The sequence below is a fragment of the Methylobacterium sp. 142-1Y genome, assembly GCF_057747795.1.
In genome coordinates, this window is the sequence record NZ_CM173224.1 from 2,252,387 (window position 1) to 2,477,742 (window position 225,356).

Here is a 225,356-nt window from a genome sequence, read left to right on the forward strand (position 1 = left end):
AGGAAGGCGCCCTGTAGGCGGACGCCGGAGCCGCAGGCGTGGGCAGCGCACCGTTGACGTCCGCCAAGGGCGAGAGGAGCGCGACCTGCTCGACGATGATCGCGCCGCTGGCATCCGGCACGTAGGACGCGCCATAGAGCATCTGGAGCAGCTGCGCGGCGCCGGGCCGACGCTGGCGCTTGGCCTGCGCGGCGAGCCGCGCCTCGGCCGCTGCCTGGACGACGCTGCGATCGGCGCCGCCACCGACGGTGAGCACCGCCTCGATCCGATAGGGCACAATCTCGGCCGCCGAGACGGTCAGGAAATCGGCGATCGGCCGCCGCGTCCCCGCGCCAAGCTCCGCCTGCACCGCCGCGACCAGGTCGGGCGAGGCCGTGCCATCGCCGGCGTCGGCGACGATCGGCACCCGCACGTGGCCGAGGGGCGTGAACGGCGCCGTGTAGGTCCCACCGAACGACATCGGGCCGTAGCAGGCCGCCGCCCGCACGCCAGGCACGCCGAGGGCGAAGCTGAGATAAGCGCCTTCGGGGCCACAGGTGGAGAGCGACTCCGGGGCGAGCTGGATCCGGGCGCGGAAGTCCGGATCCGGCTCCCAATCGGACGCCGCATCGGTGCCGAACACGTAAGGGCGAGGGGTCGCGACGAGGGGCAACCGCTTGACCGGCGGCAGTTGCGTCGCCCCGAGGTGGTCGAGGTAGTGGCCCCACGACGTCGCGAGCAGCACGGCGCGGGTCGCGTCATCCTGCGCGGCATAGACCAGTACCTCGCGGTAGGCCCCCGCCCTCTGGATGATGGCGACCGTGTCGGTCTTGAGGTTCGTGACATCGTAGGGGATGCCGGCGGCGTTGAGCCGCGCAGCGACGTCCGCCATGCGGGCGGCGTAGACCGGATCGAAGCCAAGCGGAGCCGGAAGGTCCGGCAGGCGCGACAGGTCGATGTCGGCGAAGCGGCGGGACACGGCCACGGGCGGGTTCCTGGAGATTTACGAGGCGACGGAGACGGTCAGCCGGCCGTCACCGCCGGCGACCAGGAGGCGCCGCTCGCCGCCCTCGATCGTCAGGTCGCCGAGGTGCCCGCGGGGCCGGTAGTAGGCGAGGACGACGAACCGGAGCTGGCCGAGGGTCAGGGCGTCGACCGTGTTGCCGCCGGGCTCGTTCGGGCCCGGCAGGTAGACCCGCGCCACCTTGAGACGCGGCTCCCACAGCGTGATCGCGAGGGCGAGCAGCATGCGGTAGAGGCCGACCAGGCGCGGCGTGATGCGGCGCCCGAACAGCTCGGCGAGGCCGCCGCCGAAGTGGCGCAGCATGATCGTGCTGCCGAGGCGGGTCGCATAAATCATCTCGACGCACTGTGCGACGTGGGCGAGATCGAAGAGCGGCTGCCCGGTCTCGCGGTCGAGGCCGCAGGACGCCATTGCGTCAGGCTTCGGGCGGGGGCTCGAGGCCGGCTTCGGTCAGCTCGCCGGTGAAGCCGCCCTCGCCGTCCGGCTCCATCGGAACCGCAACCATCACCACATCGCTGCCGGCGCTCTCGCGGGGCCCGGCGAGGCCGGTCGCGTACTCGGCCTGACCGTCGCCGAGCGGCTCCAGGCGAGGCAGGGTGGCACGCCCCGCCTCGCTGAGGCCGGCGAGCGGTCGCGCCTCGGCCTCGATCGTGGTCGGCTCGAGGTATCCGAGGTCGACCTCGTAGCGCACCGCCGCGGGATCGGCGTGCACCAGCTCGTCGGTCGCGAGCCGCAGGCCGTGCACATGCGCGGGCGCCGCACCCGTGACGCGGTAGAGAGATTTCGTCATGTTATTCAGATCCCAGCTTGTACGACTTCGTCACGCCCTTGGTGAGAGCAACCTGGCCGTCGAGCATGTCGCCCAGGCCGCCCATCGTCCGCACGACATCGCCGAGCGCGCCGGTGATCTGCGCGCGCAGATCACCGAGCGCACCGGCCGCCGGCGTGCCGGCCAGCAACCCTTCCAATTGGCCGAGCCGGCTCTCGATCTCGGCCGTGACGCCGCCCGTCGCCTGAGCCGCGAGCCCCTGCAGCTCGCCGACGACGGAAGAGGCGACCGCCTGCGTCGCGGCGTCGAGGTCTCCGGTCTCGACCAGGTTCGCGACCTGGCCGATCAGCCCGCCGATCTGGCCGTTCATCGCGCCCATGATGATGCCCGTCAGGCCGTCGAGAAACGAGGTCTGGAGCTTCGCCACGGCCATCTGCACGGCCGACCCGAGATAGCTCTGTAACTTGCCCGTCACGCCTTTCACGGCCGCCTCGAGGCTGGAGGCGTCGCCGTTGAGGAGTGGGATCAGAGCCATCACCTCGGGGTTGCGGAATTGCAGCACCTGGCGGAGCTTCGAGGTCGCGTCGTGCAGGCCCGCGATGGTGTGCGCGTTCTGGGTCACAGCCGCGCGCAGGCCGGCGAGCTGCTTGTTGAGCATGTGCTCGAGGTTGCCCTCGCCCGGGTCGTCGCCGACGAAACGCCGGTGCGACTTGTCGGCCTGATCCGTCACCTTGCCTTGCTTGACGCGGTGGTTCTGGCCGTCACGATTGAAATGCACCGTCGTGTCGCCGTCGGGCGCCGGGTTCTTCTTCGCGTCGGAATGGGTCAGCGCGACATAGATGCCCTGTTGTTGATCGCCGTTCGAGGCGATCAACAGGCCCTGCTCGCCCTTGCCAGGAAGGTAGCTCGTGACCCCTGAGGCGTCGGATGGCTTGATCCAGTCCGACAGGTTCGGCTTCCCGTCCGCACCGCCGCCGAGGTCGATCCGCACCCCCTTTTCGTGGTCGCGCTCGACCACCGGACCGGGGCGGATCATGTTGGTGACGCGGGTTTCGAGCGCGCCGATGCGCCGTTCGATTCGGAGCACGGCGTCAAGGAGGTCGGCGAGGTCGCTCATGGGCTTTGCTCCCGATAGACGACGAGGTCGCCTCGCGCCGTCTGCACGGTGATCCGCGCGATCCGTGGCTCGGCCTCGCCCCCGGGGAGCGCGCCAAGGCCCACCGCGTCCAGTGCGGCCCGGGTCTGGCCGAGACGGCGCTGCATCGCCTGCCAGGGTGGCAGGGTGTCGCCGGTCAGGAGCGCGGCAAGGAGGTCGCCGTAGAGCGTCAGTTCCGGATCGCCCCGCATCCGCGACACCAGTGCATCCCACGGCGCAGGGATCGCGTCCCGGCCCCGCTCCGGCTCCTGGAGCGGGTCGACCGTGACGATGATCTGGCGGGCGGCGAACCGCACGCCCTTGTCGGTCGACGCGCCGCGGCGCGTCGTGATCATCTTCACCTCGCCCCGGAAAGCCCGGTAGAGCTCGGACCACGGCGAGGTCGGGTCCCTCAATGCCGCCCGGACCTGCCAAGCCATGATGTCGAGGGTCGCCTCCATGCCGGCATCGGTGTGCGGCACGGTGACGGTGGCCGTCCCCTCCTCGATCACGACGGAGCCGGCGAGCACCATCTCAATCACGAGGTCGACCTGTCGCGTGCGGATGCGCGGCGTCCTGGGATCCGGCTGGCGCACGTCGTCGTCGACGTAGACGACAAGGAGCGGCAGCGCCCCGTCGCTCGCGAGTTGGTCGAGCGGCGTCACGTTCGAATCGTAGACCCGGTCATCAGCCAGCGTCGCCCCGAGGAGCGCCCGCTTGAGGCAGGTGCGGATCGCGAGGCCCGTGAGGCTCATGGATTGGTGCTCAGAACTTGATGGTGACGAGCGGGAACTTGCCCTCGGCGAGGTCGGTGGGCTCGGCCCGCACAATCTCGTAGGACGGGGTGCCGGGCTGGTCGGTGAGCGTGATCCGGTCGCCGACCCTGACCGCGTAGGGAATTGAGGCCAGCACCGCCGGCTCAATCCAGAGCTCTGCCACCCCGACACTCGTCCGGGTCATCCCGTTGAGCTCGGTGCCACGGCGCACGCCCTGCAGCGTGTCGGCGGCGGGGTGGAGCGTGAACACGCCCCGGACCTCGCGCGGCGGGCGAGACGGGTCGGCGCCTGGCGGGGTCATCTCGCCCCGACCGGGACCGGGCTTGATCCAGGGCGAGAGGAGCACGGCCTCGCCGAAGTAGCCGGTGATGACGGCGTCAGCCGCCGCCATAGCAGCCTCAAACGGCGAGGCCATCGGCTCAGTTCACCTTGGCGCAGAAGCTCGCGTTGACGCGGCTCGGCACCACGAGCGGGGCCGATTCCGAGTAGGCGTTGCGCCGGCTCGGGTTCTCGGTGTCGTAGACCTTGCGGAAGATCTCCATCGGGACGAGCGCGGTGACGTCCTGGATCGCCCCAAAGGCGCGCACACCCTCGATCGCGGGCGAGCCCATGATGACGTTGTAATCGTCGATGAAGCGGGCCGAGGTGCCGTCGGCGTTCTCGAAGCTCTGCTGATAGACCCAGAACTCGAAGTCGCCGACCGACCCCACGTAGCGGGCACGGGAGACGTCGTCGGGACGGATCGGCCCGAGCTCGACATTGCCCGAGGCCTGGCGCCGGATGTCGAGCACCTTGCGGAAGTCGTCGTCGGCCCGCGCCAGCTTCCAGGCGCCGCCGCCGAGCGTGACCTGTACCGGAGCGACGCCGCACTTGTCCTGAACCGACTGCGCCCAAGTCTCGACGCTGTCGAGCACCTTCACGCCGGTCTGCCCCCAGCGCTGCCCGCCGGTCAAGTTCACCGTAAGCGAGGGGTCGCGCTCGTAGTCGACGACCTGGGTCGGATAGTCCTCGCCCTGGACCGTCACCTTGCCGAAACGCAGCGCCTGCGCGGCCATCCACTCGAGCCGGAACAGGAAGGCGCGCTCCTGGGCGGCGAGCACGTCGACCATCACGGCGTCCATGCGCTCGACCGGGCTCATCTCGCCCGAGTAGCGCTCGCCGGCCATGCGCTTCATCGCGCGACCCGGCTTCACCACCTCGAGGAGCTTCACGTTCGCCGGCTTGAACGACTTCGTGATGTAGCCGCCGGAGGTCGAGGGCTTGGCCGACGCGTCCGGGTGCACGAACGGGGCGAGCTTGCGGCCGGTCTTGATCAGGTCGAAATCGATCGACTCGGTGTCGAAGTTCTGCGCCTGCGGGAAGAACTGGTCGAGGAGGAAGGTCGAGGGGGTGTCGACGCGCTCGTCCATGACGCGGGCGAGCGTGTGGGTGTCATAGACCAGGGTCATGACGACGGACTCCGATGGGAAAGGCAGGATGCGGGGGGTCAAGCCCGTCGGGCGGGCGGCGGGCGGGGGTCAATCCCGCGAAGCGGTCAGTAGGTCGGCAGCACGAGCGGGCTGCGCAGGGACAGCGGCGAGCCCCCGAAGGCGATCCGCACGTCCTCGGCCGAGAAGCTCGGGTCGATCACGAGCATGGCGGGGTCGAACACGCCCGCCTTGTAGGTGGGACCGACGGTGTCCGTGGCACTCGCGTCGACCGCCTGGACGGCGATCCCGACCGGCTTCTGCGAGCCGTCGGTGGCGGTCTTGACCGCAAGCTTGAGCTTGCCGGTCGCGGTGATCCGCCCGACCACCGACAGGGCGGCGACCAGCGCCCCGGAGGCGTAGGTCTCCGGCTCGGAATAAACCGGCATCGTGCCGGTGATGAGGTGCTCGGGAACGTAGGCGTTGGTCTCGTTCAGGGCCATGGCGGCGCCTCGTCTGTCACGAAGGGGGTGCGGCGCCGCGGGGCGCCGGGGAGAGGCGGAGGATCAGCCCTCGGGCCGAGCGTCGCCGCGGGTGCGCCCGCCGGCCTTGCGGTAGGAGGCGAGGATCCCGGCCGCCTTGTCGTCCTTGGCCGGCGAACCTCCGCCGACGTGACCGGCATTCGGAGCCGGCAGGTTCGGGGACTGGCCGGACGCCATGGCGTCGATCAGCGCGTCCTTGGCGCCATCGAGCGAGGTCGCCTTGGCGACGATGCCGTTGAGCACCGCGAGGCCGAGGCCGGACTTCTCGGCCGCTGCGAAGAACTGGTGCGCCCAGGCCTTCGGCGCGGCGGGCGGGGCCTCGGGTTCGGGCGCCGGCGCAGCCTTGGCGGCGACCGCTGCGACGAGGCCGGACTGCGCGGCCTCTGCCGTCTCGGCGCTCGCTACGATCGCGAGAAGCGAGGAGAGCGGCAGGCCGGCGCTCTCGGCACCGGCGTAGAAGTCGGCGGCCCAGGCCTTCGCCGCCTGGGCGGCGGCGGTCGGGGGAGCAGGGGCCGTCTGGGTCTTGTCGGTCACGGGCGGATCTCCGGCCGGGCTACGGGAAGCCGCGTGGGCGGCCTGGGGGCGGGACCGGGTCGGAAGCCCGCTCGGGGCATGCGCGTAGACCCAGTAGTCGAAAGCGGCGGTGGGGGCGGGCGCGTCGGTGAGCGTCCCGGTGCACAAGCCCCGGGTCACGGCCTCGGAGGCCGTGAACCAGGTTTCGGTTCTCATCAGGTCACGGGCGGCCTGACGCTCCATCCCGGCCCGCGCGGCGTAAATGCCGGCGTACTGGTCGGAGAGCTTGTCGAGGACGAGCGCGCTGTGCTGGTGGTCGGCGGTGGTGCCCCAGGTGACGCTCGCCGCGTCGTGGATCATCACCATGGCGCCGTCGCGGATCTGCCGCGCAGCACCGGCCATCAGGATCAGCGAGGCGGCCGAGGCCGCGATGCCGTCGACGATTACCGTGACCGCGGCCGGATGGGCGAGGAGGAGCGAGTAGATCGCCACCCCGTCGAAGGCGATGCCGCCGCCGGAATTGAGCCGCACGGTGAGGGGCTCCGGCCCATGCTCGGCAAGCGCCGCGGCGACGTCCGAGACCGTGAAGCCGTCGCCCCACCCCCAGGGATCACCCACGTCGCCGTAGAGCAGGAGCTCGTTGTTAACGAGGAGGCTGGCGCGTTCCATCGGGGCTATCCTCGGGGGCGGCCGGTGCGGCCTCGGATGTCGGGACGGCCTTGGCCGCGTTCATCGGGAAGCGGCCGTCCGAATCGAGCTTCAAGCCCTCGGCGTCGGCCCGATCGTTGTCGGCGCGGATCTCCGCGTCGAGCACCTCCGGATCGAAGCCGAGCTTCCTCTGCTCCTCCGAGCGCGACGACAGGCCGGACCGGATCGCGTCGCGCGCGGCAGCGATCTCCTCGGACGGCTTGATCATCTCGCGCCGCGGGGGCGTCCATTCGAGGTGCGCTCGCACCGGACCGTTGAGCGGGATGCTGGCGGCCTCCAGGAACCACCGCCCGATCCCGACGCAGGCGTGCGGAATCAGCATGTGCCAGCGCCAGACATCGATGCTGCGCTGGAACTCCAGCCAGCCGCGGCGCCCGCCCGAGAAGTTCTCTTGGCTGAGGTCACCCGAGATCAGGTCATAGGGTACCCCGTAGCCGACTGCGATCCGGCGCACGGCCGAGCGGGTGAAGTCAGGATAGCCGGCGTTCTGCGGCGGCTGCGCGAACTTCACGTCCGTCCCGCCGGTCAGCCGCTGGATCATGCCCGGCTCGAGCATGTCGACCGGGCTGCCCGCCGGGCTGCGCAGGCCGCTGTCCTGCCCCTGCCCGCCCGCATCCTCCGGGTCGATCCAGAAGACGGCGAAGCACGAGGCGATCTTCTCGCGCAGGAGCGCCGCGTCCTCGTACTCGCCGAGATCCCACAGGGTCATGACGACCGGGGCCGCCCACGGAATACCGCGGGCCTGGTCGGGCCGGTCGACCCTATAGACGTGGATCACGTCGTCGGCCGGCACGCGGGCCGAAGTCACGCCGCGGCGGTAGCTCGTGCCGTAGGGGTGCTCGGGATAGAGCCAGTAGGCGACGCGCCGACCGGCCTTATCGAACTCAATCCCCTGAAAGCAGACGTTTCCGTTGGCGAGCGGTCCATGCCGGTTCGGATCGAGATAATCGGGCTCGAGCACCCGAACCTGGAGCGGCACGGCCAGACGCAGGCTGGCCGGCGGCCGGTAGCGCACGATCAGCGCCTCGCCGCTCTCGACCACGGTGCGCATGACCAGGAGCTGCAACCCGTAGAGGGTGTGGCGGCCGGCGAGATCGATCGCGGTGGTGTCGAGGTGGTCCTTGATCAGCGCCTGCAGCGCCTTCTTGGTCCGGGACTTGGTGTTCGCGACCGAGGGGATGATGCCGGAGCCGACGACGTTCGAGGGAATGCCGGCGACCGCGCGGGCCGCATAGGGGTTGTTGCGACCGAAGTCCCGGCTGACGTCGCGCAGGCGACCAAGCGCATAGAGGATCTCGGCGTTGGCGTCCGAGGTCGAGATCCGCCGCCCGGCAGTGCGGTGGGTGCGCGCCGCCCCGTCGTAGAGGGCGGTGGCGCGGGTCAGCCCGTCCATGCGGGCGCGGGCCGCGAGCCGCGCCGCGCCGGTCCGTGGCGCGACGTAGGCGATGGCCCTGTCGAGCAGGGTGGGCGTCGTCATGCGGCTATGCGAGGTTCGAGCGCACGCCCGCGGCGTAGCGGGTCGGCCGCGCTGTCGCGCCGGGCTGGGCTGCCTGGATCAGGCCCTCGATCCGCTTCATCTCGTCGAGGGAGCGGAACTTGGTCAGGCGCCCGTCGGCGAAACGCACCTCGGTCGCCCCCGTGGCGATCGCCCGGCGGATCGTCGCCAGGTCGCCGGGCGAATAGGCGGGCACGTCGGCCATGGGAGCAGTCCTCAGCGCCTGAGCCAGCGTCCGGTGCGCGGGCCGAGAAAGCCCGACCGCCCGCCGGAGACGAGGTGGTCGGGTGGTGGATCGGTGTCGCCGGAGGGCGCCGGAGGGCGCCGGGACAACGGGAAGAGTTTCGGCGTTGCTCGCGGCGTGACCGCGGCCGGCGCCTCTGGTTCGGGCTGCGAAGGGGCGGCCGGGCCATCACCGCTGAACAGGTCCGGCACGCTCGGGCGGATCGCCCGCTCGCGCCACAGCTCGGCCCAGCGCTGGGGGCTGTAGCCGTCGACGCCGAGGCCGAAAGCGAGCGCACGGGCGCCGACCGCGATGTCGAGCGCCTCGTTCGCCTGACCGGCCTTCTTCATCCACACACGCTGGTCGCCCGAGCGCTGGTGGAGGGAGCGGCGCGACTTGCCCTTCGCCTCCTCGCGCGGGTCCACCAGGATCTCGGCGGTGAGCTGTCGGCAGTACGCCTCGTCGACGAGGTCGACCGGCAGGTGCAGCGTCTCGGGCTTGAACCGTCCCGAGGCGTCGCGGCCCGCGACCAGGTTCGCGAGGCCTTGGTAGATCCGGCCCTTCAGACCGAAATTGCCGATGTGGTGAAGTTCGACCGCGCCGCGCTCGCGCCCGGTCTTGTCGCGGATCTTCACGACCGCGGCGGTGAGCGGGATCGCGTCGGGCTTGTTCGCGCCCTTGCAGGCCTTGAGCCGCAGGGAGCGTCCGCGGATGCGCAGGTAGAGGTCCGGTGCGGAAAAGCCCGTGTCCATGCCGACGATGTCGATCGGCAACTCACCACCGCCCTGGGTCGGATAGGTCCGCGCCAGAAGCGCGTCGACCGCGTCCCAGGCCTCGTCGGTCTCGGCCGGGAACGGGATCACGCCCCGATCAATCAGCCAGCCCTCGAGCCGCGGCCCCCAGGCCCATACGCCCCATTCAAGGCGGTTGCCCTGCACGTCGATGAAGCCGGTGAGCACGGCGGCCGGGTACGGCACGATCCTCGGCGGGAACGGTTCGCGCGCCGCGTGCAGCTTCTCCCAGGCCGGCGCATCGGACTTCGCCTCATAGGCCTCCCCCAGGTCCTGCTGGACGTGGGCCTTCATCAGGATCGGCGCGGCCTTGGCGTCCTCGCCCCGCTTCCAGATGTCGGTCCACGACTCGAGCGGCGAGTAGGCCGCCCAGACCGCGTAGCTCGGCTGCCGGCCGGCGACGCGCCCCGTGCAGGGGTCGCAGACCCAGACCTCGATCTCGGCCGCCGGAATGACCTCCGGCACCGGCGCTGTCCCCTCGGGAACCCAGGTCGGGATCCAGCGTCCGGCCGCGAGCATCGCCGGCCGGTCGACCTGATCGATGAGCGAGCCGCAGGCCTGGCACGAGAAGGTCGCGCGACCCTGCGTGGCGGCACTCGGCGCCTGCAGGTTCGCCGGGGTCAACACCTGGTAGGTCGCGCAATGGGGGCAAGGGACGTAGCGCCGGCGCCGGTCGCCCTCGTCGTGCAGGACCGTGATCCGGCACAGGCCTGCGAACCCCGGCGTCGAGCAGTTGAGCTCCTTTGCCAACCCGAGACCCGAATACGCCTTGAGGCGCGCCTTCGACTGACCGACGGGGTCACCGCGGCCGTCGGTGTCGAACGGGTACTCCGAGATCTCGTCACGCGCCATGTAGCGGATCGAGACCATCTGCAGCCCCTTCGACGAGGAGGCCGTGACGATCTGGTTGAACCCACCCGAAAAGCGCTTGAACGAGGTGGTCGAGGCTGCCTCGTCCCGCGAGTTCTCCGGCCGCACGCGGTGGCGGATCAGTGGGCTCGCGTCGATCGTCGGCTGCAGCTTGACGCGGTTAAACTTGATTGCCTCATCCAGCGAGGGCAGCATCGTCATCATAGGTCCGGGCGCCCGGTCGACGATGAACCCGAACCAGTTCACGATGAGCTCGCTCTTGCCGATCTGCGCCGAGCATTTGAGCGTGACGCTCGCCGCCGGATGATCCGGGTGCAGGCAGTCCATCGGCTCGCGCAGATGCGGCATCCGGTCGGTCGACCAGAGGCCCGGGAACGGCGAGCCCGATTCCGCCGAGACGTGCCGGAAGCGGTCGGCCCATTGCGAGACCGTCAGCTCCTCGACCGGCTCGCAGGCCGCGACGAGGGCAGAGAACAGCACGGCGCGGCCGGTCGCGAGGGGATTCGCCAGCGCCGAACCTGCCGTCATGGGATCACGCGTCAGGCGCGGACGGCGCCCCCTCTGTGGCCTGGAGCGCCTTGGTCAGGGCGGCGCGAAAGGCCTCGAGGCCCGCCTCCTTGAGCTTGCGCAGGTGGGGGCGGATCGTCCGGGCGTCGTGCCCGGTCGCCGCGGCGAGGCGCTCGGCCGTGTCGGCGAGCGCGAGGTCGAAGGCTTGGCCCAACGCGCTCACCGCCTCCCGGGCGGCCTCGACTACCTCGGCGGTCGGGGTGAGCTGGCCGCGGGCCTTGGCGAGCTCCAGCTCGCGTAGACCGGCATCGGCCTCCTCCTTGCGGGCCTTGGCCGCCCCGTTGCGGCGAGGCTCAGCGTAGGAGGGGCGTCCGGCCGGCGGGGCGGCGGTGACGAGATTGATGTTCTCGGCCCGGTGGCGGACCACCGCGGCATAGGACACCAGCGTGTCGCGCCCCTGCGCGACCGGGTTCAGCGCGTCGGCGTAGCGGGTGATGTAGCGCGACAGTGTCGAGCGGTTGATCGCGACCCCGTCCGCCGTCAGGCGTCTGTGCAACTCGGAGATCGAGACCAGATCTGTGCAATCTGTGCTCATGCCTGTGCAGACCTGTGCATCGGTTTTCGGATCGAGCAACTAGAAAAATCTCGGGTGCTTTCCGCCCGCGGGCCTCTCCCCCCTAGGGAGGACCCGCGGGGGGGTGGGCAGGCAGGGCCGCAGCAGGCCCGGGTGGGCACTGCGGCCCTGCCGGTCAGCCGCCCGCACCTCCGCTTGTGGCGTGGGAAGGGGGCGCGGCCGAACCGAATGGGGTGAGGTGTCAGGGCAGCAGACGGGCGAGCCGCTTCATCACGGCCGCCTCAACCGCGGCCGGGGCAGCCGCCTCGAAATGGTCCGCCGTCCGACCCGTCACGATCTCCTTCGGGATCGCCGGACCGAACAGAGCGCGGATCGGGAAGCGGCCCGGCCCGAGGCGGGCGCGGAGCAAACCTTGGTCTCTCGTCTTGAAGGAACGGGCAAACGTATGGGCGACGCCCCAGGGCATCGCCGTCACCGGGCGCCGTGCGCCGGCACTCACCGGAAATTCCTTGATCGGCATGCCCTTGCCGGTGCCCTGGATCTCGTAGACCAGATTCCCGAGATGGGCGCGCTTGGTGGCGGTGCGCTTGGTGACCGAGCCGTAGGCCTTGACGCCCGTCTGGTCTTTCAGGTCGCGCCGGACCGGGGTGCGGCTCTTGTCGCCGCCCTCGTTCAGGCCCTCGACCAGGGCCCGCTGGGCTTTGGCCGGGAAGGTGGCGATGGCGCGGGTGTACTGGCCCAGGCCGCCCCCGACCGTGACGGTGAGGCCCATGGGGGTGCATCTCCACGCCGCCGCCAACGAAAAACCCCGGCGGGATGCGCCGGGGTTTCTCTAAGTGTCTGTCCGGGATCATGCTGATTGTTGGCAGAGTTTTCTGAGCATGATGCGGATGGAAGCAAGGCGCAGGAAAGCCAGCGCCTTGCGGGTGCGGCACTCCCAATCCTTCGCCAGCCGCCGGCAGCGATTGAGCCAACCAATCGTCCGCTCCACGATCCAGCGCTTGGGCAGGACCTCGAACCCGACCGCCTGATCCGACCGCTTGACGATTTCCACCGTCACAGACCGGCAGACCCGTTCCAACGCCTCCCGGAACACCGGCCCCTGGTAGCCGCCATCTGCATACAGCTTCAGCAGGAACGGGTAGAGACTAAACAGCGTCGCCATGACCCATACGCCGCCATCACGATCCTGCACGTCGGCCGGATGCACCAGAGCATGCATCAGCAGACCTTGCGTATCGACGAGGAGATGGCGCTTCTTGCCTTTGATCTTCTTGCCCGCATCATAGCCGGACGGGTCGATCGTGCGCCCCCTTTTTCCGCGCTCTTGACGCTCTGGCTGTCAATGATCGCTGCCGTTGGGCTGGCCTCACGTCCTGCCTGTTCGCGGCAGAGAACGTAGAGGGTGTGATGGATGCGCAGGAGAGTTCCGTCGTAATCCCATAAATCGAAGTAGCCATGCACCGTCGAGCGAGGCGGTAGATCTTTTGGGATAGCGCGCCATTGGCACCCCGTTCCAAGGACATACATCAAGCCGTTGACCACCTCGCGCAGATCAACCGTTCGTTTGTTTCCCCCGCGTCGAGCCGGTGGGAGAAGGGGAGCAACAAGCGCCCATTCCTCATCCGTCAAATCAGTGGGATAGCGAAGCTTGCTGCGGTCGTACCGCTGGCGGTTCTCAGGCGTCCACATCGCTCAAGCATACGCCTGTCAGCGCGAACCGCAACGCGCTCCGAAAAAACAAATTCTTCCCGGACAGACTCTAAGCCCTTTCCGGGCATCCGAACGTTCACCAAACCCCTACGCAGCTGTCAAGCGGCCCCCTGCAGCGGCTGGCGCACAGGGGAGACGGCGCGAGGGGGCCGTTTCAGAGGGCGAACGGGCGCTTTGTCGAGGAGAGGCGACACGCGCAGAAGGCTGTGGACAACCCGACGCTTGGGCCGATCGCCCGTCTCCCAGGGACGAACGGGCCGGTCGCTCGGTTCGACCGCATAAGCGCCGAGGCGTCGGGCGATTGCCCCATGCACGACGTCGAGGGCCGAGCGCCACAGCTCGTACTCCCCGCGGCTCACGACCGTGTCGACCGGGGACGGGTCGAGGTAGGGCCGCTGGTAGGCGTCCGGATAGGGATGACCGTGCTTGTCGGTCCCCTTGACCTCGATCTCGAATGGGCCGTCGGCGCCCTGGCAGACCGTGCGGCGGAACCAGGCCGGCCGGCCGTTGGCCTGGAGCGTCAGGCGCTCCTCCGGCACGTCACCCTCCCACACCGGGCAGCCGCCGAGCACCGCATAGCGGCGGATCAGATGGGCCGGGGTGTGGAGCGGACGCAGCGCCGGCAGGCCGGCCGGGTCACGGTGAGTGAGGGCTGCGATCCCCTCCCCCACCGCCGCCTCCCGCAACGGGCAGCGCGGGCCGAGATCGGCGATTGGATACCAGCCCTCCGGCAGGTCGAACGCCGCTGCGGAGAGCCGCCCCACGGCCTCGGCGGCCAGCACGGCATCAGGATGGGGCTCGGCCCGGGCGTAGAGGTCCGGGATGACCCCGTAGCGGTTCTCACGGTCGATCACCGTGCCGAGTTCGCCGCAGCGCTCCACCCCACCCCAGGCGCCACCGTACTCGGCCGGCCCGACCGGCCCGCCATCGGCCTGCGCCTTCGGAAGCTCGTCCCGGTAGGCCCAGCGCAGGAAGTCCTCGATTCCGATCCGCTTACGCATCACCCACACCGACCTTCAAGAGACGGATTATGATGCACTATCAGAGGTTTACATCGGATTTCGGGGCATCGGCCATCGCCGGCGGCCTCCAACACTGCCCCACCTGCCCCACCTTGAAGAAGAAAGAAAAGAAGGTGGGTCAGGGCAAGCCATTGCATTCGCTGGCTTTTCCCACCTGCCCCACCTGTCCCACCTTTTTCCTCACGTGAATCGATTCTCCGCCGCCGGATCGGCTGCCGGGAGAGACCGGGAAGGAAGGGGAGGATCGCTCGCCCGCGCGCGCGGACCCGAAAAAAGGTGGGACAGGTGGGGCAGGTGGGACAACCCAATGAAATCAGAGACTTACCGCGACCCACCTCCGAGGGGTGCCCCACCTCGACGTGGGGCAGCAGGGCTTTCCACCCCTTAGCGCCCGGTCTCTCCCGGGCTGCCCTCGTCGTCCCAGGCCACGGCCTGGTTGACCTCGCGTTCGAAGAAGTCGCGGCACACCGCGAGCGGCGGCAGTTGGTAATGCCAGAGCCGTTTGGTCTCCATGTGCCCCAAATGGGCCGTCAGCTTCTCGCGCTTGAGTTCCGGAACGATCTTCTTCATCTTGATGCCGAATGAGGTCATCTCGGATTTGCGCTTGATACCGATCTTGTCGGCAGAGGTCAGGTAGTCGTCGAACATGTCTTCGATCACGACGTCGGTACGCCAGTAGTCGAGCTTCGAGGTTGGGGTGCCGGCGCACAGGCGCTCGAACCACCAGCTCTCGACCGATTCGAGGCCGCGCAGCTTCTGCTCGAGGAGCGCGCCGGTGCGCGGGATCTGGCGCACGTTGACGGTTGAGAGGTCGAACGCGAGCAGGTCATACAGCAGGGCCTCCCGGCCGCCCTCATCCATCTCGCGGGATAGCTCGGCGAAGTACTCCGTGTTCTGTGCGCAGCCGTCGCCGACGTCGATGACGCAGAACCGGCGCTCGTCCTTTCCGGCCGGCACCACCCAATCCTCGTTCGAGGTCATCAGGAGCCGGACGTAGTTCTTGAGCCGGATCGGATCGACGCCCTTCGATTCGATCATCTGCGTCTTCGAGGTCACGAGGCTCTTGAGCCGCCCCGCGGCGTTCTTGTCGCCCGCCCAGACCGCCTCCTCGGCCTGCAGCAGCAGGCACGAGGCCATGTGTGCGTTGAAGTTGCCGGTGAGATAGCGGGCGTCGTCGACGAGGAAGAAGTGGCTCTCGAACAGCGAGCCGACAATCTCGCCGAGGATCGACTTGCCGGTGCCCATCTTGCCGCGCAGGACGATCGAGGTCCCGACCCGCTCGCGCGGGCGCTGCACGATGTGGGCGAACCAGGCAAAGACCCAGTTGAACAGCGTGCGCGAGCCGCCGCAGACGTTGGTCAGAAGATGGTCGCGGAACACGCCGTAGCCGTTCGGCTTCGCCCGCGGCGTGACGGTGAAACCCTGCCACAGGTTGAAGTAGCCCGGCGTGTTCGCGGCGTTGTTGGGGTCTGGGTAGAACTCAATGCCGCGGTACTGGCGCCGGTCGCGGCTCACCAGCCAGCGCGCGGCATAAGTCGTGCGCTTGATCTTGCCGTCCTTGTCGAGGATTTCGGTCGGCGCGTTCATGAACCAGGCGCGGAACGCGTCGAGGGTGAGCAGCTTGACCCGGTCCTCGATCGGCCCGCCGTCCTGCTGCTGCATGATGACGGCCTTCGAGCCCATCAGGACGAGGGCATATTCCCGGTTCATGGCGGCGAGGTCGAAGCCCAGGTCGCGCGGCTTGGCCGGCTCCCCGCCCTCGGCCGCGAGCGGCACGTCGCTGTCACCGTCGGCGCCGTCGTCGAACGCATCCTGCAGGCTGTCAGCCGCGTCGGGATCGGGCGTGTCGGCCTCGAGGGCGGCGGCAGTGAAGGCCCCCGCGATGCGGTCTTTGGGATCGGTGGACACGTCTCAACTCGCGCAGGGCAGGAATAGCGATGGGCGGAGGGTGACAGGACGGACGCGACAGGAGGCGTTTCCCCCCTTCGAACCCGGTCTCTCCCCCGGCGTAGATGCGAAGGCGGAGGCACTCGCCTGGTGGGATTGGGGGAGAGGTGAGCAGCTCACGGCCCCTCCCCTGCCAGTACCCCGGCCAGCGCTGCTTCCCGCCCGATGCACAGTGTCAGAACCGCGCACAGGGCCTCGGCCTCCGCCAGCTTGACCCGGGCGGTGGCGACGAACTCGGCGAAGCACGGGGGCGTCGCCGCGAAGGCATCCGGGTCGCGGCGCAGCTCCCGCGGCTCGTGGCGCCCCGAGGCCAGATCCTCGGCGTGCTCCAGGGTGATCCGGGCGCGGCGCAGCCCGTCGAGGGCATGAGTGTAGAGCTGCGCGAAGGAGAAGCCCGCGAGGGCGTCGGCGAGGTCACGTACGGGGAGCGAAGGGCCCGGTGGCGAGACGGTCGGGGGCTCCGTGTAGGCGGCCGGCGCCGCCGTGGCCCGGGCGCGCCGGATCTCGGCGATCGCCTGGCGAGCAATCGGCCCGAAACTGGTGGTCAGGCCGGAGAAGCTGGGGGCCGGGCCGGGCGCCCGCACACCCTCCGGCTCGAGCGGGCCGCGGCGCAGCCGCGGGGTGAGCCGCCGGACCGCGCTGGTACGGTCGAGCACGAGCGGCAGCTCCGTCTGCGGGGGATGGGCGACCATCACGCGGCACTCCTCAAGACGTCGTTGAAATCCTGACCGGCCGGCGCCCAGGCCACGCCGATCGCGAGGCCGGGGCGGGCGTAGCGGGCGGTGGCGCGCCGCATGGCGAGATCGGTGGCAAAGGGGTCCGAATCGCCGTCGCCGCACAGCCACAGCTCGCGCACGCTCGGCGGGATCGGGATGCCCGGGCCGGCCTCGGCGTGCGGCACGCCGCTCGGCACCATCAGGCGCCGTGTCCGGCCGGCCCTGTCGAGATACGTCTCGGTTGGGTGCGGGACGGTCCGGTCGGCCCGCCCGGCGATGTTGCCGAGGGACACGCCGGCCCAGAACGCGCACCCCTCCACGAAGTCCGGGCGGCGCAGGCGCAGGGCCTCCCAGGCCGAGAGCACGGTCTCGTTGCCCTCCCCCAGCACCAGGCGCACCGGGTCGCGCACCCGCACCAGTTCGATCCGGCCGCGATCGACCGTGCCCCGCGCCTTGCGCGCCGGCAGCAGCTCTCCGGTCTTCTGGTCCGCAAGCCGCAGCTTGCCATCCCGTGCCGCGAGGTCGATCCAGGTGGCGTGAAGCCCGCGGAAGTGATCGTCCGGGCCGAGGATCGTCGCGAGTAGCGCCGGCCCCCGGTGCAGGATCTCGGCGTTGCGCTTGCCCGAGGCATAGAACGGATGGGCGGGCGCGCAGCGCAGATGGGCGCCGGGCGGGCAGGTCAGGCCGCGCCGGGCGAGATAGGCCTCGGCGGGGGAGCCAGCGACCGGAGCGGCCGCAAGCCAGAACGCCCACAGCCGCTCCCGCTCCTCCTCCCGGTAGCGCTCGCTTGCCGCCGCGTCCCGCTCGGCCTGCGCCGCGGTGGCCTGCGCCCGGGCCGCCACGCGTGCTTCCCGGGCGGCGCGCTCCTCCGGGGTCTCCGGCCTGCGGCCCGGGGCCGGCCGGCTAGTGAGGAGTTCGCAGGCCTCCAGGAACCCGCAATCCTCGACGTGGCGCACCAGCGCGATGATGTCGCCGCCGATCGGCGCGCCGCCGCCCTGGCGGCAGGTCCAGACCCGCTTGCGGATCGAGATCCCGAACCGGTCGCGCCCGCCGCAACCGGGGCATGGCCCGATCCACTCGGAGGTGGACTTGACGAGCTTCGGCGAGCGGGCGCGCGCGTAGGCCACGAGGTCGACCGCGCGGGCTTCGTCGATCCAGGCATCGTGTGCAGCCGAGCCCATCGCTTCACCCCTCGACGCAGGGGAGCGCATCATCAGCGACCCGAGTGACGGGAAGCCGGTGGGAGCCGGGGTAAGCGAGCTGCGGATCCCCTACGATTCGGGCGACCGGGTCTACCTCGTCCAGCGCGGCGCCGTGCTGGTCATCCTCCTGTGCCGCGGCGACAAGAAATCCCAGCCGCGGGACGGCGCCGCCGAGCGGCTCGCCGAAGGACTGTGACCCATGACCTCCGACACCAACCCCGACCTGCCCCTCGACGCTCCGGCCTCCGCGACCACGCCCCCGGCGAAGACCGAGACGGCGCCCTTCGATCCCGCCGCGCACCTGAAGACGCCCAAGGAGATCGCCGACTTCCTCGAATCCGCTTTCGAGGATGGTGACGCGGCGACGGTCCGCCACGCGATCGGCGTTGCGGCCCGCGCCCATGGCATGGCGCAGATCGCCCGGGAGGCCGGGCTCGGCCGCGAGAGCCTCTACAAGGCGCTCTCGGAGACCGGGAATCCGAGCCTCGAGACGATCCGCGCCGTCCTCAAGGCGCTCGGCCTCGCGCTCACCGTCAAGCCGGCGGAGACCGACGCAGCCTGAGGCGCACGGAATCGGCGACGCGGCCAGGGCCGCGCGCGGAGGCAAACTCGGGTGTTGCATGATCGTGGCCCCTGAGGCCGCCCCGCCAGGTTGGGCGGGTGGCGCTGGCCGGTGGCCGGTGATGTCCGGCTCGGGCGGCCCTATGGTCGGGTGGGTGGTGCCCCTGGGGGCGGCGCGGGGAGAGGGTCCGGCTCCGGCAGACCGGCCCCGGACGGTGGATAGAGCCGATCGGCCCGGGCCTCGTGCCGATCGGCGAGGATCAGGGCGCGATCACCCAGCCGCTTGTGCCGGCGCGCCCGGTCGTAGTGTCCGGCCGCCACGCCACGCAGGTCGAACGCCCGCAGGCGGTGCCACAGATACGCAACAAGTCTCACGCACCGATCTCCCGCAATTCCGCATCGAGTTCGGCCTGCTGACGGCGCAACGCCTCGCGACGCTCGTCCTGCACCGCGCGGGTCAGCCAGCCCGGCGGCTCCGACAGCGCGGCGCACAGGAACTCCGGCCCCCAGGCCGTCATGATCGCCGGCAGCATGTCGAGGGAGGGACGGCTCTCGCCCGAGAACCACTTCTCGACCGTCCGCGGCGGCGCCCCGAGCGCGTCGGCAACGCACAGCACCGGCTTGTGCGGGTACATCCGGCGCCACTCGGACACCCAACGTTGGGTATCAAACCCCCAACCCTGGGTAAGATTTCCCCCAGACTTTCGCAAAGTTTTCTCCGATGCTGTCTGCATCGGAGCTGCGGGACGGGAAGCGCTGAGGGCGCGGGAGAAAGGAGGAGCCGGGACCGCGGAGGAGGCGCTCATGTCAGGCGACCTCAGGCATGATGAAGGTGCGCGACCGGTCTTGGCGGGCATGGGTCGCGCAGCGAAGGAAGAGACCCCGAAAAAGGCCGGAGCCCCGAAGGCTCCGGCCAGTCAGGGAGGAAACGCCCATGAGGGCGGCGTCCCTGCCGGGGAGGCTCGACCCGGCAGGAACCACGGGACGGCGGATGACCGCCGAAAGGGAAGAGCGAGGACGGGCGACCGGGTCCTTGCGGAACCCGATCGCCCTCGCGACCATCGGAGATGCGACCCAACCGATGGAGCGATTCGTGTCCGACACCGAACAGCACAGCCTGGAGGCGCGTGTCGATGCGATGGAGGCGGTGATGAAAATTGTCTTGGAGCGGCTGTTCCAGGCCGACGCCCTCGACAGGGGCGTCTTCCTCAACAGGGTGCAGGATCTGGTGGAGGGCTGGGACGGCGAGGATGCGCGTGCCGCCGAGGTGTCCGCACTCCTCAGCCTGACCGCGAAGCTGTAGCGGCCGCGTCGCGCTCCGCCCGCCACTTGCGATCGTTGCGGAGGAATTCGTCCGTGAAACCTCTTTCGACGATGCGTAGCAGGCCCCGCTCCTTCGGGTTCCGCCGCGCCGGCCGCTTCGGCAGGCACACGCCCTTGCGGGCCTTCGGCTTCGAGGGCGCGGCCAGACGGCCGCGCCACGGATTCTGGTATTTCACGGGGCTTGCTCCTGGTTGCGCCCGGATGCGGGCGGGGGCCGACAGTCGCGCTCACGGCCGCGCCTCCGCCTCGACGCCGAGGCTGCCACGGAGAGCGGGATGCGCGGGCAGGCTCATCGGGCCGGCAAAGAGCATCGCGAGCCCGAGCAGGATCATGAGCATCGCCACGGCCTCGGGGCCGCAGCGACGCCAGAGGGTGCCGGCCGGGCGCGTCACCGACCCGGCCGGCACATCGACCGTCGTCCCGGCTGGGGGCGAGTGGGCGGCGGCGGTCGAAGGTGATGGGAGCTTCGCCATCAAGCGGCTCCTGTTGTGGCAGGGATGGATGAGGACCGAGAGCGGCGGGCGCGTAGGCGATCAGCGCCCTGCCCTGCCAGGATGCACAGCGGGAGGACGACCACCGTGATCGATTGGCTGTGGGACAACGCCCAACGGCTTGCCGCCTTCGCGGGCTTCGGCCTGGGGCTGCTGAACCTGTGGCTGGCCGTCACGGCGCGATTGGACCAGCGCCGGGAGAAGGCGCGGGAGAAGGCCAAGAAGACGCCCTGGGCTGAGGTGAAGATCGGCAGCACCGCGGCGTCCGGGATGCCCGGGTGGCGTTCCGCTGCGGTGCGCTTCCACAACCCGAGCGGGACCGCGTCCGTGATCGAGAGGATCGCGATCGAGGGGAAGGAGGAGGTGAGCATGGCGGGCTACGGCTCCTCCGAAATGACGCTGACGCCCGAGCCTGCGGACGGGACGCGAACGCTTACGGTGAGGGTCGTCGTGCCGGCCGGAGACGCCGCGGTGCCCGGAGAAGCAGACTTCTCCTTCCTCGTACGGACCACGACCTCCGCCATCTCGGCCAGCCAGCCGACCGAGTTCCGGATCAGATCAATCGGCGCGTACAGGCGCGCGAGCCGGGAGGTAATGGACCTCGTGGCGAGCGCGACGATCACGGCATGAGCGAGGATCGCAGTGGCGAGGAGGATTGCGTCTGGGGAGACGGGCAAATGCAGGGGCTCGGCCATCAGGCGGCTCCTGCTTGGGCGGCGGTTGAGGTTGGAGCCTTCGGGAAGAGCGTGAGGCGTGCCGCCATGACGGCAAACAGTGCATCCCGCTCGCACTCGGGTGTGATGCGAAAGACGAAAAGCAGGGCGTCAAGACGAGCGCCCGGACTGTGGTAAGACAGGGCTTCGGCGACATGGGCCTCGGCCCTTTCCATGTCGGAGCGCACGGAGGCGAGATCATTGGGCATCGTGAGACACCTGTGTCCGCATTGTGGCATCGCAGAGATGGCCCTCACCGTCGTTCAAACGGCGCTTGTTGGACCGAGGGAACATGGCAAGCGTCAGCTTAGTACCCTGCTCCGCTGTGGAAATTGCGCGGGTCCTATTGCAGCAATACTTGGACCTTCCATTAACCAACTTTATAATCCTGACGTTTTCGATGCGAACGCAATGCGTTTGGGTCAGGAGAGTCGAGAAGCGGCCACGCTCGGGCTGCGAGTTGATGTGATGTGGCCCGAGCCTCCCAAGCCGCGGGTCCCCGACCACCTCGACCCAAAGGTCGTGACACAGTTGCTCCAGGCCGAGCGCGCCTTCCATCGCGGCGACGCTGACGCTGCCGTCATCATGTACGGACGCACAATGGAGTTGGCCCTCAAGCTTGCTTTCCCAATCGAGGGGAAGTCCGACAAGAAGATTACAATCAATCAGAGGATCAAAGCCCTCGTCGAAAACCACACCCTGCCCACTGCCATCGGCGCTTGGGCAACCGAGGTACGATTGATCCGAAATGACGCGGCGCATGACGACGAACCGATGGAGCACGAAGACATGATCGCGATCCGCAACTTCACGGACGCATTTCTGCGCTACGCGATCACGCTGCCGAAGGAGGTCGAGTTGAGACGGGCCGAGACAGCGCCGAAGGGCGACGCTCCTCCGCCCCAGCTTCCGCCTCCAGCTGCATGACGGCAGGGGGTTCGGCGGTGATGCCGTGCTGATGTTGGGAGCGCGCATCAGGCGGCTCCTGCTTGGGCGGGGGTGGGGGTGGGACGCTGAACGCCGTCAGGCCAGGACGCACCTTCCGGCCAGTGGTCAGAGAGCCACTGCATGATCCGGTCATACGTCCGGATCGTGAAGCCCGCGCCGCCGATGACGCGGTCGAGATAGCGACTGTCCTGCACGGCGCGTCGGCTGACTACGGTCAGCTCTATGCCCGTGTGAGCCTCAAAGGCGTTCGCGCAGATCGCGAGGTGCTGGCGCAGCGTCTCTTCCATGAGCCGCATCATGAGGAAATTTCCACCCGTCGCAAGTGGAAACTTACACGTCGCAATCCCCACGCACACCGTGGAATATTCCACGCATGGAAGCCCATCAGGTGGAACAGCTACGGTCAGCCTTGAAGAACCTTCTCGCCACCAGCGATAGGTTTGATGCGACCTCGCTTGCCCGAAAAATCGGTAGAGGTCCTGGCTACCTCCGCGATTTTCTAAATGGCCGCAAAGATAGCCTCGGTGCAGTCGAGATGAGGAAAATTGAGGACTTGTATAATCTTCCTGCTGGGAGTCTTGTGTCCGCAGATAACTTAAGCAAAGATCCAGGCAAGAAGCCGCGGGGACCTATCATAAAAGGCTTCGACCCAGACGAAGAAGATAAGGATCTGGACGAACCCAGAATGCTAGAGGGTGCCTTTGGGCGAGATGTAGGAAATGTGCCAAGCGAGGCCATTCTTCAAATCGATACAAGCCTCGGTATGGGTGGTGGCGGACTAACACATATCACGGAACTCATAGCTGAGGATGGTAATACTTACGGCGCCGAGGGTATAGCGGGATGGTGGTTACTTCCTCCAGACTTCGTGCGCAGCAGTTTTCACGTACCGCCCCAGCGAGTTCGGTGTTTTCGCACCCACGGCGATTCGATGGAGCCAACGATCAAGCGTGGGGATGTCGTCTTCATCGATATTGGGCATCGTATACCTACCCCCCCGGGAATATACGTTCTATCCGACCCATACGGGGGCCTAGTGCTCAAGAGATTGGAGATCGTATCGCCGCCTGGAATAGAGCCAATATGCATCGTTGAAATGTCAGATAATCCTCGACATCCACGGCATGAGAGAACTGTCGATGAGATACATATAGCAGGCCGTTATCTCGGACGCCTGACCACAGACTGATCGGCACAGGATATAGGATTTTCTCGCACGATCTGCAGCAGAATTCTTCCCTAGCGAACAGCCCCCATGAAGCTGATGGCTGTCTTCATTAACCTAAGCAGAATAGACGACTTATGCCTTGTTGCCCTTGGTCGGAATGATTGGTCCGCTGTCCGTTTTAGATCGCTCCCCGACAGCCAGGGCCGAAATAGCCATGGGCTACTCGGGCAGATCGGGAACTGGTCGAACGAGGGGATGGCGCTCAGCAGTTCGTGCGACTCGGGAGGTGCGAGGGGAAAGTCGGCGCGACGGCCCTCGCCTATCAGCGCCTACACATGCCTTGGTGTCTAAGCCACCAAAGAAGCGACTGAGAATTTGGCTAAAACGGAACGGCGCAGATTCTAAGGGAGGGAGGAGCGTCTCGCCATTTGGCAGACAGACTCCGATCTGCGCTCACAAAGTGGCACAATACGCGTACGTCAGGATCGCATCTTGACGATCAAACCCGAGGAGACGCCCACGGACGCGATGAGTTTAGGCATCACGGCCTCAGTTCTTTCGAGCCGTGATGCCCTTGGCTTCATTGCTGGGCAGTATGTGACTTCGTTGGCGGGCCAGATTGATGCTTATCGATAATTTCTTTAACCCGCGGTGTCACTGAGCGGACTGCCTCTGTTACTATTGCATTGAGCCGCTGATCTAACTCAGCCTCCTGAGTGCCAACCAGACGCCGCTGTCTCATCCTATCGTTCAGACCTGCCCGAACCCTCGCCATACACACCTCCCATGGGAGTTTTTCCATATCTACGCCAGAAGTAGCGCGGATTCAAGGCAGGGTCGAAGTGCTGCTTTCGTTTTATCCAGACAAAACCCTCGTGCTTGGTTATCAAGGCCACATCGATTGGCCCTCCGACCGTGCCAAGATCAGCAGAAGCTTTTCTTTCAACCGCAGTGATATTCACCAGTGCTTCTGCTAGATTTATTAGTTCCTGCTTGGGCATTAGGGCGATCATTTCATCAAATGCAGCGGTAAATTGATCTGTAAGTTTTTTAGCTGTTTCATATAGGAATTTTTGCTGATAAGCCTCACCGATCTCTTCGATCATCCTCAGACGCGCCTCCATTTCCGTCTTTCTGGGTTTCTTCGTTCGCAATGCAGACTCGAGTGCTGTGCCCGCTTCTATGATCGCCTCCTTGATGAATGAGGCTGACTTATCAACAAAATTAGGGTCTGCACCACCAAGGAGCCGATCAATCACGTCAGTTTGCGCATATGAAACAACATGACCAGCACTATCTTCATTTTCGATTGCATAGCTATTGATGGTAGAATATTTAAGTATGCCGAGTACAGTCCCCTCTACTTCAACTGAATGAATTGCCGGAAAGATGCTATCTAACCCATAGCCAGCAATCACTATGCCAGTCGTATAATCAGTTTGTTCCGACGTAAGGAGCATGGTTGCAGCACAAATTTTGAATGATAGAATTTCCTCGTGTGAAATTGCGTGTGGGAAAAATAATTTAACGATAGACTCGTCATCAAGAAATTCGTATTTGGCGCACAATTCCGACACGTCGATTGAGGCAAGGCTCTCAGCTCTGCCCTGATTTTCATGATATAGCTGAAATTCTCCTATCAAATTCATGAAATATTTTTGGACAGCGGCGCGGAGATCGTCTCGTGTTTTGACATCAGGTCGCCTGCCGTTTTGCGCTCCGGACAGCAGTTTCTCGTATATGTCATATTTTATCTCGGCGCTTAGCTGAAGAACCTTGTTTTTTGCGATTGATGTCGAGCTTTTGTCGCTCAAAGCCGAATATGAAGAGACATAACTCAAAAAATCTTCCATCCATTTTTCGATTGATTCACGAGGCTTTCCACCTTCAGACTCTCGGAAATCTTTGATAATAATCTCCCATGGAACACCTAGACAATCCATGTTTCCATTGATCATAGCCGCAACGGGATGTACAGGGCTTAATTCGAAAAGTTTATCAGCAGAATCAAAGACTTTATCATTCTTGCCTCCACCTATCGTCACTGCGCTGTCAGTTGCTAATGCAATACCCAACTTATTTATAACCGCTATCTCAGTTGTCATCTTTGCATCACCCCTTATCGCCGAATTCGCAGGTCAGAAATGTCCTCGGTTAGGCTGAAGATGCGCCTACTCAGCCCAATCCTGTCCAACCAAGCCGCCACCTCCTCACAAAACGATCTTCGATCAGGCTGAGGCATCGCAACGAGATTGTCGAGTGGATTATCATTCCTCTCCTGTGGCGAAATGCACTTATTGTGGTCCAATCAGCTAGGTGGCCCCAAACGGTAGTTCGTTGATTTTACGGGGCGATCGAGGTCACTCTGACTAGGGATGATTTTGATCGAATGCTCAACTGGATCTTTGATGTGACGAGCCGCAATTTTAGAAGCGGAGGGCGATCGTCTCGTACTCCGGCGAGCGGGTGTTTTGCCTAGTTCCTAGCTGTGGGGGTCGAATGGCGCGATCTGACGCATGCTCTGCCTTGTTAGAACTCATGAGGAGGAGGAGCGTCACCACTCGGTCCTGCGAGTGTAAATTTCCACTTTTAAGTTGACGTGTGGAATTATCCACGCGATAGGTATCCCCATCGCCCGCCAGCGATGGAGCCCGCCTGTGCCCTGCCCCCCCGGTCAGTCCCCGACCGTCACCGACCTCGTCCGGTCCTTCCTCGCCACCTGCCTTGAGCCCCGCCCGGATCACACCGTGGAGGCTGCGGCCCTGTGCGAAGCCTACCGGCAGTGGTCGCGCTGGCAGGGCTGCGACACGCTTTCGGACGCCAACCTGCTGCGGGTCACGGGCGCGGTGCTCGGCCAGGCCGGGCTGGACGGCCCGATCGAGACCGTCACCGGCTACGCCCTGCGGGACGATCCGATCCTGCGCTTCCTCCTGGAGCGCACGCGGCTGCAGGCTGACGCACGCATCTCGGTCAACGCCCTCTACGTCGCCTACCTGTGCTGGCTCGACGACGCGCCTCGTCAGGGGCGCCAAGGCTCCTTCCACGATCAGGTGAGCGCGCTGATCGGCCCGAGCGAGACCGGGCCGGCCCGCCATGCGCCCGGCCCGGTGCGGCTGTGGCTCGGCCTCACCCTCGACGACGGATTGCCCGATGACGCGATCGCGCCGGGCGATCTCACCGACGCGGCCGAGTTGCGCGCGCGGCCGCTCAACCGGCGCGAGGTGGCGTGATGCGCACCGTCCACCGCTCCCCGCTCACCGCCCGCCAGAAGACCGACCTCCTGCTCGCCCAGGGGCGGATCTGCCCGCTCTGCGACAAGGAGATCCGCCCCGGCGACCGGCCCCGCGACGAGCACCTGCAGGCGCTGGGCCTCGGCGGCACGAACGACCTCGGCAACCGCGCCATGGTCCACGGCGCCTGTGCCGACGCCAAGACCGCGGGGCCGGAGGGCGACCTCGCCCGGATCGCCGAGACCAAGCGCCAGTGCGCGGCCGTCTACGGCTTCAAGGAGAGCCGCCGCCCCCTCCCCGGTGGCCGGCACGACCGCCTCAAGCGCCGCATCGGCGGCGGCGTGGTCGAGCGCGCCACCGGCCTGCCGGCCTGATTCTCCCCTTCCCTCCCGGTCTCTCCCCGCCCGCCTCACGCCCGGAGCCTGTGCCCAATGTCGTCGTCCGACGCCGCCACCCTCGACACGCCCGCCCCCAAGTCGTCGTTCGCCTCGCCACGTCCCGCGGCAACCGTCCGAGGCGGCTTCATCATCCTGCGCCGCGCACGCAACGGGCGCCTGCGGGCCGGCTACGCCCCGTTCGAGCACGGTTCGCTCCGCGACGCCGAGACCGAGGCCGCGCGCCTCGCTGCGCAACACCGGTGCGAGTTCGCGATCTTCCAGGAGGTGGGGAGCGCCTTTCCGCCGGTGAGCCCGTGCCCCGCTGCGACGGCGCCGGCGGCGGCCCTCACCGCGCTGGCCGAGGAGGCCGCGTGATGCTGGCCGCCACCCTCCTCCAGGCCGAGGCGGCGGAGCGCGAGGCGCTGCTCGCGGCCATTGCCGGCCAACTCGCCGGGTTCCGGGTGCCGGGCGGCGACGTGCGCGTGTGGCTCGCCGAGGTGACGACGATGACCCTGCGCGACCTCGTCACCCCGAGCGCCCCGGCCACGGCCGAGCGGCTGCTGCGCTTCACCGGCTTCTTGCGGCGGGCGCAGGACCGCAGCTTCGATGTCGACGCCCACTACGACGCCGTGGGCCTGGTCTGTACGGCACAGGCCCTGGCGGTATTCGACGCCTGGGACCGGGCTTTGGCGACCCGCCGGCTGTTCGCGCAGGGCGCCTACGCCGACGCGTTCAAGGCCTACCAGACCCTCTGTACCGGCCTCTCTACGGCGCCGGCCGCCGTCGCCACTCACATGGGCCCGACCCGCGAGACGCTGTGGCAGGCCTTCGCTGGCCTGGGCACCGGCGGGAGCGAGGCGGCGTGATGAGCTCGACCTATCGCTCATTCCTCGTCTGGTTCGAGGCCCTGCGCGGTGCGCAGGACGCGGCTCACCTGCCGGCCCGCCTCGGCCAAGATGTCGCCCCGTGCGTCAGCCGGCCGGTCGGCGGCGAACCGCTGGAGCGTGGCGACGGCGTCGCGCTGCAGGTCGTGCAGGAGGGCGTGCCCGGCCTCGTTGTCCTTGAGCCGGTAGGCATTGGCCAACCGGATGAAGGCGTCACCGAGCAGCGCGAACGCGATTCCCGCCGCCTGTGCCTCGAAGAGTTCGTCGCGTTCCTGCATCGGCAACCTGATTCGTTCATGTCCCGGATGGACCTCAACGCAGCACGCAGCCTCGTCCAACTGCCTCCCCTGACGCAAGGGGATGAGCGATGAGCGGGCAGCCCTGGATCCACACCGTCAGCGGTCTGCCCGTCGACCTCGTCGCCCCGTGCGCGAGCCAAGTCGACTTCGAGGAGATCGCCCACGCCCTCTCCCGCATCAACCGCCACATCGGCCATGCCCGGGACGCGGTCTCGGTCGGCCTGCACACCCTGATCGGCCTCGACCTCTGCGACCGGGCCGGTCGGCCCGACCTGCGCCCGCACTGGCTCCTCCACGACGCCCACGAGGCGCGGCTCGGCGATTGGGCAACCCCGGTGGTGAAGGCTCTCGCGGCCGTTGCAGCTGAGCTGTTCGACGGCACCTTCGCCGAGCAGATGACCCGTGTGCATCAGGTCCTGGCTGACCGCCATGACGCGGTGATCCACCGCGCCGCCGGCCTCGCCCTGCCGAACCCGGCCGACCGCGAGGTTCTGCGCACGATCGACCTCACGGCGCTCGCCACTGAGCGGCGCGATTTCCTCGCCACCATGCCGCGTGCGGTGCGCCGCCCCTGGGTGATCGACACGCTCGGCATCGAACCCGGGCCGAAGGTCTGGCGCGTCCTGCCGGCCGCCGATGTCGGCATCAGCCTGCTTGCCGCCTTCCGCACCCACCTGCCGGCCCTGCGGACCGGCCGCGCCGCCTGACCTCCCCCGGAGCCGCCCCCCGTGTCCACCAAGCCGATCCGCTCCTTCGCCGACCTCGTCGCCGTGCTCAACCGGGGGCGCTTCTCGGAGAAGCTCGACGAGCACCTGACCCGCTCGGTCGAGCACCTCGAGGCCATGCCCGACCAGCAGGGCAAGGCGACGATCACCGTCACCCTCACGGTCGCCTACCAGGAAGGGCGCATCGAGGTGACGCCCTCGGTCAAGTCGAAGCTGCCCGAAGAGAAGGGGTTCACCGGCACCCCGTTCTGGGCCGTCGAGGGCGGCTTCTCCGTCCAGCACCCGAGCCAGTCCGACATGTTCGCCGGCCCGCGCAGCGTGCGCGAGCGAGACCGCGACTTCGGCTGATCCCCCCGTTTCCCGCCGCCACAGACCAGGAGACACCATCGTGGCATCGTCCCAGGGGTACATCCCCACTCACACCGGCGAGGCCGAGGCGATCCAGAAGATCGCCGACCTCGCCACCGCCGGGCAGAAGCCGGACGTCGATTGGATCAAGCTCGGCGGCGATCTTGGTCCGGGCCTGCCCGACGCCATCCCGATCGTGGCGCAGGCAGGGCGTGACGGAGGACGGGTCTCGGACCTCCGCACCCTCATCGAGGCCTACCGCACCGGCCCGGCGCGGCGCACAGGCACCGCCCGCGTCACCACGCTCGATGCCTTCATCGCCCTCGTGACCCGGCACAAGGATCCCGGCTCGGCCATCTTCGCCAAGACCGACTGGCCGAATCCGGCGCTTACCGCGGTCATCGACTATCACTCGGAGACCAATGCCCCGCGCCATGGCGAGCATCGCATCGCCTACGCGTTCCCGGTCACGCCGGAATTCCAGGCCTGGATCGCGGCCAACGGCACCAAGATGGGCCAGGGCGAGTTCGCCCAGTTCCTCGAGGAGCACGCGGCCGAGCTCGCAGCGCCCTACGACGCCGAGGTCGTGACCTACGAGCGGCTGTTCAAGGCGAAGTTCGCGACGCCCAACGAGCTGATCGACCTCGCCCGCAGCCTCGAGATCCACGTCAACGCCCAGGTCAAGAACGCCGTCCGGCTCCAGAGCGGCGAGGGCGAGGTCGTGTTTCGCGAGGAGCACGTCAACGGCGCTGGCGAGAAGGTCACGGTGCCGGGCGTGTTCATGATCAGCCTGCGCAGTTTCGTCGACGGCGAGGCCGTGCGGATCCCGGCGCGGCTGCGCTACCGCGTGAGCGGGGGCGCGATCACCTGGACCTACGTCCTCTACCGCTGGGAGGACGAGCTGCGCTCGCGCGTCCAGCACGACCTGATGCGGGCGGCCGAGGAGACGGGGCTGCCGTCCTTCGAGGGCGCTCCCGAGGGCCGCTGACCCGTCGCGGGCGGCCGAGCGCCGCCCGCCTTCTCCCCCTTCCGTCCCGGTCTCTCCGCCATGCCCCGCTGCCCTGCCGAGGAGCGCGAACTCCTCGCCGCCCTCGCCAAGACCCTGCGCGATTTCCCCGACGCGATGATGGTGGCGGGTGCGATCGACCTTGGCCCTGCAAGCGAGGGCTACACGCTCGCGGTCGGGTTCGTGGATGCCGATCCGGTCGGCCTCGTCGCGCTCGCCGATTCCAGCTTGGCGCTAGCGGCCCGGAAGATGATCGAGGGCGGCCACCACACCCGGTTCCCGGACCTGTGGCGTCAGATCGAACAGGCCCGTCACGCCCTGCAGTTCGGCGAGGCGGAGACCGCCTCGTGACCGGTCCGGCCCATACGCGCGACGGCCATCGCCTTCCCTGCTCCCCGCAGCACCCCGGAGATCTCCCGACATGAGCGGTTCGCTCAACCGCGTCCAGTTGATCGGCCATCTCGGCGCCGATCCCGACGTGCGCGCCACCCGCAGCGGCGCCAAGGTGGTGTCCCTGCGTCTCGCCACGTCGGAATCCTGGAAGGACAAGGCGACGGGCGACCGGCGCGAGCAGACCGAGTGGCACACGGTCGTGGTCTTCAACGAGGGCCTCGCCGGCGTGATCGAGCGCTACGCCAAGAAGGGTTCGAAGATCTGGATCGAGGGCCAGCTGCGCACCCGCAAGTGGCAGCACCAGGACGGCTCGGACCGATACTCGACCGAGATCGTGCTCGGCCAGTACGGCGGCAGCCTGATCCTCCTCGACCGGGCCGAGCGCGCCGCGCCGGACCCCGAGGCCTACGGCAGCAGCCGCACCCGCGAGGCCTCCTACGCCGAGGCCCGGGGCGGCACGAGCCGTCCGGCCCTGGCCCGCGACCTCGCGGCCGACCTCAACGACGACATCCCCTTCTAAGCCCGGAGCCGCATCGCCCCATGGCCGCCCCGTCCCAGATCCGCGCCGCCCACGACGCCCCCGACAAGCTCGCCCGCATCGCCCGCATGGCGCAGGTGATGCGCGAGCGGGAATCGGCCGACGGCGCCTGCACCTACGCCCACCTCGCCGCGGCCGGCTTCACCGAGGCCGAAATCGAGGCCTACCGCGACGCCGCCCGCGCGCTCCTCTCCGAGCGGTCCCCCGCGATCACGCTGCCGGCCGGCCGCGTCGAGGGCCTGGCCCTGGTGCGCCAGGCGCGCGCGCTGCGCGCCCGCCAGGAGGCCGCCTCCGCCGGCTCCGCCTGATCCCCCCTTCACCCCCAGCGCCCCAGGAGGCCTCCATGTCGACCCCCGATTCCGTCTTCGACACGATCCCCGACGCCGTCGTCCGCACCGCGGAGATCGTCGCGGCTTACGTCGCCAACAACGCCCTGCCGGCCGCCGAGCTGCCGCGCCTGATCGCGACCGTGCATGCCGGCCTCGTCGCCCTCGACGCCCCGCCCGAGCCGAAGGCCCCGGCCCTCGTCCCGCCGGTTCCGATCCGCAAGACGGTGAGCGAGGACCACATCATCAGCCTCGAGGACGGCAAGTCCTACAGGACACTCAAGCGCCACCTGGCCGGCCGCGGCCTTACCCCGGAAGCCTACCGCCAGAAGTGGGGCCTGCCGCACGACTACCCGATGGTCGCCCCGGCCTACGCCGCGCAGCGCTCTGACCTCGCCAAGGCCAACGGCCTCGGCCGCCGCCCGCAGGACGCCTGACCGTGAGCGCCGCCCCGCTCTCCGACCGCCGGCGCATCGAGTTCGTGCTGCCGCCCCTCGTGATGGAGGCCCTGATCGCGGGCATGGGCGCGCGGTTCGTGCGCGCCGCAGCAGAGGGCAGGGACCCGGCCGAGACTGAAACCGAGGCCGAACGCGACGAATCGGCCGCACTCCTCTCGCTCTTCGCCGCCGCGGTCGACCAGGCGCTCGCCGATCTGCTGCCGCGCAAGCGTGCCGCCCTCATCCGCCGCGCCAAGCGCGAGGCGATCGCCGTCTGCGCCGAGCTCGACCACCAGTCGGCCGTCAAGATCGCGATGGTGGTCTACTACCTCCTCTGCGACCTCGGCCCGCTCGGCTACGCGATCCTTGAGGGCTCGCCGCTGCACCAGGCAATAGAGCGCCTAGTGCCGCTGATCGGGCACGGTTTCGCGGAGGCGCGCCGCGACGCCTCGGCCCAGAAGCAGGCCGATCGGCTGCTGCGTCGGCTGCAGGGGCGGGGCTGGTACCGGCCGGCCGGGGCGCCGCTGATCGCGATCGATGAGGCAGCCATCGTACCGATGGGAGCGTGGCGCTGATGGCCGATCGTCCCATCATCTTCAGCGCACCGATGATCTGCGGCCTCCTCACGGGCACCAAGACGCAGACACGGCGCGTAATCAAGCCGGTTCACCCGATCGAGAACCTCTCGTCCGAGCGGCTCGAAGACTTCGAGCTGCGGGGCTTCGCAGCGGTCGAACTGCCGGACGGACGGCACCTCGTCTATCGACCGCAATGGGAGGTCGGCGATCGTCTGTGGGTCCGGGAGGCCGTGCGGGCCGACGCACATAACGAGGGCAACGATGGCGTCCGCTACCTTGCCTACCTCGCCGATGCCGCGTGTCTGCCCATCGCAGACAGTGCCGAGATGGTCGAGCGCTGGGTCAAGCTGCTCCACTACGGTTCCACCGCGAGAAAGCAGCGCGTCGGCCAGACGGTTCCCCCGATCCACATGCCGCGCTGGGTCTCGCGCCTGACCCTGACGGTGACCGATGTCCGCGTCGAGCGGCTGAACGACATCAGCGAGGCGGATGCGCAGGCCGAGGGTGTCGCGTTCGAGACCGCGGATCCGTCCTTCTACTACGTCCCCGGCTTCCGCCCGCACAGCCTGACGGCGGTCGGTGTCGAGGAGCACCATCCCCGGCCAGCAGCGCACTGCTTCTCGAAGCTATGGAATCACATCCACGGCTGCGGATTCTGGCAGGCCAACCCCTGGGTCCTCGCCACCTCGTTCAGCGCGGTCTGCGGCAACATCGACGCCCCCGCGGCCGGGAGGGCGGCGTGACCCCGCTACCCACACCACACCTCCTTCGGGCACTGATCGAGCGCATGCGCCAGGCGTCCGCGATGGACGAAGTCACCTGCGCCCACCTGACCGCGACGCTCATCGCGCCGCCCGGCAGCTTCGTCACCTTCGCCCCGATTTCCGGCAAGATGCGCGTGTGCGTCGGTCGGAAGCCCGTCACCAACCATGATGACGTGTGGTCGGACTGGCCCGCGTGGCAGGAGCATTGGACCATCGGGCCGCTCGACGCAGCTTTCCGCCTGATCGAACACAGGCTGCCAGGCGTGAATTTCCTGTACGGCCGCGGGCGCTTGCGGGCGGATGAACCGGCCTATGCCTGCCAGATCCTGTTCGGGACAGATGAAGTCCTCGGGGAGGCCGAACACGAAGACGGCCCGTCAGCCGTCGTGCTCGCCCTTCTTACCGCGCTGCTGGGGTGCGTTAGCCCCAATATCCGGCTGGAGCGGGCGGTGGGAGGGCAGGCTTGATCGCCCGCGAACTCATCATCGACAGCTTCGCGGGCGGCGGCGGCGCCTCCGAGGGCATCCGGGCGGCGATCGGTCGCGATCCGGACATCGCGATCAATCACGATCGCTTCGCGCTGGCCATGCACCGGATCAATCATCCGGAGACACGTCACCTCGAGCAGGACGTGGCGACCGTCGATGCCGTGAGCATGTGCGGCGGCCGGCCGATCGGCCTGCTCTGGATGAGCCCCGACTGCACCGATCACAGCAAGGCGAAAGGGGCGGCGCCCCGCCGGGAGGACGGTCGCACGACGCGCGGCATCGGCTGGGCGATCGTCGGTTGGGTCAAGAGGCTGCCGCCCTGGCAACGCCCGCGGGTGATCTGCCTGGAGAACGTCGAAGAGTACCTCGATTGGGGGCCTCTTCTCGAAACTGGCAAGCGCTGCCCGGCCCGAAAGGGAGAGACCTTCAAGGCTTTCGTGGCGGCGTGGCGCGCGCTCGGTTATGGCAACATCGAATGGCGGCTGCGTCGCGCCTGGTGGTCTGGCGCAGGCACGATCCGGCGCCGGCTCTACATGGTCATGCGCCGCGACGGCCATCCGATCCGCTGGCCCGAGCCCACCTTCGGCAATCCGAACGATCCGATCGATGCGGCGCGCATCGCGGCCGGCGAGCTGCGGCCGTGGGTGACGGCCGCCGACAACATCGACTTCACGCTACCGATTCCGTCGATCTTCGACAGCAGCGAGACCATCAAGCGGCGCTTCGGCTTCCGCGCCAAGCGCCCGCTCGTGCGCAACACCCAAGCCCGGCTGGCGAGGGGCGTGAAGCGCTACGTCCTCGACACCGCGAAGCCCTTCCTCATCAAGGTCAATCACACGGCCCGCGGTGAGCAGAGGGACCGCCATCTCGAGAAGCCGCTGACGACCATGTCGGGGAAGCGGGATGACGCCCTGGTGGTCCCGTATCTGGTGCCTCGCTACGGCGAGCGCCCCGGGCAGGACCCGCGAACGATCCGCATCGACGCGCCGATGCCGACCATGGTGCCGACCGGGAACGAAGGCGGTCTCGCCGTTGCGCACGTTGCGCCGTTCGTTTCTTACGCCCAGCAGGGCGGCGCGAACCGGGACGTCGCCAACCCGCTGCACACGATCACGGCCAGCCCGAAGGACCACAACACCGTCGTCGCCGCGTTCCTCGCGCAGCACACGGCCGGCTCGCATCCTGGCGCACCTGCCCATTCCGCGCTCCGGCCGCTCTCCACCATCACGGTGAAGGGGTCGCAGCAATCGCTCGTGGCGGCCCACATGCTGACCCTGCGCGGCAGCGATCGGCGCGACGCGCCGGCCGACGAGCCGGCGCGCACCGTGTCGGCCGGCGGCAACCACGCGGCCGTCGTCTCGCTTCCGCTGATGAGCGTCTACTACGGCGCAGACGAAACTGGCGCGCCCGTCGATGCGCCGTGCCGGACCGAGACGGCCAAACCGCGCTTCGGTCTCGCGCAAGCCGATGCGGCAGTCCCGCCGCTGACGGAGGCGCAAGCGACGCGGGCTCGGGAAGTCGCGGCGTTCCTTCGCGCCCACGGATGCTGGGATGGCGGTGAGATAGTGACCGTCGATATCGACGGCGTCACCTACGTTTTGATCGACATATGCATGCGGATGCTGACAGCACGTGAGCGCTATAACGCGAACGGCTTCCGCCGTGACTACATCATCGATCGCGGCATCGACCACGACGGGTCCGAGATCCGCTTCACCTTGGAGCAACAAGGTTTCATGTGCGGCAACGCCGTGTGCCCGACTGAAGCCGAGGCCCTCGTTGCTGCGAATTACCGCGAGGCCACACCACGGTCGCGCCGCCGGCCCGCTGCCGACCTCCCCCTGTTTGCCGCCGAGTGAGTACCATGGCCGACAACAGCGCGATCGAATGGACCGATGCGACCTGGAATCCGGTGCGCGGCTGCACGCGCGTGTCGCCCGGGTGCGGCGGCCCGGGTCCGCATGGCGGCTGCTATGCCGAGGTCGTCGCCGCCCGCTTCAGCCAGCCCGCCAAAGGCGACAGGCCGGCCCAGCCCTATCACGGCTTGGCCGAGATGCGAGGCGGCAAGCCCCGGTGGACCGGCCGGATCGTGTTCGTGGAAGAGGCCCTGGCCCTGCCGATGCGCTGGCGAGCGCCGCGCCGGATCTTCGTGAACTCGATGTCCGATCTCTTTCACGAGGGTGTGACGGACGGGCAGATCATGCGCGTCCTGTGGGTCATGGCGCAGACCCGCCAGCACACCTTCCAGATTTTGACCAAGCGCCCGGCGCGGATGCACGCCTTCTTCAACAAGTGGGCCGAGGTGAACCCGGACGAGGACTGGAACTTCAAGGGCGCGCACGGACCGGAGGAAGTGCGCAAGGCGCACAAGTCCGGGCGCGGACAGCTCTTCGCCGACATGCTCGACGCGATGGGGCCGCCTCCGGCCGGGGCCGCCTACCCGCTCTTCGATTGGACAGGCGGCATGGCCTGCTGGCCCGATGTGCTGCCGAACGTCTTGCTTGGCACCTCCGTCGAGGATCAGGACCGGGCCGACGAGCGCCGGCATCCTATGGCGATGCTGGCAGACGCCGGCTGGCGCACGTTCGTCTCCTACGAGCCAGCCCTCGCGCTTGTCGACTGGACCGGATGGGAGTTCCTGGCCTGGTTGATCTCCGGTGGCGAGAGCGGGCCGCGTGCCCGGCCGAGCCATCCCTCCTGTCACCGGGATGCCCGCGACTTCTGCGCGACGAACGGCATCCCGTACTTTTTCAAGCAGTGGGGCGAGTGGGCGCCCCGTGGCCCGGAGAGCCTGGGCTATCCGGCCGTCGACGGCGTGCCGCTGCGCAAGGTCACGTCGACCGGTGGGGATGGATCGCAGCTCGAATCGGGGGGTGATGCCCCCGTATGGATGCAACGGCTCGGCAAGAAGGCGACCGGCCGCCACCTCGACGGCGTCGAGCACGGCGCGATGCCGGGGGCACGCCATGCGTGACGCCCTCGCCGCCCGGCAGATCCGGCTTCCCCTGGCCTTGAGCGAAGAATCGGACGAACTCGGGGTCGTGCGCGACGCCGACGGCATGGCGGTCTTCACGGTCGACACCGAGGGCACCTGGCCCGATCAGCGGGTACTCAGCGTCGCCGCGATGCTGATCACCGCCCTGAATGCGACCGCGCCGCGCTCACCCGCCGCCGCGACCGAGGTTGCGCGGTCAGCCCTCGAGGCGATCGCCGCGATCCTCGCTCCGATCGCCGAGACCTCGGACGCGGCGATGGCCGCCTTCCAGGTCGCCGAGGACGCCTGCACCGAACTCGCCCACGCGGAGCCCTCAGCGGATGCCTGACGCCTGCCGTTTAAACGCCACCCCTCAGGCGGGCCAGGGCGGCCAGAACGGCCCCGTCCGCCCCCTGCGCACCTGCCTGGAATGCGGCAAGCCCTACGAGGCCTCCGAACGGGCATCGCAGTTCTGCGCCACGGCCTGCCGGCAGGCCTGGAACAACCGGCGGCTCAAGCGGGGCGCCGAGCTCTACGACCTGTTCATGCCGCACCGGTTCGAGCGTCCGCTCGCCAAGGGGCTCAAGCTCATCAGCCTGCTCAACCGGCTCGCTGCGATCTTCCGGGCCGAGGACCTGGCGGAGCGCGCCGGCCGGGCGTCGTGGCGCCCGCCCGAGGTGGTGCTCTCCGAGCGGCCCTACCTGCGGGCGGAGTGGCTGGCACGAGGCCGGAGGCGGCGCGATGCCTAGAAGCCAGCCCCGGGCGCCAGCGATCCGATTCCGGGTCGATCCGGCCTACGCGCCGGCCGACAAGATCGCGCGCCGTCTCTGCCTCACTCTGCCGCAGTTCGAGGCCTGCCGGCCGAAGCTCCTCGCCCGAGGCTTCCCGGCTCCGGACGAGACCACCGGCATGTACGACCTCGAAGCGGTCGACCGCTGGCGCATGCGCCAGCGCCCCGACCTCTTCCCCGAGTTGGCGCCTGCGCCCACCCCGCCCGAGGCGCCGCCTCGCAAGAGCATGGGAGACCGGTTTGTCGAGGCCCAGGAGCGCCGGCGGCATGGTTGAGCTGCCGCGCTACGTCAGGGCGCGCACCAAGCCCAACGGGCGCGTCTTCTACTATTACGAGCGCTACCGCAGCACGCCGCGGGAATGGCCCCGCCTGGCGCTGCCCTTCGGGCCGCAGGCGCCGGAGTTCTGGGCGCGCTGCCAGCAATGCGCCGGGCTGGACGCCGTCCGCACCGGGGACGGCTGGACCTGGGCCTGGATCGCCGCGAGCGGACGCCGCTATCCCCTGCCCGACCCGCACGGCAGTGATGGCATCAACGGGTTCTGGACCGCGCTCGACGCCGCCGAGGCGCGCGAGCGCCTCGGCGATGCAGCCGAGCGCAAGACCTTCCGGGCGCTGGTCGGGGTCTACCGCGAGCATGCCGCGTACACGAGGCTCTCGGCGCTCACCCGCCGCGATTACGAGCGCCATCTGCGCTTGATCGCCGAATTCTGGGGCGACGATCCCGTGGCCGACCTCACCACGGTGGACGCGCAGAAGGCGATCGACAGCTTCCAATCGACGCCGGCCGTCGCCCGCTACTTCCGCGCGGTGCTCTCCCGGCTGATCGCCTTCGGCATCCCGCGCGGCTTCTCGACCACCAACGTCGTCGAGGCGACCGAGAAGGTGGTGCATACGGTCGACCCGCACGAGCCGTGGCCGGATTGGGCTTTCGAGCTGTTCTTCGAGCACGCGCGAATCGGCCTGCAGCTACCCGTCTACTCCGCCCTCTACACCGGCCAGCGCTCGGTCGACGTGATCCCGATGGTCAGGCCGGCGAAGGGCGCCGACGCCGTCGAGCTGATCGCCCGCAAGACAGGCGCGCAGGTCTACGTCCCGATCCATTCCGAGTACCGCCAGATCCTGGAGCGCACCCACGTCGATCATGCCGCCCTCCACCTGCGCGAGGACGGCGCACCCTGGACGCTGGCCGCCTACCGCACGGCATGGCAGCGCGACCTCACCAGCGTGAACGCGAAGGGCCAGCCGACCTCAGCCCCGCCGGCAAAGAAGGCAGCGATGGCGCGCCTGCGCGAGGCGGGCTTCGTGTTCCACGGCCTGCGCAAGAACGCCGTCAACATGCTGCTGGAGACCGGCTGCACTGAGGCTGAGGTGTCGGCGATCGTCGAGATGTCCGAGCAGATGGTGCGCCACTACAGCCGCGACGTGAACAAGCGTCGGCTCGCTGTGAACGCCATGCGGAAGCTTGAGGAGGGGTGGGCGGAGACCCGGAAGAACCTCTTCGGACCCGGCGCATCGGCGCGGAACCCGGAGTGAGTTTGGCAACCACTCGACCGGAATTGGCAACTGAAGTGCCACTGGCAACAAGAGGAGAAAGATTTTATAGAGGCTGCAAAAGGAATTATTGGTGAGCGCGCTGGGACTCGAACCCAGGACCTACAGATTAAAAGTCCGTTGCTCTACCAGCTGAGCTACGCGCCCGCGTCCCGGACGATGGCGCGGCGCTGGTGGGCCGGCCCGATCCTGCTTGGGACAAGGGCGGACATAGGGGGTTGACGCGGCCGGGTCAACCGGGAGACCAGGGCCGCCCACATCAACCGGCGTCCCGATGCTGCCAGATACCGCAACGCCCGCCGCTCCCGCCCCCTGGCGGCGTTTCGCCGGCCTCCTCCTCGGCGCGGCCGGAGCCCTGGGGCTGGGCGTGCTCGCCTTCGTGACGATCCTCGACCCCTACGGCCTGCGCGCCGCCCCGGGGCGGGCACCGGGACCGATCCTGGATCTCAACCAGCGCTTCATGTACCCGCAGGTGGTGCGGAGCGGCGCCTATGACGCGGCGGTGTTCGGGACCTCGACCGCTCGCCTCCTCGACCCGCAGGCCCTCGACCGGGCCTTCGGCGGCCGCTTCGCCAACCTCGCCATGAACGCGGCGACGCCCTGGGAACAGACGCAGCTCGCGCGGCTCTTCCTCGCGCGGGCGCCCGCGAAAGCGGTGGTGTTCGGCCTCGACGCACCGTGGTGCGAGGCGGATGCCGACATGAAGCGCCTGACCTTCCGGGCCTTCCCGCCCTGGCTGTACCGGGAGCCGCTCGGTTGGGATGCACCGTTCCGTCAGTGGAACCAGCAGAGTGCCGAGATCGCCGGCCGGGTGCTGCTCCACGCCCTCGGACGGATGCCGGCGCGCATCCGCGGCGACGGCTACGAGGTCTTCACGCCGCCGGAATCCCGCTACGACGCCGCGCGGGCCGCCGCCCACATCCATGGCGACGGTTCCCCCCCCGAGACGACGGGCGATGCGAATGCCCCCGGGCAGGCCGTTTCCTTGCCGGCCCTGCCCTGGCTCGACGCACTCCTCGGCCTCGTCCCGGCGGACGGGCTCAAGCTCGTCGCCTTCATGCCGGTCAACGTGGCGGCGCAGCCAGAGCCCGGCAGCGCCGCCGCGGCGCGCGAGGCGACGTGCAAGGCGCAGGTCACCGCGATCGCCCGGCGGCACGGCGCGACCGTGGTCGATTTCCGCATCCCGTCGGCGGTGACGCGGGACGACACGAATTACTGGGACGCCCTGCATTACCGCCTGCCGGTCGCCGCCCGCATCGTCGCGGACTTGAAGCGGGCGGTGGCGGAGCCCCGCGACGATCCGGACGGCGTCTACCGCGTGCTCGCGGCGCCGCCCGGCGCGACGAAGTAGGAGACCCGTCCGGGCGACGGGCGCGTCACGGGCGGACCGGAGGCCTCGCCGGCCCGCGCCGGCTGCCGCGCCCGGTCTACCGGGCCCGCGCGATGCAGAAATCCACCGCCTCGATCAGCGCCTGCTTGATCGGCGAGGGCGGGAACAGCGCCAGCGCGTCCTTGGCCCGGTCGCCGTACTGACGCGCGCGCGCGATCGTGTCCTCGAGGGCGTGGTGGCGGCGCATGATCGCGATCGCAGTCTCGAGGTCGGCGGGCTCCGCGATCTCCTGGCGCTCCAGGGTGCGGCGCCAGAAGTCCTGCTCCTCGTCGCTGCCGCGGCGGAACGACAGCACCACCGGCAGGGTGATCTTGCCCTCGCGAAAGTCGTCGCCGACATTCTTGCCGAGATCGGCGCTGGTGCCGCCGTAATCGAGGGCGTCGTCGACGAGCTGGAAGGCGATGCCGAGATTCATGCCGTAGCTGCGGCAGGCGGCGATCTCAGGCATCGGGCGCGCGGCGATGACCGGGCCGACCTCGCAGGCGGCGGCGAACAATTCGGCGGTCTTCGCGCGGATCACCGCCAGGTACTCGTCCTCGGTGGTCTCGGTCGAGCGGGCGGCGGTGAGCTGCATCACCTCGCCCTCGGCGATCACCGAGGCGGCCGACGAGAGAATGTCGAGGGCGCGCAGCGAGCCGACCTCGACCATCATCTTGAAGGCCTGACCGAGCAGAAAATCGCCGACGAGGACGCTGGCCTCGTTGCCCCACTTGATCCGAGCCGCGACCTTGCCGCGGCGCATGTCGCTCTCGTCGACGACATCGTCGTGCAAGAGCGTCGCCGTGTGCATGAACTCGACGCTGGCGGCGAGCTTGACGTCGCCGTCGCTCGCCGGGTCGTAGCCCGACAGCGAGGCCGTGGCGAGGGTCAGGATCGGGCGCAGGCGCTTGCCGCCCGAGGAGATCAGGTGGTTGGCGACCTCCGGGATCATCGTCACGTCGGAGCCGGTGCGCGACAGGATCATCGCGTTGACGCGCTCCATCCCGCCGGCCACGAGCCCCACCAGGGCATCGAGGCTGGCCTCCGGATCGGAGGGTCTGTCCTGAAGGGGAAGTACGACGCCCACGCCCGCGCGATCTCCTCAGCGCCGCCCCGAACCCCGGGGCGCCTCGGTCTACTCCCGCCCCCTTTGGCACGCGAGCGCCCCCGGCGGCAACACGCAAGCTGCCGCAAGGCCCTGAAGCGGGTGCCGCGGCCTGGGGATGCGCAGCAACCGGCGCGACACTGTGGTATGGCCGCCGCGATCCGAGCAGGAACCCGCGCAAACCCCATGATCGAGCTGATCCGCACCAACGATCTCGTCCTGATCGGCTTCGCGGAATCCCTTCTCACCGGCGCCGAGATCCCGGTTCTGGTGGCCGACAACCACATCAGCGTGATGGAGGGCATGATCGGCGCCTTCCCGCGCCGGCTGCTGGTACCGGAGGACCATGCCCGCCAGGCCCGGCGCATCCTCACCGATGCGGGCCTCGCGCACGAGCTGCGGCACCCGTGAGCGAGGCCCCTCCCCCCGCTGAATCCTGGCTCGGCGGACGGCTCACCTTGCGCCAGCCGCCGCGGGGCGCCCACCGGGCCGGGACCGACGCGGTGCTGCTCGCCGCGAGCGCCGGTGCCCGACCCGGCGAGACGGTGTGCGACCTCGGGGCCGGCACCGGCGCGGTCGGGCTCGCGGTCGCGCTGGCCTGCCCGGCGGCGCAGGTGATGCTGATCGAGCGCGACCCGGAGGCTGCGAATCTCGCGCGCGTCAACGTGCAGGAAAACGGGCTCGCCTCCCGCGTCCGGGTGATCGAGGCCGACGTGACCGCGCCGGGCCGCGAGCGCCGCGCCGCCGGTCTCCTGCCCGATTCGGTCGACCTGCTTCTCACCAACCCACCCTTCTTCGAGGCCGGGCGGCACCGCGCCTCGCCGGTCGCAGTCCGGGCCGCGGCGCACGGCTTCACGGAACCCGGCGGCCTGGAGGCGTGGCTTCGCACCTGCGCCGACCTGCTGCGCCCCGGCGGCCGGCTGGTGCTGATCCACCGGGCCGATGCCCTGCCGGCCTGCCTCGACGCCATGGCGGGCCGGTTCGGCTCGATCGAGGTCACGCCGATTCAGCCGCGGGCGGAGTCTCCGGCGATCCGCGTGCTCGTGGCGGGGGTGCGCGGCAGCCGGGCGCCCTTCGCCTTGGCGCCGGCCCTGGTGCTGCATGGGCCGGACGGACGATTTACGGAGCCGGTCGAGGCGATGCACCGGGGCGAGAGAATGTCATAGAGTTTCCGCGAAACCAGGAAGTCGCGGGATCCCGTCTCCCGCACGGGAGAGGGGAAGCGCGCTCTTCTGGAGCGCCGATGCAAATCATACGCTTTCCGATTGATCGCTTCGCGATGCGGAAAGCGGCTTCGCTCAGGCGCCGCGCGGGCTGATGATACGAAATCCGGAAGTGATCTTCCGGATTTCGTATCACAGCGCGATTTCGCGCGCGCCTCTCATCGCAGCGACACCGCCCCACCCGGATGCCGCCAGATCTTCCCGTCGAGTTCCAGTTCCATCAACAAACCCTGGACCACCCGGGCCGACAGCCCGGCCTGCCGCGCCAGGGCATCGACCGGCACCGGCGACGGGCCGAGGAGTTCGAGGAGGATCGTCCGCTCGTCCTGGCGCAGCGAAACCGGCGGGGTCTCGTCGAGGAGGCGTTGCGCCGGCTCGGCCGCCATGGCGGTGACCGGCTCGGCGGAGAAATCGATCTCGTCCCAGTAGAGCGCCGGCTCCGGCCGGTCCGCCGCCTCCTCTGCTCCCGTGTCCGGCGCCGGCCCGCCGATCAGGGGGCCGAGCACCGCCATGACGTGCTCGGGGGCGGCGCAGAGGGTGGCGCCGTCGCGGATCAGGTCGTTGGTGCCCTCCGCCCGGGGATCGAGGGGCGAGCCCGGCACGGCGAAGACCTCGCGGCCCTGCTCCAGGGCGAAGCGGGCGGTGATGAGCGAGCCGGAGCGCCGCGCCGCCTCGACCACGATCGTGCCGAGGGACAGCCCCGAGATGATGCGGTTGCGGCGCGGGAAGTCGCGGCCGCGGGGCTCCCAGCCCATCGGCATCTCGGCGACGATCGCACCACCATTGTCGAGGATGCGCGCGACCAGCTCCTCGTGCTCGGAGGGATAGATCCGGTCGTGCCCGCCGGCCAGAACCGCGACGGTGCCGCTCTGGAGCGCCGCCTTGTGGGCGCGGGCATCGACGCCGCGGGCCAATCCTGAGACGATCACCAGCCCTTCGCCGCCGAGCGCGTGCGACAGGCGCTCGGTGAAGGTGAGACCGGCCGCGGACGCATTGCGCGAGCCGACGATGGCGACGGAGGGCCGCTTCAGGCAGGCGGAATCGCCGCGCAAGGAGACCAGAGGCGGCGCATCGGCGGTGGCCTGGAGCGGCAGGGGATAATCGGGCTCGCCCATCGCCACGAAGCGGGCGCCGATCCGGGCCGCCGCCGCGATCTCGCGCTCGGCTTCCGCCTTGGTGGTGATCCGGATCGGCTTGCCGCGGGCCTTGGCGAGGCCCGGCAGGGCTTTGAGCGCCGGCCCGGCCCCGCCGAACTTGTTCACAAGCCCCCGGAAGGTGCGCGGCCCGACGCCCTCGGAGCGGATCAGCCGGAGCCAGTCGAGGCGCTGTGCGTCGCTTAACTGCAAGACCCTCTCCCCTCGGCGATCCGCCGAACCTTGGGTGAGGGTCGTTGTCAGACCTTCAGCCCTTCTGCCCGATGCGCCCCTCCGTCCCCGCCACGAGGCGGCGGATATTGGGGGTGTGCTTCCACCATAGCAGCAGGGCCAGCACGCAGAACAGCACCGCGAGGCGCCCCTGACCGAGGGCCCACAGGGCGACGGGGGTGGCGGCCGATGCGGCGAGCGCGGAAGCCGAGGAGTAGCGCAGCAGGAATGCGAGGCCGATCCAGATCACGGCGAAGACCAGCACGCCGAGGGGAAACAGGCCGAGCAGCACGCCGATGAAGGTGGCGACGCCCTTGCCGCCCTTGAAGCCGAGCCAGACCGGGAAGAGGTGGCCGAGGAAGGAGCCGAGTCCCGCCGCCATGGCCGCTTCCTGCCCGCCGAGGCGGGATGCGAGCACCACCGCGGCGGTGCCCTTCAGCGCGTCGCCCAGCAGCGTCGCGGCGGCGAGCCCTTTGCGGCCGGTGCGCAGCACGTTGGTGGCGCCGATATTGCCCGAGCCGATCGCCCGTACGTCGCCGAGGCCGGCAAAGCGCGTGAGGATGAGGCCGAAGGGAATCGCACCGAAGAGGTAGCCGACGGCGAGCCAGAGGGCGATGAGCGTCCAGTCCGGCGCCATCAGCGCGTCTCCTCGCTGCGGTGGACGATGCGGCCGGCGACCATGGTCAGCGAGGCCAGCCCCTGCAGCCGCGCCTCGTCGAAGGGCGAGTTCTTCGAGCGCGACTTCAGCTGGCGCTTGTCGAGGACGTAAGGAGCATCCGGGTCGATCAGCACGAGGTCGGCCGGAGCGCCGGGGCTAAGGCGTCCGGTCTCGCGGCCGAGCACCCGCGACGGGGCGGCGGAGAGGGCGGCGAGCAGCCGCGGCAGCGAGACGTCGCCGGCATGCACGAGGCGCAAGGCGGCGGCGAGCAGCGTCTCGATCCCGAGCGCCCCGTCGGCGGCCTCGGCGAAGGGCAGGCGCTTGGTCTCGACGTCCTGCGGGTTGTGATCGGAGACGATCACGTCGATCACGCCCTCGTTGAGCGCCGCGACCACCGCCTGCCGGTCGGCCTCGGTGCGGAGCGGCGGCGAGAGCTTGCAGAAGGTGCGGTAGTGGCCGATGTCGTTCTCGTTCAGCACCAGGTTGTTGACCGAGACGCCGCAGGTGACGGGAAGCCCGGCTTCCTTGGCGCGGCGCACGATCTCGACCGAGTCGGCGCACGAGATCATCGCCGCGTGGTAGCGCCCGCCGGTCAGGCGCACGAGGCGGATGTCGCGCTCGAGAAGGATCGTCTCGGCCTCCCGCGGGATGCCGTGGAGCCCCAGCCGCGAGGCCATCTCGCCCTCGTTCATCACCCCGTCGCCGACGAGCGTCGGCTCCTCGACGTGCTGCATCAGCAGGACGCCGAAATCGCGGGCATAGGTCAGGGCGCGGCGCATCACCTGGGCGTTGGTGACGGCCTTGAGCCCATCGGTGAAGGCGACGGCGCCGGCCTCGGTGAGCAGGCCGAACTCGGTCATCACCTGGCCGGCGAGGCCCTTGGTGATCGCGGCGGCGGGCAAGACGTGGGTGCTGGCGGTGTCGCGGGCGCGCCGCAGCACGAAATCGACGATGGCCGGCTCGTCGATCGGCGGGTTGGTCTCGGGCATGCACACGAGCGTGGTCACGCCGCCGGCCGCGGCCGCCGCGCTGGCGCTCGCCAGGGTCTCGCGGTGCTCGGCGCCCGGCTCGCCCACGAAGGCGCGCAGGTCGACGAGACCGGCGGTGAGCACCTGCCCGCCGCACTCGATCACCTCGGCGCCCTCGGGCAGGGCGGCGGGTGTGCCCCAATGGACCTCGGCGATCGATTGATCGCGGACGAGCACCGCGCCCGGGCCTTCGCGGCCGGTGGCGGGGTCGATCAGGTGGGCGTTGGTGAGGAGAAGGCAGGAGGGTGACATCGGCCTACGAAGCGGGAAGTAAGGAAGGAGAGACGCGGGCGGGATCAGCCGGCGATCTCGTCGAGCACCAGCGCCCGCACGAGGCCGCTGCGCGTCAGGCCCCGCCGCTCGGCGGCCCGATCGACAGCGTGGAGCTGCGCGTCGTCGAGGCCGAGATCGTCGGCCGGCGGCCTGACGGCGACCGCGACGTGGCCCGCGGCGAGAGCACCGGCGACGTCCGGATCCAACCGCAGGACCTCGATGGAACGGGGCGCCGGCAGGAGGGCGCCGTCCTCCCGCGCCAGGGCCGACCATTGCGCCAGTGCCTCGGCTCCTTGCGCCAGGGTCTCGTCGGCCGAATCACCGGCGGCGATGCAGCCCGGCAGGTCGGGGAACCAGAGGCCCCACAGGGTGCCGGGCTCCTTCTCCAGTATGCCGATATACGCGGTCACGGCTCCTCGCTCCCGTCCAGCCACCCGGCGTGCCGCGCGATCGACCGGGCGGTCCCGGACGGCAGGCTGCCGCGGCCCCGGGGCACCGCGACGTGCGGGCGTCCCGGCATGGTGTAGATGTCGTGCGGGCCCTTCGAGGGCCGGATCCGCCAGCCCTCCCGCTCGAGGCGCCGCCGGATCGCCTGGATGTCAAGGTCGAAGGCCCGCGGCGGCATGTCAAGCGGCGGTCACGCGTTCGGCAGGTGGGTCGCCAGCGCCTCCAGCACGGCCATCCGCACCGCGACCCCCATCTCGACCTGCTCCCGGATCAGCGACTGCGCGCCATCCGCGACCTCGGACGAGATCTCGACGCCGCGGTTCATCGGGCCAGGATGCATCACCAGCGCGTCGGGCTTGGCGTGGCGCAGCTTGTCGCCATCGAGGCCGAAATAGCGAAAATACTCCTTCACCGAGGGCACGAAGGAGCCGTTCATCCGCTCGCGCTGGAGGCGCAGCATCATCACGATGTCGACGCCCTCGAGGCCCTTGCGCATGTCGGTGAACACCTCGACGCCGAAGCGGGCGAGGCCCGGCGGCAGCAGGGTCGAGGGGCCGATCACCCGCACCCGGGCGCCGAGCGCCATGAGCAGGATGATGTTCGAGCGCGCCACCCGCGAATGCAGGACGTCGCCGCAGATCGCCACCGTCAGCCCCTCGACCCGGCCCTTGTTGCGGCGGATGGTCAGCGCGTCGAGGAGCGCCTGGGTCGGGTGCTCGTGGGCGCCGTCGCCGGCATTGACCACGGAGCAATCGACCTTGCGGGCGAGCAGATGCACCGCGCCGGCCTGGTGGTGGCGCACCACGATGATGTCGGGGCGCATCGCGTTCAGGGTCGCGGCGGTGTCGATCAGGGTCTCGCCCTTTTTCACCGACGAGGAGGCGACCGACATGTTCATCACGTCGGCGCCGAGGCGCTTGCCGGCCAGCTCGAACGAGGATTGGGTCCGCGTCGAAGGCTCGAAGAACAGGTTGATCTGGGTGCGTCCGCGCAACGTCGTGCGCTTCTTCTCGACCTGGCGGCTGATCTCGACGGCCTCGTCGGCACGGTCGAGGAGCGCCACGATGTCGAGGGGCGACAGACCCTCGATGCCGAGGAGGTGGCGGTGCGGGAAGCCGGGGGGTGCCTGGGTGCTCATCCTGAGACCAGGGCTATAGGAGGGCTCGGCGTCACCCGCAAGGACGGGCTTGCGGGAACGCTTCGGACCATCGGCGGTATTTGACAAGCGCCGCGTCATCACCCACTTGTCCGCTTCGCCGCGCGAAAATCCGCGCCAGCCGCCCCGCACAAGTTGAAGCCCGATCTGCCGCGGTGTGCTCTTCGAAGAGGCAACCCGTCCATGAAAGTCGTCGTCGTCGAGTCGCCCGCGAAAGCCAAGACAATCAATAAATACCTCGGCAGCGACTACGAGGTGCTGGCCTCGTTCGGGCATATCCGGGATCTTCCGGCGAAAGACGGCTCGGTCGATCCCGAGCAGGACTTCCATATGCTGTGGGAGCTGGAGGATCGCGGGGCCAAGCGCGTCGCCGAGATCGCGAAAGCCGTGAAGGGCGCCGACAAGCTGATCCTGGCGACCGACCCGGACCGCGAGGGCGAGGCGATCTCCTGGCACGTCCTGGAGGCGCTCCAGGCCAAGAAGGTGCTCAAGGACGTGCCCGTCGAGCGCGTCACCTTCAACGCCATCACCAAGGACGCGGTCGCGACCGCGATGGCCCAGCCGCGGGCGATCGACCAGGCGCTCGTCGATGCCTACCTGGCGCGCCGGGCGCTGGATTACCTCGTCGGCTTCAACCTCTCGCCGGTCCTGTGGCGCAAGCTCCCGGGCGCCCGCTCGGCGGGGCGCGTGCAGTCGGTGGCGCTCCGCCTCGTCTGCGACCGCGAGCGCGAGATCGAGACCTTCAAGCCGCGGGAATACTGGTCGATCGTCGCGACGCTCAAGACCGAGAGCGGCGCGGTGTTCGAGGCGCGGCTGGTGGGCGCCGACGGCAAGCGCATCCAGCGCCTCGACGTCGGCACGGCAGACGAGGCCGAGGCCTTCCGGCGCGACCTGGAGCTTGCCACCTTCACGGTCGCGTCGGTCGAGGCCAAGCCCGCCAAGCGCCATCCTCAGCCGCCCTTCACCACCTCGACCTTGCAGCAGGAGGCCTCGCGCAAGCTCGGCCTCGCGCCGGCCCAGACCATGCGGGTGGCGCAGCGCCTCTACGAGGGCACAGAGATCGGCGGCGAGACCGTCGGCCTCATCACCTACATGCGGACCGACGGCGTCGACATGGCGCCGGAGGCGGTGGCCCAGGCGCGCCAGGTGATCGGCGCGGAGTATGGCGACGCCTACGTGCCGGGGGCGCCCCGCAAGTACAGCGTCAAGGCCAAGAACGCTCAGGAAGCCCACGAGGCGGTGCGCCCGACCGATCTCGCCCGGCTGCCGAAGGACGTCGCCCGCTTCCTCGAGCCGGAACAGGCCAAGCTCTACGAGCTGATCTGGATCCGCACCGTGGCGAGCCAGATGGAATCGGCGGAGCTGGAGCGCACCACGGTCGAGATCGCCGCGAATGTCGGTCCGCGCCGCATCGAGCTGCGCGCCACCGGCCAGGTGGTGAAGTTCGACGGCTTCCTCACCCTCTACCAGGAGGGCAAGGACGACGAGGAGGACGAGGAATCGCGCCGCCTGCCGCCGATGAAGGCCGGCGACGGGCTTACCCGCGAGCGCATCGCCGCGACCCAGCACTTCACCGAGCCGCCGCCGCGCTATTCCGAGGCGAGCCTGGTCAAGCGGATGGAGGAGCTCGGCATCGGCCGGCCCTCGACCTACGCCGCTGTGCTCCAGGTCCTGCGCGACCGCGAATACGTCAAGATCGACAAGAAGCGCCTGGTGCCCGAGGACAAGGGCCGGATCGTCACCGGCTTCCTCGAGAGCTTCTTCCGCCGCTACGTCGAGTACGACTTCACCGCCGACCTGGAGAGCCAGCTCGACCGGGTCTCGAACGCCGAGATCGATTGGCGTGCGGTGCTGCGCGACTTCTGGCGCGACTTCTCCGCGGCGATCGCCGGCACCAAGGAACTGCGCACCACCGAGGTGCTGGAGGCGCTGAACGGGCTTCTGGCCGAGCACATCTTCCCGGCCAAGGCCGACGGCTCGAACCCGCGCGCCTGCCCGACCTGCGGCAGCGGCCAGCTCTCGCTCAAGCTCGGCAAGTTCGGCGCCTTCGTCGGCTGCTCGAACTATCCCGAGTGCAAGTACACCCGCCAGCTCAACGCCACCGGCCTCGACGGCGACGGCGAGGGGTCCGGCGAGGGCGGCCAGCCCGGCGTGCGGGTGCTCGGCGACGATCCCGAGACCGGCCTGCCGGTGACGCTGCGCGACGGCCGCTTCGGCCCGTTCCTGCAGCTCGGCGAGGCTTCCGCCGAGAAGGGGGCGGAGAAGCCGAAGCGCTCCTCCCTGCCCAAGGGTCTGTCGCCGTCGGCGGTCGACCTGGAAAAGGCGCTCAAGCTCCTGTCGCTGCCGCGCGAGGTGGCGCGTCACCCGGAGACCGGCGAGCCGATCCTGGCCAATATCGGCCGCTACGGTCCTTACGTGCAGCACGGCAAGACCTACGCCAATCTCGGCAAGGACGACGACGTGCTGGAGGTCGGCGCCAACCGCGCCATCGACCTGATCGTCCAGAAGGAGCAGGGCGGCGGGCGGCGCCCGGCACAGGATCCCGGCCGCGTGATCGGCACCGCGCCGGGCAGCGACACCCCGATCACCGTGAAGGCCGGCCGCTACGGCGCCTACGTCACCGACGGCGAGATCAACGCCACCCTGCCGAAAGGGGCGGACGCCGAGGCCGTGACCCTCGACGAGGCGTTGCGCCTGATCGCGGCGCGGCGCGAGGCCGGCGGCGGGACGAAGAAGAAGGCGGGCGCGCGCAAGGCGCCTGCCAAGGCGGCGACCAAGACCGCGAAGGCCAAGACCGCGAAGGCGGAGGCGGCCGACGGGACCGAGGGCGAGGCGGCGACGCCCAAGCCGGTGGCCCGGAAGGCGGCGGCCAAGGCACCCGCGACGAAGAGCACGACCGCCAAGAAGGCTCCGGCGAAGAAGTCGGCGGCGAAGAGCGCGGCCGGCGAGTAGAACGCGACGCGCGAACCCTCCCCCCTCTGCGGGGGAGGGTGGACCCTGCGTCAGCAGGGGCCGGGAGAGGGGCAGCGCGACGGTGATCCAGAGGGCGCCCGTCATCACGGTCGCGACCTCTCCGGAAGCGTCATCTCCTCTCCCGCCCCGCTCCGTGGGGCACCCTCCCCCCGCAGAGGGGGGAGGGTTGAAGTGGTGCGCCCTACTCCAGAAAATCCTCCTCCCCATCCTCGCGCAGCCCGTCGAGCACATCCAGGCAGCCCTGCAGGATGTAGGCCGCCGCGAGCTTGTCGACGAGTTCGCCGCGCCGGGCCCGGGACGCGTCGGCCTCCAGCAGGGTGCGGGTGACGGCGGCCGTGGACAGGCGCTCGTCCCAGAACAGCACCGGCAGGGGCAGGATCGGTTTCAGGTTGCGCACGAAGGCGCGGGTCGATTGCACCCGCGGGCCCTCGCTGCCGTCCATGTTGAGGGGCAGCCCGACCACCAGCCCGCCGACCGCGTGCTTCGTCGCGATCGCCGCCAAGGCCGCGGCATCGGGCGTGAACTTGACCCGCCGGATCGTCTCCAGCGGCGAGGCGATCCGGCGCTGCACGTCCGAGAGGGCGAGCCCGATGGTCTTGGTGCCGAGGTCGAGCCCGAGCAGGCGGGCGCCGCCGCGCGACCCGGCGGCAAAAGCCGCGATGGTCTCCCGGTTCACGGCCGGCCTCCGCGCGTTAGGTAGGCTGTGCCGGCCCCGCCCCGCCGCAGCGTCCGGGCGGTCGGCCGCCGATTCCGAAAAATCCTTCGCCCGGAGATCATCCGATGCGCATCACCTGGTTCGGCCATTCCACCTTCCGCCTCGATTTCGGGTCCGCTCACGTGTTGATCGATCCGTTCTTCAGCGGCAACCCGGCCTTCGAGGGCGACCGCCAGGCGGCGACCGCGGGCGCGACCCATATCCTCATCACCCACGGCCACGGCGACCATGTCGGCGACACGGTCGAGATCGCCGCCGAGACCGGCGCCAAGGTCGTCACCAACTACGACCTGTGCATGTGGCTGTCCTCGAAGGGCGTGACGAAAATAGAGCCGATGAATACCGGCGGCACGGTCGATGTCGGGGGGTTCCGGGTCAGCCTGGTGCGGGCCGACCACTCGGCCGGCATGAGCGAGGCCGGGGTGACGGTGCCGCTGGGACTGCCGAACGGCGTGATCGTGCGCGCCGAGGGCGAGCCGACGGTCTACCATATGGGCGACACCGACATCTTCGGCGACATGGCGCTGATCCAGGAGATCTACCGGCCCGACGTGCTGATGGTGCCGATCGGCGACCGCTTCACCATGGGAGCCGAGACCGCGGCGCTTGCGGTGAAGCGCTTCTTCAAGCCGAAGGCGGTGATTCCCTGCCATTACGGTTCGTTCCCGATCGTCGACCAGAGCGCCGAGCGCTTCGTGTCCGCGCTCGACGGCAGCGGCGTGCAGGTGATCGTGCCGCACAAGGGCACCGCCGTCACGGTGTAGGACGAGGCGCGGCCGCCCTCCCCCGGGGGCGGCCGGCGCGGTCGAACGGCCGGCACCGTTAAGGTTAACGAAAGGTTGACGTGGCGGGGTGGCTCTGGCGGGATTAACGAAACGTTAACCTGTCGTGTCCCCGCATCGAGGTCGCCGTGGCTGCCGTCATCCTTCCCTTCTCGTCCGGCGCCGGCCGGCAGGATCGCTCCCCCGCGACGGAGCTTGCCCCGCCGATGCAGGGCCGGATGACCCTCGACCTCGACGGGGGTTTGAGCCCGCTGCGGGGCAAGCTGCCCGCCGCCGGCGGGAGCTTCGCCCCGGCCGTCTCCCGCCGGGTGCCGGCCGACGCGATCCTGGCCATCGGCCGCCGGATCTGCCGGGCCGCTTCGCTCCCCGCCGAGCCGGCGCCGCAGGACGGCGCCCCCCGGCGGATGCCGCGCAAGCACAAGCTGATGCTGCTGACCGCGGCGGCCGTGCTCTATACGGGCGGCATGGAGGCGCGCCGGAACTTCAAGCCGCGCGCGGTGATGATCGAGGCGCCGGCGAGCCGGGCCCACGCCATCGCGGCGCTCCCGCTCCAGCGGCCGGCGGCCTGACCCACCCCGCCCGTTGCGGCAGCGCGAAAGCCGGTGTTATAGCGCCTCGCGGCCGTGAACCGGCCGCCGGGCTCGTCGAGCCTGGTTCCTCGCTTGTCCGAACGGAGTGCCCATGTCGGTCGACGCCAAGACGGTCCGGCGCATCGCGCATCTGGCGCGGATCGCGGTCACCGACGACGAGGTGGCGCCGCTCCAGGACGAACTCAACGCCATCCTGTCCTTCGTCGAGCAGCTCGACGCGGTCGACGTGTCGGGTGTCGAGCCGATGACCTCGGTGACCCCGATGGCGATGAAGAGCCGCGAGGACGTGATCACCGATGGCGGCCACGCCCGCGAGATCGTGTTCAACGCGCCGCTGACCGAGGACAACTACTTCGTGGTGCCGAAGGTCGTCGAGTAATCTCGTTCGAGACCGCCGAGACCGCCGACAGCGCACCCAAGACGGCCAATGGCCGCGACAGGACGAGACGATCGTGAGCACCAAGCCGGCAGAGCTGACCGACCTCACCCTGGCGCAGGCCCGCGACGGGCTGCGGGCCAAGGATTTCTCCGCCCGGGAGCTGACGCAGGCCCATCTCTCGGCGATCGAGAAGGCGCGCGTGCTGAACGCCTACCTGCTCGAGACGCCCGACCGGGCGCTCGCCATGGCCGAGGTCGCCGACCAGAAGCTCGCCGCCGGCGAGGCCCGGCCGCTCGAGGGCCTGCCGCTCGGCATCAAGGACCTGTTCTGCACCCACGGGGTCACCACCACGGCGGGCTCGAAGATCCTCGAGGGCTTCCAGCCGCATTACGAATCCACCGTCACCCACAATCTGTGGCGTGACGGCGCGGTGATGCTCGGCAAGCTCAACCTCGACGAGTTCGCCATGGGCTCGTCGAACGAGACCAGCGCCTACGGCCCGGTGATCTCGCCCTGGCGCAGGCCCGGCGACGAGACCAGGCTGGTGCCCGGCGGCTCGTCGGGCGGCTCGGCCGCCGCGGTCGCGGCCCGCCTGTGCCTCGGCGCCACCGCCACCGATACCGGCGGCTCGATCCGCCAGCCGGCGGCCTTCACCGGCACGGTCGGGATCAAGCCCACTTACGGCCGCTGCTCGCGCTGGGGCACGGTCGCCTTCGCGTCGTCCCTCGACCAGGCCGGGCCGATCGCCCGCACGGTGCGCGACACCGCGATCCTGCTGACCTCGATGTCCGGCCACGACGACAAGGACACCACGTCCGTCAACCTGCCGGTGCCGGACTTCGAGGCGGCGGTGAACCGCGGCGTCAAGGGCCTGACCATCGGCATCCCGAAGGAGTACCGGGTCGACGGCATGCCGGCCGAGATCGAGCGGCTGTGGCAGCAGGGCGCCGACTGGCTGCGCGAGGCCGGCGCCAAGGTGGTCGAGGTCTCGCTGCCGCACACGAAGTACGCGCTGCCGGCCTACTACATCGTGGCGCCGGCCGAGGCGTCCTCGAACCTCGCCCGCTACGACGGCGTCCGCTACGGCCTGCGCGTTCCGGCGCGCGACATCGTCGGGATGTACGAGGGCACCCGCGCCGCCGGCTTCGGCCGCGAGGTCAAGCGCCGGATCATGATCGGCACCTACGTGCTCTCGGCCGGCTATTACGACGCCTATTACGTCCGGGCGCAGCAGATCCGCACGCTGATCAAGCGCGACTTCGAGCAGGTCTACGCCTCGGGCGTCGACGCGATCCTCACCCCCACCACCCCGTCGGCCGCCTTCGGCTTCGGCGAGAAGGCCAAGGCCGACCCGGTCGAGATGTACCTCCTCGACGTGTTCACCGTGACGGTGAACATGGCCGGTCTCCCGGGTCTCGCGGTGCCGGCGGGCCTCGACGCGCAGGGGCTGCCGCTCGGCCTCCAGCTGATCGGCCGGCCCTTCGACGAGGAGACGCTGTTTGCCGCCGGCCAGGTGATCGAGGAGGCGGCGGGCCGCATCGCCCTGCCGCAGGCGTGGTGGGCGTGAACCACCCCACCGTCCCGTATTACCCGCCCGAAGTCTGGATCATGGCGGCGTTCGATCCCGTCCTGATCGGGCTCGCGCTGTTTCTCGGCTGGAAGGCGGACCAGTTCGGCAAGGTGGTGCTCGTCGCCATCATGGCGCTCGTCGCCTCTGTGCTGGTGTCGTGGGTCCTGACCGGGATCGGCGTGCCGTGGCCGGCGCCGATCGGGCGGGAATTGCCCACCTTCTTTCCGGTGCGGACGGGTGCGGCGCTGATCTACGCGATCGTCGGCTACTCCGCCCGCCGGGTGATCGCGCCGCGCGCTTGACGGCTTCGCGCCGCCCTTCCTACTAGGCGCAATCGCTCCCCTCGCCCCACGGGAGAGGGGGGAAATCGCTTGAGAGACCTGACCCTCATGAACGCTCCCGTGAACCCCAAGAAGCTGATCAAGGGCGCGCTGGGCGACTGGGAGGTGGTGATCGGCATGGAGATCCATGCCCAGGTCACCAGCCGCTCGAAGCTGTTTTCCGGCGCGCCGACCGCCTTCGGGGCCGAGCCGAACGACAACGTCTCGCTGGTCGACGCCGCGATGCCCGGCATGCTGCCGGTGATCAACCGCGAATGCGTCGCGCAGGCCGTGCGCACCGGCCTCGGCCTCAAGGCGCAGATCAACCATCGCTCGGTGTTCGACCGGAAGAACTACTTCTACCCGGACCTGCCCCAGGGCTACCAGATCAGCCAGTACAAGAGCCCGATCGTCGGCGAGGGCGAGGTGCTGGTCGATCTCCCCGACGGCGAGAGCATCACGGTCGGGATCGAGCGCCTGCACCTCGAGCAGGATGCCGGCAAGTCGCTGCACGACCAGTCCCCGACGATGAGCTTCGTCGACCTCAACCGGTCGGGCGTGGCGCTGATGGAGATCGTCTCGAAGCCGGACCTGCGCTCCTCGGAGGAGGCCAAGGCCTACGTGACGAAGCTGCGCACCATCCTGCGCTACCTCGGCACCTGCGACGGCGACATGGAGAAGGGCTCCTTACGCGCCGACGTGAACGTGTCGGTGCGCAAGGTCGGCGACCCCTTCGGCACCCGCTGCGAGATCAAGAACGTCAACTCGATCCGCTTCATCGGCCAGGCGATCGAGGTCGAGGCGCGGCGCCAGATCGCCATCATCGAGGATGGCGGCACGATCGATCAGGAGACCCGCCTGTTCGACCCGACCAAGGGCGAGACACGCTCGATGCGCTCGAAGGAAGAGGCGCACGATTACCGCTACTTCCCCGATCCGGACCTGCTGCCGCTCGAATTCGACCAGGCCTTCGTCGATCGCCTGGCCGCCGGCCTGCCGGAACTGCCCGACGCCAAGAAGGCCCGCTTCATCGAGGCTTACGGCCTGTCGCCCTATGACGCGACGGTGCTGGTGGCCGAGCGCGCCTCCGCCGACTATTTCGAGGCGGTGGCCAAGGGCCGCGACGGCAAGATCGCGGCGAACTGGGTCATCAACGAGCTGTTCGGCCGCCTGAACAAGGAGGGCAAGAGCATCGAGGACAGCCCGGTCTCGGCGGCTCAGCTCGGCGCGATCGTCGATCTGATCGGCGACAACACCATCTCGGGCAAGATCGCCAAGGACGTGTTCGAGATCGTCTGGAGCGAAGGCGGCGAGCCGCGCCAGATCGTCGAGAGCCGGGGCTTGCGCCAGGTCACCGATACCGGGGCGATCGAGGCGGCGATCGACCAGATCATCGCGGCCAACCCCGACAAGGTCGAGCAGGCCAAGGCCAAGCCCACCCTGCTCGGCTGGTTCGTCGGCCAGACCATGAAGGCGACCGGCGGCAAGGCCAACCCGGCGGCGGTGAACGCGCTGCTCAAGGCGAAGCTCGGCATCGAGTAGCCAAACCTCGACGGCGCCGCCGCTGAACCCTCCCCCCTCTGCGGGCGAGGGTGGCGAACGAAGTGAGCCGGGAGAGGGGACGCCGCTTCCGGAGAGGTCGCGCCCGTGATGACGGACGACCCACCCGGTAACGTCGCGCCTCATTCGGCGGCGACGGCCGCGCGACAAACTGGCATGGGCGCTCTCGCGCCCTTGCCGGCTCATGCCGCGGCTCCCTACCCTCGCGGGTGGCCTCCCGGCGGGGCGGCCCGCCCCCGCGAGGCCGCATGCCTGACCTGTTCAGCCCCTTCACCCTGAAGGACGTCACGCTCCGCAACCGGATCGCGATGTCGCCGATGACCATGCATCGCTCGGTCGACGGGGCGATGGGCGACTACCACGTGATGCTCTACGGCTCGCGGGCGGCGGGCGGGTTCGGGCTCGTCTTCCCAGAACAGATCGCCATCACCCCGGAGGGGCGCACCACCAGCGCCTGCGCGGGCATCTGGGACGACCGTCACGTCGAGGGGCTCGCTCGGGTCACCCGCATCATCCGGGAGATGGGCGGGGTGCCGGCGATCCAGCTCGGCCATACCGGGCGCAAGGGCAGCGAGCAGAAACCCTGGGAGGGCAAGCTCCAGCTCCCGCCGGACCATCCCGACGGCTGGCAGCTCAAGGCCCCCTCCCCGATCTCCTATGGCGGCCGCTACACCTACCCGGTCGAGGAACTGACGGTCGAGGAGATCGCCGGCATCCACCGAGCCTACGCGGACGCGGCGCGCCGGGCGCTCGACGCCGGGTTCGAGTGGCTGGAGATGCATTTCGCCCACGGCTATCTCGGCGCCAGCTTCTTCTCTCCGCTCGCCAACCAGCGCACCGACCGCTACGGCGGGAGCCTCGACAACCGCTTGCGGTTCCACCTCGAAGCCCTCGACGCCGTGCGGGCGGTATGGCCCGAGCGCCTGCCCCTGACCATGCGGCTCGGCTCCGACGACCTCCACCCCGACGGCGTACAGTTCGACGAGGCTGTGGTGGCGGTCGCCAAGATGAAGGAGCACGGCCTCGACCTCGCCGACCTGTCGATCGGCTTCAATACCGACGCGATGACCGATCCGCCCTTCGCCCGGATGTCGTTCATGGTCGAGCGCGGCACGCGGGTGCGGCGCGAGGTCGGGATCCCGGTGGGCGTCAGCTGGAATCTCGGCCTGCCGGCTTTGGCCGACCGGGTGATCCGCGACGAGTTGATCGACCTCGTCTTCCTCGGCCGGCCCGCCCTGTCGAACCCGCACTGGCCGGTCTGGGCGGCGCGGGAACTCGCGCATCCCGACCCGTTCTCCCTGGTGCCGGAGGATTGGGGCTGGTGGCTGCGCAACTTCCGCGCCCATGAAGCCTGCATCGGCTGGCCTGCATCGGCTGGCCCGGCCCCGGGAGAGCGCCCCGACGCCGCCTGACGGGTTTCGGACCGGAACGCGCAGCGGCGGATCAGGGTCGCGCCCACCCCCGGGCGAGGTTTGGATTCGTGAGCCTCGGCAGCGCCTTGACGTCTCGATTTACGGTGATGACAGGTGGTTTTTCGAGAGCTTTTTCAATCGTTCCGGCGATTTCCATAAATATTTTCGCGGTCGCCTTGCGCTCTGGCAAATTCTCGTTTAGAGATGATAAATCGATTGTTGGCCTGATTACCGAGCCTCTCCGCCGCGTTTCCGCTGGCGCACGCTCTGCCACTCGCTCCAAATCCGTCGATTGATTCGAGCCTTGGCGCCGCTGACAGCGTGCCGAGCTCCATCCTACGCTTGCAGATCATGGATACGACAATGACTATCGGCACCGTGAAGTGGTTCAACGTCCAGAAGGGTTTCGGCTTCATCCAACCGGATGACGGCGGCAAGGACGTGTTCGTGCACATCTCCGCCGTCGAGCGGTCGGGCATGCAGACCCTCAACGAGGGCCAGAAGATCTCCTACGAGATGGAGACCGACCGGCGCAGCGGCAAGCAATCCGCCGGCAACCTGCGCGCCGCGTAACGGCTCGACGATCCGGGATGCGGAGGATTTCGTCCGCATCCCTCGCCCTGCGCCGCGGCGCGGGCCCGACCTCCAACGGATACTCTTGAGTGAATTTTACCTTCAGTTCGCAGTCCACGTCCCCGACCCCGGCGATCGAGCCCCCCACTTTCCAGGTGCGGCAGATCTGGCAGCAGGTCGATCATGAGAGCCGCGAGGTCAGCCACCTGATCGACCGCACCTACCGGTATCACTCGGTCCGGGAGCTGCATTGGCACCTCGCCGACCGGTTCTCCCGCCCGATCCACTCCCTCGCCCTGCACAGGGTTTGAGCGATGGGCAAGTTCAAGGAAGCGCCGCTCGGCGACCGGCTGGGTTCGGCCGATGCCGCCCGCCGGGCCACGCTCGCCCGGTTCCAGGCGCGGGCCACCGACACCGACCCGACCCTCGCGGCACGCCGCGCCGCACGGCAGGCGATCACCGCAGCGCGGACCATCCGTCTCGCCGAGCGCGAGACCGAACGGGCTGCGCAGGAGGCCGGGCGGCTCGCGCGGGAAGCCGAGGCGGAGGCTGAAGCCGCCCGTCTGCGTGAGATCGCCGCCGCCGAGGAGACGGAGCGCGCCGCCGAGGCAGAGCGGAATGCCGAGACGCTGCAAGCCGAGCAGAAAGCCGCGCGCGACGCCCGCTACGCCGCCCGCAAGGCACGCAAGCGGGGCTGAACGCCCCGCCGACACTGATTGTCGAAAGGATCTGCGCGATGACCTACAAGTTCAAGCTGAACCAGCGCGTGCGGATGGTGCGGTCCGGATCGTCCGACGCCCAGGCCAGCGACATGGATTCCTTCGAGGTCGTCCGCCTGATGCCGGAGGATCGCAGCGGCGAAGCCGCCTATCGCATCCGGTCGCGGATGGGCGAACGCGCGGTCCGGGAGAGCGAGATCGTCGCCCTCCCGTAATGCCCGGATGTTCGACCACGATGCCGGGCGCCCGGTCGCGATGGATCACTGTGGTCTCCTCGGCCATCGCCGAGGCCGAGAAGCCGGCCAGGATGATCGCAGTCGCGCTGGCAGTAAAGACTGTCTGCATTGATGTTATTCTCAGTTCATCTGGGGATAACAACGTCGGTGCGGAAGATGAGTTTCAGCTTTTCTGACTAGTCTGGCCCATCGGATAGCCTGATAGGATTATCATCTTCGCCGGGCAGCGCGGCGGGTATCGATGCGTCCATGCATGGCGTGGAGATAGATTGCGGGCGCCGCGGAAGACCGCCTCGTCGCTCTGCAGATCGCCTGCAACGATCTGGAAATAGTGCCAGCTCATCCGGAACAATGCGCCGTGACCCGAGGCCGGCTCCCCGAACCGGACCAGCGCCACGCCGGCCGCCTGGGCGGCGGTGGATCACATCATTTGCGTGAACCTGTCCGCAGGCCGGTGATCAGGAGAGTAACGCGTCCCAGTCGAGCCCGAGCGCCGAGGCCACCTCGGTCAGGGCCCGGTGCTCGGAGGGGCTGATGCCCTCGAAATCCGCGACGTCGGCGGCGATCAGGAAGACGCTCTGGCGCTGCTCCGCCGGGCGCTCGGCCAGGGCTTCGATGAAGTGCATGTTCTGCATCCGCCCGGCGCGGGTACGGGCGCGGCCGATCGCGTCGTAGAGCTCTTCCTCCAGCATCAGGCTGTCATAGCCCTTCTCGAGGATCGGATCGGCGAGCATGCCCTTCAGCGCCGCCTCGAACTCCGCTCCGGCGACCTCGCCATCGGCCACGATCACGTTGGCACAGGCCGACACCGCGGCCTTCATCAGCGGAGCGTCACCCGCATAGGCGGTCACCGTCTGCTTGAACCGGCCGAAGGCCGCCTGGACGAGGCTCATGGGACTCCCTTACGCGCATGCACGATGCCCTCCTTAGCAAGCGCGGCGGTAAGAGAAAATCGGCAGGCTGCCGCAGCGCAGCATGTCGGCGTCGTCAGGGTTCCGGCCGCAGTTCCTAGCGGATTTGGGCATGCGCCGGGCGCGCGAACAGCCCGGCACCTCCGGTCACGTTGCCAACCGGTTGCAGGCCGCCGCGCGCCGATGCTAACCCGTCGTTCAAGAACAGGACGGGGGAGGCAAGCGTGGATGCAGACGAGCGCCACACGGGGCGAGCCCTCGCCCCACGGCCCTCCTCCGCCCTGGCGAAGCCGCCGGCCCCGGCGATCCCCGCCGCCCCGACCCGCCTGACCGCCCGGCTGCAGCGCGCTTACACGATCGCCGACCTGCGCGCCCAGGCGGCCCGGCGGCTGCCGAAGGCGGTGTTCGACTTCATCGACGGCGGCGCCGAGGACGAGCGCACCTTGCGCGACAACGTCGAGGCCTTCGACGGCTGGATGCTGATGCCGCGGGTCGGCGTCGATGTCGGCACCCGCGACCTGTCCCGGTCGATCCTCGGATATCGCGCGTCCCTGCCGATCATGATGGCGCCGACCGGGCTCGCCGGTTTCTTCTGGCCCGACGGCGAGGTGGCGGGCGCGCGGGCGGCGGCGCGCGCCGGCATCCCCTACTGCCTGTCGACCAATTCCGTCGCCTCGATCGAGCAGGTGGCGGAGGGCGCGCCCGAGGGCGAGCGCTGGTTCCAGCTCTACTTCCTGCGCGACCGGGACTGGATGCAGGCGCTCCTGCGCCGCGCCGCCGCGTCGCGCTACCGGGTGCTCTGCCTCACCGTCGACCTCGCGGTGCAGGGCCGGCGCGAGCGCGACCTGCGCAACGCCTTCACCATGCCGCTCAAGCCCCGCCTCTCCACCGCCCTCGACCTCGCCCGACGGCCGGCCTGGCTCGCCGGTGCCGCCCGGTCGCGGCTCGGCTTCGGCAACTTCCAGATGGTAGGGACCGGCTTCACCAGCGTGGCGCAGCACGTCGCCTCGCTGTTCGACCCCTCGGCCAGTTGGGACGACATCGCGCGCATCCGCGACCTTTGGCGCGGCCCGATGGCGCTGAAGGGCCTGCTGCATCCGGGCGACGCCGAGACGGCGGTGGCGCTCGGCATCGAGGCGGTGATCGTCTCCAACCATGGCGGCCGCCAGCTCGACGACGTGCCGGCGGCGATCACCGCCCTGCCGGACGTGGCCGAGGCGGTGGCGGGCCGAGCCGAGATCATCCTCGACGGCGGCGTGCGCCGCGGCACCGACGTGATCAAGGCACTGGCGCTCGGCGCCACCGCCTGCAGCCTGGGGCGACCGTTCCTGTGGGGCCTCTCGGCCGGCGGGACCGCGGGCGTCTCCCGGGCGATCGAGATTTTCGGGAGTGAACTCGACAACGCGATGACGTTGCTGGGAACCCCGACGCTCGACGCCATCACACGGGACCATGTGCGGATGCGGCGGGGCGGGTGGTGAGGGCCAGCCCCGATCAACGGCCGGCCGTTCCGACATCGTCCGCCGGGCCGCGGCTCACCCCACCGCCTCCCCGTCCCGCAAGGCCCGCCGCAGCACCTTGCCGACATTAGTCTTCGGCAGGCTGTCGCGGAAGACGATGCGGCGCGGCACCTTGTAGGCCGTGAGGCCTTCCCGGGCATAGGCGCGCAGGGCGTCCGCCGTCAGGTCGGGGTCGCGCCGGACCACGTGGGCGACGACGCTCTCGCCGGTCTCCGCCGCGGGCTCGCCCACCACCGCCACTTCGAGCACGCCCGGATGGGCGGCGAGCACGTCCTCGACCTCGTTCGGATAGACGTTGAAGCCGGAGACCAGGATCATGTCCTTCATCCGGTCGACGATGCGGACCTGGCCGTCGGGCTCGATCACCGCGATGTCGCCGGTGCGGAAGAAGCCGTCCGGGGTCATCGCCCGGGCGGTCTCGTCGGGCCGGCCCCAGTAGCCGGCCATCACCTGCGGGCCGCGGACGCAGAGCTCGCCGGGCTGGCCCATCGGCAGGGTCGTGCCGGCGTCGTTGCGGATGCAGACCTCGGTCGAGGAGACCGGGTAGCCGATGGTGCCCGACCAGTCGTGCAGGTCCGGCGGGTTGATCGAGACCACCGGCGAGGTCTCCGACAGGCCGTAGCCCTCGATCACCGTCTTGCCGGTCGCCGCCTTCCAGCGCTTTGCGACGGGTCCCTGCATCGCCATCCCGCCGGCGATGGAATATTCGAGCCGCGACCAGTCGACCTTGGCAAGATCGGGATGGTTGAGGAGCGCGTTGAACAGGGTGTTGACGCCCGACAGGTTGGTGAACCGGCTCTTGCGCAGCAACGTCACGAAGCCGCCGATGTCGCGCGGGTTCGGCACCAGCAGGCAGCAGGCCCCGAGCCGCATCATGAAGAAGAAGCAGCAGGTCAGCGCGAAGATGTGGTAGAGCGGCAGGGCCGTGACCATCACCCGGCCCGGCCCCTCGTCGTCGCGCATGCGGAACCACACCCGGCTCTGCTCGACATTGGCGGCGACGTTGCGATGGGTCAGCATCGCCCCCTTCGACACGCCGGTGGTGCCACCGGTATATTGCAGGAAGGCGAGGTCGTCGGGACCGACCGCGACCGGCCGGAACGTCGCCTTGCGCCCCGCGGCGAGGGCCGCCTTGAAGTGCGTGCGGCGTGCGGCCGGCAGGCTGAAGGCCGGCACCGCCTTCTTCAGGTGGCGCGCCGCGAGCGTGATCAGCGAGCCCTTGAGCCCGAGCCCGTCGCCGGCGCCGGCCACCACCACCCGTTCGAGACCGGGCAGGTCGGGCAGCGCCTCGGCGACGGTGTGGCAAAAGTTCTCCAGCACGAAGAGCGCCCGGGCGCCGGCATCGCGCAGCTGGTGGGTGAGTTCGCGGGGGGTGTAGAGCGGGTTGACGTTGACCACCGTGGCGCCGGCGAGCAGCACCCCGACGAGCGCGATGGGAAAGGCCGGCACGTTCGGCATCATGATGGCGACCCGGTCGCCCTTGCCGATGCCGTGCGCCTGGAGCCAGGCCGCCACCGCCCCGCCCTCGCGCCGCAGGGCCGCATAGGTCAGCGAGGCCCCGAAACAGGTGATCGCCGGCCGGTCGGCGAAGCGTTGCGCACACGATTCGATCAGCTCGACCAGCGTGCCGAGGCCGTTCACGTCGATCTCCGCCGGGACGCCGGCCGGGTAGGCGGCGAGCCAGGGCCGCGGCGGGGTTTTCGGTTCCATCGCGCTCGACCCCTTGCCCATGAACTCCTGCCCTCCCGGTGCCGGATGCCTCCTTGGATGCCACGCGGGGCTCCGGCTTACCTCCGGGTTAGCGCCTAGCCGAGGCCGTTTCAACCGACCCGCGAGGACCGGCGAGGCCGAGGATCGCATGGGGCAGGAACGCCGCGAGCACGATTCCCAGGGACACCATCGCTTGCGTACCGGCGAGCGGACGGCGTGGAAAACCCGAGAGGCCGAGATCCCGTGCCGCCGCCAGGAGGCCGAGGGCCCAGGCGAGCGCGACGAAGCGCAGAAGCCCCCGGACGAGGGCCCGGCGCCAGGTGCCGCGACGCGGCAGGCCGCGGGCGATCAGGGCGGCAAAGCCCAAGGCTCCGCCGAACACGGACGCCGCCACAACCGCGCCGAGCCCCTGCGCCAGGGCCATCGGCTGGCCGGACAGGAAGGCGACGCCTCCGACCGAGAAGCCGGCCCGCAGCACCAGCCCACCATAGGTCGGGTGCAGCGACAGGGCGACGACGAGGGCGAATCCGAAAACCGCCCCGAGCCAGCCCCGCCAGCCCGGCGCGGAGAGCGGCAGCAGGGCCGCCCGCACGACGCCGTACACGATGGCCGCGAAGAACAGCGGGTAGCGGTCGGCGAAGAAGCCGTAGACCCACGCGTCGAGGCCGGCCGAAGCCAGGCTGCCCTGCGTCGCGCCGGTCGCGGCGGCGAGCGCCACCGCGGCGAGGGCCGCCCCGAGCGGGATCAGGGCGGCGAGGTGCCCCGTCCGGGAGGATGTCCGGGCCCCCGGACGGTCTCCGGCCGCGGCGCTCACGCCTCGTAGTGGTCGCGCACGAGTCGGTCGAGGAGGCGCACGCCCCAGCCCGAGCCCCAGGAGCGGTTGGTCTCGGTGGCCGGCGAGCCCATCCCGACGCCGGCGATGTCGAGGTGGATCCACGGCACGTCGTTGACGTAGCGCTTGAGGAACTGGGCCGCCGTGGCCGAGCCGCCGTGCCGGCCGCCGGTGTTCTTCATGTCGGCGAATTTCGACTCGATCAGCTTGTCGAAGCCCGGCGCCAGCGGCATCCGCCAGACCTTCTCGCCGGTGGCCTCGCCCGCCGCCGAGAGGCGCTGCGCCAGTTCGTCGTTGTTCGAGAACATGCCGGCGAATTCCTGGCCGAGCGCCACCAGGATCGCGCCCGTCAGGGTCGCGAGATCGATCATGAACCGGGGCTTGTAGGTCTGCTGGACGTGCCAGAGCACGTCGGCGAGCACCAGGCGGCCTTCCGCGTCGGTGTTGATGATCTCGATCGTCTGGCCCGACATCGAGGTGACGATGTCGCCGGGGCGCTGGGCCTTGCCGTCGGGCATGTTCTCGACGAGACCGATGGCGCCGAGCGCGTTGACCTTGGCCTTGCGGCTGGCGAGCGCGTGCATCAGGCCGACGACGCAAGCCGCGCCCGCCATGTCGCCCTTCATGTCCTCCATGCCGCCGCTCCCCTTGATGGAGACGCCGCCGGAATCGAAGGTCACGCCCTTGCCGATGAAGGCCACCGGCGCCTCGGAGGCGTCCTCGCCGCCGTTCCAGCGCATGATGACGACCCGGGCCTCCTTGGCCGAGCCCTGCGCGACGGCGAGGAGAGCCCGCATGCCGAGCTTCTTCATGTCCTTCTCGTCGAGGATCTCGATCTCGACGCCGAGCTTCTCCAGGGCGGAGGCCCGCCGGGCGAACTCCTCCGGGTCGAGGACGTTCGGCGGCTCGTTGACGAGTTCGCGGGCGAGGATCACGCCCTCGGCCAGCCCCTCGGCGCCGCGCATGGCCTTCTTCAGCCCGGCATTCTCCGGCACCAGCAGGGTCAGGCGACCGTTGCCGCCCGTCTCCTCGCCGTCGGGCGACTTCTTGCTCTTGTAGCGGTCGAACTTGTAGGCGCGTAGCCGCGCCCCCGTCGAGAAGGCCGCGACCTCGTCGGTGCCGGGCGCGGTGCCGGGCCATTCGAGCACCAGGGTGGCCGAGCGGCTGCCGAGCTTGCCGGCGGTGTAGCCGCCCAGGCTCGCCCAGTCGCGCGCGGCCGCCTCGTCGGAGCCGGTGCCGATCACCACCAGCCGCTCGACCGACAGGCCGGCCGGGGCGGTAAGCACCATCGCGCTCGACGCCTTGCCCTTGAACCGCTCGACGCCGGCCGCCCGTGCCACCAGCTCGGCCGCGCCGGGCCCGGCGATCTCGGCCGCCCGCGGCGACAGCGCGAGGTCCTCGCCCACGAACAGCACGAGGTCGCCGCCGGGCTTGAGCGGCGCCCCGGACGCGGCGAGGGATTCGATCTCGATGCTGATGCCGTCCGCCATGGCGCTGCTTTCGTCCCGTTCTTTTCGGTTTCGCGCGCGTCCCTTACGGCGCCGCGTCGGACCTGTGTAGCGGCCGGACGCCCGCGAGCGCAACGCGGCCGGGTGTGGCGAGAGGGGCGCGCCCGCCCGCAAAAGGCCGCACTTGCCGTGCTTCTTGCCGCGCTTGAGGGCACCCGGTGCTTGTGCGGCCGGCGGGGGGCGCCTAACCATCATCCACGCGGAAGGGGGCCCGACCGCAGCCGGCCGATGAAGCAGATCGAGCGATACATCTTCCGCATCGCCCTCGGGGCCTTCCTGTCGTGCCTGATCGGCCTCACCGGCGTGATCTGGGTGACGCAGGCCCTGCGCGAGCTGGACCTCATCACGGCCAAGGGCCAGACCCTGCTGATCTTCTTCCTGATCACCGGGCTGTCGCTGCCGACCCTGATCACCGTGATCGCGCCGGTCGCGCTGTTCATCGCGGTGGTCTACGCGCTGAACAAGCTCAACGGCGATTCCGAGCTGATCGTGATGAGCGCGGCCGGCATGTCGCCGCGCCACCTGATGCGGCCGTTCCTGACGCTGGCGCTGATCGTCAGCGCGGCGATCGGCTTCCTCACCATCCAGGTGATGCCGTCGAGCTTCCAGGAACTGCGCGACGTGCTGACCCGGGTGCGGGGCGACTTCATCGCCAACGTGGTCAAGGAAGGACAGTTCACCAGCCTCGACAGCGGCATCACCTTCCATTTCCGCGAGCGGGCGCCGAACGGGGCCTTGCTCGGCATCTTCATGCAGGATCGGCGCGAAGCCGGGAAGACCGTGGTCTACCTCGCCGAGCGCGGCCAGGCGGTCGATCTCGACGGCCAGACCTACCTGGTGCTCGAGAAGGGCAGCATCCACCGCCAGCAGCCGGGCAGCCGCGATTCCTCGATCATCACCTTCCAGCGCTACGCCGTCGATCTGGCGGCGTTCACGCCGCCCGATGCCGACACGATCTACAAGCCGCGCGAGCGCTCGACCGTGCAGCTGATGTTCCCGGACTCGAACGAGACCTACTACAAGCTGACCAAGGGCCGGTTCCGGGCCGAACTGCACGACCGGCTCTCGTCCTGGCTCTATCCCCTGGCGCTCGGGCTGATCGCCTTCGCGGCGCTCGGCGATCCCCGCACCACCCGCCAGGGCCGCGGGCTCGCCGTGGCGGGCGCCATCGCCGCCGTGGTGGGGTTGCGGATCGCGGGCTTTGCCGCCTCGAGCGCGGCGGTGCGCAGTCAAGGAGCGGTGATCGCGGTCTATGCCGTGCCGCTCGTCGCGATCGCCCTGTCCCTCCTCGTCGCCACTCAGGGCAACCGGGTGCGGGCCTTCAATGCCGGGATCGCCGCGCGACTGCGCCGGCTCTCGGGGGCGGTCCCGGTCCTGCGGACCCGGACGAGCTGAACCGCGATGCTGATCGGCTTCACCCTCGGCCGCTATCTGGCGGCCCGCTTCCTGCGCATGATCCTGGGGGTCTTCCTCACGGTCTTCGCCCTCGTCTACACCCTCGACTTCGTCGAGCTGATGCGCCGGGCCGGCGACGCCGAGGGGGCGTCCGCCACCGTGATGGCGCGGCTGGCTTTGTTTCGCACGCCCGCCGTAGCCGAGCAGGTGCTGCCCTTCGCGATCCTGTTCGGCGCCATGGCGGCTCTGCTCCAGCTCAGCCGCAAGCTCGAGCTGGTGGTGGCCCGCGCCGCCGGCATCTCGGCCTGGCAATTCCTCCAGCCCGGCGTTCTGGTGGCGCTCGGCATCGGCGCCTTCACGGTCGGGGTCTACAACCCGGTCTCGGCGGAGCTGAAGCAGCGCTCGACCGAGATCGAGGCCAAGATCTTCGCCAAATCCTCGAAGGCCGGCTCCGGCAAGGACCTGTGGATCCGCCAGCGCAGCCTCGACGGCCAGGCGATCATCCGGGCCGAGACCGCGATCGAGGGCACCACGACGCTCGCCGGCGTCGCGGTCTTCACCTTCGACGATGCGGGCGCCTTCACCCAGCAGATGCAGGCGGCCCGCGCCACCCTGCATGACGGCTACTGGGAATTGCAGGACGTGCGCGTGCAAGGCCTCGACCAGGAGCCGCAGAGCTACGACACCTATCTGATCGCCTCGACGCTCGACCCCTCGCAGGTGCGCCAGCGCTTCACCCCACCCGAATCCGTGCCTTTCTGGCAACTGCGCCAGACGATCGCCCGGACCGAGCGGGCGGGACTCGACGCCACGCGTTACCGTCTCCAGTACGACGTTCTGATGGCCCGGCCGGTGCTGTTCCTGGCGATGGTGCTGGTGGCGGCGTCGGTTTCGTTAAGGTTCTTCCGCTTTGGTGGCATCGGCAAGATGGTTCTCGGCGGCGTCGCGGCGGGCTTCGTGCTCTACGTGGCACGCCAGGTGATGGAGGGCCTCGGCGCCTCTGGATTGGTCGCGGCACCGGTGGCGGCGTGGTTCCCGGCCGTGGTAGGGAGTCTTCTCGGAACGCTCGCGCTTCTGCACCTGGAGGACGGCTGATGCCTGACCTCCGGAGGATGGGCGCGGGGCTAGCGGGTGCAGGGATGGGTCGAGTCGTGCGTAAGGCCGCGGGTGCCGCGGTCACGGGATCCCTGACGGTCATGCTGGCCGCTGCCGTGACGGCAGGCGTGGGCGGCCTTGCGTATGCGCAAGGCACGCTCAACGACCGCCTGGCGGCCGGATCGGCCAAGAACGCGGCCAAGGGCAACAACGAGCGGCTCCTCGTCGAGGCGAAGGAACTCGTCTACGACAACGACCGCAACACGGTCTCGGCGGTCGGCAACGCCGAGCTGCATTACGGCCCGCGCACCCTCCTGGCCGACCGCGTCCGCTACGACCGCAACACCGGCCGGGTCTTCGCCGAGGGCAATGTCCGCCTCACCGACGAGACCGGCGCGGTCGTGACCGGCGACCGGATGGAGCTGACCGACGACTTCAAGTCCGGCTTCATCGATTCGCTGCGCATCCAGCAGACGATCGAGCAGCGCGGCCGCCCGGCTCGGGTGCGCTTCTCCGCCCCGCGGGCGGAGCGCGTCGAGGGCCAGACCACGACCTTCGAATACGGCACCTACACGGCCTGCGAGCCGTGCAAGGACCATCCCGAGCGGCCGCCCCTGTGGCAGGTCAAGGCGGCGCGGATCATCCACAACAACGAGGAACGCCGGATCTACTACGAGGATTCCTACCTCGAAGTGGCCGGCATCCCGGTCGCTTACCTGCCCTATTTCTACTCGCCCGACCCGACGGTGCGGCGCGATACCGGCTTCCTGGCGCCGCACTTCGTGTCCTCGAACGTGCTCGGCTACGGCATCGGCACGCCGTTCTTCTGGAACATCGCGCCCGATTACGACCTCACCGTCGAGCCGACCTTCCTGTCGAAGCAGGGCGTGCTCGGCCAGGCCGAGTGGCGCCAGCGGCTGGCCAACGGCTTCTACAACCTTCGCGTCAGCGGCATCTTCCAGTCGACGCCGAGCGCCTTCCTGCCCGGCCCCCTCGGCTCGGGCGACCGCGACTTCCGCGGCTCGATCGAATCGGCCGGCCAGTTCTACCTGGCCCCGAACTGGCGCGCCGGCTGGGACGTCGTCGGCGTCACCGACAAGTGGTTCCTCGACAATTACCGCATCCGCAACCAGACGATCAGCACGGATTACTTCCGCGAGGCGGTCTCCACCGCCTACCTGATCGGCCAGGGCGACCGCTCGTGGTTCGAGGCGCGGGGCTACTACTTCAAGGGCCTGTCGACCTTCGACTGGCAGAAGCAGCAGCCGGTCGTCGCCCCGGTGATCGACTACGACAAGCGCCGCGACGGGCCCGACCCGATCGGCGGCGAGGTGCGGTTCCAGGCGAACTTCACCCACCTGACCCGGGACGCGACCCAGTACACCCAGATCCCGCGCACCGGCACCTACCTGCTCAGCCCGAGCGTCAACGGCATCACCTTCCCGCTCTACAGCACCTGCTCGGTGTTCGAGCGCGGGCAGTGCCTGGTGAGCGGGCTGGCCGGCGACACCACCCGGGCCACCGCCCAGGTGTCGTGGCGGCGCACCTTCACGGACGAGTTCGGCCAGCGCTGGCAGCCCTTCGCCTATCTGCGCGGCGACGCGTTCTTCGTGAACCCGAACACGACCGGCTACCAGAACAACGAAGTCACCAACCTGTTCTCGCCGGAATCCAACTTTTCCGGCCGGGTGATGCCGGCGGTCGGCCTCGAATACCGCTATCCCTTCGTCGCCGACTTAGGCCCGCTCGGCGTCCACACCGTGTCGCCGGTCGCCCAGGTGATCGCGCGGCCGAGCGAGACCAAGATCGGCCGGCTGCCGAACGAGGACGCGCAGAGCCTCGTCTTCGACGACACCTCTCTGTTCGCCTGGGACAAGTTCTCCGGCTACGACCGGGTCGAGGGCGGCGTGCGCGCCAATCTCGGCGCCGAGTACTCGATCACCGGCCGCAACGGCTTCTACATGAACGCGATGTTCGGCGAGTCGATCGCGCTCGCCGGCGTCAACTCGTTCCGCCGCGGCGACATCGACAATGTCGGCCGCGATTCGGGCCTCGAGACCACGCGTTCGGACTTCGTCTCGCGCTTCCAGGTCTCGCCGAACCAGAACATCAGCTTCATCACCCGGGCCCGGTTCGACAACGCCACCTTCGCGCTCAAGCGCTTCGAGAGCGGCATCACGGCGAAGTTCGCGCCGTTCCTGCCGCTCGAGACCTCGCTCATCTACGCCCGCTACGAAGCGCAGCCCGAGCTCGGTTACGACCGCCGCCGCGAGGGCCTGCAGGCCTCGGCCCTCTACAACATCACGCCGAACTGGTTCGTCACCGGCTCGGTGCTGTTCGACCTCTCGCACTACCTCCAGGTACGCGAGTTCTACGCCTCGGCGGCGCAGGCCTATTTCCTCAACCCGGTCGGCACCGCACCGGTCTACGAGCGGGCCGACAAGTTCTACGTCTCGTCGTCGGGCTTCGGCTTCGGCTATCGCGACGAGTGCACGACGATCTCGCTCAACTACCTGTCCTCTCCGATCGAGACCGCCTCGGGCCTGCGGGAGCGCAACCGCACCTTCCTGCTGCGGATCGAGCTACGCACCCTCGGCGAGGCGAATTTCCGCCAGAACCTCAGCACCACCACGACGGCGGACGGCATCGCCACCGCCCGGTGACGGGCCGGTCGGGCCCTTCCCGCCGCCGGGGTTCTTGCCCACCGGAAGCCGGGATGCCATGGCGCGGGGACGCGCCACGACGGACGGGGATCCCCGCAATGACCACAGCCCTCGCGCTGACACAGGGCGATCCGGCGGGGATCGGCCCGGAGATCACCCTGCGGGCCTGGCTCGCCCGGGAGGAGCACGGGCTCGCCCCGTTCTTCGTCATCGGCGACCCGGATTTCTTGAGCAAAATCGCGGCCCGGCTCGGCCTCGCGGTGCCCTTGTGCGAGGTCACGCCCGAGAGTGCGGCGCAGGCCTTTGCCCGGGCCTTGCCGGTGGTGCGGCTGCCCGGCGGCCTCACCGTCGCGGCGGAGCCCGGCGCCCCCGATCCGGCGAGCGCCGCCGGCACGCTCGCCTCGATCGACGAGGCGGTGCGGCTGGTGCAGGCGGGTCGCGCGCCGGCCCTCGTCACCAATCCGATCGCCAAGCACGTGCTCTACGAGGCGGGCTTCCGCCATCCCGGCCATACCGAGTATCTGGCGGCCCTCGCGGCCGAGCCCGGCGCGACCCCGCCGATGCCCGTGATGCTGCTGTGGTCCGAGGACCTGGCGGTGGTGCCGGTGACGATCCACGTGGCGTTGCGCCGGGTGCCGGAGCTCTTGACCGTAGACCTCGTGGTCGAGACCGCCCGCATCGTCGACCGCGACATGCGGGCCCGCTTCGGCCTGTCCGCCCCGCGCCTCGTGCTCGCCGGGCTCAACCCGCATGCGGGCGAGGCCGGCACGATGGGCCTGGAGGATCGCGACGTGCTGGCGCCCGCGATCGAGGCCTTGCGGGCGGAGGGCATCCGGATCACCGGCCCGCACCCGGCCGACACGCTGTTCCACGCCCGCGCCCGGGCCACCTACGACGTGGCGCTCGCCCCGACCCACGACCAGGCCCTGATCCCGATCAAGACACTCGCCTTCGACGAGGGCGTGAACGTGACCCTCGGGCTGCCGTTCCTGCGCACCTCGCCCGACCACGGCACCGCCTTCGATATCGCCGGCAAGGGCTTGGCCAAGCCCGACAGCCTGATCGCGGCCCTCAAGCTCGCCGGGCGGCTGACCCGGACGGGAGTGTCGGCATGAGCGCGCCGGACGGTCTGCCGCCGCTGCGGGAGGTGGTGCAGGCGCACGACCTGATGCCCCGCCGCTCGCTCGGCCAGAATTTCCTGTTCGACCTGAACCTCACCGGCCGGATCGCCCGCTCCTCGGGACCGCTCGACGGGGTGACGGTGGTCGAGGTCGGCCCAGGACCAGGCGGCCTGACCCGGGCGCTGCTGATGCACGGCGCGGCGCGTGTGATCGCGGTCGAGCGCGATCCCCGTGCCCTGCCGGCGCTCGCCGAAATCGCCGCCCATTATCCCGGCCGCCTGGAGGTGGTGGAGGCCGACGCGCTCGAATTCGACCCGCGGCCGATGATCGGCGATGGCCCGGCCCGGATCGTCGCCAACCTCCCCTACAATGTCGGCACGCAGCTCCTCACCGGCTGGCTCACGGCGGAGGCCTGGCCGCCCTGGTGGGAGTCGCTGACCCTGATGTTCCAGCGCGAGGTGGCCGAGCGCATCGTCGCCGACGAGGGCGACCGGGCGAATTACGGCCGGCTCGGCGTGCTCTGCGGCTGGCGCACCAAGGCCCAGATCCTGTTCGACGTGCCGCCCGCGGCCTTCGTGCCGCCGCCCAAGGTGACGTCGAGCGTGGTGCGGCTGGTGCCGCGGCCCGAGCCCCTGCCGTGCCGGGTCCGGGCGCTCGAAACCGTGACCGGCGCCGCCTTCGGCCAGCGCCGCAAGATGCTGCGCCAGAGCCTCAAAGCCGCGACCCCCGACCCCGCCCGCCTGCTCGCCGCCGCCGGCATCCCCGAGACGGCAAGGGCCGAGGAGGTGCCGGTGGCAGGCTTCGTTGCGATGGCGCAGGTGCTCTGAGCCGAATTACGGACACGGGACACGACAGACCGATTTGGCCGCCTCGCCGGCCTCTCCCACCCGCGACCTCATCCTGAGGTGCCGCGTAGCGGCCTCGAAGGAGGGCTCCAAAGATCGCAGAGATTTCTGGAGCCCTCCTTCGAGGTCAGTCGATCTTTGGTCGACTAACACCTCAGGATGAGGTGGCAGGTGGGATGTTCGAATCTGCGGATGAACAGCACTGTCGTGGGCCGGGCATGCAGATTTGCTGAGATCTTCAGCCGTTCTGCATGGACGGGACGCCCCTCGGTCGCTTCGGTCGCAGGCGTATCGCCGCGTTATAAAAACGGTCGTTGAAAACGACCTTTGGTTCCGTTCTCGAATCTTCGCCAAGCCTCTGGCTTGGCGTCGAAAATTCGAGATGGGTCGACGGCCCCGTCGACCTCGGGCTCGGCCGGCGGCTTCACCTGGCCGCTCGCGGCCTGGGACGGGTCGCGCATCGCCTTGAGCACGTCGGCGATGGTCTCCTGCTCGGCGACCTCGAAGCGCGCGAACTGCTTCACGTCGTCGTCGGAGGCCTTCCGCAGCGCGACGCGGCTCGCCGCCAGGGAGGCGGAGCCGGCCGCCAGGGTGTCGGCGGCGTGCTCGGCCTCGGCCTCGCCCATCCGGGCGCCGGTCTTGCCCGTCGCCGCCGCGTTCGGGCCGCCCTGCGGCTGCGCGATGACCACCGTGACGAGGGAAGGTGTCGCCACGGCCGAGGCGATGGCGGTCGGTGCGAGACGACGATGCATGGGACACCTTGCTCTTCGCGGTGAGACGCTCCCGCAGGATCCCGGGCGCGGGACTCCGAACCGGGCCCCCTGAGAGCAAGCGCTAACGAAACGACGAAAGAGGGGATTTCAGCCTCGTCTTTCGGAAATCGCTCCAGCGCCCGCGAAGGGTGCGGTCCCGCTCCGTTCGCGCCCTTGGGCTACGCCCATCGGTGAGGTTACGCCGCCCGTCGCGAACGTGTCGTCTCGTGAGGACAAGACCCGGGATCGATAAACCCCACGACCGGCGGGACGATCGCGGGATACGGAGGCTGAGGGTGACCACGATCTTCTTCGGACCGCCCGTCGCGGCGCAGGAGGCCCAGCAGGAAACCGCCAGGCAAGGGGGTGCCAGGCCGGTCGCGCCCATCTGCTGCTCGGCGATCGTCGTCTGCCACCTCGTCGACCGGCGCCGGGTGACGAAACCGTAATCTCCCGGCGAGGTCCGGGCCATAAGGCCACGCTTACTCTTTCTCCTCGGCGGCCCGACGGGCGGCCGCGCGAGGATCCGTGTCATGCGACGCACTCTCACTACCGGGGTTTTCGCCACCGTGACCCTGGCCGGGATCTTGAGCGCCGGGCTGCTCGGCACCGCCCTGGCGCAGGCGCCGCGGCCGGTGCAGGTCGCGCATGCGGGCGACCATGCGGCCGATGGGGCGGGCCGGCACCGCCTCAGCGCCGAGGACGTCCAGGCCTTCACCGATGCGCGGGTCGCCGCCCTGCATGCCGGCCTGAAGCTCACGCCCGACCAGGAGAAGCTGTGGCCGCCGGTCGAGGACGCGATGCGCAACCTCGCCAAGGTCCGGCGCGACCAGCGCGAGGCCCGGCGCGGCGAGGATCACGATCCCGTGGCGGAGACGGCGCCGGACGCGATCCGGGCCCGGGCCGATGCCCTCGCGGCGCGCTCAGACGCCCTGCGCAAGCTCGCCGACGCCTCGCAGCCGCTCTACGCCACCCTCGACCAGGCGCAGAAGCAGCGCGCCGCGATGCTGGGCCGGCCGATGGGGCGGCATCACCACCCGGGTATGCACCGGCACCACCGCGACGACTGACCGCGTCCATCGACCGCCCGGACATCAAGGCCTCTCTCCTCGCCGCTCCGGCTCGTGCCGCGGGCGGCGCTGCCGCATGGCGCGCCCGCATGATGGAGCGCGCGCAACAATCCGCGCAATCCGCACGCAATCCGGCCATGCGATACCGGACGGCGCGGCGAAGCTCGGCAGAACCGAAACATCGGCCGGGACACCGCGAGGAAACGCGCCATGGCGGGCCATCGCGGCCGGTCGGACCCTCACGGGCCCGGACGGCACGATCGACCCAACCGACGAGCAGCCATGACAAACTGAGCGGCAACCAGCGGGAGAGGCAGATGGACAACGTCATCCGTCCGGATTTCCAGCGCGCAGCCAAGGCACGGGCCGACGAAAACACGACACCCCGTGCCGGCGGTCCCGTGCAATACGTCAAGACCTACGGCGAGGTCGGGCCGCACGCCGTGTCGCTGGTGCGCGCCCGTTCGGGCCTGAAAGGCGACGTCTACCACGTCGTGATCGACACGCCCCGGGGCCAGGTCGGCCCGGTCGGCGTCGAGCCGGCGACCGAGGACGGCAAGTTCGATGCCGACCGCGTCGGCATGGCGGTGATGCGCACCCTCGAGTTGCTGGCCGGACGCCCGGGCGATTTCGACGTCGCCTGAGGCCAGGACCCGCCTCCCTCGCAACCCTCTCCCCCGTCCGCCGAAGGCCGCCCCGCGTGGACAGCCGGGGTGAGGCCGCGCCATCATGCGGGGCAGACGAGCGGGAGCGGGCGATGGCCGCGACAGAAGACACCTGGACCTATTTCGAGGGCGCCTGGCACCCGGGCAACGTGCGGATGATGGGGCCGCGTACCCATGCCGCCTGGCTCGCCTCGACGGTGTTCGACGGCGCCAGGGCCTTCGAGGGCGTGACCCCGGACCTCGACCTGCATCTCTCCCGGATCAACCGCTCGGCCGCCAATTTCGGCCTCGAACCGGTTGTCGCGGAGGGCACCTGGGCCGAATTGGTGCGGGACGGTCTGACGCGGTTCGCGCCCGACGCCGCGCTCTACATCCGGCCGATGTACTGGGCGGAAGGGGGGCTGGGCGGTGCGGTGCGGCTCGACCCCGCCTCGACCAATTGGTGCCTGTGCCTCTACGAGGCGCCGATGCCGCCGCCGACCGGGTTCACCGCCACCCTGTCGCCGTTCCGGCGCCCGACGCCGGACATGGCCCCCCTCGACGCCAAGGCCGGCTGCCTCTACCCGAACAGCTCGCGGGCGATCGCCGAGGCCGCCTCGCGCGGCTTCGGCAACGCCCTGATGCGCGATGCGCTGGGCAACGTCGCGGAATTCGCCACCGCCAACGTGCTGATGGCCCGTGACGGCGTGGTCTACACCCCGGTGCCGAACGGCACGTTCCTCGCCGGCATCACCCGGGGCCGGGTGATCGCGCTCCTGCGCGAGGCCGGGGTCACGGTGGTGGAGAAGACCCTCACCGTCGACGACCTGATGGCGGCCGACGAGGTGTTCTCGGTCGGCAACTACGCCAAGGTCGTGCCGGTGACCGCCCTCGACGAGCGGACCTTCGCGCCCGGCCCGCTGTTCGACAAGGCCCGCGAGCTGTACTGGACCTTCGCCCACCGGGGCTGATTCGCCTTTACGCCCCCGCTTCCTTCGCTACGGTTGCGGCAACGCAAGCGAAGGGAGTCGCGTGGGACAGATGATGGTCGTGCGGTTGGCGGTGGCGTGGGCGACGGTGGCGGCCTTCGCGGTGTTCGGCGGGGGCTGGCTCGGGGGGTTGGAGGCGCCGCTGGTGGCGGCGGGTCTGTTCGCCTGGCTGTTCGCCGTCATCCTGTGGTCGGCCTTCGGGGTGGTGCACGAGGCCGAGGAACTGGCCGACCGCCTCGGCGAGCCCTACGGCACCCTGATCCTGACCTTGTCGATCGTCATCATCGAGGTGGCGCTGGTCGCCGCCGTGATGCTCGGGGCCAAGGCCGCCCCGACGCTCGGGCGCGACACGATGTTCGCCGTCATCATGATCGTGATGAACGGTCTCGTCGGGCTCGGGCTGATCCTCGGCGGCCTGCGCCACCACCGCCAGAACTACAACCTCGACGGGGCCGGCGCCTATCTGGCGGCGATCATCCCGCTCACCACCATCGCGCTCATCATCCCGAACTTCACCACCTCGACCCCGGACGGCTCGCTGACGGCGTTCCAGGCGGTGGCGTTCTCGGTGCTGACGGTGGTGCTCTACGGCATCTTCCTCCTGCTCCAGACCGGCCGGCACAGCGACTTCTTCACCGATTTCGTCCAGCCGGGCACGGTCGTGGAGAAGAAGGCGCCCCACCCCGATGCCGGCCGCGGGGCGATCCTGCGCCATGCCGGGCTGCTCCTCGTCAGCCTTTTGCCGATCGTGCTCCTGTCGAAGAGCCTCGCGGCGATCCTCGACCACGGCATCAAGGCGCTCGGCGCGCCCTCGGCGCTCGGCGGCGTCATCATCGCGGCCATCGTGTTCACTCCGGAGGGGATCAGCGCCGTCAAGGCGATCCGGCGCGACCAGCTCCAGCGGGCGATCAACCTCTGCCTCGGCGCCGTGACCTCGACGGTCGGCCTCACCGTGCCGGCGGTGCTGGTGATCGGCCTCGTCTCGGGCCAGCGGGTGGTGCTCGGCCTGGCGCCGGCCGAGATGGCGGTGCTCGCCATGACGTTGCTGCTCAGCGTCATCACCTTCTCGCGCCAGGGCACGACGGTGCTGGAGGGCGCCGTCCACCTGGTGGTCTTCCTCACCTACCTGACGCTGATCTTCAGCCCGTGACGCGTGGGTGCCGGGGGCATGCCCCCGGCATTGTCAGACGTCGTAATCGCCCGGGGCGATGTCGGCGCTGCGCAGGAAGATCTGGAGGGCCGGCTGCATCGAGCGGTGCAGCCGGGCCGGATCCTCCACCGGGGCGCCGCCGAGCGCCCGGGCCATCGCTTCCTCCAGGGAGCCCGGCCCGTAGGGCGCCGGCAACGCCACTGCCGGGACGCCCCTGGCCTCGTCCCAGCCCATGGCGAGGCGGCGGATCAGGGCGATATGCTCCGGTCCCACCTCGAACACGATCTGCTCGGGCGAGGTGCCGGCCGCCTCGTCGCGAAACACGTCGGAGACGTGGGACAGGTCGAGCTTGGTCAGCGGGTTGTGGTAGCTGTAGCGGCCGGGCTTGAGGTCGGCGTGGTGCAGGAAGGCGACCAGCGCCTCGCCCACCGCCCGGTGCTCCTCCGCCGCGCCCTCGTCGTCGCCGGTGACGTTGGCGATGTCGCCGTCGCGGTCGAGGCTGCCATAGGGCGCGTCCGGATGGATCACCGGAGCGCCCTGCCCCGCCGGGTCCCAGGCCACGACCAGCCGCCGGATCAGGGCGATGCGCTCAAGCGTGATCTCGGTGGTGCGGCTGGTCATCGATGGGTCTCCGTGCGGAGCCCTCTGTAGAGCATCGGGGGGATGGGCGGGAGTCTCCGGCGTCCGACATCCTTCTCGTCTCCCTGCCTGAGCAGGACTGTTCGGGGAAAGAAGAGGCGCGGGTTTCCCCTCTCCCCGCGGGCGGGGAGAGGACTTCATCGACCTTGTCGTCGATGAAGTGAGCGGAGGCGGAAGCCGAAGTGAGGGTGAGGGGGTCTCGACGCGTGAGGCTCCTCTGGAAACACCCCCTCACCCTCGCCCTACGGGCTTCCTGAGCCCCTTCGGAGCTCAGGCCTCTCCCCGCCCGCGGGGAGAGGGGATTTCTCCGCGCCTCTTCCTTTAAGCAACAATTGATGAAGCGGCCTCGACTGTCCGGGCTCACCCGCCTTCGGTAACTTCGATCAAATCCCCAGATACACCCGCCTCACCTCCGGATCGTCCCGCAACGTCGCCGCCGGGCCCGAGAGCATCAGCCGCCCAGTCTGGAGCACGTAGGCCCGGTCGGCGATACTCAGCGATTCGGCCAGGCGCTGCTCGACCAGGAGGATCGTGGTGCCCGAGGCGCGGATCGCCTCGACGGCGGAAAAGATCTCGTCGACGAGCTTGGGCATGATGCCCTGCGAGGGCTCGTCGAGCATCAGCAGGCGCGGCCGGGTCATCAGGGCGCGGCCGATGGCGAGCATCTGCTGCTCGCCGCCCGAGAGAGTGCCGGCCCGCTGCGGCAGGCGCTCCTTCAGGCGCGGGAAGAGGGAGAAGACGCGCTCCAGCGGCGCCTCGCGGTCGGCTTCCTTGCGGTGGAGGTAGCTGCCGAGCCGCAGGTTGTCGGCGACGGAGAGGCGCGGAAACAGCCGCTTGTTCTCCGGCACGTAGGCGATGCCCTTCGCCGTGATGGCGTGGCCCGGCAACCCGTCGATCCGGGCGCCGTCGAACACCACCTCGCCGGATTTCGGCCGCTCCATCCCGGCGATGGATTTGAGCAAGGTCGACTTGCCGGCGCCGTTGGCGCCCGCCACGACGACGATCTCGCCGGTCTCGACCTCGATCGAGACGCCCTGGATGGCCAGGAGGCCCTGGTAGGCGGTGGAGAGCCCGCGGACCTCAAGCAGCACGGTGACGCTCCCCCAGATAGGCGGTGATGACGCCCTCATCGCGCACCACCTCGGTCGGGTGGCCTTCCGCCAGCACGCGGCCGAGATGCAGCACGACCGCGCGGTCGACCAGCGGCATCACCACCTCCATCACGTGCTCGACCATGATGACGGTGACGCCGCGGGCGGCGACCTTGCGGATCAGCTCGACCCCGGCCTTGGCCTCGCTCGGGGTGAGCCCCGTCAGCACCTCGTCGAGGAGAAGGAGCTTCGGCTCGGTGGCGAGCGCCCGGGCGACTTCGAGGCGCCGCTTCTCCGGCGGGGTCAGCTCCCCCGCCACCGCCTCGGCCCGATGGCTGAGGCCGGCGAAATCCAGGGTTTCCAGCGCCACGCGGCGGGCCGCGGCGGCGTTGGCGTGGCGGGAAAAGCCCCCGACGACGACGTTCTCGAGCACGTTCATCGAATCGAACGAGCGCGGCACCTGGAAGGTGCGGGCGATGCCGCGGCGGCAGCGCTCGGGGGCGGAGAGATCGGTGATGTCCTCGCCCCGGAAGACGATTCGTCCCTCGCTCGGCCGGTAGGTGCCGGAGATCAGGTTGAACAGGGTCGACTTGCCGGCGCCGTTCGGCCCGAGCAGCCCGAGGATCTGGCCCTCCGGCACGTCGAGACTGACATCCGCATTGGCGACGAGGCCGCCGAAGCGCAACGTGACGTGGTCGATGTGCAGCAAAGGTTCGCTCACGGCGTGGCCTCCTCGTTGCGGGCCTTGCGGGTGCGGCGAAACAGGCTGAGCACGCCTTCGGGCCGGGCGAGCGCCACCACCATCACCAGCACGCCGTAGAGCATCAGGTCGAGGCCGTTGCCGCTGCCGCCGAGATAGGAGCGGCTGATCTCGGTGAGCGGGATCAGGATCGCCGCCCCCACCAGCGGCCCCCACAGGGTGCCGATGCCGCCGAGCACCGCCGGGAGCGCGAAGAGCAGCGAGAAGCGGAAGCTCATCACGCTCTCGGGATCGATGTAGGAGACGTAAGCGGCATAGAAGCCGCCGCCGATCGCGGTGAAGAAGGCGGAGACCGCGGCCGCCGCCATCTTGGACCGGAAGACCTCGACGCCGAGGCTCTCGGCGGCCTGGGCGTCGTCCTTGACCGCGCGCCACCAATAGCCCCAGCGCGAGCCCTCGATCAGCCAGGTCACGAGCCACACCAGAGCCAGCATGCCGACGGCGAAGTGGACGTAGGGGATCTTGTCGCGGGCGAATTGCAGCGTCCACCAGGAATCCGGGTTGAACGGCCACTGGATGCCCATCGCGCCGCCGACGAAGTCCCAGTTGTGGACGAGCAGCAGGCCGATCTCCGCGATCACGATGGTGGCGATCGAGAAGTAGTGGCCGGCAAGCCGAAAGCACGGATAGCCGAGGATCAGCGCCACCGCCGCCGAGAGCAGGCCGCCCGCCAGCATGCCGAACCACGGCAGCACGCCGTAATTGACGAACAGCACCGATGTCGCGTAGGCGCCGAAGCCGAAATACAACGCATGGCCGAGCGAGACCTGGCCGCAATAGCCCCCTAGGATGTTCCAGCTCTGCGAGAGCGCGGCATACATCAGGGTCAGGATCAGGACATTCTGAAGGTAGACGTCGGTGATGCCGTATGGAAGCGCTGCGAGCGCGGCGAAGACCAGGGCGGCGACGACCAGCTTGCGCCGGCGCTTGGCCGCATAGCTCGCCTCGGCGCGGACGAGGCTCGATCCCGGCGCGAGGACGGTGGTCAGCGTGGTCATCAGAGCCTCCCGAACAGGCCTTGCGGCCGCACGAACACCACCGCGAGGTAGAGGGCGTAGACGCCGATGGATTTCAGGGCCGGCGGCAGGATCACCGCCGTGACCGCCTCGACGAGGCCGACGATGATCCCGGCGACGAGCGCGCCGGCCACGCTGCCGAAGCCGCCGAGCGCCACCGTGACGTAGGCGATGAGGGCAAAGCTCGCCCCGACCTGGGGGTGGATGTAGTAGAAGATCGCCAGCACGGCGCCGGCCAAGCCGACCAGCGCCGCGCCCAGGCCCCAGCCGAGGGCGAAGACCCGGTTGCGGTCGATGCCGACCAGCGCCACCGCGCCCTGGTCCTCGCGCGTCGCCTCCAGCGCCCGGCCGAAATCGGTCCGGCTCATCAGGAGGTGCAGCCCCCCGAAGGCGGCGAGCGAGACGATGGCGCCGAAGATCTGCGGCCAGGGCAGGAAGATGCCGCCGAGATCGAGGGTGCGCCCGCCGAGCCAGGTGTTCTGGACGTTGCGGTAATCGGGCGTGAACAGGTACTGCGCGGCGCCCTGGAGCAGGATCGCGAGCCCGAAGGTCGCGAAGATCTGCACCATGCCCTGGTTGGCCTTGGCCCGCATGGCGAAGCGCACCACGCCGAGATAGGCGGCGGCCCCGAGCACGAAGAGGAGGGCGGCGACCAGCGGCATCAGCACAACCGGATCGAGCCGGGTGACCAGCACCAGCCCGAAGGTCGCGTACATGGCCAGCATCAGGAACTCGCCATGGGCGAAGTTCACCACGTCCATCAGGCCGAAGATCAGCGAGAGGCCGACCGCGATCAGGGCATAGATCAAGCCCATCAGGAGGCCGCTCGCCAGCACCTGCACCAGGGCTTGCGTCGTCATGGGGGTGGGGGCTCCGGTGAGGTCGCGAAATGTTGGATCGACGGGCGCCAGGAATGGCGCAGGTTCCTCCTCTCCCCGCGGGCGGGGAGAGGGCTGCGTCTCCGTTCAGGAGATGCAGCGAGCCCGCAGGGCGAGGGTGAGGGGGTGTCTCCGGATGCGGCTCCTCCGGCACCACCCCCTCACCCTCGCTCCGGCTTCGCCTCCGCTTGCTGCTGCCCCGACAAGGGGCCAGCAGCCCTCTCCCCGCCCGCGGGGAGAGGGGAAACCTGCGCCATTTTCTCCCCCGGAAGGCCCTGCCGCCCGCGGGGAGAGAGGAAAGCGCGTCACCTCACACGTTCATCGGCCACTTGGCCGGCGCCACCGCGGCGGATTCCGGGAACACGGTGACGAACTTGTCGCCGATCCATTGCAGCAGCACCGGGTCGGCATGGGTGTTCTGGCCGTCGGGCCCGAAGGCGACCTTGGTCCAGGGCATCACCGTGCGGGTGCCCGGGATGTCGGTGGCGGCGAGCGCGGCGCGGATCTTCTGGCCATCGGTCGAGCCGGCGCGGTCGAGGGCGTCGGCGAGCACGATCATCGCCATGAACTGGCGCGAGGAATTGTCGTTGAAGTCGCGGCCGGCCCGGGCCTTGTACATGTTGTTCACGGTCGCGACCATCGGACGCTTGGCGGCCAGATCGAGGGAGAAGCTGCCCCGCGAGATCACGCCCTGGAGCTTGTCGCCGACGGCGTCGTAGGTGACCTTCTCGGAGAAGCCGGCCGCTTGCGCGATGATGCTCTTCGGCTTGTAGCCGAGTTCGGCCATGGTCTTCGTCAGCAGGATCGCGTCGGTGGTGTAGCTCGTCGGCAGCAGCACGTCGGCATTGGCGGTCTTGAGCTGCTGCACCTCGGCGGTGAGCGAGGGTGAGTTGCTCTTGTACTTCACGTCGGCGACGAGCTTGTAGCCGCGCTCGGCGGCGAGCTTGCGTTGCACGGTCGAGGAATCGACGCCGTAGATCGTATCCTCGAAGAACAGGGCGACCGAATCGACCTTCTGGCCCCGCTTGCGCTGGAAATCGAGGAAGTCGAACATCGCCGTCGAGAACATCTCGTCGTGGGCGGCCGGGCGGAAGAAGTACTTCAGGCCCTTGCGGTGCAGGCTCGGCGACGAGGAATCGGCACAGACGAAGGGCACGCCGTAGCGCTCGGCGGTGGCGCTCACGGTCGCCGAGACCGCCGACTGGTAGCAGCCGACGAGGGCCGCGACCTTGTCCTGGGTGATCAGGCGCTCGGCCTCGGCGCGCCCTTTCTGAGGGTCGGCCTGGTGGTCGGCGAAGACGAGGCGGATCTTGGCGCCGCCCATGCCGGCGAGGCCCGCGCCCTTGGCGCCCGGCAGGTCGAGGTCGTGGTCGTTGTTGATGAGGTCGAGCGCCGTCTCGATGGCGTGGCGGGCATCCACCCCGACCTGCGCGCTCGGGCCCGACATGGCGTAGAGCACGCCGACCACCACCTCGGGTGCCGCCGCCCGGGCCGGGGCGCCGCGCAGGCCCGCGAGCGACAGGGCGCCTGCCCCCACCAAGAGTTCTCGACGACGGATCATGCGCTGGCCTCCAGGAGGTGGGGACGTCATCCAAGCCTCATTCCGCCGGCTTTGAAAAGCCCGTGTCGAGGCTGTCACCAGCCCGACGACGGAAACGATGCGCGAACAAGAGATGAAGACGAAAGAACCGGGGACATCTGTCAGAGCACCGCGAATTCGCTGTTGCGCCGGTCGGTGATCAGCATGCAGCCCGGGGCGTGGGTGATGGCGAAGGCCGGCCGCACGGCGGCGATCACCGATTGCGGAGTGACGCCGCAGGCCCAGAAGACCGGGATCTCGTCGTCGCCGATGTCGACCGGGTCGCCGTAATCGGGCGCGGCGATGTCGCGGATTCCGATCAGGTCCGGCCGGCCGAGATGGACCGGCGCACCGTGGACGGCGGGAAAGCGCGAGGTGATCTGCACCGCCCGGATGGCTTGCGCGGGCGTGAGCGGGCGCATCGACACCACCATCGGCCCGGAGAAGCGGCCGGCCGGGGCGGTCGCGATGCTGGTGCGGTACATCGGCACCCGCACCCCCATCTCGACGTGGCGCAAGGGGAGCCCGTCCTCGGCCAGGGCCGCCTCGAACGAGTAGGAGCAGCCGATCACGAAGGCCACGAGGTCGTCGCGCCAGAACTCCGCGACGGAGTTGCACTCCGCCACCACCTCGCCGTCGCGCCAGACCCGGTAGCCGGGAATGTCGGTGGCGATGTCGAGGTCGAGGCCGAGCTCCGGGATCGAGCGCTCGCCCTTGGCCGAGACGCCGATGATCGGGCACGATTTCGGGTTGCGCTGGGCAAACAGCAGGAACTCGTCGGCGAGGTCGGCCGGCAGCACCGCGAGGTTGCCCTGGACGTAGCCGTCGGCGATGCCGGCGGTGCAGCCGGTGATGGCGCCGCTGCGGCAGGCCAGCCGCGCCGCCTCGCCGCTCATCCGCGCCCGATCGAAGGGTAGGGTCATCGCCGCTCCTTGTCCCGGATGTATCCGTGCCCAGCAATGCGCCATGATCACCGCTTAAGCAGGTAAGGGCCAATCGTCTTTTCGCATCGGTTTCGATAAGGCACGCTTATCACCGCCAATCCGGCGAGGCCGCGACCTCGCAGGCCAGCCGCGCCGCCGTGGCGGCCAGCCCGCAATCGGGCGCGGCGGCATAGGTGGCGGTGAAGCCGATATCGGGCAGGGACGGCGCCGGGGCGATGATCCGCAGCGCGCCCTCGTCGAGGTCGCGCCGCACCACCTCGGGCGGGATCACCCCGATGCCGATCCCCTCCCGTGCCATCCGGACGATGGTGGAGAGCGAGGCGTTGCTGTGCAGGCGCGGCGGCGGCAGGTTCGACTGCGCCAGCATCTCGCGCAACTGCACGTAGGGGTTGGTGTTCTTCGGGTAGGTGATGAGGGGGTGGCGCAGGAGGCTCGCCAGGCTCACCTCGCCGGGGCCGAGATCGAGCGACGGCGCGGCGATCCAAGCCAGCGACACGCTGCAGAGCGGCAGGTTGACCAGGCTCGGCATGGTGATCGGCCCGACCAGGAAGGCGAGGTCGAGGTCCCGGTTCAGCAGCGCGTCGCGCATGGTCGGCGAGATGTCGACCGCGATGTCGACGGTGACGCCCGGATAGGCCTCGTTCATCCGGGCGATGAAGCGCATCAGCCAGGTATGGACGATGGTCTCGGAGACGCCGAGGCGCAGCACGCCGCGCAGCGAGCCGGGTCCGGCCACCGCCTGCATCATCTCGGTGCGCAGGCGCAGGAAGCGCTCGGCGTAAGGCAGAAGGTCGCGCCCCTTGGCCGTCAGCACCACCGAGCGGGCGCGCCGTTCGAACAGCCGCACCCCGAACTCGTCCTCGAGCGCCGCGATGCGCTGCGACACCGCCGGCTGCGAGGTGTTCATCCGCTCCGCCGCCTTGCGGAAGCTGCACAGCGAGGCGGTCCAGTAAAAGATTTCCAGGCTTCTCAGGTCCGCCATGCTCCGTCCCGGTTCGCGCCGGAACAGTGTGGAGCAAGGTTCGGACCATGCCAAATTCCGGCGGCGGCCCGGTCCTCAAGCCGGAAGCACCACCACCTTCGTCTTCACCGGCGTCTGCGCGTAGAGGTGGATCATGTCCTGGCTCAGCAGGCCGACGCAGCCGCTGGTGATCCCTGAGCCGATCGATTCCGGGTCGCTGCTGGCGTAGATCGTGTAGAGCGTGTAGGCGCCGTTCTGGTAGAGGTGCAGGGTCCGGGCGCCGAGCGGGTTGTCGAGACCGCCCGGCATACCGCGAGCCCATTTGGCGGCTTCCGGCTGGCGCTTGATCATCTCGCGGGGCGGGGTCCAGGTCGCCCATTCGCTCTTGCGCCCGACATAGGCGTCGCCGCTCCAGCGGAACCCGTCGCGGCCGACATTGGCGCCGTAGCGGGTGGCGGTCCCGCCTTCCTCGATTCGGTAGACGTAGTAATTGGCCGGATCGACGATGATCGTCCCGGGCGCTTCCTTCGAGGCGTATTGTACCGTGCGGCGATAGTATTTCGGATTGACCTTGCTGACGTCGACCGCGGGAATCGGGAATTTTTCGGTCGGCACCGGCCCGTAGAGCGCCGAGGCCTCGGCGAGGCTCATCCCGTCGGTGGTCGCGCAGCCGGCGAGCCCGAGCCCGCCGAGGCTCGCCGCGCCGAGCAGGAAGGACCGGCGGTGAAGCAGGCTCCTCTGGCCGGCGCCGTCGGTCCCGGCATGTCCGCTCTCGACAATCATGGTTCGAAGTCCCGTGCCGTATCGTCCGACGAGAGATGTCTCGGGCATCCACCCGCGGAGCGCCTATATCGGGCGGAACCTGCCGTCTTACGGCCCAGCTGGCAAGCCTCGACCGTCCGGCGCACGGACGCGAGGTTTGCACCATCCCCTGCGCCCGCCCACACTCGTCCCATGCTGCCGACCTTGCCGCCCCGCTCGCTCCGCGCCCACCTCCTCGCCCTCTGGGTCCTGATCCTCGCCTCGGCGGCGGCCACCGCCTACCTGCTCTACGAGTTCTATACCCAGTCGGCCGCCGTGCAGGTCGCCCAGTCCGAGCTTCAGGTCGCCCGCGCCTGCCGCGAGATCGGCGACCGGTTCGCCTTCTTCGGCACCGGCTGGAGCGGCGGCGTCGCCGATCCCGACGAGACCCTGAAGCACCAGCTCACCGACGTGGTGGTGACGGCGCTCGCCAGCCATCCGGGGGTGGAGGGCGGGATCTGGACCGCCGCCGGCGGGTCGGCGGCCTATGCCTTCCCGACCTACGAGGGCACCGGGCCGAAGACCGACCTGCCCTCGGCCGAGATCGAGACGATCCGGCGCATCAACGCCGAGGCCCTGAGCGCCGAGCGGCCGGTGGCAGCGCGGCGGGCCTCCCGCACCCAGACCCTGGTGGTGCAGGGCTGCCCGTTGCGCGGTCCGATCCAGGGGGCGACGGCCTGGACCATGGCGCGGGTCCATACCGACGAGGGCCGAGCCTACGGCCAGCTGCTGGCCGGGTTCGGCTTCCTGGCCGCCACCGTGCTCGGCTCGGCCCTGCTCCTCGGGCGGCTGCTCCTGGTGCTCGGCCGGCGCATCGCCCGGCTCGAAGGACAACTCGGGCGCGAAGCGGACGAAGGCGAGCTGCCCCGCCTGGAATCGACGGGCCTGCGCGAGCTCGACCGGCTGGTGGAAGCACTGAACGCCGCCGGCACCCGCCTCGCCGCCGCCCGCCACCGTGCCGCGGAGGCCGAGCGGCTCGCCGCCGTCGGGCAGCTCGCGGCCGGCATCGCCCACGAGATCCGCAATCCCCTGGCGGCGATCCGGCTCAAGGCCGAGAACGCGCTCGCGAGCGCCGATCCGGCGCGGGCCCGGGCCGCCCTCGACCTCGTGCTCGATCAGGTCGCCCGCCTGGACCGCCTGTTGCGCGACCTCCTGAGCCTGACCCAGCCGCGCCGGCCGGCCACAGGCCCCACCGATCTCGGCCTCGTGCTGCGCGACTGCATCCAACTCCATGACGATCTCGCCCGGGCGCACGACGTGCGGATTACGGTGGAGGCGGCGCCCCCTGAGCCCGTGCCCCTCGACGAGGGGCAAATCCGCCGCGCCCTCGACAACCTCGTGCTCAACGCGATCCAGCACAGCCCGGCCGGCGGCACGGTGCGGCTCTCCGGGACGCGGGAGGGCGAGAGGCTGCGGATCCGGGTGACGGACGAGGGTCCGGGCGTGCCGGAGGCTTTGCGGGGCCGGCTGTTCGAGCCCTTCGTCACCGGCCGCCCGGACGGGACCGGGCTCGGGCTGGCGATCGTGCGCGAGATCGCCCGCGCCCATGGTGGACAGGCGCGGCTCGCCGCCCCACCTCCCGATGGTCCGGGTCCCGGCGCGACCTTCGAGCTCGATCTGCCATGGCCCGCCCCTCCCCCGGCACCGTACCCGCCCGCATCCTGATCGTCGACGACGAGCCGGCCCTGCGCGAGGGCCTGGCCGAGACGGTGAGCGATCTCGGCCACCATCCCGTCCTCGCCGCCTCCGGCGCGGAGGCGCTGGCGCGGGTCGCGGCCGATCCGGCGATCGCCGCGGTGCTGCTCGATCTGCGCATGCCGGGCGGGCTCGACGGGATGGCGGTGCTCCAGCGCCTGCGGGCCGGGCCCCGGCCGCCGCCGGTGGCGGTGCTGACCGCCTATGCCAGCGCCGAGAACACCATCGAGGCGATGCGGCTCGGCGCCTACGACCACCTGACGAAGCCGGTCGGCCGGGCGGACCTCGCCGGGCTCCTCGGCGGCATGCTGGCCCTGTCGGCCTGCACGGCGTCGCAAGGCCCCGCTCCGGCACCCGCCTCCGCATTGATCGGCTCCAGCGAGGCGATGCGGCGGGTGCAGAAGACTGTCGGCCTCGCCGCCGACAGCGACGCGACGGTCTTGCTCCAGGGCGAGACCGGCACCGGCAAGGAAGTGGCGGCCCGCGCCCTCCACGCCTTCGGCCGCCGGCAGGGCGGGCCCTTCGTGCCGGTGAATTGCGCGGCGATTCCCGCCGACCTCCTCGAGAGCGAGCTGTTCGGGCACCTGCGCGGCGCCTTCACGGGGGCGACGGGCGACCGGCCCGGGGCCTTCCGGGAGGCGGAGGGCGGCACGCTCTTCCTCGACGAGATCGGCGACATGCCGCCCGCGATGCAGGCCAAGATCCTGCGGGTGCTCCAGGAGCGGGTGGTGACGCCGGTCGGCGGCCGGCCCGTCCCGGTCACCGTCCGGGTGGTGGCCGCCACGCACCGCGACCTGCCGCGCCTCGTGGCGGAGGGCGGCTTCCGCCAGGACCTGTTCTACCGCCTCAACGTGGTGCCGATCACCCTGCCGCCCCTGCGCGAGCGCCTGGCCGACATCCTGCCGCTGGCCGAGCATTTCCTGAGCCTCTGTGATGCGGGGCAGAAACGCCTCGGGCCAGAGGCCGCAGCCGCGCTGATGCGCCATCCCTGGCCCGGCAACGTGCGCGAGTTGCGCAACGTGATCGAGCGGGCGGCGGTGCTGGCCCGCGGCGCGGTGATCGGCGCGGACGACCTCGGTCTCGCGGAGACCGGCCCTCCGGGCGAAGCGCCGGACGTCCTGCCGGCCTGGCTCGACGGCGACTTGCCGGGGGCGGTGGCGCGGCTCGAGGAGGCGATGATCCGCCGGGCCCTGCGCGCGAGCGGCGGCAACCGCGCCCGGGCGGCAAAGCACCTCGGCATCCAGCGCCAGCTCCTCTACGCCAAGATCGAGCGCTACGGCTTGCGCGATCCCGAGATGTCGGGAAACCCGACGGAGGATGTCGCGAATCCCGACGCCTGACCCCGCACCCGCACAGCATTTCCGAGTTTCTTCAATTGCTTAGCATCTGGCACGGGAGTTGACAGGGGCTGTCCGAGCCGGCCGCCCGCCGGTGCAGACGAGCGACACCCATGACGACAGGCAATCCCCGCCTCCGGGCGGCGGGCCTCGCGGCCATGCTGCTGGCGGCCGGCCCGGCCGCGGCGCAGGACAATTCGGTCTGGGATCCCGGCACCCTGCCGGAGACCAAGGGAACGGTGAAGCAGTACACGCTCACCCCCCGCGGCGACGTCGACGGCCTGATCCTCACCGACGGCACCGAGGTGAAGCTGCCGCCGCGGCTCTCCGGCGCCGTGGTGTTCACGGTGAAGCCGGGCGACGCGGTCTCGGTGCGCGGCATGCGCGCCCGGGCCCTGCCCCTCGTCGACGGGGCCTCGATCCGCAACGAGGCGACCGGCGCCACCCTCACCACCCTCGGGCCGCCGGAGCCCGCCGCCGACGAGACGGTGCTGAGCGGGCGCATCGCCGCCCTGCTGCACGGCCGCCGGGGCGAGGTGAACGGAGCCCTCCTCGACGACGGCACCACCCTGCGGCTGCCCCCGCACGAGGCCGCGCGCCTGAGCGCGACCCTGCGGGCCGGCCAGAGCGTCAGCCTCCGCGGCAGCGTGGCGAAGAGCCCGCTCGGCACGGTGGTGGAGGTGCGGGCGCTCGGGACCGGCCCGGACACCCTGGTCGAGGTCGGCGGGCCGCCGCCCCGTCCGCGTGGTCCGCGGGCCGAGGCCGGTCCTCCGGGCGGCCCCGACGCACCTCCGCCGCCGCCGCCCGGCCCCGGTGCGGCTCCCCCGCCGCCCCCACCCGGCGCGGCCCCGCCGCCGCCGCCCCGTCGGTTCTAAGCCGCGATCGACCAAGATGGCCTGCGCGGCGGGAACGCGCCGCGCAGGTGATTAATCCCGATGGCATCGCAACTTTTCGCGATCCCGCCGGTTCTCGGCTCCGGATCGGTCGGTCCTTCCTCAAGGAGACATCACGGTGAGCACGGCAACCTCCGTTCCTGCCTCTGCGTCCACGTCATCCGACCGACAGCCGTCGACCCGCGCCCTCCGCGGGCTCGACGCGCTCAACTTCACCCTGGCGGACGTGCGCGACGGCCTCGGACCCTATCTGGCGATCTACCTCATCGCCGTGCGCGGGCCGGACCAGGGCTGGAACGAGGCGACCACCGGCATGGTGATGACCATCGCCGGCATCGCCGGACTGATCGCCCAGACGCCGGCCGGCGCCCTCATCGATCGCTCGCGCCACAAGCGCATGATCGTGATCGCCGCGGCGCTCGCCGTGACCCTGAGCTGCCTGGCCCTGCCCTTCATCTCGAACTTCTACGCGGTCGCCGCCACCCAGTCGCTCGCCGGCATCGCCGGGGCGATCTTCCCGCCGGCGCTCGCCGCCATCACCCTCGGGGTGGTGGGCCCGAAGCTGTTTTCCAAGCGCATCGGCCGCAACGAGGGCTTCAACCATGCCGGCAACGCCGTCTCGGCGGCGCTGGCGGGGGGCTTGGCCTACCTGTTCGGGCCGATCGTGGTGTTCTGGCTGATGGGCGTGCTCGCCGCGCTCTCGATCGGCGCGATGCTGATGGTGCCCGATGACGCCATCGACAACGACCTCGCCCGCGGCCTCGACTGCGCCGAGGACAAGGCGTGCGAGGAGCAGCCCTCCGGCCTCACCGTGCTGCTCCAGAACAAGTACCTGATGCTGTTCGCGCTGCTCGCCGCGATCTTCCACCTGTCCAACGCCGCGATGCTGACCTCGGTCGGCCAGCTCCTCACCCACCTGTCGGGCAAGGACAACGCCACCTCGCTCATCGCGATCTGCATCGTGGCGGCGCAGTGCGTGATGGTGCCGGTGGCGATGTTCGTCGGCCACAAGGCCGATGCGATCGGCCGCAAGCCCATCTTCCTCGCCGCCTTCGGCGTGCTGGCCCTGCGCGGCGTGCTCTACACCTTCTCGAACAACCCGTTCTACCTCGTGGCGGTGCAGCTCCTCGACGGCATCGGCGCCGGCGTCTACGGCGCGCTGTTCCCGATCGTGGTGGCGGATCTCACCCGCGGCACCGGCCGGTTCAACGTCAGCCAGGGCGCGGTCGCGACGGCGCAGGGGCTCGGCGCCTCGCTGAGCGCAACCCTCGCCGGCCTCATCATCGTCTCGGCCGGCTACTCGGCGGCCTTCCTGACGCTGGCCGGCATCGCCGGCCTGGGTTTCGCCCTCTACCTGATGGTGATGCCCGAGACCCGCGGCTTCGAGCCGGCGCAGGCCGACACGCCCTCCGACCCGTCCGGTCGGCCCGTCCTCGCGGGAGTTTGAGGCCAGCCGTGACCCTTCCCCTCGCCTTCGCGCATATCGGCGACCTGCACCTGACCATTGGTGAGGCCGACAACGCCCGCGACTTCGCGGCGATCGTCGCCCAGTTGAACGAGACCGACGGGCTCGACTTCGTCTTCGTGCCCGGGGACAACGCCGATAACGGCACCCCAGAGCAATACGCCCTGGTGCGGGCCGGCCTGGATCGTCTCCGCCTGCCGGTCCACGTCATCACCGGCGACCACGACATGGAGGGCGGCAGCCTCGACGCCTTCTATGCCGGATTGAACGCGCGGCGCCTGCCCCACGCCGTCGATGTCCGGGGCGTGCGCTGCCTGTTCCTCGACATGTGCGGGCCGGGCTCGGGCGGGCCGGATTTCCGCCTCGGGCCCGATCAGGTCGACTGGCTGGCGGCGGAACTCGAGGCCGCGAGAGGACGGGACTGCGCCCTGTTCATGCACAGCTACCCCGCCGACCTGAAGGGCGAGGGCGAGGCCGCCCGCGTCGCCGACCTCGTCCATCGCGGACCGGTGCGCCTCGTCGAGATGGGCCACACCCACTACAACGAACTCGCCAATGACGGCCGCACGGTCTACGCGGCGACCCGCTCCACCGGCCAGATCGAGGAGGGCCCAGTCGGCTACGCGGTCGCGGCCATCGACGGCGGGGTGGTGAGCTGGCGCTTCAAGGAACTGGCCCGGCCCTGGCCCTTCGTGCTGATCACCGCGCCGGCGGACCGGCGCCTCACCCATGATGCCGGCCAGGCGATCGACGGAAGATTCACCTTGCGCGCCCTGGTGCTCGGGCCGGCGGAGCGGGTCGAGTTCCGCATCGATGACGGGTCCTGGCAGGCGATGGCGCGGGAGGACGGCGCGCGCTGCCACGCGGCGGAAGTGGCTTGGCCGGCGGGGGCGAAGGCGATCGCCGTGCGGGCGACGGGCGCCGGGGCCGAGGATACCGACGCGATCGAGCCGGCGACGGATCCCGACGGGCTGCCGACCTCCCGCGGCATCGGCAGCGACGCCGATGCGCTCGGGGCCTGGGAGGCGCGGGGGTTGCTGGGGACGCAGCTCGGCCCGAACAGGAACGGGCGGCAATGGTGAAAGAAGGCCTCACCGGACCGGCCGATCTCAGACCGAACTCTCATCCTCCGCGTCATTCCGGGGCCGCACAGCGGAGCCCGGAATCCAGAACCGCAGATGTAAAAGAATAAGTCGGCACGCGATCCGCTCTGTTCTCGACCCTCCGCGGTTCTGGATTCCGGGCTCCGCTGTCGCGGCCCCGGAATGACGCGGAGGGTTAAAAGCCCACCGACTTGATCGACCAGCTTTGCAATACCTCCATCCCGACCGTGACGACAGGACTTCTCTCCCCATGGCCGCGCTGACGCTCAGCCCCAACCTCGCGACCTGGGCGATCGCCGCCCTCGCCACCCTCGGCGTGATCGTGCGCCCGTTCTCCTGGCCGGAGGCGATCTGGGCGGTGACCGGCGCCCTCGCCCTGGTGCTGCTCGGCCTGCTCCCGGCCGGGACCGCCTGGGAGGGCGTGCTCAAGGGCACCGACGTCTACCTGTTCCTCGTCGGCATGATGCTGATGTCGGAAGTGGCCCGGAAGGAGGGCCTGTTCGACTGGCTCGCCGGCATCGCCGTGCGCACCGCCAAGGGCTCGGCGACGCGGCTCTTCACCCTGGTCTACCTCGTCGGCACGGTGGTCACGGTCTTCCTGTCGAACGATGCCTGCGCGGTGGTGCTGACGCCCGCGGTCTACGCCGCGACCCGCGCGGCGAAGGTCGAGAACCCCCTGCCGTACCTGTTCATCTGCGCCTTCATCGCCAACGCCGCCTCGTTCGTGCTGCCGATCTCGAACCCGGCGAACCTCGTGGTGTTCGCGGAAGCCATGCCGCCGCTGACCCGCTGGCTCGCCCTGTTCGGCCTGCCCTCGCTCCTGGCGATCGGGACGACCTACCTCGTCCTGCGGCTGACCCAGAACGGGACCCTCAAGCAGCAATCGGTCGCCACCGACGTCGAGGCGAAGGCGCTGTCCCGCACGGGCATCGTCGCGGGGCTGGGCATCGTGGCGACGGGCGCGGTGCTGATCGGCGCCTCGGCGCTCGGGCGCGACCTCGGCCTGCCGACCTTCGTCGCGGGGCTCGCCACCACCCTCATCGTGCTGGCGCTCCGCAAGGGGAGCGGCGCGGTCGAGGTCGTCAAGGACGTGTCCTGGAGCGTGCTGCCGCTGGTCGCCGGCCTGTTCGTGCTGGTCGAGGCGCTGGAGAAGACCGGCGTTCTGGCGATGATCGCCGACGCCCTGAAGCGGGCCGCCACCGCCGCGCCGGGCGAGACCGCCTGGGGCGCCGGCGCGCTGATCGCCGTCGCCTGCAACCTCGTCAACAACCTGCCGGCCGGCCTGATCGCGGGCGCCGCGGTGCAGACCGCCCATGTCCCCGAGAAGGTCGCGGGCGCGGTGCTGATCGGCGTCGATCTCGGGCCGAACCTGTCGGTCACCGGCTCGCTCGCCACCATCCTGTGGCTCACCGCCATCCGCCGCGAGGGCCAGGACGTGAGCTTCTGGAGCTTCCTCAAGCTCGGCGCCCTGGTGATGCCGCCGGCCCTCGGGCTGGCGCTGGCCGGCCTCCTCCTCGTCTGACCCCGTCTCGTCCGACCTCTCGGCCCCGCACAGGAAGGCTCTCCCCTTGTCGATCGCCGCGCTCCTCTATCCCTTCATCCTGGTGGCCGGCGCGTTGCAGGCGCTCGGCAACGCGATGAACGCGCAGCTGCGCGGGCACATGGTCAATCCGTGGCTCGCCGCCACGGTGTCGTTCCTCCCGATCGTGTTCGTCTTCACCACCCTGTTCCTGGTGATGCCGACGCCGCTGCCGAGCCTCGAGACCCTGGAGAAGATGCCCTGGTACGCCCCCCTCGGGGGGCTGGCCGGCGCGGTGGCGGTGTTCGGCGGCCTCGCCTTCATCGACAAGGTCGGGGCCGGGCCGTTCAACGGCCTGACCTTGACCGCCAACATCATCACCTCGCTCGCCCTCGATGCCTTCGGGCTGTTCGGGCTCCAGGCCGCCGGCTTCAAGCCGCTGCCCTGGCTCGGCGGCCTCATGATGGCGGCCGGCGTGGTGTTCATCGCCAAGACCGCGGGCAAGAAGGACGAGGGCGAGAGCCACGGCATGAGCGGCAAGCTGCTCTACCCGTTCATCCTGGTGGCCGGCGCCCTGATGGCGATCGGCGTGGTCTGGAACTCGCAGCTGCGCGGGGCGCTGGTGAACCCGTGGCTCGCCGCCACGGTGTCGTTCGTGCCGGTGGTCTTCGCCTTCGCGCTGATGTTCCTGCTGAGACCCACGCCTCTGCCGACCCGCAAGGATCTGGCGGGCGTGCGCTGGTGGATGCCGCTCGCCGGCATCACCGGGGCGGTCGCGGTGTTCGCCGGTCTCCTCTTCGTCGACAAGGTCGGGGCCGGGGCGCTGAACGGGCTCCTCATCACCGCCAACCTCCTGACCTCGGTGGCGCTCGACCATTTCGGCTGGCTCGGCATGCGCCAGGTCAAGGCCGGGCCGCCGCGGCTTCTCGGCGCCGCCCTGATGGTCGGCGGGATCGTGCTGATCTCGGTGTTCTGACCGGAACCGCGCCGATGCCCACCCTCCCGGACTGGGTCCTGCGGCGCGAGACCGTCGCGGCCCTGATCGTGGCGGCGCTCGCCGCGGGCATCGGGGTCGCGCTCTACCTCAGCCAGGCGACCACGCTCACCATCGCGGTCGCCCCGCGGGACGGGACCGAGCCGGCCCTGATCAAGGCCTATGCCGACGCTCTCGCTGCGGACCGTGCCAATATCCGGCTCAAGGTCCTGTCCTTCGACGACGTCCGCGAGAGCGCGGCGGCGCTTCAGGACGGCCGGGCCGACCTCGCGGTGGTGCGGCCCGACGTGCTCCTGCCGAAGAACGGCCTGACGCTCGCCATCCTGCGCGACCAGGCGATGCTGATCGTCTCGCCGGATGCCTCCGGCATCACGGGCTTCCCGAAGCTCGCGGGGAAACGCCTCGGCATCGCGGCCCACAAGAGCGCCGATTTCTGGCTGCTCAAGAACATCCTCGCCTATTACAACCTGCTGCTCGAGACCGAGACCGTCCCGGCGACCGTGCCTGTCCCGGGGAACGCGGTCCGCCTCGTCGCCATCGACGGGACGGAGGCGGCGGCGGCGATCCGCGACAAGCGCATCGATGCCTATGTCAGCATCATCGCGGCCTCCGCCCCGAAGGCGCGGGCGATGATCGAGGCGGTGCGGGGCATAAGCCGCAACGGCAAGCTCGACTTCGTCGACGTGCCGGACAGCGACGCGGTGATCGAGCGCTTTCCCCGCCTCCAGGCGGTCACCGTGCCGGCCGGCCTGTTCGGCGGCCGGCCCAAGCTGCCGGAGGAAGACGTGAAGACCGTCGGCGCCTCCTACCGGCTGATGGCCCGCGCCTCGATGAGCCGCGCCGTCGCGGCGGACGTGACCCAGCACCTGTTCGAGAGGCGCACCGCCGCCGCCGAGGAGACCGACGCGGCGGAATACGTCCAGGCGCCGTCCTACGAGACCACGGTGGCGGCGACGAGCGCCCGCATCCCGATCCATCCCGGCGCGATCGACTATTTCGAGCGCGAGCAGCACGGCTTCGTCGAGCGCTACGGCGACACGCTCTACCTGCTCGCGGCTTTGGGCGGCGGCCTCGCCTCGGCGGTCGCCTGGCTGCGCCAGCGCCTCGCGAGCCTGCGGCGCGAGCGGATCGACGAGGTGACCGACCGGCTCCTCGACATCACCGACCAAGCCCGCTCCCTGCGCGACCCGGACGCGATCGCCCGCCTCGCGGTCGAGATCGACAAGCTCGCCATCGAGGTCGTTCGCGACATCCGCCGGCGGGATCTGGATGCCCGGACGCTCGCCGCGGTGTCGATCGCCATCGAGACGGCGCGGGCGACAGTGGCGGATTGCCGGGGCGTGGCGGAGGAGAAGGAGGATGCGACGCCGTCAGCATCCTGAGTGCGGATGACCGCCGCAGGGCTGTTTGCGTCAGCGTTCGGCAAGATGATGAGGCGCGGGCCTCCCCTCTCCCCGCTCGCGGGGAGGCCCGCGCCTCATCCTGTTTCGGACAGTCCCCGTCGCCCTACTCCGCCGCCGCCAAGGCCGGCCGCTTGTCCGCCAGCCCGTCGAGTGCCGCCGGGCGCGGTCCCCCCGTCGCCCAGTCGAGGAGTTCGACCGTGTGGACGATCGGAATCTCCGTGCCTTTCCCGATCTGGGTGGCGCAGCCGATATTGCCGGTGGCGATCACGTCGGGCCGGACCCGCTCGATATTGGCGACCTTGCGGGTGCGCAGGTGCGCGGCCAGCTCCGGTTGCAGGATGTTGTAGGTGCCGGCCGAGCCGCAGCAGATATGGCCCTCCGGCACGTCCTTCACGGTGAAGCCGGCCCGCGCCAGCAGCGCCTTCGGCTCGGTGCGCAATCCTTGCCCGTGCTGCATCGAGCAGGCGGAATGGTAGGCGACGACGAGGTCGGTCTCGACCACCGGCTCCGACAGGCCGAGGCTCGTCACGTATTCGGTGACGTCGCGGGCGATCCCCGCCACCCGGGCGGCCTTCGCCGCATAGGCCGGGTCGTCGCGGAACATGAAGCCGTAATCCTTGATCGTGGTCCCGCAGCCCGAGGCCGTGACCACGATGGCATCCAGCCCCTCGCCGTCCATCTCGGCGATCCAGGCGTCGATCGTGCGCTTGGCGAGCGCGTGCGACGAGTCCTCGTGGCCCATATGGTGGGTGAGCGCGCCGCAGCAGCCCTCTCCCTTCGCCTGCACCACCTCCACGCCGTGGCGGTTCAGGAGCCGGATCGCCGCCTCGTTAAAATCCGGGCGCAGCACGCTCTGGGCGCAGCCGCGCAGGAGCGCCACCCGGCCCCGGCGCGGGCCGGCGGCCGGGAAGCGGCCGGGCCTGTCGTGGGCCGAGCGGGTCGGCAGCGCATCGGGGGCGAGGTCGAGCATCGCGGCGAGCCGGTTGCCGACCTTCGGCACCTTCGCGGCGATTCCCCGGAACGGCCGGCCGAGCGTGGCGCCGAGCAGAGCCAGGCGGAAACGGTTCGGGTAGGGCAGCACCCGGGCCAGTACCGCCCGGAGGAACCGGTCCTCCGCCGGGCGGGAATAGGTTCTTTCGATATGCGCGCGGGCATGGTCGACGAGGTGCATGTAATGCACGCCCGACGGGCAGGTGGTCATGCAGGACAGGCAGGACAGGCAGCGATCGACGTGCTTGACCACCTCGGGGCTCGCCGGTTTGCCCCCTTCCAGCATGTCCTTGATCAGGTAGATGCGCCCGCGCGGCGAATCGAGCTCGTCGCCGAGCAGCAGGTAGGTCGGGCAGGTGGCGGTGCAGAAGCCGCAATGCACGCAGGTGCGCAGGATCTTCTCCGAGGCCGCCATGGCCGGGTCGGCGAGCTGCGCGGGGGTGAAGCTGGTCTGCACGGCGGTTCCTCGGGACGATTTTTTGGAGGGCGTTTCTGCGGTGCCTCCGCATCCCGTTTCTAGACCATTTTCAAGGTGGCGGGAGCGGCTTTCGGGGCCGCCCCCCGCGCACGGTGCCGCACGAGGACCCGTCAGGCGCTCCCGATCGCGACGCCGGCGAGCAGCACCAGCACGCCGCCGAGCACCACCTGGAGGGCGGCGCGCCAGAACGGCGTCTCCATGTAGCGGGTGCGGATGGCCGAGATGGCGCAGAGTTCCACGATCACCACCAGGGCCGCCAGCACCGTCGCGATGGCAAACGCATTCGCCCAGGAATCCGGTACCAGGTAGGGCAGCGTATGGCCCAGGCCCCCCACCGTCGTCATCACCCCGCAGACGAGGCCGCGCAGCCAGGGCGAGCCGCGCCCGGTGATGCTGCCGTCATCCGACAGGGCCTCGGTGAAGCCCATGCTGATCCCGGCGCCGATCGAGGCGGCGAGGCCGACCAGAAAGGTCTGCCAGTTGTTGTGGGTGGCGAAGGCGGCGGCAAAGAGCGGCGCGAGCGTCGAGACCGAGCCGTCGATCAACCCGGCGAGGCCCGGCTGCACGTAGCGCAGCACGAACAGACGGTGGGCGGCCCGGGCCTCCTCGGCGGCGGCGTCGCCGCTCTCCTGCTCGGCCGACAGCGCCTCGGCCCGGCGGCCGTGGCCGCGCTCGATCTCGGCGAGCCGAACGAAGAGCTGGCGTACCCCGAGGTCGCGGGTGAGCGTGGCCGCCTGCTCGTAGAAGCCGGCGGCCTGCGCCTCCATCGCCTCCGCCTCCCGGCGCATCCGCCCGGCATCGAGACCCTGCCACCAGAAGGCGCGGCGGCGGGGAAAGCCGTGCACGTCCTCCCGCCGCAGCGGCGGCAGGTGCTCGCCGAAGCGCTGGCGATAGGCCGCATAGAGGTCGTCGCGATGGCCCCTCTCCTCGTCGGCCATCGCCTCGAACAGGCCGGCGGAACCCGGCAGGTCGGCCCGCAGGCTCTCGGCGAAGCTGCGGTAGATGCGCGAATCCTCCTCCTCGCTGGCGATGGCCAGCGCCAGCACCTCGCGCTCGGTGAGATCGGTCAGGGCCTTCATGCGTACGCTCCTGTTTGGAATGGCTCCAATCTATAGATTGGAGCCATTCCAAACAAGTCGGTTTGCAACCAGGATGAGGCGCCCGCCACATCGCGCGGGAGGCGGTCGGCAACCCTTGACCATCGCCCCAGCCGTCTGCACCTTGCGGAGGTGACCGCGGGTAGCCCCAAGCCCGGATCGAGGGACATTCCCGATGGCCGACGCCTCTCTCGACATTGCCGAGCAGGTCGCACGGGTCATCCGCTCGAACGAAGAAACGCAGAAGTTCATTGCCGAGCAGCGCAAGCTGATGGCCGAGGCGGCGAAGCTGGAACGTGACCGGGTGCTTGCTCCCTGGCAGATCGTTGCCGCTACCGCCGCGGCAACAGCAGCGCTCATCGGCGGTACCGTTGCGGTGGCTAAGCTCTTCCTTCCTTGAGATGCACCGAATTCGGGAGAACATCGCCCGCTCCACTGGCGTCGACATGGAAAGACACGACCCTGTACCGTACCGTCGGCGGTCGGTTCGTGATCCATGTGCATCGCGGCTCCCTCGCCTGAATGGCGATCGACTCGGCACATAGCGATCGGATTGAAGGCGACGCCACCCCACCATGCTGGGATCAACGCCCAACCCGTCGCAGGTGCGGTGCCGCACCCAACGTCAGGCCCCGCCCTGCGGCCGCCGGTTGCCTCGCCGCCCCGAACGGAGCATGACGGCGCCCGGATTCGCGCGCGGGCCCGGCCCGCGCCCGAGTCGCCGCGTCCTCCCGAAGCGTCCCCCTTCAGAAGTGCCCGCATGAGCGTCGTCACCCGCATCGCCCGCAGCCGGGCGGCCCAGGAGAGCCTCGGCTTCCTCGGCGCGAGCTACCTGAAGCTGGTGCGGCGCACGAACCGCTTCAGCCTCGATCCGCCCGACGCCTACGAGTGGCTGACGCCGCTGCGGCCCTTCATCGCCGCCATGTGGCACGGCCAGCACCTCATGGTGCCGTTCGTCCGCCGGCCGCAAGACCGGGTCGCCACCATGGTGTCGCGCTCCGTCGATGGCGGTGTGAACACCGCGGTGCTCGAGCGCTTCGGGGTCAGGGTCATGCGCGGCTCGGGCGCGCGACGCGCCAGCGACGTTTGGGCGAAGGGCGGGGTCCAGGCCCTGCGCGGCTGCCTCAAGGCGCTGGAAGACGGTGAATCGGTCGCCTTCAGCGCCGACGTGCCGAAGGTGTCGCGGCGCTGCGGCGAGGGCATCGTGATGCTGGCGCGGCTCTCCGGCCGCCCCGTCGTGCCGACCGCCGTGGTGACGAGCCGCTACCTGCAGTTCGACAGTTGGGACCGGGCGAGCCTCGGCCTGCCCTTCGGCCGCGGCGTGATGGCCTTCGGCGAGCCGATCGCGATCGCCCGCGACCTCGACGCGGACGGCGTCGAGGCGGCGCGCCTGCGCATCGAGACCGACCTCAACGCCGTCCATGCCCGCGCCTTCGCGCAGGTCGGCCGGGTCGACCCGGTGCATACCCGAAAAGGGGCGCCGGCCCGATGAGGCGCGAGGACGTGCCGGCGCTGCTGCGCGCCTACCATTACGGGTTGATCGCCGGGGAGCCGGCGCTCGCGGGCCTGCTCGCCTGGCGCCGCCGGCGCGGCAAGGAGGACCCGGTGCGCCTGCCCGAGCGCACCGGGCGGCCCGGCAAGCCGCGGCCCGCCGGCCCGCTGGTCTGGGCCCACGGCGCCAGCATCGGCGAGGCGTTGTCGCTCATCGGCCTCGTCGAGCGCCTGACCCGGCGCGGCTTCACGGTGCTGGTCACCTCCGGCACCCGGACTTCGGCGGCCCTGCTGGCGCGGCGGCTGCCCCGCGGCGCCCTCCACCAGTTCGCCCCCCTCGACGCGCCGCGCTACCTCGCCCGCTTCCTCGACCATTGGCGGCCGGACCTGGCGCTCGTCGCCGAATCTGAACTCTGGCCCAACACCATCCTGGCCCTGCACGAGCGCGAGGTGCCGCTGATCCTGGTCAACGGGCGGATGTCCGAGCGCTCGGCCCGCGGGTGGTCGCGCACCCCGGGCATCGCCCGGGCGCTCCTGTCGCGCATCGCGCTCTGCCTCGCGCAGACGCAAGACGAAGCCGAGCGCTTCGCGCGGCTCGGCGCCCCCCGGGTCGAGCTCGGCGGCAACCTGAAATTCGATGCCGCCGCGCCGCCCGCCGATCCCGAACTGCTGCGCCAGCTCGCCGGGGTGATGGCCGGGCGGCCGGTCTGGCTTGCCGCCTCGACCCATCCGGGCGAGGAGGCCGCCGCCACCGCGGCCCACCGGGCGCTCAAGCGCCGCTATCCCGACCTCCTCACCATCGTGGTGCCGCGCCATCCCGAGCGCGGCCCGGCCATCGCCGCCGACGCGGTGGCGGCGGGCCTCAAGGTCGGGCGCCGCGCGACCGGCGGGCAGCCGCACGACAAGGTCGATCTCTACGTCGCCGACACGGTGGGCGAGCTCGGCCTGTTCTATCGGCTCTGCCCGCTGGTCTTCGTCGGCGGATCCCTCGCCCGCCACGGCGGCCAGAACCCGATCGAGCCGGCCCGGCTCGGCGCCGCGGTCCTGTATGGGCCGCATGTGCGCAACTTCGCCCAGGTCTACGGCGCGCTCGACCGGGCCGGCGGCGCCCGGATCGTGCGCGACGGGCAGGAGCTGACGGCGGCCATCGGCCAGCTCCTCGCCGACGCGAACGCCCGCCGGGCCATGGCCCGGGCGGGGGCTGCCGCGATCGAGGCGGCCGGGGGCGCCACCGACCGGGCGATGGCGGCGATCGAGCCCTTCATCTGCCAGTTGAAGATCGCCGGCCGGTTCGCCTCGTGATCCGGGCGCCGGGCTTCTGGTGGCGGGAGGAGCCGGCGCCGGCGGCCCGGCTGCTCGCGCCGGTCGGCGCCGTCTACGGCGCGCTCGCCGCCCGCCGGATGGCGCGGGTGGGTGAGGCGGCGCCCTGCCCGGTGGTCTGCATCGGCAACTTCACCCTCGGCGGCGCCGGCAAGACGCCGACGGCGCTCGCGGTGGCGGCCTGCTTACGCGATCTCGGCCGGCATCCGGTCTTCCTGAGCCGGGGCTATGGCGGGCGCCTGCCAGGCCCGGTGCGGGTCGATCCCGCACGGCACGAAGCGGCCGAGATCGGCGACGAACCGTTGCTGCTCGCCCGCGCCGCCCCGGCGATCGTCGCCCGCGACCGGGTCGCGGGGGCGCGGGCCTGTGCGGCGGCCGGCGCCGACACGATCGTGATGGATGACGGGTTGCAGAACCCGAGCCTCGCCAAGGACCTGGCGATCGCGGTGTTCGACGGCGCCGTCGGCCTCGGTAACGGGCGGGTGTTTCCGGCGGGCCCGCTGCGGGCGCCGGCCGCGATGCAGTGGGGCCACGTCCACGCCGCCCTGGTGATCGGCGAGGGCGAACCCGGCGCGCGGGTGCGGGCCGCGGCGCGGGAGCGCGGCCTGCCGGCCCTGCGCGGCCGGCTCGTCGCGGACCCCGCCGCGGCCGAGGCTCTGCGCGGGCGCCGGGTCCTGGCCTTCGCGGGCATCGGCCGGCCCGAAAAGTTCTTCGCGACCCTGCGGGAGATCGGGGCCGACCTGCGCGAGACCCGCGCCTTCCCGGACCACCACGCCTTCACCGCAGCGGAGGCCGAGGCCCTGGCGGCGGAGGCCGCGGCGAAGAACCTCCTGCTGGTCACCACCGAGAAGGACCGGATGCGCTGGCCGGCCGCGCGGCCGGTGACGACGCTGCCGGTGGTCCTGGCCTTGGACGAACCCGAGGCCTTCCGCGACCTGCTACGCGGTCTTTGAGGTCTGGCGCAGGCGCACCATCACGGCGTCGGGATCGGCATAGGCCTCCTGGCGCTCGACGCTCCAGTAGCGCAGGGCATCGAGGGGGATCTCGACCCCGGTCACCGCGCAGCGCACGAACCGGCCGGGCTTCACCACCCGCAGGTTGCTGTCGCCATACTCCACGACGGCCTCGCCGGACCCGCCGCGCTCGAACCGTCCGAGCATCGAAACTTCCTTTCCGCGTCAGAGAATGCGGGTGTAGGGCGCGCCGTGCGGCTTGTCGACGGGCTCGACGGAGGGCGCTCGGGCAGCCATGATCCGGCCCCGACGTCATGCGGCCACCGGGACGAGGATGGAACCGACCGACACCCTTTTCTCCGCAGCCCGCGCGGCCCAGGCCCGCGCCCACGCGCCCTATTCGCGCTTCCGCGTCGGTGCGGCGATCCGCGACGAGGCCGGCGCGGTCCATGCCGGCTGCAACGTCGAGAACGCCGCCTATCCGGTCGGCACCTGCGCCGAGGCCGGCGCCATCGCGGCGATGATCGCGGGCGGCGGCCGGCGCATCGCGGCGATCCTGGTGCTGGGCGACGGCGAGGCGCTGGTCACCCCCTGCGGCGCCTGCCGCCAGCGCATCCGCGAATTCGCCGCCCCCGACACGCCGGTCCACGTCGCCGGGCCGCAAGGCGTGAGGCGAACCTTCACCCTCGACGAGTTGCTGCCCGCCTCGTTCGGGCCGGACAACCTCGCGTGAGCGCCCCGCCCGACGATCCCCGGGTCACTGACGCCGCCGCCTTCCTGCGGGCGCGCGGGTTCGACGGTCCCTTCGCGCTCGCCCTCGTCACCGGCACCGGGCTCGGGCCCCTGGCGGACAGGGTCGAGGACCCGGTCGCGATTCCCTACGGCGAGATCCCGCATTTCCCGGCCTCCGGCGTCTCGGGCCATGCCGGGCGGCTGGTGGCGGGGTGCCTCGGCGGGCGGCGCGTGCTGCTGTTCCAGGGCCGTGCCCACCCCTACGAGCACGGCGATGCCGCGGTCATGCGGGTGCCGGTCGGCCTGGTGGCGGCGCTCGGTGCCCCGCCGCTCCTCCTCACCAACGCCGCCGGCTCGCTCCTTGCGCAAGCCGGTCCCGGCCGCCTCGCGCTGATCACCGACCATATCAACCTGTCGGGCATGAACCCGCTCACCGGCGAGCCCTCCGACGCGCGCTTCGTGCCGATGGTCGACGCCTACGATCTCGCGCTTCGGGCGGCGCTGACGAAAGCGGCGGCGGCGAGCGGGATGCCCCTGCACCAGGGGGTCTACGCCTGGTTCTCGGGTCCCAGCTTCGAGACTCCGGCGGAAATACGCATGGCCAAAACCCTCGGCGCCGACCTCGTCGGCATGTCGACGGTGCCGGAGGTGATCCTCGCTCGGTTCTACGGCCTGCGGGTCGCGGCACTCTCGCTCGTCACGAACTACGCCGCGGGTTTCGAAGCCGGCGCCCCGCATCACGCCGAGACCAAGCGGGTGGCGGCGCAAGCCGCGGAGGATGTCGGGCGGCTGGTGACGGCGCTGCTCTCCGGCGACTTCCAGATGTCGGCCTGACGTCGATGAGAAATCCCTTCCCGCCCACGACCTCATCCTGAGGTGTCAGTCCATCGGAGATGGACTGACCTCGAAGGAGGGCTCCAGGAACCGCCGAGACTTCTGGAGCCCTCCTTCGAGGCTCCCTTACGGTCGCACCTCAGGATGAGGTGAGAGGGTGGGACAGAAAGATGCCCACACCACTGTCTCCGCCGACCGGACACGCTCTGCTCTCTCTCCCCGGGACCGCCTCATGACGCTGCTGCCGCAGGAACTGATCCGCCTCAAGCGCGACGGCCACGCACTGCCGCCGGACGCCATCGAGGCCTTCATCGCCGGCCTGACCGCGAATCGCGTCACCGAGGGGCAGGCGGCGGCCTTCGCCATGGCGGTGTTCTTCCGCGGCCTGTCGCTGCCGGAGCGGGTGGCGCTGACCCGGGCGATGATGCGCTCGGGCACGGTGCTGACCTGGGACCTGCCCGGTCCGGTGGTCGACAAGCATTCGACCGGCGGCGTCGGCGACACGGTGAGCCTCCCCCTCGCCCCGATGGTGGCTTCCTGCGGCGGCTTCGTGCCGATGATCGCGGGCCGCGGCCTCGGCCATACCGGCGGCACCCTCGACAAGCTCGACAGCATCCCGGGCTACGTCTCGCAGCCGGAGGTGGACCTGTTCCGGCGCGTCACCCGCGAGGTCGGCTGCGCGGTGATCGGCCAGACCCCGGACCTCGCCCCCGCCGACCGGCGGCTATACGCCATCCGCGACGTCACCGGCACGGTCGAATCCCTCGACCTGATCACCGCCTCGATCCTGGCCAAGAAGCTCGCCGCCGGTCTCCAGGGACTCGTGATGGACGTCAAGGCGGGGTCCGGCGCATTCATGGCGAGCACCGAGGCGGCGCGGGAGCTCGCCGAGAGCCTGGTCACGGTGGCGAACGGCGCCGGCCTGCCGACCCGCGCCCTCCTCACCGACATGGACCAGCCGCTCGCCTCCGTCGCCGGCAATGCCGCCGAGGTGGCTTATGCCATCGACTATCTGACGGGCCGCCGGCGCGAGCCGCGCTTCCACGCCGTGACCCTGGCGCTCGGCGCCGAGATGCTGGTCCTCGGGGGCCTGAGCCCCGACACGGCCGAGGCGACGGCGCGCCTGGAGGAGGCCCTGGCGTCGGGCCGCGCCGCCGAGACCTTTTCGCGGATGGTGGCGGCGCTCGGCGGCCCTGCCGACCTCGTGGCGCACCCGGAGCGCCACCTGCCGGCCGCCCCCGTGATCCGCCCGGTCGTGCCGCCCCAGGGAGGCCGGGTCGCCGCCATCGCCACCCGGGCGATCGGCGTCGCGGTGATCGGGCTGGGCGGCGGCCGCACCCGCCCGGAGGACCGGATCGACCACGCGGTGGGCGTCACCGATCTCGCCCCGGTCGGTGCCGAGGTCGGGCCGGACCGGCCGCTGGCGATGGTGCAGGCCCGCAGCGAGGCGGAGGCCGAGCGGGCCGCGGCCGACATCGTGGCGGCGTACCGGATCGGCCCGGAGGCGGTGGCGGAGCGAGATGTCGTCTTGGAGCGGATCGGGTGATGGGGCACTCAGGCGCACGAGTCGTGGGGCGGTGCGGGCAAAGGAGGAGCGCGGGAATTTCTCCTCTCCCCGCGGGCGGGGAGAGGGCCGTGTTCCTGTCCAGGGAACACGGCAAGCGAAGGCGCAGCCGAAGCGGGGGTGAGGGGGTGGTTCCGGAGGAGTCTCATCCGGAACCACCCCCTCACCCCCGCCCTTCGGGCTCGCTGCATCCCCTGAACGGGGACGCAGCCCTCTCCCCGCCCGCGGGGAGAGGAGGACGCCCGCGCGTCTCGGTTTCCCCGGCCAGCCCTGAACACATCGGGTGAGCGACGCCCGCCCCCCTGCCCCGCCGGCCAAGGCCTCCGGCCTGCGCCGCCACCGCGCCCTGATGGCGCGCCTCGCCGCCGGTCCGGCGCCGGAGGCGGTGATCCTCGGCGACTCGCTCGCCGCCGGCTGGCCCGGGCGGGAGCTCGATTGGGCCACCGGCCACCCCACGCTCAATCTCGGCCTGCCCGGCGACCGGGTGCAGACGACACGCTGGCGCCTCGCCGCCATGGCCGCCTTCGCCATCCGGCCCCGCCGCGCGATCGTGATGGTGGGCACCAACAGCTTCGCGGAGGGCGACCCGCCCGCAACCATCGTCGCCGGACTCGACTCCCTGGTGGCGCTGCTGCGCGCCGCGTGGGCACCGCCGGTGATCGTGCTCGCCACCGTCCCGTGGCGCGAAACCCCGCCCGGGCGGAGCGAGGCCGGCCGGCGCGCCCTCAACGCCGCCATCGGCGACTGGGCCCGAATCGCTCCCCTGCCCCTCCTCGCCTGCGACGCGGCGCTTGGTCCCGATCCGGCCACTAGCCTGGAGGCCGACCGGCTCCATCTCAATCCCCGCGGATACGCCGCGCTCGGCGCCGCCCTCGCGTCCCTTGTGCGTCCTTGCCTGCCGCGTCCCGGCTAATTCGGTCGCCGGCCCCGCGACTGTCATCGGAACGTCACGAGCGCGGCCGACACGCACGCCATTCCCAAAGGACAGGACCAAGCCCGATGGATTTCCACCGCCGCTTCACCGTGCTGATGTGCACGCCGGCCTTCGATCCGGACGACCTGGAGGGCGTGCGCGTCAACCAGATCGTGGCGGCGGTCGAGCATCGCGGCTTCGAGGTGGTGCGGGCCCGGCGCGTCGAGGATGCGGCGATCGCGGTGCAGACCGATGCGGCGGTCGGCTGCCTGGTGGTGGATTGGGGCAAGCGCGGCCTCGACGGCAAGGCGGCGGCGCTCATCGACATGATGCGCAAGCGCGGCCTCGAGATGCCGATCGTCATCATGGTCCGGCGCAAGCGCCTGGAGGACATCCCCGTCGAGCTGCTCGACTTCATCGACGGCTACATCTTCCTCGCCGAGGAAACCCCCGAATTCATCGCCCGCGGCCTCGTCAGCCGGGTGACGCAATATGCCGAGACCCTGAAGACCCCGTTCTTCGGGGCGCTGGTCGATTACGCCGAGAAGGGCAACCAGCTCTGGACCTGCCCCGGCCACAACGGCGGCATCTTCTACAACCGCTCGCCGATCGGCCGCATCTTCGTCGAGCATCTGGGCGAGGCGATCTTTCGCGACGACCTCGACAACTCGGTCCTCGATCTCGGCGACCTCCTGACCCACGAGGGCCCGGCGCTCAAGGCGCAGAAGGAGGCGGCCCAGATCTTCGGGGCCGAAAAGACCTACTTCGTGCTCAACGGCACCTCGGCCTCGAACAAGATCGTGCTGTCCTCGCTGGTGGCCGAGGACGATCTGGTTCTGTTCGACCGCAACAACCACAAGGCGGCGCATCACGGCGCGCTGTTCCTCGGCGGCGGCATCCCGATCTTCCTGGAGACCGACCGCAACGCCTACGGGCTGATCGGCCCGATCTTCCACGAGGCGCTGGACGAGGACAAGATCCGCCGGAAGATCCGCGACAACCCGCTGGTCAAGGACAAGGAGGCCTGGCGGCGCGAGCGGCCGTTCCGCGTCGCGGTCATCGAGCAATGCACCTATGACGGCACGATCTACGACGCCCGCGAGATCGTCGCCAGGATCGGGCACCTCTGCGACTACATCCTGTTCGACGAGGCCTGGGCCGGCTTCATGAAGTTCCATCCGCTGTTCCAGGGCCGCTACGCCATGGGGCTGACGGGGCTGGACGAGACCTCGCCCGGCATCATCGCCACGCAATCGACCCACAAGCAGCTCGCGAGCTTCTCCCAGGCCTCGCAGATCCACACCAAGGACGGCCACATCCGCGGCCAGACGAGGCGGGTGGAGCATCGGCGGCTGAACGAAAGCTTCCTCGTCCACGCCTCGACCTCGCCGTTCTACCCCCTCTTCGCCTCCCTCGACGTCGGCGCCCAGATGATGAAGGGGCGATCCGGCATGATCCTGTGGGACGATACGATCCGGCTGGGCATCGAGTGGCGCAAGAAGGTGCGGGCGATCCGCAAGGAATTCGAGGAGAACGAGCGCGACCCCAAGCGCCGCTGGTTCTTCGATCCCTTCGTGCCCGACCTGGCGACGGGCGCGGGCGGCGCCGAGGTGCCGTGGGAGAGCCTGCCGACCGACGAGCTCGCCTCCGACGCGCGCCACTGGGAGCTGAAGCCCGGGGCCGGCTGGCACGGCTTCACCCATGTCGCGCCGGGCTATGCCATCACCGATCCGAACAAGCTGACGGTGCTGACCCCCGGCTTCGACCGTCGGACGGGTGAATATACCGAGCACGGCGTGCCGGCCCCGATCGTCGCCCAGTACCTGCGCGAGAACCGCATCGTCCCGGAGAAGAACGACCTCAACTCGCTGCTCTTCCTGCTGACACCGGGCGTCGAATCGTCGAAGGCCGGCACGCTGATCTCGGGGCTGGTGGCGTTCAAGCGCCTGCACGACGATAACGTGCTGCTCGAAGAGGCGATGCCGGAATTCGTCCGGCGCCGGCCGCAACGCTATGGCGGCGTGCGCCTGCGCGACCTCTGCGCCGATTACCACGCCTTCCATCGCCAGGCCGGCACCTCGGGGCTCCAGCGCAAGCAGTTCATGCCCGAGCACCTGCCCGAGATGGTGATGCCGCCGAAATCCGCGGCGCAGATGCTGACCCGCAACAACGTCGACTTCGTACCGATCGCCGAGGCCGAAGGACGTGTCGCCACCACCCTGATGCTGGTCTACCCGCCGGGCATCGGCACGGTGCTGCCGGGCGAGCGGCTGGACGAGCGGGCGAAACCCATGCTCGACTACTTCAAGATGTTCGAGGCCGCCGCCAACCTGTTCCCGGGCTTCGAGGCCGAGATCCAGGGCGTCTACCGCCAGGTCGAGCCGGATGGGCGCATCCGCTTCTATACCTACGTGCTGCGCGAGGGCCGCTGATGGACTCGGTGCCTTCGCAGCCCGGGATCGTGATCCGCCCGTCGACCGATGCCGACGTCGCGGCGATGATCGAGATCTACGAGCACCACATCCGCCATGGCGTCGGCGATACCGGCGACTTCGAGGAAGACCGGCTCCGGCCGGACGACCTCAAGCGCCGGCGCAAGAACATGCGGTCGAAGCGCCTGCCCCACCTCGTGGCCGAGCGCCACGGGATGGTGGCGGGCTACGCCTACGCGGTGCCGTTCCGCAAGCGGCCGGCCTACCGCTACACCCTCAAGCACTCGATCTACGTCCATGCCGGCCATCTCCATGCCGGCATCGGCCGGCGCCTGCTGCCGGCCCTGATCGAGGCCTGCGCGGCGGGCGGCTACCGCCAGATGATCGGCTACATCGACGCCGAGAACGAAGCGTCCTTGCGCCTGCACGAGGCTTGCGGCTTCACGCGTGTCGGTCATCTGCCGGCCGTGGCCTACCGCCACGGCCGCTGGGCGGACAGCGTGATGGTGCAATGCCCGCTCGGCACGGGGGCCGAGGACCAGCCTTCGACCTGGCGGCAGGAGGCGGTGGCGGAGAGTGCGCGGACCCCGCTGCCGGAGGCGTGAAAGCGAGGCGCAGGGCCGAGCCCTGCGCCTCCCGCGCTTCCGCTTCCCGCCCCGAGCGTCGTAAGCTCCTCCCCACGTGCAGGCCGAACGGCCGCCGCCAGGGAGGAACCGACGTGAGCACCCAGAGCCGGAGCGTTGCCCGATGATGACCCCGATGTCGCGCCGGGTGATGAATCTCGCCCATTCCCTCACCCAGGCCGCCGCGCGCCACGCGGATCGGCCGGCCATCATCTGGGGCGGGCGGAGCTGGAGCTGGGCTGAGTTCGACGCCCGGGTGTCGGCGCTGGCCGCTTCACTCAGGCAGCGCGGGATCGCCAAGGGCGACCGCCTGTTGGTCCATGCCCGCAACGGCAACGCCATTCTCGAAACGATGTATGCCGCGTTCCGGCTCGGCGCGGTGTTCGTGCCGACGAATTTCCGGTTGATGCCGAGCGATGTCGCCTACATGGCGCAGCAATCGGGCGCGGCCGCCTTCCTGTGCCACGCCGATTACCCCGACCACGTCGCCGCCGTGCGGGAGGCCCGACCGGACCTGGCCCGCATCGTCGTGATCAGCGAGGGCCCGGCCGAGGGCGAGGCCTACGAGACCCTGCTGGACGAGGGCGCGGGCCAGACGGTGGCCAATGTCGCGGTCGAGCACGACGACCCGTGCTGGTTCTTCTACACGTCCGGCACCACCGGCAAGCCGAAGGCCGCGGTGCTGACCCACGGCCAGATGGCCTTCGTGATCACCAACCACCTCTGCGACCTGATGCCGGGCACGAGCGCGGAGACGGATGCCTCCCTGGTGGTGGCGCCGCTCTCGCACGGGGCCGGGGTGCATGCGGTGACGCAGATCGCCCGCGCGGTGACCTCGGTGCTGCCGGGCTCCGACCGCTTCGACGCCGCGGAGGTCTGGGGCCTGGTGGCGCGCCACCGGGTCACCAACATGTTCACCGTGCCGACGATCCTGAAGATGATGGTCGAGCACCCGGCGGTCGAGTCCAACGACCATTCCTCGCTGCGATACATCATCTATGCCGGCGCGCCGATGTACCGCGAGGACCAGAAGCGGGCGTTGCGCACGCTCGGCAAGGTCATCGTGCAGTATTTCGGCCTCGGCGAGGTCACCGGCAACATCACGGTGCTGCCGCCGGCCCTGCACGAGGCCGAGGACGGCCCAGGCGTGAAGATCGGCACCTGCGGCTTCGAGCGCACCGGCATGCAGGTGCAGATCCAGGACCCGGAAGGACGCGAGGTCGCGCCGGGCGAGACCGGCGAGATCTGCGTCTGCGGCCCGGCGGTCTTCGCCGGCTACTGGGAGAATCCCAAGGCCAATGCCGAGGCGTTTCGCGACGGCTGGTTCCGCACCGGCGATCTCGGCACCCTCGACGCGGATCGCTTCCTCTACATCACGGGTCGCGCCTCCGACATGTACATCTCGGGCGGCTCGAACATCTATCCCCGCGAGATCGAGGAGAAGATCCTGGCCCATCCGGCGGTGGCCGAGACGGCGGTGCTCGGCGTGCCGGACCCGACCTGGGGCGAGATCGGCATCGCGGTCTGCGTGCCGCGGGAGGGCATGGCGCTCTCCGAGGACGACGTGATGGCGTTCCTGTTCGACAAGGTCGCGCGCTACAAGCTGCCCCGGCGGGTCATCCTGCGCGAGTCGCTGCCGAAATCCGGCTACGGCAAGATCACCAAGAAGATGGTGCGGGAAGAGCTGGAGGCGGCGGGCCTCATCGGCGAGAGGGCTTGAAGGGTGAGCGCGACGCCGGCCTTCACCACCCTCGTCCAGCCCGGACCGGAGCGACCGGAGCGCTGGCTTGCCGCCACGGGTCCCCTCCTCCACCGGGCCTTCGATCTCACGCCGGGACGCACGCTGCTCGACGCCGTCGCCGGGCCGCTCGCCGGCATGCGGGGCGGCGTGGTGCATCTCACGGGCGGGAGCTTCTCGCCCTTCGCCTACGTGATGCCGGCCCTCTCCGCCGATCCGCGTTTCGCCGCCTATTACAGCGAGACCTACCGGCCGGCGGGCGAGACGCGGCTGGAGCGGGCGAGCGCCACCTTCGGCGAGCGCGACGGTGCGCCCTTCCTGCACGTCCACGGCACCTGGATCGAGCCCGACGGACGCCGCCGGGCCGGCCACCTGCTGCCGGCGGAGGTGGTGGTGGCGCGACCCGTCCGGGCCGAGGCCTGGGGTACGGCGGGCGCAGCCTGGCGGGTCGAGCCGGATGCCGAGACCAACTTCTCGCTGTTCACCCCGGCGCCCCTGGCTTCCGGCGGGACGGGCTGCCTGCTGCTCAAGATCCAGCCGAACGAGGAGATTCACGCGGCGATCGAGGCGGCGGCCCGGGCGCATCGCCTGACGGCGGCACGGGTCCGCGGCATCGGCAGCATCGTGCGGCCGGCCTTCGCCGACGGGCGGGTGATCCCGACGATCGCCAGCGAGGTGCTGATCCGCGACGGCGCCGTGCGGCCGGGGCCGGAGGGCGGCCTGGTCGCGCATCTCGACATCGCGGTGGTGGATGTGGCGGGTGACATCCACGAGGGTGTCTTGAAGCGAGGCACCAACCCCGCCTGCATCACCGTCGAGCTCACCCTCACGCCGGAGTGAGGCTCTCACGCTCGACGCCGTAGACGTGCACGAGTTCGTCGCGGCCCCGCGCCGGGGCGTGGATCACCTCCTCGCGCCGGAAGACCAGGCCGCAGGCCCGCATCACCGCGAACGAACCCGCATTCTCCGGCTGGGCACTGGCCTCGATCCGGTCGACGTCGAGCCACGCGGCGGCGACCGGGAGCAGGGCCGTCGCCGCCTCGCGCAGGTAGCCCCGGCGCTGATGCGCCTCGCCGAGCCAGTACCCGAAGGTGGCGGTTTTCGGATCCTCGCGGGTCCGGTGCAGCATGATCCAGCCGAGGAATTCGCCGGTGTCGCGGGCGGTCACCGCGAGGGAGAGCCCCTGTCCCGCCTCGGCCAGGGAGCGCGCCAGGGCGATCCGCTCCCGCGCCATCGCGACGGTGAAGGGGAGCGGCCAGAAGGCGAGCCACCGGCTCACCGCCGGGGTCATCAGGGCGCTGGTCGCCTCCGCGTCCTCGGGGGCGACGAGGCGCAGATGGAGGCGGGGGGTGTCGAGGGTGGGAGGAGCGCCGGTCATCGCGGCAGCGTAGCAGGGATTTCCCTTGGGGAAATGGGTGGCGCTGCACTGCGTGGCGGATGAGCGGCCCGGCGGCAGGAAGGGGGCGGGAACCCTCCTCTCCCCGCGGGCGGAGAGAGGGGAAACCCACGCCCCGTCCGCGACGGTCTCGCCGCTCAGAACAAGCTGTACTGCCCACCCTTCTGCAGCGGCCCCCTGAACAGATCCGTCCGCAACCGCACCCGCTCCGCCGGATACCCGAGCCGGGTCATCGCCACCCGCATGCGCTGGTCGAGCAGGTCCGCGTAAGGTCCGGTCCCGGTAAACCGCCGGCCATACGTCGCATCGTAGACCTTGCCGCCGCGGCTCTGCGCGAGGAGCGAGAAGGTCCGCCCGGCCCGATCGGGAAAATGCTCGGCAAACCAGTCGCGCATCAGGTCGGCGAGTTCGTGCGGCAGGCGGAGCAGCACGCCGCCGGCCTCAGCGGCCCCCGCCTCGCGGGCCCGGGTCAGAACGGCCTCGATCTCGTGGTCGTTGAGGCCGGGGATCAGCGGCGCCACCAGCACCATCACGGGCACGCCTGCCGCGGCGAGCGCCCGGATCGCCGCCAGGCGCTTCTCGGGTCGCGGGGCACGCGGCTCCATCCGGCGGGCGAGGTCGGGATCGAGGGTCGTGACCGAGAGGGCCACCTTCACCAGCCCTTGCGCCGCCATCGGCGCCAGGATGTCGAGGTCGCGCAGCACGAGGTCGGACTTGGTGACGAGGCCGACCGGATGGCGGAAGCGGGCCAGCACCTCGAGCACGCCGCGGGTCAGGCGGTAGCGCCGCTCGATCGGCTGGTAGGGATCGGTGGCGGTGCCGAGCGCGATGGTGCGGGGCGCGTAGCCCCGGGCCGAGAGTTCCCGTTCGAGCAGGGCCGCCGCGTCGGGCTTGGCGAACAGCTTGGTCTCGAAGTCGAGCCCCGGCGAGAGCCCTGCATAGGCGTGGTTCGGCCGGGCGAAGCAGTAGAAGCAGCCATGCTCGCAGCCGCGATACGGATTGATCGAGCGGTCGAAGCCGATATCGGGCGACGTGTTGCGGGTGATGATGCTGCGTGCCCGTTCCAGCGTCACCTCGGTGCGCAGAGGCGGCAGCTCGTCCTCGATCTCCCAGCCGTCGGCGAAGGCCTCGCGGGCGGCGGGCTCGAACCGGCCGGTCGGGTTGGCGGTGGCGCCGCGCCCGCGGCGGCTCTCCGCCGCCGGGGTCGACCCGGCGAGGCGGCGCGCCGCCCGCCCGCATCCCGATTCCATTCCGACCTCCCGCACACGCACGGCCGTGGTTAGAACAAAACAGGAACGATCACAAGGGAGAATAAATTGCCAACGATCGAGGCAGGACGCGCCGCCTCCTATCCGCTATGGCGCCATCATGTTCACGGCTGCCATCCATCTCCCCGGCGCGATCGATCCGGAGCGCATCGACGCCCTCGCCGACACCCTGGCGGCCCTCGTGGCCGGCGTCGCGGCGGGCGTGGTGGGCGATGCGGTGATCGCAGCCGAGCATCCGGACGATCCGGAGGTCGCCACCATGGCCGAGAGCACCGGCGCGGCCCTGGTGGCGCGGGGGCCGAGCCCCTGGGTGGCGGCGGCCGGATTGGCGCGCCGTCCCTGGATGCTGTGCCTGGAGGCCGGCGACGTGCCGGCGGAGGGCTGGATTCGGGTGCTCGACCGGTTCGGCGCCACGGTGCAAGCGGAGGCGGTCGGCCGCCTGCGCCGCCCGCACGCCGCCCTGTTCGAGCGGATCGCCGGACGGCGCGAGTCGCTGACGGGCACCCGGCAGGTGCGGGCCGGCGACCTCGTGCGGGTGCAGGCCCTGCGGGCGGGTCTGCCGCTCAAGGTCCGCCTGCCGGTCAGGCCCCTGCGGGGGTCGCTGCTGCGGAGCTAGAGTATCGCCCGATCGCGTTGCGATCGGACGCTACTCTAGATCTTTGATTGTGACGCATTGTCTAAGACGAACCGGTACCCACTTCGTCGGAAAATGCTTTCGCAGCGCCCCGCTTCAGGTGCTCGTCGAGGCGCGGCATGATCTCGACGAAGTTGCACGGCCGGTGCCGGTAATCGAGCTGGGCCGCCAGGATGCCGTCCCAGGCGTCCTTGCAAGCGCCGGGCGAGCCCGGCAGCACGAACACGTAGGTGGCGTTCACGACTCCGGCCGTGGCCCGCGACTGCAGCGTCGAGGTGCCGATCTTGTCGTAGGAGATGCGGTGGAAGACGGCGGAGAACCCGTCCATCCGCTTCTCGAACAGGGGCTCCAGCGCCTCCGGCGTCACGTCGCGGCCGGTGAAGCCGGTGCCGCCGGTGGTGATGACCACGTCCACGCCCGGATCGGCGGCCCAGGCCTTCACCTGGGTGCGGATCGCTTCGACCTCGTCCGGCACGATCGCCCGGGCGGCGAGGCGGTGCCCCGCCGCCGTCATGCGCTCGGCAAGCGTGTCGCCCGAGCGGTCGTCGGCCGGCGTGCGGGTATCCGAGACGGTGAGCACCGCGATCGACAACGGCACGAAGTCCCGGGCTTGGTCGAGGCGGCCTTGGTCAAGATCTGGCATCAGAGTTGCGAGGCCCGGAAGGTGTCGCAGGACTGGGTCTGGCCGCTGCGGTAGCCGGTCTGGAACCAGCGCATGCGCTGGGCCGAGGAGCCGTGGGTGAAGGAATCCGGCACCACGTAGCCCTGGCTCTGCTTCTGGAGCTTGTCGTCGCCGATGGCGCTCGCCGCCTGCATCGCCTCCTCGATGTCGCCGGGCTCGAGCGAGTTGAAGCGGTCGTTCGAGTTCTTGGCCCAGACGCCGGCGAGGCAATCGGCCATCAGCTCGACGCGGACCGAGAGGGCGTTCGACTCGCGCTCGCCGACCTGCTGCTGCTTCTGCTGCACCTTGGGCAGGATGCCGAGCACGTCCTGGACGTGGTGGCCGACCTCGTGGGCGATCACATAGGCATAGGCGAAATCGCCCTTCACGTGGAACTTCTGCTCCATCTCCTTGAAGAAGGTGGTGTCGAGATAGACCTTCTTGTCGAGCGGGCAGTAGAACGGGCCCATGGCCGCCCGGGCCTGGCCGCAGCCGCTGCGGGTGCCGCCGGTATAGAGCACCATCGTGGTCGGGGTGTATTGGCGCCCGGTCTGGTTCGGCAGAACCGTCTTCCACACGTCCTCGGTGTTGCCGAGGATCGCGGCGGCGAACTTGCCGGACTGGTCGGTGGGGGCGCCGGTGCGCCGGTCGGGCTGCTGGCCCTGCTGCTGACCTTGTTCCTGGGGCGCGCGTGGGCGCGTCATCTGCTCGGCGCCGCCGATCAGGATCGCCGGGTTGATGCCGGTGACCCAGCCGATGATGCACAGGATGACGATGGTGCCGATGCCGAGCCCCCCGGCGCCGCCGCCCGGGAAACCGAATCCGCCGCCACCGCCGCCCTCGCCGCGGCGGTCTTCGACGTTGTCGGAGGAGCGAAAATCTTCCCAGCGCATGGTCTGCTACCCGTCGGCCCGTGAACCTTGGCCGCGACGGCTACGCGGCGCAGGCGAAAGGCTCAAGAGTAATCGACGGGAGCCGGCACGGTTCCGCTTCGCCGCACATGGCGGCGATCACGGCGCGCCCTCGTCGAGGGCCGCCCGCAGAGCCCGGAAGTCGCGCCAGGCAAGACGCTTCTGCAGCGGCTGGCGCAGCAGGTAGGCCGGGTGCAGGGTGGCGAGCAGCCGGATCTCGCGCTTGTCGGTCCGGTAGGGGAACCACCGCCCTCGCGACTTCAGGATGCCGTCCTTGGTCCCGGCGAGCGCCTGGGTGGCGACGCCGCCGAGGCAGACCAGGATGTCGGGATCGGCCAGCGCGATCTGCCGCTCGATGAACGGCTTGCAGGTCGCGAGTTCCTGCGGGGTCGGGTTGCGGTTGCCCGGCGGGCGCCAGGGCACGACGTTGCCGACATAGGCGTTGGTCCGGTCGAGCCCGATCGCCGCCATCATCCGGTCGAGGAGCTGGCCCGAGCGACCCATGAACGGCTTGCCGATCCGGTCCTCGTCCGCCCCCGGCGCCTCGCCGACGAACATCACCCGCGCCTGCGGGTTGCCGTCGGCGAAGACGAGGTTCTTGGCGGTGAAGCGGAGCGCGCAGCTCTCGAACCGGCCAAGCAGGCCTTCCAGCTCTTCCAGGCTCGCGGCGGTGGCGGCGAGTTCGCGGGCGTCGCCCGCCGCCTCGCCGGGAGCGGCGGCGGCGGAACGGCCGTAGGTGCTGGCGGCCTCCGCCCGCGGCGCCTCGCGCACCGCCTCCCTGCGGGGAAGCTCCCGGCGAGGAACCTCTTGTCCGGGAGCTTCTTGCCTATCAGGCGCCGCCCGGCTGAGCTCGTCATTCGCGGACGGAAGCGGCCGAGACGGCGCCTCGGACGCTGTAGCCTCCGCCCGGACGGCGCGACGCGGCGCTTCCGGCTCGGCGAAGCGGTCGTGCGGCGTCTCGTCCAGCGCGGCATCGACGCCCGCCGCGACGTGGAAGTCGAGGAAGGAGAGCAGGTCGCGGCTGTCGGGAGCGTCGGGCGTCATCAGTGTGATGTGGCGTGCTGCACGGCTGTGGACAACAGGTGCGACAGGGCGCGCACAGGCATTCTCGCGGGCGCGGCCCAGGCGCGGGCGCTTGCACCCAGGGACACGCCGTCGCACGGTCCGGCCATTGGGACCGCTTGAGGCGGCCCGAGATCGTTTATATGTGAACTATCCAGAGACCAGGGGAGGATCAGGATGGAGCTGCCGGAACGCGAGGCGATGGACTTCGACGTGGTGATCGTCGGAGCGGGCCCGGCCGGGCTGGCTGCCGCCATCCAGCTGAAGCAACTCGCCAGTGAGGCCGGCACCGAGGTGTCGGTGGTGGTGGTCGAGAAGGGCAGCGAGGTCGGCGCCCATATCCTGTCCGGTGCGGTCATCGACCCGAGCGGGCTCGACTCCCTGGTCCCCGGCTGGCGCGAGGACCCGGACCGCCCCCTCAAGACCGAGGTGGTGAAGGACGAGTTCATGTTCCTCGGGCCGGCGGGCGGCGTCTCGCTGCCGAACATCGCCTTCCCGAAGCTGATGAGCAACCACGGCAACTTCGTCGGCTCGCTCTCGAACGTGACCAAGTATCTCGGCCGCAAGGCGGAGGAACTCGGTGTCGAGATCTATCCGGGCTTCCCGGCCGCCGAGATCCTGTACGACGACGCGGGAGCCGTCGTCGGCATCGCCACCGGCGACCTCGGCATCGCCCGCTCGGGCGAGGCGCGGGACGACTTCACCCGCGGCATGGAGCTGCGCGCCAAGTACACGGTGTTCGGCGAGGGCGCCCGCGGCTCGCTGACCAAGAAGCTGATCGACCGCTATCGCCTCAACCAGCATTCCGACCACCAGAAATATGGTCTCGGCGTCAAGGAACTGTGGCAGGTCAAGCCGGAGAAGTTCCGGCCCGGGCTGGTGCAGCACTCGATGGGCTGGCCGCTGCCGAACAAGGCCGGCGGCGGCTCCTGGCTCTACCATTTCGACGACCACCTGGTGTCGGTCGGATTCGTCACGCACCTGAACTACGAGAACCCGACCCTGTCGCCGTTCGAGGAGTTCCAGCGCTTCAAGACCCACCCGATGATCCGGGACGTGTTCGAGGGCGCCAAGCGCATCGGCTACGGCGCGCGCGCGATCATGGAGGGCGGCTGGCAATCGGTGCCGAAGCTCGTCTTCCCGGGCGGCTGCCTCGTCGGCGACTCGGCCGGCTTCGTCAACGTGCCGCGCATCAAGGGCTCGCACAACGCGGTGCTGTCGGGCATGCAGGCCGCGGGCGCGATCCACGAGGCGCTCGCCGCCGGCCGGGCCCAGGACGAGCTGACCTCCTACGAGGAGGGCTGGCGGTCGAGCCCGATCGGCCACGACCTGAAGCGGGTGCGCAACGTCAAGCCGCTGTGGTCGAAGTACGGCACGGTCGTGGGCGTGGGACTGGGGGGCCTCGACATGTGGCTCAACGAGCTCGCCGGCCTGTCGCTGTTCGGTACGCTCAGCCACGGCAAGCCGGATTACGCCTGCACCAAGCCGCTCAAGGACGTGAAGCCGATCAAGTACCCGAGGCCGGACGGGGTTCTGACCTTCGACCGTCTCTCGTCGGTCTACCTGTCGAACACCAACCACGAGGAGGACCAGCCGGTCCACCTCCAGGTCAAGGACATGGGCCTGCAGAAATCCTCCGAGCACGACGTGTTCGGTGGGCCGTCGGGCCGCTACTGCCCGGCCGGCGTCTACGAGTGGGTCGAGGAGGGCGGAGCGCCGCGCTACCAGATCAACGCGCAGAACTGCGTCCACTGCAAGACCTGCGACATCAAGGACCCGAACCAGAACATCAACTGGGTGACCCCGGAAGGTCCGGGCGGTCCGAACTACGTGAATATGTGAGAAAAAGGGTGGGTTATCTTCGCGAGCCCACCCCGTTTTTACCTCACAGGGTCATTCCGGGGCCGCGCAGCGGAGCCCGGAATCCAGAACCGCGGATGGCTCAGAATGAAGCGGCGATCGGCCCGCCGTTTTCGGAAAGACCTGCGGTTCTGGAGCCCGGGCTCCGCTTTCGCGGCCCCGGGATGACGCGGAGGGTGTGACAAACCGGGTCGCGAACGACGTCCGCGACCCTTCCTCACGCCGCCCGGACCGTCGCGAGGAACCGCCCCACCTCCCCGCGCAGGTGCTCGGACTGGCGCGACAATTCACTCGCCGCCGACAGGACCTGGCTCGCCGCGGCGCCCGTCTCGTCGGCCGCCCCTGCGACCTGGGCGACGCTGCCCGTGACTTCGCCGGTGCCCTTGGCGGCCTCCGAGACGTTGCGGACGATCTCCTGGGTCGCCGCACCCTGTTCCTCCACCGCCGCCGCGATGGCAGTGCTGGCTGAGCTGATGTCACCGATCTGCCCGGCGATGCCGCCGATCGCCGCGACCGCCTGCTCGGTCGAGCCCTGGATACGGGCGATCTGGTCGGCGATCTCCGCGGTCGCGCGGGCGGTCTGGCCGGCGAGTTCCTTGACCTCCGCCGCCACCACCGCGAAGCCCCGTCCCGCCGCGCCGGCCCGCGCCGCCTCGATCGTGGCGTTGAGCGCCAGCAGGTTGGTCTGATCGGCGATGGTCGAGATCAGCCCGAGCACGTCGCCGATCCGCGCCGCGCCCTGGCGCAGCTCGTGGACGAGGTCGGCGGTCGCAGCCGCCGCCGCCGCGGCGCTCCGGGCCATCTCGGCCGAGGCGCCGATCCGGCAGCCGATCTCGTTCACCGATGTGCCGAGCTGCCCGGCCGCCGCCGCGACCGTCGCGACGTTCGAGGAGGCCTCCTCGGCAGCGGCGGCGACCTGGGTGCTCTGGTCGGCCGTGCGCCCGGCGATCTCGCTCATGCCGCGGGCGGTGGCCTCCATCTCGGCGGCCGCGGCGGTCACCGCCGAGAGGACGCCGCCGACCGAGCCCTCGAACCGGTCGGCGAGGTCGCGCAGGGCCGCGCGGCGCTGTGCCTCGGCACCGAGGCGGGCGATTGCCGCCTCCTCTTCCACGGCGGCGGCGCGGGCGAGGCCGTCGCGCAGGCGCACCATCGCGGTTGCCATCGCGCCGATCTCGCTGCGGGGCGAGGCTGCCGGCACCGTGACCGCGAGGTCGCCGGCGGTGAGGCGGCGCATGGCTTCGATCATCCGGGCGAGCGGCCCGGTCACGCCGCGCACCAGCAGGAGCGCACCGCCGCCGACCGCCGCGCAGGCCCCGGCGAGGATCGCGAGCGACGCCAGCAACCAGGTCTCGCTCGACCGGCTCTCCGCCGCCACGATCGCGCCGAGCGAGGCGGTGGCCGCTTCCCGCGCCTGGGCGATGCCGGCGACGACGTCGCTGGCTCGGGCGAACCACTCCTCGGCCGTCATCGGATAGGGCTCGCGCGCGGCGCCGGCCCGCAGCACCGCCGCCCGGGTCGCCTCGAACGCCTCGACCCGGCGGGAGGCCGCCGCCAGCGCGTCCCGGAACTCCGGCGAGAGGGCGGGCGCGGAGGCGCGGGCCTGGGCCAGCGCCGCGTCGACGCGCCCGGCCAGGGCCGCCAGGGCACGGACCTGGTCCACCGCCAGCACCTGGCGCCCGGCGATCGCCGCGTTGAGCCGCCCGCGCTCGCGCCCGGCGAACTCGCTCGCATCCCACAGCGCTCGCTTGATGTCGAGGCCGTGATGCAACGTGCCCGGCAGCGAGCCGGCGATGCCGGCCCGCACCGCGTCGAACAGGGCCTGCTCGCGGGCGATCACGCCGGTCGCGGCCGGGAACCAGGACGCCGCGAGGTCGGAATCGGGCGAGCCGGCCAGCACGCGGTCGACCCGCCGGCGCAGGGAGGCGAGGTCGCGGCGCGCCTCGTCGAGGGCGGCCACGGCCTTCGACACCGCATCGTCCTGGCGGAGATCATGCAGGGCGGCCGAGAGCCTGCGGTCCCCCTCCTCGCGCAAGCTTGATAGCGCCGGACGTTCCGCCTCCGCCGGCGGCTTGGCGAGCCAGCCGTTGGTCAGCCCGCGCTCGGCCGCCAGCGAAGCCGAGGCGGCGGCGAGCCCGTCAGTCACCCGGTTGGCCTCCGCCGCACGTCGCATGATGTCGGCCCGGTTCCACGCCTCGATCACCTGCAAGGCAGTCAGCCCAAGAAAGAGGCAGCCGATCAGGCCCAGGATGAGGAAAATTTGTCTACGCAGCGACATATCCGGAAACTCGGCCGAATGACTTGACCCATCCCCTCTTCCTATCGCGATGATTGCTTAACATTGGTCTTACAACCGGCGCTCCGAACGGCATTACGGGCAGTTGCAGCCATCCCGCCGCCGCCGCGCGCGCCGGCCCCCGACACATCGCCGCCGCCGTTTGGTCTTGCCGCTGCCCCGCGCAGGGTCCAATGTCGCGCCGATTTCGCGTGCCGGCTCCGCGGCCGGCGCGATCACGGAGCCACGAGTTTGGTGCTCAAGACCCGAATCCCTGCCCCCCGCCGCGGATCGGCGCGCGCCGCGCTGGCCCTGTTCCTCGCCGCCTCGACGGCGCCGGCCCTCGCGGCGCGGCTGCCGGCGCGGGAGATCGCTGCCCCGCAGGCCTACGAGCCGGCGGATTCGCTGGAAGGCAACTTCCTCGCCGCCTACATCGCCGGCGCCTCCCGCGACACGGCCGCCGCCGCCACCTATTACCGCGAGGCGGTGAAGGGCGACCCCCGCAACGCCGAACTCCTCGAACGCTCCTTCGTGGCCCTGCTCGCCGACGGTTCCCTGCCGGAGGCGTTCCGCGCCGCCGAGCGGCTGACGGCGCGGGACGGGGCCAACGGCCTCGCCCAGCTCGCGCTCGGCGTGCAGAAGATCAAGGCCAAGCAATTCGCCGCGGCGCGCCAGAACCTCCAGCGCGGCGGCAAGGGCGCCGCCGCCGACCTGACCTCGACGCTTCTGACCGCATGGTCCTATGCCGGGGCCGGCGAAGGCAAGAAGGCGCAGGAGACCATCAACAAGCTCAAGGGCGAGCGCTACTACAACGTCTTTCGCGACTACCACGCGGGCCTGATCGCCGCGCTCGTCGGCGACAAGGTCGAGGCGGAGCGCCGCCTGAAATCGGCCTACGACGCCGACCGCAACACGCTTCGCATCGTCGACGCCTATGGCCGCTTCGAGGCGGATTCCGGCCGGCCCGACCTCGCGGTGGCGGCCTACCAGGAATTCGACAACGTCCTGCCGCGCCACCCGATCGTGCGCGACGCCCTCGACAAGCTGAAGGCCGGCAAGCCGCTCACCCCGCTCATCACCTCGGCCCAGGAAGGCGCCGCGGAGGTGCTCTACGGCCTCGGCTCGGCCGGGACCTCGCAGGGCGACGAGTTGCCGGCGGTGGTGTACCTGCGCCTCGCGCTCTACCTCGCCCCCGAGCATTCGCTCGCGCTGCTGACGCTGGCCGACACGCTGGAGCGGATGAAGGCGCCCGACCGGGCGAACGAGGTCTTCGCCCGCATGCCGGCGAGTTCGCCGCTCAAGCTCAACGCCGACATCCAGATCGGCCTCAACCTCGAGCAGATGGGCAAGGGAGAGGAAGCCCTCACCCATCTCGACCAGGTCGCCAAGACCTATCCCAACGACATCGACGTGATCTCGGCGCTCGGCAACGTCCAGCGCTCGCGCAAGAAATACGCCGAGTCGGCCCAGACCTACACCAAGGCGATCGACCTGATCGGCGACCAGCCGGCGCGCAACTACTGGACCCTGTACTACTTCCGCGGCACGTCCTACGAGCGCGCCAAGGAATGGCCGAAGGCCGAGGCCGACCTGAAGAAGGCGCTGGAGCTGGTGCCGGCGACGCAGCCCAACGGCCGCGCCCAGGTGCTGAACTACCTGGCCTATTCCTGGGTCGACCAGAACATGAACATCGACGAGGCCTTCCGCATGCTGAAGCAGGCGGTCGACCTCCAGCCGCGCGACGGCATGATCATCGACAGCCTCGGCTGGGCCTATTACCGCCTCGGCCGCTGGGACGATGCGGTGCGCGAGCTGGAGAAGGCGATCGAGCTGAAGCCCGGCGACCCGACCATCAACGACCACCTCGGCGACGCCTATTGGCGCTCCGGCCGGCGGCTCGAGGGCAAGTTCCAGTGGCAGCACGCCAAGGACCTGAACCCCGAGCCTGAGGACCTGGCGAAGATCGAGGCCAAGCTGAAGGACGGGCTGCCGGAGCTGGAAAAGCCCGCCGCCACCGCCGAGACCCAGCCCGCCCCGGCGCCGCAGCCCGAGATGCCGAAGGGCGCTCCGGCCCCGACCGAGCCGCCGGCGATGGGCACGGAGACGAAGAGCGGGGGCTGACGCTCCCTCCCCTTCGACCATCGAGATGAGAGTGTGGGCGCGGTGCCGAAGGGCGCCGCGCCCTCTGCCCGTTCAGAGAGACGTCCCCGTGCCTTCCCTCGCCACCCGCGCGCCCGCCAAGATCAACCTGACCCTACACGTGCTCGGCCGGCGCCCCGGCGACGGCTACCATGCCCTGGAGAGCCTGGTGGTCTTCGCCGGCTCGTCCGCGAGCGACCTCCTCACCCTGGAGCCGGGACCGGCGCTCGATCTCACTGTCACCGGCCCGACCGCCGGTCCCGCCGGCCCGACCGACGACAACCTGGTGATGCGGGCGGCCCGCCACCTCGCCGCCGGGATCCCGGACTTGAAGGTCGGACGGTTTCACCTGCTGAAGCGCCTGCCGGTGGCGGCGGGGATCGGCGGCGGCTCGTCGGATGCAGCCGCCGCCCTGCGCCTCCTCGGGCGCCTCAACGGCTTGGGGCCCGATCACCCGGCCCTGATGGCTGCGGCGCGGCGCACCGGTGCCGACGTACCGGTCTGCCTCGATCCGCGGGCCCGGATGATGCGCGGTGCCGGCGAGGCGGTCGGCCCGGCGCTGGCCCTGGCGGCCCTGCCGGCAGTGCTGATCAATCCCGGCGTGCCGGTCGAGACGGCGCCGGTCTTCCGCGCGCTCGGGCTCAAGGTCGGCGAGGCGCATCCGCTCGCCGGGGAGCCCCATCCGGCGATCGACGGTGCGCACGGTCTCGACGCGCTGATCGCCCGCATCCTGCCGGCCCGCAACGACCTGGAGGCTCCCGCCCTCACGGTCGCGCCGGTGATCGGCGACACGCTCGCGGCCCTGCGCGACCAGCCGGGTTGCCGGCTCGCCCGGATGTCGGGCTCCGGCGCCACGGTGTTCGGGCTGTTCGGCCACCGCTCGGCGGCGATGGCGGCCGCTCGGGCGATCGCGGCGGCGCAACCGAGCTGGTGGGTGCGGGCGACGCTGCTGCGCTAGAGCCGCGCCGCCCTCCCCATCTCGGGTTCGACCGGCCCGGGCGCTCACCCCGCCCGGTCGCGCTCCGCCTTCTGCCAGCCCTCGCGGGTCTCGCCGATGAAGTCCTGGAGCCGCCCCTCGGCGATGGCCCGGCGCAGGCCCGCCATCAGATCCTGGTAGTAGGACAGGTTGTTCCAGGTCAGCAGCATCATGCCCAGGATCTCGCCGGCACGGACGAGGTGGTGCAGGTAGGCCTTGCTGTACTGGTTCGCCGCCGGGCAGGTCGATTCCGGGTCGAGGGGGGAATTGTCCTCGGCGAATCGCGCGTTGCGCAGGTTGAGGCGGCCGTGGCGGGTATAGACCATGCCGTGGCGGCCGGCCCGGGTCGGCATCACGCAATCGAACATGTCGATGCCGCGGCTCACCGCCTGGACGATGTCGTCCGGCGTGCCGACGCCCATCAGGTAGCGGGGCTTATGGATCGGCAGGTGCGGCTCGACGGTCTCGATCATGGCGAGCATCGTCGCCTGCGGCTCGCCGACCGCCAGCCCGCCGACGGCATAGCCCTTGAGGTCGAGATCGACCAGGGCCTTGGCGCTCTCGATGCGCAGGGCGGGGATGTCGCCGCCCTGGACGATGCCGAACATCGCCTTGCCGGGCTGGTCGCCGAAGGCGATGCGGCAGCGCTCGGCCCAGCGCAGGGACAGGCGCATCGCGCTCTCGATCGCCGATTCCGGCGCCGGCAGGCGCACGCATTCGTCGAGCTGCATCTGGATGTCGGAGCCGAGCAGGCCCTGGATCTCGATCGAGCGCTCGGGGCTGAGCAGGTGCGTCGAGCCGTCGAGATGCGACTGGAACCGCACCCCGGTCTCGTCGAGCTTGCGCAGGCCCGCCAGCGACATGACCTGGAAGCCGCCGGAATCGGTCAGGATCGGGTAGGGCCACTGCATCATGGCGTGCAGGCCGCCCAACCGCGCCACCCGCTCCGCGCCGGGGCGCAGCATCAGATGGTAGGTGTTGCCCAGCACCACGTCGGCGCCGAGCGCCTTCACCTGCTCGGGATACATCGCCTTGACGGTGCCGGCGGTGCCGACCGGCATGAAGGCCGGGGTGCGGATGACGCCCCGCGGCATCCGGATCTCGCCGGTGCGGGCCGGCCCGTCGGTCGCGGCGACGGTGAAGGTGAACTGGTCGGTCATCGCGTCTCCGCCCGGAAGAGCAGGCTGCTATCGCCGTAGGAATAGAACCGGTAGCCGCGTTCGATCGCGGCGGCGTAGGCCGCCCGCATCGGTTCGAGCCCGGCAAAGGCCGAGACCAGCATGAACAGCGTCGAGCGCGGCAGGTGGAAGTTGGTCATCAGGACGTCCGCCGCGCGGAAGCGGTAGCCGGGCGTAATGAAGATGTCGGTGGCGCCGGTCCAGGGCCGGATCGTCCCGTCCGGCTCGGCGGCGCTCTCCAGGAGCCGCAACGCCGTGGTGCCCACCGCCACGATGCGCCCGCCGGTTGCCCGCGCCCGGTTCAGGGCCTCGGCGGCGTCTGGCGTGATCTCGCCGATCTCGGCATGCATCCGGTGCGCGTCGGTGTCGTCGGCCTTGACCGGCAGGAAGGTGCCGGCGCCGACATGCAGCGTCACCCGCACCTGCGCGAGGCCGGCCGCATTGCAGGCCGCCAGCAGGTCGGGGGTGAAGTGCAGGCCGGCGGTCGGCGCGGCCACCGCCCCGGGTTCGCGGGCGTAGACGGTCTGGTAATCGGCGGCGTCCTGCGCGTCGGTCGGGCGCTTGGCGGCGATGTAGGGGGGCAGCGGCAACTCGCCGAGCGCGGCCACCGCCTCGTCGAGGGCGGGTCCCGCGAGGTCGAAGGCGAAGGTGGTCTCGCCCCCCTCCCCGCGCTCGACGATGGTGGCGTCGAGGCGGGTCAGGGCGCAAGGGCCGCCCTCCCCGGCCCCGCCGAAGCTGACCCGGTCGCCGACCTTCAGGCGCTTGGCCGGCCGCGCGAAGGCGCGCCAGCGATCCGGCGCCTCCCGCAGGTGGAGCATCGCCTCGAGGCGCACCGTGGTGCCGTCCCGGTGGCGCAGGCCGCGCAGGCGCGCCGGGATCACCCTGGTGTCGTTGAACACCAGCACGTCGCCGGGCCGCAGCAGGCCGGGGAGATCGCGCACGATGCGGTCCTCCGGCCTTGAGCCGGGATGGAGCAGCATCAGCCGGGCACCGTCCCGCGGCACTGCGGGCCGGAGGGCGATGCACTCCTCCGGCAGGTCGAAATCGAACAGGTCCACGCGCATCCGGCCCTTCAGCCAGGATTCCGCCGCCGGATCAATGGGGCAGACGCACATCCCGCCGGAGGGCATGGCGCACCGGCCCCCGGCGCCCCATCTGGAACGGCGTCGTCGTCAGGAGTTCCCGTCATGGCCAGCCATCCGACCCTCGATGCCGAGCTCGTCGTCTGGTGGGACGCCGAGGCGGCGCGGCTGGACAGCCTCGCGGCCTCCGCACGCTTCGGCTTCATGCGCCAGCACTATGCACGCAAGGCGGCGACGGCACGGGCGCGGGCCCAGGTGAGCCGCCTGCGCGAGCAGGCCCGGTCCGCAGGAGACCGGCCGGCCACGGCCTGACCGCACATCCCTGACCGGGCGTCATAGCCCGAGCTATGACCTGTGCCGTGGCCTTCCCGGGGGGCGCCGCCTTAAGGGAGCGGCGCCGCGCCGCAGCGGGCGCCATTCCTCTGCGGCACCGACCAAGCTTCTCGGAACATCGTCATGGAACGTGCGCAAGCCGCCGCCCTCGCCAGCGCCGGGGTCGGGCTCCTGGTGCTCGCCCTCAAGTTCTTCGCCTGGTGGATCACCGGGAGCCTCGCGCTCTATTCGGACGCGCTCGAGAGCATCATCAACGTCGTGGCGGCGATGACCGCCTTCGTGGCGTTGCGCGTCGCCGCCCAGCCCGCCGACCAGAACCATCCCTACGGCCACCACAAGGCCGAGTATTTCTCGGCGGTGATCGAGGGCGCGCTCATCATCGTCGCCGCGGTGGTGATCCTGCGCGACGCCTACGACGCGATCCTGGCACCTAAGACCCTCGACGCGCCGCTGATCGGCGTCGCGGTGAACGGTCTGGCCACGGTGATCAACCTGGTCTGGGGCATGATGCTGGTCCGGCGCGGGCGCGACTGGCGCTCGCCCGCCCTGGTGGCCGACGGCAAGCACGTGCTGGCCGACGTCTTCACCTCCGGCGGTGTGCTGATCGGGCTCGGGCTCGCCACCGCGACCGGCTGGGCGATCCTCGATCCGGTCATCGCCGCAGTGGTGGCCGTCAACATCCTGTGGTCGGGTGGCGCGATGGTGCGCGACTCCGTCAACGGCCTGATGGACGAGGCGGCGCCGCCCGAGATGGTGGGGCAGATCCGCCGGCTGATCTCCGAGCACGGCGAGGGGGCGCTGGAAGCCCACGACGTGCGCACCCGCCACGCCGGTCAGGTCACCTTCATCGACTTCCACCTCGTGGTGCCGGGCGAGATGACGGTGGCGGAATCGCACACGATCTGCGACCGGCTGGAAGCCGCGATCGAGGGCGCGGTGGAGGGCGCCGTGGTGACGATCCACGTCGAGCCGGCGGAAGAGGCCAAGCAGCGCGGGCTACCGGTTATCTGAGGCGCGCGCCCTTGCGGCGGACCGCTCCGCCCGGCGACAAGGCCGATGCAACGGAGGACGGACGAGCGTGACGGGTGCCGACGACGATTACGTGTACGACGAGGCGACGGGCGAGTGGCGCCCAGGCAGCGAGATGAAAGCCGCCGCGACCCGCGAGGTGCGCGACGCTTCCGGCACCATGCTGGCCGACGGCGATTCCGTCACCCTGATCAAGGACCTGAAGGTCAAGGGCGCGAACCAGACCCTCAAGCAGGGCACGGTGATCCGCTCGATCCGGCTCACCGACAACGACGACGAGATCGATTGCCGGCACGAGACCATCAAGGGTCTGGTGCTGCGCACGGAGTTCGTGCGCAAGCGGTGAGTTTTCTTAACGTCGATTGCTCACGGGGATCATGACACCCTCCGCGTCATCCCGGGGCCACGCAGTGGAGCCCGGGATCCAGACACACGGGTGTGGAAGAATATAGCGGAACGCTATCCGCCTTTTCCTGAACGATCTGCGGTTATGGATTCCGGGCTCCGCTTTCGCGGCCCCGGAATGACCCTGAGGGTATCATGATCGTCGGTCGACCCGGACGGGCTCTCACCGCTCGCCCAGCACCGGCACCATCCGGCGCATCGCCTCGGTGAGGTCGGCGGCGGAGCGGGCGAAGCACAGTCGCAAGAAGCCCTCCCCGCCGGGCCCGAAGGCCGAGCCCGGCGCAAGCCCGACATTCGCCCGATCGACGATGCGCTTGGCGAGGCGGACGTCGTCCGGCTCGGACGGCACCCGCGGGAAGGCGTAGAAGGCGCCGGGGGGCGAGGGCAGTTCGACGCCCGGCAATGCGCTCAAGGCGTCGCAGACGATGGCCCGCCCGGCCCGTGCCTGCGCGATCTGCTCGGCGACGAGCGATTCACCCTCCCGGATCGCCGTAATCGCGGCGTGCTGGAGGAAGGTGGCGACGCCCGACGTGCCGTAGAGGACGAGCCCGTCGACGATCCGGCCGATCGAGGCCGGGCCCTCCAGCCAGCCGACCCGCCAGCCGGTCATCGCCCAGTTCTTCGAGAAGGTCTGGACGAACAGCACCCGGTCGCGATCCTCCTTCTGCCAGACGTCGCGGATCGAGGGCGCCCGGCCCGACGCTTCGTGAGCGGGATCGAAGCAGAACCGGCCGTAGATCTCGTCGGCGACGATCCACAGGTCGTGGCGGCGGGCGATGTCCAGGACTGCCGCGAGGTCGGCCTTCGTCGCGACCCACCCGGTCGGGTTCGCCGGGGTGTTGAGGACGATGGCCCGGGTGCGCGGGGTGATCGCGGCGGCGATCCGGGCGATGTCGAGGCTCCAGCCGTTGCGGGCATCGAACTGCATCGGCACCGCGACGGGCCTAGCTCCCTGCATGGCGACCGCGCCGAAGAAGTTCGACCAGGTCGGGGTCGGCAGCACCACCTCGTCGCCGGGCTCGGCCGCGATGCGGATCGCGGTGTGGAAGGCATGCATGCCGCCCACCGTCACGAAGAATCGTTCCGGCCCGACGGGATCGCCGTAGAGTCCCGAAACGTACTCGGCCAGGGCTTCGCGCAGCGGCGCGATGCCGAGCATCCGGGTGTAGAAGGTGGCGCCGTCGCGCAGGGCCCGCTGCGCCGCCTCGGCGATGAAGGCCGGCGTCGGCCGGTCGCCCTCCCCGACCCAGAGCGGGATCAGGCCGGGCCGCTCGACGCCGTAGGCCACGAGCTCGCCGATGCCGCTCGGCCACACCCCAGCCGCCTCGCGGCTCACCGGCGGCATCGTGTCGGGCAGGGGCGTGACGGTCATGCTGGAACTCACCGATGGAACGGGAGACCCAGGGATCGCAAGCGGCACGCTCCGGCGCAAGCCGGAGCGTGTGGGAGTCAGATCCGCGTGGCGATGAAGAACCAGCGCGTCCCTTCGAGGGAGCCGGTCTCGCTCAAGGGAACGAACGGCCCCTCGTCCGAGCGGCAGAAATGGCGCTTGAACCGGTCGGCGGGAAAGTAGCCGAGCAGCCTGTCGACCGACCCGCCGAACTTTTCGAGGCCCGCCCCGCCATGGACCTCGATGAACCAGTTCGGGATCCGGTCGCGCGACGCGCCGGCCCCGTCCAGCACCGCGCATTCGAAACCCTCGACATCGACATAGACGATGTCCGGCGTGCCGAATTCCTGCACCAGGCTGTCGATCGAGCGGCTCTTGACCTGAACCTTGCCGTGGGTGCCGGCACCGCCGTCTACCTGGCCGTTCAGGCTCTCGTTGAATTCCAGCACCCCGTCCTCGCTCGCCGCGGCGGCGTGCAGGATCGTCAGGTTGCGGACGCCGTTGAGGGCGACGTTCTCGTTGGCGACGCGGGCATTATGCGGGTTGGCCTCGAGCGCCACGACCCGGCCGGTGGGGCCGACATGGCTGGCGAGCTGCAACGCCACCACGGCCTGGTGCGCGCCGAGGTCGAACACCACCGCACCGTCCTTGAGTGCCCCGCTCTCCTTGAAGAACGCGATCTCGGCGAGCATTCCCGAATCGTGGTCGTACCATTCGGCCCCGACCGGATCGCACAGGCTGACCTTCAGATCGATCCCGCCGAAGCGATGCGACACGACTCGCTGCTCGAAGGACTTGAGCGAGCGCTCCAACTTGGCTCGCCGGGCCATGGATTGCATCCATGGCGGCATCAACTGCTTGGACAACGCCGTCAACATGGGATGACTGACCCTCTCACCGATCGCCGGAAGTTCATAGCAGATTGGGGGCGGGGGGCCGAAGCGGGTTCGGGTTTCTCGGTTAAGCAGTTCTGGCACGGGAGAGTGAAGGTCGTACGTCTATCGTCAAGATTTCGGTGAGAGACGTGTTACCCCATGCTAATACATCAATTGATAAACTAGGAAAGCGCGGGTTTCCCCTCTCCCCGCGGGCGGGGAGAGGCCTGAGCTCCGAAGGGGCTCAGGGAGCGGCGAACCGTAGGTTCGCCGCGAGGGTGAGGGGGTGTTTCCGGAGGAGCCGCAGCCGCCACCACCCCCTCACCCTCGCTCCGGCTACGCCTCCGCTTGCCGAGCCCCCTGAACGGAGGCTCGGCCCTCTCCCCGCCCGCGGGGAGAGGGGAAACCTGTGCCTCTTCTTGTGACCGTCGTCTATGTCCTCAGCCCTGCCGCACCAGGATCAACGTCGCCAGCGGCGGCAGCGACAGGGTCAGCGAGTGATCCTGCCCATGCGATGGCTCCGCCGCCGCATCGACCCCGCCGTAATTGCCGACATTGCTGCCGCCATACCCTTCGGCATCCGAGTTGAACGCCTCACGGTAATGACCGGCCATCGGCACGCCGATGCGGTAGCCGTGGCGCACGACCGGGGTGAAGTTCGAGACCACGACCGCGATCTCTCCCGGCGCGCGGCCCTTGCGGGCCCAGGCGATGACGTTGTTCTCGGCATCGTCCGAGACCAGCCACTGGAAGCCGGCAGCCTCGGTGTCGCGCTCATGCAGCGCCGGGGTCGCGATGTAGAGGTGGTTGAGGTCGCGGACCAGGGCCTTGAGGCCGGCGTGGAACGGATCGTCCAGCAGATGCCAGTCGAGGCTCTGGTTGTGGTTCCACTCCTTCTCCTGGCCGAACTCGCCGCCCATGAACAGGAGCTTCTTGCCGGGATGGCCCCACATGAAGCCGAAATAGGCGCGCAGGTTCGCGAATTTCTGCCAGCGGTCGCCCGGCATCTTGCCGAGCAGCGAGCCTTTCCCATGCACCACCTCGTCGTGGGAGAGCGGGAGAATGAAGTTCTCCGAGAAGGCGTAGAGCAGGCCGAAGGTCAGGTCGTGGTGGTGGTAGCGGCGATGCACCGTCTCCTTCGAGATGAAGCGCAGGGTGTCGTGCATCCACCCCATGTTCCACTTGAAGCCGAAGCCGAGGCCGCCGGTATAGGTCGGGTGCGAGACGCCGGGCCAGGAGGTCGATTCCTCCGCCACCGTCATCGTGCCGGGGGCGTGGCTGTAGGTCGCCTCGTTGGTCTTGCGCAGGAAGTCGATGGCTTCGAGGTTCTCGTTGCCGCCATACTGGTTCGGGATCCACTCGCCCGCCCGGCGCGAATAGTCGAGGTACAGCATCGACGCCACCGCATCGACCCGCAACCCGTCGAGGTGGTAGTGTTCGAGCCAGAACCGGGCGTTCGAGGCGAGGAAGGCCGAGACCTCCGTGCGCCCGAAATTGTAGATGTAGGTGCCCCAATCCTGGTGGAAGCCCTGGCGCGGGTCGGCATGCTCGTAGAGATGCGTGCCGTCGAACTGGCCGAGGCCGTGGGCGTCGAGGGGGAAGTGGCCCGGCACCCAATCGAGCAGGATGCCGATGCCGGCCTCGTGCGCCGCGTTGACGAACTCGGAGAAATCCTCCGGCGAGCCGAAGCGGCTGGTCGGCGCGTAGAGCGAGACCGGCTGGTAGCCCCAGGACCCGTCGAACGGATGCTCGGTGATCGGCAAGAGCTCGATATGGGTGAAGCCCATTTCCTTGGCATAAGGAATCAGGCGGTCGGCCAGTTCGCGATAGGTGAGGTAGCGGTTGCCCTCGCCGGGCACCCGCGCCCAGGAGCCGAGATGGACCTCGTAGATCGAGATCGGGCCGTGGCGATGGTCGAGCGCGTTGCGGCTCTGCATCCAGGCCTGGTCGCGCCAGACCGGTGACGGCAGGCCTTCGAGTCGCGAGGCGGTCTCGGGTGGCTGCTGGGCCGCGAAGGCGACCGGGTCGGCCTTGAGCGGCAGCAGCGCGCCGTCGGGCCCGCGGATCTCGAACTTGTAGTGGCCGCCCTTCTTCAGTTCGGGGATGAACAACTCCCAGACGCCGCCATCCGGCCACAGCCGCATCGGGTGGCGCCGTCCGTCCCAGTCGTTGAAGTCGCCGACCACCGAGACGCGGCGGGCATTCGGCGCCCAGACCGCGAAGCGGAAGCCCGGCGTGCCGCCGATCTCGACCGCCTGCGCTCCGAGCACCCGGTGCACGGCGTCGTTGCCGACATCGCGCAGGAGGCCGATCTCCTGCTGGTTCAGGGTCGCGCCGTACTCGTAGGGGTCGCGCCGGGTGCGCTCGGTATTGTCCCAGCCCTCGACGGCGAGGCGGTAATCCGGCCGCTGCGGATGGGAAAAGCTCGCGACGAAGAAGCCGGCCGGGTGGCGTCGCTCCATCGGAACGCGGGTGTCGCCGATCACCACGGTGGCGGCACGGGCCTCCGGCAGCACCGCGCGGACCTCCCACTGCCCCTCCCCGACCTCGTGCGGCCCCAGCACCGCGAAGGGGTCGCCGTGCTCGGCCCGCATCATCGCCTCGACGGCGTCGGGATGGACCGCGTAGGCGCGGCCCGGCACCGGCGGCCGGGCGGGACGGCTCGGGGCCGGCCCGGACACCTTCGGCGAGGCCGCCGCCTGCATGGCGGCGACGCGCAGGGAGACGTGCTTCTTCGGCTTGGACGACACGGGTCCCTTGCCCTTCTTGCCCGACTTCTCGTCCATGCCCTTGGCACCGGCCGTGACCGGCGTGACCAGCACGGCCGCGACCTTGGACTTGTCCGCCTTCGCTGGCTTGCCGGTCTTCTTGCCGGTATCTCTGGAACTGTCGGTCACGGGCATCCCAAGGTTGCGGTCGGTCTGGTGCCGGCGAGCGGCCGGCTTCCGGGCGCGGGTCTCGTCGTCCATGGGTTACGCACCTTTCTGGTCGGCCAGGATGGCCAGCACGCCGCGGGCCGGAATCTCGATCCAGTCCGGACGATTGTTGGCCTCGTAATCGATCTCGTAGAGCGCCTTCTGCAACAGGCAGAGGCGCAGCAGGCGCTCCCGCGTCGCCTCGTCGGTGACGGCGGCGCGGCTGCCGTCGACGGTGGCGGCATAGGCCTCCAGGAAGGCCCCGCTCACCATCCCGCGCCAGGCCGCGACGGCGGACTTCGCCCGCTCGCTCGCATCGGCGAAGCGCGAGGCGACCTCCCGGGTCACGGTCTCGCCGCCATAGGCGAAGGAGCGCAGGATGCCGGCGACGTCGCGCAACGGCGTCGACTTCGCCCGGCGCTCGTCCACCGGCCGCGACGGCTCGCCCTCGAAATCGACGATGATGAGGTCGTCCTGCGAGGCGAGCACCTGGCCGAGATGATAGTCGCCGTGGATCCGGGTGCGGTGGGCCCCCTGCGGCGCCTCGCGGCTGAGCGACGCGACCAAAGCCTCGATCTCCGCCTTGGCGGCTAGGATCGCGCCGGCGGCCTCGCGGGCTCCCTCCGACGCCGCGGCGCCGAGCGCCCCGCAGGCCCGCAGGGCCTTCTCGGCCTGGCGCCGCGTATCGGCGGCGAGCGCCGCCAGATCCTCGGCCGTGAACGGCTCGGCGGCGAAGGCCGGGTCGGCGGTCTCGCTGGCGAGCGCCCGGTGCATCTCGGCGGTGCGCTGGCCCAGCAGCCCGGCCCAGCGCAGATGGGTGGCGAAGGTCTCCTCCGGGGAATGCGCCTCGCTCTCGGGCACCAGCACGATCGCGTCGAGGTCGCGGCGCAGGTATTCGAGCATCAGGGTCCAGGCATCGCCCTGGTTGCGCACGAAGGCCTGGAGCAGGCCGAGCGCCGTGGCCGTGCCGTCGGGCCCGACATGCTCGATCACGCCGAGCAGGGCCGGGGTGTTCTTGAAACCGGCCTCCTCGGTGAGGAAGCGGCCGACCTCGACCTCCGGATGCGAGCCGGGCTGGAGGCGGCGCAGGAGCTTCAGCATCGCCCGCGAGCCGAAGGCGATCGAGGTGTTGCTCTGCTCCGCCGACAGGCGGCGGATATCGGCCGGATCGAGTTCGAGCTCGGGGTCGAAGGCCGAGGTCGCGGTGAAGCGGATGCTGCCCTTCTCGGACGCGATCTCGCGGTTGTGGCGGATCGCGTCGACCATCGCGAGGGCGAAGTCGGGCGAGGAGGCCGCGCCGTAGAGGAGACCCATCCGCGGGCCGCGGCGCACCCGGGCGACCGCGTGGTCCATCAGCGATTCGTCCTCGCGGCCCTCGTCGACGGCGAGCGGCACGAAGTATTCCTGCGTCTCGCCATTGGCGAGCGAGACGGCGATGCGCGGCAGGAGGAAGCCGTTCGAGCCTTCGAGCCGCGGCAGGATCGCGCTGTCGACCACCTCGACCCCGCGGATGCGCGAGCCCTTGGCGCCGAACCAGCGCCGCGAGCCGATGAAGCGCGGCGCCACGGTGCGCTCGAAGGCCTGGCGCTCGCGGCCCTTCATCAGGGTCTCGACGCCGCCGGTGAGCACCAGGGTGAACAGCTCCGGCGCCTCGGGGCTCGGGCCCATCGTGCCGGCATTCGCCGTCGAGAGAGAGAACCAGTAGAAGCCGTAGGCCGGCATGGTCAGCAGGTAGGGCAGGTCGCCGATCGGCGGGAACGAGGTGCCGCCGGTCAGTTCCACCGGCACCGCGGTGCGGAGATCCGAGAGGTCGAGCTGCACCGCCTGCGGCGCCCGCGACAGGTTGGCGACGCAGAGCACGCGCTCGTTGTCGTGCTCGCGGATCCAGGCCAGCACCTTGCGGTTATCGGGATACAGGAAGCGCAGGGCGCCGCGCCCGAGCGAGACGTGGTTGTTGCGGATCGCGATCATCCGCCGGGTCCAGTTGAGCAGGCTGGTCTGGGCGCGGGTCTGGGCCTCGACGTTGACCGCGTCGAACCCGTAGATCGGGTCTTGGATCGTCGGCAGGAACAGGCGGGCCGGGTCGGAGCGGGAGAAGCCGCCGTTGCGATCCGGCGACCATTGCATCGGCGTGCGCACGCCGTCGCGGTCGCCGAGATAGATGTTGTCGCCCATGCCGATCTCGTCGCCATAGTACAGCACCGGGGTGCCGGGCATCGAGAGGACCAGGAACTTCATCAGCTCGATCTTGCGCCGGTCGTTCTCGAGCAGGGGCGCGAGGCGGCGGCGGATGCCGAGATTGATGCGGGCGCGCCGGTCGGCGGCGTAGAAGCTCCAGAGGTAGTCGCGCTCCTTGTCGGTCACCATCTCGAGCGTCAGCTCGTCATGGTTGCGCAGGAAGATCGCCCATTGGCAGCCGTCGGGGATCTCCGGCGTCTGCCGCATGATGTCGGTGATCGGGTGCCGGTCCTCCTGCGCGATCGCCATGTACATCCGCGGCATCAGCGGGAAGTGGAACGCCATGTGGCATTCGTCGCCCTCGCCGAAATACTGCGCGGTCTCCTCCGGCCACTGGTTGGCTTCCGCCAGCAGCATCCGGTCGGGGTAGGACTCGTCGAGGGCGGCGCGGATCTTCTTGATGACCGTGTGGGTCTCGGGCAGGTTCTCGCAATTGGTGCCGTCGCGCTCGATCAGGTAGGGGATCGCGTCGAGGCGCAACCCATCCACACCCATGTCGAGCCAGTAGCGCATCACCTCGATGACCGCGTCCAGAACCTTCGGGTTGTCGAAGTTCAGGTCGGGCTGGTGGGAGTAGAAGCGGTGCCAGTAATACGCCTTGGCGACCGGGTCCCAGGTCCAGTTCGAGGCCTCGGTGTCGAGGAAGATGATGCGGGTGTCGGTGTACTTCTCGTCGGTGTCCGACCAGACGTAGAAGTCGCGCCACTCCGAACCCTTCGGGGCGTTGCGGGCCTGCTGGAACCACGGATGCTGGTCCGAGGTGTGGTTGATCACGAGCTCGGTGATGACCCGGAGATTCCGGGCATGGGCCTCGTCCACGAAGGTCCGGAACTGGTCCATCGTCCCGTAGGACTGGTTGATGTCGCGGTAATCCGCGATGTCGTAGCCGTCGTCGCGCAGGGGCGACGGATAGAACGGCATCACCCAGATCGCCGTGACGCCGAGGTCGCGGATGTAGTCCAGCTTCGCGGTCAGGCCGTCGAAATCGCCGATGCCGTCGTTGTTCGCGTCGAAGAAGGACTTGACGTGCACCTGGTAGATGATGGCGTCACGGTACCATTGCGGATCGGTACGATCGATCATCGCGTCAGAGCCTCATTCGATCGGGTCGTGGCGCCGGGCTGATGGCTGTCGTGGCATTCGCCATGCTTCAAGCTCAACGCGGGGCGCCGGGGAGAGTTCGGGCTGCCTGCCGGCACGGACGGTCACCCGTCCGCGCCGATACGCACTCGGCTAGGCAGAGCCGTGCTGCCACGCGCCGCCGGGCGCCGCAAGCCGGTCGGGGCGGCGAAGGCGCCAGATCACCACCGAACGCTCGGCCGGATCGAGGGCGATGCGGTGGGTCTTGCCGCGCAATTCGAACTTGTAGCCCTGGAGCAGGTCCTCGACCTCGACCGCGCCGTCATCGGGCAGGCCGAGCTGCCAAAGCGGCACCTCGTAGGTGCATTCCTGGCGGTTCCGCGGGTCGAGGTTGACCATGCAGAACACCGCGTTGTCGCCGGACGGCGTCATCCGCAGGTAGGCCAGGATCTGCTCGTTCCAGGCCGGGGTGAAGACGACATTGCGAAAATCCCAGAGCGCCGGGTTCTCGCGCCGGATGCGGTTCAACGCGATGATGTGGTCGCGGATGTTGCCGGGGCGGTAATAATCCCAGGCCTTCAGCTCATATTTTTCCGAGTCCAGATACTCTTCCTTGCCGGGCACCGGCGCGGCGTCGCACAGTTCGAAGCCGTTATAGATGCCGTAGACGCTCGACAATGTCGCGGCCAGCGTTCCCCGGATGATAAACCCCGGCCGTCCGCTGGTCTGGAGGAAGACCGGGTTGATGTCCGGCGTGTTGGCGAAGAAGTTCGGTCGGTAATACTCGCCCATCTCGCCGGCGAGTTCGGTCGCGTAGGCCGCCAGCTCGTCCTTGGTGTTGCGCCAGGTGAAGTAGGTGTAGCTTTGCTGGAAGCCGGCCTTGGCGAGCTTCTTCATCATCTTCGGCCGGGTGAAGGCCTCGGCGAGAAACAGCACGTCCGGGTAGCGGTCGTTGATGTCGCGGATCATCCAGTCCCAGAACGGGATCGGCTTGGTGTGCGGGTTGTCGACCCGGAAGATCTTCACGCCCAATTCGACCCAACCGGCGATGATGTCGCGCAGCTCGATCCACAGCGACGGGAACGCGCCCTCACGATAGAAATCGACGTTGACGATGTCCTCGTACTTCTTCGGCGGGTTCTCGGCGAACTTGATCGTGCCGTCGGGCCGCCAGTCGAACCATTCCGGATGCTGCTTGATCCAGGGATGGTCCGGCGAGCACTGGATGGCGAAATCGAGCGCCACTTCCATGCCGTGGGCGTGGCTGGCGGCGACCAGGCGGCGGAAATCGTCCAGGGTACCGAGGTCGGGATGCACCGCCTCGTGGCCGCCCTCCTCGGCGCCGACGGCGTAGACCGAGCCGACATCGCCGTCACGCGCCTTCAGCGAGTTGTTCTTGCCCTTGCGGTTGGTGCGGCCGATCGGGTGGATCGGCGTGAAGTAGAGCACGTCGAAGCCGAGTTCGCGGATCTCGGGCAGGCGCGCGATGACGTCGTCGAAGGTGCCGTGGCGGTTCGGATCACCCGATTGCGAGCGCGGGAAGATCTCGTACCAGGCCGAGAACCGGGCGGCGAGCCGGTCGGCGAAGACCTCCAGCACCACGGGATAGCGCGAGAGGTTCACCCGCTCGGAATTGCGATGGATCAGCGCCGTCTGCTCCAGCAAGCGGCGCAGCTGCGCCGCCGAGCCCGGCTCGTCCGCCTCGAGCGCCGCCACGAGGCCGTTCAGCGCCGTAGCATCGCTGCCCTCGGCGAGCGCGGCGGCGCGCTTGACGAGGCCGACGCCCTCCTGGGTCTCGAGATGCACGGCGATGCCGGCCTTGCGCTTCTTCTCCAGGCCCCGCAGCCAGGACGAGAAGTCGTCGCGCCACGCCTCGACGGTGTACTCGTAGCGGGCATTGCGGGTGAGCGGGAAATGGCCGTGCCAGCGGTCGTTGTCGACGAACAGCATCGGGTCGCGGCGCCATTCGGTCTCGCCGGCGAGCCGCGACAGGACCGCGGCGTTGATGACGTCGTGCCCGTCGGTGAAGATGTCGGCCTCGACATGGACCTGGTCGCCGACGACCCGCTTGATCGCCGAGCGGCCGCCATCGATCTCCGGGCTCACCGCCTCGATGACGACGCGGCCCTCCCCGTCCGGGGTGGCGCGGCGGGGACGGCGCATGGCGCCGATGCGGCGGGCGGCGAGGATGCGCACCGCGCGCGGCTCCAGGCCGATCGACTGGTCGGCGCGGAAGACCAGGGGCGAGACTTCCGGCGTCAGGTCCTGGAACGGCCCGAACTCGCCGCCGGTGCCGGCGATCAGCGGCGCCGGATCGACCGCGACCGGCTTGTCGGTCGGGTTGTGCAGCACGATCACGGCGTTCTCGGCCGAGCCGGTATGGCCGGTATCGATGCGGATCAGCGCGACATACGACGCGTCAGGCGCTGAGAGGCGCCACTGCGCGCCCTCGACATTGGCCGCCGGCAAATCGGCGCGCAGGCGGTTGATCGCCGCGATGAAGCCCGAGATGTCGATGCCGGTCTGGTGCTCGCGGCTCTCCGGTGTGGTGTCCACCACATGGAGGGGCTTGGCGTAGCCCCATTCGTAGCCGATCGGCATCAGCACGCCGGCCGAGAAGAAGGCGGCGAGCGCGTAGCGGCTCTTGAGTTCCGCCGCCACTGCCTCGCGCCCGCCATTCAGCGAGGCGGCGAGGCGCTGCATGTCGTGGTTCTCCGGGAAGGCGATCGACGGCGCCAGGATGCGCAGTCGCTCGTACTGCTCTAGGGCCCAGGGCGCCTTCAGGTCCCACCAGGCGAAGGAGTTGAACAGGTAGTCGAACCCGGCCTCGGCCGTGGCGCGGGCCTCCTCGAAGGTGCAGCCGAGCGTCTCGGCGGCGAAGAGCGCCGCGTGGTCGCGCTCCTTGGCGGCACCGATCAGGCTGCGCCACACGTCCGGCGGCACCTTGTAGGCGGCGTCGCACCGGAAGCCGGCGACGCCGAGAGCCTGGAGCCTCGCGATGTAGCCGTTCCACAATTCGGTGAGCGCCGTGCGCGGACCCGACGCCACGTAGTCGAATTCGGCGAGGTCGCCCCAGACGGTGATCTTGCTCGGATCGTCGGGATCGACGGCGTGCGGGCTCACCGGCGCGCCGGAGGCGTCGCGCACGAAGAGATCCGGGCGCTCATGCGCCAGCCTGCCGTCATTGGCGGCGTGGTTCACCACCAGGTCGGTCATGATCTTGAGGCCGTGCCCGGCGGCCGCCGCGCAGAAGCGGCGGATCTGCTCGTCGTCGGGCGTGCCGTCGAGATCGCGCAGGCGCTCGTCGAGGCGATCCACGTCGGCTACCGCGTAGAGCGAGCGCGAGCCGCCGGCCTGGTGGAACGGGTTGAGATAGACCCAATCGAAGCCGAGTTCGGCGATCCGGGGCAGTTCCGCGGTCCAGGCCGAGACCCGGCCGACCAGGAGGGGAAACAGGTTGTAGATCCGCGGTCCGGCCGCCAGCGGCGCCAGGGTGGCCGGCAGCGGCGTCACCTCGCGGGTGCGCTTCGCCGGCTTGGTGCTGGTGCGGGGTACGTTCATCGGCCCGATCCTGCCTGCTCTTTCTCGTCGTACAGGCGCGGGACCGGAGCCCCGCGCCGGGGTCTCAACTGGCGGAGTGACGCAGAACGGCCAGGGGGAGACGTGCGAAGAGTCGAGCCATCGACAGCCGCCCGCCCTCGGACCGGATCTCCTCGCCCGTCACCAGGTCGCGCCAGACGCTGCCCTCCGGCACCGGCAGCGACGTGCCGGCAAAGGCACCCGCGAGGCTCGGAAGCTCCGCGGCGGCGACGCGGCGCGGCACCGCCACCAGCAGGTCGCTGGCCTCCGCGCCCGCACTCGCGTCCTGGCGCAGGAAGGCGACGACGCGCTCCGCCCCCTCCCCTTCGGCCACGACCGGCGCGTAATCGGCCTCGGCGTAGAAGCTCGGGAATGCCGCGCGGTCGGCGAGCAGCCGGGCCAGGACCCGTTGCTTGATCCGCCCGTCCGGCCAGGACGCCAGCAGGTCGTCGAGCGCGCCGTCCTGCCCGAGGGCCGCCTCGCGCCCGGCATAGTCGACCGGGCGGCGGTTGTCGGGATCGACGAAGGAGAAGTCCCAGAACTCCGTGCCCTGGTAGATGTCGGGCAGGCCCGGCAGGGTGCATTTCAGCGCCGACCGGGCGAGGCCCGTCACCATGCCGACCCGGGCCAGCCGCTCGGCGAAGGGCTTGAAGTCCCGCAGGAACTCCGAGCCCGGCGCCACCAGGGCGTCGAACAGCTTGGCGACGGCGCCCTCATAGGCCTCGTCGACGTTGACCCAGCTCGACCGGCGCTTGCCCTCGCGCATCGCCTTCTCGGCATAGGCGCCGAGCCGCTGGCGGAACTCCTCGACGGCCTTCGGGTCGGGGGAGTCGGTCAGCAGCTCCAGCGGCCAGGCGCCGAGGATGGCCTGCAGGAACATCCACTGGTCGTTGGCATCGGGCGCCGCCTCGCCCTCGACCTGCGAGAGGTGGGGCTTCGCCAGCTCGCCCCACAAAGCCCAGGCATCGGCCCATTCGTCCGGGACTTCTGACAAGGCCAGCAGCCGGGTCCGGGCATCCTCGCCGCGCTTGGTGTCGTGGGTGGCCGTGGTGATCATCGCGTTCGGCCAGTCGCGGGCACGGGCGGCCTGCAGCGCGTGGAAATGCTCCGCCGTGACCCCGTACTCCCCCGGATCGCCCCCGACTTCGTTGAGCGCCAGCAGCTCGACGAAGCGGTAGAACAGGGTGTCCTCCAGGCTTTTCGCCATCACCGGGCCGGTGAGCTGCTGGAAGCGGCGGCGGAAGCGGCGCACCACCTCGGGGTCGGGCCGGCCCGGACCCTCGGTGTCGAGCCGGCCGAGCAGGACCCGTTCGGCGAAATCGTGCACCGAGCGATCGGGCAGGCTGGACCGACGCTTGGCCTTGCGCACCGTATCGCCGATGAGCTTCAGGTCTTCCGGCTCGATCTCGTTCTCGTCGAGGTCCGAGCCCAGATAGCTGCGATAGACCGGGAAGCGGGCGATGATCTCGGACAAGGCCTGGCGCAGGGCATTGACCGAGAAGTCGCGGGTGCGCCGGTCGGCATCGGCCACCTGCTTCAAGTCCGAGGTCAGGACTTCCAGCTCGCTGGCGAAGCTGGTTTCCAGGATCTCGCCCTTCACGTTGCGCAGGAGCCAGGGATAGGGCTCGTCCATGCCGGTCGCCCCGGCATAGAGCTTACGCACCGCCTCGCGCTTCCCTTGGTCGACGAACAGCCCGTCGATCTGGTTGAGCACGTCGTAGCCGGTGGTGCCGGCGATCGGCCAGGGCCGTAAGCGCTCGCCGGGCTCCAGGATTTTTTCCACCACGATGTAGAAGCCGGGCCCGAGCGCCGCCTGGAGCGCGCGGGCATAGCCCGCCGGATCGGCCAGCCCGTCGATGTGGTCGATGCGCAACCCGTCGATCCGTCCCTCGCGGATCTGGCGGAACAGCATCGCGTGGGCGCCCTCGAAGACCCGCCTGTCCTCGACCTTGAGCCCGGCGAGCGAGTTCACGTCGAAGAAGCGGCGGTAGTTGATGTCGCTCGCCGCGACCCGCCAATGGGCGAGCCGGTAGGCCTGCGCCTCGAGGATGCGGTGGAGCGCCCCGAAGCTGTCGGGATGGCCCTTGAAGCCGTTGACCAGCGTCACCGCCCGGTCGATCGCCGCCTTCAGCCCGGGCGAGGCCGAGACCGCGTGGGCGAGGCGCCGCTTCAAGCCTTCTGCCTCCTCCGGGAAGGCGGCCATGCGCTCGGAATTGGTCTCGTCGCCCATCCGGCGCAGGCGCTCGGAGATCGACAGCACCTCCGCCGAGCCCTCGTCGCCGACTTCCGGCAGGGCCGCCAGCGCCCGGTCGAGGATGATCGGGTAGTTCAGCGGGTTGACCGGGAAGCGGTGCTCGAAGTGCCAGACGCTGAAGCCGCCCTCCTCCGGATCGAAGGCGAGCTTCAGGTCGCCCTTCTCCAGCGCCTCGCCGTAACGATCACCCAGGAACGGCACGACCAGCTTGTTGCGGGCCCCGAGCCGGCCCCAGTCGATGTCGAAGGCGTCGGCCGCCGGCGACAGGGCGCCCCATTCGAGCACCGAGAGCCACCACGGATTGTCGGCGCCGCCGACGCCCATGTGGTTGGGCACGATGTCGAGCAGGAACTTCAGCCCGTGACCCTTCAGCATGTCGCTGAAGCGGATGAAGGCCTCTTCCCCACCCAGTTCCGGATTGATCTCGCGATGGTCGACGATGTCGTAGCCGTGCATCGAGCCGGGCCGCGCCTTGTGGATCGGCGAGGCGTAGACGTGGCTGATGCCGAGCTTGGCGAGATACGGGACGATCTTGGCCGCGTGGTCGAAGGTGAAGTCCTTGTGGAATTGCAGCCGGTAGGTCGCCCGCGGCGGCGGCGAGGCCAGCCGCGCGGCGCCCGAGCGCGGGCCCCGCTCCTCGGACGAGAGCGAGGCGGCGAGCTTGGCGAGCGGCCCGCCCGGCGCCGCGATCGCGTCGAGGTCGCGGTCGAGCTTGCGGCGCCAGTTCGGATAGCCCTCGGTGACGCCCGGCATGTTGGCCTGGCTCACCTCGCCCAGGATGTCCTCGTACTGCACCGCCGTCAGCACCGAGGGAGCGCGGGCGAGGAAGCGCACGGCCGCCTCGAAGGGCGGCTGGTCGGGGACATCCGCCGTCGGGACCAGGCCTTCCTGGTTCAGGGCTTCCGCGAGGCGCCGGCGCTCGTGCACCCGCTCCTCGCGCTCGGCGCCCGCCCGCTCGGCGTCGTAGAGGCCGAGCGACTGGCGCAGCTCGGTATCGACGCCGCGCCACCAGCCGACGAAGGTCGGCAGGTCGTGGGTGGTGATGGCGCAGAGCGCGTCGCGCGGATACTCGGCGGGTCGCTTGAACCGGCCGCCCTCGCCCCGCTCGAAGGACAGGATGCGGTAGCTCAGAATGCCGGCCTGCATCAGCGCGTCGGAGAATCCGGCCGGCGCCGTGCCGAGGTCCTCGGCGATGACGAGGCACTTCGCCCGGTGGCTCTCCAGGCGCAGGACCGCCAGCATCGCCTCGAACGGCATCGCCACGTAGGCACCGGCCTTCGCCCCCTGCCCGACCGGGATCAGGAACAGGCGGGCGAGCTGGAAGGCGTGGTCGATGCGGATCGCGCCGGCATGGCGCATGTTGGCCTGAACCAGCGCCCGGAAGGCCGCGAGGCCGTCGCGTTCCAGTTCCAGCGGGTCGAAGGGCGGCAGGCCCCAATCCTGGCCCTGCGGCGCCAGGATGTCCGGCGGCGCGCCGATCGACAGGCCGGCGGCGAAGCGCTCCGGATGCGACCAGATCTCCGAGCCGCCGCGATCGGCGCCGACTGCGAGGTCGCGGTAGAGGCCGAGGCGCATGCCCGAGGCGAGCGCCTGCGCGGAAGCCGCGGCGAGCTGCCGGTCGGCGAGGAATTGCAGCCAGGCGTGGTACGACACCCGCTCCTGGTGCTCGGCGGCGAAGGCGGAGACGTCCGGCGTGCCGTTGCGGCGATAGGCCTCCGGCCAGTCGCCGAGCCAGTTCGCGCCCATCTTCGAAAAATGCTCGGCCAGAGCCTCGAAGGTGGCATGGGCCTCCAGATTCTCAGCCCCTGCGGCGCGGAAGGCGAGGAACTCGGTGTCACGCCCGGCCCGGGCCGGCGAATCCTGCCACAGGGCCTCCAGCACCGGGCTCAAGACCTGCCAGATCCCGGCATGATCGACGAGGGAGGCGTCGCGCAGGCGAGCGATCTCCGAGGCGGACTCCGTCATCAGCCGCTCGGCCCGGCTGCCGGCGAGACCCGGCAGCGACCTCGGATCGATGAACAGGGTTTCCAGGAACAGCCGCGAGGACGGCGAGTAGGGCGAGACCTTCTGCCGGTCGGTCGAGAACAGGGCATGGACCGGGCTCAACCCTAAGAAGGCCGCGCCCCGGGCGCCGGCATCCGCCGCGGCCCTTCCGGCATCGGCGTAAGTGCCGATGCCGAGATTGGTGTCGGAGCGCAGGCCGTAGAGCTGGGCGGCGAGGCCCCAGTCGCGGGCACCCTCGTCGCCGAGCGCCCGCGGACGCCAGCAGCGCTGGGGTGCTGCGATCACCGTCGCCTCGGCGCGCCGGTCGCCCAGGCTCACGGTGAGGCGGTGATAGCCGGGGGTGAGCGGCGGCAGCTCGATCGCGGCGGTCTCAGGGTTCAAGGCCACGCGCCCGTCGCGGGCGGTGCCGCGCTCGTCGACGATGCGCCAGCTCAGCGTGCCGGAGCTCGCCTCCGCCCGCACCTTTACCCGCACGGCGCGGCGGGCCTCGACCGGGACCAGCGGCGGCACCAAGCCCTGGCGCAACGAGCGGATCCGCGCGAGGCTTGCCCGCGCCTCGTCCTCGGAGCCGGCCGGCAGGCCGAGGGCGGCGAGCAGCCCCTGGCGCACGGAAAGCGGGGTCTCGACGCGCTGGCCGAAGGCGTCGGTGTAGTCGGCAGCGATGCCCGCCTCATCGGCGAGCCGCGCGACGACATCCTCGGTCACGGCCATCTCAACGCACCTCTTTCACGAACACGCCCGACCAGGCGGGCAGGACCAGGGCGCCGTCCTCGTTCTGCGAGACGGCAGGGGAGCGCCAGACGATGCGGCCGGGCAGCGGCCCCGGTGTGTGGGCGTCGCCGCCGAACACCCCGACGAAGCGCAAGGAGCCCCCGGCGAAGGCCCAGGTGACGTCGATCACGTCGGGCCGCGGCAGGGTGTAACGGCCGCCCTGCCAGGCGGTCTTCAACAGCGGCACCACCTCGCGCTGGCGCAGGTGAAGCAGCGCGGTGGTGTCGGCCAGGACCTCGCGATGCGGCGAAGCCTCGCGCTCGGCCCAGTCGAGCGTCGAGCGCCGGAACGTCTCGGCGGCGGTGGGGTCGGGAATCGTCTTCGCCTTCTCCTCGTCGGCGAAGGCGGCGAAGCTCTTGAACTCGCGCCGCCTTCCGTCGCGCACCGCCTTGTTCAGCTCCTCGTCGGGGGCGAAATCGACGAAGAACAGGAACGGCGTCGAGGCCGACCATTCCTCGCCCATCCACAGCATCGGGATTTGCGGGCTGAGCAGCAGCCCGGCGCGGGCGAGCGCCAGCTTGCCCGGATCGGCGAGGTGGCTCAGCCGCTCGCCGAGCGCCCGGTTGCCGACCTGATCGTGATTCTGCAGGAAGGTGACGAAAGCCGACGGCGGCAAGTGGCCGGAGCGCTCGCCGCGGGTATGGTTGTCGAGGGTCTTGAACGGCTCGCCCTGGTAGGCGAAGCCCTCCGCCAGGCTGCGGGCGAGATGCGCCGCCGGCTTGTCGGAAAAGCTCTCGTAATAGCCGGATTCCTCGCCGGTCAGCAGGATGTGCCAGCCGTGATGGGTGTCGTCGGCCCATTGCGCGCTGTGCAGGATCGGCTGGCCCGACCCGTCCCGCTCCAGCCAGCGGGCCTGGTTGGCCTCGTTCTCCAGCATCAGGTGGATCGGGCGATCGGAGTATGCCGCGCGGATCCGTTCGGCCAGTTCGGCGAGGAAGTGCTTGTCGGAATCGTCCTGGATGGCGTGGACGGCGTCGAAGCGCAGGCCGTCGAAGTGGAATTCGTCGAGCCAATACAGCGAATTGTGGACGAAGTAGTCCCGCACCACCTGGCCGGACGTCTTGCCGTCGAAGTTGATGCCGGCGCCCCACGGGGTCGGGTGGCGCTCGGTGAAGAACGTCTCGGCATAGGCGTGGAGGTAATTCCCGGCCGGGCCGAAATGGTTGTAGACGACGTCGAGGAAGACCATCAGGCCGAGGGAATGCGCCCGGTCGACGAGGCGGCGCAGGTCGTCCGGGGTGCCGTAGGCCGAATCCGGCGCGTAGGGCAGCACGCCGTCATAGCCCCAGTTGCGGGTGCCCTTGAAATCGGCGAGCGGCAGGAGCTCGATCGCCGTGACGCCGAGGTCGCGCAGGGATTCCAGCTTCTCAGCGAGCGCCGCGTAGGTGCCCGCCGGCGTCGCGGTGCCGACATGGCACTCGTAGATCACCGTCTCCTCGAACGGACGCCCGGCCCAATCCCGATCGGTCCACGGGAACGCGGCGGGGTCGATGACCTCGGATAACCCCGACACGTCCTCCGGCTGGAAGCGCGAGGCGGGATCGGGCACCACGAGGTCGCCGTCGATCCGGTAGCCGTAGCGGGCCCCGGCCCGCAGTCCCGGCACCGTCAGACGGCGCCAGCCTTCGCCCTGATCGTCCAGCGGATGTTCCTGCCCGTCGAGCACCAGGGCGACGCTCTTGGCGGTCGGCGCCCAGAGGGCGAAGCGCACCCCCTCCGGTCCGATCTCCGCACCGAATGGCATGCTGTGGGTGCGCCGCATCAGGCCACCATCCTTCGAAAGCAAGAGTGTGCGAACGGCGTGGGGCGCCGCTCAGGAAATTCGGTGGTTGGGAGCAGGTTCCGCAGGATCGTCCCGCATTGCGGCGACCGCGCTGCAATGCGGGAGCTAAGGCGGCCCGCGCCGTCGGCAATGCCCGGAACGACGCCAGCCGGGAACGGCCGCGCGGGATCGCCTCGTAGCGTTAAGACGCCTCAGAACGCCCAGGCGAGGGTCGCCGCGAAGGCCACCGCGACGGCTGCGCCGGTCGCCGTCATCGCCATACGCCCGATCCCGGCCGCCGCCGCGGCGACGCCCTCCTCGGCGAAGCCGAAGGCCTGGCCGGCGGCCTGCTCGGCGCGGGCGAGGGAGAGATGACGGGCGTGGCGGTTGACGGCTTTCATCGTCGGAACGCTCCTGCGGCGCGCGATCCCGTCCGGCGTCGGGGGCGGCCGTCCGGTCAACGGGCGGTGACGGCCGAGGTTCCGCGGGGTATCGCGCGCGTCACCGAGCTTTAAGGGAATTTGTTTACGTCTCGGTGACTCTGGTACGGGTTCTGCTGCGCGGCGATTCCGCGCCGCCCGACCATGCCCGTTCGTCACACCCCGACGCTGCTCAAAGGCCCTTTTTGTTCCGCGTTTGTTCCGGTATAGGGAAAGGATGACCTCGAATGCTGCCAGAGCCCTTCCCCCACCGCGAGGCCGTCGCGTGAGCGAGGCCGCACGAGACCTGTTCGGCGCGGGCGGCAAGCCGCCCGGGACGCCGCCAGAGCCGAAGCCGCCGGCGGATCCGCTGAAGGCGGAGGCGGTGAAGCGCCCGAAGCCCGTCGCCGTGTCCGCGCCCGTGGACGCGGCGGAGGCCGGCTACGACGCCTCGGCGATCGAGGTGCTGGAGGGGCTGGAGCCGGTGCGGCGCCGGCCCGGCATGTATATCGGCGGCACCGACGAGAAGGCGCTCCACCACCTCTTCGCCGAGGTGATCGACAACTCGATGGACGAGGCGGTGGCGGGCCATGCCAGCTTCATCGAGGTCGAACTGGAGGAGAGCGGCTGCCTCGTCGTGACCGATAACGGCCGCGGCATCCCGATCGACCCGCATCCGAAATTCCCCGGCAAGTCGGCGCTCGAGGTCATTATGACCACGCTGCATGCCGGGGGTAAGTTCGATTCGAAGGTCTACGAGACCTCCGGCGGCCTGCACGGCGTCGGCATCTCGGTGGTGAACGCCCTCTCGGACGTGCTCGAGGTCGAGGTCGCCCGCAACCAGACCCTCTACCGCCAGACCTTCTCCCGCGGCCACGCGCAGGGGCCGATCGAGACGATCGGGCGGGTGCAGAACCGGCGCGGCACGAAGGTGCGCTTCCATCCCGATGCCGAGATCTTCGGCGAGCACAGGTTCGATCCGCGCCGCCTGTTCAAGATGGCGCGCTCGAAGGCCTACCTGTTCGGCGGCGTCGAGATCCGCTGGCGCTGCGCCCCTGCCCTGCTGGAGGGCGTCGAGAACGTCCCGGCGGAGGCCGTGCACCGCTTCCCGGCCGGTCTCAAGGACTATCTCGCCCGCGAGATCGACGGCAAGGAGCTGGTCGCCGACGGGGTCTTTGCCGGCAAGATCACCAAGCCGGGCAGCCACGGCTCGCTCGAATGGGCGATGGCGTGGCTGTCGAACGACGACGGCTTCTCGTCCTCCTACTGCAACACCATCCCGACGCCGGAGGGCGGCACCCACGAGAGCGGGATGCGGGTGGCCCTGCTGCGGGGCTTGCGCGACCACGCCGAGCGGGTCGGCCAGGTCAAGCGGATGGCCTCGGTCACCGCCGACGACGTGATGCTGACCTGCGCGGCGATGCTGTCGGTCTTCATCCGCGAGCCGGAGTTCCAGGGCCAGACCAAGGACAAGCTCGCGACGCTGGAGGCCTCCCGCATCGTCGAGGCGGCGATCCGCGACGCCTTCGACCACTGGCTCGCCGCTTCCCCGGCCCAGGCCAACAAGCTCCTCGACTGGGTGATCGACCGGGCCGAGGAGCGCCTGCGCCGGCGCCAGGAAAAGGAGGTCGCCCGCAAGACCGCGACCCGCAAGCTTCGCCTGCCCGGCAAGCTCGCCGATTGCTCGAAGGCCGGGGCCGCGGGCTCCGAGATCTTCATCGTCGAGGGCGATTCGGCCGGCGGCTCGGCCAAGCAGGCGCGCGACCGCGCCACCCAGGCGATCCTGCCCTTGCGCGGCAAGATCCTCAACGTCGCCTCGGCGAGCCGGGACAAGCTCGGGGCGAACCAGCTCCTCTCCGACCTGATCCTGGCGCTGGGCTGCGGCATCGGCAAGCAGTACCGGCACGACGACCTTCGCTACGAGAAGGTCATCATCATGACCGATGCCGACGTCGACGGCGCCCACATCGCCTCGCTGCTCATCACCTTCTTCTACCGGCAGATGCCGGAGCTGATCGAGCAGGGGCACCTCTACCTCGCCGTCCCGCCCCTCTACCGGCTGACGCAAGGGGCCAAGAGCGCCTATGCCCGGGACGACCGGCACAAAGAGCAGCTGCTCAAGACCACCTTCAAGTCGGGCAAGGTCGAGATCGGGCGCTTCAAGGGCCTCGGCGAGATGATGCCCGGCCAGCTCAAGGAGACCACGATGGATCCGAAGAAGCGCACGCTCCTGCGGGTCGAGGTGGTGGAAGAGGCGAAGGTCGCGACCGGCGACACGGTCGAGCGGCTGATGGGCAACAAGCCCGAGGCCCGCTTCGCCTTCATCTCCGAACGGGCGGTCTTCGCCGACGAGATCGAGCTCGACATCTGAAACCCGGCCTCCGGGGGACGGCACCGCCCTCCCCCGGACCACGCCGCGAAAACGGCCCGGCCGCTCACGCGACCGGGCCGTTTTTGCCTGGGACAGCCGGCACTGCCGATGCGACGCCGCCAGAACGCAAAAAGCCCGGCCATGAGGCCGGGCTCCGCTCCGTCGACCTGACGGAAAGCGACGACTAGAAGCCGTTGAACTTGTAGTTCAGGCCGGCGCGGACGACCGCGAACTCGGTCTCGCGACGGACCGGGCCGGCGTTCACGACGACCACGCCCGGCGAGCCGAGGCCGACCACGTTGCCGGCGTTGTTCACGGCGAAGGCGCCGTTGTTGCGGTTGCCCTGATCCAGGTTCACGTACAGGCCTTCGACCTTGAGGGTCACGGCCGACGAACGGAAGAAGTTCAGGAACGAGTCGGTCGGGATGGCGTACTCGACGCCGCCGCCGACGACCCAGCCGGTCTGGAACTCGTCACGCGAGCTGTTCGGCAGACCGAAGTCGCGGCCGCCGCCCGAACCGTAGGCGAAACCGCCGGTGGCGTACACGAGGGTGCGGTCCCAGGCGTAGCCGAGGCGGCCACGGACGGTGCCGAAGTAGTCGAGGCCGGCGACGCCGTTCGGGTTGAACACCTGCTGGGCGGCGATCGGGCCGGTGGCGGCGAAGCGGTTCCGGTCACGGCCGAAATCGACGTACTGGGCGTCGGCCTCGACGCCGACCACGATGCCCGAGCCCGGGGTGAACTGGTAGTTGTAGCCGACCTGGCCGCCGCCGACGAAGCCGTCGGTCGAGCGCTGGCCCGGGAAGGCGATCACGGTCGGGGTGGCTACGAGGCCGGTGGCCGGGCCGACGCCGACGACGGTGGAGCCGCGGTTGTCATTGGTGCCGAAGCCGTAACCGGCGTTGAAACCGGCGTAGAAGCCCGTCCAGGTGAACACCGGCACCGGCGTGAAGACCGGCGGCGGGGCCGCGCGGCGCGGCAGGTCGGCGGCCGAAGCAGCCGCGGACAGGCCGACGAGGGCCACGGAGGCGAGGAGGATCTTCTTCATTGTCTTACTGGTCCTGATTGGCGAGAGCCGGCGCGCTTCTATCCCCGGTCGGTCACCCGGTCTGTCGCATTCCTGCAACGAGGACAGGGTTTACCCGCCCACCCGTCAACGAACCGTGAATCGGGAGCGAGCGCCGATCCAAAAAATCGAGCGAGTACGGTCACTTAGCATTAACCATGATGCTCCAGGGTTTCCCAGTGGACTTCCCCTGAGGAATCGCAATGGACGCGTTCGGGCGCGAGACCGCGCCGCCTTCCCTGCTCCGCCGCACCTGGCGGATCGCCCTGTTCGCCGTGGCGGGCTCGCTGGCGGCGACTCACTTCCTCGCATCGCGCAGCGGCACGCCGTCCGGCTCCGGCGGGCAGGCGGTCGCGTCGTTGCGCGGCCTCGTCGAGCCCGAGACCACCGGGTCGATCGCCGGCCAATCGATCGCCGGCCAAGCGGAGCGGACACGGCTCGACCCGTGCAGCGTGCCCGCGCGCCCGTGACGCTTGCGCTCTCGTCGGGTCCCGGCGCCCGTGGGATGCCCGAACGGCGTCGGGACACGGCATCGGCAGCGGCCCGGCCCACCGAACAAATCCCGGTCAGCCCTTGACAAACGTCCTCGCATCGGGCGTGTCCTGCGGGCGGTCGCGTGCAGGCGCGACAGAGCAATGGCGTGAACGTCCCGCCTCGGCGTCTCCGGCGCGGGACTGGCTGCGAAACGACTTTGCATCCCGGCCGTTGCCGCGACGGTGTCTTCCGCGCCGGCCCGATCCGCCCGCGCGCAACGGTTCTCTTCAGGATGTCATTCGCCGAACTGGGTTTAAGCGAGAAGGTCCAGCAGGCCGTCGAGGCTGCGGGCTACACCACGCCGACCCCGATCCAAGCCCAAGCCATTCCGCACGTCCTCGCGCGGCGCGACGTCCTGGGCGTCGCCCAGACCGGCACCGGCAAGACGGCGGCGTTCACGCTGCCGATGCTCACCATGCTCGAGCAGGGCCGGGCCCGGGCGCGGATGCCGCGCACGCTGGTCCTCGAGCCGACGCGCGAGCTCGCCGCGCAGGTGGTCGAGAATTTCGAGCGCTACGGCACCAACCACAAGCTCAACGTCGCGCTCCTGATCGGCGGCGTCTCGTTCGCCGACCAGGACCTCAAGATCACCCGCGGCGTCGACGTGCTGATCGCGACCCCCGGACGGCTCCTCGATCATTTCGAGCGCGGCAAGCTGCTGCTCACCGGCGTCGAGCTCCTGGTGATCGACGAGGCCGACCGGATGCTCGACATGGGGTTCATCCCCGACATCGAGCGCATCGTAAAGATGGTGCCGTTCACGCGCCAGACCTTGTTCTTCTCCGCGACGATGCCGCCGGAGATCCAGCGCCTCGCCGACGACTTCCTGCACAATCCCGTCCGCATCGAAGTGGCGCGCCCGGCCTCGACCGCCACCACCATCACCCAGCGGCTGGTCGCGACGGGAGCGGAAGGGCACCTGAAGCGCAAGACCTTGCGCAAGCTGATCCGCGCGGCGGACGAGCTCAATAACGGCATCATCTTCTGCAACCGCAAGCGCGACGTTGCGCAACTGCAGAAGTCGCTGTCGAACCACGGCTTCAACGTCGCGGCCCTGCACGGCGACATGGACCAGCGCGCCCGCATGGCGGCGCTCGACGCGTTCCGCTCGGGCGAGGTGCCGCTGCTCGTTGCCAGCGACGTGGCCGCCCGCGGCCTCGACATCCCGGCGGTGAGCCACGTCTTCAACTTCGACGTGCCGCACCACGCCGAGGATTACGTGCACCGGATCGGCCGCACCGGCCGGGCCGGCCGCTCCGGCGCCGCCTTCACCCTGGTGGGCCGCGGCGACGAGAAGTCGGTCGCGGCGATCGAGACGCTGATCGGCCAGCCGATCCCCTGGGCGGAGGGCGACCTCGCCAGCCTGCCCGACGACGAGGCCGCCGAGCCGGAGCGCCGCGGCCGGGGCGGTCGCGGCCGCCGCGACGAGGGACGGGCCGAGGGCCGGCGCCACGGATCCGGCCGGCCGGAATCCCGCAGCGACGAGGGCGGGCGCCGGGACGAGACCCGCCGGCGCCGCGCCCGCGGCAACCGCCAAGAGGGCAACCGCCAAGAGGGCACCCAGCAAGAGGGTAGCCGGCACGAGGAGGCCGGGGCACCCGCGGCTCCGCGCCGCAACGGCGAGGCACCGCGGCCGACGACGCCGGAGCGCCGCGTGCCGGACGAGCGCCGTCACGCGGACGAGCGTCCCGCCGGCCGGCGCAACGACCGTGGCCGCCACCGCGACGACGACGCGATGCCGGAGGCCGAGATCGGCATGGGCGCTCACGTCCCTGCCTTCCTGCTACGGCCGGTTGTACTGAAGAAGCGGACAGAGGGCGAGTAGACCCCGGTTTTCTCGCTTGTAAGGCCATAATTTCTCCGCGCCTTAACTGCTTCTCCACCGACAGCCCGTAGAGGTCATGGAGAGGCGCCGGCACGAAGCCGTCGTCCAGCGCGGAGACGTTCGATGTCTGACCTGAGCAGCGCCGACCTCGATCGGAGCTTCTTGTTCGGTCAGCGGGCCATGGAGCTGATGAAGGCGTACCGCTCATCGGCGACACCGCGCAGCTATGCGGTCTGGTACACCTACGTCGCCGGCCTGAACTCCCAGCTCATCGAGGCGGTGAAGCGGCTCACCGCCGAGCACGGCACCCTGGCCGACGCCCATATCGACCAGCTCTTCGAGACCTATCTCGACGGCCGCAAGCTCTCGATCGAGACCGAGCGGGCGAGCACCGGGGTGCTGGCCGAGATCGAGCAGATCATGGAGATGCTCGACGCCGCCCTGGGCTCCACCGCGCGCTACGGCGCATCGCTGCAGGCCTTCACCCAGGATCTCGCCGCACCGGCGGTGAACCGTGCCCGGGTACGGGAGATCGTGTCCTCCCTCGTCGTCACCACCCGGGACGTGGCCGCCAACAACCGCACCCTCGAGGCGCGGATGCGAGAGAGCCGCAACGAGATCGAGACCCTGCGCGAGACCCTGGAGGCGGTGCGCGTCGAGTCGCTGACCGACCCGCTCACCGGCATCGGCAACCGCAAGCATTTCGAGGAGATGCTGCACAAGGCCGTCGACCACGCCGCGGTGCAGGGCCAGCCGGTCTGCCTCGTCGTGCTCGACATCGACCACTTCAAGCGCTTCAACGACCTCTACGGCCACCTCACCGGCGACCAAGTGCTGCGGCTGGTGGCGATGACCATGCGCGAGAGCGTCGAGCCGCGCACCACCATCGCGCGGTTCGGGGGCGAGGAATTCGGCATCATCCTGCCGGGCAGCGACCGGGAGGAGGCACGGGCGGTGGCCGAGAAGGTCCGCACCAGCGTGATGGGCCGCGAACTGGTCAAGCGCTCCACCGGCGAGAGCCTGGGGCGGATCACCATCTCGGTCGGCCTCGCCTCCTACCGCCGCGGCGACACCGCGGTGTCGCTCCTGGAGCGCGCCGACCACTGCATGTTCACCGCCAAGCGGGCGGGCCGCAACCAGGTGATCGACGACAGCGTGTCGCCCGAGACGATGGACGACGTCGCCTGACCCCCAGCCCGAAGCCTTCGGAGCGATTTCTCGGCCTGCCCCCTCCCCCTTGAGCGGCACTGGGTGCGCCGCCCCGGGGGGGCGGGCGTGCTCTCAGGCGTGGGCGGCCGTTAGGGCGTTCGGATCGGCGGGCGTGATCGCGACGGATTCACCGCAGCCGCAGGCCGAGGTCTGGTTCGGATTGTTGAACACGAACTGCGACGACAGCTTCGTGGTCTGGAAATCCATCTGCGTCCCGAGCAGGAACAGCACCGCCTTCGGATCGATGAAGACGCGGACGCCCTTGTCCTCGATCATGTCCTCGCCGGCCTTACGCTCCTCGGCATATTCCATCGTGTAGCTCATCCCGGCGCAGCCGCCGTTCTTGACGCCGACGCGCAGGCCCGCGATCGGGCGCTCAGCGTCGGCCATGATGCCCTTGATCCGCTCGGCGGCGGCCTCGGTCAGCGACATCACCTTGAAGCTCGGTGCCATGTTCAAAACTCTCTCCGACGGCCGGGTTCAAGGCCCGGGCGGTTGAGGCGCGAGGTTACGTCTCGGAAGATAAGCATCCCGTTGCCGATGGTCCACCGGAGGGATGTGCTAGGGTACGCCGTCATGGAGGCGGCGATGGCGGATGCGGCGCGGCGGCGGATGACGCCGGAGGAATTCTTTCGCTGGCAGGAGGACCAGGACGAGCCGTTTGAACTCGTCGATGGCGTTCCGGTCCCGAAGCACCGGATGATGACCGGGGCGAGCGTCCAGCATGACCGGGTGACGGTGAACGTCATCATCGCCTTGGGCAATCAGCTGCGCGGCTCCCGCTGCCGCCCGACGACCGACGATGTCTCGCTGCGAACCAGTATCACCACGATCCGGCGGCCCGACGTCACGGTCGAGTGTGGCGAACTGGTCTACGACACCCACGAATCCCGCGAGCCACGCCTCGTCGTCGAGGTCGCCTCTCCGTCCACGACCACTGTCGACCGGACGGTGAAACTGGAGGAGTACAAGCGCCATCCGACGCTCCGGTCCATCCTGCTCCTCGAGACCGTGGCGCCGGTCGCCCTGCTCTACCGCCGCGAGGGGGAGGGCTGGCAACCGGTGCTGTTCGAAGGCCTCGATGCCGTCATCGCCCTGCCGGAGATCGGCGCCAGTCTGGCCCTGGCCGAGGTCTATGACGGCCTCGCCTTCCCGCCCCGCATCACCGACGCGATGCGCTGAACCCGCTCACCACATGTCGAGCGCGATGCGGGCCTCGTCGGACATCCGGCTTTGGTCCCACGGCGGGTCGAACACCATCGTCACGTTGCACCCGGCGACGCCCGGCACCGCCGAGACGGCGTTCTCGACCCAGCCCGGCATCTCGCCGGCGACGGGACAGCCCGGCGCCGTCAGCGTCATGTCGATGGCGACATTGCGGTCGTCGGCGATGTCGACCCGGTAGATCAAGCCGAGCTCGTAGATGTCGGCCGGAATCTCCGGATCGTAGACGGATTTGAGCGCCGCCACGATGCCGTCGGTCAGACGGTCCATCTCCTCCGGCGGGATCGCGGAGGCGTTCACCTGGGCGTTCAGCGACGGGGTATTCGCGCCGCTCGCGGCGGGGGTATCGGTCATGGGGTCCTCACGCGAACATCCGTTCGGCCCGGGTCAGGGCCGAGACGAGGGCGTCGATCTCCGCCGTCGTATTATACAGGCCGAACGAGGCGCGACAGGTGGAAGTGGTGCCGAAGCGCTTGAGCAGCGGCATGGCGCAGTGGGTGCCGGCCCGCACCGCGACGCCCTGGCGGTCGATCACCGTGGCGACGTCGTGGGCGTGCGCCCCCTTCATCTCGAAGGAGATCACCGCGCCCTTGTGCTTCGCCGTGCCGATGATCCGCAGGCTGTTCATCCCGCGCAGGGCGTCCTGCGCGTAGGCCAGCAGATGCGCCTCGTGGGCGGCGATGCGCTCGCGGCCGAGCGACATCATGAATTCGAGCGCCGCGCCGAGCCCGATCGCCTCGATGATCGCCGGGGTGCCCGCCTCGAAGCGGTGCGGGGGCGCGTTGTAGGTGATGCGCTCCTCCTCGACGATCTCGATCATCTCGCCGCCGCCCTGGTAGGGGGGCAGACGCTCCAGCCACTCCTTCTTGCCGTAGAGCACGCCGATGCCGGTCGGCCCGTAGACCTTGTGGCCGGTGAAGACGAAGAAGTCGCAATCGAGGGCCTGGACGTCGATCGCCTGGTGGACGGCGCTCTGCGCCCCGTCGAGCAGCACCGGCACGCCGTGGGCATGCGCGATGCGGACGATCTCTTCCGCCGGCGTCACCGTGCCGAGGACGTTCGACATCTGGGTGATCGCCACCATCTTGGTGCGGGGCGAGAAGAGCTTCTCGAACTCCTCGACCAGGAAGTTGCCCTCGTCGTCGACGGGGGCGAATTTCAGCACGGCGCCGCGGCGCTCGCGCAGGAAGTGCCAGGGCACGATGTTGGAATGGTGCTCCATGATCGACAGGATGATCTCGTCACCCTCGCCGATCAGCCCGGCCCAGCCCATGCAGGTCGCGACGAGATTGTAGGCCTCGGTGGCGTTGCGGGTGAAGATGATCTCGTCGGTGGAGCGGGCGTTGAGGAACTGGCGCGTCGTCTCGCGCGCGCCCTCGAAGCCGTCCGTCGCCGCATTCGCCATGAAGTGCAGGCCGCGATGCACGTTGGCATAGGCCGTCCCCATCGCGCCCGACATGGCGTCGATCACCGCCCGCGGCTTCTGCGCCGAGGCGGCGTTGTCGAGATAGACCAGCGGCTTGCCGTAGACCTGCTGCGACAGGATCGGGAATTGCGCCCGGATCGCCTCGACGTCGTAGGGGGTCTGGAGGACGGGTGCGTTCATGTCGGGCTCTCTCGACGGGCTCTCTTGCAGGGGCGTGAGAGGGGCCGGCCCGTGGGCCGACCCGATCGTTTCTTAGCCGCGGCGGGCGAGCCAGGCCTCGATCTCGGCGATCATCGCGTCGCGGGCGCCCTCGTGGGTCACCACCTCGATCGCCTCGCCGAGGAAGGCCTGGACCAGCAGGCTCTCGGCCTGGGGCCGCGGCAGGCCGCGGGCCATCAGGTAGAACAGCAGGTCCTCGTCCGGCGCGCCGCAGGTGGCGCCGTGGCCGCAGGCCACGTCGTCGGCGAAGATCTCCAGCTCCGGCTTGTTCATCATCTGCCCCTCGTCGGTGAGGAGGAGGCAGTCCGACTTCATCTTGCCGTCGGTCTTCTGGGCGATCTGCCGGACGATGATCTTGCCCTGGAACACGCCGGTGGCGTCGCCGTCGATGACCGTCTTGAACTGCTCGCGGCTGATGCCGCCGACCGCCGCGTGATCGGCGAGCAGCGTCGAGTCGGCGAGCTGGCCGTCGCGGATCATCGCGGCGCCGTTGACCGTGGCGGTCGCGTCGTCGCCGGCGAAGTTGAGGTAGAGCTGGTGGCGCGACAGCACCGCGCCGGTCACCACGTTGACGGTCTCGATATGCGAGCCGGCGCCGAGGCGGGCCGAGACGGTCGAGAGCGCGATGGCGGCATCACCCTCGATGTTGAGCCGGCTGTGCAGCACGCGGGCGCGGTCGCCGACCACGACGTCGAGGACGTCGTTGGGCTGGTAGGCGATCCCGTCCGGGCCCTCGTGGCTTTCGAGCAGCGTCACCTCGGACTCATCCCCGGCCACGACCAGCACGCGGGTCGCGGTCGAGAACGCGGTGTCGCCGGTGCCGATGAAGCGCAGGTGCAGGGCGCGCTCGATCCTGGCGCCGGCCTCGACCCGGATCACCGCCCCGTCCGCCATGAAGGCGGCGTTGAGCTGGTAGATCGGGTTCTCGCGGGTCTGCTCGACCGGGGCGAGATGGTCGAGGAGCGGATGACCCTCGGCCATGGCCTTCGCGAAGGTGACCACCTCCAGGCCCTCGGGCAGGCCGGACAGGTCGGAGAGCGCCGCGATCAGGTGGCCGTTGACGAAGGTCAGGCGTGCGGCCTCGATCCCGGCAAAGCCCCGGGCCGCCTTGACCGCATTGCGGGCGGTCTCGGGCTCGGGCGCCTCGGCCGGCGGGGCGGCCTCGCGCACGGCAGCGCGCAGGTCGGTGTACTTGAAGGCCTCGACGCGGCGATGCGGCAGGCCCGCCGCCTCGAAATAGCGGAACGCTTCCTCGCGGGCGATGGCCGCCCCGGGGAGCTTGAGCCGCTGGACCTCGAAGAGCTTCGACAGCCCGGTCTCGGCGGCGGTGCGGAGGGTCGTGACGTCGGCCATGGTCACGCGGCCTCGCTCGCCCGGTACTCGGCATAGCCCGAGGCCTCGAGCTCGAGGGCGAGCTCCTTGCCGCCGGACTTCACCACCCGGCCCTGCGCCATCACGTGCACGGTGTCGGGCACGATGTGGTTGAGGAGCCGCTGGTAGTGGGTGATCACCAGGAAGCTGCGGTTCTGGGCGCGCAGCGCATTCACGCCCTCCGAGACGATGCGGAGCGCATCGATGTCGAGGCCGGAATCGGTCTCGTCGAGGACGCAGAAGCGCGGCGACAGGAGCGCCATCTGGAGGATCTCCATGCGCTTCTTCTCGCCGCCGGAGAACCCGACATTGAGGGCGCGCTTGAGCATCTCGCGGTTGATCTCGAGCTTGTCGGCAGCCGCGAAGACCTGGCGCATGAAGTCGGGGGTGGTCAGCTCCTCCTCGCCGCGGGTCTTGCGCTGGGCGTTCATCGCCGCCTTGAGGAAGGTCATCGTGCCGACGCCCGGGATCTCCAGCGGGTACTGGAAGGCCAGGAAGATGCCGGCCGCCGCGCGGGCATCCGCTTCCATCTCCAGGATGTTCTCGCCGTCGAGCAGGATCTCGCCGTCGAGGACCTCGTAATCCTCCTTGCCGGCGATGACGTAGGACAGGGTCGACTTGCCGGAGCCGTTCGGCCCCATGATGGCGGCGACCTCGCCGTCGTTGACGGTCAGGCTCAGGCCGTTGAGGATGCGCTTGTCCTCGATGTTGACGACCAGGTTCTTGATTTCCAGCATGATAAGGTAGTCCTGACGGGAGCGGCCGACCGCGCGGCACCGCATCCGTTGCAATGAATTCGGGGCGTAAGAGGCTTCCGGCTCGTCGCCGGAAGCCTGGGAGCGATCAGCCCACCGAGCCTTCCAGGCTGATCGAGATCAGCTTCTGGGCCTCGACGGCGAACTCCATCGGCAGCTGCTGCAGCACGTCGCGGACGAAGCCGTTGACGATGAGCGCGGTCGCCTCCTCCTCGGACAGGCCGCGCTGCAGGCAGTAGAACTTCTGGTCCTCGGAGATCTTCGAGGTGGTGGCCTCGTGCTCGAACACGGCGGACGCGTTCTTCGACTCGATGTAGGGCACGGTATGCGCCCCGCACTGGTCGCCGATCAGCAGCGAGTCGCAATTGGTGAAGTTGCGCGCGCCCTTCGCCTTCTTGTGCGCCGAGACGAGGCCCCGGTAGGTGTTCTGCGACCGGCCGGCCGAGATGCCCTTCGAGATGATCCGGCTCGTCGTGTTCTTGCCGAGATGGATCATCTTGGTGCCGGAATCGACCTGCTGCATGCCGTTCGACACCGCGATCGAGTAGAACTCGCCGCGGGAATTGTCGCCGCGCAGGATGCAGGATGGGTACTTCCAAGTGATCGCCGAGCCGGTCTCGACCTGCGTCCACGAAATCTTCGAGTTCACGCCGCGGCAATCGCCGCGCTTGGTCACGAAGTTGTAGATGCCGCCGCGGCCTTCCGCATCGCCCGGGTACCAGTTCTGGACCGTCGAGTATTTGATCTCGGCGTCGTCCAGCGCCACGAGCTCGACCACCGCGGCGTGGAGCTGGTTGTCGTCGCGCTTCGGGGCGGTGCAGCCCTCGAGATACGAGACGTAGGAGCCCTTGTCGGCGATGATCAGCGTGCGCTCGAACTGGCCGGTGTCACGCTCGTTGATGCGGAAGTAGGTCGACAGCTCCATCGGGCAGCGCACGCCCGGCGGGATGTAGACGAACGAGCCGTCGGAGAAGACCGCCGAGTTGAGCGTCGCGAAGTAGTTGTCGGTGACCGGAACCACCGAGCCGAGGTACTTCTTCACCAGCTCGGGGTGCTCGCGCACGGCCTCCGAGATCGGCATGAAGATGACGCCGGCCTTGGCGAGCTCGGCCTTGAAGGTGGTGGCGACCGAGACCGAATCGAACACCGCATCGACCGCGACGCGGCGCTCGGGGGCGATGCCCTCCAGCACCTCGACCTCGCGCAGCGGGATGCCGAGCTTCTCGTAGGTCTTCAGGATCTCGGGATCGATCTCGTCGAGCGACTGCGCCGCCTTGCGCTTCGGCGCGGCGTAATAGTACAGCTCGTCGTAGTTGATCTTGTCGTACTCGACCCGCGCCCAGTTCGGCTCCTTCATGGTGAGCCAGCGGCGATAGGCGTCGAGGCGCCATTCGAGCATCCACTCCGGCTCGTCCTTCTTGGCCGAGATGAAGCGGATCACGTCCTCGGAGAGGCCCTTCTCGGACTTCTCCATCTCGATCGTGGTCTCGAACCCGTATTTGTACTGATCGACATCGATGGCGCGGACGCGATCGACCGTCTCCTGCACTGCAGGCATACCCGTCTCCTACCGCTTACGGCTTCAAGGGCCGCGAGGTGATGACACGGCCGGATGCGAGGCACGCGCTCACGCGGCCCGCTCCCGGCGCTTATATAGGGACGAAACCAGCCGATCGAAGGCCGCGAGGAAGCTTTCCCCGTCCTCTTGCCGGCTGTTCCACCCCAAACTCACGCGCAGCGCCCCAGCGGACAGGGCGGAATCGACCCCCATCGCCGCGAGCACGCCGGAGCGCGACACCTTGCCCGAGGCGCAGGCCGCCCCGGACGAGACCGCCACCCCATCGAGGTCGAGGGCGATCAGGGCCGTCTCGGCCTTGAGCCCCGGCAGGGCGAAGCAAAGCGTGTTGGGCAGGCGCTCGGCCCCCGCCCCGAACACCACCGCATCGGGCGCGCGTGCCCGCACGCCCGCCTCGATCGCGTCGCGCAGGGAGGCGAGGCGGATCGCCTCGGCCGACATGGCTGCCAGCGCCAGTTCCGCGGCGATCCCGAACCCGACGATGCCCGGCACGTTCTCGGTCCCGGCCCGCAGGCGCCCCTCCTGCCCGCCGCCGCGGTGGAAGGCGGGCTCCAGGATCGCGCCCTCCCCGAGCACGATCGCACCAACGCCCTTCGGCGCACCGAGCTTGTGCCCCGACAGGGTCAGGGCGTCGGCAGCGAATATATTGCGCGCGATCGATATCCGTCCAGCGGTCTGGACCGCATCGCTGTGGAACAGGGCGCCGTGCTGGCATGCGAGTGCCGCAACCCTCGCCAGGGGCTGGACCACGCCGGTTTCGTTGTTGGCGGCCTGGACCGAGACCAGAGCGGTGACGCCCTCCGCGGCACACGCCGCCAATCGCGCCTCCAGGACGTCGAGGCGGATGACCCCGTCGGCATCGACCGGCAGGATCGCGGTCTCGTGCGCCGGGAAGCGGTGGCCTTGCAGGCAGCACGGATGTTCGGTCGCGCCGATCAGCAGCCGGGTCGGCGCCGGCACGCCGCGCCGGCATAAAGAGCCCGACAGGACCGCGTTCGCGGATTCGGTGCCGCCGCTGGTGAACACCACCTGCGACGGCTTCACCCCGGCGAGGGAAGCGACCTTGGCCCGCGCCGCCTCGATCGCCGAACGAGCCGCCCGCCCTTCGCGATGGACCGAGGACGGGTTGCCGGGCAGGTCGTGGAGCGCGCGCACGACCGCCTCCGCCACCTCGGGCCGCAGGGGCGAGGTGGCGTTGTGGTCGAGATAGGCGCGCGGGCGCTCCATGCGCTGAATTCCTTTGCCTTTCCCCCCGGGGGCCGTGCTAAGGCCCGCCCCGGATACACGTAATCAGATGGTGCGTGCTTGCCGGCGCGAGGCCGGGGACGACGGCACCCGGTTCTTTAGAATGATTCTAGTTCGCTAGAACCATTCTAAGGGTGCTTTTATGGGAGACCGACCCCGAGTCAAGCATCGGACACGGGGTGCCCAGCCGTTCCCGCGCCGCATTCACGCAGCGTTGAAGCTCGAAAGAGGTCGTTCATGCCCGAGGTCATCTTCGCCGGTCCCGCCGGTCGGCTGGAGGGGCGCTACCAGGCGCCGAAACAGAAGGGCGCCCCGATCGCCATCGTGCTGCATCCGCACCCGCAATTCGGCGGCACGATGAACAACCAGATCGTCTACAACCTGTTCTATACGTTCGCGAATCGCGGTTTCGCGGCCCTGCGCTTCAATTTCCGCGGCGTCGGCCGCAGCCAGGGCGCATTCGACCACGGCGTCGGCGAGTTGTCGGATGCCGCCGCCGCCCTCGACTGGGTCCAGGCGATGAACCCCGAGGCCCGGGCCTGCTGGATCGCCGGCGTCTCGTTCGGCTCCTGGATCGGCATGCAGCTCCTGATGCGCCGCCCGGAGATCGAGGGCTTCATCTCGATCGCCGCGATGGCCAACCGCTACGATTTCAGCTTCCTCGCCCCCTGCCCGTCCTCGGGCCTGTTCGTGCACGGCTCCGAGGACCGGGTCGCGCCGGCCCGCGAGGTGATGCCGGTGATCGAGAAGGTGAAGACCCAGAAGGGCGTCATCATCGAGCACCAGATCGTCGACGGTGCCAACCACTTCTTCGACGGCAAGGTCGACGAGCTGACCCAGACGGTGGACACCTACCTCGACAAGCGGCTGGGCAAGCGCGACGAGGCGGCGTGAGGAAGAGGGCATCCCGGAGCCCGAAACCTCGGAGTCCATGATACTGCTTCGACACTCTTCATCATCCCGGGCCCGGCGCAGCCGGGAACCCGGGACGACGAAGAGGATGTCAGGATCGTGGAGCAGGTCGGACCGGCTCAGTACGGCACGCGGTCGGCCTTGTCGTGGTACTTCTTCCAGACCTCGACGGCCTCGGCCCGCATGACCTGGCGGGTCGGGATCGAGCGCTCGTCGACCGGCTTCTTCAGCTCGCCGTAGATCATGCTGTCGTCGAAGTCGCCGTAGCGCAGCGCATCCTCGTTGGTCGAGGCGTAATAGATCTCCTTGATGCCGGCCCAGTAGGCCGCCGCCATGCACATCGGGCACGGTTCGGCGCTGGTATAGAGCGTGGCGTCGCGGAGCTTGAAGCTGCCTTGCGCCTTGCAGGCCTTGCGGATCGCCTCCATCTCGCCGTGCCAGGTCGGGTCGTTCTCGGCGACGACGCGGTTCGCACCCTCGGCCAGGATTTGGCCGTCCTGCACGATCACGCAGCCGAACACCCCGCCGGCGCTCTCGACGAGCGAGGTCTTCTCCGACAATTCGATGGCACGGGCCATGAACGTCCTGTGGTCGTCCGTCATCGTGAAGTCCTTTCGCCTTTCGGGCGGGAGCGCTACGGCAGGAAGGTGAACTGGGCGATCTCGGCCGCGTACAGCCCCAGCATGACGCAGGCGCCGAGAAACTCAATCCGCCGTCGCGCTTGCGGCGCCGGGGTCAGCCACCAGCCGAGGGCGGCGGTGGCGAGCCCCATCAGCAGCCAGGAGACCAGGGCCACGCTGATCGCGTTGCCGATGAAGGTCGCGACCGCCACCGGCAGCCCGGCGGTGAGCGGGCTGAGGCAGCGGATCTCCAGCATCACCACCGGAAACAGCACGAGCAGCACCAGGGCCGTCTGCTTCCAGGCCGGCGGGGTCGCGCCGCCCTCCTCCGGGAACCAGCCGGCGAAGGGCGCGGCGAGGCGTCGGCTGGTCCAGGTCGCGACCGCCGGATCGGCCTGGCGGAGCAGCGCCCGGCGCTCGGGCGAGGTGAGCCAGGCATCGAGCTCGGCCGGCGTGGCGAAGCGCACCAGCGCCGTCCAGTAGGGGATTTGCGGCGGCAGCGGCGCCTGGACGAGGGTGCCGGCATAGCCGGGGAACCGCGCCTGCGCGGCCTGCGCCGCCTCGGCCCAGGCGCGGAAGGCGGGCTCGCGCCCGGGTTCGACCCGGGTGGCGACCACCTCGGTCACGCAGGCGAGGTCGTGGACGTCGGGAGCCGCCTCGTCGTCGGCGGGATGATCGGGATCGAGGAGCGGCGCCAGGGCCGCCAGGTACTCCGCCCGGGCCGGGCCGTCGCGCCAGGCGCCAAGCGCCGCCGCATCGCGAAAGCGCTGGACCACGTGCCAGTCCGGCGCCTGGGGTGCGACCGGAACGATCTCCAGGCTGACGAAGCCCGGCGCCTCGCAGGCCGCCCGGGTCAGGGCGGCCTGCCATCGCGAAAAGTCGTCTTCGGCGCCGGAGCGGAGAGAGATCCGCGTCACGATCGCCGTCACGCCGGCGTGGCTGGGTAAGATCATCGGGAGATCGCGACCGACGGGAAGCGTCGGGACAATGCGCAGCGGCCTGTTACCGGTGCCCTAACGCCGAAGGTCCGGCTTATCCTGACAGGTTCGCGGTCACGTCCCACCGCCGAATGACACGGCGCCAGCCATCGTTGCTGTGATTCCTTGCCGAAACGTCTCACCCGGACGCGCCGCCGCCGCGCCCGGGTAAGACGGACCGCGTCAGCGCGGCGCCGCACCATCCGGGCGGTTCGACGGCATCCCGCCGGGAGCGTCCGGGTAGGCGGTGCTCGGCACCGGCCCGGGCTTTCCGACCGAGCTGCTCGGCACTGCGGTGCGGCTCGCATCCGCCGCCCCCGAGGGGCCGGGCGCCGCCGGGCACGGGCCGCCGGCCGGACAGGCGCCGTGATCGGTCGCGACCGATCGGCCGCCCCGCTCGGCCGCCGGCTGGCCGCCGGGGCTGTCGGGATAGGCCGCCGCCCCGCCCGGCTGGCGCGAGGGGGCGGCGGGGGTCGGTGAGCCTTGGGCGAGTGCGGGGCCCGCCGCGAGGGACGCGAGCAGGACGAGGATGAGGGCGCGCATCAGATGTCCCGCCGTTGCATCGCACCGGCGATGTGGTCGGCCTGGCGGAGCGCCAGGGCGACGATGGTCAGGGTCGGGTTGCAGGCCGCGCCGCTCGTGAACTGGCTGCCGTCGGAGACGAACAGGTTCTTCACGTCGTGGGTCTGGCCGAACTTGTTCAGCACCCCGTCCCGCGGCTTCGCGCTCATCCGGTTGGTGCCCATGTTGTGGGTGCTCGGATAGGGCGTGACCGGGTAGGTGACGGTGGCGCCGACCGCCTCGTAGATCGCCGCGCCCTGCTTGTAGGCGTGGTTGCGCATCGCGACGTCGTTGGGATGATCGTCGTAATGGACGCTTGCCACCGGCATCCCGTGCTTGTCCTTGACGGCGGGATCGAGGGTGATGCGGTTCGTCTCCTGCGGCATGTCCTCGCCGACGAGCCACATCCCGGCCATGCGCGGATACTGCTCCATGGCGCTGGTGAAGGAGCGGCCCCAGGCACCGGGATTGAGGAAGGCGGCCATGAACGGCACGCCGAGCGAGACCGTCTCCATCTCGTAGCCGCCGGAGAAGCCGCGCTTGGGGTCGTGATGCGCCTCGTCCCGGATGATGCCCGCCATGGTGGTGCCGCGATACATGTGCACCGACTTCTCGAACACGCCGTAGACGCTGCCGGTCATGTGCCGCATGTAGTTGCGGCCGACCTGGCCCGAGGAATTGGCGAGCCCGTCCGGGAACATGCTGGAGGCGCTGTTGAGGAGGAGCCGCGGGCTCTCGATCGAGTTGCCGGCCACCGCGACGATGCGGGCCTTCTGGCGCTGGAGCTTGCCGTCGGCATCGGCATAGACCACGCCGGTCACCTTGCCGGAGGCGTCGTGCTCGATGCGGAGCGCCATGCAGTTCGGGCGCACTTCGAGGTTGCCGGTCTCCTCGCCGCGGGGGATCTCGGCGATCAGGGTCGACCATTTCGCCCCCGACTTGCAGCCCTGGAAGCAGAAGCCGATCTGCTGGCACGCGCCGCGGTCGTGGCGCTCCTCGCTGTTGATCGCCATCCGCCCGGTATGGACTTCCTTGTAGCCGACCCGGCGGGCGCCGGCCTCCATCACCTTGAAGTTGTTGTTGCCCGGCAGGCCCGGGATGTTGTTGGTGCGGGTCACCCCCATCCGGTCCTCGGCCTTGGTGTACCAGGGATCGAGCTCGGCCCGGGTGATCGGCCAGTCGAGGAGGTTGGCGCCGGGCAGCGCGCCGTAATGGTCGCGGATGCGGAATTCGTGCTCCTCGAAGCGCAACGAGGCGCCGGCCCAGTGCACGGTGGAACCGCCCACCGCCTTGACGATCCAGGCCGGCAGGTTGGGGAAGTCCCGCGCCACCCGCCACGAACCCGAGGTGGTGCGCATGTCGGTCCAGGCGAGCTGGGCGAAGCTCGCCCATTCGTCGTTGACGAAATCCTCCATGTTGTGGCGGGCGCCGGCCTCGAGGATGACGCAGCGGATGCCCTTCAATGCCAGCTCGGTGCCGAGCGTGCCGCCGCCGGCGCCCGAGCCGACGATGACGACGAGCCCGTCGTCGTTCAGGTCGAATGTGGCCATGGTTTCCTCCGGGTCCGCGCGGCCGGTCGCGGCCGGTCCGGCGCGGCTGTTCATTGATTGTTCTTTGGTGGACGGTCGGCGTGAGTGCGTGTGCCGGCGGCTAGACCTTCGGCAGCCAGTCGATGTCGTTGAAGCCGCGGTTGATGTAGCCGCCCTTGTCGGCGGACGACCCCTCGTAGCCGAATTTCGGCCAGATCTCCGGCTGGTTGTAGAGCGAGACGACGAGGTCCGAGCGGATCTTCTTGAAGAAGTCCGTGTGGCTGATGCCCTCCAGCACCGCGACCCGGTCGGCCTCCCAGCCGATCTGGGCGTAAGCGACCTTGTGGCGGGCCTGCGCGTCCTCGTCGAGGCGGCGCACCCCGGAGGTCAGCAGCGTCTTCACCGAGGGGTCGGCGGCGGCCTTGCCGTCCCAGGGCTTGATCGCCGTGATGTAATAGACGTCGCCGAGGAAGTCGTGCGGGTAGATGTCCCGCGCCATCTTCACCAGGGTCTTCAGCTCGGCCGGCGACAGGGCGGCGCCGTTCTCGGCCCAGGCCTCCGAGACCTGGAGCCCGGCGGCGCTGGCGAGGGCGGCGGCCGGCGCCGCGGCGGCGGCGCTCTGCAGGAAGCCGCGGCGGCTGAACCGCACGCGCGGATCGACTTCTCTCATGGGCGTGTCTCCTCTGGTGTCATTTTTTTACTGTGCGCGTGTCGGCCGGCGCGGGGCGCGTCTGTCGCGCGCTCCCGCACCCGCCGGGGATGTCAGCCGAAGCGGCCGCCCTTCTGGATCACCTCGATCTTGTAGCCGTCCGGATCGGTGGCGAAGAAGAAGCGGGCGAGCGTCTTGCCCTGGTGCTGGAAGTCCTTGACCGGGGTGGCGGGCAGGCCTTCCTGCGTGAAGCGGGCATGCTCGGCATCGACGTCGTCCACCACCACCGCGAGGTGGCCGTAGCCGTTGCCGAGATCGTAGGGCTCGGTGCGGTCGAAATTGACCGTCAGTTCCAGCTCGAACGGCGACGAGGGATGGCGCAGGTAGACGAGCGCGAACCCGTCGAAGCCGACGCGCTCGGCGAGTTCGAGGCCGAAGGCGCGGGCGTAGTAGGCGCGGGAGCGCTCCTCGTCGAGGACGCGGATCATCGAGTGGACGGGCTTGGCCATCGGCAGCAGGAACCTCGTTTCGCGTAAGCCACCGCTCGGGTGTCGCTGTTGAGAATAGCTCCAGGGACGGAGCCGGGGTGGTAGCGGGCTGTGACGCGGGCGGGCCGATCGGGGCGTCCGCCCGCGCCCTCCCGCAAGCGACGGCGCACGATGAGCGTCGGCCGGCCACGGAGACGGGCCAGTTCTTGTTCCGCTCCGCCGCGTGCGCGAGGACACATCGCAACGGCCTTCGCCCACCTATCTTACGATCATCGCAACGGAAGCAGCCACCAACCCGGACCTGCACTGCGAATAAGGAGCCTGAATACCAGATGAAGGCCCGTATCGCCGCCGTCGTCACTGCGATTGTCCTTGGCGCCGCTCCGATCTCGTCCGCCATGGCATTCGGCCCCACCTCTCCCGCCACCCCGTTCGGCCCTCGCGACGTCGAGACCACCGGCTCGATCGGCTCCGCCAATACCAGCGTGCCGTTCTACGGCGCCTGCCCGATGAGTTCGGCCTCGGAGGGCAACGCCAACCAGCAGAACTTCCCGGTCAAGCAATACGGCCAGACCGCGGGCGGGCACCGCTGCTGATCCGACAGGAGACGGGACATGAGTGACATGAAGCTTCTGCGCGCCGTATCCTACGGCATGATCGGTGTTCTGGCCGGGGGCCTCGCCATGACGGTCTTCGGCACCGCCAGCGCCCTGATCAACATGTAATCCGCCGAAGGGCCGCTCCTCGGGGGCGGCCCTTCTCGCATGAGCCGGAAGCGCGGGGTTTTTCCCGCGCCCCCGCCGGAACCGCAGAGCTTCGGTTCGCTTTGCCCCTGCAAACCCTCGCAGGAGACAGCCATGCCCCCGCTCGCCCGCCTGCTTTCCGCCTTTCTGATCCTGGCCGCGAGCGCCGCCCCGGCCCTCGCGATCTCGGACCGGCGCGACCAGCCGACCCAGGCCGACATCCCCGACGGCAAGGGCGGCGACGCGTCGGGAATCGCCCCTCCGCAGGCGATCAAGCCCGAGACCAAGGTGATGCCCGGCGACACGGGCCTGAGCGGCAGCACCCGCGCGCGCACAAATCCCCTCGACCAGCTCGAGCCCAAGGACCGGCGTGCCACCGGCGGCGGCGACGGGGCCGGCGACCGACGCTGAGGCAACTCCTTGCCGGCCACCAGGGTTAACCCCCGCGCAACGCACGCGAGGGGAGTCGCCCATGGGTCTGCTCGATCAGGTCATCGGTTCGGTGCTCGGCAACGTCCTCGGAGGCGGGGGCCGGCACGAGGGAGGCCGCGAGGGCGGCTCCGGGGCGATGTCGCCCCTGGTCAAGGCGCTGCTGATGCTGCTCGCCGCCAAGGCGATGCAGGGCGGTTTCGGCGACATCTTCGGCGGCGGCCGCCGGCCGGTGCCGCAGGGCGGGCCCGACGACGGCGACGCCCCGGATCCGCACGGCTACGGTGCGCCGGACCCGCGCGACGACGCGCCCCGCGGCCGGCGCGGCGAGGATCCGGACAATCCCTATTCCGACCTTGCCGGGATGCTCGACGGCCCCGGCGGCGGGACCCAGGCGCCCTCCCCCGGCAGCGGGGGCATGCAGAACCCGTTCGACCAGGGCGCCGGGCCGTATTCCCGCCTCGACCGGGAGCAGCCGGAGGATGCCGCCGGCGGTCTCGACCAGCTCATCGACCGCTTCCGCCGCGGCGGCCTCGGCGAGACGATCGAATCGTGGATCGGCCCGGGCCACAACCGGCCGATCCAGCCGCAGCAGCTCGCCCAGGCACTCGGCCCCGACACGGTCGAGACCCTGAGCCGGCAGACCGGAATGGGCCGGGACGACCTGCTGGCACAGCTCGCCCAGGTGCTGCCTGGCGTGATCGACGGGTTGACGCCGCAGGGCCGGCGTCCGAACCACGACGAGATGCGCGGCTGGTGATTCGTCACGGCGCCCCCGGGCGCCGTTTCGCGCGAAGGGTGACGCCGATGGCCTACGAGCTCCATTACTGGCCGATGATCCAGGGCCGGGGCGAGTTCGTCCGTCTCGCCCTGGAGGAGGCCGGCGCGCCTTACGTCGATGTCGCCCGCGAGGACGGCATCGACGGCCTGATGGCGGGCCTCGACGCGCCGCCCCGCCCGCCCTTCGCCCCACCCTACCTGCGTGACGGCGACCTGGTGATCGGCCAGACCGCCGCGATCCTGCACTATCTCGGACCGCGCCTCGGCCTCGTCGGGGAGAGCGAGGCCGACCGGATCTGGACCCACCAGATCCAGCTCACCATCGCCGATGCGGTGGCCGAGGCCCATGACAGCCACCACCCGATCGCCTCCGCCCTGTACTACGAGGAGCAGACGGAAGAGGCCGCACGCCGGGCCGCGGATTTTCGCGAGAGCCGGATCCCGAAATTCCTGCACTGGTTCGAGCGGGTGCTGGCGACGAACCCCGTCGGCCCGCGCCACCTCGTCGAAGAAAGCCTCAGCTACGCCGACCTCTCGCTGTTCCAGCTGGTCGAGGGCCTGGCCTACGCCTTCCCGCGGGCGACCGAGCAGGCGCTCGGGTTCACGCCGAAGGTCGTCGCCCTGCACCGGCTCGTGGCCCGCCGGCCGCGCATCGCCGCCTATCTCGCGAGCGACCGGCGCGTGCCCTTCAGCGAGGACGGGATTTTCCGCCGCTACCCGGAACTCGACGCCTGACGCAGCAGCACCGGAAGGGCCGAGACCGGTCCGCCCGGGGCACCATTCGCGAATCAGTTCGGCCCGGACATTCTCCCACCGGCCTCCCTCCGGGCGATCGGCATGGGGGCGACGCGCGATGCCGCAACGGAATGTCGAAACGTTGCGGATGCGCAACAGGCTCACGGGGCGGCAGGCCTTTTCCTAAACCGTTGATTTCACGCGCCTCCCAGGACGCACGTTGCCGTGGCGCAACGGAGTGTGGCCTCAGATGGACAGCCGGGGGGCGTCCTTAACAAAAAATTAACCATTTCGGCGCGAAAGTCCGTTAACCAAGTCGTTAACCAAACCGCGCCTCGACGCGCATACCGGCCGACAACGCAAGTCCACTGCGAAGTTCCGGTAATTTTCGACAATCAAGAACCAAGCAACCCCGCTGCCTTCTCAGGCAACGGAACAGAAGAACTCGTCAAAAAATCTTGGGGGCTGGCGTGTACATCGTCGTCGACGAGCGGGAAAGCGTGGCTGCACACTACGTGGAAGGCTTCGGCGTGGAGGGCGTGGCGGCCCGGGGGCTGGACGTGCGGGACGTCCAGACCTGGATCGACGCCACGCCGGCCCAGGACCTCGCGGCGGTCCAGGGCTTCGTCATCGGCGATTGCGCCGACCGGGCGACCTTCACCGGCCTGCTGCGCAGCCTGTCCGGTGCGCCGATCATCGCGCTGAACGAGACCCGCTCCCTGGAGCAGACCCTCGCGCTGTTCACCGCCGGCATCGACGACGTGGTGCGCAAGCCGGTCCATGTCCGCGAGATCATCGCCCGGGCCGGGGCGATCCGCCGCCGGACCAACCGCAGCGAGGCAAAGCCCGCGAGCACCCCGGACAAGAGCGGCCGCCTGACCGTCCACACCGACGGGCGCGATCCGGAGATCGACGGCCAGAGCCTGCTGCTGCCCCGGCGCGAGCGCGACATCCTGGATTATCTCGCCCGCAACCGCGGCCGGCCGGTGACCAAGGGCCAGATCTTCAAGGCGGTCTACGGCGACCTCGACGCGGCCGTCGACGAGAGCGTCGTCGAGGGCCACATCAGCAAGCTGCGCAAGAAGCTGCGGATGCGGCTGGGCTACGACCCGATCGAGGCCAAGCGTCTGGCCGGCTACACCTTCGTCGGCTGATCCCCTCTCTCCTTTCAGGGACCGGAATGCAACGAAGCCCCGGGCGGTCGACCGCCCGGGGCTTCGTCGTCATCGGAGTGACCGCCGCCGGGAGGGCGGCGGTCGGTCATCTTAGCGGAAGAGCGAGAGGACGTTCTGGCTCGCCGAGTTGGCGATCGAGAGCGCCTGCACCGCCAGCTGCTGCTGCGTCTGCAGCGCCTTCAGCTTGGTCGACTCCTCCTCCACGTCCGCATCCACCAGGATGCCGATCGTGCGGTCGTTGGCCTTCATCAGCGTGTCGACGAAGGTCTTCTGGCCGTCGATCTGCGTCTTGTTGGCACCCAGCTTCGTACCCGCATCCGTCACCTTGCCGATCGCCTTGTCGACCGCCGAGATGATCGCCTGCAGGTCCGCGTCGCCGTTGGTGCCCACCAGCTTCGAGATGTCGAGGTTGGCGATCGAGTACGAGCCGCCGCCGAATTGCGGGTTGTAGGTCCCCGCGGCCGTGTCGAGGATGCCCTGCGCCTGCGTCGTCCCGGCATTCGTGCCCGAGGCGCTGCGCACCACCACCGTGCCGGCCGCAACGTTGTTGAACGTCGTCGCGGTGAAGCCGAAGGCCGCCACGTCGGCGCCGCCCGTCGCGATCGTCTTGGTGTTGTCGGAGTTAGACAGCGTGATCTTGCCGTTCGAGAACGACGCGGTCACCGTGCTGGCCGTCGCCGCGGCGAGCTTGGTGTTCATGATCGCCACCAGGTCGGCGCCGTTCACCGCGGTGTTGCTCGCCGAGGTCGCCGAGGCGCCCAGGGCGGTGAAGTCCGCCGCCACCAGGGTCAGGGTCTTGGGCGTGGCGCCGTCGTTGATCGTGATCACCTTCGAGCCCGTCGACAGGTCGAGGGTGGTGATCGCAGTGCCGGTCGCCACGGCCGACTGGGCCGCCGTGGTGACGGTGCCGAAGCCGATATCGAGCACCCGCTTGCCGCCCACCGACGGGTCGGCGAGCTGGACGTTCAGGGTCGAGGAGGAGCCGGTGCCGGTGGTGGTGAAGTTGAGCCGGCCCGACGAGTCGAGGCCTGCCGAGACCTTACCGGCGAGATTGCCGTTGGCGGCGATCTGGTTGTTGAGGGCGGCGAGGAACTCGCTGGTGGTGACCTTGGACAGGTTCTGGGCGGCCGACTGCATGTTGCCGGCGTTGAGGGTCAGCGTGCCGGCGACGCCGCCGACCGTCACGGTCAGCGAGACCTCGTTCGGGCCCGAGAAGTCCGCCGTACCGGTGCCCGAGCCGAAACCGGCGGTGCCGGTCAGCGAGGTCGAGCCGACGATCTGGGCATTGGTGGCGGCGGTGTTCACGCTGGTCGAGTTGACGTCGTAGAGCTTGATGCTCTGCACGTTCACGGCGATCTGCGAGAAGGTGATGGTCCCGCTGGCGGTGCGCGAGAAACCGCCGACCACGTTCTGGGTCGCCAGGTAGGCGCTGTTGCTGGCCGAGGAATTGACCGAGAGCCAGTTCTGGCCGCTCGAGTTCGAGGAATCGGCGGTCGCCTTCATCTTCGACTGGATGGCGGCGATCTCGGTCTGCACCTTCGAGCGGTCGACGCCCGGGGTCATCGCGGTCTGCAGCTTGGCCCGCATGTTCTGCAGGTCGGAGATGATGCTGTTGAGGCCGTTATAGGCGGTGTCGACCGACGAGGAGCCGAGGCCGAGCGAGTCCTTGACCGCGCCGAGCGAGGCGTTGTCGGTGCGCACCGTGGTGGCGATCGACCAATAGGCGGCGTTGTCGGAGGCGGCCGAGACGCGCTGGCCGGTCGAGACCCGGTTGCTGGTCGTGTCGAGGTTCTGGTTGATGTTCTTGAGGGTGGTCAGCGCCGTCATCGCGGCGTTGTTGGTCAGCAGGCTGGTCACGGCTGGTCGTCCTGATCTACACGTTACTGGCTAGGGCGATCGTGATCCGGGCTCGCACCGGTACAGCAGAACGGCCTCATGCCGTCGGGACGACCGAGCGGAGGCGCGCTGGATTGCCCAGCCCGCGGCCGATCCGGTCGGTCTCTCTTGATCCCCCCGGGACGACGGCATCGCCGTCCAGGGCTCGCTCAAGCCCGACTCGCTGCGCGTTAGACATCCGGACTCTCACCGGGGTCAGCGGTTCGACATCATGTCTCTGGGCTCGTCGGAGCCCATCCGCTGCACCTGCCTCGCCGGGGGAGCAGCCTCGCTGCCGCCCCGTCGATGAAGCCAATCTGCACCCAGAAGGTTATTCGACGATTAAGCTTAAGAGCGCAGATCGGAAAGGCGTCGGTTTTTACCGAACCCGCGCCGGTCGATTGTCAAGATCTCGTTAACCATAGATTTTCATTAACCACAAGACGACGATGAGCAAAAGAAAAAGGCCACGTCCCTGAGGACGTGGCCTTGTATCGTCGCGTCGGTCGGCGGACCGCTCGGCGGTCCGCCACCCTCCGCCGCTTAGCGGAAGAGCGAGAGGACGTTCTGGCTCGCCGAGTTGGCGATCGAGAGCGCCTGCACCGCCAGCTGCTGCTGCGTCTGCAGCGCCTTCAGCTTGGTCGACTCCTCCTCCACGTCCGCATCCACCAGGATGCCGATCGTGCGGTCGTTGGCCTTCATCAGCGTGTCGACGAAGGTCTTCTGGCCGTCGATCTGCGTCTTGTTGGCACCCAGCTTCGTGCCCGCATCCGTCACCTTGCCGATCGCCTTGTCGACCGCCGAGATGATCGCCTGCAGGTCCGCGTCGCCGTTGGTGCCCACCAGCTGCGAGATGTCGAGGTTGGCGATCGAGTACGAGCCGCCGCCGAACTGCGCGTTGTAGGTCCCCGCCGTCGTGTCGAGGATGCCCTGCGCCTGCGTCGTCCCGGCATTCGTGCCCGAGGCGCTGCGCACCACCACCGTGCCGCCCGCAACGTTGTTGAACGTCGTCGCGGTGAAGCCGAAGGCCGCCACGTCGGCGCCGCCCGTCGCGATCGTCTTGGTGTTGTCGGAGTTAGACAGCGTGATCTTGCCGTTCGAGAACGACGCGGTCACCGTGCTGGCCGTCGCCGCGGCGAGCTTGGTGTTCATGATCGCCACCAGGTCGGCGCCGTTCACCGCGGTGTTGCTCGCCGAGGTCGCCGAGGCGCCCAGGGCGGTGAAGTCCGCCGCCACCAGGGTCAGGGTCTTGGGCGTGGCGCCGTCGTTGATCGTGATCACCTTCGAGCCCGTCGACAGGTCGAGGGTGGTGATCGCAGTGCCGGTCGCCACGGCCGACTGCGCGCCCGTCGTGACGGTGCCGAGGCCGATATCGAGCACCCGCTTGCCGCCCGCGGACGGGTTGGCGAGCTGGACGTTCAGGGTCGAGGCTGCACCGGTGCCGGTGGTGGTGAAGTTGAGCCGGCCCGACGAGTCGAGGCCCGCCGTGACCTTGCCGGCGAGACTGCCGTTGGCGGCGATCTGGTTGTTGAGGGCGTTGAGGAACTCGCTGGTGGTGACCTTGGACAGGTTCTGGGCGGCCGACTGCATGTTGCCGGCGTTGAGGGTCAGCGTGCCGGCGACGCCGCCGACCGTCACGGTCAGCGAGACCTCGTTCGGGCCCGAGAAGTCCGCCGTGCCGGCGCCCGAGCCGAAGCCGGTCGTGCCGGTCAGAGAGGTGGCGGCGAGAACCTGGGCGTTGGTGGCGGCGGTGCTGACGCTGGTCGAGTTGACGTCGTAGAGCTTGATGCTCTGCACGTTCACGGCGATCTGCGAGAAGGTGATGCTGCCGCTGGCGGTGCGCGAGAAACCGCCGACCACGTTCTGGGTCGCCAGGTAGGCGCTGTTGCTGGCCGAGGAATTGACCGAGAGCCAGTTCTGGCCGCTGGCGTTCGAGGAATCGGCAGTGGCCTTCATCTTCGACTGGATCGCCGAGATCTCGACCTGCACCTTCGAGCGGTCGACGCCCGGGGTCATCGCGGTCTGCAGCTTGGCCCGCATGTTCTGCAGGTCGGTGATGATGCTGTTGAGGCCGTTATAGGCGGTGTCGACCGACGAGGAGCCGAGGCCGAGCGAGTCCTTGACCGCGCCGAGCGAGGCGTTGTCGGTGCGAACCGTGGTGGCGATCGACCAGTAGGCGGCGTTGTCGGAGGCGGCCGAGACGCGCTGGCCGGTCGAGACCCGGTTGCTGGTCGTGTCGAGGTTCTGGTTGATGTTCTTGAGGGTGGTCAGCGCCGTCATCGCGGCGTTGTTGGTGAGCAGGCTGGTCACGGCGAGGGATTCCGGTTTTTGAGCGTGGCGGGAATGTGCAAGGTTCCGGGCTCACACCGGTGCAGCGGAACGGCTTCATGCCATCGGACGCGAGGGGTCCGACCGACTGCGCTTCGACACATCCGGATTCTCACCGGGGGCTGCGGCTCGACATCATGTCTTGGGCTCGGGGAAGCCCATCCGCTGCACCTGCCGGGCGGCCCTGCTGGGGCGCCGCCGACAGATGCACTATCGGGGGGACCCCCTTAGCAAGCGATTAAGCCCTCGGTAATACCCGCTATCCACACCCCGGCCGCCCGGCAGGAATGTCCCCGGGAGGCCGGCAGGAATTGCCTTTCGGACAGGCCCGGGCAAGGCAGCGCGGCTATTCCGGCTCGCATGAGCGGACATCCCGGGCCCACCCCGCGCGGCGGCAAGGCCGAGACGACACCGACGCGCATCGTCCTCAAGAAGGGCGGCACGTTCTTCCTCAACGGCGCCCTGATCCGGGCGCACGATGCCTTCGGCGCGGAGATCCACCTCGCCGAAGCCCTGCTGCTGCCGAGCCAGATCCTGTCGGCGGAGGCGGCGCGGACGCCGCTGCAGCGGCTCTATTACTGCGTGCAGCAGGCCCTGATCGAGCCTGAGGCGGCCGCGACCTGGCGGGAGGCGTTCACGGCGGGCCTGCCGCCGGTGCTCGACCCTCACTCCACGGTCGGGCCGGTCCAGCGGGACAGCCTGGAGCGGGTCGCCGCCCTCGTCGAGGCCGGGCGCCTGATCGAGGCCCTGGCGGCCCTGCGCCGGGCGATCAAGGCCGGGCCGGCGACCTGACTCGGGCGGTCCGGGGCTGAAAAAGCCCCGCGCAAGCCACCGGCCTTACACCCCTGGAGAGCTTCACGATCGCGCGGCGATCGCGAAGCTTCTCTAGATCCTTGATTTTGCCGCATTTTCTACGCCGAGCCGGTATCCACCTCGTCGGAAAATGCTCTAGCCCATCAAGACGGAGCATTGCGGGATATGGGAATCCTCGTCGGCCTTCTCATCGCCATCGGCTGCATGCTCGGCGGCTTCGTGGCCATGGGCGGCCACCTGATCGTGATCTGGCAGCCCTGGGAGTTCGTCATCATCGGCGGCATGGCGGCCGGCACCTTCGTGATCGCCAACCCGATGAAGACCGTGGTCGATTCCGGCAAGGCGACCATGGAGGCGTTCAGCGGCAAGGGGCCGAAGCGCAAGGACTTCCTGTCGCTGCTCGGCCTGATCCACGCCCTCCTGCGCGAGATCAAGACCAAGCCGCGCAACGAGGTCGAGACCCATTTCGACGATCCGGCGAATTCCGAGATTTTCAAGAACTACCCGGACGTGACCAAGGACCAGGGCCTGGTCCTGTTCATCTGCGACTATTGCCGGCTGATCCTGATCGGCGGCGCCCGCTCGCACGAGATCGAGGCGCTGATGGAGGAGGAGATCGGCACGCACAAGAAGTACGCGCTCAAGCCTTACAACGCGATCAACACGGTGGCGGAGGCGCTGCCGGCGCTCGGGATCGTCGCGGCGGTGCTCGGCATCGTGAAGGCGATGGGTGCGCTCGACCAGTCGCCGCAGATCCTCGGCGGCCTGATCGGCGCGGCCCTCGTCGGCACCTTCTTCGGAGTGTTCGCCTCCTACGGCGTGCTGGCGCCGCTCGCCATCAAGGTGAAGGGCGTGCGCGAGAAGCAGTGCTCGGTCTACACCATCGTGAAGCAGAGCCTGATCGCCTACATGAACGGCGCCCTGCCGCAGGTGGCGATCGAGCACGGCCGCAAGGGTATCGCCGCCGCCGACCGTCCGACCATCGACGAGGTCGAGGCCGCGACCGTGCCGGGCGCCCAGAACCGCGAAGCGGCCTGAGAGCCGGGACACGCGAGCCATGACCAGCCTCTCCGACCAGACGATCCTCAAGAACCCCGCCGACATCCGCGCCCGCATCCAGGAGGCCGCCGGCCTCTCCCTGGACCGGCTGCCGATGCTGCAGCTCATCTTCGACCGCCTGGCCACCGCCTGCGGCGACGGCCTCAAGCACCTCGCCGCCTCGTCGATCCTCTACTCGCTCAACGGCGTCGAGACCGGGCGCTTCGGCGAGTTCCTCGACGCCTACGACGCGAAGGCGGTGGTGGGCATCTTCCAGGCCCCGGCCTGGGACGGCCACATCCTGGTCGGCCTCGACCGCGACTTCGTCTTCACCATGGTCGAGGTGCTGTTCGGCGCCGACGGCACGGAGCAGCCGGTCGACGACGAGCGCGCCTTCTCGGCGATCGAGCTGCGCATCGCCCAGATCGTCCTGGAGCAGGTCGGCCGGGCGCTCGAAGCCTCGTTCGGCCTCGTCTCGAAGACCGCGTTCACCCTGGAGCGCACCGAGACCCGGATGGAATTCGCGGTGATCGGCCGGCGCACCAACAAGGCGATCCAGGCCAAGTTCAACCTCCAGGCGTTGAGCCGCGGCGGCGAGATGTTCATCATCATCCCGCAGACGGTGCTCAACCCGCTGCGCCCGAGCCTTGCCAAGGTGCTGACCGGCGAGACCAGCACCCGCCGCGACCCGCGCTGGACGAGCCAGATCGCCGCCGAGGTGCAGAAGACCACGGTGCACCTGCGCGCCGTGCTGGAGGAGCGCCACCTGAGCCTCGGCGAGATCGCCGGGCTGAAGGTCGGCCAGGTGATCGCCCTCGACGCCACGCCGGCGACGCGCATCAAGCTCGAGGGTAACGACAAGCCGCTGTTCTGGTGCCATGCCGGGCAGTCGCAGGGGGCCTACGTCCTTCGGATCGACGAGGCCATCCAGGACAAGGAAGGGGCGGAGCATGGTCTCGCTGGTTGACGGAGTGCTGCTCGCCGCCCTGGTGGGCACCAATGCCTGCGTGCTGCCGCTCTACCTGAAGCTCAAGCGCCTCGACCGCGCCCAGGCCGAGTACGGCCGGGCGGTCGCGGCCTCCGGCCATGCGCTGGCGAGCGCCGGCGAGGCGGTCCGGAGCTTTGCCGGCGAGGGCCGGGAGATCCTCGAGGCGCTGGGCGCCAAGATCGAGGAGGCGAAGGCGACGCTCGACGCCCTCGAGGCCGGGCGGCGTGCGGCGGCGCAGGAGAGGGCGGGCCGCTAAGGCTGCGCCCGATCGTGCTGCCCTCGGTGCACGACACGGACGCAAAGCCTGCAGTCTTCAGGCTTTTCCTACCCACGACCTCATCCTGAGGTGTTAGAGCGCTTCACGATCGCGTTGCAATCGCGAAGCGCTCTAAGTCCTTGTTATGCCGCATTTTCTGCGACGAACCGGTTTCCACTTCGTCGGAAAATGCTGTAGTTCATCGATGATGGACTGACCTCGAAGGAGGGTTCCAGCCACCTCGGCGCATTCTGGAGGCCTCCTTCGAGGCCCTCTTCGTGGGCATCGCAGGATGAGGGCGCGGGCGGGAGGGGCCGGCGACACGGTCAGAAGCCTCTGTCGCGTCCTCGCCGCATCGCCCCCATGAATCGGTAACGTCTTCCCCGAAGACTGGTGCCGCGTCCCGATCTTCCGCCTTCCGGCGCCGGGCGAGACAAGACCGACACGGCCGCAAGCCTCGGATCAGCTTGGACCTTTAGGACTGTCAGCAACACGTCGAGACCTGCACGCGAGCCCGCGATGAGCACCAGCCCCTTCCCCGATGCCGGCGCCAGCCCCGCCTTCCCGAGCCAGGGATCCCAACCCGGGTCGGCCGAGGACGGGCGCAACCTCGATTCGATCCTGCGCATCCCGGTCCTGGTGCAGGTGGTGCTCGGCTCGGCCACGATGCCGGTCGCCAACCTGATGAAGCTCGGCCGCGGCGCGATCGTCTCCCTCGACCACCGGGTCGGCGAGCCGGTCGACGTGATGGTCAACGGCCGGGTGATCGCCCGGGGCGAGATCGTCATCGTCGAGGAGGAGAATTCCCGCTTCGGCGTCTCGCTGACCGAGGTGGTCGGCCCGGCCGACGCCGCACAGAACGGCTGATCGCGTGAACTTTGCGGCGTCCCCCCCGGCCCTGCGCAGCGGCTCCCGCCAGCTCGCGCCCGTCGACCAGGTCGCGACCTTGCTCCTGGCCATGGGCAAGCCCGCGGCGGGGCGCCTGCTGAAGTACTTCGAGCCGGACGAGATCAAGCGGATCACCCACTCGGCCTCGCGGCTCGGTGCGGTGAGCCCCGACCTGCTCGACACCGTGGTCGAGAGCTTCGCCGAGGAATTCGCCAGCGGCTCGAGCCTCGTCGGCACGGTGTCGGAGGTCGAGAAGCTCCTGACCGGCCTGCTCCCGGCCGACCAGGTCGCCGACATCCTGGCCGACCTGCGCGGCAACGCCAACCGATCGGTCTGGGAGCGGATGGCGACGGTGTCGGAGACCTCGCTCGCGAGCTACCTCGTCAAGGAGCACCCGCAGACCGCGGCCCTGATCCTGTCGAAGGTCAAGCCGGCCATCGCCGCCAAGGTGATGGGGCACCTGCCGCTGCCGGTGCGCAACACCGTGATGCGGCGGATGCTGAGCTTCAAGCCGGTGACCGACGACGTGATGCAGGCGGTCGAGCGCGCCCTGCACGAGGACTTCCTGATCAACGGCTCGCGCAATTCCGGCGCCGACACCCACGCCAAGATGGCCGACATCATCAACAAGATGGATCGCCAGCAGATGGACGAGGCACTAACCAGCCTGTCCGATACGCTGCCGAAATCGGTCGAGATCCTCAAGGGCCTGCTCTTCACCTTCGACGACATCGTCAAGCTGGCGCCGCGCGCGCGCACCACCCTGTTCGACGCGGTGCCCAACGACCGCCTGGTGCTGGCCCTCAAGGGCACCGATGCCGAGTTCCGCACCGTGGTGCTGAGCGCGCTGTCGGCCCGCGTCCGCCGGATGGTCGAGCACGAGCTGAACGGCGGCGAGCCGGCCGCCCAGCGCGACGTGATGGAGGCGCGCCGCAGCATCACCGACCTCGCCATGGACATGGCGGGCCGCGGCGAGATCGAGATCAACCCGGGAGGCGAGGATGAAGCCCTCATCCGCTGAGCGGCGCACGATGACCGGGGCGATGTCGGGCCGGCGGTTCGTCGCTCCCGCCGGGGCGGGGCCCGCGCTCCGCGCGGCGTCGCATGTCTGACGAGACCGACCAGGAGAGCAAGACCGAGGCCGCCACCGAGCGGAAGGTGCGCGACGCGATCGAGAAGGGCGACGTGCCGTTCTCCCGCGAGGCCCCGGTCTTCGCCTCGATCCTCGGCCTCCTGGTCTGCCTGAGCCTGGTGGTGCGGGGGCAGGCGGCAGAGCTCGCCCGGGACCTCTCCTCGTTCCTCGACCATCCGGGGGGCTTCTCCCTGGCCTCGGCCGAGGACGCGCTGACCCTGATGCAGGCGACCGGCTTCGCCCTCGCCCGTTTCCTCACGCCGATCCTGCTGGTCCTCTCCGGCTTCGGCCTCGTCGCTTCCCTCGCCCAGAATGTCCCGAGCCTCGTCACCGACCGGATCGCCCCGAAATGGAACCGCGTCTCGCCGGCCTCGGGCTGGGGACGGATCTTCGGCCGCTCCGGCCAGGTCGAGTTCCTGAAAGCCGTCCTTAAAGTCTCATCGGTCAGTCTCGTCGTCCTCCTGCTCCTGCGCTCGGAACAGGCCAAAGCCGTGAGTGCCATGTTCGTCGACCCGAGCCAGCTCCCCGAGCTGATCCTGACGACCGCGATCCGCCTGGTCTCGGCCGTGAGCATCGCCACCATCGTGATCGTGGCGGGCGACCTCGTCTGGGCGCGCCTGCGCTGGCAGCGCTCGCTCAAGATGTCGCGCCAGGAGATCAAGGACGAACACAAGCAGATCGAGGGCGATCCGACCGTCAAGGCGCGCCTTCGCTCGCTCGCCCAGGACCGCAACCGCAAGCGGATGCTCGGCCAGGTCGACCGCGCCACCGTCGTCATCGCCAACCCGACCCATTTCGCGATCGCGCTCCGCTACGAGCCCTCCGAGGGCCCGGCACCGATCGTGCTCGCCAAGGGCCAGGACCTCATCGCCCTGCGCATCCGCGAGATCGCCGAGCAGAAAGGCATCCCGGTGATCGAAGACAAGCCTCTCGCAAGATCGCTGTACGATGCTGTCCAAGTCGACCAGATGATCCCTGCGGAATTCTACCGCGCGGTCGCGCAGATCCTGTTCTTCCTGTTCGCGAGACAACGATGATCCCTCACGACCACGATCTCGCGCAGGCCCGGCCGATCTCCCGGGACGTGATCGCGGCGGCCGAGGAGGTCTTCGCGACGACGCTCCGCGACTTCATCACCGAGTTCTGCCTGCTCGACGGCAGCGTGCTGATCGGCTGGGTGCGGGGCGAGCGCCACGGCAACATCGCCGACCTCGTCGCCTCCTCGGCCGAGCCGTTCTTCAAACACGCGACCCTCACCTATGCCGATGCCGCCGACGTCTGCCTCGACTGGGGCCGCTCGATGCAGGTGGTGCTCGACATGGAATTCGCGGCCAAGCCCGTGACGGTGTTCTTCAAGCTCGTCCTCGACGGCTGCTTCGTCGGCGTGGCGATCCAGCGCATCCTCGCCGAGGAAGGCCCGCCCCTGCACCTCGACACCTTCGCCCGCGCCCTCTCGGAAGCCCGGCTCTCCTGACGAATCGGCGCCCGGTCCGACCTATCAGAGATACCCGCGACCTGCGCTCCGCTCCTTGATTCCGCCGCAATGTCCGCCGCTGCCCGAGGATTGTCCGGCAACCGGGAGCGGGCACGGAAAGAGGCGCGAGATCAATATCTTGAGGCCGAATCAGCCGTGTCCGCCTCCGGTCGGGCTAACCCCCGTCTAACGCGTCCGTCCGCACACACCCCCGGGGTTTCCTAAAAAAGTCCTGCGAAGCGGGCTTGCTGCGGTGCGGCGGTCATTGACCCGCCGCAGCCGCCCGGACATGAATTCGGTCAGGGCAAATCGGACGCCGATGGAATTCGGGCCGGCGCGGGCTTCGTCATGCGTCGGACGACCCAAGGTTCCGGTCGGTACGGCAAGATGGGCGCAGGTCGGTGCGGCACGGTCCGGCCGGGCTCGATGAGGGTGCGACAGATGTATTTCTTGGTTGATGCCAGGAAATCGGTGAATGCGGGCTTCAAGGCCGGGTTCGACAGGGAAGGAGTATCTTCCTTTTCCCTTTCTCCCGAGGAGTTCACAAGCTGGATCGAATCGGCCTCCCGCAGCGACCTCGACGCGGTGCAGGGCTTCCTGCTGGGTGATTTCGACGAGCGTGCCCGCTGCGCCAGCACGATCCGTCGGCAATCCCGCGCCCCGATCATCGCGCTGGCCGATTCGCGCTCGCTGGAGCAGACCCTGGTGCTGTTCGATGCCGGCATCGACGACGTACTGCCCAAGCCCGTCCATGTCCGCGAGATCCTGGCCCGGGCCGAGGCGATCTGGCGCCGGGTCAACGGAGAGGCGGCGCAAAGCCCCGAACCGGCCCCCGCCACGCCGGACGAACTGCCGGGCGCCCCTGCCGCGCAAGGTCGGGGACCGGAGCGCCTGAAGGTGTTCTTCGACGGGCGCGACCCCGAGATCGACGGCGTGCCGCTGTCCCTGCCGCGGCGGGAGCGGCACATCCTGGAGTTCCTGGTGCGCAACCGCGGCCGGCGTGTGACCAAGAGCCAGCTCTTCAACGGCGTCTACGGCGTCTACAGCGACGGCGTCGAGGAGAGCGTGGTCGAGGGCCATGTCAGCAAGCTGCGCAAGAAGCTGGCGCAAGCCCTCGGCCACGACCCGATCGAGGCCAAGCGCTATATCGGCTACACCTATGTCGGGTGAGAGGCGTCCGCCCCGCGCTCCCGGGCACCGCGTGGTTCCGGCATGACGTAGCGGACGGCCCTCTTCCCGGGCATCCGCGCAAAATACCGACGGCTCGCAACCTCCTCGTCGGCCCAACCTTTCGGTTGCAGAACGCCCTTTACTCTCAGAACGTCCCTTACTTGCAGAAATTCCTTTACTTGCAGAAATTTTTGGCCCCCGGCGTCCACTGGCCGAATCCGGAAGCCACCATGTTGGCGATCACCCGGCAGACATACTGCTTCTGGGCCGGGTTGTTGTTCGGACCGGCGTGATAGCGGGCCACCGCCAGGGTCCAGCTGCCCTCCCGGGCCTTCAGCTCCTTGAGGAAGACCGTCGCGTATTCGACGTTCTGGCGCGGGTCGATCATCGCCTCGAGCGAGGCGAACTTCGCCCGGTGATAGTAATGGTTGATCTGCATGCAGCCGAGATCGACCAGGCGCACGCCGCTGGCCTGCGCCTCGCCGAGGCGCCGGATCACGTCGGCGGCGTTCGTGCCGAAATAGGCCTTGCCGCCGATATTCATCGCATAGGGCTGCAGCGAGCCGCGGTTGCCGCTCTCGGTCAGCCCGACGGCGTAGAGCATGCCCAGCGGCACGCCGTGGCGCGCGGCGGCCTGCGCCATCTGCTGCTCGCAGACGTTGCCGGTCGCGGGCAGCGGCGCCTTGGCGGCCCCGGAGACCGTGGCGGCGGCCTGCGCGCCCGAGACGGCGCCGAGGGCGGCGCTAAAGGTAAAGACCGCCGCGGTCGCGATCGCCGGTACGCGCATCATCTCTCTGCTCCATGGTCCGGCGCCCGCCTTCCTCTGGCGCGTCGGGGGTGCGGCGGGCCGGCTGGTCCGGGCTCGCGCCGCCCTGCTGCTGCCCGCCCGCGAAGGACGGCAGGGATTGGCCGCCGCCTGGCGGCGCCCCTTGCGGCGACGCATCGGGCTGGCCCGGCAGGCGGCCGGCCTGCACCGTGACGAGATCGGGCTGGTAGCCGGCCTCGCGCACCAGGGCGCTCAGGAGCCCGCCGTCGCGCCGCAGGAGATCGGCGGTCTCCTCGCGCTCGGCCCGCAGGCTCATCTCCAGGCGGCCATCCTGCAGCCGCATCCGGACCAGGACCTGGCCGAGCTCGGCCGGGCGCAGCTGCAGCGTCAGGAGCCGCACCGGTCCGTCCGCCTGGGCGGCGGCGCTCCAGGCCGCCGCGACCGCCCCGGCTCGGACCGGGGTGGGATCGGGCAGGGTCGCGGCTCCGGTCGCCACCGCATCGGCGATCTGGCGCAGGGTGGTGAGGGGCAGGGCCGCCGGGGCATGGGCCGGAATAGGCTCAGCCGCGGAGACGGGGGCGGACACGCTCGCCGCCGCGTCCTCGGCCCGGCGCTCGCCGGGCGTGGCCGGGGCGGCGATCCTGGTCTCGGAAACGGATTTGATCTCTTGATGCGGCTTGGCGTCCTGCGGAGCCCTGGCGTCCTGCGGAGCCCTGGCGTCCTGCGCAGCCCTGGCGTCCTGCGGAGCCCTGGCGTCCTGCGGAGCCTTGGCGTCCTGCGGAGCCTTGGCGTCCTGCGGAGCCTTGGCGTCCTGCGGAGCCTTGGCGTCCTGCGCAGCCCTGGCGTCCTGCGGAGCCTTGGCGTCCTGCGGAGCCTTGGCGTCCTGCGGAGCCTTGGCGTCCTGCGGAGCCTTGGCGTCCTGCGGAGCCTTGGCGTCCTGCGGAGCCTTGGCGTCCTGCGGAGCCTTGGCGTCCTGCGGAGCCTTGGCGTCCTGCGGAGCCTTGGCGTCCTGCGGAGCCTTGGCGTCCTGCGGAGCCTTGACGTCCTGCGCAGCCCTGGCGTCCTGCGCAGCCCTGGCGTCCTGCGCAGCCCTGGCGTCCTGCGCAGCCCTGGCGTCCTGCGGAGCCTTGGCGTCCTGCGGAGCCTTCGCGTCCTGCGGAGCCTTCGCGTCCTGCGGAGCCTTGGCGTCCTGCGGAGCCCTGGCGTCCTGCACGGCCTTGACGTCCTGCAGAGGCTCCGCCTCCGGCGACGGCCTGGCATCGGATGCCGGCGCGGCGGATGTGGCTCCTCCGTGCCGCAGCGGCTCCGCCGTCCCGGCCAGGCCGGATGTCTTCGGTTCGGAGGCCGTATCGTCCGGAGTCCCGGCAGCCTCGAATGACGGCGCGCCGCCCGCCGCGGCGGGCATCGCAGCCGGGCGGCCGGTGGCCGGCGTGCTCGTTTCGGGCCGAGGCGTGGCCGCCGCCACGCGATCTGCCGGGACCGGCGACGCCGCACCCGCAGGCGGCCCCGTCACGGCCGCACCCGGCGGGAGAGTGGCGCCCGGCACGGCGGGGGCTTGGTCGACGGAGGCCTGGCGGGCGGGCGGCGGCGGCGTCGCAGCCTGGCTCGCCTGGACCGGATCACCGGCCGATCCGTGCTGCGGCATCGCGGGCTGCGGGGATGCCGCGGCCACGGCCTCCTGAAGCGAGGGGCCGGCCGCGGGGCCCGCCGCCTCGCGCGGGCCCGGGACGGGGGGTGTATCGGCCGTGACCCGATCCTCGGCGGCACCGGGAGCCGACTCGCCCCTCGGTGGCAGCGCCGTCGCGGCGGCAGGCGGCGACGCGGCCGGCATGGGAGCGGCAAGGACAGGTGCGGCGAGAACGGGGGCGACAGCGACCGGCGCGGGAGCCGACGGCGCAGCACCCGATCCAGTGGCCGGAGAACCCGTCGTCGCGGTGGCGGCCGGGCGCGCCGCAAGGCTGGGCGTCGCGACAGGGGCGAAATGCGTCTCCTGCGCGATAACGGTCATGGCCGGCCGCGTCGCAACGACCGACGCGACCGTGTCGACCTCGAATCCCGACGCTCGCGACGGCATCGCGGCGGTGGGCGTGCCGGCCGCGGCCGGCGGCGCGATTGGGGCCGGCAACGGGATCGCCGCATCGGTGCGGGTCGGCCACGGGACGGCAGCGAGCGGAGCCGCACCGGCCGGAGCGAGATCCGGTGCGGTCTCCGGGTCGGGGGCGGCGCTGTCCTGATCCGGGACGGCTGCGGCGATCCTGGGGCTCGGCGCCGGATTCGGGGCCTCCGCCACGGCGCCCGACAATGCGGGGTGAGGCGCCGCCTCCCGCTTCGATCCGGCGGCCGACGCCTCCCGCGACGCCGGGCTCGGCAGGGTTGCGAGCTGCGGAGCCGTCGGCGGCACCGTCGGGAGAGATTCCGGGACTGCGAGCGGCGGGGCGAGCGGGGATGCAGGCTCGGCGACCGTCACCCGGGCGGCGGCCGGCGGCGCGGCCGGGGTGGCGGGCGCTCCAGGCACGGCGGCGCCCAGCCCTGCCGGGGCGTTCGCGGCCGGGCCCGGCGCGGGAATCCGGCCGGCAGCCCGCTCCATCAGGGCGGCGAGGGCGGCGTCGCCCGGACGGACGGACCCGGCAGGGACCACGCCGGCGAGGAGCGCGCCCAGGGTCGCGGAACGCGGGGACGCATCGGCGCGCGCGGAAGCGGTCTCGGCGGCCGGACCGGTGCCGGCCTCGGGCGGGGTCGCGGGTGCGGGGCGCTCGCCCTTCTCGAGGAGCCCGAGCACGGCATCGAAGCCGGCACCGGAATTCTGAGGGGTCGGGTCGCCGGCATTGCGGGCGCCGTCGAGGCGCGGCCGCGGGCCCGTCAGCATCGCGTCGAGGGGAGTCACGGGTCGGTCCTGTCGATCATCCGGTCGACCTGCGCGAGCGCTTCGCGCGCCCGGGCGATCGACGCGGCCTCGGGAATCTGGCGCTTGCCGTCGGCGGGGGCGGCCTCGGCGGTCGGTAGCGGGGGCTCCACCGCGGGTACCGGCGGTGCGCCGCCGCGGATCTGGCGGGCGGTGGAGAGGGCGGCCTCGAGGAGGGCACGGTCGGGCGCGTCGAGCCCGGCCCGGTCGACGGCGCGCAGGCCCTCGAGCCCGTCCTCGTAGCGCCCGTCGACCACGATCAGGGCGGCGGCGCGGTAGAGCCGGGCCCGGGCGGCGGCCTCGCTGTCGGGCGAGGCGAGGCTGAGCGCCCGCTCGGCCGCGAAGGTCGCGGTCTCGCGCCGTCCCTGGTCGAGCCCGGCCCGGGCGACCAGGAGATAGAGGTCGCGCCGCTCCCCCGGCTCGATCTCGTCCAGCATCCGCTCCAGCCGGTCGACGCGCGCGCGGTCGCTGTCGAAGTCGAGGCGGGTCAGCGCCGTGGCGAAGCGCTGGCGGAAATTGCCGGCATAGACCGAGCGGCGGAACCGCCGCAGGTACTGGATCGACAAAGCCTCGAAGCGCCGGGAATCCCCGCCCTGGGCGTGGATGAAGATCTCGCGGCGCAGGGCCCCCTCCTCCACCAGGGTGCCGGGGGCGAGCAGGCGGGCGAGGTCGAGAAGCTCGATCGCCTTGCGCGGGGCCTCGCGCACGGTGACCGCGGCGAGAGTCAGGGCGAGCTGGCCGGCGAGGCCGGGGGGCTGGCTGCGCGGATCGAAGCGGCCGAGCAGGGTCCGGGCCTCGCGCTCGCGGCCCTCCAGATAGGCGAGCGCGCCGCGCACCAGGGCCGAATCGTCCTCCGACAGCTTGGCCGCCTCGCGCATCCGCCGCAGGACCGCCGGACCGCCGCCGCTGAGCGCGAAGGTCACCGCCGCCCGCACGTTCTCGGGCGCTGCCCACGTGTCCGGATCGAGGGCGAGCAGGCGCTGCTCGATATGGCCGAGGAGCTGGCGCTGGGCGAGATGGGCCTGGGTCGAGCCGCGGGCGATCCGGTCCTGCAGGAGCTGCAGCGTGCGCACCAGCTCGACCGGCAGACCGCGGGGCGCCACCGGCAGCGGCTCGATGGGCTTGGCCGGCGCGCCGTGGCCGCCATGGCCGTCCCCTCCCCCGCCATGGGCATCGGCGGCGGGCGCGGCATGGCCGTCGCCGCCGCCATGGCCGTCCCCGGCGGCGCGGGCCGGCAGCGTCGTCAGGAGACCGGCGGCGAGGAGAAGTCCGGCCGTCGCGAGGCCGGCTTTGCGGCGGCGGCTCATTCGGGCAGCCCCCGGACCAGGATCTCGATGCGCCGGTTCTCCGCCGCCTTCGGGTCGGCGGGGTTGCGCGGCTGGCGGTCGGCATAGCCCTCGATGCGCTCGATCCGGGACTCGTCGACGCCGCCGCGCACCAGCATGTAGGAGGCCATCTGCGCCCGGGCCGTCGAGAGGCGCCAGTTGTCGTAGGTGTCGGAGCGGAACGGCCGCGCATCGGTATGGCCGCGGACCACGATGCGGCCGGGTCGGGCGTTGATCACCTTGGCGATCTTCTCGATCGCCCGCACCACCTTCGGGGTCGGCTCGGCCGAGCCGACCCCGAACATGCTGAAGTCGATCTCGTCGGTGATGCTGATCAGAATGCCTTCGCCCGAGCGGCGCACCTCGACCTTCGGGGTCGGCGTGCCGGTGGCGAGCGGCGCCACCGCCTTGGCGATCTCGGCCTTCATGGCGGCGACCGCGGCGGTCTCGGCGGCCTTCTCCTTGGTCGAATCCTTCGGATCCTTGGCCTGATCCTTGGCAGAATCCTTCGGGGCGTCCACGGGCGCCGGCGCCTTGAGTGCGGCCGACTTCATGGCGTCCTTGGCGGCGTCCTTCGACGGGTCCTTCGGGGTGAGCGGCAGCCCGTCCTCGGCCGAGGCGACGCGGGTGGGTGCGTCCTTCGGGTCGCGCGGCTTGGCCGCCGCCACCTGGCCGGCGGCGTCGAGGCGGTTCTCGGACGGGGCCGAGACCGCGGTGCCGACCTTGCCCGGCCGCTCGGTGCGGTGGCGCGGCAGCGGCTCGACCTGCCAGTAGAGCGGATCGAACGGATCGCGCGCCGCGTCGCCGCCGCTGATGCCGGGCTGGCCGGATTCGACCGCGGCCGCGTCGGAACTCGCCGTGTCGCCGCGCTCGCCCTCGGAGGCGAGCCGCGCCAGCACGGCGTAGGGGTCCTGGAACAGCGCCGATTCCCGCGCCCGGCTGCCCGGCGCGGCCTCGCTCGCCTTGTCGCCGGCCTTGCCCTCGCCCTTGCCTTCCCCCTTGCCCTCAGCCCCCTTGCCCTCGGCCTTGCCGCCCTCGGCACCGGGCTCGGAGGGGGTGTCGTGGGGATCGCGCAGACCCTTCTTGTCGTGGGTGACCTCGGCGAGCTTCACCGGGTTGAAGTACTCGGCGATGGTCTGCTTCTGCTCCTTGCTGGTGGAGTTGATCAGCCACATCACGAGGAACAGCGCCATCATGGCGGTCATGAAGTCGGCGAGCGCGATCTTCCACGCGCCGCCGTGATGGCCGTCCTCGTGGTCGCCGTGCCGCTTGATGATGATGATTTCCTGGTGGCCTTCGGACATCTCAGGTCTCCGCCACCGCCGCCGCGATGAGGCGCGTCCAGGCGCCGAGCTGGGTATCGATCACGGTCTGGTCGGCGCTCACCTGCACCTCCGCGATCTCCGCCGTGGTGAACGAGACGGAGGCCGAAAGCGGCCCGAGGCGGGCGGCGAGCGCCGCCAGCAGGTCTTCCGGCCCGCTCACCCGGATATTGGCCGCCTGCGGCTCGGCCAGCAGCCGCGTCAGGGCGCCGCTCAGCTCCGCCACCGCCTGGCGGCGCAGGGCGTCGGTCAGGACCGGCACCAGCAGCCGGGCGATCCGGTCCGACAGGGTCGCGTCGAGGGCGCGGAGCGCCGCCGCGAAGCCGTCGGCCAGGGCCTCGGCCTCGGCCTCGCTCCAGTGCCGGCGCGCCTCGGCGAGGCGGGCTTCCGCGGCTTGCGCCGCCCGGAGGCGGGCGATCTCCGCCTCCTCCCGCGCCTCGGCCAGGCCCTGCTGCCGGCCGCGCTCCTCGGCGGCGGCGAGCAGAGCGGCGCGCTCCTCCGGCGTCTCGCGCTTGGGCGCGGCCGGCTTGACGAAGGGCGAGGCGACGGCCGCCGGCTCGGCCGCGGGCGGGACGGCGAGGGCCTGGGCCGCGATGGCGGCCAAGACGGGGGGCAAGACGGGGGGCAGGCCGGACGAGGCGACGACGGGGGGTATCACGATCGAGGGCGTGTCGATCGAGGACTTGACCGGACGCGGCAGCAGGCCGTCCTGCCAATCCGCCGGGGGGCCGTCGAGCAGCCCGGCCGCCGGACGTTCCGTCGCCGGACGTTCCGTCCGGGCCGGCTCGACCCGGATCGCGTCCGGGGTCTCGGGGACGGGGATGGGTGCGCGGGGGGCCCGGGCGAGGCCGGCCCAGGGGTCGCCGAAGGCCGGGGTCGACGCGGCCTGGGACGGAACCGGCGCGGGTGCGAATTCCGGCAGGTAGCGGGCGATCGGCGCGTCCATCACGCCATTTCCTCACGCATCAGCCAGCGCTTGAGGATCGCGGCGACCTGCTCCTCGTCGAGGTCGATCAGCTGCTCCAGGCGCTTCTGCGGCGAGTTCTTCGCCTTCTCGGCCATGTCCTCGATGAGGCTCGCCATGGCGGGCATCCCGTCGGGGCCGGCGAGCGCCGCCTGGCCGGGCACGGCGCCCGGCAAGGCCTGTCCGGGAGCCGGCAGGGCGCCGGCCTCGGCCATCGCGGCGCCCGGTAGCGCCGCGGCACCCGCCGCCTCCAGGGCCGCGATCTCGGTCTGGGCGGCTTCCGGCGGCGCCAGGATGGCGCGGAGCGCCGGGCGCAGGCCGAACCAGATCAGCAGACCCGCCACCACCAGGATGGTGGCCGCGTTGATGAGGGTCGCCGACTGGCGCATCATCACGTCGGCGATGCTGAGCGGCGGCACCGGCTCGAGGGCCTGGCCGTCGTTGATGAAGCTCACCGCCGCGACCTTGACCGTGTCGCCGCGATCCTTGCTGGCGCCGGCCGCCGAGGCGACGATCTGCTCGATCTCGGCGATCTGCTTGTCGAGGTTGACGGTGGCGGCGTCCTTGTCCGTCTGGCCGGCCTGCGCGGCGAGGCGCGAGCGGTTGACCAGCACCGCGACCGAGAGATGCTTGACCGCGTAGCCGTCGCTCACCGTCTGCACGACCTTCTGGCCGATCTCGTAGTTGGTGAGGTCCTCCTTCTTGGAGGTCTCGTTGCTGGCAGTGTCGTTGCCGTCCGAGCGGGTGCGCTGGTCGGGCAGGTTCTGCTGGGCGGAAGTCGGCCGCTGGGCGCTGCGGTTCTGGCTGTTCTCGTTCTCGCGCGTCGAGCGGACCGAGCGGGCGACCTGCTGGTCGGGGTTGTAGATCGTCTCGCTGGTCGAGGTCTTGTCGGTGTTGAGCTGGGCCGCGACGCTGACCTCGAAGTTGCCCAGCCCGAGATAGGGGGTCAGCGCCCGGCGGATGCGGTCCTGCACCTCGTGGCTCATGTCCTTCTCCAGGCTCGCCATCTTGCCGGTCGGGGCCTGGCCGCCGTCGTCGCCCGACAGGAGCAGCGTGCCGTCGGCGCCGATCACCGTGACCCGGTCGGGCTTCATGCCGGGGATCGCCGAGGCGACGAGCTGGCGGATCGCCTGGGCGCCGCTGCGGTCGTCGGCCGGCTCGGTGCGCACCACCACGGAGGCCGAGGGAGGCTGCTGGTCGCGCCGGAACGAGCCGCGCTCCGGCAGCACGATGTGGACGCGCGCCGCGCGCACGCCCTTCATGCCCTGGATCGTGCGGGCGATCTCGCCCTCGAGCGCGCGGACCCGCGTCACCTCCTGCATGAACGAGGTCATGCCCAGCGACCCGAGGTCGTTGAACAATTCGTAGCCCGACTTCGAGCTCTGCGGCAGGCCCTTCTCGGCGAGCAGCATCCGGGCTTGCGCGGTATTGCCGTAGGGCACCAGCACGGCGGCGCCGTCGGCGCTCACGTCGAAGCGGATGCCGGCATCCTTGAGCACGCCGCCGATGCGCGCCACGTCCTCGCGGGAGAGGCCGGTATAGAGCGTCTCCTGCGCCGGCCGGCTCAGGTAGTAGGCGCCCAGGCCCACCGCCAGGAACACCACGAGGCCGATGAGCCCGAGCGCGGCGAGGCGCCGGGGGCCGAGTTCGACGATGTTGCTCCAGAGCCTTTCGGCTTGCTCGCGACCGGACATCTCTTTTCGCCAATCCCGTCCCAGCGCAGGCGACACTGCCTCATCGCTCTCTTGACGCCCCTGCCTTGTGCGGAGGTTGCGCGCCCCTTGTGCGCCGGCGCACGCGGCGGCGGACCGGTCGGTTGACGGCTTAGATGATGATCGTCATCAATACAAACATGACGGTGGTCATGAAAAACCGCCGATCCGGAGCACGACCCAGGAGCTTTGCCATGAGTGACCAGACGCCCGCCGCCCTGATCACCGGTGCCTCGTCCGGCATCGGAGCGACCTATGCCGACCGTCTCGCCCGGCGCGGCCATCCCCTGGTGCTGGTGGCGCGCGACGCCGCCCGGCTCGAGGCCCTCGCGACGCGGCTGCGGTCGGAGACCGGCGTCGCGGTCGACGTGCTGCCCGCCGACCTCACCGATCCGTCGGGCCTCGCCGCGGTCGAGGCGCGCCTGCGCGACGATGCGCGACTCGGGCTCCTCGTCAACAATGCCGGCGCGGCGGCCCCGGCAGGCTTCGCCGACCCCGACCTCACGCCGCAATACCGCCTCGTCGACCTCAACGTGGTGGCGCTGACGCGGCTCGCCGGCGCCGCCGCGCAGGGGTTCCTCGCTCGGGGCAGCGGGGCGATCGTCAATATCGGCTCGGTGGTGGCGCTTGCGCCCGAGTGGCTGCCCGGCGTCTACGGGGCCACCAAGGCCTACGTGCTGACCCTGTCGCAGGCCCTCCGGTCGGAGCTGGGGCCGCGCGGCCTCTACGTCCAGGCCGTGCTGCCGGCCGCGACCCGCACGGAGATCTGGGAGCGCTCGGGACGGGCGGTGGAGAGCCTGCCGGGCGTGATGGCGGTCGGCGAACTGGTCGATGCCGCGCTCAAAGGTTTCGACCGGCGCGAGGCGGTGACGATCCCGTCCCTGCCGGACGAGGGCCAGTGGGAGGCCTTCGAGGCCGCACGCCGGGCGATGGTGCCGAATTTTTCGCAAGAGCACGCCGCCGCGCGCTACCGCGACTGACGATGAGACGGCGCCGCGATTCGCCCGGGGTAAGACGAGTCCTGGGTTTGCGGATCGCGCGCCGTCCGGCAATGGAGCAAAACGGAATTTCGCCTTGCAACGGCTTCCCATGGGGAACGCCCGATGCAATCGACCGACGGTCGTTCCGCCGGTCGTGACCGGGGATGGCCCGGGCTTCACGCGCCCTTAACGTCGGATCGACAGGCTCGAATCGGTCGCCCCCGGCCTGCCGAGCCCTTTGCCCCCCGCCATGACCTCGCGACGCCTGCCCGCTCTGCGCTCCATCGGAGGCAAGCTCACCGCCGCCCTGCTCGCCTGCTCGCTGACGGCGACCGCGCTCCTCGGATGGACCGCCTACCGGCAGCAGCACGAGGCCGCCGACGCCGCCATCGCCGCGGCCCTGAACCAGCGCTATCGGGCGGTGGCGGATGCGATGGCCGACCAGGGCCAGCGGGCGCTGGCGGTCTCGACGGGCCTCGCCCACGACCCGGCGATCGGCGAGGCGATGCAGGCCGGCGACCGCCCGGCGATCCTCGCGCGCTACGCGGCGCTCGGAGCGCCGCTCGCCGACGGCCTGAACCTGCGGCTCGTCAGCTTCTTCCGTCCCGACGGCCTCGCGCTCGCGCGGCTGCACGCGCCGAACGCCCACGGCGATTCGGTGCTCGCCCGCCGCGCCACCGTGCGGGCGGTGTTGCAGAGCGGCAGGCCCGCCACCGGCATCGAGCCCGGGCGGGACACGATCGCGATCTTCGCCACGGTGCCGGTCGTGCGCAACGGCGCCACGGTCGGCATCGTCGATGTCGGCAGCCCGCTCGGCGCCGGCTTCCTTGCCGACCTGAAGCGGCGGCTCGGCGTCGACCTGGCCTTCCACCTCGTCAAGGACGGCACGCGCACGACCCTGGCGGCGACCTTTTCGGACAAGACCCTGCTCGACCCTGCCGGTCATGCGGAGGCCCTGGCCGAGGCGACCGCCCAATCGATCGCCGAGGCGACGGCCAAGGCGATCTCCTGGCGCGAGACCTCCCTCTCGGGGCGCGAGACCGCCGTGACGGCCGGCCCGCTCGTCACCTTCGCCGGCCAGGCGATCGGCACGATCGAGGTGGCGCTCGACATCTCGGACCTGGTCGCCGCGCGGCACCGGGCCGCCCTGACGCTGCTGGGCGTGCTCGCCCTCGCCGCCCTGGCGGCGCTCGCCGTCGCCTGGGCGCTCGCCCGGCATATCGGCCGGCCGCTCGCCGCCCTCGACCGTACCATGCAGGCCCTCGCCGAGGGCCATCTCGACGCGGCCGTGCCGGGGACGGAGCGGAGCGACGAGGTCGGCACCATGGCCCGCTCGGTCCGGCTGTTTCGCGATGGCCTCGCCGAGGCCGAAGCCTTGCGCGCCGCGGAGGAGACGGGCCGGGCGCAGCGCGAACGGCGGGCCGGCGCGGTGGACGACCTGGTGCGGGGCTTCGACCGGGCGGTGGGCGAGGTCGTCGGCATGGTCTCGGCGGCGGCGACCGAGATGCAGGCGACGGCGGCCCAGCTCACCGCCACCGCGGGCGAATCCGCCCGGCGCTCGGCCTCCGTGGCGGAAGCCGCCGGCGATGCCGCCCGCAACGTCCGGATGGTATCGGACGCGGCCGGCACGCTGGGCGCCTCGGTCAGCGAGATCGACCGCCAGGCCGCCGCCTCGGCCGAGCGCTCGAAGGAAGCGGTCGCGGAGGCCGCGCAGGCCGGCACGATCGTGGCGGACCTTGCCGGTGCCGCCAACCGGATCGGCGACGTGCTCGCCCTCATCTCAGGGATCGCCCAGCAGACGAACCTTCTGGCGCTCAACGCGACGATCGAGGCGGCCCGGGCCGGCGAGGCGGGGCGCGGCTTCGCGGTCGTCGCGGCGGAGGTCAAGCAGCTCGCCGGCCAGACCGCCAAGGCGACGGCCGAGATTTCCGAGCAGATCGCGTGGATCCAGGCCTCGACCGGGCGGGCCGTGACGGCGATCGCCGGGATCACCGAGACGATCCACGCGGTGAGCGACACCGCCGAGGTCATCGCCGGCACCGTGCGCGAGCAGGGCAGCGCGACCCGGGCGATCGTCAGCTCCGTCGGCCAAGCCTCGACCCGCACCGGCGACGTCACCGCGACGATCGCGGGCGTGTCGCAGGCCGCCCGGGAGACCGGCCACGCCGCCACCCAGGTGCTCTCCACCTCCTCGGAGCTTGCTGGCCAAGCCGAGCGCCTGCGTGGGCAGGTACAGGGGTTTCTGGAGGCGGTGCGGGCGGCGTGAGGGTTGTCCGTCCAGGGTCAGCGCCGGTGGCTTGGGTTATGCGATGGGCTGCTGTGGATAGAAATCGGCGGTCGACGCTTGCATGTACGGAAAACCTCCCAAGCTAGATTTCCGTACATGGCGTCAATCCGACAGGGTTTGTCGCGCACAGTCCACGGCGGAGATCGGCCAGCTGTCCGGCAGCCGACGCCCTGCCGTGAAATACATGTTTGCCGGCAGGGCGTGGCATCATACGACTTCGCTAGTTGGAACCATTAACATCCACAAGGGGCGATATTAGCAGCAGTCAAATCCTGTTCGGCTAAGAGGATAAGTGATTGGTAAAAATATCCTTCATTCGTATCTGTGGTATTCAGCTGGGGCATAGGATGTTCACCATCAAGATAGTCATAAGTAGTCGTTGCTTGTATTAGATTGTCAGAAGACATCGCCTGCTGCATAATGGAATTATTTACTCCTGCTTGGTTATTATAATAATCTGAAAGACTGGAAACTGTATTAAATGTCACAGATGTAGAATTTTTTCCGACCAACGGAATATCAAACATGAGCGTGCAGGTATACTTGACATTCCCCTGATCATCAACAAGTTGTATCTGCATAGCGTAACCGATACCATTAGTTTGGCTATTACTATTAAAACTTATATCGCCATACATAGCTTGATTTACTGGCAAAGCTCCCGGAACGGGAGAACCAGAGCATACTGGAATAAACGGTGTATAGCTTTTTATGCTGCTATCGCTGTTGAATTCTACCGGCCCACTAACGAGCTTCCCCTCATCAAAATATAGAGACCATATCGCCTTGTAGCGCGTCACGTTCCAAAGTCGTACGCGCTGAGCCGAAGAATGAAAAATAAACGATAGAACAATGAATACAGCGGCAATACCGAGGCCGATCCCGATAAAACTCCACGAAAGCGAAATTTCTATTTCAACCGTTCCCTCCGTTCCCTCAGTGATAGCGGTGCTGGCGTCAGAGTCTGCCTCGCTGATGCTATCATCGAGATCTGCCGGGTCTGTAAAATCTCCCAATCCGATGTTTGCAATTTGCGCAGCATATTGGCTTGCGACGTTATCAATACACCCTTTGATAATACTTTTCAGGATTGAAAAACCGACAGCACCAATGGAGGTCATTCCCAGCCACCAGAGTACCTGTGACGTAGGAGAATTGTTGTATCCGATACTCATTGTTAGGGCGCCGATACCATTGAAGGTTACGCCGTTGATTGTTTGCGTGGTATCGTTGGGATTGAGATTGCCGTTGCTATCAACCGTCAAATTGGCTTGCATAGATATATAATATGAATTACCGGCGCTATCGCTTGATTTGATATAGTAAATCGGCAGTCCGTTTTCGTCCTCGACTGTCTCCCAAGCGTTTGCACCACCTTGTATAAGCTGCTGAAACAGCTTGCTAGTTTGATTTGCATTGTTAAAATAGTTTACAGTCGCTGCACCGCCTTTTGCAGCTGCGAATACGCTATTAAGGGTTCTATCTGTTGCAAAATCTCCCGAAAGTGGATTTGTCATTCTCGCTGCGCCAAGCCCAATCTTGAGCGATTGATCAGACATTATTATCCCCTACGTTAGATATTGTGAAAATTATTTCACAAGGCTCTATAACTAGAAAGCAAACTCCGTACAAGCCATATATAATATAAAAATATTTTGCTTTTCTGAGGCAATTTTTTTAATATGTTGATTTTGTTATAACAATAATATACGGTTGAAAATAGCATGGTATTGGGATTATCAATTCTGTTCAAAATATAGGCAAGTCATATCCTCGAGGAAGTCAGCGGAACTACGTCAAGTGGGAAGCAATTATTGGGAGAATTTCTATAGATGTTCACTATCCGCTCAAAGTCAAAATCAGACTCGGTATGTGCCCTTCAGGGGCTAGCTGGCATCCTCAGCGGGCATCTTAGATATCGGAAAACACCTGTTTTCCGACGCTTGGTTGGGCATCCGAAATTGCCGAGAGGGGCCGAGTATGGCTCATCCAGCGTGGCCGCGCCACTTGGCCTTCCCCTCAAAACCGCTCCACCCAAGGCCGCAACTCGACCTCGAACGACCACGCATCCCGCGGCTGGCGCAGCAGGTCGAGATAGGCGCGGGCCACGCCCTCGGGCGTGAGGGTGCTGTCGGGCTTGTCCGCCGGGTCGGGGCGTCGGGCGCTGCGCACCGCGCCGTCGACGACGATGTGGGCGACGTGGATGCCCTTGGGCCCGAGTTCGCGCGCCGCACTCTGGGCGAGGCCGCGCAGGGCGAACTTGCCCATCGCGAAGGCGGCCGAGAGCGGAAACCCCTTCACCCCCGCGGTGGCGCCGGTGAACAGGAGCGCGCCGTGGCCCCGCCTCTCCATGCGCCGCGCCGCTGCCTGAGCGACCAGGAAGGCGCCGAAGGCGGTGACGTCCAAAGCCCGCCGCACGGCCTCCGGATCGAGGGCAGCGAGCGGGCCGGGCGCCCGGGCGCTGGCGTTGTAGATCACCACGTCGGGCTCACCGATCCGGGCGTCGGCCTCCGCGAACAGCCGCTCGACCGCCCGGGGGTCGGCGGCATCGGCCGCGAAGGTCTCGGCTCCGGTCTCGGCGGCGAGGTCCGCGAGTTTGTCCACGTCGCGGGCGGCGAGGCCGACCCGCAGCCCCTCGGCGGTGAGAAGCCGGGCGAGCGCGGCGCTAATGCCGGCGCCGGCGCCGACGATGAGGGCGGTGCGATAGGGCAGGCTCACGGGCGCTCCTCCCGGGCGGGGGGCAGGTCGAAGACCAGGCAGGTGGTGCTGGCGGTGGCGCAGAGCCGGCCGGCCTCGTCGGTCAGGCTCGCCTCGGCCACGGCCTGGCGGCGCCCGGCATGGACCACCCGGCCGACCGCCGTGACGCGGCCGGAGCCCTCCGTCACCGCCCGCAGGTAGTTCACCTTGATCTCCAGCGTGGTGTAGCCGCGCCCGGCCGGCAGGGTGGAGTGGACGGCGCAGCCCATCACGCTGTCGAGCAGCGTCGCCAGCGCGCCGCCATGGACGCTGCCGATCGGGTTGTAGAGGTATTCGCCCGCCGGCATCCGCATCGTCACCCGGCCCGGCTCGGCCTCGTCGAGCGTGATGCCCATGAGGGCCACGATCGGCGGCGGCGGCACCTCGCCGGCGATCAGCGCCCGCAGGAAATCGAGCCCGGCCAGGCCCTGTCCGGCCCGGGCGGTCGCCCGCGGATCGGACCAGGTCACGCGGCGCTCCCGCAAAGGCGCGTCCGGCAATGCGCTGGATGCCATGCTCCCTCCTTCTTACATGACGTCAATCATGATACGACATTGATGATCGTCGTCCTCAATGATGTCAACGGGAGCGGATCGTCGGATGCGGGTGACGCGCGAGCAGGTCCAGGAGAACCGGCGCCGGATCCTCGAGGCGGCCGGCCGCCTCTTTCGAGAGAGGGGATTTTCGGCCGTGACGGTGGCCGAGGTGATGGAGGCCGCCGGCCTGACCCATGGCGGCTTCTACGGCCACTTCGCCTCGAAGGAGGATCTGGCCGCCCAGGCCCTGGCCCAGGCGCTGGCGCCCGCGCCGCGGGAGGCCGGGACGGCACCGGGAGAAAAGGCGCAGGACTTGGCCGGCTTCGTTGCCACCTACCTGTCGGCCTCCCACCGCGACCGGCCGGGCTCGGGCTGCGCGCTCGCGGCCCTGGGCAGCGAGGCGGCGCGCCAGCCGGCTCCCGTGCGGCGCGCCTTCACGGAGGGGCTGGAGGCGCGGCTCGCCCGGATGCAGGAGGCGATGCAAGGGGCCTTTCCGGAGGGCGACCGGGCGGCGGCGCTCGCGGCGATCTCCCACCTCGTCGGCGCCCTGGTGCTCGCCCGGGCGGTGGACGATCCCGCCCTGTCCGACGAGATCCTGGCGGCGGCGCGCGGCGCTCTCACGGAACCTTGAGGCAGGCCGGCAGGATTTTGGTAACCCTCGCGTGACCATCCTGGGGGGCGTCCTTGCCCGAGGCCGGTGATGGTGTTGCGTGTTGCGTTTCCGTACCTGCCCTCGGCGGCGATCATGGCCTGGATGCTCGGCACCGGGCTGGCCGCGGCCATCGAGCCCCCGGGCCCGCTGCCGCCCGCTTCGGTGCCGGGCCAGAGCCCTCCGGCTCAGGCCGCCCAGATTCAGCCGCCGGCCCCGCCGGCCGAGCCCGCCCGGCGCGAGGTGACGGGTGCGCCCGAGCCCCTGACGGGCGGCGCGACACCGCTGCCGGTCGGCCCGATCAAGCCCGCCGCGGCCCCGAAGACGAGCGAGACCAGGCCGGCCGAGCCGAGTACGGCCGACGGCAAGCCGGCGCCGAAAAAGGTCTCGCGCGAGTTGCCGCCGCTGGTGGTGGCGCGGATGTCGCAGGACACGACCCCGACCCTGACCCCGGCGACCTTCCTCGACACCCTGCGGGCGGCCGAGCGCTACCAGGCGCTGGTCGAGGCCGGCGGCTGGCCGTCCTTGCCGCCAGACCTCGCGGTGAAGCCCGGCGAGCGCAACCCGGCGATCCCGACTTTGCGCCGCCACCTCGTGCTGACCGAGGACCTGGCCCCCGGCGGCCCGGAGACCGACCAGCTCGATCCCGGCCTCGTCGCAGGGCTCAAGCGCTTCCAGGCCCGGCACAACCTGCCCGAGACGGGGCTTCTGGGCCGCCAGACCGTGGCCGCCCTCAACGTGCCCGCAGGCGTGCGCCAGCGCCAACTCTCGGCCTCGGCCAACCGGCTGATCGGGTCGAGCTTCCCGTTCGGCGACCGCTACGTGGTGGTCAACATCCCGTCGGCCGCGGTCGAGGCGGTGGACCACGGCAGCGTGGCGCGCCGCTACGTCGCGGTGGTGGGCAAGCCGGACCGCGCCTCGCCGATGGTCGAGACCAGGATCACCAACATCAACTTCAACCCGACCTGGACCGTGCCGGTGTCCCTCATCAAGAAGGACATCATCCCGCACATGCGCAAGGACCCGGGCTACCTCGCCAAGATGCATATCCGCATGCTCGACGGGCAGGGCCAGGAGGTGCAGCCGACCGCCGTCGACTGGTCGACCGAGCGGGCGGTGAACTACACCCTGCGCCAGGATCCGGGCTTCGACAACTCGCTCGGCCAGGTGCGGATCGACATGCCGAACCGGCAGGCGGTCTACATGCACGACACGCCGTCGAAGGGGCTGTTCTCCCGCGACGTGCGCTTCCACTCCTCGGGCTGCGTGCGCGTCGCCGACGTGAAGGCGCTGGTGGGCTGGCTGCTCGACGGCACGCCGGGCCCGAACGGCCCCGGCTCGGCCTGGGGGCCGATGGAGATCGAGACCGGCATCGCCACCGGCGAGCGCCGCGACATCAAGCTGGCCAAGCCCATTCCGGTGACCTTCGTCTACCTCACCGGCTACGCCACCCCGGACGGCCGGGTGCATTTTCGCGACGACGTCTACGGGCTCGATTCGGGCAGGGATACGGGCAAGCCGGGGGATGTCGCCGTGACCGGGGCCATCGCGAAGCCGGGGGCGGCCAAGGCCGCTGCGGGGCAGGCGGATGCGGGGCAGCCCAGGTCCGCGGCCGCCAAGCCGGCCGCCGCCAAGCCGGCCGCCACCACGTCGACGGCCCCGAAGCCGACCGTCGCCAAACCCGTCGCCACCAAGGCTCCGCCGGCTGAGAAGGGCCCGGCCAGCGAGAAGCCGGCCATCCGACCCGCCGCCAAGGCTCCGCCGGCCGAGAAACCCGCGCCGGCCGCCGAAGGCCGGAAAGGCGCCCCGCCGACCTGACCCGGCGCGGACGCAACGCCGGCTGCTCCTGCATGTCTGCCTGCCCGGCCGGCTCGTCACCGACAGCAGCCGGCCGGTCGCCGACCAATCGGCCTATGCGGTGATCGTGGCCCGGCAGATCAAACTCGACGAGGGGCCGAACCTCCACCTCATACCAACGGTCGTTGGAAACGACCTTTGGTTCCGCTCTCGGATTTTTGCCAAGCCTCTGGCTTGAAATTGAAAATTCGAGATGGATCAATGGCCCGATGCGTCAGCATCTTGGGCCATTGGTATCATTGCCAGTCATGGCGCGACCTCGGTGCCGGTCCCGGACGGGTTGGGCCCGAAATCCGGCGTGGCGGCGCTCCAGCGCTGAGCGCCGTCAGGAAATCCCCAGGCCCCGCACCAGCGCGATGCTGACGAGGAGCAGCACCGCCAGGGAGGCGGTGACCGCGAGCGTCACCCGGCCGCCGACCCGGGCCACCACCCGCACGTCGACGCCCAGCCCGAGCGCCGCCATGGCGATGACCGTCAGAATGCCGGCGATGCGGGTCAGGGGCGCCAGCGCCGCATCGGGCACGAGGCCGAGCGACCGAGCGGTGGCGAGAGCGAGGAAGCCGAGGATGAACCACGGCACCAGCTTGAAGAAGCCGAGCTTCTTCCTCGCCCCGGCCGCGGCGCCGGGCTCGTCGCGCAGGCGCGGGGCGAGCAGCGACAGGCCGAGCACGACGGGACCGAGCATCAGCACCCGCACGAGCTTGACCAGCGTACCGACCTGGGTGCTGACGAGACTCACCGGTACGGTGGCGGCGAGAACCTGGGGCACCGCATAGACCGTGAGGCCGGCGAGCACGCCGTACTCGGTCGGGTTGGTGCCGAGGAGCGGGATGAGGAGCGGCAGGCCCAGCACCACCAGCACGCCGAGGATCGCCGTGAAGGCGATCGAGGAGGCGACGTCGTCGCCGCTCGCCCCGATCACCGGGGCCACCGCCGCGATGGCCGAGTTGCCGCAGATCGCGTTGCCGCAGGCGATCAGGATCGACATCCGGGCCGGCAGCCCGAGCAGGCGGCCGATGCTGTAGCTGGCGACGAGCGCGATCACCACGGTCGCGACGATGCCGGCGAGCAGCGCCGGGCCCGAGGCGACGAGCGCCGCGAGGCTGATCGAGGCGCCGAGCAGCATCACGGCGACCTCCAGCAGCTGCTTGGCGCTGAAGGCGATGCCGATGCGCCACCGCGGCCCCGGCTCCCAGACCGAGCGGATCGCGATGCCGGCGAGGATCGCGATCACCAGCGCCTCGACATAGGGGTGGTGGACGAGGTGCTCCTCCGCCGCCTGGACGAGGCTCGCCGCCGCCGTGACGGCGACGCAGAGGGTGAGGCCGGGCAGGACCGCGATGGCGGTCCGCCCCAACGTGTCAGGCCGCATCGCCGGGCATGCTCGTGGGTAGGAGAGGTCGCGGGCTCCCGCCGCGGGGGCGCCCGGGTTTCGTCGCCGGAGGTCTCACGGGCGGAATCGCGTGCCGATGCCGGTCCGCGGCTTCTGGCCGAGCCAGAGCAGGACCAGGCCGAGGACGAGCGCGATCGGGGCCGCCGGCGAGAGGGTGAAGGGCAGGCCGAGGAGCTTCCACAGGGTCGGCTGCCCGCCCTCGGCCATCGCCTGGAGGCTCGCGGCCCGGTCCTTCATCAGCGCCACGGCGACGTCGCTGACCGAGGTGACGAGCACCGCGTTGTTGGCGATCGAGCGCGCGCCGTCATAGACGATCCCGACGAAGCCGGCGGCGAGGAGCAGCAGGCCGAGGCAGCGGCACAGGAAGCGGATCATCCAGGGCTCCGGACCGCGCCCTCGACGGGACGCGCGCGACCTTGAGTAGAGAGAGCCCCTGATCCGCGCAAGCTTGAGCGCGGCATCGTGGCAGGTTGATCCCGGGCGGGTTGATCCCGGCCCGCCCCGCATGCCACGGCGCTGGCGACCGAAGAAGGGGAACGGCATGAACGGCAGGACGGGCGCACGGCCCGAGCTGGTGATCTTCGACTGCGACGGGGTGCTGGTGGACAGCGAGCCGATCAGCCTCGCGCGCCTGACCGAAGCCCTGCAGCGCATCGGCGTGCCGATCGACCTCGCCACGGTGGCCCGCCGCTTCACCGGCACCAGCATGACCTCGATCATGGCGCATGTCGCCACCGATTACGGCGTGCCGACGCCCGAGGGCTTCGTCGACGCGGTGCGGGCCGACACCCTGCGGGCCTTCGACGCCGAGTTGCAGGCCATCGCCGGGGCGGCCGCGGTGCTGGCGGCGATGCCCGACCGCCGGTGCGTCGCATCGAGCAGCGACCCGCAGCGCCTGCGCCACGCGCTCTCGCTCACCGGCCTCCTGGAGCATTTCGACGGTCACGTGTTCAGCGCCACCATGGTGGCCCGGGGCAAGCCCTTCCCGGACCTCTTCCTCTACGCCGCCGAGCGGATGGGGGTGGCGCCCGAGGCCTGCGTGGTGATCGAGGACAGCGTGCCGGGCGTCACCGCGGCGCGCGCCGCCGGCATGCCGGTTCTGGGCTTCTGCGGCGGCGGCCACTGGGCGCATGACCGGGCCGGGGCGGACCTTTTGGCCGCAGGGGCGCTGCGGGTCTTCGACGAATTCGCCACCCTGCCCCATCTTCTGGAGACCTGGGACGCTGCGTCCCGTTAGGGGACGGGGAGCCCTGGCACCGGTTTCGCATTGACCTGCCGCGCGCCGGCCCCGATCGGGACGGACGCGACCGGCCGGGGACCTGCTCCGAGACCGTTCCAGGATTCCCGTCCAGGATTCCCGTCGCCCCGAAATTCAACCGGAGCCCGCCGTGAGACCAGCCCGCATCGTCGCCTTCTCGGGCAACGTCCGCCGCCCGTCCCGGACCCGCGTGCTGGTGGAAGCGGTCGCCGCCGAGCTCGCCCGCCGCCGCCCGATCGACCTGAAGGTCTACGACCTCGCCGAGATCGGCACCGGGCTCGGCGCCACCACCCGGCAGGCCCTGCCCCTGCCGATCGGCCACATGATCGAGGCGATGGAGGGCGCCGACGGGCTCATCGTCGGCTCGCCGGTGCATAACGGCTCCTATTCGGGCCTGTTCAAGCACGTGATCGACTTCCTCGACCCCGCTTCGCTCGCCGGCAAGCCGGTGGCGCTGACCGCGACCGGCGGCGGCCCGCGCCACGCCCTGATGGTCGAGCACCAGTTGCGCCCGCTCTTCGGCTTCTTCACCGCCCACGTGGCGCCGACCGCGGTCTATGCCGGCGAGGCGGAGATCGCGGACGGGGCGGTCAGCGATCCGCGGGTGGCCGAGCGGGTCGCGGCGGCGGCGGGCGAACTCGCCCATCTCCTCGACGTGGCGGAGGCGGCCCGGCGGGCTGCGGGCGGGCGGGCGGTGGCGGGGCTATAGGCTTCACACGCGTGAGCGAAGCCGGCTCCTGCATCGCGAAGCAATCGATTGGACTTCGTATAAGTTGTTCACCGGCTTCGCCGTCCCTGGCGGATGAAGCCAGGGCACTCGCGAGCTGATCCTTGCCATGATACGGCGTCCGGAAGATTCCTTCCGGACGCCGTCTCACCAGCCCGCGCGGCGCCTGAGCGAAGCCGGTTTCCGCATCGCGAAGCGATCAAGCGGAAACCGTATGACACGCTCCATCTTCCCCTCTCCCCGCCCGCGCCATTTCATTTCCCCGGACAGCCATGCGCCCGCGGGGAGAGGGGATCCCGCGCTCGAAAATCTGCATGTAGAATCAAGCGCTTGGAGTCGACCTCCATTCAGCGACGACCGGCTCAGGCTTCGCCTCCGTGCCGGTCGACCCCGGATCGTCGTTCGTAGTCCCGGCGCGCTCGACCGCTCCGCCGGGACATCTTTGCGAGATCCAACCCGACAGGCAATCCTTGCTCATCCGTGATGATTGTCGGGTTTCTTGCCCTTGATTTTCTTGAATGAAACTTGGTTGACGCAGTCGCGCCAGGTGTCGCGCGTGCGAAAAATATCGATATTTCATCGACAACCATGGCACCCCGCCACATTGGCTCACGAACAAAGCTAATTACTGCGCAAAATCTATCGACATAATTCGATTTGTAAGAATTTGAAATTTTCTCCAAATCCAAAAAACCCAAAGCCGTGGATGGCAGCGCTCTCGCTTGTCGTTGCTTGTTGATTTTATCGGCGCGCGAATGCGCGTCAGCCCGCTTTTCCACCTGTTTATAGCGGTACGAGGCGGATTTTCAGCGGTTTTATTCCTAAAATAAAGATTCATTAAGGCCTGTGCAACCAAGGTTCGCCGTCAAACATCAGGACAGGGAACATGCGCCTCCACGTCTCGATCAGGGCCCGTCTCGTCGCATAGCTACTTGTTCTGCTCTCCTTGACGCTCGGCCTCGGCGGCTTCTGCTACGACCGCTTGAGCGAGTTGCGCGTCGCGGTCGGCGACCTCGGCGACACGGCGCTCCCCTCGTCCAGGATCATCGGCCGGCTCGCCACCAACTTCGAGGCCCTGCGCAGCCGCCAGCTCGCCTACCTGCTCTCCAGCCCGCAGCGCCGGCCGCAATCGCTGGGCCGCCTGCGCGAGACCATGGCGAGCATCGAGACCGACCTCAAGGAATACGCCCCCCTCGTCAGCCCCGGCGAGGAGGTGCTCTGGGAGGCGATCCGGAAGACCGTCCCGGCCTATTCCAGGATGGGCGAGGAATACCTGCGCCGCCTGGAGGCAGGCGACGAGAAAGCCGGCTCCGACTACCTCCTCGACGGCATGCTGCCGGCCCTCAACGCCGCCCGCGCCGCCATCAGGGCCGACGTTCAGTTCAACGACGGCTTCGGCCGCAAGGCCGCCGAGACGGCCAACGCGCTGGGTGACGGCGCCCGCACCGCCATCGTCGTCGTGCTCGCGGTCGTCGTCGCCGCCACCCTGGCGATTTCCTGGATGGCGATCGCCACCGTGTCCCGTCCCGTCCGGCACATGGCCGGCGTGATGCGCCGGATCGCGGTGGGCGACCTCGGCGCACCGGTGCCCGGCACCGGCGAGCGCAGCGAGATCGGCGAGATGGCTGCCGCCCTCGCGGTGTTCAAGGACAACCTCGCCCGCACCCGCCAGATCGAGGAAGACGCGGCGCTCGCCCGGGCCTCGGCCGAGGAGCAGCGCAAACGCGCGATCCGCGAGATGGCCGCCGGCTTCGAGGCTGCGGTCGGCGACGTCATCGGCATGGTCGCCGCCGCCGCGACCGAGCTGCAGGCGACGGCCGCCTCGATGAGCGGCACCGCGGCGGAGACCGCCGCGCAATCGACGGCCGTGGCGGCGGCGGCCGAACAAGCCGCCTCGAACGTCGGCACCGTGGCGGTCGCCGCCGAGGAACTCGGCGCCTCGGTCCAGGAGATCGGCCGCCAGGTCGGCGGCTCGACCGACCTGGCGCGGCGGGCGGTCGTGGAGGCCGACCAGACCGGCGCCCTGGTGCAGGAACTCAGCGCCGCGGTCGCGCGGATCGGCGACGTGGTCGGCCTGATCTCGTCGATCGCCAGTCAGACCAATCTTCTCGCCCTGAACGCCACCATCGAGGCGGCGCGCGCGGGAGCGGCCGGCAGGGGCTTTGCCGTCGTGGCGGCCGAGGTGAAGGCACTGGCCGGCCAGACCGCCAAGGCGACGAGCGAGATCTCCGGCCAGATCGAGCAGATCCAGGCCTCGACCGGGCATGCGGTCGCCTCGATCCAGGGCATCACGGCGCGCATCCGCGAGATCGACGCGGTAGCCGCCTCGATCGCCGCGGCGGTGGAGCAGCAGGGCGCGGCAACGCAGGAGATCGCCCGCAACGTGAGCCAGGCGGCGATCGGCGCGGACGAGGTCACCGGCAATATCGCGGGCGTCGCGGGCGCGGCCGAGGAGACCGGGGCGGCGGCCGCCCAGGTGCTGGCGGCGTCCTCGGAGCTGTCGCGACACTCCGAGCACCTGACGTCCGAGGTGGGCCGATTCCTCGCCACCGTGCGTGCGGCTTAGTGTCTCTCACAAAACTCCCGATCGCCGTCGTCGCTCGCTGTGGCAGCATCGGTGCCACGGGAGTTTTGTGAGGTGCACTTAGAGCGTCGCCCGATCGCGCTGCAACCGGGCGACGCTCTAAATCTCTGGTTTCACGGAACTTTCTAGGACGAACCGGCATCCACTTCGCCGGACCATGCTCCGGGCCATCGCGGCGAGCACCGTCCCTTCGCGATCCCGGATATCGTCAAGATCCGTCTCGAACCTCGTTCTCGTGGCCGCCTCGCCCGTGCTCGCCACGGCGTTTGCCCCTCGTTTCCCAGTGACGCATGAGACCGACGCGCTTCATCCGCAGGCCCGGCTGGCTGCGCTCGACCCGGGCGTGGATCGGGCTCGGGATCCTGGCCCCCCTCGGCATGGTCGCGGTCTGCTCGGCCATGCTGCTCGATCTGCGCCGGGACGCCTGGGACAAGGCCGAGCAGACCGCGCAGAACCTGCTCCAGGTCATCGAGCGCGACGTCGATCGCAACGTCGAGATCATCGACCTGGCGCTCAGGGGCGTGATCGAGAACCTCACGCTGCCCGAGCTCGAGCAGATCGCCCCCGAGTATCGCCAGCGCATCCTGTTCGACCGCGCCGTCAACGCCAAGGATCTCGGCGTCATGCTGGTGCTGGACGAGAACGGCGACGCGGCCTACGACGCGGCCAACTGGCCGGCGCGGCGCCTCAACAATGCCCAGCGCGCCTACTTCCAGGCGCACAGGGCCGATCCCGCGCTCGGGCTGCACTTCAGTGAGCCGCTGGTCTCGAACCTCACGGGAAAGCCGATCGTCGTGCTCAGCCGGCGGATCGACAAGCCCGACGGGTCGTTCGGCGGCGTGGTCCTCGGCAGTCTGTCCCTGTCCTATTTCGACCGCCTGTTTCAGCACATCAAGCTCGGGCCGAACGGCACGATCGGCCTGTTCCACAAGGACGGCACCCGCATCGTGCGCCATCCCGTCCCCAACCCCGTTGTCGCCCCGAACTTCGCCGACTCGCCCAACGTTCAGCGCTTCCTGCGCGAGGAACGGGGCAGCTTCGTCGGCGTCACCCCGAGCGATTCCATCGAGCGCCTCTACACCTTCACGAAGGTCGGCGACACGCCGCTCTACCTGACGGTGGCGCTCTCGACGGACGAGATCGAGGCCGAATGGCGCCGGAAGGCCCTGGTGATCGGCCTTCTCGTGCTCGCCCTGTGCGGGGTGGCGATCGGGTTGGCGCTGCTGGCTGGACGGGAGCTACGCCGGCGCGCCGCCGTCGAGGCGGAGCTGGCGCAGATCTCGCGTACCGACGCGCTCACCGGCCTGCCCAACCGGCGCGCCTTCGATGACGCGTTCGGACGGGCCTTCGCCGAGGCCTGCCGCCGCTGCGACCCCGTCACCCTGATGGTGGTCGATGCCGACCACTTCAAGCGCTACAACGACCTTTACGGCCACGCCATCGGCGACCGGGTGCTCCAGATGCTCGCACGGGCGCTGGCGTCGGTCGCGCGCCGGCCGGGCGACCTCGTCGCCCGCATCGGCGGCGAGGAATTCGCTGTCCTGCTGCCGGGCACCGACGCCGAGGGCGCGGCTCACGTCGCCGAGCGCGTCCACGAGGCGGTCGCCGGGCTGGTCGTCGAGGCCGCCGGCGAGAGCGTCGGCCGGATCACGGTGAGCATCGGCCTGGCCTTCGGCCTGCCGCGCGAGAGCGGCACACCGGCCGACCTGTTCGGCATGGCCGACGCCGCCCTCTACGAGGCTAAGGCGACCGGTCGCAATCGGACCTGCTACGCGGTCATGACGGCAAAGCGGGGCTTGGCGGCCTAAGCAGATTTCGCAAAAGCGGCCGCCGGTTTTGCGGAAAAAATCTGCGACAAAACAAGGATCTAAGCGGACGAAGCGTTGGCCTGCCAACGCAAGTCTGCTTAGATCTTCCGACTCCGCTCGCCCCTGCCGGAAGCGACCGACCGACCCTCAGCGGCCCGCTCCCGTCTGCTCCCCTCCCTCGGCCCCGGCCTGCAACCTCCGATAAGCCCGCCCATACGCCGCATACCCCGCCACAATCCGCGCCATCATCGCCCGCCGCTCCCCGTCGAGGCGCGACAGGGCCCGGGCCGGGCGCCCGCCCCAGAGCCAGCCCGCTTCGAGCACCTGGCCGGGATCGGTGGCGCTGCCGGCGGCGAGCAGCACGTCGGCCTCCACCACCGTGCCGGGGCCCAGGCGGGCGCCCATGCCGATGAGGCAGTTCGGGCCGATGCGGCCGTCGCCCACGGTCACGTTGTGGCCGAGCGTGGTGTCGCGCTCGATCACCAGGCCGTCGGCCCGGGTGTGGATCGCGCAATTGTCCTGCACGTTCACGTTCGCCCCGATCACGATCGGCCCGACCGCGGCATCGAGGATGCAGGAGAAGAACACGCTCGCCCCCGGCGCCAGGGCGACCCGGCCGTGCAGCCGGGCGGTGCGGGCGACGAAGACCGAGGGATCGGGCGCGAACGCGTCGCCGGGGCCCACGGCCGGCTCGCTCGCCGCCGCCTCGCGCAGGCGCTCGGCACGCTCGGCCAGTTCGCCCGGTTCGAGGCGGCGCAGGGGCCGGGCCGGGCTGCCGGCATAGACGAAGCCCGACGGCAGGGTGCTGCGCGGAAACACGGTGCTGCCGGCCTCCAGCAGCACGCGATCCTCGATCAGCGAGCCGTCGAGGACCACGCAACCGTCCTCGATCACGCACTCGTCGCCGACCGTGCAGGCATGCACCACCGCGTCGCGCCCGACCGTGACCCGGTCGCCGACGATGCACGGGTACATCTCGGCGGCGATGTGCAGGGTCGAGCGGGCGCCGAGCCAGAACCGGTCGCCCACCACCACGTCGTGCCCGTCGGCGCGGATCACCGCTTCGTCGCCGAGCCAGGCCTGCGCCCCAAGGCTCGCCCGCCCGATCACCGCGCTGCCGCGGCCGCACCAGACCGGCCGGGCCGCGAAGGTGGGCTCGGTGTCGTGGAAGGGGAGGAGGAGGTCGGGGGTCATGGGGCGTTCCTCCATCCGGCCGGCCGCGGGGCCGGTCGTTCAAGCCCGCGACATTGCCGCCGTTCCGCCGCCGCCGCCAGCCCCGGATCCCCGCACCGGGCCTTCGTGCTAGAAAGCGGCCAGACCGACAGCCCGGACCCGCCATGACCCTTCGCCTCTCGATCCAGCCCGAGCCCTTCGACGTCGCGGCGGAGATCGCCGCCCTCACGGCGGAACTGGCTGGGCGGGCGGGTGCCATCGTGACCTTCACCGGCCTGTGCCGCGACGAGGACGGCCGGCTCGCCGCCCTGGAGCTCGAACATTATCCCGGCATGGCCGAGGCCGAGATCGGCCGCGTGCTCGCCGAAGCCGCGGAGCGCTGGCCGCTGCAAGGGGCGCTGGCGATCCACCGCCACGGCCTCGTCCGCCCGGGCGAGGGCATCGTGCTGGTGCTCGCGGCCTCGGCGCATCGCACCGCCGCCTTCGAGGCCGCGAGCTTCCTGATGGACTACCTCAAGACCCGCGCCCCGTTCTGGAAGCGCGAGCACCACATCGACGGCACCCTGGGCGGCTGGGTCGAGGCGACGGAGCACGATGCGGCGGCGGCGGCGCGCTGGTGAGGGTGTGAATCGGGGATTGCGGAGAATTCGACCGATCGCACAGAGGAATCGCTGACCGGCCTGCGGCAGGATCACGGTCATGCTCCGCGATCACAGACAGCCCGATCCACTCCCCTTCGACCCGCTGAGCGCGCGCAGCCTCGCGATGGCCTGCGCCCTCATCGGGCTCGTCACCCTCCTCCTCTCCGAGCGGCCGACGCCCGGGGGGGTGCTCCTCGCCTGGGCCGGCCTCATCGGCTGGGTGCTGCTGCGCGTCTTCGGCCGCCGCCCGGCGCAACCGGCGCGCCGCAAGGTCCGCCCGCGGCCCGAACCGGTCATCGAGATCGTCGAGGTCCAGGACTGGGCACCCCGGCGGCCCGAGCCGGTGCTGGCTCTCCCCAAGCCGATCCTGGCGCCCCCGCCGCCGGAATCGACGACGGGCTGGAAGACCGACGCGCATCCCGCCGTGCTCGCCAGCGTGCGGCGCCGGCGCGAGGAGGGGTAAAGGCGGGAGATTACCGGTCGCCGAACGGCCGCGCGCGGCTATCTGTCCTGCACGGCGGCCCTTCGAGCGCCGCCGGCGGAGAGAAGCGTCGGACATGCCCGTTATCCCCTCACAGGACATCGCTCCGCAGGGCGCCGCCCGCCTCGGCGGGGCGAGCGCCCGCTCCCTCGTGCTCGCCGGCATCGGGGTGGTGTCGTTCACGGCCCTGCTGCTGCTGGCCTGGCACTCGGCCGACACGCTGCTCCTGATCTTCTCCGGCATCCTCTGCGCGGTCTTCCTCGACGGGCTCACGCATTATCTCGGCCGCATCGTCCCGCTCGGGCACGGGGCGCGGCTGGCGATCGTGAGCGTGCTGCTCGCGCTCCTGGTGCTCGGCATGGTCGGGCTCGGCGGCGCCACCGTGGCGGGGCAGGCCCAGCGCCTCGGCCAGACGCTGCAGCAGCAATCCGGCACGGTGAAATCCTGGCTCGACGCCCGCGGGATCGACACCCGCTTCCTCGATTTCGGCAAGCTGAAGGACGCGGCCGCGCAAGGAGCCGGCGACGCGCAGGACGGGCGGCGGACCACGCCGACGGCCGGCGGCCTGCCGAGCCCCGGCACGCTGCTCTCGGGCGCGGGCAGCGTGCTCGGCCAGGCCTCGACGGTGGCGCTGGCGGTCTTCGGCGCCATCGGCAACGTGTTCATCGTCGTGGTGCTCGGCCTGTTCGTGGCGGCCGATCCGCGGACCTACCGCGACGGGCTCCTGCGCTTCGTGCCCTCGCGCCACCGCACCCATGCGGCCTCGGTCGCCGACGACATCGGCATCACGCTGCGCCACTGGCTGTTCGGCCAGCTCGTCGTCATGGCGGCGATCTTCGTCTGCGTCTGGCTCGGGCTGACGCTGGTCGGCATCGACGGAGCCCTGGTGCTCGGGCTCCAGGCGGGCCTGCTCTGCTTCATCCCGACCATCGGGGCGCTCGTCGCCGGCATCATCATCGTGCTGGCCTCCCTCGCCTCGGGGCTGAAGGGGGTGATCGCGGGCTTGTGCGTCTACCTGCTGGTGCAGACGCTGGAGAGCTACGTGCTGACGCCCTTCGTGCAGAAGCGGGCCCTCGACATCCCGCCCGCCACGTTGTTCGCCGGCCAGATCCTGCTCGGCGTGCTGTTCGGCCTGTGGGGCGTCGCCCTGGCGCTGCCGCTCATGGCGGTCGCCAAGGTGCTGCTCGACCGGCTCTACATCGAGGACACGCTGGGGGAGGATGCGGGCTGAGGGCGCCCTCCCCCGTTCACGCTACGCGCTCTGCGGCTTCGTCACCTTGGCCTCGATCGCGTCCCAGACGGGAACCGCGAGGTCGGGGCCGCCGAGGCGCTTGATCGCCCGGATGCCGGTCGGCGAGGTGACGTTGATCTCGGTCAGGTTGCCGTCGATCACGTCGATGCCGACCAGGATCAGGCCGCGGCGGCGCAGCTCCGGGCCGATCGCCGCGCAGATCTCCTGCTCGCGCGGGGTCAGCGCCGTCGCGCCCCCTTTGCCGCCCCGCACCATGTTGGAGCGGATGTCGTTGGCCGCCGGCACCCGGTTGACGGCGCCCAGCGGCTCGCCGTCGACCAGGATGATGCGCTTGTCGCCCTCGGTGATCCGCGGCAGGAAGCGCTGCACCACCCAGGGTTCGCGGAAGGTGACCGAGAACAGGTCGAACATCGAGCCGAAATTCGGGTCCTCGGGCAGCACCCGCAGCACGGCCGCGCCGCCGTGCCCGTGCAGCGGCTTCATCACCACGGCGCCGTGCTCGGCGCGAAACGCCTCGATCTCCTGCTTGTCGCGGGTGATCAGGGTCGGGGGCATCAGCTCCGGATAGGCGGTGACGAACAGCTTCTCGGGGGCGTTGCGCACCTCGAACGGGTTGTTCACCACCAGCGTCTGGGGATGGATGCGCTCGAGCAGGTGCGTCGCCGTGATGTAGGCGAGGTCGAAGGGCGGGTCCTGGCGCATCAGCACCACGTCGACCGTCGCCAGATCGATCCGCTCCTGGGCGCCGAGATGGGCGTGATCGCCCTCGACATCCTGCACCCGCAGGGGCTCGACCCGGGCGGTGACGCGCCCGTCGCGCATCGAGAGCCGGTCGGGGGTGTAGTGCAGCAGCGTGTGGCCGCGGCTCTGCGCCTCCAGCAGCAGGGCGAAGGTGGTGTCGCCGGCGATGCGGATCGCCTGGATCGGGTCCATCTGGACCGCGACGGTAAGGGCCATGTCGGGGGTTTCTCCGGTCGCCCGGTTTATCGGGCGGCCCGCGCCCGATGGCAACGGCCGTCGAGGAAAGGAGGCCCCGCGGCCTGAGCGCAGCGGGGCCTCAAGTCAGGGAGGAAACGCCCATGAGCGTCCAACAGGCCCTCGCAAGCCTCGTGCCAGAGCGGGCGAAAACCGGTCCTCGCGCGGCCCGGGCGGCCTTGCCGTCGACCCGGCTCTCGGCTCCGGTCAGGCGCCGTCCTGCGGCACCCGGCCCCGCGGATCCTCGCTCCCGGGGTCCTGACCCGGCCAGTCGACGATGCGGTCCGGCAGTTCCTCGGTCTCGAACTCCTCCTCGGTGCCGCTGACCTTGCCGCGGACCGAGATGCCGGCCTCGTGGACGGTGCGGCGCGTGCCGGAGACCAGCGGATGCCACCAGGGCAGGTCGCGCCCGTCCCGTACCAGGCGGTAGCCGCAGGTCGGCGGCAGCCACGGCAGGGAGCGCACCGCCTCGGGCGTCAGCCGGACGCAATCTGGCACCTTGCGCTGGCGCCTTGGATAGTCGCGGCAGCGGCAGGTACCGGCATCGAGGAGCGTGCAGCCGATATCGGTGTAGTGGATCTCGCCCGAATCCTCGTCCTCGAGCTTGAGCAGGCAGCACCGGCCGCAGCCGTCGCACAGGCTCTCCCACTCCTCCGGGCTCAATCCCTCCAGGGTCTTCTCGCGCCAGAACGGGGTCGCGGCCTTGAGGGAGGCGGGCGGGCGCGGGGGGGTGAGGCGGGCTTTGGCCACGGCTGTTCTAAGGCCTTCGAGGCGCCGGATCGACGGCGCGGACGGGGATATCGGGAACGGAAGGTGCCCTCCTCTGCCGCGCCCTGGCCGCGGGGGCAAGCGGGACGGAGGGGACCTACGCAAACCTGCGACGTCGTGTCGGCGTGCCAGCGCCCCATATGGGCCTTGGAAGCCTGCGAACGGCTTACCGTCTCGCGCTAGGATGCGAGGCTTGCTAGACCTCGAATCCGCGCTGCCCGAGGACCCGTCACAGTGCCCGAGAACCGGCCCACCAACCGGCTGACCCAGCTCCGGACCCGCCTGTCCCACGGGATGCTCGGCTTCGACGCCTGGATGAACGACGGCCTCTACAAGGGCGGGCGCGCGTTCGGCGAGGCCTATGGCCGCTACGCCGAGAAGATCCAGCGGCGCTTCCGGGTCACCGGCGTCAAGCGCCTCGCCCTCGACCTCACGAGCGAGGCGGTCACGCTCGGGCTCGCCGGCGGCGTGGTGATGCTGACGCTCGCCCAATCGGCCTTCAACACGACCAGCGAGAACTGGCTCAAGGCGCCGGACCTGGCCGTGACCTTCCTCGACCGCTACGGCACCGAGGTCGGGCGGCGCGGCATCAAGCACGACGATTCGCTGCGCATCGACGAATTTCCCGACATTCTCATCAAGGCGCTGATCTCGACCGAGGACCGGCGCTTCTACGAGCATTGGGGCATCGACCCGATCGGGACGCTCCGCGCCGTCACCGTGAACGCGCGCGGCGGCGGCCACGTCCAGGGCGGCTCCTCGCTGACCCAGCAGCTCGCCAAGAACCTGTTCCTGTCGAACGAGCGCTCGCTCGAGCGCAAGGTCAACGAGGCGTTCCTGGCCCTCTGGCTCGAATGCCACCTGACCAAGAACGAGATCCTGAAGCTCTACCTCGACCGGGCCTATATGGGCGGCGGCACCTTCGGGGCGGCGGCCGCGGCGGATTACTATTTCGGCAAGAACCTCAAGGACATCACCCTGCCGGAAGCCGCCATGCTGGCCGGCCTGTTCAAGGCGCCGACGAAATACGCGCCCCACGTCAACCTGCCGGCGGCCCGCGCCCGGGCGGCGGACGTGCTGCACAACATGGTCGAGGCCGGCTACCTGACGGAGGGCCAGATCCAGTCGGCCCTGCGCAACCCGGCGACCCCGGTGACCCGCTCGCGCGACATCAGCGCCGACTACTACCTCGACTGGGCCTTCAACGAGATCAAGAAGCTCGTCGACGAGGGCAAGCTGAAGAAGGAGCGGGTGCTGGTCGTGAAGACCCCGCTCGACCTCGCGATCCAGAAGCGGGCCGACCAGGCGGTGGAGAACGTCCTGCGCCAGTTCGGCGACGCCTTCGACGTCGAGCAGGCCGCCCTGGTCACCATGGATCCGGATGGCGCCGTACGGGCGATGGTCGGCGGGGCCGATTACGGCCAGAGCCAGTTCAACCGCGCCACCGACGCTTTGCGCCAGCCCGGCTCGTCGTTCAAGCCCTACGTCTACGCCGCAGGCCTGGCCACCGGCCAGTGGCGGCCCGACAGCAAGGTCGTCGACCGGCCGGTCTGCATCGGCAACTGGTGCCCGGCGAATTACGGCCGCTCGTTCGCCGGCACGGTGCCGCTCTGGGTCGCGGTGGCGAAATCGATCAACACCATCCCGGTGCAGTTCTCGATCGCCATGGGCAAGCAGCTCGGCGAGACCCACGACGCCCGCGCCGCCAAGCTCGGCCGGGCCAAGATCATCGAGCTCGCCCACAAGATGGGCATCACCTCGAACCTGGTCGATTCGGTGTCGCTGCCGATCGGCTCGGCCGAGGTGACGGTGATCGACCAGGCCGCCGGCTACTCGGTCTTCGCCAATGGCGGCAAGCGGGCCAAGCCCTACGCGGCGACCGAGATCCGCACCGGCGCCGGCGAGGTGATCTACCGCCACGACACCAGCGAGGCGCCCCCCGAGCAGCTGCTCTCGACCCGGGTCGTCGCCGACATGAACTACATGCTCAACAAGGTCGTCGACGAGGGCACCGGCCGCAAGGCGGCGATCGAGGGCGTGCGCACCGCCGGCAAGTCCGGCACCACCAACGCCTACCGCGACGCCTGGTTCGTCGGCTATACCGGCAACCTCGTGACCGCGGTCTGGTACGGCAACGACGACCATTCCTCGACCAAGAACCTGACCGGCGGCTCGCTGCCGGCGATCACCTTCCACGAGGTGATGGCCCCGGCCCACCAGGGCATCGAGATCAAGCCCCTGCCCGGCTTCGACTCCGACAAGGCCGGCGCCCGCACCGCGCAAGGTCCCGCCCCGACCACGCCGCCGCCCGGCGCGCCGGCCGGCGCCCTGTCGCGCCGCTCCTTCGAGGTGCTGGGGGGACTGGGGAGCCTGTTCCGCTCGGTCGAGAGCCCCCCACCGGGACGGGCGGCGTTCAACGTGATCGACCGGACCGGCTCGCCCGGCAGTTCCTCGAACTAGTGCATTTTCCGACGACGTGGAAACCGTTCGTCGCAGAAAATGCGACAAGACAAAGACTTGGAGAGCTTCGCGATTGCAGCGCGATCGTGAAGTGCTCTAGAGCGGCAGGACCCGCACGGGCGCGCCCGACCGTGGTGGCCCGTCTCGATCAGGCCGGCCTGCGCGTGTCGGGTGCCGCGGCAACCCGCATCACGAAAAACCACCCGCGACGGATCCGGAACAGACGACGATGGCCTTCACCCACTGGCATTCCGGCCCCCCATACTTCGATTTCATCGCCAGGGTCACGCGCGCCAAGAATGCGAGGGGCTATCTCGAAGTCGGCGTCCGGGACGGCACGACACTGTCGCGGATCGACTGCCCGAGCATCGGCGTCGATCCGGCCTTCCAGCTCGGCGGCAACGTCATCGGGAAAAAGACGAATCTTCATCTCTACCAGATGACGAGCGACGAATTTTTTCGTGATTACGAACCGAGCAAGATCATCAATGCGCCGATCGATGTAATTTTCTTGGATGGGCTGCACCAGTTCGAATACCTGCTGCGCGATTTCATCAACAGCGAGAAGGCGGCACATCGCAACAGTCTGATCATGCTGGACGATTGCCTGCCCGCCAATGCCGAGATGACCGAGCGCACCCACAACCCGGAAGGACGCGCGAACCGGGATCTGGCGGGATGGTGGACCGGCGATGTCTGGAAGCTGCTGCCGATCCTGGAAAAATACCGCCCCGACCTGCGCGTGACCGCTGTCGACGTGCGCCCGACGGGCAATATCTGCATCACCAACCTGGATCCGTCCTCGACGATCCTGGAGCGGAACTACTACGCCATCATCGACGAATATCGCGGGATCGAGATGGACGATGCGCTCTGCGCGCGCTTCTACGAAGGCCGCACGATCATCAAGGCCGAGAGCATCCTTCACGGATTCGAGGCGTCGCTGTTCGTCGGTGCCTGAGCTGCGACGGCCGCCATCCATCGAGCTGACGGCGATGCCCCACCGAGGATCGGGATCGCGTCCTCGCGGCTTCGCATCCGGCAAGCCCACCCCGCCGGCGGCAACAGTTCGATGCAGTCGACAAGCGGCACGGAACGCTGTGGCAAGCCTATTCACAGTCTCGGGCCAGGCGGCTACGTCCGGGTGTCGCCGGGCTCCCGAGACGCCCCGGCTCGAAACGATTCAAGTGGCGACATGCACGCTCTTCTCAAAACGCTGAAACGCGCCGTGACGCTCGCGACCGGGGGCGGTTCGCATCCGTCAGAGCCCCCCATGATCATGCGTGAGGAGGGCGTTCTCGTCCATCGACTTCCGGCGAATACATCCGGCGCCGTCCATTTCGCACACACCATCACGTGCGATAATATCGACACGCAAAAGTCGTATACCGTCTCAGCATCGATCTATATTCCGCAGGGCTTCGCCGGAAAATCGATCGACCTTTCGTTGTATGGCTACCGTACGGTATCCGGTACACCCGTCGATCTGAACAAGCGGGATGCCTGGCAGCATGTCTCGGCGACCGCCGAGATCCCGCCCCATCAACACGGTCTCGTTCCCGCTCTGACCGTCGACCACGACGGGACGCAGCCATCGTCGATCTACTCGAAGGACTGGCGACTCGTCAGTGCCCCGAGGCGACGATCGTTCAAGCACGTCACGTGCGCGGAGCTCGCAGCGATCAGTCCGGACGCGCGGATCATCGGCGATATCCCCGATGTCAGCGTGCCGGTGACTCCGATCCGTTACGGGCAGACGACGAAGCCGGATTTTCCGGTCGTCGAATATCCCCCCGACGGCTGGACCCCCCGCACCATGGAGTTCCGCGACCAGAAGGTCTACGAGCTTCACGGCGCCGTCATTCACGGTGAAGAGGGCATCGTGACCGTCGGCGATCACGTCCTCGAAGAGACATATCTTCTCGCCTCGCTCGACAAGATCAAGCTGCGGTGGGCCGGTGACGGAACCGCCAGCTTCGAATGCACCGAGCCTACCGGCATCATCAGCAAAGGCTCGCATCATTTCTCGGGGTATCCCGGCAATCGCAACTACGCACATTGGATGGTCGACATTCTGCCGTCGATCGAGACGCCTGCGACGAGCGGCGATTCAGCTCTGATCCTGCCGGAACTGTATCATCACTGGCAGTCTGCGACATTGGACATGGTGGACACCGATCATGTCCGCGTGCAGCTCAAGGGCGAGCAGACGGTCCGATGCGAAAAGCTGACCATCAGCTACATGCGGCTGGTCGATTCAGGCCATTGGCCGCATCCGAGCCGGCTCGCCGTCGCCAGCCGGATCACCGCCCATGTGAACCCCGATCCGGCGGCCCGCCGCAGGATCTACATCAGCCGCCGTGACTCGGGCGCCCGCAGGATGGTGAACGAGGCGGAGATCATCGCCCTCGCCGAGGAGTTCGGCTTCGAAATCCTGACTCTGACCGGCATGCCGATCGCGGAGCAGATCCGTGCCTTCGCCGAGGCCGAGATCGTGCTCGGATCGCACGGCGCCGGCCTGTCGAACGTGATCTTCTGTCGCGACGGCACGATCTTCTGCGAGATGCTCGTCGACGGCTACGTTCAGTGGTCGATGCGCCGTCTGGCTAGTGTTCTTCCCCTGAGATACGGCTGTGCGATCGGGCGCGAGATCGGCTCCGAGGCCAACCAGCACGACAAGCAGTGGCGGATCGATCCCGACCGCGTCAGGGAGATGGTGCAGGCAGCCCTCGCCGACATCCCGTGATCGCGACGGACGGGTCCGGGACCGCGCCCGGACCTCGCCGGTTTGTCACCCGTCGGTGACCTCGATGCGGACATGCGGGCTGACGCGCGGGGCCGTGCCGGGCGCCAGGACGTAGTGCAGCCTCTGGCTCCCCGCTTCCACGAACTGGCAGCGCTTGAACACGTCGCGGCACGGCGTGTTGGAGTTGGTCTCGACGATCTGCCCCTCGATGGTGGAGGCGCCCCGGTCGCGACGCAGGACCGCGACGATGTGAGCCATGACTGCCGTCTCGATCTCCATTCCCAGCACGCGGCAACTCATGACGAATTGCTGGATTCGGCTCTCCCGGGTGAAGACGACCCCGACCGTTCCGTATTCGGTGAATCTGTCCTTGACGCTGAAGGCGTGGATCGTGCCGCCGCTCTCGAAGTAGGCCCGATAATCCTCCAGCCCCCAACGGATGCCGGTCGTATTGAACTGGTTCGTCTTGTTGACGAGCTCGAAGATGCGAGAAAATGTCCGATGCCCGTGATCCGCGACCTCCCAGATCGAGAGGGTCGAGCCCAGTCCCGAGAGGAAATCCTCCCGCGACATGCTGGCCTTCTCCTCCTCGCGGGCGAATTGCTGCCTGAGCATCTGCTCGCGGCGCTGCGATTCGCTGCTCCGCTTGGCGATCTGCGTTTCGGGCGACCACAGCAGGATGCGGCGGATGACGAAGGGATCGGACCCGATCGTGCGGATGCCGGGCAGCGCCGCCTTCACGGATTCGCGCTCGACCGGATTGTCGTCGACGAACACCGCGCTCGCCGGCGTCAGCGACAGTTTCTGGAGGATCGCCCGGATGTTCTCCGCCTTCGGCTCCCAGTTGATGCCGGCCGCCACGAAGTCGGAGAACTTCACGAGGGGCGGCTGAACGGCGTCGTCCCATTTCTGCTCGACCAGGTGCTGGTCGTTCTTCGAGGCGATCGCCGTCATGATGCCGCGCCGTCGCAGATGATGCACCGCCTCCCAGAGTCCGAGCGGCCACCCGTCCGAGTAGGGCCACTTCTCTCCGGGTTGATAATGCTCGACCAGTTGACCGCGCCACAGGGTGTTGTCGAGGTCGAAGATGACGACCTTGACCATATCGATCTGCTTGAAGGATCGATACATGGCCTCGATCTGGCGAAACACTGTCCGGAAGAATTCCTCGGTCCTGTTCTCGTAGGTCGTGCCGAGATCGGGAATCGGCTCGATGCGGCCCGGATCCGGCGCCGTCCAGTAGGGCATGTGCTCGTGCCCGGACCAGTCCGGGTAGATCACCGAACCATGGGTCGAGAACACGATCGCGTCATCGAGGAAGTACCGCTTGCCGACCGAGGCGGCGATCGATTCGATATCCGCCACGAACATGTTGGCATAGCATCGCGCCGTTTCGGATAGATATTTATTCAATTCAGATACAACAAAACAAAGATCGCTATCGCCATTTTCGTCGTAGAGACTTGCCGATATATGTCGTTGTGGCACAACGAAATTCGACAACAATGTCAAAATGCCGGTCTGTAGATTGTATTTTATGGCATTTTCGAGCATCCGATCGATGTTCGCCTTGCCGAGCGCGATCCAGTCGACAGGCGATCGTGAGAGTTCGGCATCGACCTGCCGGAGCGCCGCGTCGGTGAGGACGGATCGCAGCGGCAACTGAATGTATTGCAGGTCGAAGTGACCGATCTCATCGTCGTCCTTCTCAGGAAGTTCAGCCGCGTTGTTGAAAAGAATGTAATCTATTTTACTTTCTTTATATAAATCCCTGAGACGGATGACATACGCCTCTGACAGGCACGATCCAATGAACAGAATATTGGGATATTGGATCGGCGTGACTTCCAGGTCCCTGGGAAACAAAAAATCCGCCGCATCCATGACCTGGTATCCCTTCAGTGATCCGTACAAACTCGGTGCTGCAGAGAATCCGACCTGCCCTGCTCTCACTCTCGGAGCGGTCACAGTCTCCTTCAGATCGGCCATTCGCGGGCGTCGGTGCCCCATCTGGTCGCCCTCCCTGCTCTAGCGGAGGCTGGAAGGGTGCGTCCAGATGCGGCGCCGTTTCGCACGCCGTCCCGATGGCCGCATCGAGGTCGGCCCGAGCCGGAATCTCGGCACCGCACCCTGGCCGGGGCGCGGGAGCCCGGGCATTGCCCCGCGCTCCCCGTCGGGGAACGCAGAGGTTCGGAAAAAACCCGTTCGGCCCCGGCCCGACCTGAGCTAGACACGGGCCCACGATGCTGATCGAGAAAGCCGCCCTTCCGGCCTCCGGGCGCGCCCCGTCCCCCGGCCTTCACCTCCCGCCCCGGCTCCTGCGGAGGGCGCTCCGCCTGCGCCGGGTCGGGACCGTCGGGCTGGTGCTCTATGCCCTCGTGCTCGGCGCGGTGCTGGGCCTCGCCAGCGCCAACTGGGCGACACGGGGGCGCCCTCCCTTCGGGGGCGTCACCCTCAACGCCTGGACCGCCTGGCCGAAGATCGGCTCGCGCGACGCCGACCCCTACGTGCGGGCGATCCATGCCCGCACCGGCGAGATCCCGCTGGCGCTGGGCGAGGGCCTGCTGCTGACCGCGCTCACCGACGATGCCGGGCAGCGGCTCGATCCGTCCTGCCGCTACCGCATCGCCGGCGCCACGCCGCCGGCACGGGCCTGGACCCTGACGGTGGAACGCAGCCGCCATCCGAAGCCCGCCGACGCGCAGGCGACCAGGCCCCCGGCGGGTCCGCCGCCGCGCACCGGCTTCACCTCCACGGAGGTGCTGCGCGACCGCGACGGCCGCTTCTCGGTGATCGTGAGCCCGACCGTGCAGCCCGGCAACTGGCTGCCGATGCCGGAGGGCAACGGCTCGATCCGGCTGGTGCTGCGCCTCTACGACACGCCGGTGGCGGCGAGCACCGGCGTGCTCGAGCGCGAGGGCGTGCCCTCGATCACCCGGGAGGATTGCCCGTGACGCCCCTCGGCCGCTTCGTCCTCGCCACCCTGTGCGGCCTCGTGCTCGCCGGCCTCGTCCACGTCGCGACGGTGCTGGCGATCCCCTATCTCGCCGCCGGCGACGCCGTGGCGCGCTCGCGGGCGACGCTGTCCAACGACACCTCGGTGCTGGTCCACGCCGCCGAAGTCGGCGGTCCCGCCGAGCCGGCGGAAGGGTGGCTGCCACTGCCGGATCCGGCGGTGGCGGTCGGCGTCTGCGCCTACGACCTCGACGACGGTCCGGTGCGGATCACCGCCGAGACCGGCCCCCTGCTCGAGACGATCGCCCTGCACGGGCGCAGCGGCGCCTACTACGCCATCACCGACCAGGCCGCCTTGCGCGGCACGGTCGAGCTCGTGATCATGACCAAGCGCCAGTTCGACGAGGCGCTCGCCAGCGCCGACGAGGACGAGCGCAACCGCGACGTGCGCATCATCGCGCCGAACCGACAGGGCTTCGTCAGCGTGCGGGTGCTGGCCGCCCTGCCGAGCCAGCAGGCCCAGGCCAACGAGGCCGCCCGCTCGGTCTCCTGCACCATCGACGGGCCGGACGAGTAGGTAGAGACGCCCGTGCGGGCGTCGCGATCAGCCTGCACCTCTCATATGGTTTCCGATTGATCGCTTCGCGATGCGGAAACCGGCTTCGCTCAGGCGTGTGAAGCCTACGGCTTCACCGCGCAGGCTGGTGATACGGCGTCCGGAAGGAATCCTCCGGACGCCGTATCATCCCTTGCGCACCAGCACCACCGGGCCGGGCTCGGGCGGCACGAGGCCGCAGCGCATCTCGGCATCCGGCGGCAGCAGCGGATCGAGCAGGTGCCGGCGCGAGTCCAGGAAGGCGAGGGAGCGCTCGGTCGCGATCGCCTCCTCCTCGGGAGCGGCCACCAGCAGGTGCTCGAGGGCGTAGCGGTAGGAGGCGGAGCGCGCCCCGGTCTCCAGCCGCACCCAGGCGATGAGGCAGCGGTTCTCCGCCACCCGCATCGCGGCGCTGCGCACGTCGCGGTCGTCGAGGGTGGTGATGAAGGGCAGGCTCTGGAGCCGCGTCAGGTCGGCCCGCACCACCCGCGCCGCCGTCTCGGCGAAGGCCGGGATCAGGCGCCCATCGGCCACCAGATCGTCGGAGAGACGCCGGTAGCGCGAGATCGCCGAGCGGAACGGCACGCCGGTGATCGCCTCGTAATAGGCGGCCGGGTCGGAGAGGCGCCAGCTCGCGGGCAGCACCCGGGCACGGGTGAGGTTGTCGAGGGCGGCATCGAACGCGCTGCGCTCCCGGGCCGGCATCAGGAAGCGCCAGGCGCGGTCGCGAAGTGCGCGCTCGTCCTCCGTGAAGGGAAACAGCGAGGCCGGCTCGCCGCGCTCATGCGCCGCGATGGTGCCGGCGGCATCGATCAGGCTGTTCCAGGCGGTCGGCGCCGGGCGGCCGAAATCGCCCTGCTGGGCACAGGCCGCCACCAGCGGCACGACGAGAAGGACGCGGGCGAG

At 69.8% G+C, this 225,356-nt stretch carries 215 protein-coding genes and 1 tRNA gene (2 of these 216 running past the window's edge); 117 read left to right on the top strand and 99 right to left on the bottom strand.

The window, feature by feature from the left end:
- From AC3AOF_RS10235 to AC3AOF_RS10325, 19 genes are all read right to left on the bottom strand, one after another.
- Positions 1–964 carry the 5' portion of a baseplate assembly protein gene (locus AC3AOF_RS10235; RefSeq protein ID WP_488348436.1) on the bottom strand. Its footprint begins 41 nt before the window's first position, so the window shows 964 of its 1,005 coding nt (coding positions 1–964); the start codon lies at positions 962–964; its stop codon lies off the left edge, out of view.
- 18 nt (positions 965–982) lie between these two features.
- Entirely contained in the window at positions 983–1,414 is a 432-nt protein-coding gene (locus AC3AOF_RS10240; RefSeq protein WP_488348437.1) for a GPW/gp25 family protein, read from the bottom strand.
- Positions 1,415–1,418: 4 nt separating this feature from the next.
- Complete coding sequence (locus AC3AOF_RS10245) at positions 1,419–1,793, bottom strand: hypothetical protein (protein WP_488348438.1); 375 nt, start codon at positions 1,791–1,793, stop codon at positions 1,419–1,421.
- 1 nt (position 1,794) lies between these two features.
- Entirely contained in the window at positions 1,795–2,889 is a 1,095-nt protein-coding gene (locus tag AC3AOF_RS10250) for a hypothetical protein (RefSeq protein WP_488348439.1), read from the bottom strand.
- Positions 2,886–3,662, bottom strand: a complete 777-nt coding sequence (locus AC3AOF_RS10255; protein ID WP_488348440.1) for a hypothetical protein — start codon at positions 3,660–3,662, stop codon at positions 2,886–2,888. Before AC3AOF_RS10255 ends, AC3AOF_RS10250 begins: the two co-directional genes overlap by 4 nt.
- A gap of 10 nt (positions 3,663–3,672) precedes the next feature.
- The gene (locus tag AC3AOF_RS10260) at positions 3,673–4,074 is read right to left on the bottom strand and encodes a hypothetical protein (protein WP_488348441.1); all 402 of its coding nucleotides are present in this window, start codon (positions 4,072–4,074) and stop codon (positions 3,673–3,675) included.
- Positions 4,075–4,102: 28 nt separating this feature from the next.
- Positions 4,103–5,131 (bottom strand): major capsid protein, encoded by a 1,029-nt coding sequence (locus tag AC3AOF_RS10265; RefSeq protein WP_488348442.1) that lies wholly within the window; start codon positions 5,129–5,131, stop codon positions 4,103–4,105.
- Between the two features lie 86 nt (positions 5,132–5,217).
- Positions 5,218–5,592, bottom strand: coding sequence for a head decoration protein (locus AC3AOF_RS10270; RefSeq protein WP_488348443.1), 375 nt, complete (start codon positions 5,590–5,592; stop codon positions 5,218–5,220).
- Between the two features lie 63 nt (positions 5,593–5,655).
- Entirely contained in the window at positions 5,656–6,813 is a 1,158-nt protein-coding gene (locus tag AC3AOF_RS10275) for a head maturation protease, ClpP-related (RefSeq protein WP_488348444.1), read from the bottom strand.
- The gene (locus AC3AOF_RS10280; RefSeq protein WP_488348445.1) at positions 6,788–8,329 is read right to left on the bottom strand and encodes a phage portal protein; all 1,542 of its coding nucleotides are present in this window, start codon (positions 8,327–8,329) and stop codon (positions 6,788–6,790) included. The genes AC3AOF_RS10275 and AC3AOF_RS10280 overlap by 26 nt, the downstream gene beginning before the upstream one ends.
- Before the next feature lie 4 nt (positions 8,330–8,333).
- Positions 8,334–8,552 (bottom strand): phage head-tail joining protein, encoded by a 219-nt coding sequence (locus AC3AOF_RS10285; protein ID WP_488348446.1) that lies wholly within the window; start codon positions 8,550–8,552, stop codon positions 8,334–8,336.
- A gap of 11 nt (positions 8,553–8,563) precedes the next feature.
- Positions 8,564–10,759, bottom strand: coding sequence for a phage terminase large subunit family protein (locus AC3AOF_RS10290; protein WP_488348447.1), 2,196 nt, complete (start codon positions 10,757–10,759; stop codon positions 8,564–8,566).
- 4 nt (positions 10,760–10,763) lie between these two features.
- Positions 10,764–11,294, bottom strand: a complete 531-nt coding sequence (locus AC3AOF_RS10295; RefSeq protein WP_488348448.1) for a hypothetical protein — start codon at positions 11,292–11,294, stop codon at positions 10,764–10,766.
- 259 nt (positions 11,295–11,553) lie between these two features.
- Positions 11,554–12,084 (bottom strand): hypothetical protein, encoded by a 531-nt coding sequence (locus AC3AOF_RS10300; RefSeq protein WP_488348449.1) that lies wholly within the window; start codon positions 12,082–12,084, stop codon positions 11,554–11,556.
- 78 nt (positions 12,085–12,162) lie between these two features.
- Positions 12,163–13,004, bottom strand: a protein-coding gene (locus tag AC3AOF_RS10305; RefSeq protein ID WP_442919232.1) for an IS5 family transposase whose coding sequence is annotated in 2 segments (ribosomal slippage) — positions 12,163–12,614 and positions 12,614–13,004 — 843 coding nt in all. Because the reading frame shifts where the segments join, the coding sequence is not laid out codon by codon here.
- A gap of 119 nt (positions 13,005–13,123) precedes the next feature.
- Complete coding sequence (locus tag AC3AOF_RS10310; protein ID WP_488348450.1) at positions 13,124–14,026, bottom strand: hypothetical protein; 903 nt, start codon at positions 14,024–14,026, stop codon at positions 13,124–13,126.
- 405 nt (positions 14,027–14,431) lie between these two features.
- On the bottom strand, positions 14,432–15,955 hold the full coding sequence (locus AC3AOF_RS10315) for a DUF5906 domain-containing protein (RefSeq protein ID WP_488348451.1): 1,524 nt from the start codon (positions 15,953–15,955) through the stop codon (positions 14,432–14,434).
- 155 nt (positions 15,956–16,110) lie between these two features.
- Positions 16,111–16,686, bottom strand: coding sequence for a hypothetical protein (locus tag AC3AOF_RS10320; RefSeq protein WP_488348452.1), 576 nt, complete (start codon positions 16,684–16,686; stop codon positions 16,111–16,113).
- Positions 16,686–17,891 (bottom strand): DUF7146 domain-containing protein, encoded by a 1,206-nt coding sequence (locus tag AC3AOF_RS10325; protein WP_488348453.1) that lies wholly within the window; start codon positions 17,889–17,891, stop codon positions 16,686–16,688. Before AC3AOF_RS10325 ends, AC3AOF_RS10320 begins: the two co-directional genes overlap by 1 nt.
- 58 nt (positions 17,892–17,949) lie before the next feature.
- Here AC3AOF_RS10325 and AC3AOF_RS10330 point away from each other — a divergent pair, with 58 nt between their 5' ends.
- Both AC3AOF_RS10330 and AC3AOF_RS10335 read left to right on the top strand, forming a co-directional pair.
- A complete protein-coding gene (locus tag AC3AOF_RS10330) occupies positions 17,950–18,108 on the top strand; it encodes a hypothetical protein (protein WP_488348454.1) in 159 nt (52 codons plus the stop codon).
- Positions 18,109–18,111: 3 nt separating this feature from the next.
- Positions 18,112–18,474 carry an addiction module antidote protein gene (locus tag AC3AOF_RS10335; protein WP_488348455.1) on the top strand — a complete coding sequence of 121 codons (363 nt, stop codon included), beginning with the start codon at positions 18,112–18,114 and terminating at the stop codon, positions 18,472–18,474.
- A gap of 370 nt (positions 18,475–18,844) precedes the next feature.
- Here AC3AOF_RS10335 and AC3AOF_RS10340 read toward each other — a convergent pair whose 3' ends face one another.
- Positions 18,845–19,108, bottom strand: coding sequence for a hypothetical protein (locus AC3AOF_RS10340; RefSeq protein ID WP_488348456.1), 264 nt, complete (start codon positions 19,106–19,108; stop codon positions 18,845–18,847).
- Between the two features lie 458 nt (positions 19,109–19,566).
- On the opposite strand from AC3AOF_RS10340, the gene AC3AOF_RS10345 reads away from it, so the two are divergent.
- Positions 19,567–19,776: a hypothetical protein gene (locus AC3AOF_RS10345; RefSeq protein ID WP_488348457.1), complete on the top strand. Its 210-nt coding sequence runs from the start codon at positions 19,567–19,569 to the stop codon at positions 19,774–19,776.
- Between the two features lie 247 nt (positions 19,777–20,023).
- Here AC3AOF_RS10345 and AC3AOF_RS10350 read toward each other — a convergent pair whose 3' ends face one another.
- The gene (locus AC3AOF_RS10350) at positions 20,024–20,269 is read right to left on the bottom strand and encodes a hypothetical protein (protein WP_488348458.1); all 246 of its coding nucleotides are present in this window, start codon (positions 20,267–20,269) and stop codon (positions 20,024–20,026) included.
- A gap of 105 nt (positions 20,270–20,374) precedes the next feature.
- Here AC3AOF_RS10350 and AC3AOF_RS10355 point away from each other — a divergent pair, with 105 nt between their 5' ends.
- Positions 20,375–20,917: a hypothetical protein gene (locus AC3AOF_RS10355; RefSeq protein ID WP_488348459.1), complete on the top strand. Its 543-nt coding sequence runs from the start codon at positions 20,375–20,377 to the stop codon at positions 20,915–20,917.
- Between the two features lie 64 nt (positions 20,918–20,981).
- Here the strand turns inward: AC3AOF_RS10355 and AC3AOF_RS10360 are convergent, their stop codons facing one another.
- Entirely contained in the window at positions 20,982–21,209 is a 228-nt protein-coding gene (locus tag AC3AOF_RS10360) for a hypothetical protein (RefSeq protein WP_488348460.1), read from the bottom strand.
- Between the two features lie 37 nt (positions 21,210–21,246).
- Here AC3AOF_RS10360 and AC3AOF_RS10365 point away from each other — a divergent pair, with 37 nt between their 5' ends.
- Entirely contained in the window at positions 21,247–21,927 is a 681-nt protein-coding gene (locus AC3AOF_RS10365; RefSeq protein WP_488348461.1) for a DUF4145 domain-containing protein, read from the top strand.
- A 47-nt stretch (positions 21,928–21,974) separates the two neighbouring features.
- On the opposite strand, the gene AC3AOF_RS10370 is transcribed toward AC3AOF_RS10365, so the two are convergent.
- A complete protein-coding gene (locus AC3AOF_RS10370) occupies positions 21,975–22,235 on the bottom strand; it encodes a hypothetical protein (RefSeq protein WP_488348462.1) in 261 nt (86 codons plus the stop codon).
- 86 nt (positions 22,236–22,321) lie between these two features.
- On the opposite strand from AC3AOF_RS10370, the gene AC3AOF_RS10375 reads away from it, so the two are divergent.
- Positions 22,322–23,137, top strand: coding sequence for a S24 family peptidase (locus AC3AOF_RS10375; RefSeq protein WP_488348463.1), 816 nt, complete (start codon positions 22,322–22,324; stop codon positions 23,135–23,137).
- 722 nt (positions 23,138–23,859) lie between these two features.
- Here the strand turns inward: AC3AOF_RS10375 and AC3AOF_RS10380 are convergent.
- Positions 23,860–25,221, bottom strand: coding sequence for a hypothetical protein (locus tag AC3AOF_RS10380; protein WP_488348464.1), 1,362 nt, complete (start codon positions 25,219–25,221; stop codon positions 23,860–23,862).
- A 552-nt stretch (positions 25,222–25,773) separates the two neighbouring features.
- On the opposite strand from AC3AOF_RS10380, the gene AC3AOF_RS10385 reads away from it, so the two are divergent.
- From AC3AOF_RS10385 to AC3AOF_RS10400, 4 genes are read left to right on the top strand one after another with little or no spacing between them, the layout of a single operon-like run.
- The gene (locus tag AC3AOF_RS10385; protein ID WP_488348465.1) at positions 25,774–26,346 is read left to right on the top strand and encodes a hypothetical protein; all 573 of its coding nucleotides are present in this window, start codon (positions 25,774–25,776) and stop codon (positions 26,344–26,346) included.
- On the top strand, positions 26,346–26,720 hold the full coding sequence (locus AC3AOF_RS10390; RefSeq protein WP_488348466.1) for a hypothetical protein: 375 nt from the start codon (positions 26,346–26,348) through the stop codon (positions 26,718–26,720). Before AC3AOF_RS10385 ends, AC3AOF_RS10390 begins: the two co-directional genes overlap by 1 nt.
- Before the next feature lie 57 nt (positions 26,721–26,777).
- Positions 26,778–27,098, top strand: a complete 321-nt coding sequence (locus AC3AOF_RS10395) for a hypothetical protein (protein ID WP_488348467.1) — start codon at positions 26,778–26,780, stop codon at positions 27,096–27,098.
- Positions 27,098–27,589: a hypothetical protein gene (locus AC3AOF_RS10400; protein WP_488348468.1), complete on the top strand. Its 492-nt coding sequence runs from the start codon at positions 27,098–27,100 to the stop codon at positions 27,587–27,589. The genes AC3AOF_RS10395 and AC3AOF_RS10400 overlap by 1 nt, the downstream gene beginning before the upstream one ends.
- A 17-nt stretch (positions 27,590–27,606) precedes the next feature.
- Here the strand turns inward: AC3AOF_RS10400 and AC3AOF_RS10405 are convergent, their stop codons facing one another.
- Entirely contained in the window at positions 27,607–27,885 is a 279-nt protein-coding gene (locus AC3AOF_RS10405; protein WP_488348469.1) for a hypothetical protein, read from the bottom strand.
- A gap of 89 nt (positions 27,886–27,974) precedes the next feature.
- Here AC3AOF_RS10405 and AC3AOF_RS10410 point away from each other — a divergent pair, with 89 nt between their 5' ends.
- The 16 genes from AC3AOF_RS10410 to AC3AOF_RS10485 all read left to right on the top strand — a co-directional run bounded on the left by AC3AOF_RS10410 (position 27,975) and on the right by AC3AOF_RS10485 (position 38,806).
- Complete coding sequence (locus AC3AOF_RS10410) at positions 27,975–28,613, top strand: hypothetical protein (protein ID WP_488348470.1); 639 nt, start codon at positions 27,975–27,977, stop codon at positions 28,611–28,613.
- A gap of 21 nt (positions 28,614–28,634) precedes the next feature.
- Positions 28,635–28,979 carry a hypothetical protein gene (locus AC3AOF_RS10415; RefSeq protein WP_488348471.1) on the top strand — a complete coding sequence of 115 codons (345 nt, stop codon included), beginning with the start codon at positions 28,635–28,637 and terminating at the stop codon, positions 28,977–28,979.
- 40 nt (positions 28,980–29,019) lie between these two features.
- Positions 29,020–29,967: a DUF2303 family protein gene (locus tag AC3AOF_RS10420; RefSeq protein WP_488348472.1), complete on the top strand. Its 948-nt coding sequence runs from the start codon at positions 29,020–29,022 to the stop codon at positions 29,965–29,967.
- 60 nt (positions 29,968–30,027) lie between these two features.
- A complete protein-coding gene (locus AC3AOF_RS10425; RefSeq protein ID WP_488348473.1) occupies positions 30,028–30,336 on the top strand; it encodes a hypothetical protein in 309 nt (102 codons plus the stop codon).
- Between the two features lie 70 nt (positions 30,337–30,406).
- On the top strand, positions 30,407–30,898 hold the full coding sequence (gene ssb, locus AC3AOF_RS10430; RefSeq protein ID WP_488348474.1) for a single-stranded DNA-binding protein: 492 nt from the start codon (positions 30,407–30,409) through the stop codon (positions 30,896–30,898).
- Positions 30,899–30,918: 20 nt separating this feature from the next.
- The gene (locus AC3AOF_RS10435) at positions 30,919–31,224 is read left to right on the top strand and encodes a hypothetical protein (protein ID WP_488348475.1); all 306 of its coding nucleotides are present in this window, start codon (positions 30,919–30,921) and stop codon (positions 31,222–31,224) included.
- A gap of 35 nt (positions 31,225–31,259) precedes the next feature.
- A complete protein-coding gene (locus AC3AOF_RS10440; protein ID WP_488348476.1) occupies positions 31,260–31,679 on the top strand; it encodes a Ros/MucR family transcriptional regulator in 420 nt (139 codons plus the stop codon).
- 2 nt (positions 31,680–31,681) lie between these two features.
- Positions 31,682–32,254 (top strand): hypothetical protein, encoded by a 573-nt coding sequence (locus AC3AOF_RS10445; protein ID WP_488348477.1) that lies wholly within the window; start codon positions 31,682–31,684, stop codon positions 32,252–32,254.
- Positions 32,254–33,000, top strand: a complete 747-nt coding sequence (locus AC3AOF_RS10450) for a hypothetical protein (protein WP_488348478.1) — start codon at positions 32,254–32,256, stop codon at positions 32,998–33,000. Before AC3AOF_RS10445 ends, AC3AOF_RS10450 begins: the two co-directional genes overlap by 1 nt.
- Entirely contained in the window at positions 32,997–33,488 is a 492-nt protein-coding gene (locus AC3AOF_RS10455) for a hypothetical protein (protein ID WP_488348479.1), read from the top strand. The genes AC3AOF_RS10450 and AC3AOF_RS10455 overlap by 4 nt, the downstream gene beginning before the upstream one ends.
- Positions 33,485–35,368, top strand: coding sequence for a DNA cytosine methyltransferase (locus AC3AOF_RS10460; RefSeq protein WP_488348480.1), 1,884 nt, complete (start codon positions 33,485–33,487; stop codon positions 35,366–35,368). Before AC3AOF_RS10455 ends, AC3AOF_RS10460 begins: the two co-directional genes overlap by 4 nt.
- 5 nt (positions 35,369–35,373) lie before the next feature.
- Positions 35,374–36,483: a DUF5131 family protein gene (locus tag AC3AOF_RS10465; protein ID WP_488348481.1), complete on the top strand. Its 1,110-nt coding sequence runs from the start codon at positions 35,374–35,376 to the stop codon at positions 36,481–36,483.
- Entirely contained in the window at positions 36,476–36,832 is a 357-nt protein-coding gene (locus tag AC3AOF_RS10470; RefSeq protein WP_488348482.1) for a hypothetical protein, read from the top strand. Before AC3AOF_RS10465 ends, AC3AOF_RS10470 begins: the two co-directional genes overlap by 8 nt.
- Positions 36,825–37,232, top strand: coding sequence for a hypothetical protein (locus tag AC3AOF_RS10475; RefSeq protein ID WP_488348483.1), 408 nt, complete (start codon positions 36,825–36,827; stop codon positions 37,230–37,232). The genes AC3AOF_RS10470 and AC3AOF_RS10475 overlap by 8 nt, the downstream gene beginning before the upstream one ends.
- Positions 37,225–37,548: a hypothetical protein gene (locus AC3AOF_RS10480; protein ID WP_488348484.1), complete on the top strand. Its 324-nt coding sequence runs from the start codon at positions 37,225–37,227 to the stop codon at positions 37,546–37,548. Before AC3AOF_RS10475 ends, AC3AOF_RS10480 begins: the two co-directional genes overlap by 8 nt.
- The gene (locus tag AC3AOF_RS10485; protein ID WP_488348485.1) at positions 37,541–38,806 is read left to right on the top strand and encodes a site-specific integrase; all 1,266 of its coding nucleotides are present in this window, start codon (positions 37,541–37,543) and stop codon (positions 38,804–38,806) included. Before AC3AOF_RS10480 ends, AC3AOF_RS10485 begins: the two co-directional genes overlap by 8 nt.
- Before the next feature lie 89 nt (positions 38,807–38,895).
- On the opposite strand, the gene AC3AOF_RS10490 is transcribed toward AC3AOF_RS10485, so the two are convergent.
- Positions 38,896–38,971, bottom strand: a tRNA-Lys gene (locus tag AC3AOF_RS10490).
- 127 nt (positions 38,972–39,098) lie between these two features.
- On the opposite strand from AC3AOF_RS10490, the gene AC3AOF_RS10495 reads away from it, so the two are divergent.
- Positions 39,099–40,175: a hypothetical protein gene (locus tag AC3AOF_RS10495; protein WP_488348486.1), complete on the top strand. Its 1,077-nt coding sequence runs from the start codon at positions 39,099–39,101 to the stop codon at positions 40,173–40,175.
- A gap of 76 nt (positions 40,176–40,251) precedes the next feature.
- Here AC3AOF_RS10495 and AC3AOF_RS10500 read toward each other — a convergent pair whose 3' ends face one another.
- Complete coding sequence (locus AC3AOF_RS10500) at positions 40,252–41,280, bottom strand: polyprenyl synthetase family protein (RefSeq protein ID WP_488348487.1); 1,029 nt, start codon at positions 41,278–41,280, stop codon at positions 40,252–40,254.
- Between the two features lie 204 nt (positions 41,281–41,484).
- On the opposite strand from AC3AOF_RS10500, the gene AC3AOF_RS10505 reads away from it, so the two are divergent.
- Positions 41,485–41,709 (top strand): putative signal transducing protein, encoded by a 225-nt coding sequence (locus AC3AOF_RS10505; RefSeq protein ID WP_109975457.1) that lies wholly within the window; start codon positions 41,485–41,487, stop codon positions 41,707–41,709.
- Complete coding sequence (locus tag AC3AOF_RS10510; RefSeq protein WP_236992262.1) at positions 41,706–42,464, top strand: tRNA1(Val) (adenine(37)-N6)-methyltransferase; 759 nt, start codon at positions 41,706–41,708, stop codon at positions 42,462–42,464. The genes AC3AOF_RS10505 and AC3AOF_RS10510 overlap by 4 nt, the downstream gene beginning before the upstream one ends.
- Before the next feature lie 215 nt (positions 42,465–42,679).
- Here the strand turns inward: AC3AOF_RS10510 and dprA are convergent, their stop codons facing one another.
- The 6 genes from dprA to AC3AOF_RS10540 are packed head-to-tail and all read right to left on the bottom strand — an operon-like array spanning position 42,680 to position 47,429.
- Positions 42,680–43,867, bottom strand: a complete 1,188-nt coding sequence (gene dprA, locus AC3AOF_RS10515) for a DNA-processing protein DprA (RefSeq protein ID WP_488348488.1) — start codon at positions 43,865–43,867, stop codon at positions 42,680–42,682.
- A 55-nt stretch (positions 43,868–43,922) separates the two neighbouring features.
- Positions 43,923–44,522, bottom strand: a complete 600-nt coding sequence (plsY, locus tag AC3AOF_RS10520; protein WP_236992264.1) for a glycerol-3-phosphate 1-O-acyltransferase PlsY — start codon at positions 44,520–44,522, stop codon at positions 43,923–43,925.
- Positions 44,522–45,823 (bottom strand): dihydroorotase, encoded by a 1,302-nt coding sequence (locus AC3AOF_RS10525; protein WP_236992265.1) that lies wholly within the window; start codon positions 45,821–45,823, stop codon positions 44,522–44,524. Before AC3AOF_RS10525 ends, plsY begins: the two co-directional genes overlap by 1 nt.
- A gap of 44 nt (positions 45,824–45,867) precedes the next feature.
- Positions 45,868–46,254, bottom strand: coding sequence for a type II toxin-antitoxin system HicB family antitoxin (locus AC3AOF_RS10530; protein ID WP_488348489.1), 387 nt, complete (start codon positions 46,252–46,254; stop codon positions 45,868–45,870).
- On the bottom strand, positions 46,251–46,469 hold the full coding sequence (locus AC3AOF_RS10535) for a type II toxin-antitoxin system HicA family toxin (RefSeq protein ID WP_488348490.1): 219 nt from the start codon (positions 46,467–46,469) through the stop codon (positions 46,251–46,253). Before AC3AOF_RS10535 ends, AC3AOF_RS10530 begins: the two co-directional genes overlap by 4 nt.
- A gap of 12 nt (positions 46,470–46,481) precedes the next feature.
- Positions 46,482–47,429 (bottom strand): aspartate carbamoyltransferase catalytic subunit, encoded by a 948-nt coding sequence (locus AC3AOF_RS10540; RefSeq protein WP_488348491.1) that lies wholly within the window; start codon positions 47,427–47,429, stop codon positions 46,482–46,484.
- Between the two features lie 201 nt (positions 47,430–47,630).
- On the opposite strand from AC3AOF_RS10540, the gene topA reads away from it, so the two are divergent.
- Positions 47,631–50,399, top strand: a complete 2,769-nt coding sequence (gene topA, locus AC3AOF_RS10545; RefSeq protein WP_236992269.1) for a type I DNA topoisomerase — start codon at positions 47,631–47,633, stop codon at positions 50,397–50,399.
- 202 nt (positions 50,400–50,601) lie between these two features.
- Here topA and ruvX read toward each other — a convergent pair whose 3' ends face one another.
- On the bottom strand, positions 50,602–51,096 hold the full coding sequence (ruvX, locus tag AC3AOF_RS10550; protein ID WP_236992270.1) for a Holliday junction resolvase RuvX: 495 nt from the start codon (positions 51,094–51,096) through the stop codon (positions 50,602–50,604).
- Positions 51,097–51,200: 104 nt separating this feature from the next.
- Here ruvX and AC3AOF_RS10555 point away from each other — a divergent pair, with 104 nt between their 5' ends.
- From AC3AOF_RS10555 to AC3AOF_RS10615, 13 genes are all read left to right on the top strand, one after another.
- On the top strand, positions 51,201–51,899 hold the full coding sequence (locus AC3AOF_RS10555) for a metal-dependent hydrolase (RefSeq protein WP_488348492.1): 699 nt from the start codon (positions 51,201–51,203) through the stop codon (positions 51,897–51,899).
- 146 nt (positions 51,900–52,045) lie between these two features.
- Positions 52,046–52,486, top strand: coding sequence for a hypothetical protein (locus AC3AOF_RS10560; RefSeq protein WP_488348493.1), 441 nt, complete (start codon positions 52,046–52,048; stop codon positions 52,484–52,486).
- Between the two features lie 112 nt (positions 52,487–52,598).
- Complete coding sequence (gatC, locus tag AC3AOF_RS10565; RefSeq protein WP_093568433.1) at positions 52,599–52,886, top strand: Asp-tRNA(Asn)/Glu-tRNA(Gln) amidotransferase subunit GatC; 288 nt, start codon at positions 52,599–52,601, stop codon at positions 52,884–52,886.
- Between the two features lie 73 nt (positions 52,887–52,959).
- On the top strand, positions 52,960–54,453 hold the full coding sequence (gatA, locus tag AC3AOF_RS10570) for an Asp-tRNA(Asn)/Glu-tRNA(Gln) amidotransferase subunit GatA (protein ID WP_488348494.1): 1,494 nt from the start codon (positions 52,960–52,962) through the stop codon (positions 54,451–54,453).
- 41 nt (positions 54,454–54,494) lie between these two features.
- A complete protein-coding gene (locus AC3AOF_RS10575) occupies positions 54,495–54,758 on the top strand; it encodes a hypothetical protein (protein ID WP_236992916.1) in 264 nt (87 codons plus the stop codon).
- 87 nt (positions 54,759–54,845) lie between these two features.
- Positions 54,846–56,318, top strand: a complete 1,473-nt coding sequence (gene gatB, locus AC3AOF_RS10580; RefSeq protein ID WP_236992274.1) for an Asp-tRNA(Asn)/Glu-tRNA(Gln) amidotransferase subunit GatB — start codon at positions 54,846–54,848, stop codon at positions 56,316–56,318.
- Positions 56,319–56,584: 266 nt separating this feature from the next.
- A complete protein-coding gene (locus AC3AOF_RS10585; protein ID WP_236992275.1) occupies positions 56,585–57,748 on the top strand; it encodes an oxidoreductase in 1,164 nt (387 codons plus the stop codon).
- 68 nt (positions 57,749–57,816) lie between these two features.
- Complete coding sequence (locus AC3AOF_RS10590) at positions 57,817–58,044, top strand: hypothetical protein (RefSeq protein WP_488348495.1); 228 nt, start codon at positions 57,817–57,819, stop codon at positions 58,042–58,044.
- A gap of 67 nt (positions 58,045–58,111) precedes the next feature.
- Positions 58,112–58,321 carry a cold-shock protein gene (locus tag AC3AOF_RS10595; protein WP_236992277.1) on the top strand — a complete coding sequence of 70 codons (210 nt, stop codon included), beginning with the start codon at positions 58,112–58,114 and terminating at the stop codon, positions 58,319–58,321.
- 89 nt (positions 58,322–58,410) lie between these two features.
- Positions 58,411–58,632: a hypothetical protein gene (locus tag AC3AOF_RS10600; protein WP_236992278.1), complete on the top strand. Its 222-nt coding sequence runs from the start codon at positions 58,411–58,413 to the stop codon at positions 58,630–58,632.
- Positions 58,633–58,635: 3 nt separating this feature from the next.
- Positions 58,636–59,019 carry a DUF6481 family protein gene (locus AC3AOF_RS10605; RefSeq protein WP_488348496.1) on the top strand — a complete coding sequence of 128 codons (384 nt, stop codon included), beginning with the start codon at positions 58,636–58,638 and terminating at the stop codon, positions 59,017–59,019.
- A gap of 38 nt (positions 59,020–59,057) precedes the next feature.
- On the top strand, positions 59,058–59,255 hold the full coding sequence (locus AC3AOF_RS10610; protein WP_236992280.1) for a hypothetical protein: 198 nt from the start codon (positions 59,058–59,060) through the stop codon (positions 59,253–59,255).
- A 20-nt stretch (positions 59,256–59,275) separates the two neighbouring features.
- Positions 59,276–59,452: a hypothetical protein gene (locus AC3AOF_RS10615; protein ID WP_488348497.1), complete on the top strand. Its 177-nt coding sequence runs from the start codon at positions 59,276–59,278 to the stop codon at positions 59,450–59,452.
- A 282-nt stretch (positions 59,453–59,734) separates the two neighbouring features.
- Here the strand turns inward: AC3AOF_RS10615 and AC3AOF_RS10620 are convergent, their stop codons facing one another.
- A complete protein-coding gene (locus AC3AOF_RS10620; protein ID WP_488348498.1) occupies positions 59,735–60,169 on the bottom strand; it encodes a tellurite resistance TerB family protein in 435 nt (144 codons plus the stop codon).
- Positions 60,170–60,411: 242 nt separating this feature from the next.
- Between AC3AOF_RS10620 and AC3AOF_RS10625 the strand changes: the two genes are divergently transcribed.
- Complete coding sequence (locus AC3AOF_RS10625) at positions 60,412–61,668, top strand: alpha-hydroxy acid oxidase (protein ID WP_488348499.1); 1,257 nt, start codon at positions 60,412–60,414, stop codon at positions 61,666–61,668.
- 54 nt (positions 61,669–61,722) lie between these two features.
- Here AC3AOF_RS10625 and AC3AOF_RS10630 read toward each other — a convergent pair whose 3' ends face one another.
- The 3 genes from AC3AOF_RS10630 to AC3AOF_RS10640 all read right to left on the bottom strand — a co-directional run bounded on the left by AC3AOF_RS10630 (position 61,723) and on the right by AC3AOF_RS10640 (position 65,739).
- Positions 61,723–63,417, bottom strand: a complete 1,695-nt coding sequence (locus AC3AOF_RS10630) for an AMP-binding protein (RefSeq protein WP_488348500.1) — start codon at positions 63,415–63,417, stop codon at positions 61,723–61,725.
- A gap of 88 nt (positions 63,418–63,505) precedes the next feature.
- Positions 63,506–64,231, bottom strand: a complete 726-nt coding sequence (locus tag AC3AOF_RS10635) for a hypothetical protein (protein WP_488348501.1) — start codon at positions 64,229–64,231, stop codon at positions 63,506–63,508.
- A complete protein-coding gene (locus tag AC3AOF_RS10640) occupies positions 64,228–65,739 on the bottom strand; it encodes a leucyl aminopeptidase (protein WP_488348502.1) in 1,512 nt (503 codons plus the stop codon). Before AC3AOF_RS10640 ends, AC3AOF_RS10635 begins: the two co-directional genes overlap by 4 nt.
- 246 nt (positions 65,740–65,985) lie before the next feature.
- Between AC3AOF_RS10640 and lptF the strand changes: the two genes are divergently transcribed.
- From lptF to rsmA, 5 genes are all read left to right on the top strand, one after another.
- Positions 65,986–67,152, top strand: coding sequence for an LPS export ABC transporter permease LptF (lptF, locus tag AC3AOF_RS10645; RefSeq protein WP_236992285.1), 1,167 nt, complete (start codon positions 65,986–65,988; stop codon positions 67,150–67,152).
- Positions 67,153–67,158: 6 nt separating this feature from the next.
- Positions 67,159–68,247, top strand: a complete 1,089-nt coding sequence (lptG, locus tag AC3AOF_RS10650; protein ID WP_236992286.1) for an LPS export ABC transporter permease LptG — start codon at positions 67,159–67,161, stop codon at positions 68,245–68,247.
- On the top strand, positions 68,247–70,910 hold the full coding sequence (locus tag AC3AOF_RS10655) for an LPS-assembly protein LptD (protein WP_488348503.1): 2,664 nt from the start codon (positions 68,247–68,249) through the stop codon (positions 70,908–70,910). The genes lptG and AC3AOF_RS10655 overlap by 1 nt, the downstream gene beginning before the upstream one ends.
- 98 nt (positions 70,911–71,008) lie before the next feature.
- Positions 71,009–72,025 carry a 4-hydroxythreonine-4-phosphate dehydrogenase PdxA gene (gene pdxA / locus AC3AOF_RS10660; RefSeq protein ID WP_236992288.1) on the top strand — a complete coding sequence of 339 codons (1,017 nt, stop codon included), beginning with the start codon at positions 71,009–71,011 and terminating at the stop codon, positions 72,023–72,025.
- Positions 72,022–72,858, top strand: a complete 837-nt coding sequence (rsmA, locus tag AC3AOF_RS10665) for a 16S rRNA (adenine(1518)-N(6)/adenine(1519)-N(6))-dimethyltransferase RsmA (protein WP_488348504.1) — start codon at positions 72,022–72,024, stop codon at positions 72,856–72,858. The genes pdxA and rsmA overlap by 4 nt, the downstream gene beginning before the upstream one ends.
- A gap of 317 nt (positions 72,859–73,175) precedes the next feature.
- Here the strand turns inward: rsmA and AC3AOF_RS10670 are convergent, their stop codons facing one another.
- The gene (locus AC3AOF_RS10670) at positions 73,176–73,628 is read right to left on the bottom strand and encodes a hypothetical protein (RefSeq protein WP_488348505.1); all 453 of its coding nucleotides are present in this window, start codon (positions 73,626–73,628) and stop codon (positions 73,176–73,178) included.
- 296 nt (positions 73,629–73,924) lie between these two features.
- On the opposite strand from AC3AOF_RS10670, the gene AC3AOF_RS10675 reads away from it, so the two are divergent.
- From AC3AOF_RS10675 to AC3AOF_RS10695, 5 genes are all read left to right on the top strand, one after another.
- Complete coding sequence (locus AC3AOF_RS10675) at positions 73,925–74,077, top strand: hypothetical protein (protein WP_236992291.1); 153 nt, start codon at positions 73,925–73,927, stop codon at positions 74,075–74,077.
- Positions 74,078–74,161: 84 nt separating this feature from the next.
- Positions 74,162–74,698, top strand: coding sequence for a Spy/CpxP family protein refolding chaperone (locus tag AC3AOF_RS10680; protein ID WP_236992292.1), 537 nt, complete (start codon positions 74,162–74,164; stop codon positions 74,696–74,698).
- Positions 74,699–75,015: 317 nt separating this feature from the next.
- Positions 75,016–75,342: a hypothetical protein gene (locus tag AC3AOF_RS10685; RefSeq protein WP_236992293.1), complete on the top strand. Its 327-nt coding sequence runs from the start codon at positions 75,016–75,018 to the stop codon at positions 75,340–75,342.
- A 113-nt stretch (positions 75,343–75,455) separates the two neighbouring features.
- Entirely contained in the window at positions 75,456–76,313 is an 858-nt protein-coding gene (locus tag AC3AOF_RS10690) for a branched-chain amino acid aminotransferase (RefSeq protein WP_236992294.1), read from the top strand.
- Between the two features lie 70 nt (positions 76,314–76,383).
- Positions 76,384–77,481, top strand: coding sequence for a calcium:cation antiporter (locus tag AC3AOF_RS10695; protein ID WP_488348976.1), 1,098 nt, complete (start codon positions 76,384–76,386; stop codon positions 77,479–77,481).
- A 33-nt stretch (positions 77,482–77,514) separates the two neighbouring features.
- Here the strand turns inward: AC3AOF_RS10695 and AC3AOF_RS10700 are convergent, their stop codons facing one another.
- From AC3AOF_RS10700 to AC3AOF_RS10740, 9 genes are all read right to left on the bottom strand, one after another.
- Positions 77,515–78,102 (bottom strand): hypothetical protein, encoded by a 588-nt coding sequence (locus AC3AOF_RS10700; RefSeq protein WP_236992295.1) that lies wholly within the window; start codon positions 78,100–78,102, stop codon positions 77,515–77,517.
- 401 nt (positions 78,103–78,503) lie between these two features.
- Positions 78,504–79,208, bottom strand: coding sequence for an ABC transporter ATP-binding protein (locus AC3AOF_RS10705; RefSeq protein WP_236992919.1), 705 nt, complete (start codon positions 79,206–79,208; stop codon positions 78,504–78,506).
- On the bottom strand, positions 79,201–79,932 hold the full coding sequence (locus AC3AOF_RS10710; RefSeq protein ID WP_236992296.1) for an ABC transporter ATP-binding protein: 732 nt from the start codon (positions 79,930–79,932) through the stop codon (positions 79,201–79,203). The genes AC3AOF_RS10705 and AC3AOF_RS10710 overlap by 8 nt, the downstream gene beginning before the upstream one ends.
- Positions 79,929–80,969 carry a branched-chain amino acid ABC transporter permease gene (locus AC3AOF_RS10715; protein ID WP_488348506.1) on the bottom strand — a complete coding sequence of 347 codons (1,041 nt, stop codon included), beginning with the start codon at positions 80,967–80,969 and terminating at the stop codon, positions 79,929–79,931. The genes AC3AOF_RS10710 and AC3AOF_RS10715 overlap by 4 nt, the downstream gene beginning before the upstream one ends.
- The gene (locus AC3AOF_RS10720) at positions 80,969–81,847 is read right to left on the bottom strand and encodes a branched-chain amino acid ABC transporter permease (protein ID WP_488348507.1); all 879 of its coding nucleotides are present in this window, start codon (positions 81,845–81,847) and stop codon (positions 80,969–80,971) included. Before AC3AOF_RS10720 ends, AC3AOF_RS10715 begins: the two co-directional genes overlap by 1 nt.
- 328 nt (positions 81,848–82,175) lie before the next feature.
- Positions 82,176–83,426, bottom strand: a complete 1,251-nt coding sequence (locus AC3AOF_RS10725) for an ABC transporter substrate-binding protein (protein ID WP_488348508.1) — start codon at positions 83,424–83,426, stop codon at positions 82,176–82,178.
- Between the two features lie 140 nt (positions 83,427–83,566).
- Positions 83,567–84,367 carry a putative hydro-lyase gene (locus AC3AOF_RS10730; RefSeq protein WP_488348509.1) on the bottom strand — a complete coding sequence of 267 codons (801 nt, stop codon included), beginning with the start codon at positions 84,365–84,367 and terminating at the stop codon, positions 83,567–83,569.
- 109 nt (positions 84,368–84,476) lie between these two features.
- Positions 84,477–85,370 carry a LysR family transcriptional regulator gene (locus AC3AOF_RS10735; RefSeq protein WP_488348510.1) on the bottom strand — a complete coding sequence of 298 codons (894 nt, stop codon included), beginning with the start codon at positions 85,368–85,370 and terminating at the stop codon, positions 84,477–84,479.
- A gap of 75 nt (positions 85,371–85,445) precedes the next feature.
- Complete coding sequence (locus AC3AOF_RS10740) at positions 85,446–86,132, bottom strand: L,D-transpeptidase (RefSeq protein WP_236992302.1); 687 nt, start codon at positions 86,130–86,132, stop codon at positions 85,446–85,448.
- 171 nt (positions 86,133–86,303) lie between these two features.
- On the opposite strand from AC3AOF_RS10740, the gene AC3AOF_RS10745 reads away from it, so the two are divergent.
- From AC3AOF_RS10745 to AC3AOF_RS10780, 8 genes are all read left to right on the top strand, one after another.
- Entirely contained in the window at positions 86,304–87,815 is a 1,512-nt protein-coding gene (locus tag AC3AOF_RS10745) for a sensor histidine kinase (protein ID WP_488348511.1), read from the top strand.
- A complete protein-coding gene (locus tag AC3AOF_RS10750) occupies positions 87,773–89,185 on the top strand; it encodes a sigma-54-dependent transcriptional regulator (protein WP_488348512.1) in 1,413 nt (470 codons plus the stop codon). Before AC3AOF_RS10745 ends, AC3AOF_RS10750 begins: the two co-directional genes overlap by 43 nt.
- 110 nt (positions 89,186–89,295) lie before the next feature.
- Complete coding sequence (locus tag AC3AOF_RS10755) at positions 89,296–90,057, top strand: hypothetical protein (protein ID WP_336886959.1); 762 nt, start codon at positions 89,296–89,298, stop codon at positions 90,055–90,057.
- Between the two features lie 136 nt (positions 90,058–90,193).
- A complete protein-coding gene (locus AC3AOF_RS10760) occupies positions 90,194–91,522 on the top strand; it encodes an MFS transporter (RefSeq protein WP_488348513.1) in 1,329 nt (442 codons plus the stop codon).
- A gap of 8 nt (positions 91,523–91,530) precedes the next feature.
- Positions 91,531–92,622, top strand: coding sequence for a metallophosphoesterase family protein (locus tag AC3AOF_RS10765; RefSeq protein WP_488348514.1), 1,092 nt, complete (start codon positions 91,531–91,533; stop codon positions 92,620–92,622).
- A 271-nt stretch (positions 92,623–92,893) separates the two neighbouring features.
- Positions 92,894–94,165 (top strand): arsenic transporter, encoded by a 1,272-nt coding sequence (locus AC3AOF_RS10770; protein WP_488348515.1) that lies wholly within the window; start codon positions 92,894–92,896, stop codon positions 94,163–94,165.
- A 46-nt stretch (positions 94,166–94,211) separates the two neighbouring features.
- Positions 94,212–95,138 carry a DMT family transporter gene (locus AC3AOF_RS10775; protein ID WP_488348516.1) on the top strand — a complete coding sequence of 309 codons (927 nt, stop codon included), beginning with the start codon at positions 94,212–94,214 and terminating at the stop codon, positions 95,136–95,138.
- Positions 95,139–95,152: 14 nt separating this feature from the next.
- Positions 95,153–96,538: a TAXI family TRAP transporter solute-binding subunit gene (locus AC3AOF_RS10780; RefSeq protein WP_488348517.1), complete on the top strand. Its 1,386-nt coding sequence runs from the start codon at positions 95,153–95,155 to the stop codon at positions 96,536–96,538.
- A 124-nt stretch (positions 96,539–96,662) separates the two neighbouring features.
- On the opposite strand, the gene glcF is transcribed toward AC3AOF_RS10780, so the two are convergent.
- Together glcF and mbfA are read right to left on the bottom strand one after the other, a co-directional pair.
- Positions 96,663–98,006: a glycolate oxidase subunit GlcF gene (gene glcF / locus AC3AOF_RS10785; protein WP_488348518.1), complete on the bottom strand. Its 1,344-nt coding sequence runs from the start codon at positions 98,004–98,006 to the stop codon at positions 96,663–96,665.
- A 131-nt stretch (positions 98,007–98,137) separates the two neighbouring features.
- Positions 98,138–99,106: an iron exporter MbfA gene (gene mbfA / locus AC3AOF_RS10790; RefSeq protein WP_488348519.1), complete on the bottom strand. Its 969-nt coding sequence runs from the start codon at positions 99,104–99,106 to the stop codon at positions 98,138–98,140.
- A 193-nt stretch (positions 99,107–99,299) separates the two neighbouring features.
- Here mbfA and AC3AOF_RS10795 point away from each other — a divergent pair, with 193 nt between their 5' ends.
- The 4 genes from AC3AOF_RS10795 to lpxK all read left to right on the top strand — a co-directional run bounded on the left by AC3AOF_RS10795 (position 99,300) and on the right by lpxK (position 102,888).
- Positions 99,300–99,524 carry a hypothetical protein gene (locus AC3AOF_RS10795; protein ID WP_236992312.1) on the top strand — a complete coding sequence of 75 codons (225 nt, stop codon included), beginning with the start codon at positions 99,300–99,302 and terminating at the stop codon, positions 99,522–99,524.
- 360 nt (positions 99,525–99,884) lie between these two features.
- Entirely contained in the window at positions 99,885–100,616 is a 732-nt protein-coding gene (locus tag AC3AOF_RS10800; RefSeq protein WP_236992313.1) for a lysophospholipid acyltransferase family protein, read from the top strand.
- The gene (locus tag AC3AOF_RS10805; RefSeq protein ID WP_236992314.1) at positions 100,613–101,917 is read left to right on the top strand and encodes a 3-deoxy-D-manno-octulosonic acid transferase; all 1,305 of its coding nucleotides are present in this window, start codon (positions 100,613–100,615) and stop codon (positions 101,915–101,917) included. The genes AC3AOF_RS10800 and AC3AOF_RS10805 overlap by 4 nt, the downstream gene beginning before the upstream one ends.
- Positions 101,917–102,888, top strand: a complete 972-nt coding sequence (gene lpxK / locus AC3AOF_RS10810) for a tetraacyldisaccharide 4'-kinase (protein ID WP_488348977.1) — start codon at positions 101,917–101,919, stop codon at positions 102,886–102,888. Before AC3AOF_RS10805 ends, lpxK begins: the two co-directional genes overlap by 1 nt.
- Here lpxK and AC3AOF_RS10815 read toward each other — a convergent pair.
- Entirely contained in the window at positions 102,874–103,095 is a 222-nt protein-coding gene (locus AC3AOF_RS10815) for a DUF2093 domain-containing protein (RefSeq protein ID WP_236992315.1), read from the bottom strand. The genes lpxK and AC3AOF_RS10815 overlap by 15 nt on opposite strands.
- Positions 103,096–103,222: 127 nt before the next feature.
- Here AC3AOF_RS10815 and cdd point away from each other — a divergent pair, with 127 nt between their 5' ends.
- The 8 genes from cdd to AC3AOF_RS10855 all read left to right on the top strand — a co-directional run bounded on the left by cdd (position 103,223) and on the right by AC3AOF_RS10855 (position 112,564).
- Positions 103,223–103,621, top strand: a complete 399-nt coding sequence (cdd, locus tag AC3AOF_RS10820; RefSeq protein WP_488348520.1) for a cytidine deaminase — start codon at positions 103,223–103,225, stop codon at positions 103,619–103,621.
- Positions 103,618–104,454 carry a purine-nucleoside phosphorylase gene (locus tag AC3AOF_RS10825; protein ID WP_488348521.1) on the top strand — a complete coding sequence of 279 codons (837 nt, stop codon included), beginning with the start codon at positions 103,618–103,620 and terminating at the stop codon, positions 104,452–104,454. Before cdd ends, AC3AOF_RS10825 begins: the two co-directional genes overlap by 4 nt.
- A gap of 232 nt (positions 104,455–104,686) precedes the next feature.
- Positions 104,687–106,000 carry a thymidine phosphorylase gene (gene deoA, locus AC3AOF_RS10830; protein WP_236992318.1) on the top strand — a complete coding sequence of 438 codons (1,314 nt, stop codon included), beginning with the start codon at positions 104,687–104,689 and terminating at the stop codon, positions 105,998–106,000.
- A 301-nt stretch (positions 106,001–106,301) separates the two neighbouring features.
- Positions 106,302–106,931 carry an SGNH/GDSL hydrolase family protein gene (locus AC3AOF_RS10835; RefSeq protein WP_488348522.1) on the top strand — a complete coding sequence of 210 codons (630 nt, stop codon included), beginning with the start codon at positions 106,302–106,304 and terminating at the stop codon, positions 106,929–106,931.
- 86 nt (positions 106,932–107,017) lie between these two features.
- Positions 107,018–109,363: an Orn/Lys/Arg family decarboxylase gene (locus AC3AOF_RS10840; protein ID WP_236992320.1), complete on the top strand. Its 2,346-nt coding sequence runs from the start codon at positions 107,018–107,020 to the stop codon at positions 109,361–109,363.
- Positions 109,363–109,968 carry a GNAT family N-acetyltransferase gene (locus AC3AOF_RS10845; RefSeq protein WP_488348523.1) on the top strand — a complete coding sequence of 202 codons (606 nt, stop codon included), beginning with the start codon at positions 109,363–109,365 and terminating at the stop codon, positions 109,966–109,968. The genes AC3AOF_RS10840 and AC3AOF_RS10845 overlap by 1 nt, the downstream gene beginning before the upstream one ends.
- A gap of 145 nt (positions 109,969–110,113) precedes the next feature.
- Positions 110,114–111,706 carry an acyl-CoA synthetase gene (locus AC3AOF_RS10850; protein WP_488348978.1) on the top strand — a complete coding sequence of 531 codons (1,593 nt, stop codon included), beginning with the start codon at positions 110,114–110,116 and terminating at the stop codon, positions 111,704–111,706.
- A gap of 3 nt (positions 111,707–111,709) precedes the next feature.
- Positions 111,710–112,564 carry a PCC domain-containing protein gene (locus AC3AOF_RS10855; RefSeq protein ID WP_488348524.1) on the top strand — a complete coding sequence of 285 codons (855 nt, stop codon included), beginning with the start codon at positions 111,710–111,712 and terminating at the stop codon, positions 112,562–112,564.
- Here the strand turns inward: AC3AOF_RS10855 and AC3AOF_RS10860 are convergent.
- Positions 112,551–113,102, bottom strand: a complete 552-nt coding sequence (locus AC3AOF_RS10860) for a GNAT family N-acetyltransferase (RefSeq protein WP_488348525.1) — start codon at positions 113,100–113,102, stop codon at positions 112,551–112,553. The genes AC3AOF_RS10855 and AC3AOF_RS10860 overlap by 14 nt on opposite strands.
- Before the next feature lie 155 nt (positions 113,103–113,257).
- On the bottom strand, positions 113,258–114,370 hold the full coding sequence (locus tag AC3AOF_RS10865) for a PA0069 family radical SAM protein (RefSeq protein WP_488348526.1): 1,113 nt from the start codon (positions 114,368–114,370) through the stop codon (positions 113,258–113,260).
- 118 nt (positions 114,371–114,488) lie between these two features.
- Between AC3AOF_RS10865 and AC3AOF_RS10870 the strand changes: the two genes are divergently transcribed.
- Positions 114,489–115,004, top strand: a complete 516-nt coding sequence (locus AC3AOF_RS10870; RefSeq protein WP_488348527.1) for a hypothetical protein — start codon at positions 114,489–114,491, stop codon at positions 115,002–115,004.
- A gap of 61 nt (positions 115,005–115,065) precedes the next feature.
- Here AC3AOF_RS10870 and moaB read toward each other — a convergent pair whose 3' ends face one another.
- The 3 genes from moaB to AC3AOF_RS10885 form a co-directional block, all read right to left on the bottom strand.
- Positions 115,066–115,665 (bottom strand): molybdenum cofactor biosynthesis protein B, encoded by a 600-nt coding sequence (gene moaB, locus AC3AOF_RS10875; RefSeq protein WP_236992326.1) that lies wholly within the window; start codon positions 115,663–115,665, stop codon positions 115,066–115,068.
- Complete coding sequence (gene ypfJ, locus AC3AOF_RS10880) at positions 115,665–116,576, bottom strand: KPN_02809 family neutral zinc metallopeptidase (RefSeq protein WP_236992327.1); 912 nt, start codon at positions 116,574–116,576, stop codon at positions 115,665–115,667. The genes moaB and ypfJ overlap by 1 nt, the downstream gene beginning before the upstream one ends.
- Positions 116,577–116,693: 117 nt before the next feature.
- A complete protein-coding gene (locus tag AC3AOF_RS10885; RefSeq protein WP_488348528.1) occupies positions 116,694–117,638 on the bottom strand; it encodes a uracil-DNA glycosylase in 945 nt (314 codons plus the stop codon).
- A 195-nt stretch (positions 117,639–117,833) separates the two neighbouring features.
- On the opposite strand from AC3AOF_RS10885, the gene AC3AOF_RS10890 reads away from it, so the two are divergent.
- Entirely contained in the window at positions 117,834–119,498 is a 1,665-nt protein-coding gene (locus AC3AOF_RS10890) for an electron transfer flavoprotein-ubiquinone oxidoreductase (RefSeq protein WP_488348529.1), read from the top strand.
- A gap of 235 nt (positions 119,499–119,733) precedes the next feature.
- Here the strand turns inward: AC3AOF_RS10890 and AC3AOF_RS10895 are convergent, their stop codons facing one another.
- A complete protein-coding gene (locus AC3AOF_RS10895; RefSeq protein WP_488348530.1) occupies positions 119,734–121,791 on the bottom strand; it encodes a methyl-accepting chemotaxis protein in 2,058 nt (685 codons plus the stop codon).
- 252 nt (positions 121,792–122,043) lie between these two features.
- Between AC3AOF_RS10895 and AC3AOF_RS10900 the strand changes: the two genes are divergently transcribed.
- Positions 122,044–123,909 carry a tetratricopeptide repeat protein gene (locus AC3AOF_RS10900; protein WP_236992331.1) on the top strand — a complete coding sequence of 622 codons (1,866 nt, stop codon included), beginning with the start codon at positions 122,044–122,046 and terminating at the stop codon, positions 123,907–123,909.
- Positions 123,910–123,997: 88 nt separating this feature from the next.
- The gene (locus AC3AOF_RS10905; protein WP_488348531.1) at positions 123,998–124,885 is read left to right on the top strand and encodes a 4-(cytidine 5'-diphospho)-2-C-methyl-D-erythritol kinase; all 888 of its coding nucleotides are present in this window, start codon (positions 123,998–124,000) and stop codon (positions 124,883–124,885) included.
- A gap of 44 nt (positions 124,886–124,929) precedes the next feature.
- Here the strand turns inward: AC3AOF_RS10905 and tgt are convergent, their stop codons facing one another.
- Both tgt and queA read right to left on the bottom strand, forming a co-directional pair.
- Positions 124,930–126,063, bottom strand: coding sequence for a tRNA guanosine(34) transglycosylase Tgt (tgt, locus tag AC3AOF_RS10910; protein ID WP_488348532.1), 1,134 nt, complete (start codon positions 126,061–126,063; stop codon positions 124,930–124,932).
- The gene (gene queA / locus AC3AOF_RS10915) at positions 126,060–127,145 is read right to left on the bottom strand and encodes a tRNA preQ1(34) S-adenosylmethionine ribosyltransferase-isomerase QueA (RefSeq protein WP_488348533.1); all 1,086 of its coding nucleotides are present in this window, start codon (positions 127,143–127,145) and stop codon (positions 126,060–126,062) included. Before queA ends, tgt begins: the two co-directional genes overlap by 4 nt.
- 123 nt (positions 127,146–127,268) lie before the next feature.
- Between queA and AC3AOF_RS10920 the strand changes: the two genes are divergently transcribed.
- From AC3AOF_RS10920 to AC3AOF_RS10930, 3 genes are all read left to right on the top strand, one after another.
- Positions 127,269–127,475 carry a hypothetical protein gene (locus AC3AOF_RS10920; protein ID WP_236992335.1) on the top strand — a complete coding sequence of 69 codons (207 nt, stop codon included), beginning with the start codon at positions 127,269–127,271 and terminating at the stop codon, positions 127,473–127,475.
- 144 nt (positions 127,476–127,619) lie between these two features.
- Positions 127,620–128,507 (top strand): cation diffusion facilitator family transporter, encoded by an 888-nt coding sequence (locus AC3AOF_RS10925; protein WP_488348534.1) that lies wholly within the window; start codon positions 127,620–127,622, stop codon positions 128,505–128,507.
- Positions 128,508–128,574: 67 nt separating this feature from the next.
- The gene (locus AC3AOF_RS10930) at positions 128,575–128,871 is read left to right on the top strand and encodes an alkylphosphonate utilization protein (protein WP_236992337.1); all 297 of its coding nucleotides are present in this window, start codon (positions 128,575–128,577) and stop codon (positions 128,869–128,871) included.
- Positions 128,872–129,093: 222 nt separating this feature from the next.
- On the opposite strand, the gene AC3AOF_RS10935 is transcribed toward AC3AOF_RS10930, so the two are convergent.
- From AC3AOF_RS10935 to AC3AOF_RS10970, 8 genes are all read right to left on the bottom strand, one after another.
- A complete protein-coding gene (locus AC3AOF_RS10935) occupies positions 129,094–130,302 on the bottom strand; it encodes a pyridoxal phosphate-dependent aminotransferase (RefSeq protein WP_488348535.1) in 1,209 nt (402 codons plus the stop codon).
- A 77-nt stretch (positions 130,303–130,379) separates the two neighbouring features.
- Positions 130,380–131,150 carry an FkbM family methyltransferase gene (locus AC3AOF_RS10940; protein ID WP_236992339.1) on the bottom strand — a complete coding sequence of 257 codons (771 nt, stop codon included), beginning with the start codon at positions 131,148–131,150 and terminating at the stop codon, positions 130,380–130,382.
- 485 nt (positions 131,151–131,635) lie between these two features.
- Positions 131,636–133,792, bottom strand: a complete 2,157-nt coding sequence (glgB, locus tag AC3AOF_RS10945) for a 1,4-alpha-glucan branching protein GlgB (RefSeq protein WP_236992923.1) — start codon at positions 133,790–133,792, stop codon at positions 131,636–131,638.
- A 375-nt stretch (positions 133,793–134,167) separates the two neighbouring features.
- Positions 134,168–137,431 carry a maltose alpha-D-glucosyltransferase gene (treS, locus tag AC3AOF_RS10950; protein ID WP_488348536.1) on the bottom strand — a complete coding sequence of 1,088 codons (3,264 nt, stop codon included), beginning with the start codon at positions 137,429–137,431 and terminating at the stop codon, positions 134,168–134,170.
- 150 nt (positions 137,432–137,581) lie between these two features.
- Entirely contained in the window at positions 137,582–140,989 is a 3,408-nt protein-coding gene (locus tag AC3AOF_RS10955; RefSeq protein ID WP_488348537.1) for a maltotransferase domain-containing protein, read from the bottom strand.
- A gap of 64 nt (positions 140,990–141,053) precedes the next feature.
- Positions 141,054–145,976 (bottom strand): malto-oligosyltrehalose synthase, encoded by a 4,923-nt coding sequence (locus AC3AOF_RS10960; protein ID WP_488348538.1) that lies wholly within the window; start codon positions 145,974–145,976, stop codon positions 141,054–141,056.
- 1 nt (position 145,977) lies between these two features.
- Entirely contained in the window at positions 145,978–147,798 is a 1,821-nt protein-coding gene (gene treZ, locus AC3AOF_RS10965) for a malto-oligosyltrehalose trehalohydrolase (protein WP_488348539.1), read from the bottom strand.
- A gap of 212 nt (positions 147,799–148,010) precedes the next feature.
- Positions 148,011–148,199, bottom strand: a complete 189-nt coding sequence (locus AC3AOF_RS10970; RefSeq protein ID WP_236992344.1) for a hypothetical protein — start codon at positions 148,197–148,199, stop codon at positions 148,011–148,013.
- Between the two features lie 304 nt (positions 148,200–148,503).
- On the opposite strand from AC3AOF_RS10970, the gene parE reads away from it, so the two are divergent.
- Positions 148,504–150,588: a DNA topoisomerase IV subunit B gene (gene parE / locus AC3AOF_RS10975; RefSeq protein WP_236992345.1), complete on the top strand. Its 2,085-nt coding sequence runs from the start codon at positions 148,504–148,506 to the stop codon at positions 150,586–150,588.
- A gap of 184 nt (positions 150,589–150,772) precedes the next feature.
- Here the strand turns inward: parE and AC3AOF_RS10980 are convergent, their stop codons facing one another.
- Positions 150,773–151,636 carry an outer membrane protein gene (locus AC3AOF_RS10980; RefSeq protein ID WP_236992346.1) on the bottom strand — a complete coding sequence of 288 codons (864 nt, stop codon included), beginning with the start codon at positions 151,634–151,636 and terminating at the stop codon, positions 150,773–150,775.
- 221 nt (positions 151,637–151,857) lie between these two features.
- On the opposite strand from AC3AOF_RS10980, the gene AC3AOF_RS10985 reads away from it, so the two are divergent.
- The 3 genes from AC3AOF_RS10985 (at position 151,858) to AC3AOF_RS10995 (ending at position 155,201) form a co-directional block, all read left to right on the top strand.
- Positions 151,858–152,124 (top strand): hypothetical protein, encoded by a 267-nt coding sequence (locus tag AC3AOF_RS10985; RefSeq protein ID WP_236992347.1) that lies wholly within the window; start codon positions 151,858–151,860, stop codon positions 152,122–152,124.
- A gap of 296 nt (positions 152,125–152,420) precedes the next feature.
- Entirely contained in the window at positions 152,421–154,013 is a 1,593-nt protein-coding gene (locus tag AC3AOF_RS10990) for a DEAD/DEAH box helicase (protein WP_488348540.1), read from the top strand.
- 123 nt (positions 154,014–154,136) lie between these two features.
- Entirely contained in the window at positions 154,137–155,201 is a 1,065-nt protein-coding gene (locus AC3AOF_RS10995) for a GGDEF domain-containing protein (protein ID WP_236992349.1), read from the top strand.
- A gap of 93 nt (positions 155,202–155,294) precedes the next feature.
- On the opposite strand, the gene sufA is transcribed toward AC3AOF_RS10995, so the two are convergent.
- Positions 155,295–155,675, bottom strand: a complete 381-nt coding sequence (gene sufA, locus AC3AOF_RS11000; protein ID WP_488348541.1) for a Fe-S cluster assembly scaffold SufA — start codon at positions 155,673–155,675, stop codon at positions 155,295–155,297.
- A 105-nt stretch (positions 155,676–155,780) separates the two neighbouring features.
- On the opposite strand from sufA, the gene AC3AOF_RS11005 reads away from it, so the two are divergent.
- The gene (locus AC3AOF_RS11005) at positions 155,781–156,404 is read left to right on the top strand and encodes a Uma2 family endonuclease (protein WP_488348542.1); all 624 of its coding nucleotides are present in this window, start codon (positions 155,781–155,783) and stop codon (positions 156,402–156,404) included.
- A gap of 6 nt (positions 156,405–156,410) precedes the next feature.
- Here the strand turns inward: AC3AOF_RS11005 and AC3AOF_RS11010 are convergent, their stop codons facing one another.
- The 6 genes from AC3AOF_RS11010 to AC3AOF_RS11035 form a co-directional block, all read right to left on the bottom strand.
- Entirely contained in the window at positions 156,411–156,800 is a 390-nt protein-coding gene (locus AC3AOF_RS11010; RefSeq protein WP_442919329.1) for an SUF system Fe-S cluster assembly protein, read from the bottom strand.
- A gap of 7 nt (positions 156,801–156,807) precedes the next feature.
- Positions 156,808–158,052 carry a cysteine desulfurase gene (locus AC3AOF_RS11015; RefSeq protein WP_488348543.1) on the bottom strand — a complete coding sequence of 415 codons (1,245 nt, stop codon included), beginning with the start codon at positions 158,050–158,052 and terminating at the stop codon, positions 156,808–156,810.
- A 72-nt stretch (positions 158,053–158,124) separates the two neighbouring features.
- Positions 158,125–159,444, bottom strand: a complete 1,320-nt coding sequence (locus AC3AOF_RS11020) for a SufB/SufD family protein (RefSeq protein WP_488348544.1) — start codon at positions 159,442–159,444, stop codon at positions 158,125–158,127.
- 2 nt (positions 159,445–159,446) lie between these two features.
- A complete protein-coding gene (gene sufC / locus AC3AOF_RS11025; RefSeq protein ID WP_355292932.1) occupies positions 159,447–160,199 on the bottom strand; it encodes a Fe-S cluster assembly ATPase SufC in 753 nt (250 codons plus the stop codon).
- Positions 160,200–160,305: 106 nt separating this feature from the next.
- Positions 160,306–161,775 carry a Fe-S cluster assembly protein SufB gene (gene sufB / locus AC3AOF_RS11030; RefSeq protein WP_203154856.1) on the bottom strand — a complete coding sequence of 490 codons (1,470 nt, stop codon included), beginning with the start codon at positions 161,773–161,775 and terminating at the stop codon, positions 160,306–160,308.
- A gap of 69 nt (positions 161,776–161,844) precedes the next feature.
- Positions 161,845–163,020, bottom strand: a complete 1,176-nt coding sequence (locus AC3AOF_RS11035; RefSeq protein ID WP_236992355.1) for a cysteine desulfurase family protein — start codon at positions 163,018–163,020, stop codon at positions 161,845–161,847.
- Between the two features lie 255 nt (positions 163,021–163,275).
- On the opposite strand from AC3AOF_RS11035, the gene AC3AOF_RS11040 reads away from it, so the two are divergent.
- The gene (locus AC3AOF_RS11040; protein ID WP_236992356.1) at positions 163,276–163,932 is read left to right on the top strand and encodes an alpha/beta hydrolase; all 657 of its coding nucleotides are present in this window, start codon (positions 163,276–163,278) and stop codon (positions 163,930–163,932) included.
- Between the two features lie 137 nt (positions 163,933–164,069).
- Here the strand turns inward: AC3AOF_RS11040 and AC3AOF_RS11045 are convergent, their stop codons facing one another.
- The 6 genes from AC3AOF_RS11045 to AC3AOF_RS11070 all read right to left on the bottom strand — a co-directional run bounded on the left by AC3AOF_RS11045 (position 164,070) and on the right by AC3AOF_RS11070 (position 168,795).
- Positions 164,070–164,552: a nucleoside deaminase gene (locus AC3AOF_RS11045; RefSeq protein WP_488348545.1), complete on the bottom strand. Its 483-nt coding sequence runs from the start codon at positions 164,550–164,552 to the stop codon at positions 164,070–164,072.
- Positions 164,553–164,584: 32 nt separating this feature from the next.
- Positions 164,585–165,523: an antibiotic biosynthesis monooxygenase gene (locus AC3AOF_RS11050; RefSeq protein ID WP_488348546.1), complete on the bottom strand. Its 939-nt coding sequence runs from the start codon at positions 165,521–165,523 to the stop codon at positions 164,585–164,587.
- 207 nt (positions 165,524–165,730) lie between these two features.
- On the bottom strand, positions 165,731–166,090 hold the full coding sequence (locus tag AC3AOF_RS11055; RefSeq protein ID WP_488348547.1) for a hypothetical protein: 360 nt from the start codon (positions 166,088–166,090) through the stop codon (positions 165,731–165,733).
- Positions 166,090–167,658, bottom strand: a complete 1,569-nt coding sequence (locus tag AC3AOF_RS11060) for a GMC family oxidoreductase (RefSeq protein WP_488348548.1) — start codon at positions 167,656–167,658, stop codon at positions 166,090–166,092. The genes AC3AOF_RS11055 and AC3AOF_RS11060 overlap by 1 nt, the downstream gene beginning before the upstream one ends.
- 100 nt (positions 167,659–167,758) lie before the next feature.
- Positions 167,759–168,307 (bottom strand): twin-arginine translocation signal domain-containing protein, encoded by a 549-nt coding sequence (locus AC3AOF_RS11065; RefSeq protein WP_236992361.1) that lies wholly within the window; start codon positions 168,305–168,307, stop codon positions 167,759–167,761.
- A gap of 92 nt (positions 168,308–168,399) precedes the next feature.
- Positions 168,400–168,795, bottom strand: a complete 396-nt coding sequence (locus AC3AOF_RS11070) for a VOC family protein (RefSeq protein ID WP_488348549.1) — start codon at positions 168,793–168,795, stop codon at positions 168,400–168,402.
- Between the two features lie 311 nt (positions 168,796–169,106).
- Between AC3AOF_RS11070 and AC3AOF_RS11075 the strand changes: the two genes are divergently transcribed.
- The 5 genes from AC3AOF_RS11075 (at position 169,107) to AC3AOF_RS11095 (ending at position 172,615) form a co-directional block, all read left to right on the top strand.
- Positions 169,107–169,370 (top strand): hypothetical protein, encoded by a 264-nt coding sequence (locus AC3AOF_RS11075; protein ID WP_488348550.1) that lies wholly within the window; start codon positions 169,107–169,109, stop codon positions 169,368–169,370.
- Between the two features lie 261 nt (positions 169,371–169,631).
- Positions 169,632–169,928, top strand: coding sequence for a hypothetical protein (locus AC3AOF_RS11080; protein ID WP_236992364.1), 297 nt, complete (start codon positions 169,632–169,634; stop codon positions 169,926–169,928).
- Positions 169,929–169,989: 61 nt separating this feature from the next.
- Entirely contained in the window at positions 169,990–170,706 is a 717-nt protein-coding gene (locus AC3AOF_RS11085) for a YidB family protein (RefSeq protein WP_488348551.1), read from the top strand.
- Between the two features lie 47 nt (positions 170,707–170,753).
- Positions 170,754–171,461, top strand: coding sequence for a glutathione S-transferase (locus AC3AOF_RS11090; protein ID WP_488348552.1), 708 nt, complete (start codon positions 170,754–170,756; stop codon positions 171,459–171,461).
- Positions 171,462–171,931: 470 nt separating this feature from the next.
- On the top strand, positions 171,932–172,615 hold the full coding sequence (locus tag AC3AOF_RS11095; protein WP_236992367.1) for a response regulator transcription factor: 684 nt from the start codon (positions 171,932–171,934) through the stop codon (positions 172,613–172,615).
- A 111-nt stretch (positions 172,616–172,726) separates the two neighbouring features.
- On the opposite strand, the gene AC3AOF_RS11100 is transcribed toward AC3AOF_RS11095, so the two are convergent.
- Both AC3AOF_RS11100 and AC3AOF_RS11105 read right to left on the bottom strand, forming a co-directional pair.
- Positions 172,727–174,493: a flagellin N-terminal helical domain-containing protein gene (locus AC3AOF_RS11100; protein ID WP_488348553.1), complete on the bottom strand. Its 1,767-nt coding sequence runs from the start codon at positions 174,491–174,493 to the stop codon at positions 172,727–172,729.
- Positions 174,494–175,054: 561 nt separating this feature from the next.
- The gene (locus AC3AOF_RS11105) at positions 175,055–176,821 is read right to left on the bottom strand and encodes a flagellin N-terminal helical domain-containing protein (RefSeq protein WP_236992369.1); all 1,767 of its coding nucleotides are present in this window, start codon (positions 176,819–176,821) and stop codon (positions 175,055–175,057) included.
- A gap of 378 nt (positions 176,822–177,199) precedes the next feature.
- On the opposite strand from AC3AOF_RS11105, the gene AC3AOF_RS11110 reads away from it, so the two are divergent.
- From AC3AOF_RS11110 to AC3AOF_RS11150, 9 genes are all read left to right on the top strand, one after another.
- Complete coding sequence (locus AC3AOF_RS11110; protein WP_236992370.1) at positions 177,200–177,631, top strand: flagellar biosynthesis repressor FlbT; 432 nt, start codon at positions 177,200–177,202, stop codon at positions 177,629–177,631.
- Positions 177,632–177,817: 186 nt separating this feature from the next.
- On the top strand, positions 177,818–178,690 hold the full coding sequence (motA, locus tag AC3AOF_RS11115; RefSeq protein WP_060848193.1) for a flagellar motor stator protein MotA: 873 nt from the start codon (positions 177,818–177,820) through the stop codon (positions 178,688–178,690).
- A gap of 19 nt (positions 178,691–178,709) precedes the next feature.
- Entirely contained in the window at positions 178,710–179,657 is a 948-nt protein-coding gene (locus tag AC3AOF_RS11120) for a flagellar motor switch protein FliM (RefSeq protein WP_236992371.1), read from the top strand.
- Positions 179,641–179,934 (top strand): hypothetical protein, encoded by a 294-nt coding sequence (locus AC3AOF_RS11125; RefSeq protein WP_488348554.1) that lies wholly within the window; start codon positions 179,641–179,643, stop codon positions 179,932–179,934. Before AC3AOF_RS11120 ends, AC3AOF_RS11125 begins: the two co-directional genes overlap by 17 nt.
- A 519-nt stretch (positions 179,935–180,453) precedes the next feature.
- Positions 180,454–180,801, top strand: a complete 348-nt coding sequence (fliN, locus tag AC3AOF_RS11130) for a flagellar motor switch protein FliN (protein ID WP_236992373.1) — start codon at positions 180,454–180,456, stop codon at positions 180,799–180,801.
- Positions 180,802–180,805: 4 nt separating this feature from the next.
- Positions 180,806–181,843, top strand: a complete 1,038-nt coding sequence (locus AC3AOF_RS11135) for a flagellar motor switch protein FliG (protein ID WP_236992374.1) — start codon at positions 180,806–180,808, stop codon at positions 181,841–181,843.
- 83 nt (positions 181,844–181,926) lie between these two features.
- Positions 181,927–182,991 (top strand): flagellar biosynthesis protein FlhB, encoded by a 1,065-nt coding sequence (gene flhB / locus AC3AOF_RS11140; RefSeq protein ID WP_236992375.1) that lies wholly within the window; start codon positions 181,927–181,929, stop codon positions 182,989–182,991.
- The gene (locus AC3AOF_RS11145) at positions 182,988–183,428 is read left to right on the top strand and encodes a hypothetical protein (protein ID WP_236992376.1); all 441 of its coding nucleotides are present in this window, start codon (positions 182,988–182,990) and stop codon (positions 183,426–183,428) included. The genes flhB and AC3AOF_RS11145 overlap by 4 nt, the downstream gene beginning before the upstream one ends.
- A 441-nt stretch (positions 183,429–183,869) precedes the next feature.
- Positions 183,870–184,598, top strand: a complete 729-nt coding sequence (locus tag AC3AOF_RS11150) for a response regulator transcription factor (RefSeq protein ID WP_236992377.1) — start codon at positions 183,870–183,872, stop codon at positions 184,596–184,598.
- A gap of 175 nt (positions 184,599–184,773) precedes the next feature.
- On the opposite strand, the gene AC3AOF_RS11155 is transcribed toward AC3AOF_RS11150, so the two are convergent.
- The 6 genes from AC3AOF_RS11155 to fliF are packed head-to-tail and all read right to left on the bottom strand — an operon-like array spanning position 184,774 to position 193,571.
- Positions 184,774–185,388 (bottom strand): transglycosylase SLT domain-containing protein, encoded by a 615-nt coding sequence (locus AC3AOF_RS11155; RefSeq protein ID WP_236992378.1) that lies wholly within the window; start codon positions 185,386–185,388, stop codon positions 184,774–184,776.
- Positions 185,342–188,248, bottom strand: a complete 2,907-nt coding sequence (fliK, locus tag AC3AOF_RS11160; protein WP_488348555.1) for a flagellar hook-length control protein FliK — start codon at positions 188,246–188,248, stop codon at positions 185,342–185,344. The genes AC3AOF_RS11155 and fliK overlap by 47 nt, the downstream gene beginning before the upstream one ends.
- Positions 188,245–189,573: a chemotaxis protein gene (locus AC3AOF_RS11165; RefSeq protein ID WP_236992379.1), complete on the bottom strand. Its 1,329-nt coding sequence runs from the start codon at positions 189,571–189,573 to the stop codon at positions 188,245–188,247. Before AC3AOF_RS11165 ends, fliK begins: the two co-directional genes overlap by 4 nt.
- Positions 189,570–190,895, bottom strand: a complete 1,326-nt coding sequence (locus AC3AOF_RS11170) for a MotB family protein (protein ID WP_488348556.1) — start codon at positions 190,893–190,895, stop codon at positions 189,570–189,572. The genes AC3AOF_RS11165 and AC3AOF_RS11170 overlap by 4 nt, the downstream gene beginning before the upstream one ends.
- 1 nt (position 190,896) lies before the next feature.
- Positions 190,897–191,859, bottom strand: coding sequence for a hypothetical protein (locus tag AC3AOF_RS11175; protein ID WP_488348557.1), 963 nt, complete (start codon positions 191,857–191,859; stop codon positions 190,897–190,899).
- Positions 191,859–193,571, bottom strand: coding sequence for a flagellar basal-body MS-ring/collar protein FliF (gene fliF / locus AC3AOF_RS11180; RefSeq protein WP_236992382.1), 1,713 nt, complete (start codon positions 193,569–193,571; stop codon positions 191,859–191,861). The genes AC3AOF_RS11175 and fliF overlap by 1 nt, the downstream gene beginning before the upstream one ends.
- 212 nt (positions 193,572–193,783) lie before the next feature.
- On the opposite strand from fliF, the gene AC3AOF_RS11185 reads away from it, so the two are divergent.
- Both AC3AOF_RS11185 and AC3AOF_RS11190 read left to right on the top strand, forming a co-directional pair.
- Positions 193,784–194,569 carry an SDR family NAD(P)-dependent oxidoreductase gene (locus tag AC3AOF_RS11185; protein ID WP_488348558.1) on the top strand — a complete coding sequence of 262 codons (786 nt, stop codon included), beginning with the start codon at positions 193,784–193,786 and terminating at the stop codon, positions 194,567–194,569.
- Between the two features lie 250 nt (positions 194,570–194,819).
- Positions 194,820–196,835 (top strand): methyl-accepting chemotaxis protein, encoded by a 2,016-nt coding sequence (locus AC3AOF_RS11190; protein ID WP_488348559.1) that lies wholly within the window; start codon positions 194,820–194,822, stop codon positions 196,833–196,835.
- Between the two features lie 254 nt (positions 196,836–197,089).
- Here the strand turns inward: AC3AOF_RS11190 and AC3AOF_RS11195 are convergent, their stop codons facing one another.
- The 3 genes from AC3AOF_RS11195 to AC3AOF_RS11205 all read right to left on the bottom strand — a co-directional run bounded on the left by AC3AOF_RS11195 (position 197,090) and on the right by AC3AOF_RS11205 (position 200,107).
- A complete protein-coding gene (locus AC3AOF_RS11195; protein ID WP_488348560.1) occupies positions 197,090–198,415 on the bottom strand; it encodes a hypothetical protein in 1,326 nt (441 codons plus the stop codon).
- A 460-nt stretch (positions 198,416–198,875) separates the two neighbouring features.
- The gene (locus AC3AOF_RS11200) at positions 198,876–199,574 is read right to left on the bottom strand and encodes an SDR family NAD(P)-dependent oxidoreductase (RefSeq protein ID WP_488348561.1); all 699 of its coding nucleotides are present in this window, start codon (positions 199,572–199,574) and stop codon (positions 198,876–198,878) included.
- Positions 199,571–200,107 (bottom strand): PaaI family thioesterase, encoded by a 537-nt coding sequence (locus tag AC3AOF_RS11205; RefSeq protein ID WP_236992387.1) that lies wholly within the window; start codon positions 200,105–200,107, stop codon positions 199,571–199,573. The genes AC3AOF_RS11200 and AC3AOF_RS11205 overlap by 4 nt, the downstream gene beginning before the upstream one ends.
- Positions 200,108–200,192: 85 nt before the next feature.
- Between AC3AOF_RS11205 and AC3AOF_RS11210 the strand changes: the two genes are divergently transcribed.
- Together AC3AOF_RS11210 and AC3AOF_RS11215 are read left to right on the top strand one after the other, a co-directional pair.
- Positions 200,193–200,759: a TetR/AcrR family transcriptional regulator gene (locus AC3AOF_RS11210; RefSeq protein ID WP_488348562.1), complete on the top strand. Its 567-nt coding sequence runs from the start codon at positions 200,193–200,195 to the stop codon at positions 200,757–200,759.
- Between the two features lie 69 nt (positions 200,760–200,828).
- Entirely contained in the window at positions 200,829–202,595 is a 1,767-nt protein-coding gene (locus AC3AOF_RS11215) for a L,D-transpeptidase family protein (protein WP_488348563.1), read from the top strand.
- 364 nt (positions 202,596–202,959) lie between these two features.
- Here AC3AOF_RS11215 and AC3AOF_RS11220 read toward each other — a convergent pair whose 3' ends face one another.
- On the bottom strand, positions 202,960–204,006 hold the full coding sequence (locus AC3AOF_RS11220) for a YeiH family protein (protein WP_236992390.1): 1,047 nt from the start codon (positions 204,004–204,006) through the stop codon (positions 202,960–202,962).
- A gap of 75 nt (positions 204,007–204,081) precedes the next feature.
- Positions 204,082–204,402 carry a PetM family of cytochrome b6f complex subunit 7 gene (locus tag AC3AOF_RS11225; RefSeq protein WP_236992391.1) on the bottom strand — a complete coding sequence of 107 codons (321 nt, stop codon included), beginning with the start codon at positions 204,400–204,402 and terminating at the stop codon, positions 204,082–204,084.
- A gap of 166 nt (positions 204,403–204,568) precedes the next feature.
- On the opposite strand from AC3AOF_RS11225, the gene AC3AOF_RS11230 reads away from it, so the two are divergent.
- The 4 genes from AC3AOF_RS11230 (at position 204,569) to AC3AOF_RS11245 (ending at position 210,404) form a co-directional block, all read left to right on the top strand.
- Positions 204,569–205,264: an HAD family hydrolase gene (locus AC3AOF_RS11230; protein WP_488348564.1), complete on the top strand. Its 696-nt coding sequence runs from the start codon at positions 204,569–204,571 to the stop codon at positions 205,262–205,264.
- Positions 205,265–205,415: 151 nt separating this feature from the next.
- A complete protein-coding gene (msuE, locus tag AC3AOF_RS11235) occupies positions 205,416–205,994 on the top strand; it encodes an FMN reductase (protein WP_236992393.1) in 579 nt (192 codons plus the stop codon).
- 964 nt (positions 205,995–206,958) lie between these two features.
- Positions 206,959–208,578: a methyl-accepting chemotaxis protein gene (locus AC3AOF_RS11240; RefSeq protein WP_488348565.1), complete on the top strand. Its 1,620-nt coding sequence runs from the start codon at positions 206,959–206,961 to the stop codon at positions 208,576–208,578.
- Between the two features lie 308 nt (positions 208,579–208,886).
- Complete coding sequence (locus tag AC3AOF_RS11245; protein WP_488348566.1) at positions 208,887–210,404, top strand: sensor domain-containing diguanylate cyclase; 1,518 nt, start codon at positions 208,887–208,889, stop codon at positions 210,402–210,404.
- A gap of 147 nt (positions 210,405–210,551) precedes the next feature.
- Here AC3AOF_RS11245 and AC3AOF_RS11250 read toward each other — a convergent pair whose 3' ends face one another.
- Positions 210,552–211,598, bottom strand: a complete 1,047-nt coding sequence (locus AC3AOF_RS11250; RefSeq protein ID WP_488348567.1) for a gamma carbonic anhydrase family protein — start codon at positions 211,596–211,598, stop codon at positions 210,552–210,554.
- A gap of 143 nt (positions 211,599–211,741) precedes the next feature.
- Between AC3AOF_RS11250 and AC3AOF_RS11255 the strand changes: the two genes are divergently transcribed.
- From AC3AOF_RS11255 to AC3AOF_RS11265, 3 genes are all read left to right on the top strand, one after another.
- Positions 211,742–212,197 (top strand): molybdenum cofactor biosynthesis protein MoaE, encoded by a 456-nt coding sequence (locus AC3AOF_RS11255; RefSeq protein ID WP_488348568.1) that lies wholly within the window; start codon positions 211,742–211,744, stop codon positions 212,195–212,197.
- Positions 212,198–212,276: 79 nt separating this feature from the next.
- Positions 212,277–212,681 carry a hypothetical protein gene (locus AC3AOF_RS11260; protein WP_236992398.1) on the top strand — a complete coding sequence of 135 codons (405 nt, stop codon included), beginning with the start codon at positions 212,277–212,279 and terminating at the stop codon, positions 212,679–212,681.
- A 94-nt stretch (positions 212,682–212,775) separates the two neighbouring features.
- Positions 212,776–213,930: an AI-2E family transporter gene (locus AC3AOF_RS11265; protein WP_488348569.1), complete on the top strand. Its 1,155-nt coding sequence runs from the start codon at positions 212,776–212,778 to the stop codon at positions 213,928–213,930.
- Between the two features lie 21 nt (positions 213,931–213,951).
- Here the strand turns inward: AC3AOF_RS11265 and gshB are convergent, their stop codons facing one another.
- Entirely contained in the window at positions 213,952–214,908 is a 957-nt protein-coding gene (gene gshB, locus AC3AOF_RS11270; RefSeq protein ID WP_236992400.1) for a glutathione synthase, read from the bottom strand.
- Positions 214,909–215,133: 225 nt separating this feature from the next.
- Positions 215,134–215,676: a YcgN family cysteine cluster protein gene (locus AC3AOF_RS11275; RefSeq protein WP_236992401.1), complete on the bottom strand. Its 543-nt coding sequence runs from the start codon at positions 215,674–215,676 to the stop codon at positions 215,134–215,136.
- Positions 215,677–215,988: 312 nt separating this feature from the next.
- Between AC3AOF_RS11275 and AC3AOF_RS11280 the strand changes: the two genes are divergently transcribed.
- The 3 genes from AC3AOF_RS11280 (at position 215,989) to AC3AOF_RS11290 (ending at position 220,900) form a co-directional block, all read left to right on the top strand.
- The gene (locus tag AC3AOF_RS11280) at positions 215,989–218,154 is read left to right on the top strand and encodes a transglycosylase domain-containing protein (RefSeq protein WP_236992926.1); all 2,166 of its coding nucleotides are present in this window, start codon (positions 215,989–215,991) and stop codon (positions 218,152–218,154) included.
- A gap of 229 nt (positions 218,155–218,383) precedes the next feature.
- Positions 218,384–219,115 (top strand): class I SAM-dependent methyltransferase, encoded by a 732-nt coding sequence (locus tag AC3AOF_RS11285; protein WP_236992402.1) that lies wholly within the window; start codon positions 218,384–218,386, stop codon positions 219,113–219,115.
- A 234-nt stretch (positions 219,116–219,349) separates the two neighbouring features.
- Positions 219,350–220,900 (top strand): glycosyltransferase family 61 protein, encoded by a 1,551-nt coding sequence (locus tag AC3AOF_RS11290; protein WP_488348570.1) that lies wholly within the window; start codon positions 219,350–219,352, stop codon positions 220,898–220,900.
- 45 nt (positions 220,901–220,945) lie between these two features.
- On the opposite strand, the gene AC3AOF_RS11295 is transcribed toward AC3AOF_RS11290, so the two are convergent.
- Positions 220,946–222,784: an HAD-IIIC family phosphatase gene (locus tag AC3AOF_RS11295; RefSeq protein WP_488348571.1), complete on the bottom strand. Its 1,839-nt coding sequence runs from the start codon at positions 222,782–222,784 to the stop codon at positions 220,946–220,948.
- A 359-nt stretch (positions 222,785–223,143) separates the two neighbouring features.
- Between AC3AOF_RS11295 and AC3AOF_RS11300 the strand changes: the two genes are divergently transcribed.
- Positions 223,144–223,854 carry a DUF1214 domain-containing protein gene (locus AC3AOF_RS11300; protein WP_236992405.1) on the top strand — a complete coding sequence of 237 codons (711 nt, stop codon included), beginning with the start codon at positions 223,144–223,146 and terminating at the stop codon, positions 223,852–223,854.
- Positions 223,851–224,432 (top strand): DUF1254 domain-containing protein, encoded by a 582-nt coding sequence (locus tag AC3AOF_RS11305; protein WP_236992406.1) that lies wholly within the window; start codon positions 223,851–223,853, stop codon positions 224,430–224,432. Before AC3AOF_RS11300 ends, AC3AOF_RS11305 begins: the two co-directional genes overlap by 4 nt.
- Before the next feature lie 165 nt (positions 224,433–224,597).
- On the opposite strand, the gene AC3AOF_RS11310 is transcribed toward AC3AOF_RS11305, so the two are convergent.
- A protein-coding gene (locus AC3AOF_RS11310; protein ID WP_488348572.1) for a hypothetical protein crosses the window boundary here: on the bottom strand, positions 224,598–225,356 show its 3' portion. The gene runs 21 nt beyond the window's last position; only the last 759 of its 780 coding nucleotides appear in the window; its start codon lies beyond the right edge, outside the window; the stop codon is at positions 224,598–224,600.

Coding starts and splice junctions, on each gene's coding strand:
- AC3AOF_RS10535 (WP_488348490.1), bottom strand. CDS start 46,469: ATGCCGCCGCGGGCCTTCGACCTTGACATCCAGGCGATCCGGCGGCGC.
- AC3AOF_RS10360 (WP_488348460.1), bottom strand. CDS start 21,209: ATGCCCAATGATCTCGCCTCCGTGCGCTCCGACATGGAAAGGGCCGAG.
- AC3AOF_RS10265 (WP_488348442.1), bottom strand. CDS start 5,131: ATGACCCTGGTCTATGACACCCACACGCTCGCCCGCGTCATGGACGAG.
- AC3AOF_RS11285 (WP_236992402.1), top strand. CDS start 218,384: ATGGCCTTCACCCACTGGCATTCCGGCCCCCCATACTTCGATTTCATC.
- AC3AOF_RS11015 (WP_488348543.1), bottom strand. CDS start 158,052: ATGAACGCACCCGTCCTCCAGACCCCCTACGACGTCGAGGCGATCCGG.
- rsmA (WP_488348504.1), top strand. CDS start 72,022: ATGAGCGCGCCGGACGGTCTGCCGCCGCTGCGGGAGGTGGTGCAGGCG.
- moaB (WP_236992326.1), bottom strand. CDS start 115,665: ATGCCAGATCTTGACCAAGGCCGCCTCGACCAAGCCCGGGACTTCGTG.
- AC3AOF_RS10805 (WP_236992314.1), top strand. CDS start 100,613: ATGAGGCGCGAGGACGTGCCGGCGCTGCTGCGCGCCTACCATTACGGG.
- AC3AOF_RS10540 (WP_488348491.1), bottom strand. CDS start 47,429: ATGAGCACCCAGGCACCCCCCGGCTTCCCGCACCGCCACCTCCTCGGC.
- AC3AOF_RS10960 (WP_488348538.1), bottom strand. CDS start 145,976: ATGGCCGTGACCGAGGATGTCGTCGCGCGGCTCGCCGATGAGGCGGGC.
- AC3AOF_RS10800 (WP_236992313.1), top strand. CDS start 99,885: ATGAGCGTCGTCACCCGCATCGCCCGCAGCCGGGCGGCCCAGGAGAGC.
- AC3AOF_RS10700 (WP_236992295.1), bottom strand. CDS start 78,102: ATGACCAGCCGCACCACCGAGATCACGCTTGAGCGCATCGCCCTGATC.
- AC3AOF_RS10735 (WP_488348510.1), bottom strand. CDS start 85,370: ATGGCGGACCTGAGAAGCCTGGAAATCTTTTACTGGACCGCCTCGCTG.
- tgt (WP_488348532.1), bottom strand. CDS start 126,063: ATGACCGACCAGTTCACCTTCACCGTCGCCGCGACCGACGGGCCGGCC.
- AC3AOF_RS11120 (WP_236992371.1), top strand. CDS start 178,710: ATGACCAGCCTCTCCGACCAGACGATCCTCAAGAACCCCGCCGACATC.
- AC3AOF_RS10980 (WP_236992346.1), bottom strand. CDS start 151,636: ATGAAGAAGATCCTCCTCGCCTCCGTGGCCCTCGTCGGCCTGTCCGCG.
- AC3AOF_RS10440 (WP_488348476.1), top strand. CDS start 31,260: ATGTCGACCCCCGATTCCGTCTTCGACACGATCCCCGACGCCGTCGTC.
- AC3AOF_RS10390 (WP_488348466.1), top strand. CDS start 26,346: ATGCGCACCGTCCACCGCTCCCCGCTCACCGCCCGCCAGAAGACCGAC.
- AC3AOF_RS10990 (WP_488348540.1), top strand. CDS start 152,421: ATGTCATTCGCCGAACTGGGTTTAAGCGAGAAGGTCCAGCAGGCCGTC.
- AC3AOF_RS11175 (WP_488348557.1), bottom strand. CDS start 191,859: ATGGACGCGCCGATCGCCCGCTACCTGCCGGAATTCGCACCCGCGCCG.
- AC3AOF_RS10695 (WP_488348976.1), top strand. CDS start 76,384: ATGATGGTCGTGCGGTTGGCGGTGGCGTGGGCGACGGTGGCGGCCTTC.
- AC3AOF_RS10525 (WP_236992265.1), bottom strand. CDS start 45,823: ATGTCACCCTCCTGCCTTCTCCTCACCAACGCCCACCTGATCGACCCC.
- AC3AOF_RS10350 (WP_488348458.1), bottom strand. CDS start 20,269: ATGGCGAAGCTCCCATCACCTTCGACCGCCGCCGCCCACTCGCCCCCA.
- lptG (WP_236992286.1), top strand. CDS start 67,159: ATGCTGATCGGCTTCACCCTCGGCCGCTATCTGGCGGCCCGCTTCCTG.
- AC3AOF_RS10395 (WP_488348467.1), top strand. CDS start 26,778: ATGTCGTCGTCCGACGCCGCCACCCTCGACACGCCCGCCCCCAAGTCG.
- AC3AOF_RS10375 (WP_488348463.1), top strand. CDS start 22,322: ATGGAAGCCCATCAGGTGGAACAGCTACGGTCAGCCTTGAAGAACCTT.
- AC3AOF_RS10845 (WP_488348523.1), top strand. CDS start 109,363: ATGGACTCGGTGCCTTCGCAGCCCGGGATCGTGATCCGCCCGTCGACC.
- AC3AOF_RS10605 (WP_488348496.1), top strand. CDS start 58,636: ATGGGCAAGTTCAAGGAAGCGCCGCTCGGCGACCGGCTGGGTTCGGCC.
- AC3AOF_RS11300 (WP_236992405.1), top strand. CDS start 223,144: ATGCTGATCGAGAAAGCCGCCCTTCCGGCCTCCGGGCGCGCCCCGTCC.
- AC3AOF_RS10890 (WP_488348529.1), top strand. CDS start 117,834: ATGGAGCTGCCGGAACGCGAGGCGATGGACTTCGACGTGGTGATCGTC.
- AC3AOF_RS11080 (WP_236992364.1), top strand. CDS start 169,632: ATGCCCCCGCTCGCCCGCCTGCTTTCCGCCTTTCTGATCCTGGCCGCG.
- AC3AOF_RS10245 (WP_488348438.1), bottom strand. CDS start 1,793: ATGACGAAATCTCTCTACCGCGTCACGGGTGCGGCGCCCGCGCATGTG.
- AC3AOF_RS10400 (WP_488348468.1), top strand. CDS start 27,098: ATGCTGGCCGCCACCCTCCTCCAGGCCGAGGCGGCGGAGCGCGAGGCG.
- AC3AOF_RS10750 (WP_488348512.1), top strand. CDS start 87,773: ATGGCCCGCCCCTCCCCCGGCACCGTACCCGCCCGCATCCTGATCGTC.
- AC3AOF_RS10690 (WP_236992294.1), top strand. CDS start 75,456: ATGGCCGCGACAGAAGACACCTGGACCTATTTCGAGGGCGCCTGGCAC.
- AC3AOF_RS10495 (WP_488348486.1), top strand. CDS start 39,099: ATGCTGCCAGATACCGCAACGCCCGCCGCTCCCGCCCCCTGGCGGCGT.
- ypfJ (WP_236992327.1), bottom strand. CDS start 116,576: ATGCGCTGGGAAGATTTTCGCTCCTCCGACAACGTCGAAGACCGCCGC.
- AC3AOF_RS11295 (WP_488348571.1), bottom strand. CDS start 222,784: ATGGATGCGGCGGATTTTTTGTTTCCCAGGGACCTGGAAGTCACGCCG.
- AC3AOF_RS10920 (WP_236992335.1), top strand. CDS start 127,269: ATGGCCAGCCATCCGACCCTCGATGCCGAGCTCGTCGTCTGGTGGGAC.
- AC3AOF_RS10380 (WP_488348464.1), bottom strand. CDS start 25,221: ATGACAACTGAGATAGCGGTTATAAATAAGTTGGGTATTGCATTAGCA.
- AC3AOF_RS11260 (WP_236992398.1), top strand. CDS start 212,277: ATGCTCCGCGATCACAGACAGCCCGATCCACTCCCCTTCGACCCGCTG.
- AC3AOF_RS11165 (WP_236992379.1), bottom strand. CDS start 189,573: ATGAGCCGCCGCCGCAAAGCCGGCCTCGCGACGGCCGGACTTCTCCTC.
- AC3AOF_RS10250 (WP_488348439.1), bottom strand. CDS start 2,889: ATGAGCGACCTCGCCGACCTCCTTGACGCCGTGCTCCGAATCGAACGG.
- AC3AOF_RS10840 (WP_236992320.1), top strand. CDS start 107,018: ATGGATTTCCACCGCCGCTTCACCGTGCTGATGTGCACGCCGGCCTTC.
- pdxA (WP_236992288.1), top strand. CDS start 71,009: ATGACCACAGCCCTCGCGCTGACACAGGGCGATCCGGCGGGGATCGGC.
- AC3AOF_RS11020 (WP_488348544.1), bottom strand. CDS start 159,444: ATGGCCGACGTCACGACCCTCCGCACCGCCGCCGAGACCGGGCTGTCG.
- AC3AOF_RS10755 (WP_336886959.1), top strand. CDS start 89,296: ATGACGACAGGCAATCCCCGCCTCCGGGCGGCGGGCCTCGCGGCCATG.
- AC3AOF_RS10240 (WP_488348437.1), bottom strand. CDS start 1,414: ATGGCGTCCTGCGGCCTCGACCGCGAGACCGGGCAGCCGCTCTTCGAT.
- AC3AOF_RS10505 (WP_109975457.1), top strand. CDS start 41,485: ATGATCGAGCTGATCCGCACCAACGATCTCGTCCTGATCGGCTTCGCG.
- AC3AOF_RS11215 (WP_488348563.1), top strand. CDS start 200,829: ATGGTGTTGCGTGTTGCGTTTCCGTACCTGCCCTCGGCGGCGATCATG.
- AC3AOF_RS11155 (WP_236992378.1), bottom strand. CDS start 185,388: ATGATGCGCGTACCGGCGATCGCGACCGCGGCGGTCTTTACCTTTAGC.
- AC3AOF_RS10275 (WP_488348444.1), bottom strand. CDS start 6,813: ATGGAACGCGCCAGCCTCCTCGTTAACAACGAGCTCCTGCTCTACGGC.
- AC3AOF_RS10310 (WP_488348450.1), bottom strand. CDS start 14,026: ATGCGTAAGCGGATCGGAATCGAGGACTTCCTGCGCTGGGCCTACCGG.
- AC3AOF_RS10290 (WP_488348447.1), bottom strand. CDS start 10,759: ATGACGGCAGGTTCGGCGCTGGCGAATCCCCTCGCGACCGGCCGCGCC.
- AC3AOF_RS11170 (WP_488348556.1), bottom strand. CDS start 190,895: ATGTCCGAAGGCCACCAGGAAATCATCATCATCAAGCGGCACGGCGAC.
- AC3AOF_RS10260 (WP_488348441.1), bottom strand. CDS start 4,074: ATGGCGGCGGCTGACGCCGTCATCACCGGCTACTTCGGCGAGGCCGTG.
- AC3AOF_RS10485 (WP_488348485.1), top strand. CDS start 37,541: ATGGTTGAGCTGCCGCGCTACGTCAGGGCGCGCACCAAGCCCAACGGG.
- AC3AOF_RS10620 (WP_488348498.1), bottom strand. CDS start 60,169: ATGAGCCTCGTCCAGGCGGCCTTCGGCCGGTTCAAGCAGACGGTGACC.
- AC3AOF_RS10850 (WP_488348978.1), top strand. CDS start 110,114: ATGACCCCGATGTCGCGCCGGGTGATGAATCTCGCCCATTCCCTCACC.
- AC3AOF_RS10335 (WP_488348455.1), top strand. CDS start 18,112: ATGACCTCCGACACCAACCCCGACCTGCCCCTCGACGCTCCGGCCTCC.
- AC3AOF_RS11055 (WP_488348547.1), bottom strand. CDS start 166,090: ATGCGCGCCCTCATCCTCGTCCTGCTCGCGTCCCTCGCGGCGGGCCCC.
- AC3AOF_RS11255 (WP_488348568.1), top strand. CDS start 211,742: ATGACCCTTCGCCTCTCGATCCAGCCCGAGCCCTTCGACGTCGCGGCG.
- AC3AOF_RS10885 (WP_488348528.1), bottom strand. CDS start 117,638: ATGACGCCCGACGCTCCCGACAGCCGCGACCTGCTCTCCTTCCTCGAC.
- AC3AOF_RS10955 (WP_488348537.1), bottom strand. CDS start 140,989: ATGAACGTACCCCGCACCAGCACCAAGCCGGCGAAGCGCACCCGCGAG.
- AC3AOF_RS11110 (WP_236992370.1), top strand. CDS start 177,200: ATGAGCGGACATCCCGGGCCCACCCCGCGCGGCGGCAAGGCCGAGACG.
- AC3AOF_RS10725 (WP_488348508.1), bottom strand. CDS start 83,426: ATGATCCGTCGTCGAGAACTCTTGGTGGGGGCAGGCGCCCTGTCGCTC.
- AC3AOF_RS10465 (WP_488348481.1), top strand. CDS start 35,374: ATGGCCGACAACAGCGCGATCGAATGGACCGATGCGACCTGGAATCCG.
- AC3AOF_RS11220 (WP_236992390.1), bottom strand. CDS start 204,006: ATGCGGCCTGACACGTTGGGGCGGACCGCCATCGCGGTCCTGCCCGGC.
- AC3AOF_RS11045 (WP_488348545.1), bottom strand. CDS start 164,552: ATGACGGACGACCACAGGACGTTCATGGCCCGTGCCATCGAATTGTCG.
- AC3AOF_RS10480 (WP_488348484.1), top strand. CDS start 37,225: ATGCCTAGAAGCCAGCCCCGGGCGCCAGCGATCCGATTCCGGGTCGAT.
- AC3AOF_RS10715 (WP_488348506.1), bottom strand. CDS start 80,969: ATGACCACGCTGACCACCGTCCTCGCGCCGGGATCGAGCCTCGTCCGC.
- AC3AOF_RS10935 (WP_488348535.1), bottom strand. CDS start 130,302: ATGACCGTCACGCCCCTGCCCGACACGATGCCGCCGGTGAGCCGCGAG.
- AC3AOF_RS11060 (WP_488348548.1), bottom strand. CDS start 167,658: ATGGCCACATTCGACCTGAACGACGACGGGCTCGTCGTCATCGTCGGC.
- AC3AOF_RS11265 (WP_488348569.1), top strand. CDS start 212,776: ATGCCCGTTATCCCCTCACAGGACATCGCTCCGCAGGGCGCCGCCCGC.
- AC3AOF_RS10720 (WP_488348507.1), bottom strand. CDS start 81,847: ATGACGACGCAAGCCCTGGTGCAGGTGCTGGCGAGCGGCCTCCTGATG.
- AC3AOF_RS10555 (WP_488348492.1), top strand. CDS start 51,201: ATGCGCATCACCTGGTTCGGCCATTCCACCTTCCGCCTCGATTTCGGG.
- AC3AOF_RS10475 (WP_488348483.1), top strand. CDS start 36,825: ATGCCTGACGCCTGCCGTTTAAACGCCACCCCTCAGGCGGGCCAGGGC.
- AC3AOF_RS11010 (WP_442919329.1), bottom strand. CDS start 156,800: ATGACCGATACCCCCGCCGCGAGCGGCGCGAATACCCCGTCGCTGAAC.
- AC3AOF_RS11230 (WP_488348564.1), top strand. CDS start 204,569: ATGAACGGCAGGACGGGCGCACGGCCCGAGCTGGTGATCTTCGACTGC.
- plsY (WP_236992264.1), bottom strand. CDS start 44,522: ATGGCGCCGGACTGGACGCTCATCGCCCTCTGGCTCGCCGTCGGCTAC.
- AC3AOF_RS10610 (WP_236992280.1), top strand. CDS start 59,058: ATGACCTACAAGTTCAAGCTGAACCAGCGCGTGCGGATGGTGCGGTCC.
- sufA (WP_488348541.1), bottom strand. CDS start 155,675: ATGGCACCGAGCTTCAAGGTGATGTCGCTGACCGAGGCCGCCGCCGAG.
- AC3AOF_RS10770 (WP_488348515.1), top strand. CDS start 92,894: ATGGCCGCGCTGACGCTCAGCCCCAACCTCGCGACCTGGGCGATCGCC.
- AC3AOF_RS10740 (WP_236992302.1), bottom strand. CDS start 86,132: ATGATTGTCGAGAGCGGACATGCCGGGACCGACGGCGCCGGCCAGAGG.
- AC3AOF_RS10340 (WP_488348456.1), bottom strand. CDS start 19,108: ATGTACCCGCACAAGCCGGTGCTGTGCGTTGCCGACGCGCTCGGGGCG.
- treZ (WP_488348539.1), bottom strand. CDS start 147,798: ATGCGGCGCACCCACAGCATGCCATTCGGTGCGGAGATCGGACCGGAG.
- AC3AOF_RS11190 (WP_488348559.1), top strand. CDS start 194,820: ATGACCTCGCGACGCCTGCCCGCTCTGCGCTCCATCGGAGGCAAGCTC.
- deoA (WP_236992318.1), top strand. CDS start 104,687: ATGACGCTGCTGCCGCAGGAACTGATCCGCCTCAAGCGCGACGGCCAC.
- AC3AOF_RS10985 (WP_236992347.1), top strand. CDS start 151,858: ATGGACGCGTTCGGGCGCGAGACCGCGCCGCCTTCCCTGCTCCGCCGC.
- AC3AOF_RS11070 (WP_488348549.1), bottom strand. CDS start 168,795: ATGGCCAAGCCCGTCCACTCGATGATCCGCGTCCTCGACGAGGAGCGC.
- AC3AOF_RS11065 (WP_236992361.1), bottom strand. CDS start 168,307: ATGAGAGAAGTCGATCCGCGCGTGCGGTTCAGCCGCCGCGGCTTCCTG.
- AC3AOF_RS10425 (WP_488348473.1), top strand. CDS start 30,028: ATGCCCCGCTGCCCTGCCGAGGAGCGCGAACTCCTCGCCGCCCTCGCC.
- AC3AOF_RS10680 (WP_236992292.1), top strand. CDS start 74,162: ATGCGACGCACTCTCACTACCGGGGTTTTCGCCACCGTGACCCTGGCC.
- AC3AOF_RS11085 (WP_488348551.1), top strand. CDS start 169,990: ATGGGTCTGCTCGATCAGGTCATCGGTTCGGTGCTCGGCAACGTCCTC.
- AC3AOF_RS10970 (WP_236992344.1), bottom strand. CDS start 148,199: ATGAAAGCCGTCAACCGCCACGCCCGTCATCTCTCCCTCGCCCGCGCC.
- AC3AOF_RS10925 (WP_488348534.1), top strand. CDS start 127,620: ATGGAACGTGCGCAAGCCGCCGCCCTCGCCAGCGCCGGGGTCGGGCTC.
- AC3AOF_RS10745 (WP_488348511.1), top strand. CDS start 86,304: ATGCTGCCGACCTTGCCGCCCCGCTCGCTCCGCGCCCACCTCCTCGCC.
- sufB (WP_203154856.1), bottom strand. CDS start 161,775: ATGCCTGCAGTGCAGGAGACGGTCGATCGCGTCCGCGCCATCGATGTC.
- AC3AOF_RS11290 (WP_488348570.1), top strand. CDS start 219,350: ATGCACGCTCTTCTCAAAACGCTGAAACGCGCCGTGACGCTCGCGACC.
- AC3AOF_RS10995 (WP_236992349.1), top strand. CDS start 154,137: ATGTCTGACCTGAGCAGCGCCGACCTCGATCGGAGCTTCTTGTTCGGT.
- AC3AOF_RS10320 (WP_488348452.1), bottom strand. CDS start 16,686: ATGGTCGCCCATCCCCCGCAGACGGAGCTGCCGCTCGTGCTCGACCGT.
- AC3AOF_RS10370 (WP_488348462.1), bottom strand. CDS start 22,235: ATGGAAGAGACGCTGCGCCAGCACCTCGCGATCTGCGCGAACGCCTTT.
- glgB (WP_236992923.1), bottom strand. CDS start 133,792: ATGATGCGGGCCGAGCACGGCGACCCCTTCGCGGTGCTGGGGCCGCAC.
- AC3AOF_RS10255 (WP_488348440.1), bottom strand. CDS start 3,662: ATGAGCCTCACGGGCCTCGCGATCCGCACCTGCCTCAAGCGGGCGCTC.
- topA (WP_236992269.1), top strand. CDS start 47,631: ATGAAAGTCGTCGTCGTCGAGTCGCCCGCGAAAGCCAAGACAATCAAT.
- AC3AOF_RS11245 (WP_488348566.1), top strand. CDS start 208,887: ATGAGACCGACGCGCTTCATCCGCAGGCCCGGCTGGCTGCGCTCGACC.
- AC3AOF_RS10450 (WP_488348478.1), top strand. CDS start 32,254: ATGGCCGATCGTCCCATCATCTTCAGCGCACCGATGATCTGCGGCCTC.
- AC3AOF_RS11050 (WP_488348546.1), bottom strand. CDS start 165,523: ATGATCTTACCCAGCCACGCCGGCGTGACGGCGATCGTGACGCGGATC.
- AC3AOF_RS10300 (WP_488348449.1), bottom strand. CDS start 12,084: ATGGGCCTCACCGTCACGGTCGGGGGCGGCCTGGGCCAGTACACCCGC.
- lptF (WP_236992285.1), top strand. CDS start 65,986: ATGAAGCAGATCGAGCGATACATCTTCCGCATCGCCCTCGGGGCCTTC.
- AC3AOF_RS10730 (WP_488348509.1), bottom strand. CDS start 84,367: ATGACCCTACCCTTCGATCGGGCGCGGATGAGCGGCGAGGCGGCGCGG.
- AC3AOF_RS10595 (WP_236992277.1), top strand. CDS start 58,112: ATGACTATCGGCACCGTGAAGTGGTTCAACGTCCAGAAGGGTTTCGGC.
- AC3AOF_RS11040 (WP_236992356.1), top strand. CDS start 163,276: ATGCCCGAGGTCATCTTCGCCGGTCCCGCCGGTCGGCTGGAGGGGCGC.
- AC3AOF_RS10365 (WP_488348461.1), top strand. CDS start 21,247: ATGGCCCTCACCGTCGTTCAAACGGCGCTTGTTGGACCGAGGGAACAT.
- AC3AOF_RS11075 (WP_488348550.1), top strand. CDS start 169,107: ATGAAGGCCCGTATCGCCGCCGTCGTCACTGCGATTGTCCTTGGCGCC.
- fliN (WP_236992373.1), top strand. CDS start 180,454: ATGAGCACCAGCCCCTTCCCCGATGCCGGCGCCAGCCCCGCCTTCCCG.
- AC3AOF_RS11210 (WP_488348562.1), top strand. CDS start 200,193: ATGCGGGTGACGCGCGAGCAGGTCCAGGAGAACCGGCGCCGGATCCTC.
- AC3AOF_RS10795 (WP_236992312.1), top strand. CDS start 99,300: ATGGCCGACGCCTCTCTCGACATTGCCGAGCAGGTCGCACGGGTCATC.
- fliF (WP_236992382.1), bottom strand. CDS start 193,571: ATGTCCGGTCGCGAGCAAGCCGAAAGGCTCTGGAGCAACATCGTCGAA.
- treS (WP_488348536.1), bottom strand. CDS start 137,431: ATGATCGATCGTACCGATCCGCAATGGTACCGTGACGCCATCATCTAC.
- sufC (WP_355292932.1), bottom strand. CDS start 160,199: ATGCTGGAAATCAAGAACCTGGTCGTCAACATCGAGGACAAGCGCATC.
- gatB (WP_236992274.1), top strand. CDS start 54,846: ATGAACGCTCCCGTGAACCCCAAGAAGCTGATCAAGGGCGCGCTGGGC.
- AC3AOF_RS10585 (WP_236992275.1), top strand. CDS start 56,585: ATGCCTGACCTGTTCAGCCCCTTCACCCTGAAGGACGTCACGCTCCGC.
- AC3AOF_RS11185 (WP_488348558.1), top strand. CDS start 193,784: ATGAGTGACCAGACGCCCGCCGCCCTGATCACCGGTGCCTCGTCCGGC.
- AC3AOF_RS10470 (WP_488348482.1), top strand. CDS start 36,476: ATGCGTGACGCCCTCGCCGCCCGGCAGATCCGGCTTCCCCTGGCCTTG.
- AC3AOF_RS10670 (WP_488348505.1), bottom strand. CDS start 73,628: ATGCATCGTCGTCTCGCACCGACCGCCATCGCCTCGGCCGTGGCGACA.
- AC3AOF_RS11195 (WP_488348560.1), bottom strand. CDS start 198,415: ATGTCTGATCAATCGCTCAAGATTGGGCTTGGCGCAGCGAGAATGACA.
- AC3AOF_RS10815 (WP_236992315.1), bottom strand. CDS start 103,095: ATGCTCGGACGGTTCGAGCGCGGCGGGTCCGGCGAGGCCGTCGTGGAG.
- mbfA (WP_488348519.1), bottom strand. CDS start 99,106: ATGAAGGCCCTGACCGATCTCACCGAGCGCGAGGTGCTGGCGCTGGCC.
- AC3AOF_RS10780 (WP_488348517.1), top strand. CDS start 95,153: ATGCCCACCCTCCCGGACTGGGTCCTGCGGCGCGAGACCGTCGCGGCC.
- AC3AOF_RS10270 (WP_488348443.1), bottom strand. CDS start 5,592: ATGGCCCTGAACGAGACCAACGCCTACGTTCCCGAGCACCTCATCACC.
- AC3AOF_RS11150 (WP_236992377.1), top strand. CDS start 183,870: ATGTATTTCTTGGTTGATGCCAGGAAATCGGTGAATGCGGGCTTCAAG.
- ssb (WP_488348474.1), top strand. CDS start 30,407: ATGAGCGGTTCGCTCAACCGCGTCCAGTTGATCGGCCATCTCGGCGCC.
- AC3AOF_RS11145 (WP_236992376.1), top strand. CDS start 182,988: ATGATCCCTCACGACCACGATCTCGCGCAGGCCCGGCCGATCTCCCGG.
- AC3AOF_RS11250 (WP_488348567.1), bottom strand. CDS start 211,598: ATGACCCCCGACCTCCTCCTCCCCTTCCACGACACCGAGCCCACCTTC.
- AC3AOF_RS11125 (WP_488348554.1), top strand. CDS start 179,641: ATGGTCTCGCTGGTTGACGGAGTGCTGCTCGCCGCCCTGGTGGGCACC.
- AC3AOF_RS10895 (WP_488348530.1), bottom strand. CDS start 121,791: ATGTCGCTGCGTAGACAAATTTTCCTCATCCTGGGCCTGATCGGCTGC.
- AC3AOF_RS10435 (WP_488348475.1), top strand. CDS start 30,919: ATGGCCGCCCCGTCCCAGATCCGCGCCGCCCACGACGCCCCCGACAAG.
- AC3AOF_RS10405 (WP_488348469.1), bottom strand. CDS start 27,885: ATGCAGGAACGCGACGAACTCTTCGAGGCACAGGCGGCGGGAATCGCG.
- AC3AOF_RS11090 (WP_488348552.1), top strand. CDS start 170,754: ATGGCCTACGAGCTCCATTACTGGCCGATGATCCAGGGCCGGGGCGAG.
- AC3AOF_RS11225 (WP_236992391.1), bottom strand. CDS start 204,402: ATGATCCGCTTCCTGTGCCGCTGCCTCGGCCTGCTGCTCCTCGCCGCC.
- AC3AOF_RS10870 (WP_488348527.1), top strand. CDS start 114,489: ATGTTCACGGCTGCCATCCATCTCCCCGGCGCGATCGATCCGGAGCGC.
- AC3AOF_RS10640 (WP_488348502.1), bottom strand. CDS start 65,739: ATGGCGGACGGCATCAGCATCGAGATCGAATCCCTCGCCGCGTCCGGG.
- AC3AOF_RS10685 (WP_236992293.1), top strand. CDS start 75,016: ATGGACAACGTCATCCGTCCGGATTTCCAGCGCGCAGCCAAGGCACGG.
- queA (WP_488348533.1), bottom strand. CDS start 127,145: ATGCGCGTGGACCTGTTCGATTTCGACCTGCCGGAGGAGTGCATCGCC.
- AC3AOF_RS10865 (WP_488348526.1), bottom strand. CDS start 114,370: ATGGAATCGGGATGCGGGCGGGCGGCGCGCCGCCTCGCCGGGTCGACC.
- flhB (WP_236992375.1), top strand. CDS start 181,927: ATGTCTGACGAGACCGACCAGGAGAGCAAGACCGAGGCCGCCACCGAG.
- gshB (WP_236992400.1), bottom strand. CDS start 214,908: ATGGCCCTTACCGTCGCGGTCCAGATGGACCCGATCCAGGCGATCCGC.
- AC3AOF_RS10280 (WP_488348445.1), bottom strand. CDS start 8,329: ATGACGACGCCCACCCTGCTCGACAGGGCCATCGCCTACGTCGCGCCA.
- AC3AOF_RS11280 (WP_236992926.1), top strand. CDS start 215,989: ATGCTCGGCTTCGACGCCTGGATGAACGACGGCCTCTACAAGGGCGGG.
- motA (WP_060848193.1), top strand. CDS start 177,818: ATGGGAATCCTCGTCGGCCTTCTCATCGCCATCGGCTGCATGCTCGGC.
- AC3AOF_RS10325 (WP_488348453.1), bottom strand. CDS start 17,891: ATGGGCTCGGCTGCACACGATGCCTGGATCGACGAAGCCCGCGCGGTC.
- gatC (WP_093568433.1), top strand. CDS start 52,599: ATGTCGGTCGACGCCAAGACGGTCCGGCGCATCGCGCATCTGGCGCGG.
- AC3AOF_RS10860 (WP_488348525.1), bottom strand. CDS start 113,102: ATGACCGGCGCTCCTCCCACCCTCGACACCCCCCGCCTCCATCTGCGC.
- AC3AOF_RS10940 (WP_236992339.1), bottom strand. CDS start 131,150: ATGGCCCGGCGAGCCAAGTTGGAGCGCTCGCTCAAGTCCTTCGAGCAG.
- AC3AOF_RS10575 (WP_236992916.1), top strand. CDS start 54,495: ATGGCGGCGTTCGATCCCGTCCTGATCGGGCTCGCGCTGTTTCTCGGC.
- AC3AOF_RS11205 (WP_236992387.1), bottom strand. CDS start 200,107: ATGGCATCCAGCGCATTGCCGGACGCGCCTTTGCGGGAGCGCCGCGTG.
- cdd (WP_488348520.1), top strand. CDS start 103,223: ATGGAACCGACCGACACCCTTTTCTCCGCAGCCCGCGCGGCCCAGGCC.
- AC3AOF_RS10410 (WP_488348470.1), top strand. CDS start 27,975: ATGAGCGGGCAGCCCTGGATCCACACCGTCAGCGGTCTGCCCGTCGAC.
- AC3AOF_RS10655 (WP_488348503.1), top strand. CDS start 68,247: ATGCCTGACCTCCGGAGGATGGGCGCGGGGCTAGCGGGTGCAGGGATG.
- AC3AOF_RS10615 (WP_488348497.1), top strand. CDS start 59,276: ATGCCGGGCGCCCGGTCGCGATGGATCACTGTGGTCTCCTCGGCCATC.
- AC3AOF_RS10285 (WP_488348446.1), bottom strand. CDS start 8,552: ATGGCCGACGTGCCCGCCTATTCGCCCGGCGACCTGGCGACGATCCGC.
- AC3AOF_RS10630 (WP_488348500.1), bottom strand. CDS start 63,417: ATGGAACCGAAAACCCCGCCGCGGCCCTGGCTCGCCGCCTACCCGGCC.
- AC3AOF_RS11035 (WP_236992355.1), bottom strand. CDS start 163,020: ATGGAGCGCCCGCGCGCCTATCTCGACCACAACGCCACCTCGCCCCTG.